The sequence below is a fragment of the Virgibacillus carmonensis genome (assembly GCF_057836705.1).
This window is the reverse complement of record NZ_JBYQFJ010000007.1, coordinates 1-184,131: the sequence shown is the minus strand read 5'-3', so window position 1 is coordinate 184,131 and position 184,131 is coordinate 1. Positions and strand designations below refer to the sequence as shown.

Sequence of the window (184,131 nt, the reverse complement as noted above, 5' to 3'; positions counted from 1 at the left end):
ACACTCGAGACATAAGCAGTTCGCTTACGCGTGGGCAAAGCACCCACACTGCACCACTCTGCTTATGCTTGTCGTGTCTTTCAAGGCGCATGCGCTTTTCTTATTTTATTATCCTGTGAAAACGTTCTCAGCTGGATAGCGAATTTTTTCTTTTTCAGCTTGGGATACGGATAACATGATGGTTAATGGTCCTATGAGTCCGAGATACATCATAAACATAATAACCAATTTCCCAATGGTGCTAAGATCTGCAGTTATACCCATGGATAAACCAACAGTACCAAATGCTGAAACAACTTCAAAAAGTAAAGGAAGGAACTGGATATTTTCTGTAATCAGCAAAGTAAAAACGGCCATAAAGATAAAAGATAAGCTTGTCATTACGATGGCTAATGCCCGGTATACGATTTTAACGTCTATTCTTCTCTTAAAAGCAATAGGATTCTGTTTCTTTTGTTTTAGAAATGTTCCAACAGCCAATAAGATGATGATAAAAGTAGTTAATTTTATACCGCCGCCAGTGGAGATACTACCAGCTCCTATAAACATAAGCATCATCATGAGGACGTTTGTCGATTCTTCTAATTCACCAATCGGTATGGTGTTGAATCCAGCAGTTCTGGGGGATATCCCCTGAAAGTATGAGGCCCACCACTTATCCGCTAGCGATAATGATCCTAACGTGTTAGGGTTGTCAAATTCCAGCAAAAATATAGTCAGGATTGAAACGGTATTAATAATAATTGTTCCAGCAATCATAATTTTAGAATGAAGGCTTAGTAAACGAATTTTTTTACAGTACCATAAATCGTGTAGCACGGTAAATCCAATACCGCCTGTAATAATCATTAGTGTGATAATTATATTTACGGCTGGATCACCTACATAGTTTGACAGGCTATCAGGCCAAAGTGCGAACCCTGCATTGTTAAAGGAAGCAACAATATGAAAAAGGCTGTAATATACCCCTTTCCAAAATCCCATTTCTGGTACCCAGCGTAAAGATAACAATATAACACCAATTGCTTCAATAGCAAGAGAAAAAATTACAACTCTCTTCACCAACTTTATTATTCCACCAATAGGTGTTTGTAATTGTTCCTGAATAATTAACCTTTGCCGCAGCCCAATTCGCTTGCCTAAAAATATAATAATCATTATTGCAAACGTCATAAAACCAAGTCCACCAACATGAATTAAAACAAGAATAATAAATTGTCCGAACAAGGTATAAGCTGTATGTGTATCAACAACCCACAAACCTGTTACGGTAGTAGCGGATGCTGATGTAAAAAAAGCATCAATCCAACTAACCGGTATCTTGGTAGCAAAAGGAAGTTTTAATAAAAATCCACCTAAAACAATTAGAATAATAAATCCTGTTCCTAAGATTTGTGGAGGATTGAGTTTGGTTGAGTTCATTCGGCTTCTAAAACGTTTTTCTAAATGCATGTCATATTACTCCTTTCCCCCACGCACTAGTTTTTGTCTGATATACATATTATAATTCCTTCTTCTCAAACTTTTTCAGTTCACTGTTTCTTCCGATTACTACCAATATATCACCATTGTAAATTCTTTCATCAGCAGGAGGTGATATGATAATGTTTCCCTTATTTTTAATACCTACTATGGTACACCCGAATTTCGCTCGAACGTCTAGTTCTTGTATTGTTTTGTTATTTATTTTCGTTGTAGCTATCATTTCAAGAATACTGTGCTCGTTTGATAGTTCAATGTAATCTAAAATCTTATCCGATACAACATGATAAGCAAGTTTTTTCGCTATATCCTGCTCGGGATAAATGACACGATCAGCCCCAACTTTTCTCAAGATTGTTCCATGATATTTCGATTGTGCTTTTGCCCATACTTTTGTAACGCCGATCTCTTTCAAGACTAACGTTGTTAAAATGCTGGATTGCATATCGTCACCAAGAGAAACTACCGCAAGATCAAAATTACGTATTCCAAACTGTTTAAGTATTTCCTCATCTCCTGAATTAGCGTGAATCACATGTGTTGCTATAGTAGAATATTCCTTTACTTTATGAGAATTTGAATCCATAGCTAATACAGAGGCACCAAGTTTGGTGAATTCCTTGCACAAACTACCACCGAACTTGCCAAGTCCTATTATGGCAATTTGCATATCTTTATTCTTCATTTCTACAAATCCCTTCACCAAATAAAATAGAAACACTATTTTTTTGCATAAAAAAAATCCACAAGAGAATAAGATCCCTTTGCAGATTTTGGCATCGTTTAAGATACCATGCATCGCATGTGTGTGATCTCTCTCTAAACGCTTACGGAGTTAGCTGTCGGATTCGGATGTTAAGAGTCACCCTACCTTATATAAAGGATTCACCCCAAGTGGTTTTTTCCACAAAATATTGGTTTCTCCGTTTCAATTGGAATTCAGCGATTACATTCATTTAAAATTACTTTCAATAAGATGAGATTTATAATACGCTTGTCATTTTTAAGTGTAAAGAAGCAAATAAGTTTAAATATAATCAAATATAGACATTTGGATAATGTTTAGCTAATTTATCTTCTGATTTCTATTAGTTACGCTTGTTTAATAAAATTATTGAATTTAAAAGCAGGAAAGGACTCCAGTTTTGGCTGTAGCCCTTTCCTGTCAAAATTAATATTTTTTAGAAGTCGTATCCAATATTACTGCAATTAACAAAACAACTACTCCAAGCATAAACGCCATTAGTCCATATACACCGATACCAATTCCTGTCCATCTGCCGGTTAACAGGCTTGCTGGAACCAAAAAGATACCTGAGATAATAAGGATAATTGAAGGAAGGTATTTCATTACCTTTTTCGTTGGAAAGGTTATGTTTGCTAGGAACACCAATACAATTGCGATTACAGTTAAACTACCACCAATAAAAATAAGCATTTCCATCAAACCACTCCACCTATTACATTACTATTACATTTAGATTTCATAAACATCTATTCCTGTCTATAACCTTTATTCACCAGTTAAAAACATAGATATGAAACAAGCTTTACAAAATGATGGTTAACTGTAAATGAGTTGCAACACCTAAAAAATAGAGAAAGATACCGTAAAACCTTTGTGCGAATGGCAAAATATTTCTAATAAGATGGACTATCATTTATTATTAGCCAATTCTGCACGATCATCAGCCACAGGGGGCTGTTCCAACCACCCGTTTTTTATCAGGAGATTAATTCCATCTTCAGCATATAGTCCAATCTCTGCTATAAGACGCGTGTACTGTGCTGCCAAATCTCGTCTTTGTACAACAGCCATTGCAGCTCCGTAAAAACCGGCTGCTGTGGAAACCAATGCGACAACATGGAACAGCATCAGCTTGTCTGAAAAAGGTGAAACCGTGGAATTTGTAACTTCTGACTCCCATTTCTTTGGTGAAGGTAGGTTATTTTCAGTCAAGACAGAATCAAGGGTTTTCACATGTTTTTTACAAGTTTCTAACCCTCGTTGAAAATACTTACGCATGTCTTTTGATTGGGTTACCTGGCTAAATCCTATTTCCAGGACAACTTTTACCATAAGCTTTTGCGCGTTAAAAAAGAGGCCATCAATTTCTATTGCATTTAAAGGTCTTTGTTTCCCAAACCACCCATTTAAATAACTTTGATTCGTCACAAAGTCAATCTGTTCTGGTGCATTGATAGAAGGAGGTTTACTGAAAATACCTTTTTGTAACATGAGTTCTACGATTTTATCGTATAATTGCATGGATTCTGTATTGCATTGAATAAAATAGCTTCTTTGGTCGGCACGAATTGAAGTACCAGTTGCTGCGGCGTAACCCGTTAAACCGTGAAGTGTCATAATATACATATAGTATAAAGTTAAAGGGTCTGAAAACAATGGGGGCGCCTTAAGGTTTACATCTTCTTTTGTGAATCCTCTTGGAATTGGGTAATTCGCTTCATCTAAAAATTTTTTAATCTTTTCAGTATGGGACTTTGATAATCTAATTGCAAAGTCAAGGACTACACGAACGTCATGATCCTCCACTTTTTCTAGAAAATGGTCTATAACACAGATAGCCATACTGTCATTCTGAAATTGCGTCCAAAGATTTGCCAATTCTGAAGAAGTTAGACGAACATTATGACTTTTGTTTTCCAATGAATAAAACCTCCAATATTGAAATTACTTAATTCTTCCTTTTTCAGTTCTTTTAATCACTTGTTGATCGTCTATATTTCATTAAACCCCAAATTAGCAGCGCTACAGGCAAAAAGGCACCCATAACTATATTAAGGGGAACGTAAGATTCAAAAAGGAATGCATTCAATTCAGCATAATTTTTGGCGAATAGAATGGACCCTATTCCTATCAGCCAAGCTAATGGAATGACTAAAGGTTGGTACGTATTTAACCGCAATGCTTGGGCTAACCCTAAGCTTAGTCCGTAAAAGAATAATGCTATTCGAATCATTAACCCAACTGTCCAAAAAAGTATTGCAATGACATCAAATCTGTTGATGACTTCTCCTGCCTCGATATAACGAACTTCTGAAAAAGTTGGTAGGACCATGTTTGCAGCCTGTTCGGCACCGAATAGGGCAATAGGGCCTGTAACCGGACCAAGAAAGAAAATCAAGGTGATAACTGCTACTCCTACACCAGTTTTAACCAATTTCTTTGGACGTTGAACATAGGGGAGAATCATACCTAAAATGACAAATTCACCAAACCACGCCATTACTGATATCGACCCTATTGTTACAGGGATTACGCCATCGCCCATGATTGGCAACAAATTGGTATAATCTTTTTTCTCCCCCATAGTCAGGAAAACCACTGCCATTGCAACGATTACTAAAACAGGTAACATGATTTGGTTAAGACGCCCCAATGTTTCAAGTCCCAAATACACAATGAAAGTTGTCAGGAGCAAAATAACCGTAACAAACGCCCACATCGGTGTCTCAACCATAATTGTTTTATAGGCCTCGGCAAACAGTCTTGTCCCCAACGTAACCATAATAAAAAAATAAATCAGATAAAGCACACCAATTATTTTTCCCAGCCATGAAAAGTGTTGAAATAAGATTTCAATTAACGTCAGACCAGGGAAATGCTGAGACAGCTTGATTAATGAAATAATCCCAATCAGCCCTAAAATGGCGCCTCCAATGGCTGCAATCCAACCGTCCCGGCCGCTTTGTTGGAAAACTACCGTTAATAAAATCAAATGTCCAATGATTGTTAAGGATGTGATAGCTAACATCGCTGCCTGAATATTACTTATTCTGCCTTTTTCAATCATGGCTGGTACCTCCGTTTCCTTTTTCCAGTGGGCTCAACGTATTTAATAGTTTGGATATAGAAGGATCCGTCAAATCATAAATGGTCAATATTCCTAAAATAACAGTGAGACTTACAATCCCGAGTTGAGCAACTAATAGTTTATATTTTTTCCTTTTCCAAACGAAATAGATATGGGTTCCTGTCGTCAGTGCAATTAACGCGATTAGAAGTAAACACAATAAAATATTCATCTATTACTTCCCCTCATTTGCTTTGGGCGGATCTTTAAGAAGTCCATACCGTGAAATAGTTGCTGTGACTTTTAGATCAATTTCCATGTTTTTAAGTAAGCCATTTCTCCAGTTAGGGGCCATTTGCTTCCACTCTTTCGGATGATTTCGGTAAAATGCTGTGCCGAATCCAAAAATGTCTGTTTGCCATTGATCTTTTGCCTTGTTTAAGACACTATATACTTCTTGTCTGACCATTTTTTCAAGCTGCTGATTTAAACGATCGATTTGACGCGTGTTCATATTAAAATTAGTACAAGTCACTTGACCAATTTCAGCCTCAACTTCAATATCAACAACCATTTGAGGTTTTCCTCCAGATAGTTGAGGAATCAGTTGTGATGCTGAGTCAGTGACATTTAAGCTAACTGTTCCATCATTGTTTTCTCCGCATTTCATACTAATAATCTCGCTTTGGAGTTGGCCTTTTATCCATAAAAGGCCACTTGTTTCCTTTTCATCGAGAAAACCTTTTAGCCGCCCACCTTTAAATACTGCGGTGCCGTTCAAACCAAGTGCCTTCGGTATATGGTGATTATTTTCAGAAGTTTCGCCTTCATTCCCTTTAGGAGCAGCTTGATTTTTAGTATCTCTTTTATTCTCGTGGATATTGACTCCTTGTTTTTCCACGGCACCTATGACACCTGTATAAGGATCCGTTGTTTCACTGGAAAGTGCCTCCATAAATTGGCTAATGTCTTTGACCATACCGGTAGCTGAAAATCGATCGGAAAGCACTAAATTCTTTAATTCCAACCCTAGAGTAATATTTAGTTGAGGCATTGTTTTAACTAATTTCGATGCGGTTCCTCTAGTTACCAATAATTGAATGTTGGGGCGGAAATCACTTTTTCTCTTAAGAAAGTCCAATGCAGCTACCATTCTTTCACGTGCTGCCTTTTCTCCAAATACAATTGCATCTACATGACCAAAATAAAGTGTTTCTGAAACGGATGCTGATAAATTACCTATCGCTTCAAAGAGGCTTTCACCTGTTGTTGTTTCAATCAAAAATTTGCTTTGTTCGTTGCCAGAAACGGCGGTTTTTGCAAAGAGTGTGTATGGTTTGGCAATGACAGCTGTTAACTCAACTTGCCCGGCATCGTTTTCATCAATTCCAATAACGTTGATTGTAGCAAGGTCATTGATTTCATCAGCACTCCAACACCCTGTTAATGACAGAATAATAACAAACGATGCAATGGCGCAGAGTCGACGTATCCATCTGGATGGCTTAATTTTCCTCATTTCGATCCTCCTTTACATCTTTAGGAGGTTTAGCGGAATTATCTTTACCAGTACGGTATATGTTGTCCACTCCTAGCCCCGGCTCACGGGTTTCCATTGCCCACCATGGCGCTCGAATAAATACGTCCTTCCACCCTTCTTTTCTTGCAGGGGAAACAGGTGAAAAGTAGGGGACACCAAATGAACGTATGCTGACAAGGTGGGTTAAACCAAACATCAGACCGACAATTATCCCCATAAACCCAAAGAATCCTGCTAATAAAAGTAAAGGGATACCACAAAAGCGTATAATCTGATGGAATGCATAATTCGGTAAGATAAAAGATGTCAAAGCTGTAACCGAAACAACAATTGCCATTACGGGCCCGATGATTCCGGCCTGCACCGCAGCCTGGCCGATTAATACGAGCCCCAAAATGGTAACTACTGCCCCGCCGAATACTTTTGGCATTCGTAACCCTGCTTCCCGCATCAGTTCATATGCCAGGAGCATAAAAAGCCCCTCAATTAACACAGGATATGGCAGGGCCTCACGATTGGCCGCAATTCGTAGTAGGAAAGGAGTTTGTAGTAGGTCCTGATGAAACGTCGTCATGGCTACATAAAATGCTGGGAGAATTAAAGTGACAAAAAGACCCAAAAAGCGTACCCAGCGGAGTATGGTTGCAATCAGTGACCCTTCATAATAGTCTTCTCTTGAATGAAGAAACTCAACAAACATGGCAGGTGCTGTCAAAGCGAAAGGACTGCCATCCGTTAGAATAGCCACTTTTCCATCTAATAGTCCGCCACAGACACGATCTGGGCGCTCTGTACTGAACACAGTTGGAAAAGGCGATTTTGGTGAATCCTTTATCATGGATTCTAAATAATGGCTGTCTAAAATCCCGTCAATGTCGATTTCGGTTAATCGCTGTTGTACTTCTTTTACAATTTTCTCATCAGCAATCCCTTTGACATAAACCACACTTACTTTTGTACGCGTTTGTTTCCCTATTGTTAAATGTTTGACTTTTAAAGACGAGGTTTGTAGTCTTCGACGAATTAACCGCAAATTTGTATGGATATCCTCCACGAAACCTTCTTTCGGTCCCATAACCGTGCGTTCGGTGTTGGTCTCTGTCACCTTTCGATCTGTTTGGTTATGCGGGGGGAAAAAAAAGGCATGATCTATATTATCAACTAGAAGAATGGTATGACCTGACAAGACTTTTTGAGAGACGGATTGCAGATCATTTGATTCCTCTATCCTGCTAAAAGGAAAACGCTGATGCATAAATGTTCTAAAAGAATTCTCTGAGTCATTTTTTGGTTGATTCTTGGAATAAGAAGATAGACCTTGTTCTATTTCAGTAAGTTCCCTACTATTGACCATTTCGGATAAATAGACCAGACATCCAGATTGGTTATCGAATTGTGCGTGGTAAAAGATGATATCGTCGCACGAATTAAATGTTTCTTTTAGGATGGAGACATTCACCTCAAGAGATGATGATAAGGGAATGGACAAATTATTCGTGTTTAATTGTTCACTGTCATTGTTTTTTGTGGAAAATCTATTCAAATACCACACCTCCGTAAAGATTAGTTTTTCGTAAAAAGTTAAATTTATTCTTTTTATTTTAGGCCGTTTTTTAAAAAGACGCTTGAGTAATTAATCGTACTGCATAGCTATTAAGTAAAAAAATAGGCTTCGCAAAATGATATATTCATTCTACAAAGCAATTGCGACTCTATCACAATATATTAAGATCACGGTTCAGATGTGTTCGTGCTAACCTTAAGTAACACCCATTTTATGATCCAACCAATAGCAATGCCAATTGGTAAAAAAAGTATGGGCAACCAAATAGGCCCTATTAATTTTCCCATAAAAGTAAAAGTGGGTGAAAGGATTAGGCCAATAGTTACAAAGTAGGCAGAAAAAACGAATGGTAAAAAAGAATAAGGCTTATTTTCACCATCTGCATCTCTATACGCATCCCAAATTGCAAAAAAGTAGAGACAGGGATAAAACATGAGCCACAAAAAATTCGTTTGATCGATAGCCTCTTGAATTTTGCCATGGAAACTTAAAATAATGGCTTGATTAAAATTGGACATTACATTTACAACAAATTCTAATATGATTAATACAATACCTTTTACATATTTTTTATTTAATAATTGACCAAACCCGGGCAACGCAACGCTCCATAGCAATTTTTCTAATTTGTCTTTATGAATACCCTTTAAAGTTTTCATCCTCTGGCCCTACTTGGCCAAGTCCTTCCTATCAGCAGCAATAGGTGGTAATTCCATCCAACCATTATTAATCAGAATTTTCGCACCATCATTAGAAAACTTAGCTATCTCTGCTGTTAAACGGGTATATGTTACACCTAAATCGTGCCTTGGACTTGAAGCCGTTGATAATCCATATTGTCCAATACTGGATGCGATGAGGGTCGTAATAAGAAACATCATTAATTTATCGGAAAAGGGAGCTTCTTTTGAATTGGTTACTTCTGATGTAGCAAGTAAAGTCCCACTCGCGAGGTAGTTTTGATTTAAAACGTTCGTAAATACAGTCACATGTTTCCCAGATATGTCTCGCCCCCGCTCAAAGTAATGTCTAACTTCCTTTGATTGTGCTACCTGGCTAAATCCAGTTATTATAGCCTGTCCTAATGCATTTCGTTTTGCATTAAATACGAGGTTTGAAATTTCTATCCCAATTAATGGTCTTTTATCACCAAACCAACCTGCCAAAAAGCTTTTATTATGCACAAAGTTAATTTGACTCGGTTTTGGTATAAGTGGAGACCGTGTATAAGTACCTTTTTCTTTTGCTAGTTCTTTTGCTTTTTTGTGTAGGATTTGTGTATGACTTAAGGCCTTTAAGTAATAATCAATAATATCGGTTCGTTCCGCAAGTGCTAAAGATAGACTATATCCAGCTAGTTTATAACTAGACATATTCAATATGAATTCTAGGTAAAGTTTATCTGTGAAAAGGCGGGGGGTATCTAAGTTTACATCATCCTCAGTAAATCCTTGTGGAACAGGATATTCTTCTTCATTAAAAATTTGCGTAATTTCACTTTTATGCTCTTCTATTAACGATAATGCGTATTCTAAGATAGATTTAATTTGCTCGTCCTTTATATTAACTAAGAAGTATTTTATCCCACAAATCATCATCGTGTCGGCTTGGTAAAATCCCCATAGACTAGAGACTTCAGAAGATGTTAGTTCAATATGATTATGTTCATTGTTTTCCATGTGTACGTTCCTTTCGTTAGTTAGACTTTGCTAATTCATTGCGATCAACCATGCGAGGTGGCTCTTCTAACCATTCATTATCAATCATTAAATTGGCGCCGTCTTCCGAGTACAAAGCAATTTCTGAGCTTAGGCGAGCGTAATGTGCAGCGATATCTCTTCTAGTGTTTGTAGCTATACTTAGTCCGTAGAAACCAATCCCTAGAGTGATCATTCCTGTAACATGCGCAAGCATTAGTTTGTCGGAAAATGGAGATGTCTTAGTACTAATAGTAACCATTGTGTCTGAGCCCATTGGAGAAGGAACATCGCTATCGTTCAAAACCTTACTAAACATGTTTACATGCTTTTTGGCTATCTCAACACCTCTTACAATGTATGCTTTTACCTCTTTAGACTTTGCTACCTGACTAAATCCTGTTAATGTAGCAATTCCTAAACCATTTCGTTGCATATTGGAGAACAAATTTGCAATTTCTATTGCCATCAAAGGTCTACGCTCACCAAACCAGCCTGATAAAAAGCTTTGTTTCTTTACAAAATCAACTTTGTTAGGTGTTGGAATATATGGTGGTCTAGTATACAAGCCTTTTGTTAATGATACCAACATTGCTTTTTGATGAAGTTCATTATATTCTCTAAGCCCCTCTGAAAAGAACAAATAAATATCGTCACGGGTTATTAGTGTGACAGATCGGCTAAAAGCAGATATCCCCAAATTTCCAAGCTGAAAAACATATTGCAAAAAGTAATTATCTGAATAAAGCCTTGGGGCATGTACATTTACATCCTGATCTGTGTAACCGATTGGGACAGGCTTATTTTCTTTTTCAAAGATGATTGTAAGCTCTTTTAAATGGGATTCTGTTAACTCAAGGGCATCTTGAATAACAGGTCGTATCTCGTTATCTTCTACTTTTTCCACAAAGTACGTTAGAACGGTTGAAGTTATACTGGCATTCATATATGCTCCCCATATTTGCGACAGTTCTGAAGAAGTTAACTCTATGTTTTGATCTAGTTGCACAGCATTTCCTCCTAATTTAAATATTTACTTTCCGTTAGTTTGTCAAAAGCACATGTTTTTATTCGAGAGACCTAAGATTGAATAAGAACACAGTTTACAGGGCAAAAGAAGGAGAACAATTAACCGTGTATTTGAGGTGGATTTATGAAGCGGACAAAAAAGCAAAAAGCAAAAAAGACAGAAGAAGATTTCTCCATAGAGTTAGTAAAAGAGCTAGATAAAAACTTGGATAACCTCAAAAAGATGTTAGAAGAGCCAAACGATCTCATAATTCGGGAGTTTACGGTTCGTGGAAGTAAACATAGTTGTGCGATTGTTTATATCGATGGCTTGGTAAATAAACAATTAATAGATAACACGATAATGAAGAGTGTACAAGTGGTAAATGAAAGGAAGGAATTGCCTGAAGAAAAGACAGAACTTTTTAATGAACTTTACCAGGAGATTATTTCGGTCAGTGATATTAAAAAAGGGAATACATTGGATGATGTATCAAATGGGATTTTGTACGGCAGCACAGTACTTTATATAGATGGTCTAGATGTCGTTATTATGATGGATACCAAGGGGTGGGAAAGCCGAGCGATTGAAGAACCGATGTCAGAAGCGGTAATCCGTGGTCCGCGGGAAGGGTTTGTTGAAAGTATACGAACCAATATGGTGCTTATTCGTCGTAATATCCAAGACCCTAATTTACGTTTTAAAACCCATCATGTCGGTAGACGTTCAAAAAAGGTGCTAGTGGTGGCCTATTTAGAAGGGGTTATTAATCCCGATATCCTAAAAGAAATTAACCGTAGACTTAAGTCGATAGATATGGATGATGCACTTGAATCGGGCTATATTGAACAATGGATTGAGGACAGTTATTTGTCTCCGTTTCCACAGTTATTCAATACAGAAAGACCTGACAAAGCATCAGCTGCCATCATGCAGGGGAAAGTTGCCATTATTTTAGATGGGACACCATTTGTGTTGATTGCTCCTTCAATGCTTGGGAACGCTTTTCAGTCTCCAGAAGATTACTATGAACGCTGGACGATTGGGTCATTGGTCCGTTTTTTACGTTATTTTGCTGCATTTATCGCTATGTTCTTACCTGCTTTATATATCGCACTAGTTTCCTATCATCAGGGGATGATCCCATCAAAGCTAGCTTTTTCACTTGCGGCAACAAGAGACGGTGTTCCTTTTCCAGCATTTGTTGAAGCGATGATGATGGGGGTAACAATGGAATTATTACGAGAGGCGGGAGCGCGGTTGCCGAAAACGATTGGACAGACAATTGGTATAGTTGGTGGTTTAGTGATTGGGGATGCTGCTGTTCAAGCTGGAGTGGTAAGTCCTGTCATGGTTATTGTTGTTGCACTTACTGCAATTGCTTCATTCTCTCTTCCTGCATATAGTGTAGCGATTTCCTTTCGACTGGTTCGCTTTTTCTTTATGTTTTCTGCCGCTTTATTGGGATTATACGGTATCATTCTCGTTTATATTATGATTAACATTCATATTGTAAACCTCAAAAGTATTGGGATACCATACTCGACCCCATTTGCGCCAACCTTCCTGAAAGATTGGTTGGATCTTGTGTTTAGAGCACCTATTCCAATGTTAACCAAGCGTCCGGGCTATTTAAAAACAGGGGATAAAACATCAGGAAATAAAGGAGATAAACAGTAATGAAGAGCTTTGAATATGGTGACGAAAAATTAAGTGATAATGAGATTATGTTTGCTTTACCCTCCATGGTGATTGGTGTAGGAATTCTTTCATTGCCAAGGGACCTGGCAGCTGCGACTACCGCTTCGGATGGGTGGATAGCTATACTTGGCGGTGGATTATTTGCGGTTCTTGCCACGTGGTTGTTAGCTAAGCTGGCGGTCGGATTCCCAAATCAATCTTTCTTTACATTCACTTCTACCATTCTTTCAAAACCAGTAGCGATTGTTATCTCATTCTTTTTTGCTGTAGTTTGGTTAGGTATTACGGCATTTGAGGTCCGTAGAATTGCCGATGTCTCCAAACAGTATTTATTCGATCATACCCCCTTAGAGGTAGTTGGACTGGCATTTTTACTAGTTGTTGTTTATGCTGTCTCGGGCTCTAGGGCAGGTTTATTTCGATTAAATATGATGTTTTTACCACTTATTCTTTTTATTGCAGTAGTTGTTTTTATATTTAATTTAGGTTGGTTTGATCCTAACAAATTGCTACCAATGTTTAAAACAGATCTGCAAGGCTATATAAAGGGAGGACATGCGGGAGTACTCTCTTATTTAGGATTTGGCATTGTTTTATTTTATATAGGATTAGTGGAAAATCCTAAGAAAGCTCCTAAAATGGCTGCAATTGGGATGTGCATACCCGTTATCTTGTATATGATGCTTTTTCTTCTATGTATTGGCGTATTTGGTCATGCGGTAACGTCGAACCTCGTATACCCTACTATTGAATTAGCCAAGGGAGTAGAAATACCAGGAGGATTTTTTGAAAGATTTGAGTCCATCTTTTTTGTAATCTGGATTATGGCTATTTTTAATACAACTGCGATGGCATTGGATGTCGCTGTACTTTCACTCAATTCTATCTTTAAAAATACAAAAAAAGTTACTGTGGTTTTTATCGTATCACCGATTGTCTATATGGTAAGCATGCTTCCACAAGACTTCGTCGAAGTATCATCATTTGGATTAATTGTCAGTAATACGATATTTATATATACCCTGTTTATTGCGTTAGTGCTGTTTGTCATGGCTAAATTAAGGGGTGTGAATCGAGTTGGAAAATAGAAAAACCTGCCTGCTTATTATTAGCTCATTTATTTTCCTGTTATCAGGTTGTTGGGATCAGGTAAATATTGAAGATCGTGGTTTTGTTATTGGAATTTCCATTGATACGCTTGGAAAACAGGGTGATGATAATTATAACCTGAACATGATGGAGCAAATCGTTGTTCCTGCCGGATTAGGGAGTTCGGGCCAAGGGGGTGGCGGTAGTCAGAAAGCATTCACCAATATCTCGGCAAGTGGTGAAAGTATATTTGAAATATCCAGGGAATTCGCTGCAAAAACAAGTAAAACACCCTATTATGAGCACTTAAAAGTTATCATTGTTTCTGAAGAGATCGCAAAGAATCCCCAATTATTTGCAAGTATAATGGACGTTTTTATTCGTGACAAGGAAATGCGGAGATCGATTAAGGTAATAATTTCAGAAGGGGAAGCAAAAAATGTACTTGAAATAGAACCTGAAGCTGAAAGTCTTCCAGCCATCTACATAGATTCTGTTATGACCCTTAACTCTAAAACATTAGAAATAGTAAATCCAGTGGAAATGGGTAACATCCATCAGTTTCTTTTGACCAAGGGGAGTTATGTACTTCCTTATGTTTTCCGGGAGGATAACAGAATGAAAGATAAAGGCGCAGCGGTCATTCATGGACACCATAACCAAATGGTTGGCGTACTTACTGGAAATGAAACAAAAGGGTTGAATTTAATAACGGAACATAATAGTGGTGGGAGCGTCAAATTTAAAATGGAAGATCGTTTAATGATATATGAATTTCAAAATACAAAAAGTTCTATAAAAATAGATGTAAAAGACAAAGAAAATATAACAATAAACATAAAAATAGACGCTGAGGGTAATGTTGCAGAAACGTTTGGCAGTAAATCTTTATTAAAACCAGATCGTTTTAATGAAATTGAAAAAAACGTAAGTAAAAAAATCGAACAACTTGCAAAGAACACACTTGAAAAGGCGCAGCAAGAGTTTAATGCTGATATTTTTGGCTTTGGCGAGAAGCTAAAACAAAGACATTATGATAAATGGCAAACGATGAAAGATGATTGGAATCATGGTGAAAATATTTTTGCAAAGTGTACGATAAACGTATCAGTCAATGCGAAAGTTCGAGCAACTGGTGCTGCTGATAAAACGAAAAGTAGAGGAAATGAGTGATCATCATGTGGGAGGACTTAATTGGGAGATTACCCGGAAATCTGGTTATTTTTTGTACGGCATTAGCTTTCTTTATACCATATTTCGTTTATAAGGTTAATAAACGATTACACAAATATGGCGATCCTCCTTGGAAAAAGGATGAACAGGATACACAAAAACAAAAGATAAAAGGCAAGAAACAGTAAAAACCAGAAGCTTTTCATGGATTTGCCATGAAAGGTTTTTGTCGTTTAATTGTTGGAAATTTTGTAGATACTAACTGGTATATGTTTTTAAGTAAAATTTCCTATTATTCTGCTTTTACTTACTGAGTCTTTTTTAGTATAGTTAGTATAAGGAATAATGTAGAAACTGGAAGGGGTCTATATAATCATGATGCAAGATACTACCGTCTACAATAAAAATATAAGAAATGTATTATCAAATATTAATAAGGTGATGATTGGAAAGGAAGATGCTGCAAGGCTCAGTTTAGTGGCATTGCTTGCTCAGGGTCACGTATTGTTGGAGGATGTTCCAGGTGTCGGAAAAACGATGCTTGTGCGAACCCTTGCGAAATCACTAGATTGTGATTTTAGAAGAATTCAATTTACCCCTGATTTATTACCATCCGATGTAACAGGTATATCCATCTATAACCCAAAAGAACTAGAATTTGAGTTTCGTGGGGGACCTATCCTGGGGAATATTGTACTAGCCGATGAAATTAACCGCACTTCACCGAAAACACAATCGGCATTATTAGAAGGGATGGAAGAAAAAAGTGTAACAGTAGATGGAACAACCATAGCATTAAAGCAGCCCTTTTTTGTTATGGCGACACAAAATCCTATTGAGTATGAAGGTACATATCCATTGCCTGAGGCTCAGCTTGATCGCTTTCTATTAAAGCTTCGAATGGGATATCCATCCTATGACAATGAACTTGAAATGCTTGACCGTATTTCCTTGCAGCATCCTATAGAAACGATTAAAGCGGTAATGAATAGAGAAGAACTAGTAGAAGTACAAGAAGCAGTGAAGGAAGTATACATCGATAAAAATGTACAAAAATATATTATTAATCTAGTGACTGCAACACGTAACAATTCCTCTATTTATCTGGGTGTAAGTCCACGTGGGTCGATAGCTTTAATGCGTGCAGCCAAGGCACTTGCCTATGTATATGCACGAGATTATGTACTACCGGATGATGTGAAATATTTAGCTCCATTTGTGCTTTCTCATCGCATTATCTTAACCTCGGAGGCAAAATATGAAGGTATGACCAGTGAAGATGTCATTTCATCAGTCATACAAAACACCCATATTCCTATTCGAAAGGAATTTAGTTAATGAAGGGTACGGTTCTTTTCCTAGGTAAGCTCCTTTTTATCGTATTCTTTTTTTTATTATTACTTTCCTATGCCATGTTTCAAGGGGGATTCGTTAGCTGGTTTTTATTTTATGGCTTTCTGCCGATATCCATCTATTTATTTGGGGTACTTCTATACCCAATTAAAAAGATCCGTGTTTCAAGGCAACTTTCGAATCATGTTGTCAAGGCAGGAAACGCTATTTATGTCGATATTACAATGAAACGATCCTTGCCATTTCCACTATATTACTGTATTTGTGAGGAAGTGTTTCCTGATTCGTTAAATAAGGTTGATAATCGCGCAGATAACTATCAACACATGGGAGACCCTTCTCAACTTTATGCAATAAGGAAAATTAAAAAAGTAGTATTTGCCGGTTTTAAACGTGAATTTAAATTATCGTATCAAATCGCAGAGATTCCACGTGGAGAACACCAGTTATTTGCCATTCGGTTTCGAACGGGGGATTTATTTGGATTCATTAAAAAAGAACATGTATTTAATGTTTTTGATAATCTCGTAGCTTATCCAAACGAACACGAAATTCATATAACAGAACGAATAAATAGCTTTGAGCAAGGATCAATTACAGCTCAAAATGCAACGCTTAAAAATACAAACGTAGCCTCTGGAATAAGAGAATACATGCCTGGCGATAAGTTTTCTTGGATTGATTGGAAACAAACTGCTAGAAAAAATACGGTGATGACAAAAGAATTTGAGCAAGAAAAAAGTACAGATACGATGTTGATCCTAGACGGGTGTCATCGGGAACAAATGAATGTCCTAGCGTTTGAAGCCGCAATTGAAATGAGCCTCTCATTGATGGAAACCATTCGTAAACAATCATCTCAGGTGGGCTTTCTTTCTATTGGAGAAAAGAATATGTTTTTTCCTTTACATCATGATCCAATGAAGAAAGAATTTATCCGACAGCATTTAACGAAAATACAACCAGGTGGGAAACAAGCATTTTCAATTAAGTTAAAAGAAGAAGCAAAACGTTTGTCTCCAGGTGTTATTGTCATGATTATTACAAGTAATTTAGATGAAGCATTTAAACAAACAGTTCAGCAAATGAAGCAACGAACAAAGCGTATTATTGTCTGTTTTACTGAATCTAGTAATTTGATCACAGAAAAACAATACCAGCTTATCCAACAATTACAATTTCAAGGAATTATAATAAATGTAATAACCGAAAAGCAGTTGATTCAAAATAGAATCGAGGTGCGGGTAGTATGAAACTAGCAGAAGAAACGAAAACACCTTTTATTTATTCAACTATTTTGTATGTGGCTGGATTAATTTTATTTTTAGAATGGCTATATCCGGTAAAAGATATTACGGATACTAGTAATTTGATTGTATTCGTTCTTTATACTGCATTTTGTTTTTTTATAACGTTAACACAGATCAAATGGTGGATTTCTTTTATTGTGAAGGGTGCAGGCTTACTATTTATTTTGAATGGATTGTATTTCCAGGAGGTTTTTTTTAGTAAAGCATGGATTAATCACGTAATTGCAGAATTTTACATGAATATATCGGCTCTGCTAACGCAGGATTGGTATAATTTAACGCCAATGTTTCGAAGTCTTTTGTTTCTATTACTAATATGGTTAATGAGCTATTTAATCTATTATTGGTTTGTTGCGATGAATCGTATATTTTTATTCGTAGTCTTAACATTTGTATACATTGCTATATTAGATACATTTACAGTGTTTGACGCGGATGCAGCCATAGTGCGCATTTTTATTATATCGTTTATTGCATTAGGTTTAGCAAGTTTCATGCGAGAAATGGAACGGGAATCCATACGGTTTTTGTGGATGAAAAAGGTTGCAGTTTGGATCGTTCCATTAATAGGCGTCGTCCTCCTATCCACATTAGTTGGATATGCGGCACCGAAGCTAGAACCACAGTGGCCTGACCCAGTTCCCTTTATTAAAAGTGCAGCTGATGGAGCTGGTTCCATGGATGGAGGATCTGGTATTCAAAAAGTAGGATATGGTGAAGATGATACACGATTAGGTGGTTCATTTATTCAGGATCAGACGCCAGTCTTTACTGCAATAACTGAAGAAGAACAATATTGGCGGATCGAGACAAAGGATGTATATACAGGAAAAGGCTGGATTAACTCGAGTGAACCTGAATATATTAAACAGGATCCGCAAAATCTATCACTTGAAACGTTCGATGAAAGTGTAGAAACGGAAGAAATGAGTGCGCAACTTAGGTTTACGGGAAATGTTCAAATTCCAAAAATAATCTATCCTTATGGAATAGAAAAATTGGGAGTTTCAACGCCTACGGATTTGCTTTTAGACAGACATTCCGAAGAACTTGTGACACAATACAATAATAATGAATTTGTTCTTGATGTCTACAACATGACCTTTCAAAGTCCATCATTTGAGATCAATTCTCTCAGAAATACGAGTACTCCCGATCCAGAAAACATAAATGAGCAATATACACAATTGCCAGAAACGCTTCCAGAACGTGTTGGAGAATTGGCTAGGGAAGTAACGGCAGCTGAAGGTAACCGTTATGATAAGGCCCGGGCAATCGAATCCTATTTTGCCCAAAATGGATTTGTATATAACACCAGTAATGTTCCTGTTCCAGCGGAAAGTCAAGATTATGTAGATCAATTCTTATTTGAATCTAAGATTGGCTATTGTGATAATTACTCTACATCAATGGTTGTTATGCTACGTACATTGGATATTCCTGCAAGATGGGTTAAAGGTTTTGCAAGTGGGGAAAAAATCAGTGATGGCATTGGTGAAACTGGCTCAAATCAATACGAGGTCACAAATGCAAATGCTCATTCATGGGTTGAAGTATACTTTCCTGGTAAAGGGTGGGTACCTTTTGAACCAACACAAGGGTTTTCTAACCTTACAGATTTTCAATTCGATGCGGATGTAGACGCCGAGGAAGAAACCGAAGCTCCACCACTAGAACAGAACGATACGGAGAAGCCAGAGCCCCAAAAAGAGCAAGAGGAAGCAGCTGTTGAGACTGCAAGCAAAAATGAGAATTTCGAACTTAATTGGTGGCATGTCGCAATTGGAATTGCCGTTATTGTTTTACTGGCATTAACCATTTTTATAATGCGTTACCGCATTCAATTCTCTCTACTTGGAATGCGGCTTAAGACAAATAAAAGTGAAAAAACATACCAGGATGCTTATCACTTTTTGTTGAAGCAACTGGAACATACTGGATTACCAAAAGAATCCGGACAAACTTTGAGAGAGTATGCCAACAGAATTGATAGTCGTTATGATTCAAGTATAATGCGCAAGTTGACAAATTCCTATGAAAGAATTCTATATACAAATACGAGTAATTCGGTGGATATTGATAACTTGGCGCAATTATGGAAAGATTTAATAAAACAGATAAGGTCTTGACCACGCAATCGTGTGTTAGTAGAATAGATGAAGTAAAACTGCGATAAATAAATTAAATAAAAAAGCCGTTCGTATATCCTCGAAAATATGGTTCGAAAGTATCTACCGGTGCACCGTAAATGTACTGACTATGAAGGCGAAATCTATATTGGTTACGTATATACATGCCTAGATTTCTGCCTTTGTTGCAATACTATAAAGTAAACTCCTTGATAGTTATTGTATATTTAAAGGGGAAATCTAGGTTTTTTACATGTAAGGAAAAGTATAAACGTTTTAAGGAAACGCCAGTATAAGAAAAGAAACCAACATGGCGGCCAAGAACATGCCGCCACTATCTATAATGAAAACTACTGATTTAGTTCAAAAAGGTATAATCTTGATACATGTTGGTTACACTAAATAATTTGTGCCGTTCAAAATAATAGTTGTTTTCATACAAAAGTATAAAAATATTAAGGAAATACCTTGTGTAAAAAAGCATCGGCAGTGGCTTATAACAGAAAAAGGGGTCAGAGAAACTACTCGCTTTCCGCGGACGAACGCCCGAGCCTCCTCGCGAAAACCCACGCTGCGGGGGTCTCGGTTCGATCGTTTTCCCGCAGGAGTCTCGCAGTTTATCTTCCCCTTAACGTAATTTAAATTAATCGACCTGTCGTTCATGGTCTACTGTTGATATCAAATAAGAACTGGATGGCTCAGGTTTGAAACAAGATGAAAAAACTATCCAGCAGAGGAAACGATGCGAGACTCCTGCGGGAATAGCAATCCAGGTGAGACCCCGCAGTGAGCGGTTTGTGCGATCGAGGAGGCTCGCGGATTGCCCGCGGAAAGCGAGTATCGTTTCCTCTGCGGCAGATACTTATTAATCTTGAAAAGGACTTGGTAACAACCAAGTTTATCTTACACTGATAAGAAAGCATAAATTTTTAGTGGATATCAGTATAAGTACAACTAAGGCTTTCGCCATTAAAGCTTGGCGATAAGCCAAGTTTTCTAAGAAGGAGCGATGTTATGGAAACGAATGAAATGATTTTGGTATTGGATTTTGGTAGTCAATACAACCAATTGATTACAAGACGAATACGTGAACTTGGAGTTTATAGTGAACTGCATTCACATAAACTTACTGCAGAAGAAATTAAGCGAATGAACCCAAAAGGAATTATTCTTTCTGGTGGCCCGCATAGTGTTTATGATGAAAATAGTTTTCGCTGTGATAAAGGAATTTTCGATTTAGACATTCCGATTCTAGGGATTTGTTATGGCATGCAGTTGATGACATTACATTTTGGTGGAAATGTTGCGAAAGCAAAAAACCGTGAATACGGCAAAGCATTAATTGAGCTTAATAGTGACCCATTGGTTTTTAAAAATACCCCGAAAAACCAAACAGTATGGATGAGTCATGGTGATAAAGTATTAGAAGTCCCAGATGGTTTTCAGATTGATGCGACAAGTCCATCAACGCCAATTGCTGCGATGAGTAAGCCAGACAAGAAACTGTATGGTGTACAATTCCATCCAGAAGTTCGTCATTCAGAGTATGGAAATCATGTGTTAAAACAATTTGTTTTTGATGTATGTGACTGTGACGGGAAATGGACGATTGAAAATTTCATCGATTTGGAAGTTGATAAGATTAGAGAAAAAGTGGGAAAGCGTAATGTACTATGTGCATTAAGCGGTGGCGTTGATTCATCGGTTGTAGCTGCATTAATCCACAAAGCCATTGGCGATCAATTGACATGTATTTTTGTTGATCATGGATTACTGCGTAAAAATGAAGCAGATGAAGTGATGGAAACTTTTAGAGACGACTTCCATATGAATATCATCAAAATAGATGCACAGGAACGTTTCTTATCCAAGTTAAAGAATATCAGCGATCCAGAAAAGAAACGTAAAATTATTGGGAATGAATTTATTTATGTTTTTGATGACGAAGCAGGCAAACTTAAAGATGTAGATTTTCTTGCACAAGGTACTTTGTATACGGATATTATTGAAAGTGGTACAGATACTGCACAAACAATAAAATCACATCATAATGTTGGTGGCCTTCCAAAAAATATGCAGTTTGAACTAATTGAACCGCTCAATACATTATTTAAGGATGAGGTTCGCGAGTTAGGATTGCAGTTAGGACTTTCTGAATCGATTGTCTGGCGCCAGCCATTCCCTGGACCTGGACTTGCAATTCGTGTACTTGGAGAAGTTACCGAGGAAAAACTAACTATTGTTAGAGAATCAGATGCTATCTTGCGTAGAGTTATTGCAGAAGAAGGATTAGAACGTGAAATCTGGCAATACTTTACAGTTTTACCCGATATCCGTAGTGTAGGCGTTATGGGTGATGCGCGCACATACGATTATACAATTGGGATTCGTGCAGTGACATCGATTGATGGTATGACATCGGACTGGGCGCGTATCCCATGGGATGTTATGGAAAAAATTTCAAATCGAATCGTAAATGAAGTCGAGCATATTAACCGGGTTGTTTACGATGTAACGAGTAAACCGCCAGCAACCATTGAGTGGGAATAGTTATCTTAAAAACGAACATTGGTGATAAATTATTCACTAATGTTCGTTTTTTAATTGACATAAGTGAGGGAGAATAGTACAATTTAACCAATCAAATAGCATGCGTATAATTTAGGGGATATGGCCCAAGAGTTTCTACCAAACTACCGTAAACAGTTTGACTACGCAGGTAAAAGCAAATCAGTAAAATAGTGCATTGTTTTTTTGCATACCTTTTTCTCATTTCTTTTTTCTGAATAGTTATGGTAGCACTCCCTGAAATAATCAAGTGTGCTATTTTTGGGTATTACTAGAAAGAGCGAGGAGGAGAAGGAATGAAAAAGTATTTTCACTTTGAAGAGTTAGGTACAAACTATCGCACAGAGTTTGTAGCTGGTTTAACGACTTTTTTGGCAATGGCATATATATTATTTGTAAATCCAAACACGCTTGCATTGGTAGGCGTTGAAGAACTACCTGAAGGTGTTACCAGAATTGATCAGGGTGCTGTATTTACAGCCACTGCAATTGCCGGTGCTATCGGTTCTTTATTTATGGGAATCATCGCTAAATATCCGATTGCTCTTGCTCCTGGTATTGGTTTAAGTGCATTTTTTGCATATACAGTCGTACTTGGATATGGTATCCCTTGGCAAACGGCTTTATCTGGTGTCTTAGTATCTGGACTTATTTTTGTTGTATTAACGTTAACAGGATTGCGTGAAAAAATTATAAATGCAATCCCTGCCAATTTAAAGCTAGCCGTGGGTGTTGGAATTGGCTTTTTTATAGCCTTTATTGGATTTCAAAATGCTGGTATTATTGTTGGAAGTGATGCAACACTCGTCGCTTTAGGAGATTTAACCGCTCCAATGGTCATGCTTTCGATATTTGGTATTGTCATTTCTGTCGTGCTATTGAGCTTGAATATTAAGGCTGGCATCTTTTATGGGATGTTATTAACAGCTATTGTAGGTATGGTTTCAGGATTAATCACTCCTCCAACAGGGATTAGTGGAGTTATTGGTGAGGTTCCAAGCGTAGCTCCTACATTTGGACAAGCATTTGGTCACTTTGGTGATATCTTTTCAATGGATATGCTAGTTGTTATACTAACCTTTTTATTTGTTGATTTTTTTGATACTGCCGGAACTTTAGTCGCTGTAGCTACACAGGCTGGCTTGATGAAAGATAACAAGTTGCCTCGTGCTGGGAAAGCGCTGTTCGCTGATTCTACTGCAACAGTTGCGGGTGCGATTGTTGGGACATCGACAACAACATCCTATATTGAATCTTCTGCAGGTGTTGGTGCAGGTGGGCGATCAGGATTCACAGCAGTGGTTACAGGTGGATTCTTTATCCTTGCGTTATTTTTCTCACCTTTACTAAGTGTTATAACAGCTGAGGTTACAGCTCCTGCTTTAATAATAGTTGGCGTATTAATGGCATCATCGTTAAAGAACATTGATTGGGATGAGTTCGAAATTGCCGTCCCAGCGTTTCTGACCATCGTTGCTATGCCACTAACCTATAGTATTGCAACCGGTATTGCACTCGGATTTATTTTCTATCCGATAACCATGATTTTAAAAGGACGGTACAAGGAAATAAATCCGATCATGTACGTGTTGTTTGTTATTTTCGTTTTATATTTTATCTTCCTCAGCTAGGTGAATGTAGATATAAAAAAGCTGGTGCCTCCATTGAGGCGCCAGCTTTTCCTTATCGTTGAGCTCTTTTCATCTCTTTGCCATATGGCAGTATGTGATAGGCAGTTAGTAAAATTGTTCCAACCATTGAGAAACACCCCATTACAAAGTACAATGTACCGCCACCAAAGGAATCGATCAATGCTCCTCCAACAAGCGATCCCACAATTCCCGAAACACCAAAAAATACAGCGAAAAAAACTAAATGTCCAGTAGATTGTAGTAGTTTTGGAATCAACCGTGAGATATACTGAAATGCAGCTAAGTAAAAGACACCAAATGTTATCCCGTGTAAAAATTGAAGGGCAATGATATAAAGTGGATCATCAATTGCAGCATAGATAAACCACCTTATACTATATAATATACCTGCAAAAATAATAAAAACCAGTGTGTGGTATTTTCTAAACCATTTCCCAGCAAACGCAAAAACGAGTGCCTCACTAGCAACGCCGACAAACCAGGCTAATCCAATCAGGCCTTCACTACCGCCAAGCTGGGCTATGTATAATCCAATGTAACTGTCATTTGCGCGGTGAGAAATCGTGATAAACATGATAATTGCGAGAAAGATGACAAATGGCTTATTTGTGAAAATTTGACTGACATCCTTCAGTTGAATTGGATCAGATTCCACTTTGACATCTGTTAATCGAAAAACAACTAATAAGGCGACTACTCCGAAAAATAAGTACGGCCAAATCATATATTGGATTCCAATGGACGAAAGAACCTCGCCGACAATTAATGATGATGTAGCAAAACCAATGGAGCCCCACATACGAATACCGCCAAAAGAAACGTTAAGATCATCCGCTCGTCGTTGTGCAAGGCTGTCACCTAATGCACCAATTGGTGAAGTGAAGAAGTAAAATACTGCGCCCATCAGAATAATTGCGATTAACTGATCCATTTGAAAGAATAGGACACTACTAAAAAGGAGACCAATGATACAAATTAAGAGCACGCGTTTGACCGTTTTGTATTTATCACTCATATAACCCCAAAAAGGTTGAGCGAAAATGGAAGCTAACGGTCCGACAGCTAAAACCCAGCCTATTTCTGTTCCGTCTAGCCCTTTATGTTTTAGATATAATGGCAAAAAACTAATGATAATGGTATTTGTAGCATGAAAACTAAATAAAAGCATTTTGAGTGGTAGCAACGAATTATTATTGGCCAAAGTTAGCCTCCTAACCTATGAAAAGCTGTTACCAAACTAGTATAAGAGGATGTTCAAAAAGTCACCAAATGATAAATGGCGAATCTCTTCGTTACTCGGCTTTTCAAAACTCTCGTGCCTCGAACTTCTTATTTCTAATTCGGCGACTTTTTGAACAGTACGATAAGTCTAATCTAAGCAAAATACGAAAGTCTTCCCTCTATTTTAGAGAAAAGACTAATCATTTTTCCAAACTTCTTCAATGAACTCATCACGCCCGGATTTTGCTCGATCTTCTTCATATTCTTTTTCATTAGTTTTGTAGAAATCTTGATGGTATTCCTCAGCAGGATAAAAGGTTGTTGCTGGTAAGATTTTTGTTACGATTGGTTTTTTAAATTTACCGCTTTGTTCCAATTCTTTTTTGTATGCTTCTGCAGAAACCTTCTGATCATCATTACTATAGAAAATGGCTGCGCGATATGAATCCCCACGATCCTGAAATTGTCCGCCATCATCGGTTGGATCAATTTGTTGCCAAAATATCGTCATAATTTTTTCGTAATCTATTATTTTTGGATCAAATGTTATTTCCACGGCTTCATAATGACCAGTATCACCAGCCTTTACGGCTTCATATGTGGGGTTTATAACGTGACCACCAATGTAACCAGATACAACAGCATGAACCCCGTCCCACTTATCAAACGGCTTTACCATGCACCAGAAACATCCGCCTGCAAACGTTGCTTTTTGTAAATGCCTTTTCATAAAAATCATTCCCCATTTGTATATTTAATAGAAGAGAATTATAATTTGTTTAACGCTTAAAGAAATCTAAGTTTATCAACTATATCATAAAAAAGGAGTTGGTGGCACGGTGAATGCTCCGCAAATACATAAAATTTTAACTGGAAAAGTCAAACAGTTGGGTGATCCAGAAGCAAGTGATCGTTTAAATAAACGATGGGAAAGTGGTATGTTTAAAAAGGAAGTCGAAGGGAAATGTTGGTTAAGTTTAACAGGTCTTGAGAATGATGAGGTGGCGGATACGAAGAACCACGGTGGGCCAGAAAAAGCACTATTTGCTTATCCAACCAATCATTATTCTTTCTGGCAAAAAAGGTTGAATACTGATGAGATGGGCATAGGTGCGATGGGAGAAAACCTTGCAATAAAAAATGCTGATGAATTCTCTATTTATATTGGTGACACGTTTGAAGTGGATGATGCGATTATTCAAGTTGCCCAACCCAGGCAACCATGCTGGAAACCCGCTCGCCGGTTTCGTGTGATGGATCTTGCCTTGCAGATTCAAAACAGTGGACGGACCGGTTGGTATTTCCGTGTATTAAAGGAAGGGTTTATTTCGAGTGGAAGTTCGTTAAAGCTAGCTGAGCGTTCCTATCCCCAATGGACGATTGCGGCATGTAATGAAGTCATGCATGTTTATAAGGATGATCTTCGTCAGGCTGATGAACTTGCTTCTTGTAATCTATTAGCTCCTAATTGGAGACGAACCTTACATAAACGGTTACGTGGGCAAGAATCATCTGTAAGAAAACGTGTATTTGGACCAAACAAAGAAGGTTAAGGACTTTGCATCAAAAATGGTTGTTTTCATAAAATGATATAAATTTTGTTCACATTACTGGAGGGTTTATCTTGCTTGAAAATGCGTATATTATGGTTGTTATTATTCTGATGATAAACGTTATTTATGTTTCCCTATATACACTTCGTATGATTTTAACATTAAAAGGACGCCAATATATTGCAGCTTTTATTAGTATGTTTGAAATTGTTGTGTATGTAATTGGGTTAGGATTGGTGCTAGATAATTTAGATGAAATTCAGAATATCATTGCCTATGCATTAGGGTTTGGAATTGGCGTTGTTGTCGGATCCAAGATTGAGGAAAAATTAGCACTGGGATACATTACGGTAAATGTTATTTCATCTGATCCAAATATTGAGTTTACACGAAAACTGAGAGATAAAGGATACGGTGTCACAAGCTGGTTCGCCTATGGAATGGATGGCGACCGTTTGGCCATGCAAATTTTGACCCCTAGGAAATATGAATTAAAGTTATATGAGTCAATTAAAACAATTGATCCGAAGGCCTTTATTATTTCCTATGAGCCGAAACAGATAGTTGGTGGATTCTGGGTTAAGCAGGTTCGTAAAGGAAGACTGGGCAAGAAAAATAATACAGTTGAGTATAAACCGAAAGAATAATTACTTTGTAAGGCAAGTGAAGGGTATATCGTCGTATCGACTGACATATTTTCAGAAAGGCCAGAAAACGGGATATCATCTGGTATATTATTCGTTATTATCGATTTAGTGGCTTACCAAAACATTACTAAATAATTGCAACATTCCAATGCGATACAATTCACACTACAATTTTATTGGATATTTAACCGAAAATACTACTATACCAACAAAAAATGACTATCAGATTAGCATACAAATTGATGGTCATTTTTACAGTGCATTTTTAATGTTTGCGATAGATAGCAGAAGGTCGCAAGCATTCTCAGCTTGTTCCTCACTTGAGGGGTCTTGCGTAGCTTATGCCCGTCCAACTACAGCGCCTAGCGATTAGCACGACTTATATATTTAACTAGAGATATATCTATTCGTTACAGCCCCCTCATAAAATCTTCTCAAAAAAATACCAAAAACCGAACAATTATATATATTTTTTATCAATTGTTCGATATTTTGTTGACATTACCACACCTAATTTGATATTCTTAAGCTACAAATGAATACGGTTCCTCATATATTTGCTGAGAATATGGCTCAGAAGTTTCTACCTAGCACCGTAAATGCTGGACTATGAGGGAGGATGAATCGTTGCACATGAGCAATGGTCCGTTTTAATGTGCTAAAGATAGGTCTATTCATCTTCTCTCATAACTGAGGGAGATGAATAGACTTTTTTAATTGATTATATACTATGCGTTTATTAATGAAATGAGAAAGAGGGATTTTATGGCTATGGTTGGTGTAATCATGGGAAGTATTTCAGATTGGGAAACAATGAAGCATACGTGTGACATACTTGACGAACTTAAAATTCCGTATGAAAAAGATGTAATTTCGGCTCATCGAACTCCTGATAAAATGTTCGACTATGCAAAAAATGCGCGCGACCAGGGACTAAAGGTGATCATAGCTGGTGCGGGTGGTGCAGCCCACTTACCTGGGATGGTAGCAGCTCAAACCACGTTACCTGTGATCGGTGTTCCAGTTCAAAGCAAGGCGTTGAATGGACTGGATTCCCTATTATCTATTGTACAAATGCCTGGTGGCGTACCAACTGCGACGGTTGCTATTGGAAAATCAGGTGCGAAAAATGCTGGTATTCTTGCTACCCAGATGATCGGGGCGTTTGATCAGGATGCAGCAGATAGATTGGAAATATATCGGGAAAACATGCAAGCAAGCGTTGAGGAAATGAGGGCTGATCTTGCAAAAAAATAAAGTTATTTTACCGCCAAAAACAATCGGGATTATCGGTGGAGGCCAGCTTGGTCGGATGATGGCCATTGCTGCGAGGTATATGGGTTATCAGGTTGCTGTTCTTGATCCAACACCAAAATGTCCAACTGCACAGGTTGCAGATAAACAGATTACGGCTGCTTATGATGACAAGGAGGCAATCAAGCAATTAACCGAATTGAGTGATGTCATTACCTATGAATTTGAAAATGTCGATTTAGAAGCGGCTGCTTATATAGAAGAAAAAGGGAAATTGCCACAAGGTGCATTTGCCCTTGAAGTTACGCAAAACCGGGAAAAGGAAAAGCAAGTTATGCGTGATGCGGGGCTTCCGGTTCCAGAATTTTTCATCGTGAAAAATGGGGATGAATGCGAGAAAGCCTTAGAAAATATAACGTATCCAGTTGTAATAAAGACTTGTCGTGGCGGATATGACGGTAAAGGTCAGATCAAACTCACAAGTGTGGCAGACGTTAACGAAGCAATGGAATTTGCGGATAAACACCAACACTGCATTATCGAGCAATGGGTTCCATTTGATAAAGAAATTTCCATCGTATTTACTCGTGCGCAAAGCGGGGAAATTGAATTTTTCCCATTTGGCGAGAACGATCATAAGAACCATATTTTGCATCAAACTACTGCGCCAGCAACTATTAGTAACACGATTAAACATAAAGCGACTGATGCAACCATAAAGCTAGCTGAAAAAATGAATATCGTCGGAACGTTTGCGATTGAAATGTTTGTTAATGGAGATGACATTTACTTAAATGAAATGGCTCCACGGCCTCATAATTCGGGTCACTATACAATTGAGGCGTGTAATACCTCACAATTCGCACAGCACATTCGCGCAATATGTGGATTACCTTTAACCAAAGTGGAACAATTACAGCCATCAATTATGGTAAATATCTTAGGTGAAGGTATAGAACACGCACTTCAGTACATGACACATTCAACTGAAGGTTATATTCATCTTTATGGCAAGGATGTAGCGAAAGAAAAACGGAAGATGGGACACATCACATTTATTGCAGAAACGATGGACGAGGTAAATCAACTAGTTAAAACCTATGAGGGGGAAAAGGCATGATAGAACGGTATACGCGAGAAGAAATGGGAAGTATCTGGACGGAAAAAAATAAATTTAAAGCATGGCTTGAGGTTGAAATTTTAGCATGTGAAGCGTGGAGTGAGCTAGGAATTATTCCTGTTGAAGATGTTAATAAAATGCGTGATAAGGCATCCTTTGATATGGAGCGGATCTATGCGATTGAAGAAGAAACACGTCATGACGTCGTTGCTTTTACGCGTGCTGTTTCGGAGACACTTGGTGAAGAGCGCAAATGGGTACATTACGGCTTAACGTCAACAGATGTTGTTGATACAGCACTTTCCTACCAACTAAAACAAGCAAATGAAATTATTCGCAAGGACTTAACTAATTTCGTACAAACCTTAAAAGATAAAGCAAAGGAACATAAACACACCGTAATGATGGGGCGTACACATGGTGTCCATGCAGAACCAACTACTTTTGGTTTGAAGCTAGCATTATGGTACGAAGAAATGAAACGTAATTTGGACCGTTTTGAACAGGCAGCGGCAGGAATTGAGTTTGGCAAGTTGTCTGGGGCGGTTGGAACATATGCGAATATTGATCCATTTGTTGAAAAATATGTATGTGAAAAGTTAGGACTAACACCTGCACCTGTTTCAACTCAAACCCTTCAACGTGATCGTCATGCTGATTATGTATCGACATTAGCGTTAATTGGTACATCCATCGAAAAATTTGCAACGGAAATTCGTGGATTGCAAAAAACGGAAACACGCGAAGCAGAAGAGTTTTTTGCAAAAGGTCAAAAAGGGTCATCCGCAATGCCACACAAACGTAACCCGATTGGATCGGAAAATATGACTGGTATGGCTCGTGTATTACGTGGTTATATGTTGACATCATATGAAAATGTCTCGTTATGGCACGAACGCGATATTTCGCATTCATCAGCGGAGCGCGTTATTTTACCTGACGCCACAATCGCACTCAATTACATGTTAAATCGTTTTTCAAACATCGTAAAAAATCTTACCGTATTCCCGGAAAATATGAGACGCAACATTGATCGTACACATGGGGTTATTTTTTCACAACGCGTCTTACTTTCACTAATCACCAAAGGTATGGCACGTGAAGAGGCTTATGATATCGTGCAGCCGAAAGCAATGGAAGCGTGGGAAACAGAAACACACTTTAAACAATTAATCGAAAGCGATGCACGATTTACAAGCATGCTTACGCAGGCTGAAATTGATGATTGCTTTGACTATACGTACCACTTGAAAAATGTGGATCAAATTTTTGAACGAATCGGATTAGCGTGAGGTGATGATGATGAAGGCTGAATTGATGTATGAAGGAAAAGCCAAAAAGGTTTTTCGTGTGAAGGATAACCAGGATCAACTTGTTTTATCTTACAAAAACGACGCAACTGCATTTAATGGTGTAAAGAAGGATAGCTTTGATGGTAAAGGCAGATTAAATAATGAAATTTCCTCCTATATTTTTCAATATCTTGCAAAAGAAAATATGGAGTCGCATTTTATTGAAAAGCTAAATGAAACCGAACAACTCGTAAACGAAACAACCATTATTCCAATTGAGGTTGTTGTACGTAATATCGCTACAGGAAGCATTACGAAGCGACTAGGAATCAAGGAAAAAACACTTTTCACACCACCACTTGTTGAACTTTTTTATAAAGATGATGCCTTAGGGGATCCGCTTATTAATGATGAACATGCATTGTTTCTCTCAGATGCAACGCGGTTAGAGTTGGATGAAATTAAAGAGATGGCCTTAACGATTAATACCGTTTTACAAAAACTGTTCAACGAAATTAATTTAACACTCGTTGATTTCAAGCTGGAGTTTGGTCGTCTAGAGGATGGCAGAATTGTATTATCTGATGAAATATCACCAGATACATGCAGACTATGGGACCAGGATACACAAGAAAAAATGGATAAGGATGTTTTTCGTCAGGATTTAGGCGATTTACTTCATGTTTATAAAGAAATCTTACATCGACTGGAGGCAAGATCATGAAAAAAGTAACGGTATATATCACATTAAAGCAAGGGGTTCTTGACCCACAGGGAAAGGCAATTCAAAATTCCCTGCATTCATTAGGATACGAAGAGGTACAAGAAGCTCGAGTTGGTAAATTTATCGAATTACAAATTGATGATAAAGAGGATTTAGATGCACGGATTAACGCGATGTGTGACCAACTACTTGCAAATCCAGTAATTGAAGATTTTCGTTTTGATGTGGAGGAGGCTGTTCAATCGTGAAATTTGCCGTAATCGTTTTTCCAGGATCGAATTGTGACCGCGACATGTATCATGCTGCGAAAGAAATCATCAAGGAAGATACCGATTTAGTATGGTATGAAAATAGTAATCTAGAAGACTATGATGCCATTTTGTTACCTGGGGGATTTTCGTATGGCGATTACCTGCGCTCTGGCTCTGTCGCAGCGACATCCAAAATTATGCAACAAATTAAAGAACATGCAGCAAAAGGAAAGCCATTACTTGGTGTCTGCAATGGATTTCAAATTTTACTAGAAGCAGGGTTGCTTCCAGGTGCGATGCTTCGTAATAAAAATTTAGCATTTATGTGTCACCAGGAGCCATTGCAGGTTGTAAACAATAACACGATTTTTACGAGTCAGTACGAAAAAGACGCAGTAGTAAGCTATCCAATCGCACATGGAGAAGGGAACTACTTTTGTGATGATGACACGTTAAGAGAATTACAGAAAAACAATCAAATTGTATTGACATATAAAAATAACCCGAATGGATCCATTGCTGATATTGCAGGAATCATCAATAAAGAAGGAAATGTACTTGGCATGATGCCACATCCAGAGCGGGCTGTTGAAGAACTTCTTGGCAGTGATGACGGTGTAAAGCTTTTTCAATCGATCGTGAACAATTGGAGGGAATCACATGTTGTTAACGCATGAAATTAACCCAGAGAAAATTGAATCAGAAAAATTGTACCATGGCATGGGATTAAGTGATGAAGAATTTAACATGGTCAAAACAATTTTAAAACGTCGTCCAAATTTTACGGAAACAGGCATTTTTTCGGTCATGTGGTCAGAGCATTGTAGCTATAAGACATCGAAGCCACTTTTAAGAAAGTTTCCAACCAAAGCTCCACATGTCTTGCAGGGACCTGGAGAAGGTGCCGGAATTATTGATATCGGCGACGAACAGGCGGTCGTTTTTAAAGTGGAAAGCCATAATCATCCATCAGCGGTTGAGCCATATGAGGGCGCAGCAACAGGTGTTGGCGGAATAATCCGGGATGTGTTTTCGATGGGTGCCCGCCCAATTGCCATGATGAATTCCCTTCGTTTTGGAAATTTGACGACAGAGCGTGTGAAGTACCTTTTTAAGGAAGTTGTTCATGGTATTGCTGGCTATGGTAATTGTGTTGGTGTTCCAACAGTTGGCGGTGAAGTTCAATTTGATGATAGCTATGAAGATAACCCACTAGTCAATGCGATGTGCGTCGGCTTAATCGATCATAAAGATATTCAAAAAGGAATTGCTGCCGGAATTGGTAACACCGTCATTTATGCAGGAGCAGCAACAGGTCGTGACGGGATTCACGGCGCAACTTTTGCATCAGATGATTTAGCGGAAGATGCGAATAAAGATCGCCCAGCTGTACAGGTTGGCGACCCATTTATGGAAAAACTTTTAATTGAGGCATGTTTAGAAGTGATCCATTGTGACTCGCTTGTTGGCATGCAGGATATGGGTGCTGCCGGCCTTACGTCATCCGCTAGTGAGATGGCAAGTAAAGCTGGAACTGGCATGGAAATGAATTTAGATCTTGTACCACAACGCGAGCAAAACATGAATGCTTATGAACTTATGCTTTCTGAGTCCCAAGAACGGATGCTGTTAGTAGCGAAAAAAGGGCAGGAACAAGAAATCATTGATATCTTTGAAAAATATGGATTACAAGCTGTTGCAGTTGGTGAAGTAATTGAAGAAAAAACATTCCGCCTAAAGCAGCATGGAGAAGTTGTTGCAGCTATTCCTGTAGATGCATTGGCAGAGGAAGCACCTGTATACAATATGCCATCAAAAGAAGCCGCATATTTTAAAGGATTCCAAGAGCAGGCGGAAGTTGTGCCAGCTGTGGAAGATCATGCGGATATGTTAAAACAATTGCTCAAGCAGCCGACGATCGCAAGTAAAGAATATGTATATGATCAATACGATTCCATGGTACAAACAAATACAGTAGTAGCACCCGGTTCGGATGCTGCTGTCGTTCGAATCAAAGGAACCAATAAAGCACTTGCTATTACAACAGATTGTAACTCACGCTACATTTATTTAGACCCGGAAACTGGTGGGAAGATAGCTGTCGCTGAAGCAGCACGAAACATTGTTTGTTCCGGGGCGCGTCCACTTGGTTTAACTGATGGATTGAACTTTGGAAATCCAACAAATCCAGAAGTATTTTGGCAAATGGAGAAGAGTGTAGAAGGTATGAGCGAAGCATGTAACTTGTTAGAAACACCCGTTATTAGTGGGAATGTTTCGTTATACAACCAATCAAAAGGAAGAGCGATTTTCCCAACACCAGTCGTTGGTATGGTTGGATTGATCGAATCACTTGATCACCTAACGCCAAGCTACTTCCAAAATGAGGGCGATCTTATTTATGTTATTGGGGAGTCGAAGCCTGAATTTGGCGGAAGTGAATTACAGAATATAATCGATGGTAAATATTCCGGTAAGGCACCAAGTATTGATTTATCAGTGGAAAAAGAACGACAAAATCAATTATTAGATGCGATTCACCAAGATCTTGTTTCTTCCGCCCATGATCTGGCAGAAGGAGGACTTGGCGTTGCACTTGCAGAAAGTATCTTTTCGGAAAAAGGTCTCGGTGTTGAGGTTTCAATTGAAGATGATGCAACAGTTGAGTTATTTAGTGAAACACAATCACGGTTTTTAGTTTCGATAGATTCGGAGAGTAAAGCGAGGTTCGAGTCAGTAATGAAAGACGCTAAACAAATTGGTATCGTGACAGGAACTGGTAACTATTTTGTGCAATCAAACGGAGAGAACGTTATCAATGAAGATGCTAAATCACTTCATTCATTATGGAGAGGAGCTATTCCATGCTTGCTGAAATCAAAGGCTTAAACGAAGAATGTGGCGTTTTTGGAATATGGGGTCATGAGAAAGCAGCAGAAATTACGTACTACGGTTTACACGCCTTACAACATCGGGGTCAAGATGGAGCTGGTGTCGTAGCGACTGATGGGGAAAAGCTTAAATTGCATAAAGGATTAGGTCTTGTGAATGATGTGTTCAAACACGCGAAATTTGATGAACTTCAAGGTCATGCGGCAATTGGTCATGTGCGTTATGCCACACAAGGTGATGGTGGGTATGATAATGTTCAGCCTCTAGTATTTCGTTCACAAAACGGTGGTCTTGCGCTTGCCCATAATGGGAACATAATGAACGGGCATAAACTTCGTGGAAAGCTTGAACAAGAGGGTAGTATCCTGCAAACAACATCAGATACAGAAGTGTTGGCTCATTTGATTAAACGCAGTATATCGGATGACTTTGAAGAAGCAATGATGGAAGCACTTCGCCAGTTAGTAGGCGCGTATGCTTTTATCATACTTGAAGAAGACACGATGTATATCGCAACAGACCCAAGAGGCTTACGACCGTTATCGATTGGAAGACTAGGAGATAGTTATGTTGCCGCTTCTGAATCGTGCGCCTTTGATTTGGTTGGTGCAACACTTGAACGTGAAGTGGAGCCAGGTGAGTTAGTTATTATTAATAAAGATGGCATGCGCACGCGTACATTCCAAGAACCAGAAGCCCGGACGATGTGTGCGATGGAATATGTTTACCTTTCCAGACCAGATAGTGACATAAATCGAGTGAATGTACATGCGTCGCGTAAAAGAATGGGTGTCGAGTTAGCGAAAGAGGCTGCTATTGATGCGGATGTTGTCACTGGTGTACCTGATTCAAGTATTTCGGCTGCGATCGGATATGCGGAGGAAACTGGTCTTCCTTATGAAATGGGAATCATAAAAAATAGATATGTAGGACGTACGTTTATCCAACCATCACAAGAGTTACGTGAGCAAGGGGTGAAAATGAAGCTATCCCCGGTTCGTGGAATTGTGGAAGGAAAGCGCGTTGTCATGATTGATGATTCAATTGTGCGAGGAACAACGAGCAGACGAATTGTCCGCATGTTAAAAGAAGCAGGGGCAAAAGAAGTACATGTACGAATTGCTTCCCCATCGCTTCAGCATCCCTGTTACTACGGAATCGATATGTCGACCCGGGATGAATTAATTGCAGCAAATAATACAGTAGATGAAATAGCCGAAATCATTGGTGCAGACAGCCTTTCTTATTTATCAGAAGAAGGTCTGGAGCGTGCAATCGTGCGTGAGGATTTGCCAAACCAGGGGATTTGCACAGCTTGTTTCACTGGGAATTATCCTGTAAAAGAAAAAGGGCAGAAGGAAATTCAGTATACAAGACTATAAAATTTTTTCTAATAAAGGTGGGGTCCCAAATGTCTGATGCGTATAGAGAAGCAGGAGTCGACGTGGAAAAAGGCTATCAAGCTGTTGATTTAATGAAAAAGCATATTGCCAAAACGAATCGCAAAGAAGTTCTTGGTGGTGTTGGTGGATTTGCAGGACTGTTCGACTTAAGCGGATTTAGCTACAAAGAGCCTGTGTTAGTTTCTGGGACAGATGGCGTCGGAACAAAGCTGAAGTTAGCGTTCCAACTTGATAAGCATGATTCTATTGGAAAAGATTTAGTTGCGATGTGTGTCAATGATATCGTCGCACAAGGAGCACAACCCTTATTTTTCCTTGATTACATTGCTTGCGGAAAAAATAATCCAGAAATGATTGAACAAATTGTTGCAGGTGTTGCGAATGGCTGTGTTGCTGCAGGCGCAGCATTAATAGGCGGAGAAACAGCTGAAATGCCTGGTATGTATCAGGACAACGAATATGATGTCGCTGGGTTTGCAGTTGGTATCGCAGAAAAGTCAAAACTAATCACTGGTGACCATATTAAAGCAGGTGATATTGTTATTGGTCTACCATCTAGTGGCATTCATTCCAATGGGTATTCGCTGGTACGGAAAATTGTTGCTGAACTAGATTTGGCTGACTCGTACCAAGGACTATCAAAGTCACTTGGTAAAACACTTTTAGAACCTACAAAAATTTATGCAAAGCCTATTCACAAGCTTACACAAACAGTTGAGGTAAAGGGGATTTCACATATCACTGGCGGTGGGTTCTATGAAAATATTCCCCGGATGTTACCAGCTGGATTAGGAGTAGAGATAGATCGTGCTAGCTGGAATGTGCCAGAAGTTTTTACTTTCCTGCAAAAACAAGGCGATGTTTCAGATTATGATATGTTCGGTGTCTTTAATATGGGTATCGGAATGGCAGTAGTTGTCGATCAGGGTAAAGCGGATTATGCAATAGATCTCCTGCAGGAAGCTGGGGAAGCAGCTGTTGTTATCGGTACTGTTTCAGAACATGAAGGGGTTCGTTTCACAAATGACTAATAAAAAAGCAGCTATATTTGCTTCTGGAGCAGGCAGTAATTTTCAAGCAATTATGGATGCGAATCAAGGAAATGAACTTGGTTGTGACGTTGTATTGCTAGTATGTGATAAGCAAGGTGCCACAGCTATTGAAAAGGCGGCTGAATTTGGAGTTCCAACATGTGTAATTGATCCGAAAGCTTTTCCTACAAAGGAAGCGTATGAGAAGAAAATCGTGTCCGCGCTACATGTGGCGAAAGTAGATTGGATCTTTTTAGCAGGTTATATGCGAATAGTTGGTCCAACCCTTCTTCAGGCATATGAGGGATCTATCATAAACATTCACCCATCATTATTACCTGCATTTCCTGGACTTGACGCAATCGGACAAGCATTTCGTGCACGTGTTCATACAACGGGAGTGACGATTCATTTTATTGATGAAGGTGTCGATACTGGACCGATTATTGATCAGGAAGCGTTAGAAGTATTACCTAGTGATACCGAAGAAACGCTAAAACACCGGATTCAAGAAATTGAACATCGATTATATCCAAAAGTCATCAGGCATGTACTAAATAGATAATAGCGAGGAGTTTTTTTCCATGACGAAGCGTGCACTTATAAGTGTTTCTAATAAAGAGAATATCGAAACTTTTGCAAAAGGTTTAGTGGAACTGGACTACGAAATCATTTCAACTGGTGGAACACTAAAGGCTTTACAACAAGCAGGTGTTGCTGCTAGCGCTGTTGAGGATATCACTGATTTTCCTGAAATTTTAGATGGCCGTGTAAAAACATTGCATCCTTCTATCCATGGCGGATTATTAGCAGACCTGAAAAACGAAAAGCATCAAGCACAGCTGAATGAGCATAACATTACACCAATCGATTTGGTTATCGTGAACCTCTATCCATTCCAGGAAACGTTAGCAAATGAAAACACGACAGATGCAGATAAAATAGAAAACATTGATATCGGCGGCCCGACAATGCTTCGTGCAGCAGCAAAAAACTTCGCGCATGTAGCGGTAATTGTTGATCCTGCTGACTACACAGGTATTTTGACAGCGTTGAAGCAGGGTGAGTTAGATGGGGGAAAACGCTTGGAGCTTGCAGCGAAAGTATTCCGTCATACAGCACATTACGATGCGTTAATTGCAGGTTATTTTAATGAGCAAACAGATGCCCAGTATCCAGATACGTATTCTGTTACCTATGAAAAAGTACAATCGTTACGCTACGGGGAAAACCCACATCAACAAGCAGCTTTTTATAAAGATGCAAAGGCTTCTTCGTATAGCCTAGCTAATGCTAACCAGCTGCACGGTAAAGAATTGTCATACAATAACATTCAAGATGCAAACGCAGCACTCGAAATATTAGCGGAATACCCAAGACCGACAGCAGTTGCAGTGAAGCATATGAATCCATGTGGAATCGGCGTGAGTGACTCAATTGTGAACGCTTTTGAAAAGGCTTATGAGGCTGATTCGATTTCAATTTTTGGTGGTATTGTTGCATGTAACCGACCAGTGGATCTAGCTACAGCTAAATTACTACGTGAGATTTTCCTTGAGATCGTCATTGCACCTAGTTTTACAAAAGAAGCGTTGGAAATTTTAACCGAAAAGAAAAATATCCGGTTGCTTGAGGTTTTGATGGATCAGGGAAGTAATCATTCGCAAAAAATTACAAGTGTCACTGGTGGACTTTTAGTGCAGGAGCAAGACAAAGGCATCACTAGTCAAGATGAGTGGACATATCCAACAGAGCGCAAACCATCTGAAAATGAAGTAGCTGACTTGTTGTTCGCTTGGCGAGCAGTTAAACATGTGAAGTCCAATGCGATTGTTTTGGCAAAAGGCAATCAAACAATTGGTATTGGTGCTGGCCAAATGAACCGAATTGGCGCCGCTACTATTGCTATCGAACAAGCTGGCGATAAAGCTACGGAATCTGTTCTTGCGTCAGATGCATTTTTCCCAATGCCAGACACAGTTGAAGCAGCCGTGAAAGCAGGAGTTACCGCAATCATTCAGCCAGGTGGTTCCAAGCGCGATCAAGATTCAATCGATGTGTGTGATCAACATGGAATCACGATGGTTTATACAGGAATGCGACATTTTAAACATTAAAACCGTAAAAACGAAGCGTGAATCGTGCAACAAGTCTGGAAATCGCGCAACAATCCATTATAATCGCGCGATTTCAATGTGTTTCCGGATATAGCCTGTTTTTGGGAGGAGTAATCATATGAACGTACTAGTAATCGGAAAAGGCGGACGCGAACATAGTATTATTATGAAGTTGGCAGAGAGTGAGCGTATTACTAATCTCTACGCTGCACCGGGAAATGGTGGGATTGCACAACATGCAACCTGTATCGCTATTAATGAGACAGAAATAGATAAATTGATAGATTTTGCCAAGACGAACCAAGTGGAATTAACTGTCGTTGGACCTGAAAATCCATTACTAGATGGAATTGCTGATCGTTTCCAAGCAGAGGGATTGAAAGTGTTTGCCCCAACAAAGAATGCAGCTTTTTTAGAGGGTTCTAAAAGTTTTGCCAAGGAAATGATGCAAAAATATAATATACCTACTGCAGGTTATGCAACATTTACTGATCCCGAAGCGGCAAAAAATCATATCAAGGAAAAAAGTGCACCAATCGTAATTAAAGCGGATGGCCTGGCTGCTGGAAAAGGTGTTGTCGTGGCTGAAACAGTGGAAAATGCACTAAGGGCAGTTGATTCTATGCTAGTCGACAAAGCTTTTGCAGAAGCAGGAGAAACTATTGTGATTGAAGAATGTTTAGTAGGAAAAGAATTTTCATTAATGGCATTTGTTCACGAAGGAAATGTTTACCCAATGATACCAGCACGCGATCATAAACGTGCATTTGATAATGACAAAGGTCCAAATACAGGTGGGATGGGTGCATATGCTCCGGTTGAAGATATTACTTCAGATATAGTAGCCTATACAACACGTGAGGTTTTGCAAAAAACGGCAGATGGAATGGTTGCAGAGGGGCGTCCATTTACAGGTATCTTATATGCTGGGTTAATGCAAACAGCAGACGGTACTAAGGTAATAGAATTTAATACACGTTTTGGTGACCCGGAAACTCAAGTTGTCTTGCCTCTTTTACAAAATGATTTGCTGCAAGTATTCCTTGATGTATTGGATGGAAAAGATCCACAGCTTCAATGGGAGGACCGAGTTGCGTTAGGTGTAGTTGTTGCATCAGAAGGTTATCCGGGATCATACGATAAAGGTATACAACTCCCAGAATTTCAGCAAGAACAAAAGTCCTACATTGTTCACGCTGGTACTAAGCTGGTCTCAGGTGCTCTGGTCTCAGATGGCGGCCGCGTTTTATTAGCTGGTGCGAAGGAGTCTAGCATTGGTGAAGCTAGGGAACAGGTCTATCAGACACTTAGCACGCTAGATGGCACAGAAGGATTTTTCTACCGAAAAGATATAGGTAAACATAGCTAAAGCATCCTCAAACGGGGATGTTTTTTCTTATTTCTTTAGTTATCACAAAATAGTCACTTTCGCACACGAAAACTTTAGTGTGTGAAAGTGAAATATATGATACGATATAGAAAATATGAAATTGGAGAGTTGTTTTATGGTGGAGAATGGATATCATTGGCGGAATCGTGAATTACGTGAACATGTTGCAGTCATTGATGGCAAGGTTGCGCCAACAAAGGTCTTAACAAATGGAATTTACTTAAATGTATATACAAAACAATGGTTAAAAGCAAATATATGGATTTTAAAGGATCGAATCGTTTATGTTGGTGATAGATTGCCAGATCAAACGAATGAGGTGGAACTAGTAGACTGTGAGGGTCGTTACTTAGTACCAGGTTATATTGAACCTCATGCACACCCATACCAGTTATACAATCCTGAGGAATTGGCAAAGCATGCAGCGAAATTCGGCACGACTACATTAGTAAATGATAATTTAATGTGGCTTTTTTTATTAAATAAAAAGAAAGCGTTTACTTTGATAGAGGAGTTTAATAAACTACCAATTTCTATGTTTTGGTGGGCTCGTTTTGATTCACAAACGGCATTACAGGATGAAGAAGAGATATTTAACAGTGAAACCGTGTTATCATGGTTAGAAAATCAATCTGTTGTACAAGGTGGCGAGTTGACTGCATGGCCGCGGTTACTTAGGGGCGACGACCGACTTCTCTACTGGATGCAGGAAGCAAATCGATTAGGAAAACCTGTCGAAGGTCACCTTCCTGGAGCATCTGAAGGGACACTTAACAAAATGAAGTTACTGGGTGTCACAGCAGATCATGAATCGATGACAGCAGAAGAAGTCATGACACGCCTCCGATTAGGCTTCCAAGTAGGTTTACGCTATTCATCTATTCGTCCAGATCTGCCAGAAATTTTGGAAGGACTTGTATCTGAAGGGATGAACACCTATGAGAACCTGACGATGAACACAGACGGCTCAACACCAGCCTTTTATGAAGAGGGTTTAATGAATGTTTGCGTCGCCATTGCAATTGAAAAAGGCGTTCCTCTTGAAGATGCCTATCTGATGGCAAGCCACAACGTTGCGAAGCACTTTGGCTTTGCCGATGAGCTTGGGGGTATTGCACCTGGAAAAATTGCACACATTAATATACTAGAGGATAAAGTTAATCCACATCCTATCAGTGTATTAGCCAGTGGAAAGTGGATAAAAAAAGATCACGTCGCACATAGCCTCAATAACCAATTGGATTGGCAAAAGCATAGCGTTGGTCCTCTGAAGTTCGACTGGACGTTAACCGAAAATGACTTGCAATTTTCGATTCCAATTGGTCTTGATATGATAAATGATGTTATCATAAAACCATATGCAATTAAGACCGATGTTACCCTCGAGCAATTGCCTGATACGAACAATGACGCTTTTCTTTTACTAATTGACCGCCATGGGAAGTGGCGAGTAAATACAACTTTACGCGGCTTTACGGAAAAATTAGGGGCAATCGCAAGCACCTATTCCACAACAGGCGATATCGTATTTATAGGAAAAAATAAACAGGATATACTTCTTGCATCAACTAGGCTGCAAGAGCTTGGAGGCGGAATTGTTGTTGTCCATGAAGGTGAAATTATCTTTGAACTGCCCCTTTCATTGGGTGGAATCATGTTCGATGGAAAAATGGATGATTTAATTGCCAAAGAAAAAGAACTGAAACGTACGTTAAAAGAATATGGATACGCATATAGTGACCCAGTCTATTCCATATTATTTTTATCAGCGACCCATCTGCCATTTATTCGGATTACACAGCGCGGAATTATTGATGTGAAGAAAAAAGAAGTACTCTTCCCAGCAATCATGCGTTAACGTATACTAATTAAAAAGGGTGTGAGTGAACCAATGAGAAAATCATTTTTTTATTTGATTGCTGCACTGGTTATCCTGCTTGTGGGATGTTCAAAAGACGAAGGGAACGCAACCAACAATCAAGATAAAGAAAATGCAGTCGAGGAGAAAGCAAACACCCCAGAAGTGCATGAATCAGCTGAATTTGTTTACCCATTAACTGGAATGGAAGCAGATAAAGAAGTAGGGAATCGCGCAATTGGAATTATGGTAAATAACCATGGAAAAGCACGGCCGCAAACAGGATTATCGAAAGCAGACATTGTTTTTGAGATACTAGCAGAAGGTCCAATCACCAGGTTTCTAGCATTATTTCAAAGTGAGTTGCCTGATGTAGTCGGTCCTGTCCGAAGTGCACGTGAATATTACTTTGAATTAGCAAACGGATATAACGCCTTGTATGTTTACCATGGTGCTGCAAACTTCGTAAACGACATGATACAAGAACGTGGTATTGAGCATTTAAACGGTTCCTTGCATGATAATGATGGACATTTATTTAAGAGGGAAAGTTTTCGCGAAGCACCACATAATTCATATGTGCAGGTTGGAGCCATTTACGATGTAGCAGAATCAAAGGATTATTCAGTAAAGGCTGATCATAAAGCCCTGCCGTTTTTGGGGGAAAGTGAAATAGAAGATCTCGCAGGTGATCCTGCATCCCATATTAAGATTGTCTATTCCGATCAACCAGAAGAAATAGTGGAATATGATTATGATGAAAAGTTAGGGGAATACACCCGGCACAGCGATCAGGATCAAACAGTGGAATTAAATTCAAATGAACCTATTCTCGTCGATAATATTTTTATTGTGAAAACAGACCATGAAGTAATCGATGACGTGGGCCGACGAGCAGTTGATCTTACTTCAGGTGGGGAAGGCTACTTGATTCAAAAAGGAAAAGTTAAAAAAGTAAATTGGAAAAATCAAAATGGCAGAATTATTCCTGTTAAGGACGGGAAGCCAGTAGGATTTGTTCCAGGGAAAACATGGATCAACGTTGTTCCGTTAAATACACCGGTACATGTTACGAAATAAACGGGAGGGATCAATTTGCAAATTGATAAGTTACGGGGAAAGCAACTAGATCAATTATTTGATGGAATTCTTTCATTAAATAACCGGGAAGAATGCTACCAATTCTTTGATGACATTGCTACCATGAGTGAAGTACATTCCATAGCACAGCGACTGCAGGTAGCGAAAATGCTATCAGAAGGTTTAACATATAATTTAATTGAAAAAGAAACAAAAGCGTCAACTGCAACCATTTCAAGAGTAAGACGATGCATTAACTTTGGTAGTGACGGCTACCAAATGGTGTTGGATCGACTAGCTGAAGAAGAAAAGTAACTATAGTTGTCACAGCTGGATTCTACTTCGGCTGTGGCAGCTATAGCTATTTTTTGCGTAATCGAATTAGAGGCTATCGCGCTCGTTCCACTAAATCAATGTTCGTTCCAGGATATCAACACTCATTCCGATAAATCAACGCTCGTTCCAGGATATCAACACTCATTCCGATAAATCAATGTTCGTTCCAGGATATCAACACTCATTCCGATAAATCAACGTTCGTTCCAGGATATCAACACTCATTCCGATAAATCAACGTTCGTTCCAGGATATCAACACCCGTTCCGATAAATCAACGCTCGTCCGGATAAATCAACGTTCGTTCCAGGATATCAACACTCGTTCCACTAAATCAATGTTCGTTCCAGGATATCAACACTCATTCCGATAAATCAACTACCCCACGACTTTCCTTTCTCTCGGTTGTCCACAACATCTTCAAACCTTATATTTTTAAATCCTTTAAACTAATTAAAGCTACAGCTTTTACAAAGTATAAAAAAGATTATCCTTTTCCTAAATTCATTCACCGATTTTTGCTATAATAGGACAAGGAATATAATGATGGAGGATTTACTACCTTGCAAAATTCAATGAAAGACTTTAACCATATATTTAAGCTCGATCCTGCAAAAGAAATTTCAGAGGAAGACCTGGATAAAGTTTGTGAATCTGGGACAGACGCAATCATTGTCGGTGGAACAGACGATGTGACGCTTGATGGTGTGTTAGACTTGTTATCACGCATTCGCCGGCATTCTGTTCCGTGTATTTTAGAGATCTCGAACTTGGATGCTATCACACCGGGATTTGATCATTATTTTATTCCGATGGTGATGAATAGCCGTGATAAAAAGTGGATGATGGATATCCAGCATCAAGCGATTAAACAATATAAAGACGTCATGGATTGGGACGAAATTTTTGTTGAGGGCTATTGCATTTTGAATGAGAATGCGAAGGCTTTCACACATACAAATAGCCAGTTACCAGATGACGCGGATGTAGCTGCATATGCTTATATGTCTGAGCACGTTTTCCATTTACCGATTTTTTACATGGAGTATAGTGGTACATATGGCGATCCAGCACTCGTTAAAAAAGTAAAAGAGCAACTAGATAACACATTGCTCTTTTATGGTGGCGGAATTGAAAATAACTTTCAAGCAACAGAAATGAAAGAACATGCAGATGTAATTATCGTTGGAAATAGCATCTATACAGATTTGAAAAAAGCACTGAAAACCGTTAAAGCGGTTAAAGATTTGGAAAAAGATAAATAAGGTGGTGTCGTTGTGAGTCAGACTATGGACGACTTATTAAACGGATTAAATAATGAACAACAACAAGCAGTAAAGCAAACAGATGGGCCTTTATTAATTATGGCTGGAGCGGGAAGTGGTAAGACGCGCGTTTTAACACATCGCATCGCCTATTTATTGAGTGAAAAAGAAGTATCACCAAGAAGTATTTTGGCAATTACCTTCACCAATAAAGCGGCTCGCGAAATGAAATCACGTGTCAGCAAACTTGTAGGGCCTGAAAGTGAACAAATTTGGGTATCCACTTTTCACTCGATGTGTGTCCGGATTTTACGTCGGGATATTGACCGAATTGGCTACAACCGAAATTTCACTATTTTAGATAGTGGTGATCAGTTGTCAGTCATTAAACAAATTCTTAAGAACCTCAATATTGATCCGAAAAAGTTTGAACCAAGAGCAATGCTAGGGGCAATCAGTAATGCAAAAAATGAATTAATAACACCAGAGGTATATAGCAACGATGTAGGCAATTTCTACGATCGTCAAATAGCGCAAATTTATACGTCATATCAAAAAACACTACAGAAAAATCAATCCCTCGATTTTGATGACTTAATTATGCAAACGATTCACTTGTTTAAGCGGGTTCCAGAGGTATTGGAAAGCTATCAACGGAGATTTCAATACATTCATGTTGATGAGTATCAGGATACAAATCATGCCCAATATTTCTTGGTAAAGCAGCTTGCATCACGCTTTCAAAATATTTGTGTTGTTGGAGACTCCGACCAGTCCATTTACGGATGGCGCGGTGCTGATATTACAAATATTTTAACCTTTGAAAAAGACTATCCTGCTGCAAAATCAGTTTTTCTAGAACAAAACTATCGATCAACGAAAGCGATTTTATCAGCTGCAAATAAAGTGATTGGTAACAACACGGGACGTAAGCCAAAAAATCTTTGGACGGAGAATGATGATGGTAAAAATATTCATTACTTCCAAGGCGGAACAGAACATGAGGAAGCATTTTTTGTTACGGATAAAATTCAGGAACTGACACGTCAATATGGTTATTCACCAAATGATATTGCAATACTTTACCGGACGAATGCGCAATCCCGTGCAATTGAGGATACATTAATGAAATCAACCATCCCTTATCAAATGGTTGGAGGAACAAAATTCTATGAGCGAAAAGAAATCAAGGACATGGTTGCCTATTTGCGTTTAATAACGAATCCTGACGATGACTTAAGCTTTGAACGAGTAGTGAATGTGCCAAAGCGTGGTATTGGGAAAACGTCTGTTGAACGCATTCGCGCACATGCTGCAGAGCATGGTATTTCCTTTTATGAAACTGTGAAGGAAATTGACTTTGTAGGTGTTTCAAAAAAAGCAGCACAGGCTCTCGCAGAATTCGGTGCATTAATTGGTTCACTTTCGCAGCAACTGGAATTTTTAACAGCCACTGATATGGTTGAAGCGGTTTTAAAGCGGACAGGCTATGAAGAGTCGCTAAAAAGAGAGAATACAATTGAATCACAAAGTAGGTTAGAAAACCTGGAAGAGTTTATGACAGTTACACAGGACTTTGAGGAAACAAGTGAAGAAGATAAAACGCTTGTAACATTTCTGACTGATTTAGCTTTGATAGCTGATATTGATAAAGTAGAAGACGAAGAAGATGTATCAGATGAGAAAATTACGCTTATGACCTTACATGCGGCCAAGGGACTCGAATTTCCTGTTGTTTTCTTAATTGGATTGGAAGAGAACGTATTTCCACACAGTCGGTCCATGTTTGATGAAGATGAAATGGAAGAAGAGCGCAGACTTGCTTATGTGGGGATTACCCGAGCTGAAAAAGAACTATATGTAACGCATGCAAAAATGCGTACATTATATGGTAGAACAAACATGAATCCAATTAGTCGATTCATTAATGAAATACCTGAAGAACTTATCGATGGAATAGAAGAGGCAAAAGCAGCCATGTTTGGCGCGCGCAAGCCTATGCAAGATAAGGCTGCTCCCATAAAACGAAAAGCACAAAAATTACAAACAACAACGGGTGCTGAAAACGAGACATGGGCAACTGGCGATAAAGCATCTCACAAAAAATGGGGTGTTGGAACTGTCGTGAAAGTTCAAGGTGCTGGTGAAGCGATGGAGCTTGATATTGCGTTCCCAGCGCCAACCGGTATTAAGCGGGTATTAGCAAAATTTGCTCCAATTACGAAACAATAGGAGGTGCCCCGGAAGTGGATAAACAGCAAGTACAAGAAAAAGTCACCGCATTAAGTGAATTACTAAATCAATATAACTATGACTATCATGTCTTAGACAAACCGAGTGTTCCAGATGCTGAGTATGATCAAAAAATGCAAGAGCTACGTGATCTGGAAGAGAAGTACCCAGAACTTATTACACCTGAGTCCCCAACGCAGCGTGTCGGTGGGGAGCCACTTGATGCATTTCAAAAAGTGCAGCATAATATCCCGATGCTTAGCCTAGGCAATGCCTTTAATGAAGGTGATTTACGTGACTTTGAACGGCGCGCCATCGGAGGAACAGATACGAAGTTAGCATTTGTTTGTGAATTGAAAATTGATGGGTTAGCAGTATCCCTAACGTATGAAAATGGGAAATTCGTTCGTGGTGCCACGCGTGGGGATGGTACTACTGGTGAGGATATTACGAGCAACCTAAGAACGATTAAAAGTATTCCATTAACCATTAGAGAAAAAGAAACAATTGAAATTCGTGGTGAAGCTTTTATGCCACATAAATCCTTTTTGGCATTAAATAAACGCCGTGAGGAAAAGGAAGAAGAACCGTTCGCGAATCCAAGAAATGCTGCTGCCGGTTCTTTACGTCAATTAGACCCAAAAATTGCTGCGAAACGCAATTTAGATATCTTTTTATATGGCGTCGGGGATTGGGAGGCAGAGCCAATTTCCTCACACAGTGAACGATTAGTATATTTAAAAGAACTCGGATTCAAGACAAATCCGGAATGGAAAAAGTGTGAAACGATAGAAGAAGTAATCGATTATGTAACGTTTTGGGAAGCAGAGCGTCCAAATCTAAGCTACGAAATTGATGGCATTGTCATTAAAGTGGATAATCTTGATCAACAAGAAGAGCTTGGTTTTACAGCAAAGAGTCCACGGTGGGCTATCGCATACAAATTCCCGGCAGAAGAAGTTATTACAACCTTGCATGATATTGAATTAAGTGTTGGTCGTACGGGTGTCATTACCCCAACTGCAATTTTAGCGCCTGTTAAGGTGGCCGGTACAACGGTAAAACGCGCTTCCTTGCATAATGAAGATTTGATCCGTGCAAAGGATATCAAATTAGGTGATACAGTAGTTATTAAGAAGGCGGGAGATATTATTCCAGAGGTTGTACGTGTGATGGAAGAGAAGCGGACTGGTAAGGAAAAAGTTTTCCATATGCCTGAAGCTTGCCCAGCTTGTGATAGTGAACTTGTCCGATTAGAAGAGGAAGTTGCACTAAGGTGCATTAATCCGAGCTGCCCTGCCCAATTAAAAGAAGGATTAATTCACTTTGTTTCGCGTAATGCCATGAATATTGATGGTTTAGGGGAAAAAGTAATCATTCAACTATTCCAGGAAAAACTGATACACACCATGGCCGATTTATATCGTTTGGAACGTGAAGATTTATTGAAGCTAGAACGTATGGGTGAAAAATCAGTCGATAACCTTCTTCAGGCAATTGAAACATCGAAACAAAACTCATTAGAGAAGTTGCTCTTTGGTCTTGGAGTTCGATTCGTTGGCTCAAAAGCAGCCAAGACTTTGGCAATCCATTTTGAAACAATGGCAAAATTACAGCATGCAGCATATGAGGATCTTATCAGCATTGATGAAATAGGCGAGAAAATGGCTGATTCCATTTCCCAGTACTTTTCAGAAGAAGAAGTAGTAGACCTTTTACTAGAGTTAACCGATCTTCATGTAAACATGACGTATAAAGGACCGAAGAAACAAGACATCAGCCAGGACACCATTTTTTCCGGGAAGACCGTTGTGTTAACGGGGAAAATGGAGACCTACTCGCGCACGCAAGCAAAATCTGCTATCGAACAATTAGGTGGATCTGTTACAGGCAGTGTCAGTAAAAAAACGGATTATCTCATTGCTGGCGTAGATGCTGGATCAAAGTTAGATAAGGCCAGGGAACTTGGTATTACGATTTGGAACGAACAGCAGCTTAGTGAAGTCTTAAGTAAGTAAGGGGTGGAGAATGTTGAAAAAAATAGCTATTTGGTTGACAGGCGCACTACTTTTCATGACGAGCTGTTCACCGAATATAAACGATGATGAAGTAGTGAAAAAAGAAGATGAGACAGCTAATCAGGAGCCGTCTATCGTTCCTAGCTACCAGCTTTCAAGTGAAACATATAAAATGATACTTCCATATAAGCCTAGTGCAGCAAGAGGACTTATCGTCAGTCAAATGGGGAATCGGTTAGACATAGACGAGATGGAAGAAGGTCTTAGGCGTCATTCCAAGGAATATTATGACCCAGGCACCTATTATTTCCAAGCTGGTCAGAAGTTATCAGATGATTTGCTACTTAAATGGCTTGAAGAAGATTTAACGGATAAGCAGGTTGAAGAATTGGTACAGGACATAATTGACACTCGTGAAAAAGACGGAAAAACAGTGAACGAAGAAGACATAAGAGAAAATGTTATAGAGGAAGAAACCAAAGGATTAAATCCTGCACTAAAAAATAATGCAAAAGAAAGCGATTATCGAAATAATCCAAGGTACTTATCTCATATTTTAGAGCAGAATTTCTTGAAAAAAAATAAAGATAATACGGTAGAATTAGTTGGGATGTCAATAGGGTTAGCCCTGAAATCAGAATATCGGTTTCAAACGGAGACTGGTGGACCGTACTACTATGAGCAGATTTCTAAAGAAGAAATGCTGAAACAAGGAAAACAAATGGCACAAACCATTCTTAAGCGAATACGCAAGATGGAGGGACTTGAAGATATTCCAATTATGTTTGCTTTGTATCGTGAAGAGGCACAAGGATCATCAGTACCTGGAAATTTTGTAGCAAAAACAGGTGTGGATGGTAGCGATGCGTCCATCGGTGAATGGGATGCAGTCAAGGAAGAGTATATTTTGTTTCCATCCGATGAAGCAAAGGAAAAATATTATGATGATACACAAATAATTTCGAATTTCGCTAATGAAGTAGCACAGTTTTTCCCAAATTATACCGGTGTAATCGGGGAAGGTTTTTATATCAATGAAGAACTTAAGAAATTAACACTGGAAGTTCCAATTGAGTTCTATGGAAAAGGAGAGGTTATTGGCTTTACACAATATGCTTATGGCCTTGCAAAGGAAATGTTCCCAGACTACTTTGACCTCGAAATCAAGGTGACTTCAAGTGATAAAATGGAAAGTTTAATCTATAGAAGTGCAGGTGTTGAAAAACCAACTGTGCATATTTTTCATTAGAAAAACACGGTATTTGCTTAGTCTTTATTAGCGAATACCGTGTTCTTTTTATACTCGATTTCTAAAAAAAATTTTCCTTTGAATATAAATAAATAATAAAAGAGCTAGATTCATTGAACTGTTAAATTAAATCGGTTAAACTGATGGATGGAGATGCTCCATCCAGTAGTAAATGTAAACGTAATCAATGGAGTAATCGAATAATTTTTAAGGAGGTTTTTTTTCATGGTAGTACCGTACAAACACGAACCTTTTACAGATTTTACAGTAGAAGAAAATCAGAAATTAATGCTAGAAGCGATCAAAAAGGTTGAGGCTGATCTTGGTGGAGAATATCCCCTTATTATAGGTGGGAAACGAATTACAACGGATGATAAAATCGTTTCTGTTAACCCTTCTAAAAAAGATGAAGTTATTGGGTATGTTTCAAAAGCCAACAAGGAATTAGCTGAGCAAGCAATGAAAGTTGCTGATACTAAATTTGAGTCCTGGAGAAAATCAGAACCTACAATGCGTGCTGATATCTTATTCCGTGCAGCGGCAATTATACGCCGTCGTAAATTTGAATTCACCGCACATCTTGTAAAAGAAGGCGGAAAACCATGGAAAGAAGCAGATGCTGATACTGCAGAAGCAATTGACTTCCTTGAATATTACGGACGTCAGATGCTTGAATTCAAAGATGGAGTAAAAATAAACAGCCGCCCAATCGAATATAACCAATATAACTATATTCCATTAGGTGTGGGTGTTGTTATCTCACCATGGAATTTCTTATTCGCTATAATGGCTGGAACAACAAGTGCAGCAATGGTTTCTGGTAACACTGTATTGCTCAAACCAGCAAGCACAACACCTGTAATTGCTTATAAATTTATGGAAGTACTTGAAGAAGCTGGTCTTCCTGATGGCGTAATCAACTACATTCCAGGACCTGGTAGTGAAGTTGGGGATTATCTAGTTGATCACCCACGTACTCGCTTTGTTAGCTTCACAGGTTCAAGAGATATCGGTACACGAATTTTTGAACGAGCAGCAAAAGTACAAAAAGGTCAAAATTGGTTGAAACGTACCATTATTGAAATGGGCGGTAAAGATACCATAGTTGTTGACAACGAAGCGGACCTAGAACTTGCAGCACAATCTATTGTTCAATCTGCATTCGGATTTTCAGGTCAAAAATGTTCTGCATGTTCACGTGCGGTCATCCATGAAGATGTGTATGATCAAGTAGCGGATCGTGTAGCTGAACTAACGAAGGAATTAAGTGCTGGAGATCCATCTGATAACGCTCACTTTATGGGACCAGTTATTGATCAAGGCGCATACGATAAAATTATGAATTATATTGAAATTGGTAAAGATGAAGGAGAACTTCTTGTTGGTGGTAACGGGGATGACAGCAAAGGTTGGTTTATAAATCCAACTGTAATCAAAGACCTAGATCCAGAAGCACGTATCATGCAGGAAGAAATCTTCGGACCAGTTGTTGGATTAGCAAAAGGAAAAGATTTTGATGAACTAATCAAAATTGCTAACAACACAGATTATGGTTTAACAGGTGCTGTTATTACAAATAACCGTGCACACCAAGAACAAGCTCGCGTTGACTTCCATGTAGGTAATCTTTACTTTAACCGTGGATGTACAGCGGCAATTGTTGGCTATCAACCATTCGGTGGATTCAAAATGTCAGGTACAGATTCAAAAGCAGGTGGACCAGATTATCTAATCCATCATATGCAAGGTAAAACTACTTCAGAAATGTTCTAAAAAAGGAAAAGTAGTAGCTAGATAGTTACGTCTGATTCAATAGACCTAGTACAAAAAAGAGCCTCTTCTTGCAAAATTAATTGCAAAAAGAGGTTTTTTGTCGTAGATTTAGGAAAGTAGGAAAGTTTTCGCGGGGTTAAAGTACCCTTGGACCCCTCAACTTTCCCAATATGAATTATCTGAAATTGTGTTAGTATATAAATATACCAATTTTACGAGGTAATTCATCCGAGTATATCAAGAAGGTGGGTATATAGATGGAGACTGGACCCTTTATTAAATTACAACGCATAAAACAAGGAATGACACAAGAGGACTTAGCAGAGGGTATTGTTTCCATGTCATACTTGTCCAAGATTGAAAACCAGAAAACAGAAGCAAGTCAAGAAGTTATAAGCCTTTTATGTACTAGACTTGGGGTACAACGGGACGATGACAAAGAGGTTACGATTAAGGAAAAATGTCAGGAATGGTATGACCTGTTGTTTGAAACGAATGACAAAGAGGTTATTACTGAAAAATACGAGGAACTAGAATCGTTACTAAGTAACATTCATTCAGATAACCTAATTTTATTTGAGATTCATAGAATACGATACTACTTAGTATTAGCTGATTTCGAAAAGGCTTTGGAACAAGTGAATAAGTTAAATGAAATTTCCAACAACTTCGATACATTACATCAATTCTATTGGTACAAGTTTAAAGGGAATTATATTTCATTTCAAGGCGAGTTTAGTCAAGCAATGCGAATGTATAAACTTGCAGAGGAAAAGCTAAATCAGATTAGTTTGGATGAAGCATACGTAGCTGATCTTCAATATACCATGGCCATCACACATAGTAAGCTTAGAAATACATTAGAGGCCATAGAATACGCGAATAAAGCACTTGATATTTTTCAAATTAAATATAACTTTTTTAGATGTGCCCAATGTCACATTTTGTTAGGAATATCACATCGTAGAATAAGTGTTTACGATAAGGCAATAAAGAACTTTAACTTAGCGTTACACCTTGCAAAATTAAGTAAAAATAATCAACTGATTCAATTAACAAATCAAAACTTGGGTTCCTTGTATTCCTCCAAGGGTGAGTCAAAAGAAGCAATTAAATATTTTACGGCAATTGTTGATGATGAAGAAGTACATCTAATTGAAAGACTTGCTGCGATTACTTCGTTATTAGCAGAACAATATAATATCTATAATTATGATGATGCAAAAAAAATGGTTGATTATGGATTTGAACTACTAGAAGAATTTAAGAGAATTGAAGAATATAAGTTATTTTATTATATAATTAATACCTATCAATACGCGCTTGAGAATGATTATGAAAAGTTTGAATATATCTTAATACAAGAATTTATTCCATATTTAAAGAAACATAAAGATTATGTAAATCTTGTCATATATACCAAAATGCTTGGCAATCATTATGAGAAGTTACGCAAATATAAGGAAGCGACCAAGTATTTTAAACTTGCTAATTATGCGTATGATCAACTTACTATTCTGTAAAGGAGGGGATAACATGAAAAAGCTTATTGCTAGTGCTGCTTTAGGGACTCTATTAGTAGCTGGATTCTTCTTCACTTTTGATACTACAACTGACCAGACTATGGATAGAGAGCCAAGCATACTTTCAATTGGTAACACAAGCTTCTAAACCGGCTTGAGTTACTCAGTAATTTTTTTACCCTATTACTATATGATGAACTTGCCTGAATTAGTGTGGAAGCTGTTCAGGCCTTTTTTTGTTGTCTAAATAAAATCATCGATTATTTGCCTATAGTCAATGAACTCTGCTATTATCTATAGTATTGTAAGAGTTTTAATGGAGGTGCTTTAATTGGCAGATATTACAAATGAGGATGTTAAACATGTTGCGCATTTGGCAAGACTTGCGATTACAGATGAGGAAGCAGAAAAATTCACAAAACAGTTAAGCAAGATTATTCATTACGCAGACCTGCTAAATGAATTGGATACAGACCACATTGAACCTACTACCCATGTTTTGGATTCTAAAAATGTCTTACGTAAAGATGAACCGAAACAGTGGATTACACAGGATGAAGCATTAAAAAACGCGCCTGATAAAAAGGATGGGCATTTTCGTGTGCCGTCTGTCATGGAGTAAGGAGGGAACCAACACATGTCATTATTTAATCACACAATAAAGGAACTTGAGCAAAAACTACATAACAGAGAAATTACTGTCACTGATCTTGTGATGGAATCATTCGAGCAAATTGAAAAAGTGGACGGTGAGGTACAAGCTTTCTTAACGTTAGATAAAGAGAGAGCCCTTGAAAAGGCTAAGCAACTTGATTCAGAAAGTCAAGATGCGACTGAACTTTTATTTGGTATGCCTGTTGGTGTAAAGGATAATATTGTTACTAAAAATCTTCGTACAACGTGTGCAAGTCAATTTTTGGATAACTTTAATGATCCTTTATACGATGCAACTGTTGTGCAGAAATTAAACGCTGCAAAGGCAGTCAACATTGGTAAATTAAATATGGACGAATTTGCGATGGGATCATCAAATGAAAATTCAAGCTATGCTGCTACACGAAATCCGTGGAATACGGACTATGTTCCAGGTGGCTCAAGTGGTGGATCAGCAGCTGCAGTTGCAGCAGGTGAGGTACTATTTTCGCTTGGATCTGATACTGGTGGATCGATACGCCAACCAGCTGCATTTTGTGGAGTAGTTGGGTTAAAGCCTACCTATGGTCGCGTGTCTAGGTTCGGATTGGTTGCATTTGCATCATCACTTGACCAAATTGGACCAGTAACACGAACTGTAGAGGATAGTGCTCGTATATTGGAAGTGATTTCTGGACGAGATCCAATGGATTCAACTAGTGCAGATGTCGATGTTCCAAAGTTTACAGATGCGCTTTCAGGTGACGTAAAAGGGCTTAAAATCGCTGTTCCAAAAGAGTACTTAGCTGAAGGTGTTTCAAAAGAGGTTAAAGATACCGTTTTAGAAGCATTAAAGGTATACGAATCACTTGGGGCAGAATGGGAAGAAGTTTCTCTGCCACATACGAAATATGCGGTCGCAGCCTATTATTTACTTGCATCATCTGAAGCATCCGCTAACCTTGCCCGCTTTGATGGAGTCCGCTATGGTGTCCGTTCTGAAAACGCAACAAATATGTTGGATATGTTCAAAATGTCCCGTAGTGAAGGTTTTGGTGATGAAGTAAAACGTCGGATTATGCTTGGAACCTATGCATTATCGTCTGGTTATTATGATGCTTATTATAAAAAGGCACAAAAAGTTCGTAAGCTGATAAACAATGATTTTGCTAGTGTATTTGAGAATTACGATGTAGTGATTGGACCAACTACACCCACACCTGCATTTAAGGTTGGCGAAAATACAGATGATCCATTAACGATGTATACGAATGATATTTTAACAATTCCAGTTAACCTGGCAGGTATCCCGGGTATTTCGGTTCCGTGTGGTTTTTCTGAAAATGGATTACCAATTGGCTTGCAAGTTATCGGAAAGCATTTTGATGAAGAAACAATTTTCCGCGCGGCACATGCATTTGAACAAGCAACAGATTATCATACAAAACGACCTCAACTTGGAGGTGCCAACTAATGAATTTTGAAACGATCATTGGACTTGAAGTACATGTTGAATTAAAAACAAAATCGAAAATATTTAGCCCAAGCCCTAATCAGTTTGGCGCAGAACCAAATACAAATGTGAATCCAATCGATTTGGGTTATCCGGGCACATTACCTGTATTAAATGAAGAAGCAGTTAATTTCGCTATGAAAGCGGCTATGGCACTAAATTGCGAAATTGCGACAGATACAAAGTTCGACCGGAAGAACTATTTCTACCCAGACAATCCAAAAGCATATCAAATATCGCAATTTGATAAACCAATTGGCGAAAATGGCTGGCTGGAAATCGAAGTAAATGGTGAAAAGAAACGAATTGGTATCACCCGTTTACACATGGAAGAGGATGCTGGAAAATTGACCCATGGAGATAATGGCTATTCTTTAGTTGATTTCAACCGTCAAGGAACTCCATTAATTGAAATTGTTTCTGAACCTGATATGCGTTCTCCAGAAGAAGCTTATGCTTATTTGGAAAAACTGAAGAACATCATCCAATACACCGGTGTTTCTGATGTGAAAATGGAAGAAGGATCGCTTCGGTGTGATGCTAATATTTCATTACGACCAATTGGCCAGGAAGAATTCGGAGCAAAAGCCGAGCTGAAAAACCTGAATTCCTTTACCTTTGTGCAAAAAGGTCTTGAATTTGAAGAAAAACGACAAGAAAAAGAACTACTATCAGGTGGAGAAATTTTACAAGAAACGCGTCGCTATGATGAAAAAACCAAAGAAACAATTCTTATGCGTATTAAAGAGGGATCAGACGATTACCGTTATTTCCCAGAACCAGACCTGTTTCACATGCATATCAGTGACGAATGGATAGAGCGTATTCGTACGCAAATTCCAGAGCTCCCTGATGCGAGAAAGGAACGATTTATTAAGGAACTTGAGTTACCAGAATACGATGCTGCAGTCATCACGAATTCTAAAGAAATGGCAGACTTCCTAGAAAAAACGGTTGCACATGGTGCTGATACTAAACAAGCTTCAAACTGGTTAATGGGTGCTGTGTTTGAATACATGAACAAGCATCAAAAGGAATTACATGATTTAGCACTTACACCAGAAGGTCTCGGCAAAATGATACGATTAATCGAGGATGGAACGATATCGTCTAAGATTGCGAAAAAGGTATTTGCAGATCTCGTTGAAAAGGGTGGAGACCCTGAACAAATTGTTAAGGATAAAGGTCTTGTTCAAATCTCTGACGAAGGACAGCTTCGCGAGATCATTATAAAAGTACTGGATGGCAATGAACAATCAATTGTTGACTTTAAAAATGGTAAAGACCGGGCAATAAAGTTCCTGGTCGGACAAGTTATGAAACAAACCAAAGGACAAGCAAACCCACCAATGGTTAATAAAATCCTGTTAGAAGAGATGGATAAAAGGTAAAATCTAATAGGTGAGGCTGCACTGCTACTATCGGTGCAGCCTTGTTTTATGTTTGTTGATCGAAAAACACGGAAGTTAATCGACAGACAAGCATAGTCGATCCGGCTCCGCGCGAAGTTAATCGACAAACAAGCAAAGTCGATCCAGCCCCATGCGAAGTTGATCGACACCCACGTAAAGTTGATCCAAACCCAACTAATACCACCTCATAATCCAAAAAAATTCAACATTAGTCTTTTCAAATTGATTTAAAAGGACTATGATAGTGTTTGTATGTTTAATGTAAATTTATATTAATAAACTTGTATGTGTATTTGTAAAGGAGGGGACGTCATGAAACGGGCCCGAATTATATATAACCCAACATCCGGCAGGGAAGCAATTAAAAGAGAATTACCAACCGTATTAGAGCGGTTTGAAATAGCAGGATATGAAACGTCTACACACGCAACTACATGTGAGGGAGACGCTACAGATGCTGCCAAAATAGCAGTTGAACGTCGCTATGACCTTGTTGTTGCAGCAGGCGGGGATGGAACAATCAACGAGGTAATTAACGGTTTGGCAGAGCAAGAATACCGGCCAAAGCTTGGTATTATACCAGTTGGTACAACCAATGATTTCGCTCGCGCATTGTGTATTCCTCGCGATATAAAAAAAGCAGTGGACGTTATTTTGGCGGATCAATCGATGTTTCTCGATATTGGACGAGTCAACGATCGTTACTTCATGAATATTGCTGGTGGAGGAAAATTAACTGAACTTACGTATGAAGTACCAAGTAGATTAAAGACCATGCTTGGCCAGCTAGCGTATTATATGAAGGGAATCGAAATGCTACCATCTCTTAAACCGACTCGGGTAAAAATTGAGTATGATGATCAAGTTCTTGATGAGGATATCATGCTGTTTTTAGTTTCTAATACAAACTCTGTTGGCGGTTTTGAAAAACTTGCACCAGACGCAAAGTTTGACGATGGTTATTTTGATTTAATTATCCTGAAAAAAATTAATTTAGCTGAATTTATTCGAATCGCAAGTCTTGCATTAAGAGGGGCACACCTGGATGATAAGAACGTAATTTATACCCAAGCGAAAAAGATTAAAGTAACACCAGAAGATAAAATGCAACTAAATATCGACGGAGAATTTGGTGGTTTATTACCAGGAGAATTTACCAACCTAACAAGGCATATTGAATTCTTTGTAACCGATAAATTTATTGAAAAACAAGATTGCTGATACTAGCAGTCTTTTTTCATGGGAAAACTTAACTGTGGTATCCTTTATTAAACACAGTTCAAGTGGATTTCTTGAATGAAGAAGCCTAAAAACAGCTTGGATATATCCAAGCTTTTTAAAATTATATTTATTTGTTTTACCTTCCAGATTGCATTTTATAGTTCCTTGAAAGCATGCCATTTGATTTTAACATTCCAAACTTTTCATAATAAGGAACTAAGTTGTCATCACAACATAAATCGATCATATATATGCCATCAAGTTCTTTTAGCAACCGGCTTACTAATTCCTTACCAATACCTTTATTTTTGTATTCAGGTAAAACCTCAAGAAATGGAATATAGGCGGATAGGACTCCATCACTTACTGCTGTAATAAATCCAACTATTTGATTAGTTTTATCATCAATCGCAATTACCAATTTACTGCTTTTCTTCAACAGTTTTAAGTGAGTTTGCGGATTTGGTGGGCTTAGCCAGTCTACAAAAAAGCCCTTTAACATATCAGAAGAAATACCATCAAGCGTGACTTTGTATATCATAATATATCAACCCCTAATTTATTTTAAATTATTTAAAGGTGATATATCAAAAGTAAAGTAACAAAAAAATGACCTCCAAACCGTCTTCATAATATTAATATATATTCAATTTAAAATCCAAAACTCCTTTTATTTAGTTAAAAAACATTTAAACAAAAATTATGAAACTGAGACTCTCTAACTTAAGAGAGGGAATTTTTTCATGGAAAAATACAACTGTGGTAAAATAGAAGACAACTATCTAAGGACGTAAAGGAAGGTATCCATGGCTAAACAAACAGCACCAGTAACTAAAAACGAAACAATAACCTTAACATTTGAGGATTTAACACATGAAGGAAGTGGCGTGGGTAAAATTAACGGTTATCCATTGTTTGTACCAAATGCATTGCCAGGAGAAGAAGCAACTGTAAAAGTTATAAAAGCAAATAAGAATTTTGGATTCGGTAAATTGCTTGAATTAATTAAAGTGAGTCCAGAACGAGTCGAGCCTGTGTGTCATGTACATTGTAATGGGTGCGGGCTTCAACATATGAGTTATCGTCTACAGCTTGAGATGAAAATGAGCCAAGTGAAAAATGCCATGAAAAAAATTGCTCACCTTGAACATGTACCAATACATCCGATAATCGGCATGGATGATCCATTGCACTACCGAAACAAAGTGCAGATTCCAGTTGGTGAGAAGGATGGTGAACTTATAACCGGATTTTATCAAAAACGAAGCCACCATATTGTTGAAAATACCGAAACATGTGCAACCCATAATGAAGTCATAAATAATGTTGTCAAAACAGTTAGGGATGTTGCAAATCGGCTTGGTATCCAGGCATATAATGAGCAAACCCACAGTGGTGTTTTGCGTCATATTATGGTTCGAACAGGTGAAGAAACGAAGGACATCATGGTCGTTATCGTCACACGAACGGATAAACTACCGCACAAGGATGAACTGGTTAAGGAATTGACGGAAACGTATCCGCATATAAAATCTATTATGCACAACGTCAACAATAAGCGGACCAACGTAATTTTGGGTGAAAAAACAAAGCTGCTCTTTGGTGATGAATATATTCACGATAAAATCGGTGATATTACCTTTGCCATCTCAGCAAAGTCATTTTATCAAATAAACCCATCGCAAACTAAGGTACTATACGAAAAGGCACTAGAGTACGCTGATATAAGCAGTGACGATGTTGTTATTGATGCATATTGTGGAATCGGAACCATCTCATTATTCCTTGCTCAAAAAGCCAAGAAGGTTTACGGTGTGGAAATCGTACCAGAAGCTATTAGTGATGCAAAGAAAAACGCTAAATTGAACGGAATTACCAATGCAGAATTTGTTGTAGGAGAAGCGGAAAAGGTAATGCCCTGGTGGACTGCACAAGGGTTGAAGCCAGATGTGATTGTGGTAGATCCACCGCGTAAAGGCTGCGACGAAGAACTGTTGCACGCTATGATTGAAATGAAGCCGAAGCGAATTGTATATGTGTCATGTAATCCATCTACATTAGCGCGCGATCTGAGAATTTTGGAAGATGGCGGGTACGGGACAAAGGAATTGCAGCCAGTTGATATGTTTCCGCAGACGGGGCACGTGGAGTGTGTATCAATAGTTGAGAGGAAATAATAGGTGACTGGAGACTTGTCCGATGTGTTCCTGACCCTTCGTAGCATTTCAGAAACTAGTGATTGTGATAAATAATAAAACATCATAATAATTGAATTTATAATGGCTGACCTACTTACTTATTACAGAGTAGTCAGCCATTTCTCTATCAGCAATAAATATATATTAAGATCGACAAGAATATTTATATTACTTTTCAATTCCTTGACATTGACCCTATTTCAATGAATGATAATTATAATAATTGTGAGGATGAGAAGGATGAATGATTCAGTAAATATTTTAATAATTGAAGATGATGAAGATATTAATCGATTGCTTTGTAATATTGTTAGCAAAAACGGTTATACTCCTAAACCTGCTTATTCTGGGACTGAAGCTGTCATTTATTTAGAAAGTCATAAATGGGATATGATCCTGCTTGATTTGATGCTTCCTGGTCTGTCCGGCGAAGATGTTCTAAGGAAAGTAACTGATAGAAGTGATGTTCCTATCATTATTATTTCGGCAAAGCTGGAAACACAAACAAAAATCGATGCTTTAAGGGCCGGTGCGGATGACTATATTACGAAACCCTTTGATATTGAAGAGGTTAACGCCAGAATCGATTCTTGTTTAAGGAGGTATCGACGTATGGCGGAGGTGCCATTAGCCAATCTGATTCGCTACAAAGATATTGTGATTGACACTGATGCGAAAAAAGCGTCTGTGAATGGGAATGATCTGAAATTAACAGCGCTTGAATATGAGATATTGTTTCTATTGATGTCTTCGCCGAGGAAGGTGTTCACAAAAGCCAATTTGTTTGAGAGTGTTTGGAATGAGGAATTCCATGGTGATGATAATACGATTAATGTGCATATGAGTAATTTAAGAAGTAAGCTTCAGGTAGCGAATCCAAATGAAGGGTATATTGATACGATTTGGGGAATGGGGTACCGACTTAAAACTTAAGGTTTTCTTAAGATTTATCTTAAGACCTTCTTATGTTTTCCTTCTTATAATAAAAGAGTGTTCAAAGCGAAAAAAGAAGTTCAAGGATGGATAGCCTCGAATTCTTTAGATAAACTGGATTGTCGGTAACTGCAATTCTTTTTGGACACGTTGAAAATGAAGGAGGAAAAACTAGATGAAAGAGTATGTTCTTAAATCTTATCATTTATCTAAGAAATATCAGGATAAACTGGCTCTCAATAAAGTTGATTTATCAATTATAAAAGGATCCATCTATGGTTTTATTGGGCAAAATGGGGCTGGTAAATCAACGTTAATTCGCATTATAACTGGTCTCGCCTATCCGACAACGGGGACGTTTGCATTATTTGGAAAAAGCAGTGGACAAGAGTTGATTGAGGCAAGAAAACGAATTGGAACAATAATTGAGGGGCCTGCTTTATATCCGAATATGACAGCTTCTGAAAATTTAGAGGCACATAGGCTATTAAAAGGGATACCTGGGAAAGATTGTATTGAAAAAACACTTGCGCTTGTAAGCTTACAGAATACAGGGAAAAAGAAAGCCAAGAACTTTTCTTTAGGGATGAAGCAGCGGCTTGGACTTGCAATCGCACTACTAGGAGATCCTGAATTTTTGATTCTTGATGAACCTATAAATGGACTAGACCCAATGGGAGTAGTCGAAATACGAGAATTATTAAAGAAACTGAATAAAGAATATGGAATTACTATTTTAATATCAAGCCATATTTTAAGTGAACTTCATTTATTAGCAACCCACTACGGAATCATTCATGAAGGGGAACTGTTAGAGCAATTATCGGCTAAAGAACTAAATGAAAAATGTCAGCAATACCTGCATATTAAAGTAGATAATCCAAACAAAGCGGCAACTGTTATAGAAAGAAATTTTTCAACGCAAGATTTTGAAGTCATGCCAGACGGATCGATTAAGTTGTTTGCATATATGGATATCCCAGGGGAAGTTTCAAAAGCCCTAACAAATGAAGGATTGGTTATCGAGGAATTCATGCCAATGGGTGAAGAATTAGAAGTCTACTTTACCAATCGCATTGGGGGTGTAAACCATGGGTAATCTTATGAAAACAGAGTTGTATAAATTAAAAAAGGATCGAACTTTTTGGGTACTAACAGGGCTGTTAATTACCTTCGCTTTTCTGTATCCTCTTGATAAAATAGGGATTTCCGACGTACAAAGTGAAAATGCCTTTTATCGCGGTTTTATTCTTTCAATCAATAGTGATATAATAAGCCTTTTGCCAGCCATATTAGCAGGGTTCTTTATTGCTAATGAATTTACGTCGGGTACGGTGAAGAGTATCGCTTCTTCCGGCCATAGTAGAATACAAACTTATTTCGCTAAGCTGACCGTGTTTTCGATTGGATCCATCATCATTTTATTAATATTACCGATTTTTATGATGGGTGCTAGTGCAATTTATATAGGTTTCAATGTCTGGCCTGAATGGACGTATTATTTCCAAACGATTGGATTGATTACGCTTTACGCAGTAGCATTCGCCTCCATTATGGCATTCTTTTCGGTCATTTTTGCTGACAGTGGAAAAGCTATAGCATTTCTACTCCTGTTCCTTGCGTCTATCGATAGCTTGTTAGATATTTTAAGTGCTAAAGCTCCGTTTTTGGAACCAATCATTACTCATTCAATATTTATGTCACATGGACAAATATTAACCATTGATCAAATCGGACATTGGGATGGTGAGGATGTTTTAACTTTCATTGTTGTACCCATCTTGACTTTCGTAGTACTAGGGATTTTAGGAAGTTTCATTTTTAGAAACAAGGAAATTAAGTAAGAAAGAAAGCGGGTGAGTAGTGTGATTTATGCAACGATAACGATAATAGCAATTATTGTTTTATTATATGCCCTCACCCGTTTATATTTTTTAAAAAGGGAAATCAAAAGAGCAACAAGACAACTTAGTGATCTAAACAAAAATGTAACAGCTAAGAAGATTGATATAAGCTATTTTGATCAAGATTTTGAGAATCTAGCAAAAGAAATCAATAACCAAATTGATTTAACAAAAAAGGCAGGGGCAGAAAAACGCTTGACTGAAAATGAACTGAAACAGGCGGTATCAAACATTTCACATGATATACGCACCCCTATGACCTCAATTTTGGGATATCTTCAATTTTTAGAATCAGATGAAATAACTCCAGAGACGAGAAAAGAATTTATCAATATTATTAAAAATGGTGCAAGTAGATTAAAGGTTTTACTTGAGGATTTTTTCGAACTATCGGTAATCGAACAGGCAGATTATCCAGTGAAAATTGAAATGATTAGATTAAATCATTTGATTTTAGAGGTACTATTAGGATTTTACGAAGAATTTAATAAAAGAAGTCTTGAGCCAACTTTAAATATTCCAGATAACGATATCATAATTTTGGCCGATCCATCTGCCGTTAAACGAGTCATCGAAAATTTAGTAGGAAATGCAATTAGGCATACAAGCGGAGATGTATCCATCCGGCTTGAAAAATTAGATTCATGCATTCAGATGACCATTAGTAATTCGGTCAACCATTTAAGTGAACAGGATTTAAATCGTATGTTTGACCGTTTTTATAAAGCAGACCAAACACGGACTGGAAAAGGTACTGGACTCGGTTTACCGATTGCAAAAAGTTTAATGGAAAAAATGAACGGGTGCCTTACTGCTGAGTTAATAGAGGACCAATTATTTATGAAGTGTGAATGGGGACTATAAATAAACTCCATATTCAGGAAAGAGGGGCGGTTCTCCCCATTCAACTGGGACAACAAGAACCGTCCCTCTGCGTCCCAAACACAATGACAACTTAGGAGTGGAACAAAATTGGACAAAAAAGACATAGCAAATATACGTAAACAATTCAAGGTGAATAATGATTTATTAACAATAAATGAAATTTTTAATGTGTACATCATGAAGGAATCGAGTGAGATTTATCATCACCAGAGTATGCCATTTGAAATGCTGGAAGAGGAACAGAAAGAGTTATTTATGGATAACTTTAAGAAAGTACTATCCGGTCAGCTGGATGAAAAGTTATTTGAATTAAAATTCCAGCGTGATGTGGAAAATAACAGTCAGCTCATTCTTCACCAAGGCTTATTAAGTAACGATACAGAAGAATGGAAAGGGCAAATGCTTTACCTTGTGGAAAAAATGCTGAAAGATAAACAATATGAGATGGATATTGTTGTAACATTTATACGGGGAGAATATAAGAAACCGATGAAACGTCAAAGTGAAGAGTCGGAAGAAAGTGAACGTAATACAGTTTACTCCCATCCCTTTATTTTATGCAGTATGAATAAAACACTAGACCCGAAAAAAGAATTACTGTTTGATTACGTTCAAAAAGAGTTTAAGTATAATATTGTCGTAGATCCTATTATCAATCTGAAGGCCCCAATATCAGGTTTTTTATTTCCTTCTATTACGGATAATTCCGCGGATGTCAACCATGTACTTTATTCGGCAGGGAAGAAGAATGAACTGAATTATCATTTTATGGAGGAAGTATTAAATGCGGAAGAAATAATGACTGCAGCAGAGGATAAAATTGTTTTTGAGGAAATTGTAAAAAACGTAGCTGGCGATCAAAAAATCAATACGTCCACACTTTCCAATGTATACGAAGAGATTCATCGTGTAGTGGAAGAGAATGAAGAGAAAGACGTACCGCGGCTAGACTATAAAGATGTAGAAAAAGTTTTAAGAAGCAGTGGTATAGAAGATGTTAACACGGAAAGGGTAGAATCCGCTTTTAAAACTGTGATTGACGATGAAAGTTATGAATTTAAAGCTAATAACATTGTACCGAAATATACGTCAAAATCTATTAAAATAGAGACAAAAATAGCCAATATATCCATTAGTCCACAAGACTTAAGATTTGTACGTCAAGTCCATTTCGATGGGAAGAGTTATTTAATGATGGAAGTAGAAGAAAATACAGTGATCGAAGGTTTTGAAATGATTCCCGAAGCTTTATTTAAGAAAGCGGAAGAAAATAATGATTGACTATTTAGGCAATGATAGCAACGGAGATGTTACGCAAACAGGCAATCTAACAGGAGGTTTGTAGATGGATAATAACGATATATTAATCAGATTAAGGTATGCTCTGGATATTAAAAATACGGACATGGTAAAAATATTTAAACTTGGAGGTATTAAAGTAACAAAAGAAGAAGTGCTAAAGATACTAACTAAAACAAATGACGGCTATGATAATGAAGCTGACAACTATGATGAGATACCTGAAAATGAAGAGCATATAAAATGCACAAATGTTATGTTGGAGTCATTTTTAAATGGATTTATTACTTTTAGAAGAGGACATCAAGAACCAAAACCAGGGCAATCTACTGAATCTGTAAAGATTAATGCGAGTGTTAATAATATTAATAATATCATGCTAAAGAAATTGAAAATAGCGCTAGCATTAAAAAGTGAAGATGTTCTGGATATATTAGAGGAAGCTGGAGTCACTATTACTAAAAGCGAATTAAGCGCCTTATTAAGAAAAGAAGGACATAAGAATTACCAGGAGTGCGGTGATAAGTACGCTAGAAATTTCCTGAAGGGATTAGCTATCACATATAGAGGATAAGGGAATATCGTCATGAAAAAAACTGCACTTTAATAACTATTAAATTTTAGTTATAACACACTTTTTATAATATAATCACGAGATCATTTAGGACTATTTACCAAAAGGCCATAACTCTTTTACACTAAGAGCTATGGTTTTTCAAGAGCAAAGAAAGTATAAAATTTTGACGATTATCTCTCTAGCTCCAGCGCCTAGACACTCGAGACATAAGCAGTTCGCTTACGCGCGAGGAAACCCATCCACACTGCACCGCTCTGCTTATGCTTGTCGTGTCTTTCAAGACGCTTGCGCTTTTCTTGGTTCTCTAAAATAGTTTCGGTATCTTTTTATCCGTTCGTTCACTTCATAATACCTATTGTCATTATTACGAATGATATTCTTTTAAAAATATAATATCTTCGTGTGACAAGGGGTAATTGTTAACCCTTGATTTTTCATCTTTTGTTCCACGCAGTATCACTTTCCCGTCTGCCAATTCCCTTTCTGACAGAATATATGGAATTTCATACTCAATAAGCTTTCCTACATTATCATAAAATAAATACCCCTCTTTTTCGTCATATATAAAAGAGTTAATTTTCATATTTGCCGTTATTAACAAGGTTATCTTTTCTTTGTCATTCCACATTATTTTCACAAGGATTTTTTTCTTCATTTTCTTTTCTACCAAAGCTTTCAAAGCGCTTAACGATATAGCTTCATCCATTGTTTTCCCTCCTAGCATCATCCACTTTTTCCAGTATATAGAACTGTTGACTATTATTTTAATTGTTGAGACAAGAATCTGTTCTCGTTCATTTTCCCTATAAGTAACATATATTATCTTAATCCATTTTAATATCTTCTGCATTCATCATGCACTTAACCCAAAAGAAATCTGCGAGAGATAACGTTATGAAGAACGTTTCGACTGCGTCTAGATTTGTCCTTCATCGGCTTTTTAAAAGTAGACTTCAATCTCGAAATTTACAATCTTTTTCAAAGTTGTGGCATACTAGTACTTAACCATTGTCGAACTAGTAATAGACTGCATAAAACTTACTGTTTTCGGGTATTGAAATAAGAGAAGAAAGCTTTCAGATTGGAGGATAAATGTAATGCAGAAGATGAATAGAGGAATATTGACGGCACTATCGGCGATTGGACTTGCACAAGGTTTGAAGGTACTGACACATAAGAGAGCGACAGGAGAATGGGATTTAAAACAAGTAGCCACAACTGGTGGTATGCCTAGCTCACATTCGGCAGGTGTTTCAGCGTTATCAACTTACATAGCTGCACATAAAGGGTCGCGCCATACAGAAACCGCATTAGCAACAATATTTGGTGTAATTGTCATGTATGATGCGCAAGGAATACGACGCCATACCGGAGAAATTGCTAAGCTCGTCAACGATCTGGAAAATAACTTTGTAATGCTATCCAAAGATTTTCCGAGCATGAAATTTGTGGAAAGAGAAAAGGATTTGAAGGAGCTTTTGGGACACCAGCCGTTAGAAGTTCTCGGTGGGGCAATTTTTGGTTCTATATTAGGATTTATTTCAGCAAAAAATGAAAATAAATAGAACAGGTTGAGTAGGAGGAACTAAAATGACTGCTAAAGAAGGTTTCGTTGAAGTAACCGGAGGAAAAGTATGGTACGAGATTCATGGCACCCACATAAATAAGACACCTGTCATTATTTTACATGGTGGTCCCGGTTCGTCTCACTGGTCGCTGCAAGGGTTAAAAGTCCTGGCAGAAGATCGTCCCGTTATATTTTATGATCAATTAGGATGCGGGAAGTCTGAATGGCCAACAGACACATCTTTATGGAAAATTGATCGGTTTGTGGAGGAATTATATCAATTAAAGGAAGATCTTCAACTCAAGGAGTTCCATCTGCTCGGTCATTCGTGGGGCACAACTTTAGCGGCAGCTTATTACCTTTCCAATCCTAGAGGAGTAAAAAGTATTATATTTTCAAGTCCATGTTTAAGTGCTCCCAGGTGGGCAGCGGATCAGGAACGCAACCGTGAAAAATTGCCAATTGATGTTCAACAAACATTGAAAAGATGTGAGGAAAAAGGAACAACAGATTCCGACGCATACAAAGAAGCAACTAAAGTATTTAATAAGCATTTCGTATGCAGAAGTGGTGGAATGACGGATTTTCGAAAAAAGGGAGCTCCGTTTAAAAATCGTGAAATCTACAATATAATGTGGGGGCCATCTGAATTTCATGTTACAGGAAACCTTAAAAACTTTGATTCCACAGAACAGCTTAAAACCATCAACATATCAACGCTATTTGCTTGTGGCAGGTATGACGAAGCTACACCTGAATCTACTAAGTATTTTAGTGAACTTACACCTGATAGTAAATTTCATGTTTTCGAAAAGAGCGCACATATGGCTTATCTGGAAGAAACTGAGGAATTTATGCAGACGATGAGAGGATTTTTAAAAAGTTTGGAGTAGATAGTGCTTATAAAAAAAGCAATTAGGATGGATAGGAAAGGGGATATATAATGAGACGTATTATATTATCGACAGAGAGTGGAGCGGATTTACCAGAAGATTTAGCTGACAAGCATAATGTTCAGGTGGTTCCGATGCACGTAATCATGGATGACCAGGATTATTTAGATGGTTCGTTACCTGTAAAGGATATTTACGACTATTATGAGCATACAAAAAAGATACCCTCTACAACGTCTACAAATTCCCATGAGTATCACGGCTTTTTTACGAGAATAAAGGCAGACTTTCCTGACTGTATCATTATTCATATTGGTTATACATCAAAGGCATCTTCCCCCTTTCACAATGCGACAATTGCAGCGGAAGACTTTGAAGATCTTTTTCTAATTGATGCTTTGAATGTTACAGGTGGATTAACCGCTATTGTGATGTATGCTGTTACCTTATTAGAGAAAGAACCAACGATTGAACCTACTAGTCTAATAGAGAAAATAGAATCAATAATTCCTAAATCAAGATTGGCTTTCGTTCCCGGCAGCTTAGAGTTTTTAAAAGCCGGTGGACGTGTAAGTAATATTGCATATCTAGGAGGGATTCTGTTAAAAATAAAGCCACGCATTGAATTAATTGAAGGAAAACTTGTTTCAACTAAGAAATATCGTGGAAAAATGAGTGGAGTTACAGAAAAACTTATGCAAGATTATTTAAATCAATACGACATTGATAGAGAACAACTTTATTTTCAATACTCAATCGGACTTGATGAAAGCATCATGCGGCGGATGGATGAAATTGCCAAAGAAAATGGTTTTAAAAATGTAAAATGGATGCAAGCTGGTGCTATGATTTCTACTCATGCTGGACCTGGTGGTTTTGGGATTGCTGGGTTAGAAGTTTAGGGAGTTGGCTTGAGTGTCTTTACACTTCAAAAAAACAAAGATATGGTAGACCTGATTTACTTCGAGGAAGACCACAAACTAACTTACTCAGTCAACGGCCTCAAACTAAAATAATCCAACGCTTCATTAACGTCATGGATATTATAAACTTTTTTTGCTAAACAGAACTGAACAACCAAATCAGAGGTGTCACTGTCGGAAAATGAGAAACCAGCTGAGCTTAAGAGCTTATCGGTTTCTTTTTTAGTTAGCTCAAGTGCTAAGGCGAGTGCAATAATGGCATTTTTTCCTGGTCGGTAGCCTGGATTGGATCGTATCTTTGAAAAATGTTTCCGGTCAATTCCCGCTTTATTATATATTTCTGGATCACTGGCACCGGTTTTATCAATAAAGCTAAACAATACTTGTTGAAATGATGGTTTACGATTCTTTTTTATAAAATTCCCGAGTTCACTTTCGCTGACTTCCTTTAGGATCTCACTTTCAGTATAGATCGGCTTACTATAAGTGATTAGTTGATTCAGCTGATGCTCTACATACTGCTCCAACTTCAAAAAAAATTCATTACTGAGCATTCCGTGCACCTCCCAAAAATGTCGCTTTTCAGGCGACCATATAATAGATAAACTCAGCTACTATTATACCATGATGTAAGACTTAGGAGGATGAATTGAATGAATAAGAACTCGACAGAAATAATTTTTTTACTCGATCGGAGTGGATCGATGTCTGGTCTAGAAAGTGATACCATTGGCGGATTTAATTCTTTAGTTAAAAAGCAATGCCAGCTGGAAGGGGAAACAATCCTTACTGCAGTACTTTTTGATAATCAGTATGAAGTATTATGGAATGGTGTTGATGCAAACCAAGCTAAGTTGACGGGTGAAGAATATTATGTAAGGGGAAGCACGGCATTGCTGGACGCAGTAGGGAAAACTATTTTGGGTGCTGGGCATAGGTTTTCAAAGACCAGTGAGGACAGAAGGCCAGGTAAGGTATTATTTGTCATTACTACAGATGGAATGGAAAACGCCAGCCGCGAATTTTCTTATAAGAAAGTAAAAGAAATGATCAATCACCAGGAAGAAAAATATGGTTGGGAATTTATTTTTATCGGTGCAAACATTGATGCCACAAAGGAAGCGGATAATGTGGGAATTAGCAGGGAGAATGCTTATAGCTTTGAAGCGTCATGTGATGGCGTAGAAGGTATGTATTCCATGGTTAATGAAGAATTATCGGTAAGAAGAAAAAACAGGATTAATTAGTTCAAGTAAGCATCTACATAAATTCTGTGGATGCTTTTTTTACTTGCAACGCATGTGCTCTATGATTGGATTTATCTGAAAAAATCGAGTATTACTTAATTTTTATACGAAAATTTTTTAGAATAGTGGTACAGTTATGTAGTAGAGGGGGAATATCGAGTGAATGAAAAAAACTTACTAGAAGCGTTTAAACAAACTGATTATCAAGTAGCAGGTCATGGCAATAGAAACATTCAGGTACTCAAAGATGCACTGGGAAATATCGATGGTCTGCAAGAGAGTGATGTATATGGGAACGGTGAGATCATTGAAGACTTTCAAGCGAAGATGGCACGTTATTTAGGGAAAGAATCGGCGGTGTTTTTCCCAAGTGGAACGATGGCACAGCAAATTGCATTAAGAATATGGTGTGACCATAAAGGCTTGAATAAAGTGGCTTATCATCCATTATGTCATATAGAGATTCATGAACAAGAGGGTTTAAAAGAACTGCATGGCATTGATTCTGTTTTATTAGCTGATAAAAATAAAGTCATTCAGTTGGAAGATGTTGTACGAATGGAAGATAATATCGCCTGTCTACTGCTTGAACTACCTCAGCGTGAGATTGGTGGTCAATTACCGGATTACCAAACACTTGAAGGTATTTCTTCTTACTGTCGTGAGAATGGAATTAAGTTACATTTAGATGGTGCTAGACTTTTGGAAATTCTTCCTTATTATCAGAAGACTGCTGCTGAAGTTTGCGAGCTTTTTGATAGTGTCTATCTTTCAGTTTATAAAGGAATTGGTGGAATTGCAGGGGCAGTTCTAGCAGGTGCTAAAGACTTCACAGAGGAATCAAAAGTATGGAAAAGGCGGCACGGTGGAGATTTAATCAGTCTTTATCCTTACATAGTCAGTGCAGATTACTATTTCAATCAACGGGAAGATAAAATGAATCAGTATTACGAAGAAGCGATAGAACTTGCTGGATTTTATAATCAATGCCATGCAGTGTCGACAAAGCCAAAAGTGCCTGTCTCTAATATGTTCCATGTTCATTTTGACTTTTCAAGAGAAGATCTTGAACCGATATTGATATCAATTTATAAAAAAACAGGGGTTGGTTTAACCGGAAGTATTAGAGGGACAAGTGATAAGGGGTGCTACTTTGAGGTAAGTATGGGGGATAGGTATTCAAATATATCCAAAGAAAAGGTGAGAGAAGTATTTCAAATGCTTGATGTCAAATTGAAGGAAATTAATTAAAAATCCTGAAATTAAAGCTGGATGACCTTTACTAAAAGGTCATCCAGCTTTTTAATAAGCAAGGAAAGTATAAGTTTTGGCGTTTATCTGTCTAGCTCCAGCGCCTAGACACGCGAGACATAAGCAGTTCGCTTCCGTGCGAGGAAACTCATCCACACTGCACCGCTCTGCTTATGCTTGTCGTGTCTTTCAAGGCGCCCTGAGCTTTTCTTAATTTAGTGTTTCGTTTCCTCTTTTTCTTTCCTCAACGCTTTATAAAAAGAGAAAATCATCAGCAGCATGATGAATGAGAATGGGAACGCTGCAGAAATTAATGCATTTTGCAGAGCTTGTAATCCACCAGTATATAAAAGTACAGCAGCTATGGCTGACTGGGCAAATCCCCATACGAATTTAACTGTTGTTGGGGGAGATAAGGAACCGTTTGTCGTTTGCATTCCCAGGACAAAGGTAGCTGAATCGGCTGATGTAATAAAGAATGTTCCAATCAGCATGATGGCCAGTATGGATAAAACAACGCTAAATGGATACTGATCAAACATTGCGAAAAGAGCTTGTTCATCAGGAAGGCCAGCAATATCTGTACCATTATTTTGTGCATCAATACCCGACATTCCAAAAGTTGCAAACCAGAGGAAACTGACGACAGAGGGGACGATAAGAACACCGGATAGAAATTCACGAATCGTACGTCCTTTTGATATACGGGCAATAAAGATCCCGACGAAAGGAGCCCAAGCAATCCACCAAGCCCAGAAGAAAACGGTCCAGTCCATAACCCATTGCCGTTCTGCTTCATCATTCGGAGATATACGTAAACTCTCAGTAGGGAGGCTTTGGATATAAGCTCCCAGCGTGTCTATAAACGAATTTAAAATGTATAAAGTTGGTCCCAGAATTAACGTAGCAACGAATAGAATTCCGGCCAGAGTCATATTCGCATTACTTAAATATTTAATGCCTTTACTAAGCCCAGTATACGCAGAAAGCATAAATAACACAGTTACAACTAGGATAATAATAAGTTGAACCCAGAACGAACTTTCAATACCAAACAGGTATGTAAAACCTCCGTTTATCTGAGTTGCACCAAATCCAAGAGTAGTGGCTACACCTACTATGGTCGCAAATACTGCAATGATGTCTATCAGCTTCCCCCAGGGTCCTTTCATTTTATCTCCAAAAAGGGGTTCGAGTGTAGCACTGATTAACCCAGGTTTTCCATGGCGAAATGTAAAATAAGCGAGCACTAGAGCGATTATGGCATATATCGCCCATGCGTGAATACCATATTGGAAAAATGTTATGCGCAACGAATCCTCAAGCGCCTCCCTTGTACCTGGATCAGCCGTGGGAGGGGTTTCAATATAGTGAGAGACGGGTGATGCTACACCGTAAAATACAAGCCCAATTCCCATTCCTGCACTGAAAAGCATGGCAAACCATGTAGGATAACTGAATTCAGGCCTGTCCCCTTGCTTACCAAGCCGGATCTTTCCATATGGACTGATGATCAAATATAAACAAAAAATCACAAATAAGGAGACGATTAATAAATAATACCAGCCGAAGTGAACAGATATATAACTCATAATAGTACTTGAAATATTTTCAAATCCCTTTGGGTTAAGAATTCCCCAAAAAGATAAGATCAATGTAATGGCCAATGTAATCCAAAAAACTGAAGTAACCTTTTTCATTGTGTGCCCCTTCCTAAATTAATTCACTTAAAAGAGAGTTTTTTCCTGGGTTCAACCGATAATATAAGTAGATAGATATTAAGCATTTCACTTAGTATTTCTGAAACTAATGGTTTTATTCTAAGTAGGAATCGGTTGTCATATAAGCAGTCTGCGTATGGTGAAAGCATTGAATGTATGAAAGGAAAAGGGTTTTGGTCTATAAAAATGGTGGTTTCTATGGTTTAGACGGCTCAACAACCAGGACTGCCAGGGTACCTGAGAGTTATCGAAGAACACCAAAACCAAGTTTATAAAAAGCTTAAAAACGATACTCTTTTCTGCTGAATTCCGCTGGTTATACAAATTCAAACCAGCGGATATAATTATTTTTGTTGTGTCAGTTGATCTTGAGCCATTTTGACCATTTCTTTGACCATATTACCACCAATAGGTCCACCAATTTTCCCCGCTTGCTCCGAAGTTAATTGACCATTGTTCCCTTTTTTTAGTGTAACCCCTTGTTCATTTGCAACTTCATACTTTACAGCATTAGGATCAGTCATGTTTACATCGTATCCTTTTGCTTTCATAACTCGCGCCTTGAGTAGATCTAAATCTTTCCGTGCTTCTGGAACCAAAATTTTATTACTTCTCGCCACTTTATATCACCTCCTTATCCAGTATGGTTTCCTAAAATTGCAGGTTAATCTATGGTGATTTAAGGGAGGGGATAAACCTAATAAATCTTTCCAGATTTCTATCCAATTATGTACTTTTTTCAAACATAAAGTGATTGAATCGAAAATGTTTATCAAAAATGGTATCATCAAAGTAATGTGTCTTAAGCTTATTTGTTAGTCTGAGAGGAAGAATATGAAATGAATCAAGAGGATAGTCCATCTTCACAGAAGATAGGAAACCCCGTATCAAATAAAAAAAGTGTTTCTGCATTAATTGCTGATCTAAAAGCACTATTTAAATTAGTCGTTTTAATAGCTAATGCACTACCTGTCTTTACTGGATTTTGGTTAGCTCTATATTTCACCAATGCATCTTTTGCAGATTATTGGGGGATATTTTTGTTAACCATTATTGGAAGTACGATGGTTATGGCTGGAGCACTCATCCTAAATAACTGGTACGATGCAGATATTGATGCAGTAATGGCGCGGACAAAAAATCGTCCAACTGTAACGGGAACCATTCCGCTTAATCTAGTTCTAAAGTTGGGAATCGTTTTGAGTATACTTGGTTTCGTTCTTTTACTTTTTACAACTATTGAAGCTACCCTTTATGCACTCGTGGGATGGTTCACATATGTTGTCCTGTATACCATGTGGTCAAAACGACGATACACACTTAATACAGTAATAGGAAGTCTTTCTGGCGCTGTTACACCATTAATAGGATGGGCGGCAATAGAACCGGCTTATCATATAGTTCCAATAGTATTATTCCTTATCTTGTTTATTTGGCAAATGCCGCATACCTTTGCAATTGCGATGAAAAAATATAAAGAATATAAAGCTGCGGAGGTTGCGATGCTGCCAGTTATACACGGATTTGAAATCACGAAGCGGCAAATTGTTGTATATATCGCTTGTCTACTTCCGCTACCACTTTTCTTAGCACAACTAGGTACACCATTTATGGTAATTGCTACAGTACTTAACGTTGGTTGGTTAGCTGCGGGTATCAGCGGTTTTTTTACAAAAGATGATTTGAAGTGGGCACGAGTGATGTTTCTTTGTTCAGTTAATTATGTAACGATACTTTTCCTAATGATGATTATTGTTACATTACCTGTCTAGTTGATAAATAAGGGAGGTTTTACGGTGAAAAATATTAAAAAGGGCGAAAATAAATTTTTTGTTGGCGAAAACGAAGATGAGCCTTTAGCAGAAATCGCCTTTGTTTCAACAGATGATGCGAAGTTAATTATCGAACATACAATTGTATCGGATGAGCTTAGAGGACAAGGAATTGCCGGGGAACTTGTAGAAAAAGTAGTTAACTACGCAAGAGAAGAAAGAAAGAAAATTATCACCGAATGTTCCTACGCTAAAAATAAAATTGCAAAAACACCTGAGTTTCAGGATGTGCTTGCTCAATAGTGGGATGATATGCTAAAAAAGGCATCTACATATTTGCTGTAGATGCCTTTTAGTCGTTCACGCGATCTTTCTAATATAATGGAGTTAGATACACTCAGGAGAGGGTAGTTATGCAACAACTATTAAAAACAGTATACGAGGGTATTATGATTTTACTTGTGATGCTAACGCTTATCACACTCTGGAGTGAAAACACGTACAACTCAACAATTAACTGGATTGTGTGGGGTGTGTTTTTCATTGATTTTTTCGTTCGTTTGATAGCCACTAAGGAAAAGTGGGGGTTCATTAAGCAAAATCCATTTCTTTTAATTGCAATCATACCATTTGATCAGTTCTTTCAGGCAGCCAGAATCGTACGGATTATCTACCTGTTTCGAATCAAAACAATCACAAAATACTATATCTCACCATATGTAAGAAAATTAACGGTTCAATCCATGAGTTTACTAGTATCGATAATTCTTATTTTATTATTTGCTGAATCCTTGGTTATTTGGAATCTAGAAGGGTCCATACAAACTTATTATGAGGCTTTGTTCGTTTTATTTGGATATTTATTCTTTTTTGGTCATGATACTTTTATAATTGGAAATCCGATTTCAGTATGGACATTAACTGGAATATCCATTATTGGAATTGCGATTCAAGGATTAGCCTTACAATGGGTGTTTAACAAGGTAGAAGTGTTGTTTACCAGGTCTAAAAAGAAGAAGTCTGTGTCTGAACAGGATAGAGATATTGTGTGATTAAGTATTATTTTTTATAATATCTATCAGAGGATAAGAACTTATTGACTAAGTATATGGTCAAGAATCAGGTTAGAGATTATTCAAAAAACAAGGTTAAGGAGTTAAAATAGAAAGTGTTAATAACATGCAATTGTAAAGTAATAAAGGAATACCTAAAATTAATTCGCGGACACCAGATATCCTATTTATTGAAAACAAACAATATTAAGGTGTTAACGGACATCAGGGTCATTATTTGGGAGGAATACCACTATTTTACTTCGATATATGTTAAATAAGGGATTGTATGTCCGCCAGTTCCAGTTAACGAGGTGTTTGGAATAAGTAACTAAAATAATACGGAAACAGCCCAGCTCACAATGAGCTGGGCTGTTTTCGTTTAATATTATACTTACTTCAAAAATCCAAAAATCTCTTTTGCTATATCCGTATTCTCAATCAGCCCCGAGAACACTTCACTCTTTGGTCCGTAGGCATAAACCGGTACATCGACACCTGTATGTCCACTCGTTGTGAATCCCACGCCTGCACGGTTATTAAACACTTCAGAAAGAACGCTATATAATGTATCAAAGTCATCTTTACTAGCGGCTTCTTTGACAGATGCGAGCTCTTCCTCAGTGAAATCAAATGTTACATATTCATTCAATACATCTTCAACTGTTCCGCCATCCATAATTTTCTGCGCCATAAACTCTGGTGTACGTTCAGCTGCTTTGATTGCCTCTGGATAAAAGTTGTAATCTCCGTCACGACCGATGGAAAATCCACCAGTAGAATGGTCGGCTGTTAATACAACCTGCGTGTGGCCGTTTTCTTTAGCAAATTCAATTACTGCCTCAAATGCTCTTGCAAAGTCTTCCATTTCACTCATAGCACTAACGGAATCGTTAGCATGTCCTGCCCAATCAATTTGGCTACCTTCTACCATTAAGAAAAAACCATCTTTATCTTGCTTCAATTGATCAAGTGCTGCTGTAGTCATTTCCTCAAGTGAAGGGGTAGACTCTTTACGATCTTTTGCTTTTGGTAATCCTACTGGTGCAAATAAACCTAGTAATTGATCATTCTCGTTTTCTAGCATTTCCTCTGTTGTGGTCACATAGTTATAATCATCTTGTTTGAATTCATTTATAAGATTTCTGTCTTCCCGATCAAAATAGTCTGTACCACCACCGAGTATGACATCTACCTTATGTTCGCCATTTATCCTATCATCAAAATAATCATCGGCAATATCATTATAATTGTTACGTGAAACGTCATGTGAACCAAATGCTGCTGGAGTTGCGTGGTTAACTTGTGATGTTGCTACAAGTCCTGTAGCCATTCCTTTTTCTTTAGCAGCTTCAAGCACTGTTCCTACCGGTTCTTTGTCGTTATCGACAGCAATTGCACCATTATATGTTTTAATAGCTGCTGACATAGAGGTTGCTGCTGCAGCTGAATCTGTAACATTTTCTTCGCTATCTTCAGGATAGGTTTTTGCCATTCCTACAAGTTGTTTGTCAAAAATTGTTTTCTCCATTTGCGTCGTGGATGGATTATCCTTCATGTAACGATACGCTGTAGTATAAGCAGGACCCATTCCATCACCGATCATCACAATAACATTTTTTGCCTTACCATTGTTTCCTTTGTGCTTGTTCTTTCCACTGTCAGCACTTGTGTTTGTGCTACTTATTCCAATAACACTTGCTGCTACCAACATAAATACGGCAACGATAATCCACGCTTTTTTTCTCATTTATATCCCCCTAGAGTTTGTATTGCATCTTCTCTTAATATGGTAGATTAAAAAGGCAATTAAAAAAATAGTAGATTCGTTGCGAATTTTGTAAAAGTTGTAAAAGGAATGTAAACGTAAGTCGAATAGGAGTACTAACTAGTAGAAACGTATGATGAAACTTAATGGAGGGTTAATAATGGAGTGAAATCGTTTGAAAAGATAGTAGTTTTTACCAGTGTCTAATAGACTAGCATATAGAAACAGGATTTTCATAGCTCATGTCGAATTTTATATATACAGGTTATTAAAAAGGATAGGTGAGATAAATGAATTACATTTCTGAATTAGAAACGTTTATACCTAAAAATAGAGTGTCAACGAATACAACTATTTTAGAGCAGCATAGTAAGGACGAATCTTATCATACACCAAGTCTTCCTAACGTGGTGATATATCCAGAAAACGCTGAAGAAGTAAGCCAAGTAATGAAAATAGCAAGTAAACATAAGGTTCCGGTCGTCCCTTTTGGAATAGGATCTAGCCTGGAGGGGCATGTTATTCCATTAAATGGTGGGATTTCACTTGATTTCTCATTGATGGATAGCATTATTGAGGTGTTACCAAATGACTTTTTGGTCAAGGTACAACCAGGGGTAACGCGGTCAAAATTAAATCAAGAATTAAAAAAACATGGCCTGTTTTTTTCTGTTGATCCAGGCGCTGATGCTACATTAGGCGGTATGGCAGCAACAAACGCAAGTGGAACAACGTCTGTAAAATATGGAATAATGCGTGATCAAGTAAGAGATCTTGAGGTTGTGCTGGCGGATGGAACTATTATGCATACAGGGAACTTAGCTGCTAAATCCTCATCAGGCTATAACTTAAATGGATTATTTGCAGGATCAGAAGGGACACTAGGGTGTTTTACCGAGTTAACATTGCGTGTTTATGGAATTCCTGAAATGATTGTAGCCGGCAGAGCAACTTTTCATTCGATAGATTCTGCGGTTAACGCGGTAGTCAATATTTTGTCCGCTGGTATTCAGGTAGCTAGAATAGAATTGATTGATGAGCTTTCTATAGAACAAGTAAATAAATTCAGTGATACCAACTATGATGAGATGCCTACATTATTTATCGAGTTTCAGGGAAACGAAGCAGGTTTATTACAGGATATTGAGTTCACAAAAGAGATACTTGTGGATCTAAATAACCATGCGTTTGAGTTTGAAAAAGATACACAGACTCGCAATAAATTATGGGAAGCTCGTCATGCTGTAGCATACGCATTTAAGCATGGATTTCCCGGTAAGCAATTGATGACAACCGATGTTTGTTTGCCGCTGTCAGAGCTTGCCGGAGCAATTAAATCCGCAAAGAAAGTGTTGAAGGAATATAACCTGGATGGTGGAATCGTCGGACATGTAGGTGATGGAAATTATCATACAACCCTCATGATTGATACCAAAAATGAGGAAGAAGTGGAATATGCGGATAGGTATAATAAACATATTGTGGAGTACGCACTCAAAAGAGGTGGGTCATGCACTGGCGAACATGGTGTCGGAATTGGTAAAATGAAGTACCAAACGCTAGAACATGGTACGGCATTACCAGTTATGCAAGCAATTAAGAAAACACTGGATCCAGACAATATTTTAAATCCAGGAAAGATATTTTTCACCAGCTAATTGTTTAAAGTAATCTTTTCATTTATTATTAGAATATACTTTTATGTAAAAAAGGAGTGTAGCACATGTCCGTCATGGAATCTATTCTAGACTACAACAAAGAATTCGTAAAAAATAAAGAATATGAGCAATATCAAACTACAAAATTTCCAAATAAAAAGATAGTTATTCTAACCTGCATGGATACACGTCTCTTGGAAATGCTCCCTCGTGCAATGAATTTGCGTAACGGTGATGCAAAAATCGTAAAAAATGCTGGTGCTATTATTTCCGATCCTTTTGAGAGCACGATGAGAAGTATTATAGTCGCTCTTTATGAATTACAAGCTGAAGAAGTGGTGGTGGTTGGACATTACGGATGCGGCATGACCGGCTTGAAATCCGAATCTATTATTGAAAAAGCTTTGAAACAAGGAATGGATCCTGCCAGCCTAGATGCTTTAAAATATGCAGGTATCGATATAGAAAATTGGCTTAAGGGCTTTGATGATGTGGAAGAAAACGTACGGAATAGTGTTGATATTATTCGACGTCACCCGTTTCTACCCGCCAATACTCCGGTTCACGGACTTGCCATTTCCCCTGAAACAGGAGAGCTCACTGTCGTCGACACAAGAAGTTAAACAAAAAGCGAACAGTGCTTGGCACTGTTCGCTTTTGTAATATCTATACCATCTTCTCCGTCAACTCCAAATACTCGTTTATTGCTTTAATAGTAGGTTGAAGGGAAGCTTCCCAAAATTCCTTCTCTCCTATATCTTCATTCAGGGAATAACTTGCTAATTGTTCAACCGTCATTCTTCCCGAGTTTTGCAATAAGGCATCGTATTGTTCAGGGAACTGATCGCCTTGTTCTTTAGCTAATGCATAAATTCCATTACTAAATAGATAACCGATTGTATATGGAATGTTGTAGAATGCTAAATTTGTATGATAAAAATGAGGGATGGTCATCCAGAAATACGTATTATTTTCTTCAACAACATCCCCGTAAACTTCTTTCATCATTCCTTCCATCAAATTTGATATCTCAACTGCGCTAAGTGTCCCTTGTTTTCTTTCATTGTATAACTTTTGTTCAAATTCAAACATAGCTGGTACAGTCACTTGATATTTCAATCCGTTTAAGATTTTCATCTCTAGTAAAGATAGTTTCTCTTCATCAGTAGAAGCCTGTTCGATTGCAGCATCCAGCACTAAATTTTCAGTAAAGGTAGAAGCTGTTTCTGCAACACTCGTACTGGTTTCTTGTGAAAACACTGGTTCATCCTGCAAAATATAATTATGATAAGCGTGACCAAGCTCATGGGCAATGGTCACGACATCTTGATAGCTTCCTGTGAATGTTAGGAAAATACGGCTTTCCTTTTTTAATGGCATAAATGCACAAAAACCGCCATGCATTTTTCCCTTCCGATCTTCAGCTTCAATCCACCCTTCATGAAATGCTTTTTCTGCAAACTCACCTAACTTATTGCTAAATTTATGAAATTGCGCAATCACTATATCAGCTGCTTCACTATAGGAAACCTTTTTATTGGAAGTAAAGCTCGGGGTGTCCGTGTCATACCAACCCAATTTTTCTAATTTCATTACCTGAGCTTTTCGTTGTAGAAAGCACTGTACGATTTCTCTATTTTTCTTGATGGCTGAAACCATCGTCTGTACAGTTTGTTCCTTGATTCTATTCTGCTCCATTGCTTCCTTCAAAACATTGTCCCAGCCGCGTTGTTTGTAGACATCTAACCTGAATCCATTAATTCGATTGAGGACTGTTGCAAATGACTCCGCTTGTTCTTTACAGATCTCAACAATCGTTCGAGCCGTCTTCTGACGAACTGTTCGATCACTTGAAAACATAGCATAACTTTGAGCCTGACCAATCGACATTTCTTCTTTTTGTCCATCTTTTTCAACCGGGATTCGTAAATCACCCATCATTTGTTCATAATAATCTTCCCATCCTATAAATCCATTAATGGAAAGCTGATTTATCATTTTTTCCATTTCAATTGGCAATTTATCTTCCATCTGTTGTTTACGTTCTTCTAAGTAATATTGATATTTTTTTACTCCCTCATGTTGCAACAAATCTTCCCATTCTGAGTCTGAAAGTTTTGCTACTAATTCATCCATATCAATTTTTAAAGATTCAATATCAGCTTTTATTTTTTCACTTTCATCAATCAATTTGGCAACATCCGGATCATCCACATTCACGGAATATAGACAAACCAGGAATTCATCTAGCTCAAAAGCTGTGCTGATGTATTCCTGCACCTCTTGAAAAAGGTCAACCAAGTCTTGCGTATCAGGTTGATCAAACGTTTGAACATTTTCTTGTAAGCCTTTCATATCATGCTTTAACGTTAAAATTAACTCATTTAATTTTTTTGATTCCTTGCCGCCATGGTATAGAGAATCAAGGTCCCAATTTTCACTGATTACTTTCTCCATTACGAATTCCTCCCCAAAAGTTTTCCTTACACAGAAGTATAAAGTATTTATAATTTTCATGCATCCACCTTGAGGCTGACTCAGAATCATCATTACGAATGAAAATAATATTGACATTACATCTGAAAAGACGTACTATATTTCTAACTTTAATAGCAATTAGCGTTGACGGAAATAAGTAGTGTAGATTCGTTGTTTCAGAAAGTCGATGGGTGCTGCGAATCGATACAAGAATCTAGATGAATACCTTTCTGAGCTTCTTTTGCGAAAGCCAAATGGCGATTAGTTTAAGACGGTAAAACCGATATCTTGTTTTAAGCGGAAGGCTTCGGTCTTCAACTTGGGTGGTAACGCGTGATAAGACACGTCCCTTGATTGGGATGTGTCTTTTTGTATTTTAAATTTTTACGAGGAGGATTAGAAATGAACTACATGGAACAATTAACGGAACAACAACAACAGGAACTTGAACGCCAATACAAAATATTAGCTTACGGTGTAAATGGTATTATTCCTGATAAAGAATTTAAGCAAAAAATTGCTAAATCTATTCTTAAGAACCAACCACTAAAAGTAAAACTTGGGCTGGATCCAACTGCACCAGACATCCACATCGGCCACACGGTTGTATTAAACAAACTAAAACAATTTCAAGACTTAGGCCATACGATTCAACTCATTATCGGTGACTTCACAGGTAAAATCGGTGATCCAACTGGTAAAACAACTGCTAGAGTTACGTTGACTGAAAAAGAAGTACGGCATAATGCCCAAACCTATTTTGAGCAGTTTGGAAAAATTATTGATATGCAAGTGGTTGAGCTTCACTATAATGCGAAATGGTTGTCTAAACTTGAGTTTGCTGAGGTTTTACAACTAGCAAGTAACGTAACGGTTGCAAGAATGCTCGAACGAAATGATTTTCATAATCGATACAATGCAAATAAACCTATTTATCTGCAGGAGTTTTTCTACCCTGTTATGCAAGGTTATGATTCATTGATGCTCGAATCTGATATCGAATTAGGCGGAACAGATCAGGAGTTTAACGTATTATTTGGTCGTGAAATTCAGGAGCAATTTGGGAAAGAAAAGCAAGTTGTCATGTTGCTACCATTGTTAGAGGGTCTAGATGGGGTAGAAAAGATGTCGAAATCAAAGCGAAATTATATCGGAATTGATGAGAAACCAAATGATATCTTTGGCAAGACCATGTCAATTCGCGATGAACTGATTGGAAAATATTTTGAATTAGCATCCAATCTATCTATTGAAGAAGTGGCTGAAATTAAGGATCAACTAAAAAAGGAAACCCTTCATCCTCGTGATGCAAAAGTCCGATTAGCTTTCTCGTTTGTCGAAATGCTTTATGACACTATTACTGCAGAAGCAAGTAAGGAATATTTCCTGACAGTTTTTCAAAAAAATCAAATGCCAGATGAAATTCCAGAGGTTACATGGGAAAAGGAAGCTACGATAGGTATCCTAGATCTGATCACTGATCTAGACTTACTTCCATCTAAAAGTGAAGCTCGCCGTATGATCAAAAATGGTGGCATTCGATTGAATCAGGAAAAGGTGGAGGATGTTAATCTTATTGTAACGATCCAAAATGATTTTGTTTTGCAGGTCGGAAAGCGTAAGTTTGTTAGGCTGAAACTTTAAAAATAAACATTCAGAAGATTGCTTCACAATTAGGATTATATGGTATAAAATGTTATTTAACATTACTAATTATGGAGGATTAACGCGATGTAAAAATAAAACGATTGACCAACTTATAAACTGAATAGAAGCATACTGTATTTGAGGTGTAAACATGTTACGAGAAAGAAATTTTCTCATGTTGTGGTTGGGTCAACTCGTTTCTATTTTTGGTGGAAGGTTTAGTGAACTTGTTATTCCTTGGATCGTTCTCGAGGTAACTAATTCACCAATAAAGGCCGCAATAGTAGCAATAAGCACACATATCGCTCCATTGCTTTTTTCTCTTCCGGTGGGTGTTTGGATTGAAGATAAACCAAAGAAAAAAATCGCAATGTCAGCTGAATTAATTAGAGCGATTATGATGTCCTTGCTGGTTTTTGCAATTTATATGGACCAGTTCAATGTCGCAGTTATTTCGTCAATTTTATTCATAACAGGGATAGCGGGATTGTTTTTTACTGTTTCCATGAATTCGTTATTGCCACGGATTTCTGGTCGTAATCGTCTTGTGGAAGCACATAATTATTTGGAAGCGGCTGATGCTGTTAGTACATTAATCGGGCCTTTGTTGGCTGGTTTCGCTTTGACAGCAATCGGTGCTGCTGCGACGCTCGGAATTGATGCATTTTCATTTTTACTATCCTTTATTGCGATTGCTTGTTTAACGATTAAAGAAGAAAAACCTGTACAAAAGAGTCGAATATCGGAAAAAGGCTCATGGAATCGGGGATTAAGTGGACTGAAGCTGTTGTTCTCAACCAAGATACAACGGTTTATTACGCTTAATCACATGGTCTTGAATTTTAGTACACACGCCATCAGCCTGCTCGCGATTATTTATGCAAAACAGGTGTTAGGATTAACAGCGAGTGAGACAGGAATACTTTTATCAGGTGCTGGTGCAGGGAATATTGTCGGAATTTTTCTTATGCATCGTTTGAAAGATATGCATTGGAATAAGTTATGCGGAACAATATTAGCAGTATCTGGACTTGGTGTTATGCTCATTGCCATTTCACCAACTATGTGGAGTGCTTTTGCAGGAATGTTCTTATTTGACGGAGCACTATCAATGGCTTTTGTCATTAACGGAGCGGCTAGGCAAACTGTCACATCAGATAGCTTCTTAGCACGGGTTAGCAGCGGTGGAATTCTACTAGCTGGAATTGTTATCATAATGGCCAATGGATTCGCAGGTGCTGTTGCGGAATTAATTAATCCAGTATTGGCATTGTTACTTTGTGCTGTCCTATTACTGGTAAATAGTTTCGTTTCCTATGTACAAAAGCATTTGAAAAAATCGCTCTCTTCGTTTGGAATAGAGTAGAAACTGAATAAGTGAGGTATCAGAGTATGTAAATCTACCTTTTTTTCATCTAGTTGAAAAATGATAAAAAAGGGGTAGTAAAAATGAAAAGTAATTCCTTTCGCTTCTTATGGATAGGTCAGTCTTTAGCTAATTTTGGCGATGTATTTTACATCGTAGGACTTATATCGATCTTGTATTCGGTATCTGAGTCGGTATTTTATTTAGCGCTGCTGCCATTTATTGTTACTCTTGGACGTTTCTTAAGTGGATTCGTTTCGCCAGTATTATTCAATAAATATAAGTTGAAAACACTTTTGGTGGGGTCTCAGATTGGTAAAACATTTGTTTTGTTTGGCTTAGCGTCATGGGTGAGTTTGCAAACCATCTCATCTATTTGGGCCCTGATTGTTTGTATATTGATGATTGCCTTCTTAGATGGATGGGCGATGCCAGCGACTAGGGCCATGTTGCCAAGAGTAGTCGAAAAGCAAGATATTGTGAAGGCAAATAGTTTTATTTCTGTTGTAGATCAAACCATTCAACTTGGTGGTTGGGCGCTTGGAGGTATTATAGTAGCACTGATTGGTGGACAGCAAGTTATTTGGATCACGTTTAGTTTGTTTGTCCTATCTTCTATTATGATGAACCGGGTTGTGGATCAGACTCCTTTTCAAAGAAAAGATACGAATGACAAAGTTGGCGAGGTCCTGAAGGAAGGTTGGAAAGTTATTTGGAAGTCGTCACTCTTTCGTACCCTTCATGTAGTGATTTTTATCGAAGCCATTGCAAATGTTGTGTGGATCGCAGCTATCATCTACGTTTTTGTTTCAGAGGTATTGCAAAAATCTGAAGCATGGTGGGGATATATAAACACTACATTCTTTATTGGTTTACTAATAGGAGGTGTATTTTGTTCCAGATATTCCAGTATTGTTGAATACCATTTGAAAAAAATAATGATCATTGGTTCGTTTGGGGTAAGTATCATTACCTTTTTGTTCGGTTTTAATTCAATTGCATGGATTGCACTGGCTCTTTCCGTTCTTTATGGATTGGTGGAGCAAGTGAAGTCAATAACTTACGAGACCTATATTCAAAGAGAGGCAACCCCAGAAGAATTGCCAACGTTGTATGGTGCCCAGAGCGCCTTGATCTCATTAACGTTTGGCCTGTCTTCCCTAGTAATGGGCACAATAGCTGAACTTTTTGGAGTGAGATCTGCCTTTATTTTAGCAGGTATATTGTTGGGTGGAGCGGCTATCTACCTTTTCGCTAAAAAACATTGTTTTCCTGGCAACTATCAAAATTAAAGTGATGATTAATAAAGGTTGCATCGGAAATCTGGTGCAGCCTTTACTACAATGAAACTTCGGGTGGTGTCCCAGTTTTAACATTCTGAAAGAAGATTGAAAATCGCTGTTAAACACAACTTATCTCCAATTATAAGTTATAAAGGAGGACTTGTAATGACTTGTTTTACCAATCCATATGAAAGCTTTAAGAGTGCTTACAGCTGGTGTACACTGGAAGATGGTAAGAAGCTACATCGAGACTGGTGTTCCATTGGATAAATTGCACAAAGTTAAACAATGAATGGTGTACACGAAGAGGTGGTGAACAACATGAAACAAATTATTGCGTTAGGTGGTGGCGGGTTCTCAATGGAGCCCGATAATCCTTTGCTAGATTTATATATCTTAGAGCAATCTGGGAAAGCGATCCCAACTATTTGTTTTTTAGGTACTGCCAGTGGAGATGCACAAGGTTATATTGATCGTTTTTATGACTTTTTTAGGAAACAAAATTGTAAGCCTTCTCATCTGTCACTTTTTAATCCGTCAACTAGAAATATAGAGGATTTCATTTTGGAACAGGATATTATATACGTTGGTGGAGGAAGTACTAAAAATTTGTTGGCTTTATGGAAAGAGTGGGGTCTAGATACAATCCTTAGAAAGGCTTGGGACAAGGGGATAATACTTGCTGGGATTAGTGCAGGCTCCATATGTTGGTTTGAAGAAGGGATCACAGATTCGTATGGCGATGGATATGAACCTATAAGGTCGCTTGGTCTAATTAAGGGGAGTAATTGCGTGCACTACGACGATGGAGAAGAGAAAAGAATTACCTTTCATGAATTAATTAAAAACCGGGTCATTCAAGATGGTATTGCAGCAGATAATGGGGTAGCTATTCATTATGTTGGGGAAGAAATCAAAAAGGTAATCAGTTCCAGACCAAATGCCAATGCTTACAGTGTAAAACTTACATACCAAGGCATCATACAAGATAAAATGGATACAGCGTATTTAGGGGAAAAAATAAATGGATAAAGGAGAACTTGAAAATGAATAGATTGAATCTTATAACACTTGGCGTAACGAATATTGGTGATTCGTTAAAGTTTTATCGAGACGGCTTAGGTTTTAAAACAAGAGAGGAAAGTGAAAACCCAGTTGTTGTTTTCTTCAATAATGCTGGGACAAAATTAGCTTTATATCCCTTAGATGAACTGGTCAAGGATATAAACGGAAACGAACCAGCTACTAGAAATGGATTCTCAGGAATAACTCTAGCATACAATGCAAAGTCAGCGAAAGAGGTTGACGAAGTTATGGAAAAAGCTAACAAGGCAGGAGCTACCATTGTAAAACCTCCGGAACGTGTATTCTGGGGAGGCTATAGCGGCTATTTCTCAGACCCGGATGGCTATTATTGGGAAGTGGCATTTGGTGATAACTGGGAGTTCGATGAAAACGATATGCTGATTATTGAGTAACTACTTTGTATCCCAACCAGCAAACAGGTGGTGAAGACCATAGCGGTGTATTTCAAACCCTGATCGTATAAAACTAAAATTGGTTGTACCTTAGAAAAAAGGGGGTATCGTGTTTTGCAGATTAAAGGAATTAATCACCTTTTATTTTCTGTTTCGGATCTGGAAAAGTCAATTGAATTTTATCAAAATGTGTTTCATGCAAAGCTACTCGTCAAAGGAAAGACAACAGCTTATTTTGATTTAAATGGAATATGGCTTGCGCTAAATTTAGAAAAAGATATTCCGCGTCAAGAGATTAAAGCGTCCTATACACATACGGCATTAAGTATTGATGAAAGTGAATTTGATGAGGCTTGTAAGCATCTTGAAAAGCTAGGTGTAAACATTCTTGAAGGCAGAAAAAGAAATGAGCAGGATAAGCGATCTATTTATTTCACCGATCCTGATGGACACAAATTTGAATTTCATACAGGGACTCTGCAAGATCGAATGGATTTCTATAAAAAGGATAAAAAGCATATGACTTTCTATTAAAAAAGGTGGAGGTACTACATTACATGAGTATTCCAAAACATATCGTATCTGCAGCAGCAATCGTTCTAAACGAAAAAGATCAATTATTGCTAATCAAAGGTCCGCGTAGAGGTTGGGAAATGCCTGGCGGTCAAGTAGAAAAAGGCGAGTCTTTAACTGACGCAGCGATTAGAGAAACAAGAGAAGAGTCGGGAATTGATATTGATATAATAAAGTATTGCGGGATTTACCAAAACGTTTCCAGAAGCATTTGTAATACATTGTTTTTGGGTAAACCAGTTGGTGGGAAATTGACTACTAGCAGTGAGAGTTTAGAAGTTGGTTATTTTCCACTTAATGAGGCTCTGGAAATGGTAACATGGAACAATTTCCGCGAAAGAATCCTAAGCTGTTTGGATGAAGAAAAACACCCATTTTTAGTAGAGTTTAAGAGTGAAATTTAATAAAGTGGTGGTCATATGCAACTTAAAAAAATACATATTATCGGTTCAGTTGGAAGCGGTAAAACCACGTTTGCAAGAAGGTTATCGAAAAAGATGGACATAGCCTGCTATGAATTAGACAATGTGGTTTGGAAAAGACGAGAAAATGAAGGTGTACACGATGTGAAAAGATCTCCTCAGGAAAGAGATGAATATTTTTCTAAAATAATAAACGCCGATGCGTGGATAGTAGAAGGTGTCCATAGCATTGACTGGGTAATGAAAAGTTTTGAGCGAGCGGATGTTATTATTTTTTTAGATTTAAGTTATTCTTTACGGACATACAGAATAATTCGGAGGTTTATACTACAAAAAGCTGGTCATGAAAAGGCTAATTATGTTCCCTCTTTCAAAATATTTTGGAAAATGTTCAAGTGGAATAAAATGTTTGAAAAAGATAAACCGCATATATTGAAAAAGATAGATACATATAACGGTAATTTGATAGTCTTATCTGACAACAAAGCGGTAGAAACCTATCTAGAGGAGGGACATGTTCATGGGATACATAATGGACTTAAGAAAGCAAATAGGATCTAGACCGCTTATTATAGCAGGGTCCAGTGTTTTATTACTAGATGAAAGTAAAAGGTTATTACTACAACTACGAAAAGACAATAATTGTTGGGGATTAGCAGGAGGTTCGATGGAGCCTGGCGAAACACTAGAAGATGTTGCGATAAGAGAGTTGCGAGAAGAAACAGGTCTGGAAGCAAGGGATTTAATCTTTTTCAAGATATTTTCTGGAGAGGATTTTTATTATAAATATCCTCATGGTGATGAGGCCTATAATGTAATTTCGGCCTACATCTGCAGAAATTATCAAGGGGAACTGGCAGTAGATAGCGATGAAGTTCAGGCTTTACAGTTTTTCCAATTAGATGAGCTCCCTGCAACTATTAGTCCGCCAGATTATAAAGTGATAAAAACGTTTATGGAGGAATTGGCATGAAGTTTACATTAAAGAATGACAAGGAAGCGATTATTCGTATTTATAACGAAGAAGATTTTGCTGAAATTCAAAACTTGAATACTCTTGAAGGTTGGCAAACATTAGTTGATAGAGATGAAGAAACAAAAGAAGCTTGGAGAAACTCTAACGTTACTTACGTAGTTACGGTAGATAATAAAGTTACAGGTTATTTAAGGGGTATGACAGACAAACAAATCACCCTATATATTTGTGAAATTATTATAGGAAAAGAACTTCGTGGATCCGGAGTTGGGAAAAGGCTTTTACAGCATGTTCATAATCTCTACCCTAAAACACGAATGGAATTACTTGGCTTAAGCAGTTCAAAAACGTTTTATGAAAAACAGGGGTTTCGGAGCTTTTCTGGATTTCGCAAAACCATACAGGAATAAGGTGAGGGTAATATGAACAGTCAATTAGAACGTGCACTAAAGTTGAGAGATGATGGTGAAGAAGAACAATCTAGACAATTGTTTATTGAACTAGTTAGACAGGATCATATGAATGCTGAACTGAATTTTCATTGCGCTCAAACACATGACGGAATGAATTTAGAAGAGGAAGCGGTTGAGTATTATGAAAGAGCAATTCGAATAGGATTACCAGATGAGCTTTTAAGAGATGCTTATGTTTGTTTAGGCAGCACCTACAAAGTTATAGGCGAGTTTCAAAAGTCGCTTGAAATTTTGCTGAAAGGAGAAAAGGAATATCCAGAATATGAGCCAATTCAAGTATTTAAAGCGTTAACTCTTTACAGTTTGGATGATCATTCTAAAGCATTGAAAACAGTTTTACATACACTTCTAAAAACAACAAGTGATAAAGGAATTCAAAATTATAGCAGAGCTTTACATTATTATGCGGAATTTCTGGATGAATCTTGAAAGGAAATATGAAATGAATATAAAATTTAGAGCGATCAATATCGATTATTTTACGAGCATTATCAGCAAAAGGAAGAAGACATGAGAGTTGTGCTTAATCTTGCTATTAATCCTTCTACCAACACCGAGAAAATAATAGAGATTTTACATCATTTTGGAAAGTGAATGGTAAGTGAAGCAGACAAATGGATTGAAATATACAACACGACTAGAAAAAAACAGCTTGAATTATAGTTTAATTTTACGATGCTAAAGGTATTAAATTAGCTGGTAAGGAAATTGAAATGAAACCTAGTTATAGGAGAAGGATGATAATGGACGAAGATAAACGATTATTACCAATAGAGGCAGCAGAACAATTCACCGACCAATTTTTCCCTAGATCTCTTGGAGCCGTATTAGGTGGAAGTGTAGTAAGAGGGGAAGAAACAAGTACTTCTGATCTCGATATTGTGGTAATAGATAATACGATTAAATCTGCATATAGGGAATCTCTGGTAGAATTCGGATGGCCTATTGAGGTTTTTGTGCACACTCTTACTTCTTATAAAGAATTCTTTGAAAGTGATTATATAAGAGCGAGACCATCTTTGCAAAGGATGATTTCAGAAGGCGTTATTTTAAAAGACACTGGTGTAATGGAATTAATCAAAAAAGAAGCCAATGAAATACTAGACAAGGGGCCAGAAAAGTGGACGGAAGAAACAATTAAACAAAAACGATATTTTATCACTGACTCACTGGACGACTTTATCGGGTCTACTAGTAGAAGTGAGCAGATTTTTATTGTCAATTCTTTAGCTGAAGCAGTTCATGAATTTATTCTTAGAACAAATGGGCATTGGATTGGTTCCTCAAAGTGGATTGTCAGGGCATTGAGACAATATGATGAAAATGTTGCGGAGGAATTTGTAGAAGCCTTTGATGCTTTTTATAAAACCAATGAAAAAGAAAAGATTATTAAACTAGTTCATACTATACTTAAACCTTTTGGTGGACGATTATTTAGAGGTTTTTCAATAGGAAAGGATTAACTATCAAATCTAAATCAAAGGATTCAATACATGGTATCAAACTGTATTCCCAAAGAGAAATGGTGGTTGTAAGATATGGCACATGATAAAAAGTTTCACCGTACAATGGGTGTATACGGAATCTACCAGGAAAATAATAGGCTACTAGTAATTGACAAAAACGGTGGACCATATATAAACCGATATGATCTTCCGGGTGGTAGATTGGAAGATGGAGAAAGTTTAACAAATGCGATGAAAAGAGAATTTTTAGAAGAGACAGGGTTGGAAATTGAAATAACCAAGAATATAGGCACGATTGATTTTATGCTGCCATGGGACTGGAAAAAGTATACACATGTGCATCACATTGCAATTTTCTATTCTGTGAAAAAGATTGGCGGAGAATTATCCAAGCCAGAGCAGTTTGAAGGGCAAGATTCGGATGGAGCACTTTGGGTATCAAAAGATGAAGTATCAGTAGGAAATGCATCACCATTAGTTCTGAAAGCATTTGAATGGATTAAGACTAAAGAGCTGGGATTAAATCGAGTTAACTATAAGGACTGGCAGATTAAGAGGTGAGAAAATAACTATGGGTAGTTGGAAAAAAGAGTTAATAACTACGAAACGCGGTACATTTGAGGTTTTCTCAAAAGGTAGTGGTGCTCCTCTTTGTGTAACACATCTATATTCAGAGTTTAATAAGACCGGCGATTATTTTGCTGATTCTTTTACACATAGTCACAAGGTTTATTTGGTGAATTTAAGGGAAGCGGGAAACTCGGAGAAAGCGCATGAACCTTATCAATTTAGCATGCTTGAAACGATTTTTGATCTAGAAGCAATTCGTGAATCACTCGAAATAGGCAAATGGGTCTTTGCAGGGCATTCTACTGGTGGTATGTTGGGAATCATGTATGGAATTTACTTTTCGAATAGCTTAGATTCCTTAGTAATTGTTGGTGCTGCTGCCAGGGAATTTGCTACTTTTTCTCCAAATTGTATTTATAATTCGAAGCATTCCAAGTACAACAGAATGCAGGAGCTGATAGAAACGCTTAAAAGGTCCAATTTATCTGCACATGATAGGACGAATATTTCAATTGAGCGGACAAAGTTGTCGCTTTATCTGCCTGATAGATATGATGAATGGTTTGATCAGGATATACATAAGAAAATGTCAGCAGCTCGAATGAATTTCTTTAACCGTGAGCTTCCATTATTCGATGTGACACGAAAGCTGAAGTTAGTAACTGCACGCACCCTAATTGTTTGTGGGGAATATGATGTTCAATGTCCATTGGAATATTCAATGGAAATGAATGAGTTAATTTCAAGTTCCAAATTGGTCGTTTTTCACGAAAGTAACCATTATCCATTCTTGGAAGAAAAACAACTATTCAAATCGGAAATCGATAATTTTAAGGAGAGACAAGACGCATGAATGCAACTGAATTGAAAAAAACGCTGACGACCTATAAACGTAACGATTTTCAAATGGATGAATCCATAAATATTTCTGAACTCACTGCTGCAATGCTCAGAGAAATAGGAAATGTTGATCCAGAATTAAGGGATGAATTGATCTACAGTTCCTTTTCTCAGCTAATACTTGAAGATTCTTATTCAGACGAAGAACTTAAGCGTATACTGACAAACTGCTTGGACAGCGACCATTTATTTTATAAAATCGGAGAGTTCGGGGGAGATTCAGTTTTTACGAGATCGTTTTCTTCCTTAATTATTGCTATGATTTTACTCGTTAATTTACAAAAAAACTTTTTAGCTTCGAATGATATTGAAGAGATTTCTGTATCGTTATTAAAATACCTTGATCAAGAACAGGATGTTAGAGGACTTGTTCAAGAAAAAGGTTGGGCGCATAGTATTGCACACGTAGCGGATGCTCTAGACGAGTTAGTTAAACAACCGAATCTATCAATTGGAAACGCAGAAAACATTTTCACAGCTATTTTTAATAAAATGGCTTTCAATAAGGATTACTTTCATTATGAAGAAGATGAACGAATGGCTAACCCAGTCATAGCTATGTTGCAAAGAGGGTTTAGTAAATCAGTGGTTTGTGAGAAAGTTGTCGAAATTGAACGTGAGTTAAAGCAAAACTTTTCAACAGGTGATCAAACATATTTTATATATAGAGCAAATATAAAGCAGTTTTTAAGAAGTTTATATTTTCATCTAGAAACGATAGGAGAAAACCTAGAAATCAGAAATTCTATAAAGCAAGCTCTTAAAGAGATAAATCAACCGTATTATCAAATGTGAGTTCTTATATATACAATCGAAAGCATTCCTGGAAAAGGGGTGTTTTTTTAAAAGTTAAAGGAGATAAAATTTTACCCCCTCCTGCGGTTTGTAACTGTGGTATTTTCGTGTGCCCCGAAGTAATAAGGAAATAACCTATAGGTAGAGGCAGGGGAAACATCGATATATATATTATATGTATGTGATTACTGTTACTTCGGTTTTAAATCTATACATTCATACAATATTATTTTTTGCATAGGTTCGTATTTTAAAAACTGATAAAATTTAAGAACCTGTTCCGATAGAATATCGGGAACAGGCTACTTAGGTGTATTAATTTGCTTATTTACTCGTTCTCATTCTCACTATTCAACTCTATTTTCTAATAGCAAATTAATATTTTCCGTGCTTCCTATCTATTTCTTCAATCTCTGTTGCTGTGAATACTCTGGTTTCTGAAGTGAAAGTTAAAGTTGGCAAAAACGATGAAAGCAACCCAGTATCGTCACCAATAGTAATACTAGGATCATCTGCAAGGGCAAGATTCAGTGTCAGGTAGTAACGATTATCTCCACAACAAGGGTTTTGATCTACATAGTGAAAACCAGTAGTTATTGTGCTGAATGGTAACGTAGCTGGGCCTGCAACAAGACCACCAATATCAAGTGAATTGACAATAGACGTATCTGTTGTTTCAAAAATCGGTACTGGTGAATGGCCCTCCTTACAGCTTCTGAATATCCTAAACGTACCTTCTATACCTAGAGGTACACCAACTCCTGCTGCTACTAGCACAAGAACCACAGCCGCAATTAGGCTGACATCATTTGGTGTCCATTCTACTGTTGCCTGCAATAAGACTTCATTATCCTCATCAGACACATCGACTTTCACTTGAGCAAGTGAATTTACTGGAAAACCATTAAAACCATTACCATTAAAACCATTACCGTTAGTACCAGGAAAAGTTACTGATGTACTCTCATCTACATCAAATTCAATAAATCTGTTTTCCTCTTCCTTGCACTTACATTTTTTGTCGCATTTATCGCATTTGTCATATTCCTTATGACAATCACAATCATTGTGATACTTATAACCCATTTCTGTTTCCTCCTTTTGTTCAGGTAATTCGCAAACTTCTTCGTATTTCTTTTTTGAATAATTCTTTTTTCTTGATTTGTAATATACCATTTTCTCACCTCCTACTTTATATAAATGAAAATAAAAGCCATTACGAAACGGTCAATAGTCTATTATATTAAAAAACAAGCTCTTGTCTCATGTTGGAGTGATTCGTCTAAACTCATGGGGTCAAAAGGGTTTTCTGAAAAAAAAGAAAGCCAGCGATCAGTTGGCTTTCTACGAAGAGTGATACTCATGGGGTAAATCTTACAAGTCTTGTATCGATTTATATTATGTTTATGTGTTTGATAACAAAATGAATTGGCACATCCCCTAAGGTATCTATACATTTTATTACTATCCATAGGACAACTTGCTCATTTTTAGTAGAAATAGACTTCTAAACAAACTTATAAAAAAAGAATACATACATTAATAGTAATATATCATTCAAGGGAAGTTTTAATTTTAGATTTTGAAACAAGGTATTCATAACCTTTATTTAAAAATTTTATGTTGCATTTTCCCGAGTAATCGTATATGTTTTTTAGAACTCAAAAAAAGGATATGACGCTTATGAACCCAATTTTACTGAATTTTCCGCATGAATTTGAAACCGAACGATTACTTTTAAGAATGCCTATGCCAGGCGATGGAAAGGCTATATATGATGCAATTAATACTTCTATTAATGAACTGAAACCATGGATGGGTTTTGCGCAAAATGGCCAAACTGAAGAGGAGACGGAAATTAATACACGCGAATCACACATAAGTTTCTTGAAAAGAGAGAAACTGAGAATGCTAGTTTTTCTTAAAGAGACCAACCAATTTGTGGGATCATCAGGCTTACATAACATCGATTGGGACGTACGGAAATTTGAAATTGGCTATTGGGCTGATACGCGGTTGAGTGGAAAAGGGTATATGACTGAAGCTGTTGCTGGTTTAACAAAATTCACGTTTAACGAACTTCGTGCAAATCGTGTGCAAATACAATGTGATACGCGTAATCGTAAAAGTTGTGCAATTCCTGAACGATTGGGATTTGATTTAGAAGGTATTATTAGAAATGAGGATTTATCAGTTGATGGTAAAGAGCTGAGAGATACGTGTATGTATGCTAAAATAAGAACGGAGTAAAAAGGTGGGTTACTGTTATGTACTTAACGATAAAAGAAACGGCTGATCATTTATCCATACCTGAACCTCAATTAAAAACACTCATCCAACAAAAGCGAATACGCACGATTCATGATGGTGAACAGCTTTTAATTAATCAGAGTCAATTTTCCACTCACTTTGAGCAAGTTGAAAAATATAAAAAAATGATACAGGATTATTTGGATGAACCTATACCAGAGGATATGGATGTTAAGGACGAGGATTAGGAGAGTTAGTTGATGAAACAAAATAAGAGGTTGAACCATGAAACCTACATCACAAAAGAGCCAATGGAATTATTGCCATTTTTATTAAAAGCAATGGAAAACCGTAGCCGAAATTCGGTTAAATCTATTCTTACACGAGGACAGGTTTCGGTTGATGATGTTCCGACAACGAAACACAATTATCAGCTAAAAACTGGACAAACTGTGATGATTCTTAAAAATAAAGTTGCAGCCAAGGTTAATAAAATGACTGGATTTTCTATTATCCATGAAGATAAAGCTATTATTGTGATTAACAAGGATGCAGGGTTACTTTCGATAGCATCTGCAAAAGAGAAAGACTTAACTGCACATAGCCAGTTAATGGACTACGTTCGTATTGAGAATTCAAAGAACCGTATTTTTGTCGTTCACCGACTAGACCGTGATACATCAGGTGTGATGGTATTTGCAAAAAGCGAAAAGGTTAAGCGAACACTTCAAGATAATTGGAAGAGCATCGTAAAAGAGCGGACTTACATGGCACTTGTAGATGGGGCAGTTAAGAAAGTTGAAGGAACGATCACTTCGTGGTTAAAAGAAAGCAGTACATTGGTTATGTATTCAAGTCCAAAAGATGGGGATGGACTACGTGCTGTAACCCATTATCAAAAGCAACAGTCGAATAAGCATTTGTCACTATTGAAAGTTAATTTGGAAACGGGAAGAAAAAATCAAATACGCGTTCATATGAATGATATTGGACATCCGATTGTCGGGGATAAAAAATATGGATCGAACACAAATGCAATTGGACGATTAGGTCTTCATGCTAGTGTCTTAGCCTTTGAACATCCTGAAACAGGTAAGCTTTTGCACTTTGAAGCGGACGTTCCGGAAGCCTTTATACGTAAGTTTAAGTAAAAGTGTACGTTTTACGGCGTACATTTTTTACATAGAAAACGAAAAACATTCCGGCACATACTATTTTTCTTCAAAATTTGGGTGGTGCCAGGTACTTTTTCTTTAAAGAGGAGTTTACAATGATTAGAAATAATTCACTTCCATTTACAGTGGAAAAGACAGAGAACTTTTTTGACCGTTTAGGGGAATATGTTGGCGATGTTTTTTATGACATTTTGCCTGAAAAAGGTTATGAACTGCGTGATGAACAAATATATATGGCCTTCCAATTGGAACAGGCTTTTAAAAATAAACGCACGATTTTTGCAGAGGCGGGGGTTGGAACAGGTAAGACCTTTGTTTATTTGCTGTACGCTATTTGCTATGCACGCTATCGTGGGAAACCGGCAATCATAACTTGCGCTGACGAGACATTAATTGAGCAGCTCGTTAAAAAAGGCGGAGATATTGAGAAGCTTGAGGAAGCATTAAGCCTGAACATTGACGTTAGATTAGCGAAAGCACGGGAACAGTACGTATGTATTAAAAAACTCGATCCACTTGCGAATCAAACAAACGACAAGAGCATTTTACAAGTTCATGATCAAATTCCTGATTTTGTATTTGATACGAGTGCATCAATGAAATCCTTCGAGCGTTACGGAGACCGGAAAGAATATCCATGGGTATCAAACGCGACATGGGAAAAAATTGCCTGGGATCCACTACAGCAATGTTCAACTTGTGAATGGCGCCACCGCAGTGGGCAAACATTGAATAGGGACTATTATCGTCATGCGACAGATCTCATTATTTGCTCCCATGATTTTTATATGGAACATGTTTGGACGAAGGAGTCACGAAAACGTGAGGGTCAACTGCCGTTGTTGCCAGATTCGAGTAGTGTTATCTTTGATGAAGGCCATTTGCTGGAATTTGCTGCACAGAAAGGCCTAACGTATCGTTTTAACTTCGAGGCGTTGAATAAGGTATTAACAGGGTATATGGGGCAGGATGTAAGAGAGGAATCACTTTTACTTATTGAAGATATTCTACTATTACACGAAGAGTGGTTCAATATGTTAAGTGATAACGCTTCGGTAGTGGAAGGGTCTAATCGTATTGAAATTTCTCTAACGGAAAACATAATTGATATAGCGCAACGTCTGCACGATAACGTTCAGCAATTGCTTGAAGAATTAGTGTTCGATGCAGAGCTGTTTACGATAGAGGATTATCATGTGAAAATAATCGAGGAATACTTGGAGTTTTTCTCTTATGGACTATCTATTTTACTGAAGGATGACGAAGGAATATTTTGGCTTGAGGAAAACGACACGACTAGTACATTGGTTATTATGCCACGACTAGTGGAGGATGTTTTGAAAAAGGAAGTATTTTCTCAAAAAATTCCGTTTGTCTTTTCGTCAGCAACATTGTCCCGGGGCAAGGACTTTTCCCACCTGGCTAGCAGCTTGGGAATTGACAAGTATGATTCTTGTTCGGTTGCTTCCCCATTTGATTACGAGAAGAAAATGAAAATAAACGGACATATTGAATCGAATGTCCAAGATAAGTGGTTGAATATTGGTAAACAATTACTCGATAATAACGGTAAGTCCCTGGTATTATTTTCGTCGAATGAAGAAATGGATCTTTTCCGTGAGTGGGCAGTAGATCAAACATTGCCATTCACAATGTTGTATGAAGGTGATCAGGAAATCAGTAAAACAGTAAGGGATTTCCAGACTGATCAACCAGCAGTGCTTTGCTCCTACAATTTGTGGGAAGGATTGGATGTACCTGGAGAAGCTTTAACAAAAGTGGTTATTTCATCGCTTCCCTTTCCGCCAAAAGATCCGGTCTTTCAAGCTAAACGAAAGCACGCAGAATATCCGGAACAAGAAGTTGATGCGCCATATATGGTCCTCCGCATACGACAAGGAATCGGGCGACTGATTCGTACGAACGATGATTACGGAACCATTCATATTTGGGTGACTGCGGAAGAAAATAAGATGTATCAACAAACGATTGAGGAAGTATTGCCGGTTACGGTGGAGTGGAAATAAACTGTGCATTGGCATTGATGCTTCTTATTTAGATTATATCAAATTACTTATAAAAGACACACTCCGGTTAATACTGTGGAGTGTGTCTTTACTTTATAAAGGAGCCTTTTTAACAACTCTACCTGAGCGTCCAGTAGTAGTTTCAGCATATTTCAATGAATTAAATACAGCTTCTTCAGTTGTTTCAATTACTGCTTGGAATAGTTGATTCATGATAGGGTGGTCATCCCGAATAAATTTTATGGATTCTGTATGGTGTTTTGACGTATGTTCATAGGGATTGGCGGTAGAAAAGGCTATCGCAATGTCACCACTGCCGTTATCGACATGACTGCCAGTGCGTCCAAGCCCTGCTGCACAGCGTTTGGCTAGCCGTTTTAACTGGCGGTCATAAAGGGGTGCATCCGTTGCGACAATTATCATAATGGAACCATCGGGTGTATCGGTTTCTGTTTGTGCTAGGTCAGCAAATAATGCATCTTCTGGCTTTCCAAAATTACTTAGAACAAGACATCCAACTATGTAGGAATGTTGATCGGTGACAACCCGTGAAGCTGTTCCAATTCCGCCTTTCTGACCGAAACACATCATACCTTTTCCTGCTCCAACTGCCCCTTGTTCAACAGGATCGGAACTTACATTTTTAATAGCTTTTATAGCGTGCTCAGGTTTAATAGCTTGGACACGCATCGAATTTAGAAAACTGTCATTACATTCACCTACAACGAGATTAATAGAGCTAGTCAAATCCCCAATTTTGTCGTTTTGATCGAGCATATATTGGAGTGTCCCTTGCATGACAGCACCGACACTAAATGTATTGGTAAGCATGATCGGCGATTCCAATAATCCAAGCTCATCTATTTGAATCAGACCGGTTGTCTTTCCAAAACCATTGATTACATGGCTTGCAGCACGGGTCTTTTTCATGAAAAGATCCCCGTTATGCGGAAGGATTGCAGTTACGCCAGTACAGATAGTGTCTGTATCATTTATCTTTTCATATAATGTGACATGACCAACTTTGACACCTGTAACATCGGTAATACCATTTGATTTACCCTTTAGTAAGGACATGAATACAGCTCCTTTATAATCATTTAGGTATTATTTTACACGAAAAGGTGGAATTCCAAAAACTAGGGAGTTCTAGCCTGATTTTGACTCGACTGTCAACAGAAGTTCGGAAAGTAGTTTAATAATTTTTTCCCTGCGCTAACAAACAAAAACCCTGATAACATAGATATCACGGTTTTTTGCTACACATTCACGATACTGTATGAAATAACAAAAAAGCCAGGGATCAGCTGGCTTTTTAAAAGGTTACTATTCATGGGTAAATCAAAACAAGACTTGTATCGATTTATACTATATTTATGTATTTTCTAACAAATTGAATCGGCGCGTCCCCTAAGGCATCAACACATTTCACTAGTATTACATAGACAACTTGCTCATTTTTACTAGAAATAGACTCCTAAACAGGCTCTTCTTAGAGAATTACATACATTAATAGGGATATGAAATAACCTAAGGATAAGGAGAGATTCTGTGAGTAATTCTAAGTATCGAGAAACTAATGTTAAATCCGTTAAATCAAAGCGAGATTCGGATGATTGTGTATGTGATGTGGTAAAACGTATTGTTGAAGTCCAGGATGAAGTTGGGGGAAATGGTTGCTCCTCTGGCTGCGATAGGTCCATCCACCAATTATTATCAAGAGGAAATCAAATGGGTCCTGCAAATACAACCGTCCCATTTATTCTTTATTGTGGCGGTACTTGTGAGCCATTTATAGGAAGCGGAGTATTCCAGGCACCTAGAGGTGATAACGGGAGTTTCTTTGGCTGTGTAGAAACCCCAGTTTTCCGGGCTAAAAACTTTGTTAAAGGCAGTGACTGTTGTGTGAGATTGGAGTTATTGGTTCCTGTTACAGAGGAATGTGATCCCCCAGAATGTAAGATGGATACAGTAAGTAAAGTTTGTCCGTTTTTTCCGGCAGATTATCCGATAACTGACTTTCAAGCTACTGGTATTTGTATAACCGTAGATTTAAAGCACTTTCTTGCTGTAACTTGTTTAGATCCTATTACCCCAATACCTGCTAATGAATTTCAACCTGTTGCAGAGCATAGTCATAAGAAATATTAATTTTTCAGGGGCTGTATTTACAGCCCCCCTTCCTATTATTTTTACAAGCAGTTAATAGGGTTACTTTTAACTAATCCACCATGAAGGAGGCTGTTTTAATGAATTTAAAAGTTCGTTTTAAAAATCCTATCTTTATTGCTCAACTTATATTGTCTATTATTTTACCAATGCTGGCTTATGCAGGAATTGCAGCAGATGAATTAACTACGTGGGGTAAATTGTATAATTTATTGTGGGACTCTTTTTCTAACCCGTACGTAATTGCAATGGTGGCCCTAAGTGTTTGGAATGCACTTAACGACCCTACCACAAAAGGATTATCTGATAGTTTGCAAGTTAGAAGTTATAAAAAACCAAAATAGAAGGAAAGAGTAAACCTATTAGGAATCAGGAAAAGATTATTTATTTCTGTGTACTTGCTATTAATAAAAAAGTTTAATTTAAAAATAAAAATACTTAAGCCTAAATAGTTGCGATTTAACCTGGTTTGCTATATAAATAACCTATAACATCATAGTATTATTCCTTCGGGGTCGGGTGAAATTCCCAATCGGCGGTGATGAAGTATCTTACTTCTAAGTCCGTGACCCGTGCGGTTATTCCTATAACCAAGCGGTGGATCTGGTGAAACTCCAGAGCCGACAGTTAAAGTCTGGATGGGAGAAGGGATTTCTAGGTAGCAGTACATTCGTTATGCACATGGTTTTTTGTGTATAAATAAATGGCTTACGTATGTTTGATGTACGTCTGACATTTCCAATGAAAAGGATGCTTATTTACCTATAAATTCTACCATTTACGCCCTTGAAGCCTATTTCAAGGGCTTTTTATTTGCACTTAAAGAAGTATAAAGTTTCTAAGGAATAAAGTATAAGAAAAACTTCCCCATTCGCCATCAAGACGGGGCGAATACCGAGTCTTTCTAATGCTTAAAGGAAGGATAAGGCTTATGAACGATGAGGGATATATGGATGTTGCATTAGATCTTGCTAAATCCGTACATGGTCAAACGAGTCCAAATCCGCCAGTAGGTGCTGTGATTGTAAAGGATGGCTCAATTGTAGGAATTGGGGCGCATCTAAAAGCAGGTACGGCACATGCGGAGGTTCATGCATTAGAGATGGCGGGCGATAAAGCATATAATGCGAGCATTTATGTAACACTTGAGCCTTGCAGTCACTACGGAAAAACACCACCATGTGCGGATGCCATTATTAAAAGTGGAATCAAGCGAGTCGTTATCGCGACAGTGGATAGAAATCCACAAGTAGCAGGTAAAGGAATTGAAAAGCTGCAAAAAGCCAATATAACAGTAGACACTGGTGTTAGATATGAAAAAGCTAATGAGTTATACAGTTCATTTTTTCACTATGCAGCTACTCAAACACCATATGTAACATTGAAATCTGCAACAAGTCTTGATGGTAAGACCGCTACAGTAACTGGTGAAAGTAAGTGGATCACAGGTGAGAAAGCAAGACTTGATGTTCACCGTTATCGACATGAAAATGATGCGATTTTAGTCGGCATAAATACGGTAATTGCTGATGATCCACAACTTACGACAAGGGTACCGAATGGAGGACGGAATCCATTACGCATTATCTTGGATACACATCTGAGAACCCCTCCAGAAGCGAAAATGGTAACAGACGGTGAAGCGGAAACGTGGATTTTTGTTGCACGTGGTGTTTCACATGACAAGATAAATTTTTTCACAACTAATACGGATGCAAAAATTATTCAACTTGAAACGAAAACAATTGAGATTGATCTGGTCCTTCGTTATCTAGGGGAAAAAGGGATTATGACTCTATATGTGGAAGGCGGATCAGGAGTCAATGGAAGTTTTCTAAAAGCGAAGGCGGTTCATCAACTCATCACATATATGGCACCTAAGTTAATTGGCGGTGAAGACGCACCTACTTCAATTGCAGGGTCTGGTATCGAATCGCTGAATGAGGCCCTACAGCTAAGTATTAAATCAGTAGAAATGCTCGGCGATGATATAAAAATCATTTCCGTGCCTAAAGAGGTGATATAACATGTTTACTGGAATTATCGAAGAACTCGGTCAGGTCAAAAAGATACAACGACAGTCAGCGAATTCAGTTCAACTGACAATCCAAGCAAAAACAATAAATTCAGACATGAAAATTGGTGACAGCATTTCGGTAAACGGTATTTGTTTAACCGTTACTACATTCAACGCAAATGAATTTAATTTAGACGTAATGCCTGAAACAATTAAAGCAACGTCATTAAACAAACTAAAAGCTGGCTCAGCTGTTAATTTAGAACGAGCCATGCATGCGAATGGACGGTTTGGAGGCCATTTTGTTTCAGGGCATATCGATGGAACGGGCAAGATTATCAGGAAAGAAAAGCAGGAGAATGCGATTTACTATGATATTGAAGTGCCAGTAGAGCTTCGATCGTATTTACTAAAAAAAGGATCAATAGCTGTTGATGGGGTAAGTTTGACAGTTTTCGAAGTGAATCAACAAGTATTTACCATATCACTGATTCCGCATACAGTTTCACAAACGGTTTTAGGCGAAAAAACAGTAGGGTCTATCGTAAACATTGAATGTGATATGTTAGCGAAATATGTTGAACAAATGCTGCAACAAACCGATGTGAAAAATGAAGGTATTAATCAAGCATTTTTAACAAATAACGGATATCTATAAGGAGATGTCACTATGTTTCATACAATTGAAGAAGCAATAGATGATTTAAAGCTAGGAAAATCTGTCATCGTAGTTGATGATGAGGATAGAGAAAATGAAGGGGATCTTGTTGCTTTATCTGATATGGCAACACCAGAAACAATTAATTTTATGATTACACATGGAAAAGGCCTTGTCTGTACATCAATTTCAGAAGAAATCGCTAAAAAACTGAATTTGTCAATGATGACTAATAATAGCTCTGATCCCTTGGGTACAGCCTTTACTGTGAGTGTGGATCACCAAGAGTCTACCACTGGAATTAGTGCTGCTGAGCGATCAAAAACCATTCAGGCATTGGCAAATCCTGATAGCCTTGCAGAGGAGTTCAAACGCCCTGGGCATGTTTTTCCACTAATAGCTAAGTATGGTGGTGTGTTAACCAGACAAGGTCATACAGAGGCATCGATTGATTTAGCAAAACTAAGCGGTGCGAATCCATCAGGTGTGATTTGTGAAATTATCAAAGAAGATGGAAGCATGGCGCGTGTTCCAGATTTGGTGGAAATGGCCGAACGATTTGATCTAAAAATAGTATCAATCGAGGAATTGGTCACTTATCGTAAAAAACATGAAAAGCATGTGAAACGTGAGGTAGAAACAAAATTGCCAACAGAATTTGGTGATTTTAAAGTCTTTGGTTACTCAAATGATATCGATGGCAAAGAACACATAGCTCTTGTGAAAGGTGAAATTGATCCAGAAAAACCTGCATTATTGAGAGTTCACTCGGAATGTCTGACTGGTGACGTATTTGCTTCGAAGCGTTGTGACTGTGGTCCGCAATTAAACCGCGCTTTAGCCGAAATTGAATCAGCAGGCAGCGGAGTATTGATATACATGCGTCAGGAAGGCCGTGGAATTGGGCTTTTAAATAAACTGAAAGCATATAAGCTGCAGGAAGAGGGCTATGATACGGTCGAGGCAAACGAGCAATTAGGGTTTGCCGCAGATCAACGGGATTATTTGCTTAGTGCACAAATCTTACAAGACTTAGGAATCAAACAAGTAAATGTGTTAACAAATAACCCTGAAAAGATAACCGCATTGGAGTCATATGGAGTTGAGATTAAGGGACGGATTCCCCTAACAACCACTTACAACGAAATTAATATGCCATATATGCAAACGAAATATAGTAAAATGGGACACTTACTAGAACTACACAATTAATGATAGGGAGATGGGAACTATGGGTCAGACATTTGAAGGGAAATTGGTAGCTACAGACTTAACGATTGGTATTGTTGTAGGAAGGTTTAATGATTTTATTACGAGTAAATTATTAGAGGGTGCAATTGATACGTTAAAAAGACATGGTATGAGTGAACAAAATATCGATGTCGCATGGGTGCCAGGTGCATTTGAAATCCCGTTGGCTGCAAACAAAATGGCGACGAAGGAAAAGTATGACGCAGTTATCACACTTGGAACCGTTATTCGAGGTGCAACACCTCATTTTGATTATGTGTGCGGAGAAGCGGCAAAAGGGGTATCACAAGCATCTTCTCAATCAGGTAAGCCTGTCATATTTGGCGTGCTTACAACAGAAACGATTGAGCAGGCAATTGAACGTTCCGGAACAAAGGCTGGAAATAAGGGGTCAGAATCAGCAGTTGCCGCCATTGAAATGGCAAACCTAATCAAATCTTTCTAGTTTTGTCGATAGAAATTCCAATCTAAATACGATACAATACTAATTGAGACGTTCCATTAGTGGAGGGAAAGATCGATGAAATTAGTGTTATATCAGATAATAGGATTAGGATTTATATGGATAGGAATGGCATTCTTTTTTAATGATATGCAACCAACAAGTAAGATTCTTTTTTATTGTGTAACTTCTTGGCTGTTGTTTTTAATCGTAATTTATATTAAGCAGCGTATTAACGGAACAAAAGATGAAAAACTTTAAAGGCACGCGGGCGATTATGCTCGCGTGTTTGTTGTTTACTTTCCACATGATAAATATTCCCTTATACTAATGGATAGAGTGAAGTTCGAAATGAGGAATGTTGAAATGCTTACAGTTGAAAATGTTGTAAAATCATATGGGGAAAAGGTTTTATTTAATGAGGTTTCCTGTACCATAAAAGAAAATGACCGGATTGGACTTATTGGAGTCAATGGGACTGGAAAATCAACCTTTTTAAAAGTAATTGCTGGAATTGAAACACCTGAACATGGTCTTGTGAAACATGCGAAAGATTACCATATTGAGTATCTGTCTCAAGATCCTGTTCTAGATCCAGAACTAACAGTGATCGAACAAATTTACTTTGGTGAATCGGTAATCATGAAAACGATGCGAGATTACGAACGTGCGCTTCTTGAGCTCACGGAAAATGCAAATAGTCAAACGGCACAAAAACGTGTACTAACCATGCAACAAAAAATGGATGAAAACAAAGCATGGGAAGCAAACACAACCGCAAAGACAGTTTTGACGAAACTTGGAATCACAGATTTTAATAAGCAGATAACTGATTTGTCTGGAGGGCAAAAGAAGCGAGTTGCAATTGCTAAAGCATTAATCCAACCTGCAGATTTATTGATATTAGATGAACCAACAAACCATTTAGATCACGCTACAATAGAATGGTTGGAAAAATTTCTAGCATCTTATCGTGGTGCAATGCTACTCGTTACGCACGATCGTTATTTTTTAAATCGTGTAACGAATCATATGTATGAATTGAATAAAGGAAATCTTTATAAGTACACAGGGAATTATGAATTGTTTCTTGAGAAAAAAGCGGAACGTGAAGAATTAGAAGAAAGTAGTCAGCAAAAGCATGAAAATACCTTAAGGCGTGAGATTGCGTGGTTAAGGCGTGGAGCAAAAGCGCGATCCACGAAGCAAAAAGCCCGCATTGATCGGGTAGAAGATATGAAGGAACAAAGTTTTGATACAAATAAAAGTCAAGTGGCGTTTCAGGCAGGGTCAAAGCGTTTGGGCAAGAAAGTCCTTGAATTGACAGGTATTGAAAAAAACTTTGGTGATAAGCAATTAATTGCTAATTTTGATTACTTAGTTGTACCTGGAGAGCGGTTGGGAATCGTTGGTCCAAATGGTTCTGGAAAAACAACGTTGTTAAACATGATGGCTAATCGTCTAAAGCCTGACTCTGGGGCAATTGATGTTGGCGAAACAGTCAAAATTGGCTATTATACGCAGGAAAGTGAAGAAATTAATGAAGACTTGCGAGTTATTGATTATATCAAAGAAGTTGCTGAGGTCATTCACACAAAAAATGGGGAAGTGATAACAGCTGAACAAATGCTGGAACGTTTTTTGTTTCCACGATCAGAGCAATGGAACTACATTCGTAAGCTATCAGGTGGAGAAAAGCGTCGACTATATTTATTAAAGATCTTGATGTTGGAACCTAATGTTTTATTTTTAGATGAACCAACAAATGACCTGGACACAGAAACACTAAGCATTCTAGAAGATTACCTGGCAAATTTTCCAGGGGTGGTCATTACTGTTTCACATGATCGCTACTTCTTAGATAGAGTGGTTGATCAGCTATTGGTGCTATCTGAAACAACACCAGAAGTTACACGTTTTTATGGGAATTACAGTGCATATCTGGAGAAGCAAGAAACTGAAAAAGTATCCACTCCAATAAAGGAGAAACCTTCTCCGTCTGTCAAAAAAACGAAGAAAAAGCTTTCGTATAATGATCAGAAGGAATGGAATCAAATTGAAGACCAAATTACCGAACTGGAAACCCGAATTGAAAGCATGAAAGAAGCTATTGCCGGAGCAGGAAGTGATCTTGAAAAAGTTCAAGATTTGTATAGAGAACAAGAAGAAATAGAAAATCAATTAGAACAAAGAATGGATCGCTGGGAAGAGCTATCTGTTCTCGTTGAAGAAATGGAAGCGGGTAAATAATGACAGTTGACCAATCAAAAGGCTGATGCAATCACGCATCAGCCTTTTTGTCTTATTCAGTCAACCCATCAATTGATATAGTCTCCACAATTCCAGTACCATTATCACGAATATTTGCCTCTAACTGCACGTTATCTCCTGCCTTCAAGAATAGTGCAAGGGGAGCTTTCCCAGCAGTTATCGTATAAATAGTTTTATCTCCTTTTAATAAAAACTGAACAATCTGCCCACTGTTTTGAGTCGTAACTAACACACGATTTACTTCGCCAGAACGCTTTTGTAAAGGAGCTTCGCCTGAAGAGGATACATTACTTGGATCCTGTAGTAACTGCAGGCGATATGCTTCAAGTGTTTCACGTGCTGTGTCACCAAAAACGACGAAATCAGAATCGGATGCTTTGATATAAGCATACTTTTTAAAGAGTCCGTTTGGATCGAGGACATTCACAATCCAAGTAGGGTTACCATCAATGTTATATAAAACCGGCATGGATCCTTTCCAGTTCTTCTCAGGAAATTCCTTATCTACAATTTCCTTTGCTCCTGTGCTATCCATTATGCCGCTATTCTTCTTACTATTGTAATAGGTTAGCTCACCAGTGCGAGCATTTATTAATGTGTAACCTAGAGCAGAGTCAATATTTTCTTTTGGTGATGTCATATCAGTAAAATAAAACATGTCACCATTTTCATTGAAAATCGGTGTAACACTGCTTTCCGTTCCAGATTCATTTGGTATCTTGACATCTTTCTTTCCAAAAATGGAGTTTAGCCAACCATGGACATACTTACCAAAGTATTCATTTACATCAGTAGCCATTTCCGAGCTTACAGATCCGTCTACAAAATCTGGTGCTTCACTAGTAGCGTAAAGCTGTACATCACCTTCTACTGGATCTACAATCGCAACCTTCAAATCTTGAAGGTCTGGTTTACTTGTTATTCCAATTGGTTTATACAACGTCTGGACATACCAAGGCTTACCATCTTTATCCACTTCTATTTGAGCTTCACCACTTCGAATGTAACTTGGGTATGCACCATAAATAACTCGTTCGATATTTTTATTAAAATAGCTTGAATTTGTATATTCCATTTTACTTTCAACAAATTCGGGTTGTGCATTAACGTTTGTTGCGGAAATAGTGAAATAGCCTTGTGTTTCTTTACCACGGAACCATTTCCAAAAGCTGGTAAACTCAACTGGTCCGACAAATACAACATCATCTTCTAACTTTTGTACTTGTAATTTACCTAAATCGTAAAATTGAGTGTTCGGAATAACACTCATTGATTTTTGCGTCTTATTTCGTGCAAACTCAGGGGATACGGTAATTGGAGTATCATCCTTACTTAACGGTTTTGCCTCTTCGACCTCATTTTGGCTAATAGACTCATAAGAGTTATCTAACGTGAAAATTCCTAGTACGAAAATGGTTGGAATTGCTAGAACTGCTAGAACTATTACTAAACCTAATGCCGCCTCATAAGGACCGCTACGCTTATTCTTTCCTGGTGTTTGCGTCATTCCATATAACAAAAAGATTCCAATAATTGCTATCACAAGATTTGCAATGATCATATTGGGAATGGTTATTGGTAATAAAATAACATAGTTTACGATACTTGCAATAATGAACAATCCGACAAAGATGAATGCCGCCAGTTGTGCTGTTAATTTTCTTTTTTTCTTAATCTTATTTTTAACAATAAGAATGATCGATAAGGTCGCATACAAAATCAATGATAAAATTGCAGTCAGTAAAATTCCTGTCATGATAATTATTTCACTCCTAATATAATAGTTTCCAGGTGTATGTACGTATGACAGTCATAAATAGTTTCAATGAAGTCATCTAAACCATTTCATTATTTTTTCATTTCCATTAAACTGGTAATAGCAAAAAAAAGTAAGTGGGGTCATACGAATGAAAAAAATATATAGCGATATGTTGCAATTTAGAGGAAGTCATTATGATTTTGGCTTTAAACAAGGCGAGGAACTGAAGGATTCGCTCATCATCAAAAATAGACGGAAACAATGGAAGACGCGTAAAGCTCGTTTTATTATAAATGAAAAATCCGTGAAAGAGGCTTTTACCCCATATGCTCCAGCTATATGGGATGAACTTGTTGGGCTTCGAGATGCATTAGAATGGCCCATAGACGAGGTTTTGAAAGAATTTGGCGGTTATCGATTAGAATATGTACGTTCTGGCTGTTCTATTTTCACGGGCAGGGATTACATGATCAGAAATTACGATTATCATCCAAGGACATATGAAGGTCGATATATGATTTACCAACCAACAGATGATGGATATGCCGTGATAGGGCCATCTCAACGTATCACAGGTCGTATGGATGGAATGAACGAAAGAGGGCTGGTCCTTGGGTATAATTTCATGCATCGGAAAAGACCTGGCGATGGTTTTATTTGTAATATGATTGGACGTATCATTTTAGAACGTTGTGCAACTGTGAAAGAGGCGATAAGCATGTTAAAAGAAATCCCTCACCGCCATTCTTTCAGTTATACGGTATTAGATGAAAATGAAGAAACATTTGTTGTAGAGGCTACACCACGCGGGGTAGAGGCTTACCAATCAAACGTTTGTACAAATCATTTTGAAGTTTTAGAACATGAAAATCGACATCACTTAGATGATTCGTATAGAAGAATGCATGCAATTAACGCACAAAAGGGTACTATTTCAGATGGGTATGAGGCGTTTCGTATGATGAATGACTTGGATAAAGGTGTATTTTCCAATGATTATCAAAATTGGTCTGGAACAATCCATACATCTGGTTATTTTCCAAAAGAAAGAAAGGTATGGTTTGCACTCGGTGGCGATCAGGAACCAGTTGTTTTTGACTTTGCAAAGTGGCTCGCAGGTGAAAGGATTTCCACTAAACGTATAATGGGTGAAGTTGACACTGATTTGCCGTTTGCTCATATGGATTGATTGAAAGTATTAGACTACAAAATGGCTGGTAATCACGATGACTTTTGTTACTAACGTCAGACAAAATATGGAATACTAGAAAAAGTAAAAGGGAACAAATGAAGTTTGAAGAAAAATTAATTGGCATGCTTGATCAAATCACCGAATAAACTAGATGACCATGGTCAAGCTCTTGGTGGACAGATCTTAAACTGGACGAGCACAGTCAAGTTTTAACAGCTTTAAGATCTCGCCAGGATATTAGTAAATCAGATATACAACAAATTAAAACACAATGGGTATGTAAAGAGTACCCCTCAAACAGATGCATATCCATTTTTTGCTGAAACTTGACCCCAGTACTACAAATAGAATCATCTCCCTCTGTTAATCTTTCTGCTAAATTAAATAATATCTGCATTACAATCAATCTGACTACAGTATAATTAAAAGGGTTCAAGTAGAAAGGTGGCAATAATTTGTTAGGAATTGAACTTACACAAGAATCTTTACTAGCATTATTAAAGATCATTGCAATTGATATTGTACTCTCTGGTGACAATGCTATTGTTATTGCCATGGCGACTAGAGGATTACCTAAAAAACAGCAAAATAAAGCGATTGCTATTGGTACTGCTGGAGCGGTTATATTACGGATCTTTTTTGCCATTTTAATTGTTTATTTATTACAAATTCCATTCGTTCATTTGATAGGCGGATTACTATTGTTATGGATTGCATACCATGTATTAGTAGATGATGCGCCAGATGCAGACATTAAATCATCAGGAACCATGGCTAAAGCTGTAGGGACGATTATTATGGCAGATGCTGTTATGAGCCTTGATAATGTAGTAGCTGTTGCAGGAGCTGCACATGGTCATATCGGAATGATCGCAATTGGTGTGGCAATTAGTATCCCAATCATGATTTTTGGATCAAAACTAATTGTTCGGGTAATGGACAAATACACGTGGATTGCCTATGTTGGTGCAGGTATTCTAGCATGGACAGCAGGTGAAATGATAACGGGTGATGAGGTGGTTATTGATTGGTTAAACATTAATCACGGACTATCCATGTATGCGATTGTAGCAGGTCTTACAGTTGCTGTATTATTAATTGGTTATGTAAGAAATAAGAAAACAGCATAGAAAATTACGAAAGAGAGAAGCTGAAATTGGTAGCTTCTCTCCTTTGATAATTTTATACAAAGAAGATTTTCTAATATATGTTTAACTAGTAGGGTATAATGGGAAAATGACAGAAGATATATTTTAAATTAAAATTAGTATGATTTAACTTTAGGAGGCTATTAAATGAATCTCTTTCAAGTAAGAAAAGGACAATTTGTTTACTACAACAACGAATTGCATAAGGTTTATTCCGTCAAAGCCATGTTTAAAAAGTCTGTTCACTTATATCGGTTAAAGGACATGCAACAAGTATTATCTAAAGCTAGTGATATCCAATTATATAAACCCAGACATTTGGACTCGTTTATCTTTTATGGAAAAAGGTATACCATCGATCAAAATAAACTTCCAGAAGCAGGAGATTACATTTTAATTGTAAAACCTGCACCAGATTTTCTTGATCATTACTCGTTGAATGAAATTGAAAAAGTGGATAATGTAGAAGATGGTAATGTTGTAACCACAAGAGATAATGGGGTTAAGCATAGCGAATATGTTCTGTTAGTTCCAGGTAAATTGGAGAATTTTCATGAGATTGCTTACTTAGATACAAACTTAGTATCAACTATGCAACAGGCAGATGATGAAGCATTAGGAGATATGTCAGCCTCTAATCCCGAAGTAAAGCCCGTTGTTGGTGATATATACTTGGATATTCAAAACAAAACAAAAGCTATGATCGTTGCTATGACAGAAGAGGAAGCAACGTTTGGTCATGGTGTGCAAGTTCATGTAAGTGAATTAATTGATGAGGACAAATTTACAATCATCTATCGATCTGAAGAAGATTTATAAAAAAGGTGCCCCTGAAAAGAAAAAATTTCAGGAGCGCTTTTTTAAGAGCAAGGAAAAATTATATGTTTCGCCGTTTGTCTGTCTAGCTTCAGCGCCTAGCCTCCTCGAGGTTTTAGATATATCAGAATGAGTGTTGATATCCCTGACCGAGGCGCTTGCGCTCTTCTTAATTTATAATGCTTTATAACCGATTATATTAATTGGGTCTTTAGGTGATGAGTATGGAGGGGAATAAGCAAGCTCCAACTCTGCCAATTCTGTTACACTGATTCCACCTTTAATAGCGGTAGCTAAAACTGCTAACCGTTTATCAACGCCATCTTCGCCGATAACTTGAGCTCCGAGTATTTTTTGGTTAGTTTTATCAAACAATACTTTGATACAAACTTTTTCAGCTCCAGGATAATATCCTGCATGTGATAACGCTTCATGTGTAATTTCCTGGTATGCGATTTCAAGTTGATCAAGCGAGGAGGCGTTGTGACCTGTAACAGCTACACTCAAGTCAAATACTTTAAATATTGCTGAGCCAAGTGTTCCTAGGTATGGCGTTTTCTCCCCCTTAAGATAGTTCGCGATAATAAAAGCTTGGCGATGCGCAGGCCAGGCGAGTGCTATATGTCGTGGAGTTTGCGTTGAATAATCAGGTGTTTCAACAGCATCTCCCAGGGCAAAAATGTTTGAGTCATTCGTCTGCATAAATTCATTTACGGCAATTGCTCCTGTTTCACCAATTTGGAGTTTTGCCTCGCTTGCCAATTTAGTGTTTGGCGCAATTCCAACAGCTAAAATTGTCATGTCAGCCTGCAAACTTTTTCCGCTAGAAAGATGTAATGTCTTCCCCGAATTCGTAAACGATTCCATCCCTTCATTGAGGATAAGGTTTACACCCTTTGCTTTGAGATGATCTTGAATCATTGTAGCCATGTCAGGATCAACAAGCTTCATTACCTGCTTAGAACGATCTATCAGTGTACAATCCAGTCCAAGCTTGCGTAGATTTTCAACCATCTCCAGACCAATAAACCCGGCTCCAACGATAGCGCAGGTTTTCGGTTTGTTTTTAGCGATATAAGCATGAATAGCATCCATATCTGGTATGGTGTGCAGTGTGAATGTGACGTCGTTATTCAATCCATCCAAATCCGGAACCGATGCATGTGCACCTGGTGCGAGGATTAATGTATCATAAGTTTTTTGGTGTTCGTTATCTTTAGCTCGGTATGTAATTTCTTTTTTCTCTCGGTTAATTTGAACAACCTCAGAATTAAGGTTTAATTTAACTTTATATTTTTCAGCGAAGTCATTTGAATCCCGAAGTAATTGATCCCGTTTATCAACAATGCCGCCAATGTAATAAGGCATTCCGCAATTTGAGAAAGCAATGTGCTCGCCTTTATCAAAAAGAATAATTTCAGATTCTGGGTCCATACGCCTAATTTGAGCAGCAACTGTTGCTCCTCCGCCAACTCCGCCAACAATAACTATTTTATTTCCCATATGACACGCTCCTTTTAATCTCTTTATTAGTGTACCCGTTTGTACCTGAAAATAAGCAAATTAAAAAGCACTGTAAACCAGTACTTTTTAAGTAAGAATTTATAATATGCCCAGTGACCCTAGGAAAACAATTATGATGGTTATCGGTACAACCCACTTCATAAGCTGAAACCATAGTTGATACCAGCTGGTTGATAGGTTGCTACTAAGAGAAAATTCTTGTTTCATTAGTTCTTTATTCATTTGGAATCCAATAAAGAGTGAAATTAATAAACAACCACCGGGTAACAATATGTTACTAACTAGAAAATCACTAGCGTCAAAAACAGTTAAACCAAATAGCTTGAAGTTTGCTAAAGTACTCGATGATAATGCTGCAGGAATACCCGCAAGGAAGATAACAAACCCTGCAACGGCTGCGACCTTTTTACGTGAACGGTCTTTTTTAGCTGTAAATGCTGATGTAATAATCTCAAGCATACTAAACGATGAAGTTAAAATCGCAAATAGAAACAGTAACAAAAACAAACTTAAAAAGATTTCACCGAAAGGCATTTGAGCAAATGCTTCTGGCAACACCATGAATAGTAGACCTGGTCCCTCAGTTGGTTCCAATCCAAACGAAAATACTACAGGAAATATAGCTAGTCCAGCTAATAGTGATACAAGAATATTCATAATGGAAACAGATCCAGCTGACATTGGTAAGCTAACATCTTTTCCTAAGTAAGAGCTGTATGTAACCATGACAGAGAATCCAACAGCTAGTGAGAAAAAGGACTGCCCCAAGGCATATAGCACGTTTTCTCCGGTTATCTTAGAAAAGTCTGGCTGAAGGAAGAAACGTAATCCTTCCATGGATCCTTCAAAAGTTACGGCTCGAATAACTAATATTATAAAAAAGACAAATAGTAATGGCATTAAAATTTTACTTGTTTTTTCAATTCCATCTTTGATTCCAAATGAAACAACAATGACATTAATTAAAATAAATACGGCAAGACCAATTATTGTAATAAGCGGATTTCCTGTTATTGATCCAAAAAGTGCCTCATAGTTGGCACCCTGTTTAATAATCATTCCAGGAATCGACATAAGACAATAGATGAGAACCCATCCACCTACAACACTATAAAAAGACATGAGTAAGAAGGATCCAAACACACCCCACTTGCCTATAATGGACCAGCCACTTTTTGGAGCAAGTATTTTATAAGCACTAATCGCTTCCTTTTGAGCACCACGCCCGATAATGAATTCAGCAATCAATAAAGGTAAACCAATCACGATCGTGAAGCCAATGAAAAGTAAAAAGAAGGCGCCACCACCATTCATTCCTGTCATATATGGAAATTTCCATATTGCTCCGAGACCGATTGCTGCTCCAGCTGATGCTAAAATAAATCCAAATTTTGATGACCACTGATCTTGTTTCTTGCTCATACTTGACCTCCTTTTGTTTAATATTTTCATTAAAAATACCACGTTCTTACGGTCAAACACAAGACTAAGCAAGAACATGGTGAATTATAACTATATTTTTGTGCGGATATCCCAAAGTTCTGGGAAGAAATAGTGATCCAAAACTTTTTTTAAATAACCAACACCAGAAGATCCCCCCGTGCCAATTTTGTGACCAATAATTCGCTCCACTGTTTTCATATGACGGAAGCGCCATTGTTGAAACGAGTCTTCCACATCAACAAGCTTTTCAGCAAGCTGGTAAAGTTCCCAATTGTCATCAACATTTTTATAAACTTCAAGCCAAGCATTCTCGACTGATTCATCTTTTGTATAAGTTTCCGAAAAATCACGGTCTAAGACTTCTTTGTCTATGTCGAAGCCGTTTCGTGCAAGTGCTTGAATCGCCACATCATAAAGTCCTGGTTTATTGTATGCATCTTCTAGTATTGCATGTAATTCAGGGTCCTTTTTATAGATGTTTAATATAAAGTGTGTTTTATAACCAAGAACAAATTCAACTAGACGGTATTGATACGATTGAAAACCTGACGCATTTCCTAGCTTATCGCGAAATTCCATGTATTCTGCTGGTGTAAGGGTTGAAAGAACATCCCATGCCTGGATAATTTGTGTTTGAGTTTTAGATACACGGGCTAGCATTTTAAAGGAAGACTGAAGATCATCCCGCTTGATTGCTTCTACAGCAGCCTTTGTTTCATGAATGATTAGCTTCAGCCATAATTCACTGACTTGGTGAATGATAATAAACAACATTTCATCATGGTGATTTGATAGGCGTTTTTGACTTGATAATAGTGTATCTAATTGTAAGTAATCACCATAAGTCATTTTCTCGATGAAATCAGTATGAATACCTTTTTCTTCTTTAAATGAGTCATTCTCATGTTTGTCTGACAAAATGATTATCTCCTTTTTTATAGTGGTCTTAATACTGCACGGACAGGACTACCATCTGACCCTTTTATCGCAAGTGGTAAAGCTATTAATTCATAGTTTCCTTGTTCGATTTTATCCAGTATTAGATTCTCTAGAATATTAACTCCATTCTTATAAAGGGCATGGTGAGTTGGTAAATCCTTGCTATCAAGAGAGTCAACAGATGGCATATTTACACCAAGTAGTTTTACTCCTTTGTCTGCTAATAAATCAGCTATTCTTGGATCAAGCGTAGGAATCTTTTCTGGAAAACGTGTTGGATCGTTTGGGTGGGAAGTTTTCAATAATAGACGTTTTATCCCATCAAACGAAAAGTTGGCAAGTGTTTCCACAGTGACTTCATCTACATAACTTACATCTATTACCATTGCCTCACCGACATATAAATTCACATCCAACTGATCAATCGTTTGACCATTATCATCAAAATGAAAGGGTGCGTCAACATGTGTACCAGTATGCACACTGGTAGTTACTTGGCCAATGTTTACCGAACCAGACTCCTTTTTCGCAACTGTAAGCGAATAGGAAAAGGCTGTATCCTCAGGCCAGTGTGCTATATCATTTGTCAAAGGTTGTGAAATATCTATCCATTCGTGTGACATTAAGCTATTACACCTCGTTTGTTTTCATATTTTTTATACCGTTCATCCTTCATGATTGTCTTTAAAATCATGACTGTTTCCCAAACCTCTTCAAATGTGTTGTATAAAGCTACTGGTGCAAGACGTATTCCGTTTGGTGTTCGGAAGTCTGGGATTACTTTATCGGCCTTTAATGCTTTACAGATCCGAGCAGCCTCTTCATGTTCAAGGAAAATGTGGCCACCACGTGTTGCATCATCTTTCGGATTTGCGATCGTGAAGTGGTAGTCACTTAATTCCGATTCGATAAGCTCCATCATATATTTTGTTAAATGCAATGACTTTTTTCGGACACGGTCAATGCCAGCTTCTTGGAAAACTTTCAACGAGCCAAGAAGGGGTGCTGCGCTTAGTACATGAGGAGTTCCAATTTGATATGCACCAGCACTTTCAGCTGGAGTGAGCGTATGGGACATATCAAATTGTTTTTCTTTTGATGAACTGAACCAACCTGCTAGGCCTGGTTCATTTCCAAAATGTTTCCTATTAACATATAATCCTGCAACACTTCCTGGTCCTCCATTAAGGTGCTTATAATTACACCAAAATGCAAAGTCAACTCCCCATTCGGATAATTGGTGGGGAATGGACCCAATGGAATGGCATAAATCAAATCCAATCACTATTCCGCGCTTGTGTGCCTCTTTAGTCAGTGTTTGCATGTCCAAGATTTGTCCACTTCGATAAAGGACACCAGGAAGCATGATTAAAGCCACATCGTCAGTCATTGCTTCGATGATATCATCAGTCTTGAGTTTGTTTCCATCTTTACTTTGCACTTGGACAAGATGTTCACTCGGGTCATACCCTTTTATTTTCAGTTGGCTTTTTAATGCATAGATATCAGATGGGAAATTTAGTGCATCCGCCAAAATTTTTGTTTTCTTACCATTCGGCTTAAAAAAGGTTGACACAAGCTGATGGAGATTGGTCGTCGTTGATCCTGTTACGATAACCTCTTCCATAGTAGCACCAACTAAAGGTGCGGTCATTTCACCAAGTTTTTCAGAGAGATAGAACCACGGCTGCACACCTTCAGTCCAGCCATCAATTGCGTGCTTTTTCCAAGAATTTAATAATGTTTCTAGTGATTCTTCTGCTTGTTTTGATAGCAGGCCTAACGAGTTTCCATCAAAATAAATAGTTTCATTTGGAATGTAGAATTCATCCCTAAATGAATTTAAATCATCTTGTTCATCTAAAAACTGTGCATATGTTTTTTCTGTATTCAAATCAAAGCACCTCATTTCGATAGTTACTTAAACTATATATTTTCAAAGATGAAGTGTCAAAAGACGGTCGTAATAGAAAGTTTTTCACAGTATAAAAGAGGAATTTTTTAAATAGATATAGAATACCAAGAATAATTTAATTTTAGGGAGGGCTGGAGTGAAGTTGAAGATTGCGGTTCACATTTAAAAAAATAGAACCTGAGGAGGACTACCATGGAGAATACGATTTGGTCGTTAGTACCACCGTTGTTAGCAATAATCATGGTGTTATTGACAAGGCGGGTATTGTTATCACTTGGTGTTGGGATTATTGCTGCGGCGCTCTTCATTGAAAGTTTTGATGTAATCGGATCACTTGGCTTAATTTGGGAAGCATTTAAAGGAGTTTTTGTTGCAGAAGGTGCATTAAATCAATGGAATGTATTCATCCTATTGTTTGTTTTAATGCTAGGTATTCTGACAGCTTTCGTAAGTATGATGGGAGGCACAAGAGCCTTCGGTGAATGGATGATTACCCGCGTGAAATCACGTGCTGGTGCTCAAGTTATGACAGCACTATTAGGGGTTATTGTGTTTGTCGACGATTACTTTAACAGCTTAACGGTTGGACAAGTGGCTAGACCAGTCACAGATAAACATCGCGTATCCCGAGCGAAATTATCGTATATTGTAGACTCTACTTCAGCACCTGTTTGTGTTATTGCACCTGTTTCTAGTTGGGGCGCTTATATCATTGGAATAATTGGTACTGTGTTTGCAACAAATAATATCACGGAATACAGTGCATTTGGTGCGTTTATTCAAATCATTCCGATGAACTTTTACGTATGGGCCGCTTTAGGAGTAGTGTTTGTAATAGCCATTAAACAATCAGACTTTGGACCAATGAAAAAGCACGAAGACCTAGCAATTGAAACCGGGCAGGTTATGAGTTCAGAAAGTAAGGAGAAAATCGATACGTCATCAAATTTACCAACGAGTAAAGTAGGTCGAATTAGTGATTTAGTTGCTCCAATTATAGTACTATTTGTCGCAACACTCGGGTTTATCTATTGGACGGGGCTTAAGGCAGTTGAAGAAGAAGCTACATTAATTAATATATTTGGAAGTGCGGATGTACCAAAGTCTCTTGTTTACGGTGGTTTAACAGGTTTATTGGTGACTTTTACTTTGTTTTTCCGTCATCTGAGAAGTAGAAATTTAACTGGTAAGCATTTCGGATTAGGTTTATGGGAAGGTACTAAGTCAATGATACCTGGTTTTTCCATTCTAATTTTCGCGTGGGCAATTGTTACATTAATTGGCGAACTTGGAACCGGAACATATTTGGCTGGCGTTGTAGAATCTTCAAATCTAAGTATTATGTTATTGCCATTCATCGTATTTATAATGGCTGGATTTATAGCATTTTCTACAGGAACCTCTTGGGGGTCGTTTGGGATACTACTTCCAATAGCAGGTGAAATCGCGGCATCTACAGATATAACACTACTTCTTCCAATGCTTGCAGCAGTTTTAGCTGGTGCTGTATTTGGTGATCATTGTTCACCAATTTCTGATACGACAATTTTATCGTCAACGGGTTCAAATTGTGATCATATGGACCATGTGACAACACAGATACCATATGCGCTTTTGGCGGCAGGTCTTGCAGGACTTGGATATTTAGTACTAGGAATTGTCGGTAACGTATGGATCGGACTTGCGGTAGTGTTACTGGGTTTAGTTGTTTTATTTTTCACATTAAAGAAACCAGAAAAAGTTTCTGAGGTTGAAGAAAGCATTGCCAAATAAGCAGATCTATAAGATGAATTAAAATTTTTATATTATAAACAATTGCAAATTTTAAATCATTGATTTATACTGATAGTATAAACATGGAATGCTGTTTCATTTAATGAAATAGGGGGAAGAATGATGACGTTCGTTTCTGAAAAAATAAATACCCTACCACCTTATTTGTTTTCAGAATTTCAACAAAAGAAGAAGGCACTCATGAAAAAGGGTGTGGATGTCATCGATCTTGGTATTGGAGCACCTGATTTACCTACACCAGATTTTGTAATTGATAGACTGGTGGAAGAGGTAAGAAATCCGTTAAACCACCGTTATTCAACTTATAGCGGTACACAGGAATATAGGCAATCGGTCGCTGATTTTTATAAAAGTCGTTATGCAGTTGATCTTGATCCCGACACAGAAGTCTTGGCACTAATAGGATCCAAAGAAGGGATTGCCAATATGGTGCAAGCGGTGATTAATCCAGGGGACACGGTGTTAATTCCAAATCCAGGATATCCAGTGTATCGCACAGCTGTACATTTGGCTGGTGGAAATAGTGTAGAGTTGCGACTGGATGAATCGAATGGATACCAGCCATTGTTTGATCAAGTTTCAAAAAAGGATTACGAATCAGCTAAGCTTATGCTATTAAATTATCCAAGTAATCCAACAGCATCTAGTGTAAGCCTTGATGTTTTTTTGAAAGCGGTATCATATGCGAAAAGTAATAACATAATTGTAGCGAATGATGCTGCATATGACCTGGTAACTTTTAATGGCTACAAAGCACCTAGTATCCTGCAAGCACTGGGAGCAAAAGATTATGCAGTAGAATTTGGGTCGTTATCAAAGAGTTTTAATATGACTGGATGGCGTATTGGCTATCTTGTAGGGAACAAAGCAGTAATTAAAGCACTTTCAACCTTAAAAAGTAATATCGATACAAGTCAATTTCTCCCTATTCAGTTGGCAGCAGCAACAGCGTTGAAAAGTGATTTAAAAGCAGTTGAGAAGAATAATAAGATATACCAAGAACGAATGGAAAAACTACACGAAGCATTAAACAAAGTAGGGTTGGAAGCTGAAAAACCTAAAGGGACTATATTTCTATGGGCAAAAGTTCCAAAAGGATATACATCCGCTTCATTTGCTAACCAGATGCTTGACAGAGCAGGCGTTATTGTCACGCCTGGCTCTGCATTTGGAACAGCGGGGGAAGGCTATATCCGTATTTCGTTATCTGTCACAACTGATCGATTAGGTGAGGTAATTAAGCGAATCAAAAGCATGTCTTGGCAGTAAAGAAAGTATATCCATATTTCTTTCTGCATAAGTGCAACTAAGGCATTCGCCCAAAGGCTTGGCGAATGCCAGTTTTCTAAGGATGAGGTGAATTAAATTGGTTGTAAACACATCTTTGCAAAAGAAAGTCAAAATGACGGCAGCACAAGCAATTGTTACATGTATGAAGTTAGAAGATATAAAACATGTATTTTGTGTACCCGGTGAAAGCTATTTGCCACTACTCGATGCTTTGCATGATGCGGAACCGATTGAAGTTATTTCGACAAGGCATGAAGGTGGTGCCTCTTTTATGGCAGAGGGGTATGCAAAAGCAACGCTCAATCCTGGAGTGGTTATGGCAACTCGAGGTGTTGGTGCAGCAAATTTATCAATTGGTGTGCACACAGCCTATCAGGATTCCACCCCTATGGTTGTATTCTTGGGTCAGGTACATAGTAAGTTTAGGGGGAGAGAAGGCTTTCAAGAAGTTGATTTAGATCAATATTTCGGTCACATTGCAAAATGGGCTGTCGAAGTGAATGATCCAGAGCGTATGCCGGAACTTGTCCAACGTGCTTTTCGTATCGCTCAAACTGGAAGGCCGGGACCTGTAATCGTTTCATTACCAGAAAATGTACTTCCGGCTCAAGCGGAAATGTCTTTTGGACCACCGACTGTTAAGCCGAAACCTGCCCCTTCAACAGAAGAGGTAATGCGGGTAGAGAGCATGTTAAGCAAAGCAACAAATCCGTTAATTGTTGCAGGAGGTGGAGTTAAATCTTCTAAGGCGGAAGAACGACTAGTAGCCTTTGCCGAAAAGTTTTCTATACCGGTAATAGCTGCTTTTAGAAGGCATGATGTTTTTCCAAATAACCACGCCTTATATTGTGGGCATTTAGGGTTAGGAACAAGTAATGAAGTCTTACAAACCGTAAAGGAAGCAGATATCATACTAGCTTTTGGAACTAGATTATCTGAGGTAACAACACAGGATTATAAGATTATAACGCCAGACAAAAAGTTGATTCATATTGATATAAACTATGAAACACTTGGAAAGGTTTATGCCCCTGACATCGGTATCTTGGCTGATAGCGGAGAGGCACTCTCAAAACTATCTGAATTATCGTTTGCAGGTTCATGGGCAGCTTGGGCAACTGAAAGAAGAGCAGCCTATCAGCAGGTTAGTAAGCTAACTGTAACAAGTAATGATGTGATCAATAAACAAATCATGGCTTTGTTAGAAAAAAGGTTACCAAAAGATGCGGTTTTTACAAATGACGCGGGTAACTTTGCAGGATGGCTTCATTCCTTTTATCCATTTACAAAACCAAACACCTATGTTGGACCTACATCGGGAGCGATGGGTTATGGGATGCCGGCAGCACTGGGTGTTCAACTTGCAGATCGCAGTAAAACCGTTGTTTCTCTATCAGGTGATGGTGGATTTATGATGACAGTACAGGAACTTGAGACCGCTGTTAGATATCAGATACCAGTAATAAGTCTTGTATTTAATAATAATATGTATGGAACCATCCGAATGCATCAAGAGATTCATTATCCAGAAAAAGTAATTGCTACTAACTTAGGTGACGTTTCTTTTAGTAAGCTAGCAAACAGTGTTGGCGCAGATGGTTATACCGTTTGGACACTTAGTGAATTTGAAAAGGCGCTCGACAAAGCGCTTCATAATCAAGGCCCAACTGTAATAGAAATAATAACAGATGGAGAAAACATCTCGGTCTCTTCAACGATACAACAATTGAGAGATCGCACGGAAAAGTAATCTATTAACCTATATAGATAATAATTTTTAGGAGGTATTCATCATGGTAGAAACACTATTATCAGTAAAAAAGCTAGCAAACTATATCGGTGGAGAATGGATTGAGGCGAAAGGGGAAACCATCCCTGTTATTAATCCAGCAACAGGAGAAACTGTTGTAGAAGTTCCGCTTTCGGACGCATCTAGTGTTGATGATGCAGTGAAGGCAGCCAAAAAGGCACAAAAGGAATGGGCACTAGTTCCGGCACCAATGCGGGCTGAAGTTTTATACCGTGTAGGAAGCATTATGAAAGAGCGGAAAGAACGCCTTTCCCAATTATTAACAATGGAAAACGGAAAAGTAATCGAGGAAGCCCGTGGAGAAGTCCAAGAGGGAATTGATATGGCATTTTATATGGCGGGTGAAGGTCGCCGAATGTTTGGGCAAACGACACCAGCAGAGTTAAAGGATAAGTTTGCAATGAGTGTTCGTGCACCAATCGGAGTAGTTGGGTTAATAACCCCGTGGAATTTTCCAATTGCAATCGCAACGTGGAAGTCATTCCCAGCAATTGTGGCAGGGAACGGTGTAGTTTGGAAGCCTGCAACAGAAACACCGATTATGGCTTTTGAGCTCGCAAAGATTTTTGAAGAAGCGGGATTACCTAAAGGTGTAGTAAACGTCGTATTTGGTTCAGGTTCGACTGTAGGAAATGCAATGGTCAACCACGATGGAATACGAGTTATTTCGTTTACAGGATCCAATGATACAGGGCGTAAAATTGCTGCGCAATGTGGTCAGCAACTGAAAAAGGTTTCCCTTGAAATGGGTGGTAAGAATGCAGTTATTGTCATGGATGATGCAGATTTAACGTTAGCTGTAGAAGGTATTCTTTGGAGTGCTTTTGGAACAAGCGGTCAGCGATGTACAGCGTGCAGCCGAGTAATTGTCCATGAGAAGGTCAAGGATGAATTAGAAATCAGGCTACTCGAGGAAATGAAAAAACTATCAATTGGCAATGGTTTAGATGAATCTATTAAAGTAGGTCCTATTATTAATAAGGCTGGGATAGATAAAATTAAAAAGTATATGGAAATTGGTCGAGAAGAAGGCGCTGAATTACTAGCAGGTGGCTATGTAATGGACGAAGGAGAGCATCAAAAGGGAAATTATTTTGCCCCAACGTTATTTTCAAACGTTAAACCTGATATGCGAATTGCATATGAAGAAATATTCGGTCCTGTAGTTTCATTGATCCCAGTTAAAAGCTTTGATGAAGCAGTTGAAGTTAACAATAGTGTGGAATATGGACTTTCTAGTTCTATTTTTACTAATGATGTAAATCAAGTGTTTAAAGCGCAGCGTGACCTAGACACAGGTATTGTCTATGTAAATGCAGGAACAACTGGAGCAGAGATTCATTTACCATTCGGTGGTACAAAAGGAACTGGGAACGGGCACCGTGACTCTGGCGTTCAAGCATTAGATGTATTTACTGAATGGAAAGCGGTTTACGTTGATTACAGTGGGAAATTGCAGCGCGCTCAAATCGACGTGGAATAGATAGAAAAATAATTTTCAAATCTTACACAGGGAGTGATTTGGATGAAGATAGGTGTACTTGGTTCCGGTTTAATGGGGAAAGAAGCTGCTCGCGATTTAACGATGAATGAGGGGGTAACTGCTGTTGGTTTAGCAGATATTGATATCAAGCGTGCTCAGGCAGTTTGTGATCAACTAGATTCCACGAAATTAACGGCTTACCAGGTAAATGCGAGTGACATCGCAGACCTTGCAGATTACATGAGCCAATTTGATGTGATTATAAATGCATTGTTTTATTCGTTCAATGAAATTGTTGCAAAGACTGCTATCCAAGTTGGCGTTAGTTCCGTTGACTTGGGTGGTCACATTGGTCATATGACTGATAAAGTTCTCGCGCTACAAGAAGAAGCAAAAGCAGCGGGTGTCACATTAATTCCTGATTTAGGTGTTGCGCCGGGAATGATCAACATCTTATCAGGCCATGGGGCCGGACAGCTTGATAAATTAACATCTATCCAGTTATTTGTTGGAGGAATTCCTGTTCGACCTGAACCACCTTTTGAGTACAATCACGTATTTTCGATGGAAGGTGTGTTTGATCATTATACAGATCCATCGCTGATTGTTCGAAATGGTATCAAGCAAGAGGTTGAATCATTGACTGAAGTAGAAACGGTTCACTTTGAAAAATTTGGTCCACTAGAGGCATTTCATACATCAGGAGGTACATCCACCTTATCACTCTCATATCCAGATATTGACACACTAGAATACAAAACCATTCGTTACCCAGGTCATGCTGAGAAGTTTAAACTATTAGTGGATTTAAACCTTACTCGAATGGATTATGAAGTAGAATTGAATGGGCAAAAAATAAGCCCTCGAGAAGTATTATTAAAAGTACTTGATCCAATCGTGGATTTAAAAGATAAAGATGACGCTGTTCTCTTACGGGTAAAAGTTTCTGGTGAAAAAGACGGCATTCCAACCACTTTTGATTATGAAATGACAACATTTAAAGATCGCGATAATAATGTAACTGCTATGGCCCGGGCCACAGCCAACACCATATCTGTAGTAGCACAAATGATTGGAAATGGTACAATTGCCAAACCAGGTGTTTATCCGCCAGAACAAATTGTTCCAGGCGATAAATACATCAAGGAAATGGCTAAGCGTGGTGTCAAAATCCATGAATCAAACAATACCAAAACACATGTGAATATATAACAAAGCGTATACGTGTCGTGTGAAATGGATGAGCGTTGATATCCCGGAATGAGCGTTGATATCCTGGAATGAGCGTTGATATCCTGGAATGAGCGTTGATATCCCGGAATGAGCGTAGATATCCCGGAACGAGCGCTGATATCCTGGAATGAGCGTAGATATCCTGGAATGAACGTAGATATCCTGGAATGAACGTTGATATCCCGGAGTGAGCGTAGATATCCCGGAGTGAGCGTAGATATCCCGGAATGAGCGTTGATATCCTGGAATGAGCGTTGATATCCTCGAATGAGTGTTGATATCATGAAACGAACGTTGATATATCGAAATAACGATTAATCTCAAAGTGTATTAAGCAACCCTCTACTTGTTATGGGAAGGGGGTTGTTTTCAAACTTAATAAGCAACTAAGGAGTAATTACAATGAATCAAAGCGTAATCAAGGCACTGAAACTGCTTGATTTATTTACCGAGGACATACAGGAATTATCTTTAAGGGAAATTGCACTCCGAGCTAATCTGCCTAAACCAACCGCGTATAGACATTTGGCTTCACTAGTGGAATGTGGATTTTTACAAAAAGCAAAGGAGAACGATCAAGACAGTCGGTATAGGCTGGGCCTGAAATTGTTAGAACTCGGACATTTGGTTACAAATCAACTAGAAATAAGGGAAATAGCGTTACCATTAATGGAAGAATTAGCGCAAGATATCAATGAAGTAATCCATATTGTAATTGCAAATCAAAAAGAAGCAACGTATATAGAGAAGGTTGATAGTACACGAGCTATCCGTTTATATACAAGAATCGGTAAGAGCTCGCCACTTTATATTGGGTCTGGCCCCAAGTTATTACTAGCATTTATGGAAAAAGCGAAGCAAATAGAGATTCTGGGTGATGCTGTACTTTATGCAATCGATGAGCATCGGACAATTGATAAAAGGAAGCTTCAAGAAGAATTAGACATCATCCGTGAAGAGGGTTATGCTTACAGTATTGGCGAACAGGACTTGGAGACAACAGGAATTTCCTATCCCTTATATAATTATAGAGGACAAGTCATTGCTGCCTTAACAGTTAGTGGATTATCCAGCCATTTTGAAGGAGAAAATTTACAAGAAATTAAAATGAAAACGCGAAAAAGTGCAGAGAAAATATCTAAAAAGCTTGGCTTTCAAACTACATAGTCAAGGGGAGGAGAGAAAGTGATGCATACAGTATTTGTTGCTGGACATGCAAAATTACCTTCAGGTATGGCAGCAAAAAGTATATATGATACATTAACCATAACAGCTGAAGTTGATAAAAAGTATGGTGTGATTGTAACCGCAAGCTGCACTTTGGCTACGCTTCACGGTCGAGAGTTTGTGCAGCAATTATTGCGTGGCCATAGCTTACAGGATGGCATTGAGGATCCAGTGGAAGAAATTCGCTTACATTACTTAGGAAAGGCTGGAAACGCACTGATATCAGCATTGAAGGATTTGTACAAGCAATACGAGCAATATACACATATAAAAAAAGATACAGTTACATAAAAATGTCCTACCAATTTAATTGGCAGAACATTCTTTTCTGGTTAACCAAATTAAATTAGGTCCACGTGCTCCCCATCTCTCTAATCTATTGAAATCGAAATAAATTTCATTTCTAAGAACTCTTGCATCCCATGGTGGCCGCCTTCTTTACCCATACCAGATTGTTTGATTCCGCCAAATGGAGTTTCTGGAAGTGATGGGAATACATCATTTACACCAACAATTCCGTAGTCTAATCGTTCTGATACTCGTAAGGCAACACTCGTTTTTTCTGTGAAAATATACGCGGCTAATCCATAATCGGTATTGTTCGCTTTACGAATGACGGAATCCTCATCTGTAAATGTTTGAATAGGGATAACAGGACCAAATGTTTCTTCATTCATGATTATCATGTCATCAGTGATATCAGATAGGACAGTAGGCTGATAGAAATAACCATCAAACTCGCCTTTCCATCTACATCCACCAGTAATAATGTTTGCACCTTTTTCAACTGCATCATCTAAATGTGCTTGAACCTTTTTTGCAGCATTTTCATTGATTAATGGTCCAAGATCCGTGTCTCCTGTTAGACCATTACCAATTTGTAATTCTTTAACTTTATCTGCAAGCCTATTTGTAAATTTTTCTTTAATAGATTCATGCACATATAAGCGGTTGGCGCAAATGCAGGTTTGGCCGTTATTACGGAACTTGCTTCCCAACGTGAGAGTCGCAGCTTTTTCAATATCTGCATCATCAAACACAATTATCGGGGCGTGGCCACCAAGCTCTAAGGATAGTTTTTTTACATGATCGGCACTTTCACGCATTAAATATTTTCCGACTTTAGTTGATCCAGTGAAGGTAATTAAACGCACCTCTTTATCGGATAGCATTGTCTGACCAATTGTTTGCGCATCACCTGTAACAAGATTCACGACGCCTTTTGGCAAGCCGGCTTGTTCCAGTATCTTCACTATTTCGATAGCTGATATTGGTGTTTCTGGTGAAGGTTTAAGTACAACTGTACACCCCGCTGCAAGTGCAGGACCAATTTTTCTTGTGATCATAGATGCTGGAAAATTCCAAGGTGTAATCGCCCCAATAACACCAATAGGCTGAGGTATAACCATTAGCCGTTTGGATTTAACGGATGAAGGGATTAACTCACCATATCCACGGCTTGCTTCCTCTGCATACCATAATAGGAAGTTGGCTGCACCTTTGACCTCGCCAATTGCTTCTTTTAATGGTTTTCCTTGCTCAGTTGTCAAAATTTCACCAAGTCGATCTGCTTCTTCTAACATGATTTGTGACGCTTTGTATAAAATTCGTGATCGTTCACGTCCTGTTGTTTGTCCCCAAGTTTTAAAAGCTTCTGAAGCTCCCTGAATAGCCTTTTTTGTTTCTGCTTTCCCCCCATATGATATTTCACTTATTGGTTCAAGTGTAGCGGGATTGTAAATTGTTTCTGTTTCCTTTGTATCAGCACCTTGCCAGGTTCCATTTATAAAAATACTATCGATATATTTTTTAATCATTCGTTATCCCCCTCGATATTCTTGTCTAGCTGTGACACCTAGAAGCTGCCGTTATAAGCAATGAACACTCCGAGCACTAAAACCATGTGCTTTAAGATTCCTTGCTTACGCGATCGCTTCTCATCAGTCGCCTTCGCTTTTCCTACTCCCATGCAGGCAACATATTGTTTAATTGTTTATCTTTTCGGTAACCGAGAACATATTCTGCCTGCATAACCGTGTGAATCTCACGTGTTCCTTCATAGATAACAGGTGCTTTGGAGTTACGCAAATAACGTTCAACAGGGTATTCATCCGAATAACCATAAGCACCGTGAATCTGCACTGCATCATCAGCTGCTTTGTTAGCAAAGTCACAAGCTTGCCATTTCGCCAGAGATGTTTCACGGGTATTTCGTTTTCCTTGATTTTTTAGTTCACCAGCGCGGTATACGAGTAATCGACTCATTTGCAGTCCAGCTTCCATCTTAGCAACCATTTGTTGCACTAGCTGATGGCGGCCAATTTCTTTTCCAAACGTTTCGCGTTCATGACAGTAATCAACACTAGCTTCAATACATGCCATAATTTGCCCGCATGCTCCAGCAGCAACTGTAAAACGACCATTATCTAGTGATGCCATTGCAATTTTAAAGCCTTCTCCTTCTTTGCCAAGCAGGTTTTCTTTTGGAACCTTTACATTGTCAAAAAATATTTCGCCAGTATTTCCAGCTCGAATTCCATGTTTACCTTTTGTGGCCTTTGATGAAAATCCTTCCCAAGTACGCTCAACAATGAATGCCGATATGCCATTATGCTTTTTCGATTTATCAGTATAGGCAAAAACCAAGAAATGATCAGCAGAATCACACAATGAAATCCATGTTTTTTGGCCATTCAAATGATAATATTCGCCATCTTTTGTAGCTGTTGAATTTAAGGATGCAACATCAGATCCAGCACCAGGCTCTGTTAAGCCAAATGCACCGACTTTTTCACCTTTTGCCTGTGGGACGAGGTATTTTTGTTTCTGATCTTCATTACCCCATTGAAGGATAGACATACTATTTAATCCGGTATGTACCGAAACAGCTGTACGAAAAGCTGTGTCACCACGCTCTAATTCCTCGCAAACGATGGCAAGTGAATTATAGTCCATTCCGCTACCACCATACTCTTCGGGAATACAAACCCCCATTAATCCAAGATCTGAAAGCTTATTCATCACAGAAGGGTCAGCCTTTCCTGTTCGGTCCCACTCAGCTATGTGTGGCATGATTTCTTTATCTACAAAGTTACGAACTGTATTTCGAAGCATTTTTTGTTCTTCCGTGTATTCAAAATTCATTTGATCATCTCCATATTATTATTTTTTATTTAAAAAAAGTACTATTTGTTAGTAAAATCAGGTAAGAGTTTATCTAGTAAAACGTGCAAGAATTTCATCTGTGTGCTCACCAACATTAGGCGGGTGCTGTTTATATTGTACTGGCGTCCGTGAAAGCTTAAGCGGGCTCCCTACCATTTTTACCTTTCCTGCAGTGGGATGCTCAAAGTCGATAAACATTTCTCTTACTTGAAGCTGTGGGTCTTTTGTCACTTCCTCGATATTTTGAATGGGCCCACAAGGGATACCTTTTTCCTGACACTTTGTTTGCCAGATAGCTGTTGACTGTCTATGAAAAGCTTGTTGCAGTAGTGGAGTTAATACCTCACGATTTCCCACCCGATCAGAATTTGTTTCAAATCGATCGTCATCAGCAAGTTCAGGTCTTTCTAAAATGGTACATAACGCTTTATACTGCTTGTCGTTCCCGACTGCGACCACCATTTGCCCGTCGTTTGTTTCGAATGTTTGATAAGGCACAATATTGGCATGATTATTTCCAAGTGCTGTAGGAATTTTGCCGGACATCAGATAATTACTACCGATGTTAACAAGAGAGCTGACAGCTGAATCGTAAAGCGAAATGTCCAGCTTTTGACCTTTTCCAGATATCGTTCGTTCAAGTAGTGCACCTTGAATACCAATACAAGCATATAACCCGGTTAAAATATCGGTTATTGCAACACCGAACTTTTGTGGACCTGATTGATCGTCACCAGTGATACTCATTAATCCACTCATCGCCTGGATGATAAAATCATAGCCAGGCATTGTTTGGTATGGACCAGTTTCACCAAACCCTGTTATCGAACAATAAACAATTTCAGGGTTTATTTCAGTGAGAGCTTGATAGTCTAATCCAAAACGATCCATCGTACCTGATTTGAAATTGTGAAGAATGACATCGCTTTCAGATGCAAGCTTTTTAATCGTCTCAATGCCTTCTTGGGATTTCAGGTCGACTGTAATACTTTTTTTGTTTCGGTTTGCACACAAGTAATAGGCGCTTACATCATTCTGGAATGGTGGCCCCCATTTGCGGGTGTCATCACTGCCTTCTGGGGCTTCTACTTTAATTATTTCAGCACCAAGGTCACCTAAAATCATCGTACAGTATGGGCCTGCAAGCACACGCGACAAATCGAGAACTTTGATATGTTCCAATGCACCAGCCAAAAAATCACTCCTCTCCATTCAATTAAAAAAAGCCAATTCAAACTGACCACAGTCGTGCTGTAAGTCAACTTGAACTGGCTCATTATCTGCTGGAACTTACCTGGAATGGGTATGTAAACAGATTAGACAGTCATCTAGCTGTAGCTCATCGGGGTTTGCGACATGAACACTACACGTGCAAAGAGCAATCACTCAACGGTTCCTTGTGCGTGTACCCCAGATTAATCGCCTTCGCTTTTTCGTTCGAATTAATTGACGCAGATCATGTGATATAAACGTTTTTGCGTTTTAACATGAATCTTACTAATTACTATTCTAATATATTCAGAATTATATGTAAATGTTTATTTTAAAAAAGCTGAATCCTTTGATGGAATTCAGCTTCGAAAATACTATTCATTGCTATGCGTTTTGGAAAAAGGAGAAGTGTTCAGCCTGGATATCCGCTGATTACTGAATATATCGGCTGTTACAAATATATATCGGCCGTTATGACGATATAACCGCTGATATTTTCATATAACTGCCATTTTCTCGATATATCGGCCGATTGGCAATCTAAACGCAGCTTTTCTTGATCCGTGGGCACAGATCATACGCCAATAAACGGGCGCCTCAGCTTTTCTTCCTGTCTAGCTACGGCTCCTAGCGACTAGCAAATAGTTAGTCCTGATGAATGTACGGACAGTTCACCGTACTTTCACAGTCCTATCTATTTGTACGTCGCTAACCAGTCGCCTTCGCTTTTCTTTCTGTCTAGCTACGTGGGCTAGCGACTCGAGACGTAGTCAATAGACACTCCGAGCACGAAAGACCGTGTGCTCTACGGTCTTTTGACTACGCTTGTCGTCGCTGAGCAAGCCCACTACGCTTTTCTTTCTACTTAGCGGCTTTTTGTAGTTTGGTAATCATCTTAAGTGCACGGCCTGTTCCGATTGCCACTGATTCAAGAGGGTTCGGGGCAATGTGTACCGGTACGATGATTTCTTTTGCTAGCCAATCTCTCATTCCGTTTAATAATGCACCACCACCAGTCAAAACGATACCACGATCAACAATGTCACCACTTAGCTCTGGAGGACAATTTTCTAGTGTCGCACGGATGGTTTCTAAAATTTGTTCAAGCGATTCCTTTAATGCAGAATGGATTTCTGTAGAAGAAACAGTGATTGTTTTTGGTAAACCAGTTACCATATCTCTGCCGCGAACTTCCATAGTATCCTCTTTATGATCTGCATTTGCATATCCAATTTCAATTTTAATATTTTCTGCAGTTCTTTCACCGATTAAAATATTATAGTTTTTACGGATATACTGAATGATTTCTTCATCCATTTTATCTCCGCCAGTGCGTACAGAATTACAAGAAACAACACCACCAAAAGAAATGATGCCGACTTCAGATGTACCCCCGCCAATATCAACGATAACGTTCGCAATCGGTTCATCTACTGGTAGGTCTGCACCAATCGCAGCTGCAACAGGTTCTTCTATTAAATGTACATGTTTAGCACCATAACTTGTTACTGCGTTGTGAATGGCTCTTCTTTCAACTGAAGTACTTCCAGAAGGTGTACACACAACTACTGTTGGTTTACGCATGGAAAGTCCCATTTTTTTACTTACCTTTTTCAAAAATTCCTTTAACATTTGTGCGGTAACATCGTAATCAGCTATTACTCCATCCCTTAGCGGGCGAATGGGGACGATGTTCTGTGGTGTTTTACCAACCATTTCTTTTGCTTCTGTTCCAACCGCAACGACATTTTTCGTGTTAATATCAATGGCCACTACAGATGGCTCGTTTAAAACAATTCCTTTTGTCTTTGAATAAATAAGTATATTAGCAGTACCTAGGTCAATACCAATTTCTGCATTAGATAACATTTTAGCTCCTCCAATGATGACAGTTTTCAATTATAGCATTTCTATACTATAACATGATTTGTGGGGGTAGGTAAGTGCTTTACAGATTTTGGATTTTGATACATTACATAGAGGAAGTAAACCATAATTTCCTTATATAGTAAGGGTTTCAATGAATCACGAACAAGATTATATAGCCTTTTTTCGTTTAACATCTAATTTATCATTTTTGTTACAAATGAAGAGAGGTTGTAATATTTTTCAGAAAATAAAATGATGTCAAGTATGTTTTTTTAGTAGATTATGCCACTAAATTGAACTTTTTCCAAAAAAGGCTTATTTAGGTCTCATAGAAAACCTTTACTACAAAGGATTTATACAAATCTATCAGTTAACCAAACTCTTATGGAAGGGCTTTCCAAAATTATTACAAGAATCCCATGCTATGATTATTTTGCAGCAAAAAACACAGCTTAAGGAGATGTTCAAAATATGTTCAAGAAAATTAGTATCGTAACTGCAATGTCTACAGCATTACTAATTGGTGGTGCCTTTACAAATACTGTTGATGCATCAGCAAATGCAGATCATAGTCAGAAACAGCAAAACCAATACAAAGTCTACTATTCTATTAACGCGAAGACTTTTTCAAATTTAGATGGTAATTTAAATGACTTTTTGCAAAACACCCTTGCAAACTACCAAGTGAATTTGAAAAATGTTAAGCCTGCAGAACCAGTAAAGAATACTGAAGAAAAAGAACAAGCTACAGAACAACCAGCTCAGAAGCAGGAAGCTCCTAAACAAGAAGAACAAAAGCAGGAAGCTCCTAAACAAGAAGAACAAAAACAAGATGCTCCTAAAACAGAAGAGCCAAAAGAAGAAGCACCGGCAAAGGCTGAACCAAAGCAAGAAGCACCAGCAAAAGCTGAGGCACCTGCTCAACAACAGCCAGCTAAAGAACAAGAGCAACAAACACAAGCTCAATCAAGTCAGTTAAGTGCTTTCGAACAACAAGTAGTAGAATTAACGAATAATGAACGTGTAGAACGCGGCTTGAATCCGTTAAAAGTTGACGTTGAGTTAAGCAAAGTAGCACGCGAAAAATCACGTGACATGTCAGCAAATAATTATTTTTCTCATAATAGCCCAACTTACGGGTCACCATTTGACATGATGAAAAGCTATGGTATCGATTACCGTAGTGCCGGAGAAAACATTGCAAGAGGACAAACCACACCAGAACAAGTGGTAAATGGTTGGATGAATAGTGATGGACACCGTGCAAACATTTTAAGCGAAAAATTCACGCATATTGGTGTAGGTTATGTTGCAGATGGTAACTACTGGACACAACAATTCATCGGAAAATAGGAAATAATAGGTTTAAATGTAGAGATTAGCACTTGCTAGTCTCTTTTTTTGTGTAAAAATTGCATCAACCATCGTATAATGGAATAGGAGGTGTTTTTTATGATTCGAAGTTTATGGATCTATTTTTGTGCAATTATCACTGTTCTAAGGAGTGGTCTGAAATTACATAAAGGTCGAAAGCTTTTCAACCAAGATAGTAAACAAGCACAACAAGAATTATTTGAAGCGCCAAAATGGGTTTCCCAAAAAGTAATTAAAAGCACTGGGACAGATGTTCATGTATCTGGTCAAGAAAAGCTTCCAGATGAAGCGGTGTTATTTGTCGCTAACCATCAAGGACTGTTTGATATTCTTGCTTTAATCGGGTATGTCGGAAAACCACTTGGATTTATTGCAAAAAAAGAAGTGGAAAAAATCCCTATTGTAAGTTCTTGGATGGGTCTCATGCATGGTGTGTTTATTGACCGTTCTGATCGTAGGCAGTCCGTTCGAGCAATAAATCAAGGGATTGAAAACTTAAAGAAAGGCCATTCCCTCGTTGTTTTTCCTGAAGGTACAAGAAGCCGGGGAAGCAACCTGAATACATTTAAATCTGGGAGCCTACGACTAGCAACAAAGGCAAATGTCCCTATTGTGCCAATTGCGATAAATGGGACCTATCAAATGCTTGAAGAGGGTAACGGAAGAGTGAAAGGTTCAACCATATATATGACTATTCTTGATCCAATTTATCCAAATGACTATCAAGAAAAAAAACATAGTGATCTAGCTATTGCTGCACAGTCAAGTATTGAAAAGTCACTACAACAAATGGGGCATAGTTAAGTAGTATAAAAACTTTTATAAAGCACCCTCGATTATTCAGGCGAATTAATCGGGGGATTTGTTTGTTTAAAATGCAATTGGAATCGTTTTAGTTTCCTTTTCTGCATGACACTTCTAATATAAGAAGTACCGTTCATTTATCTAACTTGGGTGCTATACAACCGTTTAAATGTGTATGGATTAGACCATCATAATCTAATATAGAAGAGGTGATACGTATGGTACAAGGTGCTGCTAACTGGAATACAGAATTAAGTCAAGAGTGGTTACAAAATTATGTGGATGACTGGGTTTCCTTTTATCGAAAACACACAAGTGATGGGAAGGTTGCCTCGTATATCCCGATTTTGGCTGAAGCAAATCAAGACCATTTAGGTATAACCATTTTAGGGAAAAATGGGATGGCAATTCGATCAGGAGATGTTGGAATACCATTTACCTTACAAAGTATTTCAAAAATCATCAGTTTTATTGTTGGGTGTATTGAGCGCGGTATTGCATATATGCTTGACCGGGTTGACGTTGAACCTGCTGGAGAAGCTTTCAATTCAATCATGCACCTGGAGATGAAGCAACTCAAAAAACCGTTTAACCCATTAATTAATGCAGGAGCGATAACGGTTACCTCGATTCTTGAAGGGGAGACCTCTGAAGAGAAAATTGCCCCTATACTAGACCTATTAGAAAAAATGATCGGGTATCGCCCGAAAATTAATAAAGATGTATATCTATCAGAGAAGCTATCATCTACACGGAATAAAGCAATTGGGTACTACCTGCTTGAAACAAACTTTCTTGAATCAGATTTAGATGTAACGCTGGACACCTATTTTAAGCAATGTTCGATTGAAATTACTGTGGATGACCTTGCTAGAATTGGTATGATCCTTGCCAATGACGGGGTCAATCCTGATACACAAGAAGAAGTAATCCCAAGGCAGGAAGCACGGATTTCCAAAGCGCTAATGTTAACTTGTGGAATGTACGATGCATCTGGAAAATTTGCAACATATGTAGGGATACCGGCAAAAAGTGGTGTATCTGGTGGAATCATTGCAGCTGCTCCTCCACGTGTACGCGAAGAGGAACTACCGTTTTTAGAAGGTTGTGGAATAGGTGTTTATGGACCAGCGCTTGATGATAAAGGTAATAGTATCGCGGGTATCCGCTTATTACGTCATATTGCGAAACAATGGGATTTAAGCATTTTTTAAACAGAGGTGATTAGATGTGTGGTAGGTATACACTGCTTAGGGAAGAAGTTGAGATTTTAAAGGAATTTGGTATAAACTACTCGATTGAATCATATACTTCAAGCTATAATATTGCGCCAGGTCAAAACGTACTTGCAGTCATTAATGATGGAAAAGGGAAGCGGGCGGGATATTTGAAATGGGGGCTTGTTCCTTCATGGTCAAACGACGAAAAGATTGGCTATAAAATGATTAATGCCAGAAGTGAAACTGTTCATCAAAAACCAAGCTTCAAAACGTTATTAAGGCGTAAAAGGTGTTTAATAATTGCAGATAGTTTTTATGAATGGAAAAAAACTGACCAGACAAAACAACCGAAGCGAATTCAATTAGGGGATCGTAAACTATTCGCGTTTGCAGGGTTATGGGATAAATGGCAAGATGATGAACGAAATCTTTTTACATGTACAATTTTAACAAAAGAGGCAAATGATTTTATGCAAGGTGTACACCACCGGATGCCAATTATTCTTCCTAAAGATAAAGAAGATGAATGGATTGCACCAAATGAGATGGATCCTAGTTCAGCACACAAATTTTTACAGTCGATACAAGTTGATGATCTTAAAGCACATAATGTTTCAAGTTATGTAAATTCAGCGAAAAACAATGATTCTGCATGTATTGAGCCATTAATAAAATAAAAGGAGCGAGCACCAGAGAAAAATGGTACCTCGCTCCTTTTCATTTGCGTCCGCTTCTGACCAGTCGCCTGCGCTTTTTTTGATCCAGCTGCGGCTCCTAGCGACTAGCAAATAGTTAGTCCTGATGAATGTACGTAAAGATCGACGTACTTTCACATTCCTATCTATTTGTACGTCGCTGACCAGTCGCCTCCGCTTTACTATACTTCTATGCTGCTTTTGCTCGTTTTCGTTCTTTTTCTTCTTCTTTTGCTACTTTTATAAATTTCTTTGTTTCGTAAACTACGACACCTGAGAGTCCAAGTAATCCGATTAAGTTTGGAATCGCCATAAGTGCATTCATAATGTCGGCAATGCCCCAAACAATACCCAACTGCTCAATAGCGCCGTAAAATACGACTAATACAAATACAACACGATAAATTGGTACCGCCTTGTCATTAAACAGATAACTGAAGCACTTTTCTCCGTAATAGGACCAACCAACAAGCGTCGAGAAAGCAAATAGTACAATGCCAATAGTAACAATATAGCTACCAGTATCACCTAAGAAAAACGCAAATGATGCCGCTGTGAGATCTCCACCATTTAATGTAGAACCAGTGTACATATCTGCCATGACAATCGTTATTCCAGTAATGGAACAAACGATAATTGTATCAATAAATACCTGTGTCATGGATACAAGAGCCTGGCGACCAGGATAGTCTGTTTTTGCTGCCGCCGCCGCAATAGGTGCTGATCCGAGTCCGGCCTCGTTAGAGAAAACCCCTCTGGCTACACCGTATCGAATTACAGTACCTAAGATACCACCACCGATGGCACTACCTGTAAATGCATCATTAAAGATCAAGGCAATGGCACTTGGTACAATATCTAAATTCATAACAATAATAACTAAACCACCTATAACATAAAATAAAGCCATTACAGGAACAAAAATTGCTGTTACACGACCTATACTTTTTATTCCACCTAAAATAACTAACCCAGTTAAAAGAGTAAGTATAATTCCAGTTACCCACGTAGGTACACTAAATGAGCGCTGAAGTGCATCAGAAACAGAATTTGACTGAACCATATTCCCAATACCAAAAGCTGCTATAGAACCAAAAACAGCAAAGGTAACACCAAGCCATTTTGCCTTTAAACCGCGTTCTAAGTAATACATCGGGCCACCAGACATTTCACCGCGACTATTGACCACACGGTATTTAACTGCAAGAAGTGCCTCCGCATACTTGGTTGCCATTCCAAAGAATGCACTGATCCACATCCAAAAAACGGCACCAGGACCACCGAGTACAACAGCTGTGGCCACACCAACAATATTACCTGTTCCAATTGTGGCAGCCATGGCGGTAGTAAGAGCCTCATAGTGACTAATGTCCCCTTTAGAAGCTTTGTCCTGTCGTTTAGGACTAAACGCTAATCGTAAAGCGTAAGGAAGGGTACGAAATTGTAGAAAAGCTAACCTTATTGTTAGGTATAATCCTGTTCCAACAATTAAAATAAGTGTTGGTGGTCCCCATACAAAACTACTTATATTACTAATGATTTCTTCCATGTTTCTCCTCCTTTAACCATTTTTTGAGTGTATGCCTATAGTAAATATTCCGAAAATTCAACGGAAAAGTCAAGAGAAATTTTTATGTTTTTTAGTTACATTCGTAAAAATGTTAGTTTATTTATTGCTTATGAGGGAAAAAGTAAGATAGAAATAAAATGGTTCATGTGTACAGGTTATGATAAAGTATTAAGTGGTACTTAGAACTTTATCAAATGAGACTATTGGAAAACACCCAGCATATAACAGTAGAGGAGAGACAAACATGCAGAATAACAAATTAGTATATGGAATAATAATTGGTGCACTAGTAGGAGGATTAACAACCCTTTTTGATCGGGAGACACGCTCTAAAACAAAAATGCAATATTTCAACACAAAAAGGAAAACCAATTATTATCTGAAGCACCCTTCAGAAGCTGTGCGGAAGGCTCGTGTTACCTGTAATCAATTCAATGATACATTCAATACGAGTGCTGATACTGCAATTAATACATTGGAGCAGGTGGAGCAAACTATTGATAAAATACAAAATAAAAAAGATGAAAGTTTAAAAAGAATTGAATCAAACGAAGAATAAGTAGTAGAGGTTGTTCAAAAAGTCCGGTAAAAATGACGCATCGAATTTCTTCGTTTGCTCACGTATTAATAGCATACGTTCAAGCTACGCTGACTCGAACTTTCGACGCACAGGACGTGCTAGTATCGGTGTTGCAACAGGATAAGGAAAGCTACCTGAAAAAGCATCGCACGAAGAAAATCGTTTTTTATTTTCGAGGAAGTTGCGTTCTTATCTGATGACGGTCATTTTTATCCTCCTTTCTGAACATACACTAGTAGGGATTTAAACGAGGGGGATGGATAATGAAAAAAGCTGTTACGTTTTCAAAACAACTTTTTCAAAAGATAACTGAAGTAGATGTATTTGGTATGGCAGCACAACTTGCCTATTTCTTGTTGCTATCCTTATTCCCCTTTTTGCTGTTTTTAGTAACACTAATTGGATATTTACCAATAGATACCGAAAGAGTAATTTCTTTTATTAGTGTTTATGCACCAGGTGAAATAATGGACTTAATTTCGACTAATATTAATCAGTTGTCCAGTGATCAAAATGGTGGTTTACTGTCCGTAGGTATTATAGGCACCATTTGGTCAGCTTCTGCAGGTATTAACGCAATTATGAAGGGTTTTAATGGGGCATATGAAGTGGATGAGGATCGATCATTTATAACATCCAGACTGATCGCTATCGTATTAACCATTGCAATGGTGGTAGTGATTGGTATAGCGTTTTTATTACCCATTTTTGGAAAGATGATTGGAGATTACCTGTTCTCATTTCTTGGATGGTCATCAAACTTCATACAAGTCTGGGAAACATTACGGTGGGTTATATCATCCATTGTGTTTTTAATCGTACTTTTAGCACTTTACAAATTGGCTCCAAATCAAAAGATTTTATATAAAGATGCTATCTGGGGTGCTGTATTTGCAACAATTGGCTGGCAATTAGTGTCATTGGCCTTTTCTTATTATATAAGTACCATTGGAAGTGGAAGCTATTCTGCAACGTATGGAAGTCTGGGAACTGTCATTACATTAATGATCTGGTTTTATTTGTCAGGAATTATCATCATTACTGGTGGTGTCATTAACGCCATTATTAAACACAGGCGTGTTGGCAGGCTTGAAACATAGAAACATGGTCCATGGTATTTGATCGAACACCATGGACCATTTCTTATTTAAGTAGACGCAGTCCATTTAAAATCACTAAGATTGTACTTCCTTCGTGGCCGATTACTCCAAGTGGTAAATCAAGTACTTGAAAAAGATTGGATGCAATCAACAAACCAATAATACTTAAGGAAAATACAATGTTTTGTTTGACAACCCTGTTCATTTGCTTGGATAATTCGAAGGCATTTGCTATTTTAGGCAAATCATTTTTCATCAATACTACATCCGCTGTTTCTAATGCAACATCTGTACCTTCTCCCATTGCGATCCCAACATTTGCAGTTGCTAATGCAGGAGCATCGTTGATTCCATCCCCGACCATAGCTACATGCTCGTACTTCCTTCTCAGGTCTTTAACATGATTTACTTTTTCTTCTGGTAAACAACTAGCTATATAATCATCAATTCCTGCTTCAGTTGCAATTGCCTTAGCAGTTATGTCATTATCTCCAGTAAGCATAACGGTAAATATATTTCGTTTTTTTAACTGTTTAATTGCCTGTTTGGCTTCTTTTCTAATTGTATCCCTTAGTGCCAACAAAGCAACGAGTTCATTATTTTTTTTTACAAAAACAATTGATTTACCTTCTGAAGCCAGTTTGTTTGCTACACCATTTTGAAATTCGTTTGATTCGTTTTCACCAACAAATCCTGTTTTCCCAATCATCCACGTATCATTATCAACAGTGGCAACGACACCGTTTCCGCTTATTGTTTTATGTTGCGTGACAGCAATAGTAAAACTGTTAATATCAAGCTGTTGTTTACTATAATTTGAAATTGCCTCTGCCAAGGGATGTAAGGATTCATTTTCAATTGCTCCAATAACTTCTAAAATAGAGTTTTCATCTTTTTGGGTTTTAAAGTATGTTTCTGTGACAACTGGTTTACCATTCGTCAGTGTACCAGTTTTGTCAAATGCAATAGCTTTGATATGGCTTAAATTCTCTATGTTTACGCCACCTTTAAAAAGGACACCGTTTTTTGCGCCTTTAGAAATCGCAGATAAAGTGGCTGGCATAATCGACGCAACAAGCGCACAAGGCGAAGCAACTACAAGTAATATCATGGCACGATATATACTTTCTGTTAACGTCCATCCAAACAAAAGAGAAGGAAGAAACATCATGATTAAAACAGCAATTAGAACGGCTTTTACATATGTTCCTTCAAACTTTTCTATAAAAAGCTGGGAAGGAGATTTTTCCTCTTGTGCGGATTGGACAAGATCGATCACTTTTTGAAATAAGGTTTGATCAGTTGATTTTGAAAGTTGGATATGGATTGAACCGTCAACTGCTACTGTACCAGCAAAAACTTCATTACTTTTTTGTTTACTTACTGGAATAGACTCACCAGTTATTGCACTTTCGTTAATCGAAGTTATCCCTTTAATAATTATGCCGTCTGCTGGGATACGTTCGCCTGCTTTAACTAAAATTGTATCGCCAATTGCCAAATGTGAAACAGCTACCACTTTTTCTAACCCGTTTGTTAGAAGAAGGGCAGTTTCGGGCTGCAAATCCATCAAAGAAGAAATTTCTTTCTTACTTTTGTTCATGGTATAGGTTTCAAGTGCGCCAGATAATGCGAAAATGAAAATCAGAATTGCACCTTCAGTCCAATACCCTATGGCGGCAGAGCCAACCGCTGCAAATACCATTAACATCTCAACGTTTAATTCCTTATTTGCAATGGTTTCTTCAATGCCTTCTTTTGCCTTTGCATAGCCGCCAATTGAAAAGGCAAGAAGATGAAGGATAATCCATAGAGGGTGTTCTATATAATCAGCAATAAGCCAAGTAGTTAAAATGATTACCCCACTTATCATTGCTGCAATTAATTCTTTGTGTTCATAAACTTTTTGAAACGATACAGCCTTAAATAGATGAAATAATTTTTTTTCGCCAGTACGAGTTAATGTTTCCAAGTTAGTAGACATTTTGTAACCCTCCCAGTAAGTGATAATGATTTTTGTTATTAATAATTATTATAATTAAATATTAATTATTATATTATCATTAGAGAAAATAAAGTCAATGAATATTTTTTAGTAAAATAATACAGATAATATTTTCTAATTAAACAGCTTGTATTTTCTTTGTATAAAGCTAATTAAACTGTTACAATCATTATGAATTTATTACTATAACAATAGAAGGGTGCGAATATATATGAAGCATTTTACATTTTTAATGGTAGCTTTATTATTCATTTTAGCTGCGTGTGGTGATTCCCCAGAGAGTGAATCGAAAAAGAATAATGATAAAGCAGATGGCGGTAAGTGGAAAGAAATACAAGAAGCAGGAGAACTGGTTGTTGGGACATCTGGTACACTTTTCGCTGCATCGTATTATCCGGAAGGTTCAGATGAGTTAACAGGCTACGATGCTGAAGTAATCCGTGAGATAGCAAAACGATTAGATTTAAAAGTAACATTTGAAACAATAGGGATTGATGGTTTACTTGCAGCAGTAAATAGTAACCGAATTGATGTGGCAATCAATGATATTGAAATTACTGATAAACGCATGGAACAATTTGCTTTCACCGACCCTTATAAGTATTCATTTACTTCTTTAATTGTTCGTTCAGAAGATTTGTCTGGAATTGAAACGTTAGAGGATTTAAAAGGGAAAAAGGCAGGTGGTGGTGCAACTACAGTTTTCAGTGATATTGCACGCCATTTTGGAGCGGAAGTTGTTACTTATAGTAACGTTTCCAATGATGTATATCTTCAAGATGTTCATAATGGGCGAACGGATACTGTAATTAATGATTACTATCTACAGAAATTAGCACTTAAAGCTATTACGCAGTTTAATATCAAAATTCATCCAGATATAAAGTTTCATCCGACAAAACAAGGGATTGTAGTTCATAAAGATGCTACAAAACTAGTGGAAAAGATGAATCAAGCATTAAAAGAAATGCGTGATGATGGAACATTGACTGAACTAGCTAAGAAATTTTATGGTGGCGAAGATGTTTCGAAGCAACCTGAAGGAGAAATTCGGGAAATTGAAGGATTAGATTTGTAGGTGTATAACCATGTTTCATATTGAATTTAATGACGTTCAACTAGAAAAGGTCTTTGACACGGAACTGGCATGGGAAAACTTACCTTTCCTATTAGAAGGCATCCCATTGACGTTAATGATATCTATAATCGGGATGGCTTTAGGCCTTGTAATTGGATTGTTTTTAGCATTGGCCAGGGGATCGGAAGCGAAACTATGGCGCTATCCAGCTCGAACGTATATTTCGTTTATGCGAGGTACGCCTATTTTGGTATTTTTATTTATACTGTATTTCGGATTACCATATATTGGGATTGAGCTATCAGCAGTACTTGCCGCAACACTTGGGTTTGGCTTAAATAGTGCGGCATACATTGCAGAAATTAATCGATCAGCATTAAACAGTATTGATCGCGGACAATGGGAATCTGCTAAGGCACTGAATATTGGCTATTGGAAAACAATGCGCAAAATCATTTTGCCACAAGCAACTCGTATTGCAGTTCCACCTTTAACCAATGTGTTTATGGATATTGTGAAAGCTACTTCGCTTGCTGCTGTAATTACTGTACCTGAAATTTTTCAGAAAGCACAAATCGTTGCAGGTCGATCCTTTGATTCGATGACAATGTATATCACAATCGCGCTAATATACTGGCCTATTTGTATGGTGATATCATTTGCTCAGGATCGTTTGGAAAAAAAGTATAGTAAATTCATTTAAAAAGACACTCTCGAGTGTCTTTTTAACTTGTTACAAGGTTTTTATTATAAATTGTAGCTACTAATACGGATAATAACATAGCTACAATTACATAAAAAAAGGAAACACCAGGAATAAGCTGGATGAACAAACCACCTAAATAAGGCCCAGTTATACTTCCGATACTAAAGGCTACACCGGTCATAATATTTCCAGTCGGTAGCAATGAGCGGGGAAGAATGTCTGCCAAATAAGAAATACTAAGTGAAAATAGTGAACCAACAAAAATTCCAGCGAGTGTAAAAAGAACAAACAAGGCGAGAGCAGATGTTTCAAAAAATGTTGCTAAAAAGAAGCAAACGCTACCAGCAGATAGTACTGTGATTAAAATGCTTCTGCGTCCAAATCGATCACTTAGAATTCCAAGGGGTAGCTGTGAAATAACGCTACCGGCAGCAAAACAAGGTATGATAAGGGACAGCGTTTCTATATCATGACCAATCCGCAACCCGTAGATAGGAAAAATCCCATGCAAGGTTGCCTCCAAGAATCCATAGCCGAACGCAGGTAACAGGGCAACCCAAGCAATTTTGGCTGTCTGAATATATCGTTTAAAAGAGCTAGTTCCGTGACTCGTATTAACATCTTCTTCAGGCCATTTGTTACGAACAACTATTAGCATAGACCAAACGATCATACTTAAAAGCGCAGAAAGTAGAAAAGGTAGTGCTTCATTTATCGATAACAGACGGGTCATTAATGGTCCAAGGGTAAAACCTACACCGAAAAATAAACCATAAAAGGCTATATCTCGACCCCTGGATTCCTTACTGCTAGTAGTTGTAATCCATGTCTGTGTTCCAAAGTGAAGCATGTTATCACCAATACCGATGAGTACACGGAGAATAAACCAAAACCAAAGAGCATCCCATAATGGGAAAAGTGCAAGTGATACGAAGACGAGAAGTCCGCCTAAAACAATAATAGGTTTAAATCCAAATTTTCGCATGGGTTTTTCCATGAATGGCGAGGCAATTAATACCCCTATGTATAAAGCCGTAGCATGAAGGCCATTTACTGATGACGAGACACCATTTTGTTCTAAAATAATTGCAAGTAGTGGCAAAATCATCCCTTGAGAAAATCCGGAAACGGCCACAAGTGAAACTAAAATCCAAAATCTAGATTGTACTGAAGCCTTCAAAATGAAATCCTCCTTATAAACATCCCCCATAGCTAATCTAATTGTATTTTATCAAATGGTCAATCAAGATGATCGCTAGAAATTCACCTAAAAGGTTATAATAAATTAAAGTAAGTTAATCATTAATTTTTAAAGGGAGTGAAAAAAATGAAGTTTTACTTAAAAGATAGTGGTATGCGTATTGATCTTGATTATGGTGAGCTCTCGATTTCAGGCAATGAGGACTATGGGTACCGACCATTTCAACTAATGGTCGCATCTATTGTTGGCTGTAGCGGATCTGTATTTCGTAAAATTTTAGAAAAACAACGAACCGAGATAGAGGATCTGACAATAACTGCAGAAGTTGAACGTAACCCTAGAGAAGCAAATCGAATAGAAAGTATTTCCCTTCACTACAGTGTAAAAGGATATCACCTGAATAAAGATAAATTGTACAAAAACTTAGAGCTATCAAGAAAAAATTGCTCGATGATACGGTCAGTCGAGTCTAGTATTACTATTGAAGAAAGTCTGGAAACAATTGAACTAAGACGTTAAAAAAATTAAGGTATAATATTCGTGTGTCAGAAAAAACTATTAAGAGGAAGTTCAAAAAGTCACCAAATGATAAATGGCGAATCTCTTCGTTACTCGGTTTTTCCGGTCTATACGTATTAATACGATAAGAGGAACTTCTTCTAAAATCGCCCACTTCCTGTGGGCAACGTAGAAGTCAGCAACATCGCGCGCAAATCCGGTCCTCAAAACTCTCGTGTCTCGACCTTCTTATTTCTAATTTGGGGACTTTTTGAACACGCATTATAAGGAAATGAAAGGGATGTGACACATGAATAGGAACCTACTAATTTGGACTGCGACTGCACTAATCGGCTTGATGATTGCTTTCCCTACATCTAGCTACAGTAAGGAAAAAGAATCTCTGCCAAATGACTTTACTGTACCAAATCACGTTCTGACAATATCTAAAGAAAACACCTATAGTAATTCTTCAGAAGATCAGGAAATTGTCGAGCCAAGCGAGGCTACAAAAGAATTCATTGAAAAACTGGATATCCCCGTAGAAAACCCTGATTTGATTAAAATGCTAAATGAATCCAGCGTAAAACCATCCCCATTCTCCATTGGTTATCGTGGTATGATTTACTTAGGGAGATGGGCAATTAACTACAGTTCGTCGGACACTACAGTTAACTGGGAGTATCAAAAAATTAATACGAATGAACAAAGTAATCTTGGTGGTGAAGGCCCCCAACAAATGCATTTTAACCAAAAAGAACAAAAAGAGATAACAGGTGCACTGGTTAATAAAATAGCAAGTCCAGATGACGTGAAGAAAATGATTTTATTAGATGCAATCAAAAAAACCGAGTTACCGCTTTCCTATCAAACTGTCATAGGGAAAAACACACAAAAAGATAATGCATATACTGTCCCTGTTAATAAATCAGGTTCATTAACGGCGTATGTGCCAGCTGTTATTGATAAAGGACAAGTTACCTTCGGGGATGTTTATATCCAACTTAAAGGTAATAAAAAATCAGTCACAATAAAGAATGTTACAAAGCAGGGAATTGGTGCTTGGATTCCGATTCAGGATCATCTAGCATTTTCTTTTACACTAAAATAGGTAGCTTGAAAAGCCCCGTTCCATTAAGGGCTTTTTGTTATACATAAAAAAATGGTTGATTTTCTTGCTTTAATGCTTTATCATGATGAAGTACTAAAGATGTAGAGGGGGCTTCACCATGGAATGGGTAGTACTAGTATCCGTTTTAGTAATGACAGTATTAAGTTTACTTCGTGTGAACGTGATTATAGCAATTATTGCAGCTTCAATCACTGCCGGTTTGATGGCGGGATTATCGTTAGTTGATTCGGTTAATATGCTTGTAGATGGTATGGGGGGACAGGCAGAGACAGCACTTAGTTATATATTACTAGGGGCGTTTGCAGTTGCAATTAGTTATACAGGTATTACTACGCTATTAGTTAATTACTTGATAAAAAAACTGACAGGAAAGAAAACGATGATGCTTTTAGCAATTGCTGGTGTAGCATCATTATCACAGAACTTGGTTCCTGTTCATATTGCATTTATTCCTATATTAATACCTCCATTATTAAAGCTTTTTGATGATATGAAATTAGATCGTCGTGGAGTAGCTTCTGCGTTGACGTTTGGATTAAAGGCACCGTATATTGTGATTCCAGCAGGTTTCGGTCTGCTTTTCCATGAGGTTATTGAAGGGAGTATGGAAGCGAGTGGCGTAAGCATTACGATGGGTCAGGTAACACTTTCGATGTTAATTCCTGGTCTCGGTATGGTTGTCGGATTGCTGATTGCAGTTTTTATCACGTATCGAAAGGATCGTCTTTCTAAGCCCGGTTCTGGTGGAGGTGACGTAGAAGAAATACCTACTGCCACTCCGAAAGATGTAGCATTCAATAAAAAACATTTCTACACACTAATTGCAATAGTAGCTGCGGTTGTTGTACAGCTTAGTACAGAAAACCTAATTATTGGCGCACTGACAGGTTTAGTTCTTATGTTTTTATTCATTGTAGTACCATTTCATAAAGGTGATAAAGTTATGACGGGTGGTATTTCTATGATGGGTACAATCGCCTTTGTTATGTTAGTTGCTTCAGGTTACGGAAATGTTTTACAAGAGACAGGTGCAGTGGATGCACTTGTAGAAGTATCTTCTGGAATTTTTGGAGAAAATAACCAGGCATTGATAGCGTTTATTTTATTACTAGTAGGATTAGTCGTCACGATGGGAATTGGTTCATCATTTGGAACAATCCCGATTATTGCAGCGCTTTTTGTTCCAATCTGTGTTTCGGTCGGATTTTCGCCAATTGCTACAGCAACATTAATTGGGACAGCTGGAGCGTTAGGAGATGCAGGGTCACCGGCGTCTGATAGTACACTTGGTCCTACCTCTGGTTTAAATGCTGATGGACGTCACCACCACATCTGGGATACATGTGTACCAACATTTATGCATTACAATATACCGTTATTTATATTTGGTTGGATTGGAGCGATGGTATTTTAATTCGTGCATAAATCATGCCTTTAAAGGAAAAGGTAAGAAAAAAATAGGTGGGTAATCATGAAAAAAATGAATGCTATGATTGGACTATTCACGTTAGCGTTTCTTATCTTTTTCTCGGTATATCCGGAAAGCGTTGCTGCAAGTGGATATGGATGGGGATTTAAAAAAGGCTCAAATCATGAAGTTCCTGGAATAGGAAAGTATAAGCAACTATTAGAAAAGTACGATGCATATTATGTTGATGATTCAGGGGATAAAGTAGTCTATTTAACATTTGATAACGGTTATGAGCAAGGCTACACTGCACAGGTCTTAGATACACTTAAAAAAGAGGATGTTCCAGCTACATTTTTTGTTACTGGTCATTATGTTGACAGTAAGCCAGATCTCGTTAAGCGAATGGCAGACGAAGGTCATATCATTGGAAACCATTCCTATCATCATCCTGATTTTTCCGTTGTATCGAAAAAGACCATGAAGAAAGAATTAGAAACACTGGAGGATGCTGTTGCGGAAATTACGGACCAAGAGCAAATGAAATATCTGAGGCCACCTCGTGGAATGTTTAATGAACAAACACTGAAATGGGCGAAAGAGCTTGGCTATATTCATATCTTTTGGTCTTTAGCTTTTACGGATTGGAATACGGATAAGCAAAAGGGTGAGAACTATGCATATGAACAAGTAATGAAGCAAATTCATCCAGGTGCTATTGTTCTATTACACACCGTTTCATCTGATAACGCAGAGGCATTGCCTAAAATAATAAACGAGTTGAGAAAGCAAGGATACACCTTTAAAAGTTTGGATGATTTAGTTATTAAAGATATGCTGCCAAAATTTATATATGGTCAATAATGGAAAACCACCAGAAAAAAATTCTGGTGGTTTTTGCTTTAAAGTTATCAATTTTAAATTTTCATAACCTTTGCTATACTATATATATAATCTAGCATTGGAGATGAAAAGTAATGAATAGAGAAGATTTATTAGCACCTAAAGACTATAACATCGTAATGGAAATGGAACGTTATGCAACTGATCCAACTAGAAAAGCATTAATGTGGCAAGATGAAGAAGGAAACAAAAAAGACATTACGTATAATAAATTAATGAAAAAGGTAAACAAAATTGGAAACGCATTCTTGGAAAATGGTCTGAAACAGGGCGATAAATTATTGGTAATGATTCCACGATTAATCGAGGCTTATGAAGTTTATCTTGCAGCATTAAAAACTGGAATTATCATCATTCCAAGTTCTGAAATGTTGAAAGCAAAGGATCTGCAATATCGAATAACGCATGGAGAGGTAAGTGGAGTTGTAAGTTATTATCCATTCGTAGATCAATATAAACAAATTAACGAGTATGAAGAATTAAACCGCTTTGTAGTAGGTGAACCAGCTGAAGGATGGCTTCATTTAGATTCCCTAATAGTAGGCACCTCTGATGAACTGGATATGGCACAAACGACGAGCGACGACATAGCATTTTTACCATATACCTCTGGTACTACTGGGAATCCTAAAGGTGTGGTCCATACACATGGATGGGGCTTTGCACATCTAAAAACTGCATCTGAAAATTGGTTATGTATCAATGATGGGGATAAAGTATGGGCAACCGCTGGACCAGGTTGGCAAAAATGGATTTGGAGTCCATTCTTATCTGTCCTAGGATCTGGAGCAACTGGATTTGTGTATAACGGTAAATTTGATCCGAAAACTTACTTACAACTACTAAGTGACAATGATATCAATGTATTATGTTGTACGCCAACGGAATATCGCTTAATGGCAAAGGTTGACAACCTGGATGACTATCAATTACCAGCTTTACATAGTGCTGTTTCTGCAGGGGAGCCACTAAACAGAGAAGTAATTGAGACATTTGATAAATACTTTAATGTTACGGTGCGCGATGGTTACGGTCAGACGGAAAATACATTGCTACTTGGTGTCATGAAAGACATGGAAGTGAAACCTGGTTCAATGGGGAAGCCTACGCCAGGAAATGAAGTAGATATTATTGATGAAAATGGAGATCCTGTTTCTGTTAGCGAAATTGGCGATATTGCAGTGAAGTTAGACTGTCCAGCTCTATTTAGGGAATATTATAAGGATAGTGAACGCACAAAAATATCTCAACGCGGAAATTACTATGTAACAGGCGATCAAGCATCTAAGGACGCGGATGGGTATTTCTGGTTCGAAGGTCGAAGTGATGATATTATCATTAGCTCTGGGTATACAATTGGACCATTTGAAGTAGAGGATGCATTAGTCAAGCATCCATATGTGCAAGAATGTGCAGTAGTAGCGAGTCCGGATGAGATTCGTGGAAATATTGTCAAAGCATTTATTGTATTGCAGAAAAATGTAGATAGTAACAATCCTGATTTAATAAAAGAACTACAGGATCATGTTAAGACATTAACAGCACCATATAAGTATCCACGTAAAATTGAATTTATCGATGAACTGCCAAAGACAACCTCAGGGAAAATTCGTCGCATAGAACTACGTCAGAAAGAGAAACAAACAATATAAATGTAATTAATAAAGGGTAAAGCCGTTGTATATATGGCTCTACCCTTTATTTTTTCGAAAACTGTCTCTACTTTTCTTTACCCGGATGCGCCTCCTATCTATTTGTCTGGACAGTCGCCTCCGCTTTTCTTTGTCTAGCTGCGCGGGCTAGCGGCTCGTGACGTAAGCAATTGACACTCCTAGCACGAAGCCCATTGCTCTACGGTCCCTTGCTTACGCATTTCGCCGCTGAGCAAGCCCGCTCCGCTTTTCTTGATCCAGCTTCGGCTTCTAGCGATTAGCAAATAGTTAGTCCTGTTGAAATGTACGTAAAGTTCGACGTACTTTTCACAGTCCTATCTATTTGTACACCGCTGAACAGTCGCCTCTGCTTTTCTTTGTCTAGCTGCGCGGGCTAGCGGCTCGTGACGTAAGCAATTGACACTCCGAGCACGAAACCCAGTGCTCTACGGTCGCTTGCTTACGCATTTCGCCGCTGAACAAGCCCGTACAAAAATTTGATCAAAACACTTGAAAGTCAAAATTGGTCAGAGTATAATGAAGTCAAAGGTCAAATATAGTCAAAGTCAAACGACCTTATGTTTCGATACATTTTAAGGAGGAATTGCAAATGCAATGTCAACAATGCGGAGTTCGTCCAGCCGATATAAATCTAATGATGAAATTAAATAATGAAAAAGTAACTATGCATCTATGTAATCAATGTTTCCAAGAAGTTCAAGGGAAATTAATGAATTCAAATAGTAACTTTGCACAACCGGGATTTAATCAAAATCAACAAGATCCATTTCAAGAAAAGTTTGCACAAGGTAATGGAGCTTCAAATGTTGGAATGAAAACTGGGCAAAAACAAGGAAACAGTTTATTAGATAGTTTAGGGAAGAATTTATCACATGCAGCAAGTGCAGGGTTAATCGATCCGGTTATTGGACGAGATAATGAAGTAAAACGAGTCGTTGAAACATTAAATCGCCGTAACAAAAATAATCCAGTTCTAATTGGTGAACCTGGTGTAGGTAAAACTGCAATTGCTGAGGGCTTAGCTTTAAAAATAGTTGAAGGAAATGTTCCGACTAAGCTAATGAACAAAGAAATATATCTATTGGATGTAGCATCACTAGTAGCAAATACTAGCATGCGCGGACAATTTGAAGAACGTATGAAACAATTAGTTCAAGAATTACAAACGAGAAAAAATGTCATCCTATTTATAGATGAGATCCATTTATTAGTTGGAGCAGGGACAGCAGAAAGCTCAAAAATGGATGCAGGGAATATCTTAAAACCGGCATTAGCACGTGGAGAACTACAATTAATTGGTGCTACAACGTTAAAAGAATACCGCAACATCGAGAAGGATGCTGCATTAGAACGCCGGTTCCAACCAATTGTGGTGAAGGAACCATCTGCAGAAGAAGCAATCCAAATATTAAACGGTATTAAGGATCGCTATGAAACCTATCATGAAGTGAGTTATTCAGATGAGGCAATCCGTTCATTTGTAACATTATCTAAAAGGTATATCCAAGATCGGTTTTTACCAGATAAAGCAATTGATTTAATGGATGAAGTAGGTTCACGTTTAAATCTTGCGAACACGGAAAAAGATACGGATGTACTCCAACAACGTTTAGATGAAGTTGTTGAAGAAAAAGAAAAAGCTGCTGATGATGAAAATTACGAACAAGCAGCGAATTTACGTTATCAGGAAATTCAATTACAAAAGCAACTAGAAAAAGCAAAAAATGAATCACAGGTAACCGAGGTAGAATTAGAAGATATCTTATTAATTGTAGAAGAGAAAACAGGAATCCCTGTTACAAAGCTCCAAAAAGATGAGCAAGAGAAAATGAAAAATATAGCAGGTAACTTAAATGAAAATGTTATTGGCCAAGAACAGGCAGTTGAAAAGGTTGCCAAAGCTATTCGCAGAAGCCGTGCAGGAGTAAAATCTAAACATCGCCCAATTGGTTCATTTTTATTTGTTGGACCAACAGGTGTAGGTAAAACAGAATTAACTAAGGCAGTAGCAAATGAATTATTTGGCTCACGTGATTCACTAATTCGATTAGATATGAGTGAATATATGGAGAAACATGCAGTGTCCAAGGTTATTGGTTCGCCTCCGGGTTATATAGGCCATGAAGAAGCTGGTCAATTAACGGAAAAAGTTCGGATGAACCCTTATTCAATCCTTCTTTTGGATGAAATCGAAAAAGCGCATCCAGATGTGCAAAATATGTTCTTACAAATCATGGAGGATGGTCATTTAACTGATTCACATGGTCGTACAGTTAGTTTTAAAGAAACAGTAATTATCATGACAAGTAATGCTGGTACAGGGGATAAGCAGATTCATGTTGGTTTTAATAAGGCAGAACATGAAGCTGTGGCTTCGCTAGAAAACTTAGGTGCGTACTTTAAACCAGAATTCTTAAATCGATTTGATTCCATCATTACTTTTAATGAGTTGTCTGAAGATGATTTATTAAAAATAGTTGATTTAATGATTGTTGACCTTGAACAAAACTTAGAAGAAAATCAACTGTCGATTGAAATTACTGAATCTGCAAAACGTGAATTAGTTAGATTAGGCTATGATAAACGGTTTGGTGCACGTCCACTTCGTCGTGTGATTCAAGATAAAATTGAAGATCAGTTAACCGATTTGTTACTTGAAGAAGAATCAATAGAAAAAATTCATGTTGATATGGTAGAAAATCAACTCGTCGTTAAAAAAGCATAGAAGTATTGAAGAAAAGTTGTTGGCCTTGGGTGGCTAGCAGCTTTTTTTGCTCTAAAGTTGAAAATAAAAAAATAAATTGTAATTGCCACTCATAATTGATAAACATCGGTGAAAAATAATAAGAAAATATTTGATAACGAGGATGTTGTTCATGAAAAAGTTCAAATGGTATTTAATTGTACTACTTATTTTTATCCATGTTATTCAACCAGGTAATGCCATTCATGCGGAACAACAGCCAAATATGGAAGTTCACTTCATAGATGTCGGGCAAGGGGACTGCATTTTATTACAAACTCCGGAAGACAAAACAATATTAATTGATGGTGGGACACCTGAATCTGGCGATGATATAGTGGAATACCTAGAGAATCAGCAAGTCACAAAAATAGATCTGCTTATTGTTACTCATCCAGATATTGATCATATTGGAGGGCTTACAAAGGTGATGAAATCCACTAAGGTAAAAAAAATCCTTGATTCCGGCAAATTTTATACGACAAAAACATACCGTAAATATATTAGTGAAATTGCAAAACAAAAAATTCCAGTTGAAATTGCTGAAAAAGATCAGCTTATAAAACTTGACCCCTCCATAAAAATTAAGGTCTTAAATACGTATGAGCCTTTCCGAAGCAACAATGAATCATCAATTGCATTGAAAGTAACGTATAAAAAAATGGATTTCCTTTTTATGGGTGATATAAAAAAAGAACAAGAAAAAGAGTTAATTCAAACAGAGAACTTGCAGGCGGAAATTTTAAAAGTCGCACATCATGGTAGTCGTACCAGTACTTCCATCGATTTTTTAGAAAAGGTTCGGCCGGAGGTTGCTATTTTAACCTACAGTAAGCAAAATGATTATGGCCACCCAGTTGGACGCGTCATTCAAAACCTTTATAAGGTGAATGCCTTTATTTTTTCTACAGCAGTATTTGGAAACATCTCGATCACAACAAACGGAACAGAATACTACATTTGGACTGAAAAGGGCCCTAGAAGTGGAATAGGTAATGATGGTTAAAACTCATGTTAACATGCATGGGTTTTTTTATTATTTCCAACTTTATAAAGATATAATTGACAAAAATTACATATAGTTATATAGTTAGTTACATAACTAACTAACCAATTAACCAAGGGGTTGAACATGAAACATACACTCGATGAAAATAAACCCATATTTATTCAGATAAAGGAACAGCTGGAAGACTCGATTATCAACGGCCATGTTAAGGCTACAGAACGAGTACCATCAACAAATGAGTTTGCCAATTTTTATCAAATTAATCCAGCTACTGCTGCTAAAGGAATCAATGAACTGGTGAATGAAAATATCTTATTCAAACGAAGAGGTGTAGGGATGTTTGTAACTGAAAACGCAAAGGAGATATTAATCGAAAAACGTCAAAAAACATTTTATGAGAATTATATGCTCCCATTAAAAAATGAAGCGAAAAAGTTGCGTATTAATGAAAAAGATTTAATGGAAATGGTAAAAAGGGAGGGTCACGCTGATGAAAATTGAAGTGAAAAATTTATCAAAAAAGTACAAAGGGAACTATGCATTAAACAATGTTTCCTTCACTTTGGTACAGCCAAAAATATATGGATTACTCGGCAGAAATGGTGCTGGTAAAACGACATTCATGGATATCTTATCGGGCAATATTCTAGCAAATGAAGGGGAAATTTTAGTTAATGGTGAACATCCGTTTGACAATCAAAAGCTTACAGAATCAATTTGTTTAATTAAAGAAGGAAATAATTTTAAAAAAGATTTGAGCGTTAAAAGTGTACTCAAAATCTATTCTTTTTTCTACCCCACATGGGACCAGGAGCTTGCAGATGTGCTTATTCAAGAATTTAACCTAAGTCTAAAGGCAAAAGTAAAAACACTATCCAAAGGAATGGAATCTTCACTAGGAATTATCGTAGGTTTAGCGAGTAAAGCACCAATTACTATTTTTGATGAACCTTATATTGGACTTGATGCTGCTGCTCGCAAAAAGTTCTATCAAATTCTACTCGAAGAATATGAAGCGGAAAAACGTACAATCATTTTTTCTACACACTTAATAGATGAAGCGAGTTTATTGTTTGAAGAAGTGTTGATTTTGCAAGAAGGAACAGTTGTTTTACAAGAAGAAGCGGAACTCTTACGTAATAATACATGTGTCGTATCAGGTACTATCGAGGAAGTAGAGGAATTCATAAAAGATAAAGAGGTTTTTGAGAAGAAGCATCTGGCTGGAATGATGACAGCATATATTTATGGAAGCTTGCATGAGGCCAAAATGTATGGTTTAAAAGCTGAAGGTGTGCCAATTCAGGAATTAATGATTTATTTAACGGAAGGAAAGAAGGGAGCATAATAATGGGTAGACAAATTAAAGGATTACTTTATTTTTTCACTACTGATATTCGATATTCTTTAATGATTTTTTGGACAATTTTACTAAGCATTTTAGTTGTGTCATTAACCTTTTCGTATTTCTTGCTTAGTGTAGAAGGGGGCCAATTCTATTTCGGTTTTCCTTTTGGGGTCTATATTTATTGTGCTATCTTTGGTTTTTTGACCATAAAAGAGAGTATTCCTTTTTCGATAAAAATGGGGGCTACTAGAAAAAATTTGTTTGTAAGTATTGGACTGTTTTTTTTAGGATTAGCATTTGCTAAAGCGGTTTTTGCAAATACAATTCAGTCCATTACGCTGCTGTTCACGGAAAGTACAGGGATCTATACATTTAAATTTTTACATCCAGTAGTACTTTTACAAGATACCTGGGTAAATAGGGTAATTGTTGATACGTCTATCATGTTCTTCCTGCTAGCCTTTATGTCCATTCTCGGGCTGTTATTTTATAAGTATGGTTTGGCAGGTGGAGGAACTGCTGCGGGAGTATTTATTGTTGTATTACTTGTCGGAGTAGCGCAAGGTTGGATTTTTGACTTTTTTGTAAATCTTTTACCTGATATTGGACTTGGATTTTTTTATCAATTGTTAGGTGTTGGATTAGCGATTTATTGTCTATCGTTTTTGTTCTTAAGAAAGATATCTATTGTTAAAGTGAAATAGGAAAGGAACTGGGGCTTAATTGCCCAGTCTTCCCTTTTGTCGACATCCCTATAAATACCCACAGGTTTATCCACATTATAAACAGGTTATTAATAGTGGTTTTCTAATTTAATCCACAATATCCACAGGTAATATTATAGTTATACACAATTTATTGTGGATAAACAAGGTTGGTTTACCAGTGTTTTCAACAAATACCCACAACGCTTTTTAAACTGTGGATAACCTTATTCAGAGTATGCCATTGGTTGATCCGAAACTTCCCGAAAAAAAAGCAACCTAATCTGTTATGATCGGCTGCTTTTTTGGCTGTTCTGCTGATATACACTGTTTGCTCTTTTAAACTCTTTTTGGTACAAAACTTCTTGGGTTTTGTTCAATTTATCATGTACACGAACTATATTTTTCGATTTATCTTTCATTGTAGGAATCCCTCTTTTCTATAATTAGGATGGCAACTACACAATGAAATTATACATAGTTAAGAAACTTCCTCGCCATCCTCTGAAAGAGTTGGCGTAAGGAACTGATGATAGGACATGTAGTGGTCCTTTGAAATTACAAATAACTCATACCCTTCATTTTCTTGATTAATTGCTTGATATACATCAGGATAAAGTGCATTTCCAAGGGCTGCAAATGGTATTTTTAAAATGGCTTTTAATGAGCGTACGTTTGCTTTTCTTATTTTCATGAATATACCTTCGATGTTTTGTTGGAAAAATAATTCTTTAAAAAACAATTCTTTTGCTTCTTTGTTATAGCCTTTGCCAAAGTAGGGGTGGCCGACCCAAGTTGCTAAGAATCCGTAACCTTGTTGGATGTCAAATAAGTTAATTGTCCCAACTGGCTGTTGAAATTCATCTAAAATGGTGCGGGATATTAATTCACCATTTTCTTCTGCTTCCATTGTTTGCTTTGTAATGAAATAAAATTCATCACTTGTTTCTGCTCTATGTCTCACATAGGGAAAAACTTCTGGATGTATTAACAAATCAAATAGTGCTGGTACCTCGTGTAAATCACGCTTTTTAAGCATTAAAATACCCTCCTTATGGTAAAGGTGGGTATCTTGAAGAAGTCTGGTGTGCCCCACCCCCTGAATTTTTAGTTAGCGATCAACAAAAATTCGGGATGGGAATCGAACCCATTAGAACCAGTGAATACTGGTGGCGCACCATTTGCCTTCCCTGTATCATTTAATTTCATTACTATCATTTTACACAGATTTTAATTAAATGTGAATCATTTTTTTATCCATTTTGTGACTTTTTTTCTGGCTTTTTATGAAGGTTAATTTCATGTAATGCCTCTTCCAAATTTGGATAAGAAAATTGATAATTTTGTGCTTCTAATTTTTTAGGTAAGACATATTGTCCTTTTGTCATAAGCTCGCCCATTTCTCCAATCGCAGTACGAATGATCGGGGAGGGAGTAGTAAACCAATAAGGTCTTTTCAGTACTTTTGCTAATGTTTTTGTGAATTCTTTATTACGTTTTGGATTTGGTGCAGTAAAGTTAACTGGGCCATCCATATGATCATTTCGGATACAAAAGATAATAGAATTGACTACATCTTCAACATGAATCCATGACATCCATTGCTCTCCAGTACCAATTTTACCACCTGCAAACATTTTGATTGGTAAAGTCATATATGGCAATGCACCTTTCTCACCTAGAATGACCCCGAAGCGTGCACTGACCGTCCTGATGTGTAGTTCGTCTGCTACCTGCATGGCAGTCGTTTCCCAAGCAACTGCCACGCTTGCAAGAAAGTCGTCTCCATGTTCTGTTGTATTTTCTGTGAAAATGAGATCCTCACTTGTACCATAGAAACCGATGGCTGAAGCACTTATAAATACTTCCGGTTTTTTCTCCATTTGTTGCATCATTCCAACAACGTGTTGGGTGGTTTCTGTTCGGCTCTTCATAATATTCGTCTTCTTATCTGTTGTCCAGTAACCAAAAAGTGTATCACCAGCAAGGTTTATTACTGCTTGGATTACTGGTAAGTCACGTACATAATAATCATAAGAAATATAGGTGATCAGATCTGTATTTTCATAGTTCCCAGGAGAGCGCGTTAGTATGTACACATGATGATTTTCACTTGTTAATGTTTTCGTTAACTTTGATCCTACAAATCCAGTACCACCAGATATTAGTATATTCAATACGAACACTCCAATCAAAATTTTCTTGTCTAGCTTCGGCTCCTAGAATCTGCCGTCATAAGCAATGAACACTCCGAACGCCAAGCCCATGCGTTCTGCGGTTCCTTGCTTATGAGTCCGCTTCTGAACAGTCGCCTCCGCTTTTCTTTAGTATATGCAAGTTTATGATTCTTACAGTGGTGATTGGTAAAAAATTCGTGTTATTATTAAAAAAAGGGGAGAGTAACAGTGAAAAAAATTACCCGTATCACCACACAGAAAAAACGCAAGAATCGTTATAATATCTTTTTGGACGACGGCAAGGGTGAAGAATATGGGTTTAGTGTTGATGAAGCCCTTCTAATCGAGTATAAGCTTCATAAAGATCTCGAGATGGACGATTCGATGATCGAAACACTGGTCCAAAAAGATGATGTACATAAATCCTATACCCTTACTATTAACTTTTTAAGCTACCGTGTGCGAACAAAAAAAGAAATTCATGATTACTTGGTGAAAAAAGAAGTCGACGAAGAGCATATCAAGCAAATTAAGGAGCGCTTGGAGTCTGAAGGATTGCTCGATGATACAGTGTTTGCAGATTCGTTTGTTCGAACAAGAATACAAACCTCCATCAAAGGGCCAATGTTAGTGAAAAAAGAATTGATTGAAAAAGGCGTTTCAGTGGCAATTGCAAGTGAGGCTATAGAACAATATACGTTCGATATACAAACGGAAAAAGTAGAGAAATGGATTCATAAAAAAATGAATAAACAGGGAAAGGATTCTTTCAAAAAGCAGCTGCAACAGCTTCAAGTTACACTTATGCAAAAAGGATTTGCACAGGATGTCATAAAAGAAGCGGTTGCTGATCTTGGAGAGGATAAAGATGACGATGCTGAATGGACAGCTATTACCAAACATGGAGACAAGCTGTTACGAAAACACAAAACGAAACTTACTGGCTATGAATTACGAAATAAAGTAAAAGAGGGCCTGTATCGTAAAGGATTTGGCATAGATTTAATCAATAAGTTTCTAGATGAAACTGACGAATAGTAAGTGAATATCAAAAGGGATGATATGTGCATCAAAAGCATGTATCACCCCACCACTTCATTATTTATCAATAACAATCTCTTTCCGTCCATCATCTTCTTTATAGATTTGTTCAGCAACGATTTCAGGTCCTTTTAACGAGGAAGCATTCTTCACATGGGATGAGTCATTCCAGAAAGGTGTGTTCATACCGCCCATATAAACTCCTGTTATAGAGATAGACTCAGTTTCCCATTCCTTTTGCAAGCTTTCTGTAAAGCCTTTTACTGCAAATTTACTTGCACAATAGATCGACTCATTTACTTTTCCGCGAATTCCTGCAGTTGAAATGATTGTTAAAATTCGTCCACTACTTTTTCTGATTAATGGTAATGCAGATTGAACAGTTAAGATTGTTCCTTTAATATTAGTGTTTAAGATTGACTCTAAATCCTCGACTGTATATTCTTCAACCGGTCCAAAAATGCCGATTCCAGCATTATTTATAAAAACATCTAGCTTACTAATTTGTTGAAACGCAATACTTACGGATGCCGGTTCACTCACATCACATAGAACGATGGACGCGTGGCCGCCATCACTTAAAATCTCACGTTGCACGATATGTAGTTTTGTATCAGATCTTCCGAGCAAAAAGATGGTGTACCCATTTTTTGCATATTCCAAAGCTAGTGACCGTCCAAGGCCACTTCCAGCACCAGTTATTGCTATATTTGGCATATCAATAATCCCCCTAATATTTCACTTTTAAGCATTCCTTATTTTCATTGTCTTAAACTCTTGGTAAAATGTAAAATGAAAGTAGAGGAGGCGAATGATTTGGATATTCGGTATAGTGATTATTCAGTTGAACAATTACGAGAAGAAGTTGGTCGATTGAAAGAAAAAGCACTTAAAGCGGAACGAGTAGGTAACATTAGTGAAGTAGCGATAAATGAACGTAAGATGCAAGTGGCAATGGCATATATGTTAAACCCGGAAGATTTTAAAGCTGAGGATGTTCACCAAATGAAAGGTGATCCTGGACATCGGTTTAAGATTAACTATATTAACGGAGTATTTGCATGGGGAAATCGGATTAATTTACTTGATGAGACCTACGAAAAAGAAGAAGCAGTTCCAATTTCAATAATAGGTGATAAGGTAAAAAAATAACAGCGGAGCGACTAGGATGGTCGCCTTCGCTGTTTTAAATTGGATTATCATCAAATAATAATTTACTTTGGAGTTTTTGTTCAGAAAAAATCCAACCTGTATAGGAACTCATAATCCGCATGTTATCATCAATCTGTACAACCGCAACAAAAGGATAATGTCCTTTTGAACGGTATCTCAAATCGATAAATCTTACTTCCGTAAAATCATCGTAATCATTTATCTCCCATCGATAAACAGGAGAAAACGATAGGAATGCCGAAATATTTTTATCTTCTCTTGCTAGTCGCATGATTTCTGTATCTGGTATAGGAACTTTCCTAAATTCATCAACGATTTGAATGTGGCCATTCTCTGCTTTTCCAACATAAAAATTATCTGTAGTCGTAATCGCTACTCTCCAAAAGTTCTGCTTTAGTGTTGGGGATGTAGCAATTTGTTTTACATCGGGAAAATAATCGTGAATTTTTTTTATGATTTCTCTTTTATCGATATAACGTTTGATATAATATAAAGTAATCACTGCATAAATTATTAGCCATGTATATCCTGGATTTGCTCCTATCATCCATGCAAAAATACCTGCAATATGCAAAATGAAAATATAGGGATCGAAGGTATTTATAAATCCATGGGCGACCCATTTATTTGTAAATGGTCTATATGCCTGGGTGCCATATGCATTGAATATATCAACAAATACATGAATAACAACAGCTAAGAATGTCCATAACCAAAGATGTAAAAAGTTAATTTGAGGAACAAATAGGTGAATAATTCCTGCAAGCAATATACCCCATAAAATTACTGCTGGAATGGAATGTGTTATACCACGGTGATGCCTTATATATACTGCATTATTGCGTAATTTTAATATTGTATCAAAATCAGGCGCTTGCGAACCGATAATCGTTCCTACTAGAACTGCATTATATAGTGTAGGATCAGCCTGCACAGTTGGATCTAGAGTTGCCAGTCCGCCTAACGCAACCCCCATAACCACATGTGTGCCAGTATCCATAATTTGAGCTCCTCCTTAGGTGTGTATCTAGCTGATCATCTCTGTTTGCCTGAAATTATTGTAACATAAAGGGTGTGAATTTATGAAAGATAGTACTATACTACCTATTGATATATCGCGATTCCAAGATGATCTAATTAGCTGGTATCAAGCAAATAAACGGGATCTCCCATGGCGCGTGGATCAAAATCCATATAAAATTTGGGTATCCGAAATTATGCTGCAACAAACAAAGGTAGATACAGTAATTCCATATTTTAAAAAGTTTGTTGAAAATTTTCCCACTCTCTATGATTTAGCAAATGCTGAAGAACAGGATGTCCTGAAATCATGGGAGGGTTTAGGATACTATTCCCGTGCTCGCAACTTACAAAACGCTATTAAAGAGGTTGTAGCCTCTTATGGAGGAGAAATACCTGCTAATCCAAGTGATTTAGGATCTTTAAAAGGTGTAGGTCCTTATACGAAAGGAGCAATTCTTTCCATTGCTTACGATCAACCAGAGCCTGCTGTAGATGGCAATGTTATGCGTGTCCTATCCCGGATTTTAAAAGTAGAAGAGGATATCGCTAAGCCTCGTACAAAAAAAGTTTTTGAAAACCATGTTCGAGGCCTAATCTCGCACGTTGACCCATCCTCTTTCAATCAGGGAATGATGGAATTAGGTGCGATAGTTTGTACACCCAAAAATCCAATGTGTATGCTTTGTCCTGTTCAACAGCATTGCCAAGCATTTGCTGAAGGAATCGAGAAACAATTACCGATAAAATCAAAAACTAAGAAACAGAAAAGGCTTCCTTATGTTGCATTATTAATCAAAAACAACGAAGGAAACTATTTAATTGAAAAAAGACCTGATACTGGTTTGCTGGCAAATTTATGGCAATTCCCTATGATTTCTTTAAACGAAATGGGTTTTAACCAAATTCCTAAATGGTTTGAAAAAGAATACGGTATTGATGTTTCTCTAAATCGAGAAGCAGGTAAGTTAAAGCATGTTTTTTCCCATCTTATATGGGAGTTAGAGATACATAAAGCAACCTCTATCAGTAGTCAAACCTGTTTACCAAACGCCAAGTTTGTAAGTAAGACCGAAATGGAGGCATTTCCATTTCCAGTTTCCCATCAAAAGATGAAACAGTTCTTGTCAGAAGAGTAGAGGATACCTTTTATATTTAGTATAGTATTTTTTTTGTATATTTATGTAACGGCTTTTAACTATCCACTTTTTCCCATATCATGTTAAAATTAACTATGATTTTTTTAGGATAACATCTCCCAAAATGGTTAAATTAATTATTGCGGAGGTGATATTGATGGCTAACAAATCACAACAACCTAACAAAACTGCTGCTGGAACAAATGTTCAAGAAGTAAAAAAACAAAACCAAAAAGCAGCTCAAGGACAAGGTCAATTTGGAACTGAATTTGCATCTGAAACAAATGCACAAGAAGTGAAAAAACAAAACCAAAAGTCTCAACAAAATAAGAAATAGTTTATCTACCCCGTTTTTTTTCTGACTCAGAAAAGAGCTTTCTTCTCCCAAGAAAGCTCTTTTTTTTGTTTTATAAGTTTTGTTTGAAAATTTGCTTAATTAGAAATAAAGTCGACAAAGAACTCAAGCGCCATCGAAAATAAAAGAAAATTTTCGATGGCGATGTATTTTCAGGGTAGCTTTCCTTATCCTGTTGCAAAGTCCAGGCACGCCAGTTTTGAGGACCGGACTTGCGTGCGATGTGTTGACTTCTGCATTGTCCACAGGACGTGGACGGTTTTAGTAGAAGTTCCTCTATGTCTTTCATACGTGAGGACCGGAAAAACCGAGTAACGAAGAGATTCGCCACTTATCATTTGGTGACTATTTAACATCCTCTTTAAATGATGCCAAAGTGAGCTTGTTCCTTTATCTTTAACACGGTTGCCATTATAATGTAAAAAAAGGACGAGGGAAGTAAACAGAAAGGAAGATAAGATGGCTGGCCCCGAAACAGGTTCGAAAATTCAAATTAAGAGCTACAAGCATAATGGACAACTACACCGAGTTTGGGAAAATTGCCTTGTCTTGAAGCGGACGGAAGATGAAGTAATTGGTGCGAATGACAAGACCAATGTAGTTGAAAGTGATGGGAGAACATGGGTCACAAGGGAACCTGCAATTTGTTATTTTCATGCGAAGTATTGGTTTAATATTATAGGAATGTTACGTAATGATGGAATTCACTATTATTGTAATATTAGTTCTCCATTTGTCTACGATGATGAAGCTTTAAAATATATTGATTATGATTTAGATGTAAAAGTATTTCCAGACATGACTTATAATTTATTAGATGAAGATGAGTATGCTGAACATAAGGAACAAATGGATTATCCAGTTGTATTAGACCAAATTTTGTACAAGCATATGGATTATTTACTTAGGTGGGTACATCAAAGAAAAGGGCCATTCTCACCCGAGTTTGTTGATGAATGGTATGAACGGTTTCTGACTTATAGATAATAAAGGCGTGCAACTGAGATAGTATATGAATGGGAAACCTTGTTACAAACGTAGCAAGGGTTTTTCTTGCACGTAAGGAAAGTAAATAAGTTTGGCTGTTTTCGTAAAGAATGTTGCTTTTGAGAGAGTGGCTTTAAAATGCGACATAACTAAAAATCATGTTTGGTGCCCTACGACCGCTGCGGAAAAACACTACGCTTTCCGCGGGCTCGCGATGAGCCTCCTCGATCGCAAAGACCGCTCACTGCGGGGTCTCATCGTCTTCGCTGTTCCCGCAGGAGTCTCCGTGTTTTTCCTCCGATGCAGTTGGTGTCCAATAATGAAACGATCGTAACCAATTTATTGATTAGAGCATGATTTCCACTATTATGGAAGTTGTTTGGAGCGGAGGACCGTTGACTCCTGCGGGAACAGCACGTGTCTGAAGACCCCGCAGAGTGGGTTTCTCGAGGAGGCTGAAGCCGTGCCCGCGGAAAGCAACGATCCGCAGCGGAAAACAACCAGCAGTTACATCGTAATGTATTTCCGGAGCGGCATATTATGTCATAGTTTATATCAACTATGAAGATGAAAAAGCAACAATGCGTACGAGAACAGCCATAAGTTTTAAGGGAAACGCCGGTATAAGAAAAACGTGCAGTAAAGAAATAATAGTAAATAGATGAGGTAGATATAAAAATGAGTAGTGTAAAGCAATACATGCAATTTGTTAAACCTTACCGCTGGAAAATAGTTTGGACAATTTTAATAGGTATAATTAAGTTTGCAATTCCACTTTTAATGCCATTAATTTTAAAATATATAATTGATGATATTATTAATGCAGAAAATATGAGTGATGGTGCGAAAACAAGTGAACTGCTTTGGATTATGGGTGGAGCATTCGTTATTTTCTTGATTTTACGTCCACCAGTTGAATACATTCGACAATATTTAGCGCAATGGGTAGGCAACAAAATCCTCTTTGACATAAGGGATAGACTGTTCGATCACATTCAAAAATTAAGTTTGCGATTTTACTCGCAGACAAAAACCGGCGAAATTATTTCCCGGGTAATACATGATGTCGAACAAACAAAAAATTTCGTGCTTACAGGATTAATGAATATATGGTTAGACATAATAACCATTTTAATTGCAATAACTATCATGATGACAATGAATGTAGGATTAACCCTTGTTTCCATTATTTTATTTCCTTTCTTTGGATTCTCAATTAAATACTTTTATGGTAGATTACGCCGTTTGACCCGTGATCGTTCGCAAGCTTTAGCAGAGGTTCAGGGCCATCTCCATGAACGGGTTCAAGGTGTCCCAGTAACAAGAAGCTTTGCACTCGAGGAGTATGAGCAAGGCCAATTTAATAAACGAAATGAAACCTTTTTAGATAGAGCGCTTAAACATACAAATTGGAATGCAAAAACATTTGCAGTTACAAATACAATTACTGATTTGGCACCACTGTTGGTTATTGCTTATGCAGGCTATCAAGTCATTAATGGTGGATTATCGGTTGGTACTATGGTGGCATTCGTTGCTTATATGGAACGTGTCTATAGTCCTTTACGTCGATTAATTAATTCATCAACCGTTTTGACGCAATCCATCGCATCTATTGACCGTGTATTTGAATTTTTAAATGAAAAGTATGATATTGTCGATAAAAAAGGTGCGAAAGCTATAACTGGTGTAGAAGGTAATGTAGATATTGATAATATTTCCTTCCGTTACGATGAGGATGAACCTGATGTGCTCAAAAATGTGTCACTCCAAGTGAAAAAGGGTGAGACCATAGCCCTAGTAGGTATGAGTGGTGGTGGTAAGTCCACATTAATTAGTTTAATACCGCGTTTTTACGATGTTACAAAAGGATCGATAAAAATTGATGGAACGGATATACGTGATGTGAAAGCTCGTTCACTCAGGGACAATATCGGAATGGTACTCCAAGATAATACGTTATTCAGTGAATCCATTTCGATGAACATTCGAATGGGTAATCCTGATGCTACAGATGAAGAAGTGATAACTGCTGCTAAAGCAGCGAATGCACATGACTTTATCACAGATTTAGTACATGGATATGACACATTAGTTGGAGAACGTGGAGTGAAATTATCTGGAGGACAGAAACAACGTATTGCAATTGCTCGTGTATTTCTAAAAAATCCACCAATATTAATTTTTGATGAAGCAACTTCAGCGCTTGATTTGGAAAGTGAGCATACAATTCAAGAAGCACTGGAAAAATTGGCTTCAGATCGAACAACTTTTATCGTCGCACATAGATTAGCGACAATTACGCATGCAGATAGAATAGTTGTTGTTGTTGGTGGCGAAATCAGGGAAAGTGGATCTCATGAAGAACTAATGAAAAAACAAGGGAGCTACTATAATTTATATCAAGTACAAAATTTAGACCAGCCCGATTTAGCAAAAGGGTAATGTTCAGGTCAAAATGCTGATGCTTGCATTATAAGTTGTTACAGATTCTCCGTCCAAAGTACGTAAAAAAGGTTTCCTGCTGACAAAGCAGGAAACCCTTTTTTCATTTAAGCCATTTTACGAAACGCGTAATCAACTGCTTCAATTGTTGTATCAATATCTTCTTGGGTATGTTCGGTTGTTAAGAACCATGCTTCATACTTGGATGGTGCTAAATTTACACCTTGCTCTAACATTAACTTGAAGAACCGTGCAAAAGCTTCGCCATCACTTGCTTCTGCTTGGTCATAATTTGTGATAGTACCTTCACCAAAATAAAGAGTAAGTGCGCCACATAACCGGTTCAAGGAAATGGCTACTCCATGATTACTAGCTTTTTCTAAAATTCCCTTTTCAAGTTTAGCACCGAGTTTATCTAACATTTCATATACGCCTTCCTGTTGTAGCACTTCCAAGCATGCAATACCCGATGCCATTGAAGCTGGGTTACCAGCCATTGTTCCTGCTTGATAGGCAGGTCCGAGTGGAGCAACCTGTTCCATAATATCAAGTTTCCCACCATATGCACCAATAGGCAGACCACCACCGATAATCTTACCCATTGCTGTCATATCCGGTTCAACACCATAGACTTGTTGAGCACTACCATAAGTGAAGCGAAAAGCGGTGATCACTTCATCATAGATAACTAATGCACCGGCATTATGTGTAATATCGTTCACAGCTTGCAGAAATCCGGCGTGCGGTTCAACGATTCCAAAGTTACCAACAATCGGTTCAACCAAAACAGCTGCAATTTCATCACTCCAATGATCTATTGCTTTTTCAAATGCCTCAAGGTCGTTGAAAGGAACTGTTATGACATCTTCAGCCACTGCTTTTGGAATACCGGCGGAATCTGGTGTTCCAAGTGTCGCTGGACCAGATCCGGCCTGTACTAAAACTGCATCAAAGTGACCATGATAACAGCCGGCAAATTTAATAACCTTCGTACGGTTTGTATAAGCACGTGCTACTCGAATTGTCGTCATTACTGCTTCTGTCCCTGAATTGGTAAATCGGACTTTTTCCAATGACGGAATTGCAGATTTAAGCATTTTTGCGAATGTATTTTCAAGTTTTGTCGGTGTGCCATATAAGACACCATTTGTTGCTGCATATGAAATTGCTTTTGCGATATGTGGGTGGGCATGCCCAGTAATAATTGGTCCGTAAGCAGCTAAATAGTCAATATATTTATTGCCATCAACATCCCAGAAGTAGGCACCTTGCGCGCGTTCCATATATACAGGTGCACCACCGCCGACCGCTTTATATGCACGAGATGGCGAATTAACACCTCCAACTATATGCTGTAAGGCTTCTTCATGTAAGTCGTGTGATTTAGAGTAAGATTTCAATTGTTTAGCCTCCTAAATTGTGGAAAAAATTACATGACTTTTTTTAGCTTGGATGTATATATATTTCGAATAAAAATAAAGTTAACTACGTGCACAATGAAGAAAATCGTAATAATAACAGCACTTGGTAAAAGTATTGATGAAATTAACATATTTTGCAGTGCCTTAAACGCAAACCCAGCGTGAACAACAGCTACTAAAAAAGGTATAAAAAATAAATAAGCCAATTGTTTAGTTACTATTTTTTCCATTTCATTATCGGTTAATCCAATACGATATAAAGAATGAAAATGATGTAAGTCTTTATCGATGTCTTGATACATTCGAAAATATAAAATAGAACCAGCTGCCAAAAAGAATAGAACACTAATAAATATACCAAAAAAGAAGAGAAATGACATTCCCTGCTTCATAGAAATATAGAAATCTGCCTGAGAATCTGGAAATACATATTCATTATCTACATGGTTTAACAACTCTTCAATGTCTTCGGCGTGGGTAGTCCAATTGGGAATTTCCATGACATAGTTATAATAGATTTCATCACGATCAGCTTCTTGATAAAAGTTCCAATAGGCATCATCGGGGACGACGGCTGAAAAGGGTGTATAAATACTCCCATTTAGTGTTGCATTAGCGGTCTTTACTTTGAATTTTTCTTCTACGTTATTGGATTTTAGTGTGAATGCTTTCGGTACATCGTCGTCACCTCGTAAAACAAAATCTTCTATTAGCACAACAGCTTCATTTTTGTGCAAATTGAATGTAACCTTCTCATTTTGGAGTGCCATCATCTTTTTATAATCTGAAAAGGAATAAATTAATAGTGGTGTATCGTTCCAATCTTTTTTATCAGAATATGCGTTTGCTTGCGTAGAAAAGACAGTTGTTGCATCATATGGAATGCCTTGTTCTTTGAATTCTTTCTCCACATAAGCAACCTCTGCTTCAAAAGCATTTATATTATCTAAACCCTGAGTAGTTAGGGAAACGTCTTGCGGGACAAATCGCTCTGATTCCACTTCAGCACTCTGAAACAAACCATACAAAACACCAGATGACGTAAATGCTACTGCACTTAAAATTGCAACAAAAAATAATAGACGGGCATTGTCTTTAAGCTTAAATGTTAAGTCAGATACAGTTAATAAATTTAATCTTTTAAAGTAATAGCTTTTCTTTCTTTTCAATATAGTTACAAATGCAATACTACATTGGGTGAATAGAAAATAAGTACCTGGAACAATCAAAACTAGAATTGGTAGCATACGAATAAAAATCGACATGATATCTGCTGTATACGCCAGATAATAGGCACTCCCAATCGCAAGTAACGATATACAGCTTAATATCCATGAAAATTTAGGTGTTTTTTTAGGAGCCTTTGCACCGCGAAACATTTCCATGACTGATTTAGTTCGTATTGTCCAAACTACTGCTAATGAGTTAAGTTCAAACATAATAAAAAATAAAATAGCCGTAATGCCAACTGCTTTTAGGGATAGATAAAATGGAAGAATTTCATCAAGCCCTAAAGTTTGGGAAAATACCATTAAAAAGAGTTTTGTAAGAAGGGCACCAAGTAATAAGCCTGTAATGATGGATACAATTCCAATAATCGTGTTTTCAAGAATTAGCATACGGTTTAATTGTGATTTGGTAATCCCAAGTGTAGTTAACAGTCCATATTCTTTCTTCCTTGAATTGATGAAAGATCCAGTTGAGTATAAAACAAACAAAAAAGAGAAAACGTAAATAATTCCTTCTGTCATGAGAATTCCACGCTCTACAGTTTGTCGGAATTCTGTTCCATCTATATCAGGATGAAAAATAATAACGGCATACATAAAGAAAACCGTTACAGCAAACATACAACTTAAATAGTAACTTAAATATTGCCGTTTGTTTCGTCGTACATTATTAAATGCGAACTGTTTGAAAGTCATCTGTATTTCCTCCCAATAAGGATTGCACATTTAATATATCCTGGAAAAATGCTTGTCGGTTGTCACCTCGATGAATTTCATTAAATAATTTACCGTCTTTGATGAAAATAATCCGTTCACAGAAGCTAGCCGCGAATGGGTCGTGTGTAACCATAATGGTTGTAGTATCCTGTGATTGATTCAAGTCTTTTAATGATTCCATGACACCTAAGGATGACTTTGAGTCCAAATTACCTGTTGGTTCATCTGCAAAGATAACCGTTGGGTCATGGATAATCGCCCGAGCAATTGCTGCACGTTGAAGTTGCCCACCGGAAACCTCAAAGGTGCGTTTATGGATGATTGCATCAATCCCGAGCTGTTTCGTAACAATTACTAGTTTTTTCTCCATAACGTTCACTTTCGCGCCTTGAAGTGTTAACGGCAGTACTATATTCTCACCAATAGTGAGCGTATCTAACAGATTGTAGTCTTGAAAGATAAAGCCCATTTCCTTCCGGCGGAACTTTGCTAGTTTATTCTTGGATAGGCCAGTTACTTTTTCATTATTTATTTCTATTTTTCCTGATGTTGGTGTATCAATTGTTGATAATAGGTTCAATAAGGTTGTTTTTCCGCTCCCAGATGGTCCCATGATCCCAAGAAGTTCTGCTTGATCAACGGAAAGATTAAACCGATCTATTGCTTCAAATTGAGCACCACGTCTACTACCATACATTTTGGATAAATTATCAGCTACTAAAACTGCCATTGCTATACCTCCAGATATTGTCCGCTATAAACCCTGAATAGGGAAAGGACCAATCTCTTTATCTTTCATAAAGCTTATTAAATCTTAGGGTGGGTAAATCTCACGGAAATTGTTGTCCCGATGTTTTGCTCCGAATCAACTGAAATGACATGTCCCAATTCCCTACATATTTCTTTTGATAAATAAAGTCCCATTCCTGTTGATTCTTGAAACGTTCGTCCATTTTGACCAGTGAAAAAAGGATCAAAGACACGACTAATATCTTGTGTTGGTATACCATGGCCATGGTCTTCAATTTGTAATATCACTGATTGATCTTTTTCTAAAGCACGGAAAAATATTTTATCAGCGGATCCTTTTGAATATTTAATTGCGTTTGATATTATTTGATGCAGTACAAACCGAAACCACTTAGAATCTGTTGCAACCACAAATGATTCATCGATTGATTGTTCCGGAAATACGTGGTTTCGGATAAAACTGGACTTAAACTCTTGAATGGATTCGGTTACGATTGTACGCAACCAGATCTTCTCTACATGGAAATCACGTTCGAATTTTTGAAGGCGTGATTGATATAAAGCAAGATCCAAGCCTTGCTGCAGACGCTCCATTTCTTCATACATACTAGAGGTGAAAGGTTCGGGCAGGTTTAATTTTTCTTTCTGCATGGTAAGGTGCATGATAGAAACTGGTGTTTTCATTTGATGAACCCATTGCTGAATAAAATCGATTTCGAGCTGCTTTTGTTGTTCCAATAGCTCAATTTTTTCATGATAAATGCTATATTGTTTGTCATGTTGATTCCGCACATTTCTTAGTAAATGGTTGGTCGGTTCAGGAAACCATGCGTGTTCACTATCTGCTTCTTCTAGTTGGTAAAAGTCACGTTGCTGTAAGTACTGGTAAATGAGAAATGCCAAGAAAAAGCATGTTGGTAATAAAAATAAATAAAAAATAATTCCAGGGCTAAGCGGTGCATCAGCCAACGTCGCGGCAAGCTGGGCGATAATAATGATAAGAGTCATTTGGGAATAAAAAAATAGGATATATCCTATTTGATCTAGTATAAACTTTTTCATAACGTACTACTCCATGTGTTGAAAAATTTATACCCAGCACCCCGAACTGTTTGAATGCAATTCTTAATACCAATGTCCTCAAGCTTTTTGCGGATTCGGGTAATGTTGACAGATAGGGTGTTGTCATCTACAAAGTGTTCATCATCCCACAATATTTCTAATAAATGTGTGCGCGATAAAACCTGATTTTCGTGTTCGATAAATTCTTTTAACAAGATAAATTCATTTTTTGTTAATGCTACAGTCGAATCCTGGAACTCAATTTCCATCGACGTTAAATGTAAAGTGAATTGATTAATTTCAATAAAATCAACCTGTCTAGTAACTGCGTACTCCCCGTATATACGGCGTATAATGCTTTTAATTTTAGCTTGTACAACATCAAAGTTAAATGGTTTTGTAATATAGTCATCACCACCATTTTCCATTGCCATAACCTGATCCATTCCAGAATCACGCGCTGACAGAAAAACAATTGGACAATTAGAGATACTTCTTATTTTTCTACACCAATAAAAACCATCATAACGAGGTAGATTAATGTCCAGCAACACAAGGTGTGGATCATTCTCCCTGAATTCTTCCATGACTTTATCAAATACTTCAACAATCGTAACTTTATACTCATACTTTTCCAGATAGTCTTTTAACAAATTCGCTATTTTAGGATCATCCTCGATTAAATAAATCCGCTTCATATCTGTACACCACCATTAATTTTCTACTTTTATCCTACCTTAGTTTTTCAAAAAAATAAATGACATAGACCACTTGGACAAGGCGTAAGGTAATAATAAAGAGGGGATAGTATGTCAATTGTTTCATGGGTATTTGTTGCTTTAGTGAGCGTAACGATGATTGGTAGTATTGTCTACTTTATAAGACGTGGTAATAACAATGAGCGAAGTTTCTCAATGGATATATTCTTTACACTGCTTGTGGTATATAGTATTGTCATTATTGGCTTTGCACTGATCTACTTTATTCTTTCATTTAACAGGATTTTATTGGTAGAAGGCGGGGAGCTTAGACAAGTGAACGTGCTAGGAACTTTAATACACTCTGCTTACTTTAGTGGCGTTACTATGTTAACAATTGGATATGGTGATATAACACCAGTTGGGTATGGGCGCCTGATTGCCCTGATCCAAGCATTAATCGGATATATTTTACCCACGGCATTTGTTCTTCGCTTAGTACAAAATAAACAAGATGATTAAGCTGATGAGGAAACTATGCTATAGTAGAAATAGTTGAAAAACTCGTTTGGAGGGGTATAAATGACAGTGGAAACAGGCAAATTAGCACCAACATTTACACTACCAAATCAAGAAGGTGAAAGTGTAAGTTTAGCCGATTTTAAAGATAAGCATGTTGTGTTGTATTTTTATCCAAAAGATATGACTCCGGGCTGTACAACTGAAGCATGTGACTTCCGTGATCAACACGCGAGTTTCCGGGATCTTGACACCGTAATTATTGGGGTAAGTCCAGATCCAGTTGATCGTCATCAACAATTCATTGATAAACATGAGCTACCATTTTTATTGTTAGCTGACGAGGATCATCAAGTAGCTGATGACTATGGGGTATGGAAGCTGAAAAATAAATTTGGTAAGGAATATTATGGTATCGAACGCTCAACATTTATCATCGATAAAGAAGGTACGCTGCAAAAAGAGTATCGCAAAGTAAGTGTAAAAGGACATGTGGAAGACGCACTAACATTTATTCGTGAAAACTTATAGTGTGTGTTCAAAAAGTTCGATAAAAATTCGATGCATCATTTTTATCGGACTTTTTTGAACAACCTCTTACAGGTAGGGAAAGGCAGTCCAAAAGGTTGAGTGGACTGTCTTGTTATTTTGATTAAACAGGGAGGTACATATATGCAAGATCCTAGGCTAGCAAAACTAGCTCACCAATTGCTAACCCATTCCTTAACAATGAAGGAAAATGAAACCGTTTTAATCTCTGGAAGCGTTAATTCTAAACCATTAATAAAAGAGTTAATCAAAGCTTCTTATGACCTCAAAATTATTCCACATGTGGAATATACGGATGATGAGATATCCAGACTTTTATTGACAAATGCTCAAAAAGACCAGCTTGCCGCTGTAAACAAGTGGAACTTATATAAATTTAAGGATATTGATGGCTTTGTCCAAATTGTGGGCGAAGAAAATGATGCAGAATTAGTTGGAGTGCCACAAGCGCAATTTCAACTAGCAGGAGAAGAAATGAAAGCTTCAAGCGATTTCTTAGTAGATGAACGGAAATGGGTTTTGCTTAACTATCCAACCAATGGATTTGCCCAAAAAGCAAAGATGAGTTATGACGATTTTTATAATTATTACATTGACGTCTGTTCGATAGATTACAAGAGAATGGAAAAAGCGCAACTTGCCTTGAAAAGTTTAATGGAACAAACAGACAAGGTACATATTACCGCCCCAGGAACTGATTTATCATTTTCAATAGAAGAAGTTCCAGCAGTCATGTGTGCAGGAGAGTTCAATATTCCTGATGGAGAAGTGTATACGGCACCAGTAAAGAATACTGTTAACGGAACCATCGCTTACAACACACCATGTCCCTATCAAGGAAATGTTTTTCATGATGTTGAACTAACTTTTAAAGCTGGAAAAATTATTGCGGCAACTTCAGATAAAACAGACGAATTAAATGCTATTTTAGATACAGATGATGGTGCTAGGTTCATTGGTGAGTTCGCGATTGGTTTAAATCCCAAAATCACCGAACCAATGGGTGATATTTTATTCGATGAAAAAATTGCAGGTAGTTTACATTTTACTCCAGGTGCTGCGTATGATGATGCCGATAATGGAAATGATTCGTCAGTGCACTGGGATATGGTCCTTATTCAACGCCAAGAATATGGTGGAGGAAAAATATATTTTGATGACGTATTAATACGTGATAATGGTATATTTGTATTAGATGAGTTAAAAGTATTAAACCCAGAAAACTTGTTGTAAATTTGATGGCATTAGGAGGAATGGAAGTTGGATAACCTTTTTTCAGCAAAAGTTTCAGTAAAGCATCAAAATGAATTGAAAGAAAAGTTTCCAGATGAAGCGTTTATATTTTGTGACAACATGGACCACGCTAAAAGCCATTTAGTGGATGCTGAAGTACTTGTGACGTATGGTGAAGACTTAACAGATGAGTTGGTTGAGCAAGCGAAAAAACTAAAGTGGATAATGGTTCTTTCTGCAGGTATAGATCGAATGCCGTTTGCAGCAATTGGAGAGAAAGATATACTGGTAACAAATGCTCGGGGAATACATAAAGTTCCAATGGCTGAGTATGCTATTTCGAGCATTTTGCAGGTCTCAAGACAAACAAAGCAGCTGATTGAAAATGAAAATAACCATACATGGAATCGTGGCCTTCGGATGCAAGAAATTACGGGGAAGACGATTCTAATTGCAGGTACAGGAGCGATTGGTCAAGAGGTTGCTCGATTGGCGCAAGCATTTCAAATGAAAACATATGGTGTTTCTAAGAGTGGAAGAGCTGTCAAATATTTCGATAAGAATGTGACACAGGATGATATGGAAACATTATTACCAGAAGCGGATTTTGTTGTATCAGTTCTACCAGGTACACCAGAAACCAAGAACTTTTTCACGGATGAACACTTCAAATTATTGCCGGATGATTCTATTTTCCTTAATATGGGGAGGGGAAATGCTGTCAGTGGCGCGGTGTTATCAAAAGCAATTCAAACAAAGCAAATTGCCCATGCAATCTTGGACGTTTTTGAAGAAGAACCACTTCCAGCAGATCACCCGTTTTGGGAGGAAGAAAGTATTACCATTACACCACATTTATCTGGGATTTCGCCTCACTATCAAACACGTGCATTAGAAATTTTTGGACAAAACCTTCATACTTATAAACAAAATGAAGCAGCATTTATAAATAAGATTGATATTACTAGGGGGTATTAACCATGCGGATTTACACAAGATCAGGCGATAAAGGAAAAACTTCATTAATTTATGGTCAACGCGTACCTAAAAATGATTTACGTGTTCAAGCATATGGAACATGTGATGAAACAAATTCGATGATTGGTTTAGCATTAAGCTTTTTGGAGAACGAGGAATGGGACGAAAAGGAAGCATTCTTGAAAACCATGCATCGTATACAAACAATTCTTTTTCATGTTGGAGCAGAATTAGCTACACCAAGTGACAAAGAGGTAAGCTGGAAATTAAAAAAAGAATACATTGAGGAATTAGAATCCCAAATTGACGAATGGGATAAAGATCTTGCACCATTGAAAAATTTCATTTTACCATCAGGCCATAGTGCTTCGAGTGCGTTACATACAGCACGGACAGTCGCGAGAAGAGCAGAACGAACTGCAGTGGGACTCGAAGATGAATTAGCAAATCTACTAGTGGTTTCTTATTTGAATCGACTTTCTGACTTCTTATTTGTTGCTGCGCGCTACGTAAACCATCGCTTAGGTGGAGAAGAAATTCCATTACAGGCTGACGTGTAGAATTCAGAAAAGTGGACGGAATTGGTGCTAATCGTGAGCTCTTGATCATATACTTTTATTGACAGATAGGCATTATAGCAGGTACACTAATTATAGTTATTATAATGTAATAATTGTATTAGAATTGTAAATATATAAATGAAAGTGAGGTGCATGACGGTGTCTGAACGAAAACTCAACGAAGCGATTGACACATTAAAAGAATCAGGCGTACGGATTACACCACAACGTCATGCGGTTCTTGAATTTCTTCTTAATTCCATGATACACCCAACAGCAGATGATATATATAAAGCACTTGAAGGAAAATTTCCCAATATGAGTGTTGCTACCGTATACAACAATCTTCGTGTACTGCGAGAAATCGGACTTGTGAGAGAATTGACCTATGGTGACGCATCGAGTAGGTTTGACTGTAATACGTCAGATCACTATCACATCATTTGTGATTCATGCGGAAAAATAGTTGACTTTCATTATCCGCCACTGGACGAAGTGGAATCACTTGCTGAACAGGTGACTGGATTTGAAGTAAGTCATCACCGAATGGAAATTTATGGTAAATGCGAAGCCTGTCAAAAAGTAGAGACGCAAAAACACTAATATAATTATTGAAACCCAGCAAACCATTGAGGCTTGCTGGGTTTTTGTGTGTGCTAGATAAAACGGAATGAACGTTGAAATATCGAGTCGAGCGTTGATAAATCGATGTAATAAAATTAAGGATTGAAAGTCACTTCAACAGGAACCCACTCGCGGACACTATTAATGAACCAGACACATTCACAATCTTTCAATTCGTCTACACGAATAACGCGCTCTTCCACTTCACCAGAATCCACTAACTCTTTTCGGAAAGTACCACTTAACAGTCCACACATGATTGGTGGTGTGAATAATTCTCCGTCTATTTGTACCACAACATTTCCACCAGTAAATTCGGTCACTTCATTTTTTTCATTATATAATAGTACATCATAAACGTCTGGGTAACTGGACCTTGCATTTTCATAAACAGCTCGGTTTGTGGTCTTGTGATAAAGAAAAATGTCATCGCTTGAAACTGGATTGTCAGCAAGCGTCACGGTTACTTCACCAACTGGGTTTTCAGAAATTTGTTTTGCCTCACACTTGAACTGCCCATCTTTTTGAACAAGCAAGCGGACTTTCCACTTTCTTTGGATGTGTTTAGAAGCAATATCGCCTAATTTTTTTTGGATCGCATACAAGTCAATTGAAAAATCAAAGTAACGTGCAGATTTTTCGAGTCGATCCATGTGGTTTTCCAATACCAAATACTTTCCATTTACCAAACCGATAGATTCAAGTAATTGAAACACCGGTTGCTTTCGCTTCAACAAAGCAGCCTTCGTTAAAATTTCATCATACTCTCCATCACTAGTGGATTCCCATGTTACACCACCGCCAACTCCATAAGTTGCCGCACCATCTTCATGATCGATCGTCACAGTTCGGATGGGTACATTGAAAATAGCTTCGTTGTCAGGTGTCATATATCCAATGGCACCACAGTAAACGCCGCGTGGGGAAGATTCTAATTCCTGTATAATCCTCATTGTGCTAATCTTAGGAGCGCCAGTAATCGATCCACAGGGAAATAATGCTTTGAATACATCTGTTATAGAAGTCTTCTCTTCACTAGTACCGGTTACAGTAGACGTCATTTGGTAGACGGTTGGGTATTTTTCAATTGAGAATAATTCAGGAACTTGGACACTGCCTGGCTTAGCTAGGGTTCCGAGATCATTACGCAACAAATCTACTATCATTACATTTTCTGCCTGATTTTTTTCAGACTGGGTTAACCATGTCGCCTTCTCACAATCTTCTTCATAAGTCCTGCCACGTTTTACAGTACCCTTCATCGGACGTGTCATAATTTTTTTATTACTCTTTTGAAAAAATAACTCTGGGGAAGCAGACAAAATAGTATGATCTTCTGTCTGGATATAGGCGCTATAATTAGCAGATTGTGCCTTGGCCAGCTGTTGGTAATACGCTTTTGCATCACCGCTAAAGGAAGAGTCCAAACGAATCGTGTAATTAACCTGATATGTATCACCTTGCTCGATATATCTTTTAATATTTTCTATGTTTGTTTGGTAAACGTTAGCAGTTTCTGAAGCTGTCCACTCATTAATAGAAAAGTTTCCTGTTCTCTGCAACATTTCATGTATTGGCTCTTTAAAAACTCCAAACCAAAGAAGCGGCATATTTCCACCGCTGTTCACACGAAACTCTGGATCAAATGCAGGTGCAGCTTCGTACGCTACATAGCCAGCAGCATAGTACCCATCATCAACAAATTGCTGGATCTTTTCAAGACATGGAAGCACGTCAGCTATGGATGTAGCGCAAATTAGTTCAACTGGATCTTTGAACGTCATAGGTTTCCTGACTCCTTGAGTATCCTTGAAGTTAAAAAACATCTCGGTTTTTTGTGCCTGGTTCATTGATTCACTGCCTCCTTTTTTAGAAAGAAATTATTCAAGAGGGCAAGTCCATCTTTAGTCAGTATAGCTTCCGGATGAGCTTGAATCCCTTCTACAGGATAGACTTTATGACGAATAGCCATGATTTCTCCCTCGTTTGTCGAAGCAGTTACCATTAAACATTCTGGTAATGTAGTAGGTTTAACAACCAATGAATGATACCGTGTTACGGAGAGTGGATTTTGTAATCCTTGAAACAATCCTTCGCCATCGTGGTTAATGGAAGAAACCTTACCATGCATTGGACTTTTTGCTTTTATTATTTCCCCACCAAATGCCTGCGCTATTGTCTGATGTCCCAGACAAACGCCCAGAAGCGGAATTTTGGCATGCAGTTTTGTAACAACATCAAGTGAAATTCCGGCGTTAGATGGGTTTCCAGGTCCAGGCGAAATCAATATATGGGAAGGACCCATGTATTCAATTTCTTCTATTGTAACCTTATTATTTCGAACAACACATACTTCTTTATTTAATTGCTTTATATATTGAACTAAATTAAAGGTGAATGAATCATAATTATCAATAACAAGAATCACTACATGTACCTCTTTTCATAATGAATAATCTATATGTTTATTAGAAGGGAATTAAGAAAAGCGCAAGCGAACCGATGTTGACTTATCGCACGGAGGTGAAGGAAGTCCACTACAGCTTTAGAATAATCTTATACTTATCTTTAAAAAAAATCCGCCATGGTGACGGATTTAATCTTTATTGCTTTTTACTTTTTTATTAAATTCACGACGATGTTTACCTGTGTTATATTTTTCATCAAATTCTTTACCTTCTAAGTCTTTGTCTAGTGTGAGCGGCTGTTTACAGTGCATACATGCATCAACTCGTCCAAGCATTTTCGTCGGCTTATCGCAGTTTGGACAATTAATTGGAATTGCCTTCGTCGATAACATGCCAATCCAAAAATATACAACAGTACTAAAAATAACACATAGGATACCAATTATGAAAAGTGTAGCCATCAGCCACCCAATATCTCTTGTGAAAATTCCACCATACATAAACCCGAATCCTGCAAAAATTAAAAACAATGCAAAGGAACGAATTCGATTAATTTTACTTGAATAGACCAACTGTGCCATGTCAATCCTCCTTAAACTTTCCAAAACAGTATAGCATATCTTTATGCACTGTTGGAGTAAAAAAGATTCCAAGGAAATCAGTATGAGAAAACTAAGGCTTTTGCTATTAGGACTTCACGATAGACCAAATTATTCTTGAATTTTTTGTGACGGAAAAAGGAGTTTTACAGTGTCATATCGAATAGTAGAGAGTATAAAAAGATAATGGAGGAGTTTACTTAATGGAGGATTTATTACGACCTATATATCAGGAACGCGCAAGTGATCTAGATACATTAGGTATTCTATTAATAGAAAAAACAAAGCCCAACAGTCCACTAACAGATAATTTTGACGTTATCTTATTAATCATAGTAGATAATAATAATCAACCATGGCATGTAAAACACTATGAGTTTGATGATAAAACTGCTGCCATGCATGTGGTAAAGGAAGATTTATTGATGCAATGGATTGATACCAGTACTTACCGCCGTGCAGTAGAATGGGTTATATATGGGAAAGTAATATTTGACCGAAACGAGTATATTAGTAATTTAAAAGAACAACTAAGAAGCTTTCCATCAAGTAAGCGTGATTTACGTAAAGCAATTGAATTTGGCAAATTGGTTAAAAGCTACAGTGAAGCGAAGGATTTGTTTGAAACCTCACATTATAAGGATGCCTATAGTAGGATGATCCACTCGCTACACTACCTAGCACGACTAGCAGTCATTGAAAAAGGCTTTCACCCAGAGGTTACAGTTTGGAAACAAGTAAGACAGATTGATCCTGAAGTGTATAAATTGTATGAAGAGTTAATTCAAAGCAATGAAGAAATTGAAAAACGTGTTCAATTGATGATATTGGCAATTGATTTTGTAATTAGTAACCGAGCAAGGTATTCTGCAAAACATCTACTTGATATAATGATGGAAAGAGAAGTAAGTTGGTCATACAGTGAATTAAAGACTCATCCATTACTAATACCATACGGATTAGATCTTACAGCAATCGTATCTTATTTATCTGAAAAAGATATTATTAAAACTGAACGTGTAGAAACAAAAGGTGTTGGTGTTTATCAAAGAAAATACTTGGCAAATAACGTGGAATAAATGCAGCGTAGCCTACATCTGACTATTTGATAGTGGGCTACACGTATATAAAAGTAATTAATTGTAAATGATGTAAATCGTTAGTGGGTTAGGGTTTTACTGCGAATTAGGTTTATCTAGCCTTTTAGAAATAACATTTTAATTATAAATGTGTTTGACTTCTCCATTTAAGCATGGTAAAGTTAATTCTGTTGCAAAAATTCGTATGAATAAGGCAACAAAAAATAATAAAGATTAACAAACTTCCTGTTGACATGATAACAGTGATTATGGTAATCTATTAAAGTCGCTGTTTTGAGGCGATGCAAAATAATTCGATCCTTGAAAACTGAACAAAACAACCAAGTATGTAAGTAACGAAACAAAGCTAAGA

Annotated in this window: 169 protein-coding genes, 5 riboswitches and 1 other annotated feature; of the genes, 122 read left to right on the top strand and 47 right to left on the bottom strand. The window is 37.7% G+C overall.

What is annotated here, in order from left to right:
• Positions 1-108 precede the first annotated feature (108 nt).
• The 11 genes from AC3G7N_RS08150 to AC3G7N_RS08100 form a co-directional block, all read right to left on the bottom strand.
• On the bottom strand, positions 109-1,452 hold the full coding sequence (locus AC3G7N_RS08150; RefSeq protein ID WP_489421652.1) for a TrkH family potassium uptake protein: 1,344 nt from the start codon (positions 1,450-1,452) through the stop codon (positions 109-111).
• A 49-nt stretch (positions 1,453-1,501) separates the two neighbouring features.
• Entirely contained in the window at positions 1,502-2,167 is a 666-nt protein-coding gene (locus AC3G7N_RS08145) for a potassium channel family protein (RefSeq protein WP_489421651.1), read from the bottom strand.
• Positions 2,168-2,290: 123 nt separating this feature from the next.
• Positions 2,291-2,437, bottom strand: a riboswitch (cyclic di-AMP (ydaO/yuaA leader).
• A gap of 216 nt (positions 2,438-2,653) precedes the next feature.
• Complete coding sequence (locus AC3G7N_RS08140; protein WP_489421650.1) at positions 2,654-2,926, bottom strand: YesK family protein; 273 nt, start codon at positions 2,924-2,926, stop codon at positions 2,654-2,656.
• A gap of 213 nt (positions 2,927-3,139) precedes the next feature.
• Positions 3,140-4,150, bottom strand: a complete 1,011-nt coding sequence (locus AC3G7N_RS08135) for a DUF3231 family protein (protein WP_489421649.1) — start codon at positions 4,148-4,150, stop codon at positions 3,140-3,142.
• Positions 4,151-4,202: 52 nt separating this feature from the next.
• Positions 4,203-5,297 carry a GerAB/ArcD/ProY family transporter gene (locus tag AC3G7N_RS08130; protein WP_489421648.1) on the bottom strand — a complete coding sequence of 365 codons (1,095 nt, stop codon included), beginning with the start codon at positions 5,295-5,297 and terminating at the stop codon, positions 4,203-4,205.
• Complete coding sequence (locus AC3G7N_RS08125; RefSeq protein ID WP_489421647.1) at positions 5,290-5,529, bottom strand: hypothetical protein; 240 nt, start codon at positions 5,527-5,529, stop codon at positions 5,290-5,292. The genes AC3G7N_RS08130 and AC3G7N_RS08125 overlap by 8 nt, the downstream gene beginning before the upstream one ends.
• Before the next feature lie 3 nt (positions 5,530-5,532).
• Positions 5,533-6,816, bottom strand: coding sequence for a Ger(x)C family spore germination protein (locus AC3G7N_RS08120; protein WP_489421646.1), 1,284 nt, complete (start codon positions 6,814-6,816; stop codon positions 5,533-5,535).
• Positions 6,803-8,380, bottom strand: a complete 1,578-nt coding sequence (locus AC3G7N_RS08115) for a spore germination protein (protein ID WP_489421645.1) — start codon at positions 8,378-8,380, stop codon at positions 6,803-6,805. Before AC3G7N_RS08115 ends, AC3G7N_RS08120 begins: the two co-directional genes overlap by 14 nt.
• 188 nt (positions 8,381-8,568) lie before the next feature.
• Entirely contained in the window at positions 8,569-9,060 is a 492-nt protein-coding gene (locus tag AC3G7N_RS08110) for a hypothetical protein (protein WP_489421644.1), read from the bottom strand.
• A 9-nt stretch (positions 9,061-9,069) separates the two neighbouring features.
• Positions 9,070-10,080 carry a DUF3231 family protein gene (locus AC3G7N_RS08105; protein ID WP_489421643.1) on the bottom strand — a complete coding sequence of 337 codons (1,011 nt, stop codon included), beginning with the start codon at positions 10,078-10,080 and terminating at the stop codon, positions 9,070-9,072.
• 16 nt (positions 10,081-10,096) lie between these two features.
• On the bottom strand, positions 10,097-11,107 hold the full coding sequence (locus AC3G7N_RS08100) for a DUF3231 family protein (protein ID WP_489421642.1): 1,011 nt from the start codon (positions 11,105-11,107) through the stop codon (positions 10,097-10,099).
• A gap of 144 nt (positions 11,108-11,251) precedes the next feature.
• On the opposite strand from AC3G7N_RS08100, the gene AC3G7N_RS08095 reads away from it, so the two are divergent.
• From AC3G7N_RS08095 to AC3G7N_RS08055, 9 genes are all read left to right on the top strand, one after another.
• On the top strand, positions 11,252-12,787 hold the full coding sequence (locus AC3G7N_RS08095) for a spore germination protein (protein ID WP_489421641.1): 1,536 nt from the start codon (positions 11,252-11,254) through the stop codon (positions 12,785-12,787).
• A complete protein-coding gene (locus AC3G7N_RS08090) occupies positions 12,787-13,896 on the top strand; it encodes a GerAB/ArcD/ProY family transporter (RefSeq protein WP_489421640.1) in 1,110 nt (369 codons plus the stop codon). Before AC3G7N_RS08095 ends, AC3G7N_RS08090 begins: the two co-directional genes overlap by 1 nt.
• Positions 13,886-15,070: a Ger(x)C family spore germination protein gene (locus tag AC3G7N_RS08085; RefSeq protein WP_489421639.1), complete on the top strand. Its 1,185-nt coding sequence runs from the start codon at positions 13,886-13,888 to the stop codon at positions 15,068-15,070. Before AC3G7N_RS08090 ends, AC3G7N_RS08085 begins: the two co-directional genes overlap by 11 nt.
• A gap of 5 nt (positions 15,071-15,075) precedes the next feature.
• Positions 15,076-15,258: a hypothetical protein gene (locus AC3G7N_RS08080; protein ID WP_489421638.1), complete on the top strand. Its 183-nt coding sequence runs from the start codon at positions 15,076-15,078 to the stop codon at positions 15,256-15,258.
• A gap of 187 nt (positions 15,259-15,445) precedes the next feature.
• Positions 15,446-16,408: an AAA family ATPase gene (locus AC3G7N_RS08075; protein ID WP_489421637.1), complete on the top strand. Its 963-nt coding sequence runs from the start codon at positions 15,446-15,448 to the stop codon at positions 16,406-16,408.
• Complete coding sequence (locus AC3G7N_RS08070; protein ID WP_489421636.1) at positions 16,408-17,676, top strand: DUF58 domain-containing protein; 1,269 nt, start codon at positions 16,408-16,410, stop codon at positions 17,674-17,676. The genes AC3G7N_RS08075 and AC3G7N_RS08070 overlap by 1 nt, the downstream gene beginning before the upstream one ends.
• Complete coding sequence (locus AC3G7N_RS08065) at positions 17,673-19,862, top strand: transglutaminase TgpA family protein (RefSeq protein WP_489421635.1); 2,190 nt, start codon at positions 17,673-17,675, stop codon at positions 19,860-19,862. The genes AC3G7N_RS08070 and AC3G7N_RS08065 overlap by 4 nt, the downstream gene beginning before the upstream one ends.
• A gap of 49 nt (positions 19,863-19,911) precedes the next feature.
• Positions 19,912-20,013, top strand: a riboswitch (purine riboswitch).
• 863 nt (positions 20,014-20,876) lie between these two features.
• The gene (gene guaA, locus AC3G7N_RS08060) at positions 20,877-22,412 is read left to right on the top strand and encodes a glutamine-hydrolyzing GMP synthase (RefSeq protein ID WP_489421634.1); all 1,536 of its coding nucleotides are present in this window, start codon (positions 20,877-20,879) and stop codon (positions 22,410-22,412) included.
• Positions 22,413-22,494: 82 nt separating this feature from the next.
• Positions 22,495-22,596, top strand: a riboswitch (purine riboswitch).
• A 130-nt stretch (positions 22,597-22,726) separates the two neighbouring features.
• Positions 22,727-24,061 carry an NCS2 family permease gene (locus AC3G7N_RS08055; protein ID WP_489421633.1) on the top strand — a complete coding sequence of 445 codons (1,335 nt, stop codon included), beginning with the start codon at positions 22,727-22,729 and terminating at the stop codon, positions 24,059-24,061.
• Between the two features lie 52 nt (positions 24,062-24,113).
• On the opposite strand, the gene AC3G7N_RS08050 is transcribed toward AC3G7N_RS08055, so the two are convergent.
• Positions 24,114-25,283 carry an MFS transporter gene (locus AC3G7N_RS08050; protein WP_489421632.1) on the bottom strand — a complete coding sequence of 390 codons (1,170 nt, stop codon included), beginning with the start codon at positions 25,281-25,283 and terminating at the stop codon, positions 24,114-24,116.
• 216 nt (positions 25,284-25,499) lie between these two features.
• The gene (gene msrA / locus AC3G7N_RS08045; protein WP_489421631.1) at positions 25,500-26,033 is read right to left on the bottom strand and encodes a peptide-methionine (S)-S-oxide reductase MsrA; all 534 of its coding nucleotides are present in this window, start codon (positions 26,031-26,033) and stop codon (positions 25,500-25,502) included.
• 109 nt (positions 26,034-26,142) lie between these two features.
• On the opposite strand from msrA, the gene AC3G7N_RS08040 reads away from it, so the two are divergent.
• From AC3G7N_RS08040 to AC3G7N_RS07905, 28 genes are all read left to right on the top strand, one after another.
• Positions 26,143-26,856 carry an MOSC domain-containing protein gene (locus AC3G7N_RS08040; protein ID WP_489421630.1) on the top strand — a complete coding sequence of 238 codons (714 nt, stop codon included), beginning with the start codon at positions 26,143-26,145 and terminating at the stop codon, positions 26,854-26,856.
• 71 nt (positions 26,857-26,927) lie between these two features.
• Positions 26,928-27,503, top strand: a complete 576-nt coding sequence (locus AC3G7N_RS08035) for a DUF2179 domain-containing protein (RefSeq protein ID WP_489421629.1) — start codon at positions 26,928-26,930, stop codon at positions 27,501-27,503.
• Between the two features lie 529 nt (positions 27,504-28,032).
• Positions 28,033-28,133, top strand: a riboswitch (purine riboswitch).
• 135 nt (positions 28,134-28,268) lie between these two features.
• On the top strand, positions 28,269-28,760 hold the full coding sequence (gene purE / locus AC3G7N_RS08030) for a 5-(carboxyamino)imidazole ribonucleotide mutase (protein WP_489421628.1): 492 nt from the start codon (positions 28,269-28,271) through the stop codon (positions 28,758-28,760).
• Entirely contained in the window at positions 28,747-29,877 is a 1,131-nt protein-coding gene (gene purK / locus AC3G7N_RS08025) for a 5-(carboxyamino)imidazole ribonucleotide synthase (RefSeq protein ID WP_489421627.1), read from the top strand. The genes purE and purK overlap by 14 nt, the downstream gene beginning before the upstream one ends.
• Entirely contained in the window at positions 29,874-31,169 is a 1,296-nt protein-coding gene (gene purB / locus AC3G7N_RS08020; RefSeq protein WP_489421626.1) for an adenylosuccinate lyase, read from the top strand. Before purK ends, purB begins: the two co-directional genes overlap by 4 nt.
• A 10-nt stretch (positions 31,170-31,179) precedes the next feature.
• Positions 31,180-31,893 (top strand): phosphoribosylaminoimidazolesuccinocarboxamide synthase, encoded by a 714-nt coding sequence (purC, locus tag AC3G7N_RS08015; protein ID WP_489421625.1) that lies wholly within the window; start codon positions 31,180-31,182, stop codon positions 31,891-31,893.
• A complete protein-coding gene (gene purS, locus AC3G7N_RS08010) occupies positions 31,890-32,141 on the top strand; it encodes a phosphoribosylformylglycinamidine synthase subunit PurS (protein WP_489421624.1) in 252 nt (83 codons plus the stop codon). Before purC ends, purS begins: the two co-directional genes overlap by 4 nt.
• Positions 32,138-32,821, top strand: coding sequence for a phosphoribosylformylglycinamidine synthase subunit PurQ (gene purQ / locus AC3G7N_RS08005; protein WP_489421623.1), 684 nt, complete (start codon positions 32,138-32,140; stop codon positions 32,819-32,821). The genes purS and purQ overlap by 4 nt, the downstream gene beginning before the upstream one ends.
• Positions 32,805-35,033 (top strand): phosphoribosylformylglycinamidine synthase subunit PurL, encoded by a 2,229-nt coding sequence (gene purL, locus AC3G7N_RS08000; protein ID WP_489421622.1) that lies wholly within the window; start codon positions 32,805-32,807, stop codon positions 35,031-35,033. Before purQ ends, purL begins: the two co-directional genes overlap by 17 nt.
• On the top strand, positions 35,009-36,418 hold the full coding sequence (gene purF / locus AC3G7N_RS07995) for an amidophosphoribosyltransferase (RefSeq protein WP_489421621.1): 1,410 nt from the start codon (positions 35,009-35,011) through the stop codon (positions 36,416-36,418). Before purL ends, purF begins: the two co-directional genes overlap by 25 nt.
• Before the next feature lie 29 nt (positions 36,419-36,447).
• On the top strand, positions 36,448-37,470 hold the full coding sequence (purM, locus tag AC3G7N_RS07990) for a phosphoribosylformylglycinamidine cyclo-ligase (protein ID WP_489421620.1): 1,023 nt from the start codon (positions 36,448-36,450) through the stop codon (positions 37,468-37,470).
• Positions 37,463-38,035: a phosphoribosylglycinamide formyltransferase gene (gene purN / locus AC3G7N_RS07985; RefSeq protein WP_489421619.1), complete on the top strand. Its 573-nt coding sequence runs from the start codon at positions 37,463-37,465 to the stop codon at positions 38,033-38,035. Before purM ends, purN begins: the two co-directional genes overlap by 8 nt.
• A gap of 19 nt (positions 38,036-38,054) precedes the next feature.
• Positions 38,055-39,587: a bifunctional phosphoribosylaminoimidazolecarboxamide formyltransferase/IMP cyclohydrolase gene (gene purH / locus AC3G7N_RS07980; RefSeq protein ID WP_489421618.1), complete on the top strand. Its 1,533-nt coding sequence runs from the start codon at positions 38,055-38,057 to the stop codon at positions 39,585-39,587.
• A 118-nt stretch (positions 39,588-39,705) separates the two neighbouring features.
• The gene (gene purD, locus AC3G7N_RS07975) at positions 39,706-40,956 is read left to right on the top strand and encodes a phosphoribosylamine--glycine ligase (protein ID WP_489421617.1); all 1,251 of its coding nucleotides are present in this window, start codon (positions 39,706-39,708) and stop codon (positions 40,954-40,956) included.
• Positions 40,957-41,092: 136 nt separating this feature from the next.
• The gene (locus tag AC3G7N_RS07970) at positions 41,093-42,835 is read left to right on the top strand and encodes an adenine deaminase C-terminal domain-containing protein (RefSeq protein ID WP_489421616.1); all 1,743 of its coding nucleotides are present in this window, start codon (positions 41,093-41,095) and stop codon (positions 42,833-42,835) included.
• 33 nt (positions 42,836-42,868) lie between these two features.
• The gene (locus AC3G7N_RS07965) at positions 42,869-43,915 is read left to right on the top strand and encodes a DUF3048 domain-containing protein (protein ID WP_489421615.1); all 1,047 of its coding nucleotides are present in this window, start codon (positions 42,869-42,871) and stop codon (positions 43,913-43,915) included.
• Positions 43,916-43,930: 15 nt separating this feature from the next.
• Entirely contained in the window at positions 43,931-44,230 is a 300-nt protein-coding gene (locus tag AC3G7N_RS07960) for a YerC/YecD family TrpR-related protein (protein WP_489421614.1), read from the top strand.
• Positions 44,231-44,826: 596 nt separating this feature from the next.
• Positions 44,827-45,516, top strand: coding sequence for a heptaprenylglyceryl phosphate synthase (gene pcrB, locus AC3G7N_RS07955; RefSeq protein ID WP_489421657.1), 690 nt, complete (start codon positions 44,827-44,829; stop codon positions 45,514-45,516).
• 24 nt (positions 45,517-45,540) lie between these two features.
• Positions 45,541-47,748, top strand: a complete 2,208-nt coding sequence (gene pcrA / locus AC3G7N_RS07950; RefSeq protein ID WP_489421656.1) for a DNA helicase PcrA — start codon at positions 45,541-45,543, stop codon at positions 47,746-47,748.
• Positions 47,749-47,762: 14 nt separating this feature from the next.
• Positions 47,763-49,766, top strand: coding sequence for an NAD-dependent DNA ligase LigA (gene ligA / locus AC3G7N_RS07945; RefSeq protein WP_489421613.1), 2,004 nt, complete (start codon positions 47,763-47,765; stop codon positions 49,764-49,766).
• Positions 49,767-49,776: 10 nt separating this feature from the next.
• A complete protein-coding gene (locus AC3G7N_RS07940; RefSeq protein WP_489421612.1) occupies positions 49,777-51,015 on the top strand; it encodes a CamS family sex pheromone protein in 1,239 nt (412 codons plus the stop codon).
• Between the two features lie 225 nt (positions 51,016-51,240).
• Positions 51,241-52,788 (top strand): L-glutamate gamma-semialdehyde dehydrogenase, encoded by a 1,548-nt coding sequence (gene pruA, locus AC3G7N_RS07935; protein WP_489421611.1) that lies wholly within the window; start codon positions 51,241-51,243, stop codon positions 52,786-52,788.
• A 257-nt stretch (positions 52,789-53,045) separates the two neighbouring features.
• Positions 53,046-54,311, top strand: a complete 1,266-nt coding sequence (locus tag AC3G7N_RS07930; protein WP_489421610.1) for a helix-turn-helix domain-containing protein — start codon at positions 53,046-53,048, stop codon at positions 54,309-54,311.
• Positions 54,312-54,324: 13 nt separating this feature from the next.
• Positions 54,325-54,459 (top strand): hypothetical protein, encoded by a 135-nt coding sequence (locus AC3G7N_RS07925; protein ID WP_264371380.1) that lies wholly within the window; start codon positions 54,325-54,327, stop codon positions 54,457-54,459.
• A 183-nt stretch (positions 54,460-54,642) separates the two neighbouring features.
• Positions 54,643-54,933, top strand: a complete 291-nt coding sequence (gene gatC / locus AC3G7N_RS07920; protein ID WP_489421609.1) for an Asp-tRNA(Asn)/Glu-tRNA(Gln) amidotransferase subunit GatC — start codon at positions 54,643-54,645, stop codon at positions 54,931-54,933.
• Positions 54,934-54,948: 15 nt separating this feature from the next.
• Positions 54,949-56,418: an Asp-tRNA(Asn)/Glu-tRNA(Gln) amidotransferase subunit GatA gene (gene gatA / locus AC3G7N_RS07915; protein WP_489421608.1), complete on the top strand. Its 1,470-nt coding sequence runs from the start codon at positions 54,949-54,951 to the stop codon at positions 56,416-56,418.
• Positions 56,418-57,848: an Asp-tRNA(Asn)/Glu-tRNA(Gln) amidotransferase subunit GatB gene (gene gatB, locus AC3G7N_RS07910; protein ID WP_489421607.1), complete on the top strand. Its 1,431-nt coding sequence runs from the start codon at positions 56,418-56,420 to the stop codon at positions 57,846-57,848. The genes gatA and gatB overlap by 1 nt, the downstream gene beginning before the upstream one ends.
• Before the next feature lie 333 nt (positions 57,849-58,181).
• A complete protein-coding gene (locus AC3G7N_RS07905) occupies positions 58,182-59,090 on the top strand; it encodes a diacylglycerol kinase (protein WP_489421606.1) in 909 nt (302 codons plus the stop codon).
• A gap of 136 nt (positions 59,091-59,226) precedes the next feature.
• Here the strand turns inward: AC3G7N_RS07905 and AC3G7N_RS07900 are convergent, their stop codons facing one another.
• Entirely contained in the window at positions 59,227-59,631 is a 405-nt protein-coding gene (locus AC3G7N_RS07900) for a GNAT family N-acetyltransferase (RefSeq protein WP_489421605.1), read from the bottom strand.
• Positions 59,632-59,896: 265 nt separating this feature from the next.
• On the opposite strand from AC3G7N_RS07900, the gene rlmD reads away from it, so the two are divergent.
• The 7 genes from rlmD (at position 59,897) to AC3G7N_RS07865 (ending at position 66,883) form a co-directional block, all read left to right on the top strand.
• Positions 59,897-61,267 carry a 23S rRNA (uracil(1939)-C(5))-methyltransferase RlmD gene (gene rlmD, locus AC3G7N_RS07895; protein ID WP_489421604.1) on the top strand — a complete coding sequence of 457 codons (1,371 nt, stop codon included), beginning with the start codon at positions 59,897-59,899 and terminating at the stop codon, positions 61,265-61,267.
• A gap of 261 nt (positions 61,268-61,528) precedes the next feature.
• Positions 61,529-62,221 carry a response regulator transcription factor gene (locus tag AC3G7N_RS07890; protein ID WP_489421603.1) on the top strand — a complete coding sequence of 231 codons (693 nt, stop codon included), beginning with the start codon at positions 61,529-61,531 and terminating at the stop codon, positions 62,219-62,221.
• A gap of 175 nt (positions 62,222-62,396) precedes the next feature.
• A complete protein-coding gene (locus tag AC3G7N_RS07885) occupies positions 62,397-63,320 on the top strand; it encodes an ATP-binding cassette domain-containing protein (protein WP_489421602.1) in 924 nt (307 codons plus the stop codon).
• Positions 63,313-64,065 (top strand): ABC transporter permease, encoded by a 753-nt coding sequence (locus tag AC3G7N_RS07880; protein WP_489421601.1) that lies wholly within the window; start codon positions 63,313-63,315, stop codon positions 64,063-64,065. The genes AC3G7N_RS07885 and AC3G7N_RS07880 overlap by 8 nt, the downstream gene beginning before the upstream one ends.
• Positions 64,066-64,086: 21 nt before the next feature.
• Positions 64,087-64,989, top strand: coding sequence for a sensor histidine kinase (locus AC3G7N_RS07875; protein ID WP_489421600.1), 903 nt, complete (start codon positions 64,087-64,089; stop codon positions 64,987-64,989).
• Between the two features lie 108 nt (positions 64,990-65,097).
• Complete coding sequence (locus tag AC3G7N_RS07870; protein ID WP_489421599.1) at positions 65,098-66,291, top strand: DUF4317 domain-containing protein; 1,194 nt, start codon at positions 65,098-65,100, stop codon at positions 66,289-66,291.
• A gap of 64 nt (positions 66,292-66,355) precedes the next feature.
• A complete protein-coding gene (locus tag AC3G7N_RS07865; protein ID WP_489421598.1) occupies positions 66,356-66,883 on the top strand; it encodes a YehS family protein in 528 nt (175 codons plus the stop codon).
• A 367-nt stretch (positions 66,884-67,250) separates the two neighbouring features.
• Here the strand turns inward: AC3G7N_RS07865 and AC3G7N_RS07860 are convergent, their stop codons facing one another.
• Complete coding sequence (locus AC3G7N_RS07860) at positions 67,251-67,736, bottom strand: hypothetical protein (protein ID WP_489421597.1); 486 nt, start codon at positions 67,734-67,736, stop codon at positions 67,251-67,253.
• A gap of 247 nt (positions 67,737-67,983) precedes the next feature.
• Between AC3G7N_RS07860 and AC3G7N_RS07855 the strand changes: the two genes are divergently transcribed.
• From AC3G7N_RS07855 to AC3G7N_RS07845, 3 genes are read left to right on the top strand one after another with little or no spacing between them, the layout of a single operon-like run.
• On the top strand, positions 67,984-68,451 hold the full coding sequence (locus tag AC3G7N_RS07855) for a divergent PAP2 family protein (RefSeq protein ID WP_489421596.1): 468 nt from the start codon (positions 67,984-67,986) through the stop codon (positions 68,449-68,451).
• Positions 68,452-68,476: 25 nt separating this feature from the next.
• Positions 68,477-69,346 carry a proline iminopeptidase-family hydrolase gene (locus tag AC3G7N_RS07850; protein ID WP_489421595.1) on the top strand — a complete coding sequence of 290 codons (870 nt, stop codon included), beginning with the start codon at positions 68,477-68,479 and terminating at the stop codon, positions 69,344-69,346.
• Positions 69,347-69,396: 50 nt separating this feature from the next.
• On the top strand, positions 69,397-70,248 hold the full coding sequence (locus AC3G7N_RS07845; RefSeq protein WP_489421594.1) for a DegV family protein: 852 nt from the start codon (positions 69,397-69,399) through the stop codon (positions 70,246-70,248).
• An 83-nt stretch (positions 70,249-70,331) separates the two neighbouring features.
• On the opposite strand, the gene AC3G7N_RS07840 is transcribed toward AC3G7N_RS07845, so the two are convergent.
• Positions 70,332-70,823 carry a hypothetical protein gene (locus tag AC3G7N_RS07840; RefSeq protein ID WP_489421593.1) on the bottom strand — a complete coding sequence of 164 codons (492 nt, stop codon included), beginning with the start codon at positions 70,821-70,823 and terminating at the stop codon, positions 70,332-70,334.
• Positions 70,824-70,922: 99 nt separating this feature from the next.
• Here AC3G7N_RS07840 and AC3G7N_RS07835 point away from each other — a divergent pair, with 99 nt between their 5' ends.
• Together AC3G7N_RS07835 and AC3G7N_RS07830 are read left to right on the top strand one after the other, a co-directional pair.
• Entirely contained in the window at positions 70,923-71,516 is a 594-nt protein-coding gene (locus AC3G7N_RS07835; RefSeq protein WP_489421592.1) for a vWA domain-containing protein, read from the top strand.
• 159 nt (positions 71,517-71,675) lie between these two features.
• On the top strand, positions 71,676-72,767 hold the full coding sequence (locus AC3G7N_RS07830) for a threonine aldolase family protein (RefSeq protein WP_489421591.1): 1,092 nt from the start codon (positions 71,676-71,678) through the stop codon (positions 72,765-72,767).
• A gap of 215 nt (positions 72,768-72,982) precedes the next feature.
• On the opposite strand, the gene AC3G7N_RS07825 is transcribed toward AC3G7N_RS07830, so the two are convergent.
• Both AC3G7N_RS07825 and AC3G7N_RS07820 read right to left on the bottom strand, forming a co-directional pair.
• Positions 72,983-74,467 carry a glycine betaine uptake BCCT transporter gene (locus AC3G7N_RS07825; protein ID WP_489421590.1) on the bottom strand — a complete coding sequence of 495 codons (1,485 nt, stop codon included), beginning with the start codon at positions 74,465-74,467 and terminating at the stop codon, positions 72,983-72,985.
• 365 nt (positions 74,468-74,832) lie between these two features.
• On the bottom strand, positions 74,833-75,108 hold the full coding sequence (locus AC3G7N_RS07820; protein ID WP_489421589.1) for an alpha/beta-type small acid-soluble spore protein: 276 nt from the start codon (positions 75,106-75,108) through the stop codon (positions 74,833-74,835).
• 219 nt (positions 75,109-75,327) lie between these two features.
• Between AC3G7N_RS07820 and cyoE the strand changes: the two genes are divergently transcribed.
• The 3 genes from cyoE (at position 75,328) to AC3G7N_RS07805 (ending at position 77,312) form a co-directional block, all read left to right on the top strand.
• Positions 75,328-76,260, top strand: coding sequence for a heme o synthase (cyoE, locus tag AC3G7N_RS07815; protein WP_489421588.1), 933 nt, complete (start codon positions 75,328-75,330; stop codon positions 76,258-76,260).
• 24 nt (positions 76,261-76,284) lie between these two features.
• Positions 76,285-76,563, top strand: coding sequence for a GNAT family N-acetyltransferase (locus AC3G7N_RS07810; RefSeq protein ID WP_489421587.1), 279 nt, complete (start codon positions 76,285-76,287; stop codon positions 76,561-76,563).
• A gap of 110 nt (positions 76,564-76,673) precedes the next feature.
• Entirely contained in the window at positions 76,674-77,312 is a 639-nt protein-coding gene (locus AC3G7N_RS07805; RefSeq protein ID WP_489421586.1) for a transporter, read from the top strand.
• Positions 77,313-77,706: 394 nt separating this feature from the next.
• Here the strand turns inward: AC3G7N_RS07805 and AC3G7N_RS07800 are convergent, their stop codons facing one another.
• Positions 77,707-79,062: an alkaline phosphatase gene (locus AC3G7N_RS07800; protein ID WP_489421585.1), complete on the bottom strand. Its 1,356-nt coding sequence runs from the start codon at positions 79,060-79,062 to the stop codon at positions 77,707-77,709.
• 308 nt (positions 79,063-79,370) lie between these two features.
• On the opposite strand from AC3G7N_RS07800, the gene AC3G7N_RS07795 reads away from it, so the two are divergent.
• Positions 79,371-80,738 carry an FAD-binding oxidoreductase gene (locus AC3G7N_RS07795; RefSeq protein ID WP_489421584.1) on the top strand — a complete coding sequence of 456 codons (1,368 nt, stop codon included), beginning with the start codon at positions 79,371-79,373 and terminating at the stop codon, positions 80,736-80,738.
• 65 nt (positions 80,739-80,803) lie between these two features.
• Positions 80,804-81,361, top strand: coding sequence for a beta-class carbonic anhydrase (locus tag AC3G7N_RS07790; protein WP_489421583.1), 558 nt, complete (start codon positions 80,804-80,806; stop codon positions 81,359-81,361).
• A gap of 43 nt (positions 81,362-81,404) precedes the next feature.
• Here the strand turns inward: AC3G7N_RS07790 and AC3G7N_RS07785 are convergent, their stop codons facing one another.
• Positions 81,405-83,195: a M3 family oligoendopeptidase gene (locus tag AC3G7N_RS07785; RefSeq protein ID WP_489421582.1), complete on the bottom strand. Its 1,791-nt coding sequence runs from the start codon at positions 83,193-83,195 to the stop codon at positions 81,405-81,407.
• 156 nt (positions 83,196-83,351) lie between these two features.
• Positions 83,352-83,570: a binding site (T-box leader), on the top strand.
• 48 nt (positions 83,571-83,618) lie between these two features.
• Between AC3G7N_RS07785 and tyrS the strand changes: the two genes are divergently transcribed.
• From tyrS to AC3G7N_RS07710, 15 genes are all read left to right on the top strand, one after another.
• Entirely contained in the window at positions 83,619-84,860 is a 1,242-nt protein-coding gene (tyrS, locus tag AC3G7N_RS07780; RefSeq protein WP_489421581.1) for a tyrosine--tRNA ligase, read from the top strand.
• A gap of 154 nt (positions 84,861-85,014) precedes the next feature.
• Positions 85,015-86,229 (top strand): MFS transporter, encoded by a 1,215-nt coding sequence (locus AC3G7N_RS07775; RefSeq protein ID WP_489421580.1) that lies wholly within the window; start codon positions 85,015-85,017, stop codon positions 86,227-86,229.
• A gap of 83 nt (positions 86,230-86,312) precedes the next feature.
• The gene (locus tag AC3G7N_RS07770) at positions 86,313-87,521 is read left to right on the top strand and encodes an MFS transporter (protein ID WP_489421579.1); all 1,209 of its coding nucleotides are present in this window, start codon (positions 86,313-86,315) and stop codon (positions 87,519-87,521) included.
• A gap of 312 nt (positions 87,522-87,833) precedes the next feature.
• Positions 87,834-88,544, top strand: a complete 711-nt coding sequence (locus tag AC3G7N_RS07765; protein WP_489421578.1) for a Type 1 glutamine amidotransferase-like domain-containing protein — start codon at positions 87,834-87,836, stop codon at positions 88,542-88,544.
• 14 nt (positions 88,545-88,558) lie between these two features.
• Entirely contained in the window at positions 88,559-88,990 is a 432-nt protein-coding gene (locus tag AC3G7N_RS07760) for a VOC family protein (protein ID WP_489421577.1), read from the top strand.
• Between the two features lie 114 nt (positions 88,991-89,104).
• Entirely contained in the window at positions 89,105-89,524 is a 420-nt protein-coding gene (fosB, locus tag AC3G7N_RS07755; RefSeq protein WP_489421576.1) for a metallothiol transferase FosB, read from the top strand.
• A 23-nt stretch (positions 89,525-89,547) separates the two neighbouring features.
• On the top strand, positions 89,548-89,967 hold the full coding sequence (locus AC3G7N_RS07750) for an NUDIX hydrolase (protein ID WP_489421575.1): 420 nt from the start codon (positions 89,548-89,550) through the stop codon (positions 89,965-89,967).
• A gap of 15 nt (positions 89,968-89,982) precedes the next feature.
• Positions 89,983-90,546 (top strand): P-loop NTPase family protein, encoded by a 564-nt coding sequence (locus tag AC3G7N_RS07745; RefSeq protein WP_489421574.1) that lies wholly within the window; start codon positions 89,983-89,985, stop codon positions 90,544-90,546.
• The gene (locus tag AC3G7N_RS07740; protein ID WP_489421573.1) at positions 90,506-90,958 is read left to right on the top strand and encodes an NUDIX hydrolase; all 453 of its coding nucleotides are present in this window, start codon (positions 90,506-90,508) and stop codon (positions 90,956-90,958) included. Before AC3G7N_RS07745 ends, AC3G7N_RS07740 begins: the two co-directional genes overlap by 41 nt.
• Complete coding sequence (locus tag AC3G7N_RS07735; RefSeq protein WP_489421572.1) at positions 90,955-91,371, top strand: GNAT family N-acetyltransferase; 417 nt, start codon at positions 90,955-90,957, stop codon at positions 91,369-91,371. The genes AC3G7N_RS07740 and AC3G7N_RS07735 overlap by 4 nt, the downstream gene beginning before the upstream one ends.
• Positions 91,372-91,383: 12 nt before the next feature.
• A complete protein-coding gene (locus AC3G7N_RS07730; protein WP_489421571.1) occupies positions 91,384-91,863 on the top strand; it encodes a tetratricopeptide repeat protein in 480 nt (159 codons plus the stop codon).
• A gap of 314 nt (positions 91,864-92,177) precedes the next feature.
• Positions 92,178-92,897 carry a nucleotidyltransferase domain-containing protein gene (locus AC3G7N_RS07725; protein WP_489421570.1) on the top strand — a complete coding sequence of 240 codons (720 nt, stop codon included), beginning with the start codon at positions 92,178-92,180 and terminating at the stop codon, positions 92,895-92,897.
• 75 nt (positions 92,898-92,972) lie between these two features.
• On the top strand, positions 92,973-93,461 hold the full coding sequence (locus tag AC3G7N_RS07720) for an NUDIX hydrolase (RefSeq protein ID WP_489421569.1): 489 nt from the start codon (positions 92,973-92,975) through the stop codon (positions 93,459-93,461).
• Positions 93,462-93,471: 10 nt separating this feature from the next.
• Complete coding sequence (locus AC3G7N_RS07715; protein ID WP_489421568.1) at positions 93,472-94,323, top strand: alpha/beta fold hydrolase; 852 nt, start codon at positions 93,472-93,474, stop codon at positions 94,321-94,323.
• Entirely contained in the window at positions 94,320-95,165 is an 846-nt protein-coding gene (locus tag AC3G7N_RS07710) for a DUF2785 domain-containing protein (RefSeq protein WP_489421567.1), read from the top strand. Before AC3G7N_RS07715 ends, AC3G7N_RS07710 begins: the two co-directional genes overlap by 4 nt.
• Positions 95,166-95,540: 375 nt before the next feature.
• On the opposite strand, the gene AC3G7N_RS07705 is transcribed toward AC3G7N_RS07710, so the two are convergent.
• Positions 95,541-96,341, bottom strand: coding sequence for a hypothetical protein (locus tag AC3G7N_RS07705; protein ID WP_489421566.1), 801 nt, complete (start codon positions 96,339-96,341; stop codon positions 95,541-95,543).
• Positions 96,342-96,848: 507 nt separating this feature from the next.
• On the opposite strand from AC3G7N_RS07705, the gene AC3G7N_RS07700 reads away from it, so the two are divergent.
• From AC3G7N_RS07700 to AC3G7N_RS07685, 4 genes are all read left to right on the top strand, one after another.
• The gene (locus AC3G7N_RS07700) at positions 96,849-97,415 is read left to right on the top strand and encodes a GNAT family N-acetyltransferase (protein ID WP_489421565.1); all 567 of its coding nucleotides are present in this window, start codon (positions 96,849-96,851) and stop codon (positions 97,413-97,415) included.
• A 17-nt stretch (positions 97,416-97,432) separates the two neighbouring features.
• Positions 97,433-97,663: an excisionase family DNA-binding protein gene (locus tag AC3G7N_RS07695; protein ID WP_489421564.1), complete on the top strand. Its 231-nt coding sequence runs from the start codon at positions 97,433-97,435 to the stop codon at positions 97,661-97,663.
• A 12-nt stretch (positions 97,664-97,675) separates the two neighbouring features.
• Positions 97,676-98,566, top strand: a complete 891-nt coding sequence (locus tag AC3G7N_RS07690) for an RluA family pseudouridine synthase (RefSeq protein ID WP_489421563.1) — start codon at positions 97,676-97,678, stop codon at positions 98,564-98,566.
• Positions 98,567-98,685: 119 nt separating this feature from the next.
• Entirely contained in the window at positions 98,686-100,617 is a 1,932-nt protein-coding gene (locus tag AC3G7N_RS07685) for an ATP-dependent DNA helicase (protein ID WP_489421562.1), read from the top strand.
• A gap of 93 nt (positions 100,618-100,710) precedes the next feature.
• Here AC3G7N_RS07685 and AC3G7N_RS07680 read toward each other — a convergent pair whose 3' ends face one another.
• Positions 100,711-101,694 (bottom strand): DmpA family aminopeptidase, encoded by a 984-nt coding sequence (locus tag AC3G7N_RS07680; protein WP_489421561.1) that lies wholly within the window; start codon positions 101,692-101,694, stop codon positions 100,711-100,713.
• 474 nt (positions 101,695-102,168) lie between these two features.
• Here AC3G7N_RS07680 and AC3G7N_RS07675 point away from each other — a divergent pair, with 474 nt between their 5' ends.
• The 8 genes from AC3G7N_RS07675 (at position 102,169) to AC3G7N_RS07640 (ending at position 109,404) form a co-directional block, all read left to right on the top strand.
• Entirely contained in the window at positions 102,169-102,768 is a 600-nt protein-coding gene (locus AC3G7N_RS07675; RefSeq protein WP_489421560.1) for a CotY/CotZ family spore coat protein, read from the top strand.
• Positions 102,769-102,866: 98 nt separating this feature from the next.
• Entirely contained in the window at positions 102,867-103,130 is a 264-nt protein-coding gene (locus AC3G7N_RS07670) for a phage holin (protein ID WP_489421559.1), read from the top strand.
• A 157-nt stretch (positions 103,131-103,287) separates the two neighbouring features.
• Positions 103,288-103,440, top strand: a riboswitch (FMN riboswitch).
• A 277-nt stretch (positions 103,441-103,717) separates the two neighbouring features.
• Entirely contained in the window at positions 103,718-104,812 is a 1,095-nt protein-coding gene (gene ribD, locus AC3G7N_RS07665; RefSeq protein WP_489421558.1) for a bifunctional diaminohydroxyphosphoribosylaminopyrimidine deaminase/5-amino-6-(5-phosphoribosylamino)uracil reductase RibD, read from the top strand.
• Position 104,813: 1 nt separating this feature from the next.
• Positions 104,814-105,461, top strand: a complete 648-nt coding sequence (gene ribE / locus AC3G7N_RS07660; protein WP_489421557.1) for a riboflavin synthase — start codon at positions 104,814-104,816, stop codon at positions 105,459-105,461.
• A gap of 12 nt (positions 105,462-105,473) precedes the next feature.
• Positions 105,474-106,673 (top strand): bifunctional 3,4-dihydroxy-2-butanone-4-phosphate synthase/GTP cyclohydrolase II, encoded by a 1,200-nt coding sequence (locus AC3G7N_RS07655; RefSeq protein WP_489421556.1) that lies wholly within the window; start codon positions 105,474-105,476, stop codon positions 106,671-106,673.
• A 19-nt stretch (positions 106,674-106,692) separates the two neighbouring features.
• The gene (gene ribH, locus AC3G7N_RS07650; RefSeq protein ID WP_489421555.1) at positions 106,693-107,157 is read left to right on the top strand and encodes a 6,7-dimethyl-8-ribityllumazine synthase; all 465 of its coding nucleotides are present in this window, start codon (positions 106,693-106,695) and stop codon (positions 107,155-107,157) included.
• A 75-nt stretch (positions 107,158-107,232) separates the two neighbouring features.
• The gene (locus AC3G7N_RS07645) at positions 107,233-107,415 is read left to right on the top strand and encodes a hypothetical protein (protein WP_489421554.1); all 183 of its coding nucleotides are present in this window, start codon (positions 107,233-107,235) and stop codon (positions 107,413-107,415) included.
• Between the two features lie 105 nt (positions 107,416-107,520).
• Positions 107,521-109,404, top strand: coding sequence for an ABC-F family ATP-binding cassette domain-containing protein (locus tag AC3G7N_RS07640; protein ID WP_489421553.1), 1,884 nt, complete (start codon positions 107,521-107,523; stop codon positions 109,402-109,404).
• Between the two features lie 52 nt (positions 109,405-109,456).
• Here AC3G7N_RS07640 and AC3G7N_RS07635 read toward each other — a convergent pair whose 3' ends face one another.
• Positions 109,457-111,181 (bottom strand): DNA-binding protein, encoded by a 1,725-nt coding sequence (locus AC3G7N_RS07635; protein ID WP_489421552.1) that lies wholly within the window; start codon positions 111,179-111,181, stop codon positions 109,457-109,459.
• 151 nt (positions 111,182-111,332) lie between these two features.
• Between AC3G7N_RS07635 and AC3G7N_RS07630 the strand changes: the two genes are divergently transcribed.
• From AC3G7N_RS07630 to AC3G7N_RS07620, 3 genes are all read left to right on the top strand, one after another.
• On the top strand, positions 111,333-112,373 hold the full coding sequence (locus AC3G7N_RS07630; RefSeq protein WP_489421551.1) for a C45 family autoproteolytic acyltransferase/hydrolase: 1,041 nt from the start codon (positions 111,333-111,335) through the stop codon (positions 112,371-112,373).
• 467 nt (positions 112,374-112,840) lie between these two features.
• A complete protein-coding gene (locus tag AC3G7N_RS07625) occupies positions 112,841-113,506 on the top strand; it encodes a TerC family protein (RefSeq protein ID WP_489421655.1) in 666 nt (221 codons plus the stop codon).
• A 165-nt stretch (positions 113,507-113,671) separates the two neighbouring features.
• Complete coding sequence (locus AC3G7N_RS07620) at positions 113,672-114,343, top strand: hypothetical protein (RefSeq protein WP_489421550.1); 672 nt, start codon at positions 113,672-113,674, stop codon at positions 114,341-114,343.
• A gap of 171 nt (positions 114,344-114,514) precedes the next feature.
• Here AC3G7N_RS07620 and AC3G7N_RS07615 read toward each other — a convergent pair whose 3' ends face one another.
• The 5 genes from AC3G7N_RS07615 to kynU all read right to left on the bottom strand — a co-directional run bounded on the left by AC3G7N_RS07615 (position 114,515) and on the right by kynU (position 120,155).
• The gene (locus AC3G7N_RS07615) at positions 114,515-115,843 is read right to left on the bottom strand and encodes a CoA-disulfide reductase (protein WP_489421549.1); all 1,329 of its coding nucleotides are present in this window, start codon (positions 115,841-115,843) and stop codon (positions 114,515-114,517) included.
• Between the two features lie 99 nt (positions 115,844-115,942).
• Complete coding sequence (locus AC3G7N_RS07610; protein ID WP_489421548.1) at positions 115,943-117,286, bottom strand: sodium-dependent transporter; 1,344 nt, start codon at positions 117,284-117,286, stop codon at positions 115,943-115,945.
• 90 nt (positions 117,287-117,376) lie between these two features.
• Positions 117,377-118,225 carry a tryptophan 2,3-dioxygenase gene (kynA, locus tag AC3G7N_RS07605; protein ID WP_489421547.1) on the bottom strand — a complete coding sequence of 283 codons (849 nt, stop codon included), beginning with the start codon at positions 118,223-118,225 and terminating at the stop codon, positions 117,377-117,379.
• Between the two features lie 17 nt (positions 118,226-118,242).
• On the bottom strand, positions 118,243-118,869 hold the full coding sequence (gene kynB, locus AC3G7N_RS07600; protein WP_489421546.1) for an arylformamidase: 627 nt from the start codon (positions 118,867-118,869) through the stop codon (positions 118,243-118,245).
• Entirely contained in the window at positions 118,869-120,155 is a 1,287-nt protein-coding gene (kynU, locus tag AC3G7N_RS07595) for a kynureninase (protein ID WP_489421545.1), read from the bottom strand. The genes kynB and kynU overlap by 1 nt, the downstream gene beginning before the upstream one ends.
• 198 nt (positions 120,156-120,353) lie before the next feature.
• Here kynU and AC3G7N_RS07590 point away from each other — a divergent pair, with 198 nt between their 5' ends.
• The 7 genes from AC3G7N_RS07590 (at position 120,354) to AC3G7N_RS07560 (ending at position 129,289) form a co-directional block, all read left to right on the top strand.
• Complete coding sequence (locus AC3G7N_RS07590) at positions 120,354-121,934, top strand: Na+/H+ antiporter NhaC family protein (RefSeq protein WP_489421544.1); 1,581 nt, start codon at positions 120,354-120,356, stop codon at positions 121,932-121,934.
• Positions 121,935-122,057: 123 nt separating this feature from the next.
• Positions 122,058-123,224 (top strand): LL-diaminopimelate aminotransferase, encoded by a 1,167-nt coding sequence (locus AC3G7N_RS07585; RefSeq protein ID WP_489421543.1) that lies wholly within the window; start codon positions 122,058-122,060, stop codon positions 123,222-123,224.
• Between the two features lie 133 nt (positions 123,225-123,357).
• Complete coding sequence (locus tag AC3G7N_RS07580) at positions 123,358-124,995, top strand: thiamine pyrophosphate-dependent enzyme (RefSeq protein WP_489421654.1); 1,638 nt, start codon at positions 123,358-123,360, stop codon at positions 124,993-124,995.
• 43 nt (positions 124,996-125,038) lie between these two features.
• Positions 125,039-126,538: an aldehyde dehydrogenase family protein gene (locus tag AC3G7N_RS07575; RefSeq protein WP_489421542.1), complete on the top strand. Its 1,500-nt coding sequence runs from the start codon at positions 125,039-125,041 to the stop codon at positions 126,536-126,538.
• Between the two features lie 42 nt (positions 126,539-126,580).
• Positions 126,581-127,750 carry a saccharopine dehydrogenase family protein gene (locus AC3G7N_RS07570; RefSeq protein WP_489421541.1) on the top strand — a complete coding sequence of 390 codons (1,170 nt, stop codon included), beginning with the start codon at positions 126,581-126,583 and terminating at the stop codon, positions 127,748-127,750.
• A gap of 423 nt (positions 127,751-128,173) precedes the next feature.
• Complete coding sequence (locus AC3G7N_RS07565) at positions 128,174-128,938, top strand: IclR family transcriptional regulator (protein ID WP_489421540.1); 765 nt, start codon at positions 128,174-128,176, stop codon at positions 128,936-128,938.
• A 21-nt stretch (positions 128,939-128,959) separates the two neighbouring features.
• Positions 128,960-129,289, top strand: coding sequence for a DUF3870 domain-containing protein (locus AC3G7N_RS07560; protein WP_489421653.1), 330 nt, complete (start codon positions 128,960-128,962; stop codon positions 129,287-129,289).
• An 80-nt stretch (positions 129,290-129,369) separates the two neighbouring features.
• On the opposite strand, the gene AC3G7N_RS07555 is transcribed toward AC3G7N_RS07560, so the two are convergent.
• The 4 genes from AC3G7N_RS07555 to mreBH all read right to left on the bottom strand — a co-directional run bounded on the left by AC3G7N_RS07555 (position 129,370) and on the right by mreBH (position 135,244).
• Positions 129,370-130,815 (bottom strand): NAD-dependent succinate-semialdehyde dehydrogenase, encoded by a 1,446-nt coding sequence (locus AC3G7N_RS07555; protein WP_489421539.1) that lies wholly within the window; start codon positions 130,813-130,815, stop codon positions 129,370-129,372.
• Positions 130,816-130,957: 142 nt separating this feature from the next.
• On the bottom strand, positions 130,958-132,142 hold the full coding sequence (locus AC3G7N_RS07550; protein ID WP_489421538.1) for an acyl-CoA dehydrogenase family protein: 1,185 nt from the start codon (positions 132,140-132,142) through the stop codon (positions 130,958-130,960).
• 69 nt (positions 132,143-132,211) lie between these two features.
• Positions 132,212-133,357 (bottom strand): CaiB/BaiF CoA transferase family protein, encoded by a 1,146-nt coding sequence (locus AC3G7N_RS07545; RefSeq protein ID WP_489421537.1) that lies wholly within the window; start codon positions 133,355-133,357, stop codon positions 132,212-132,214.
• A gap of 879 nt (positions 133,358-134,236) precedes the next feature.
• Positions 134,237-135,244 carry a rod-share determining protein MreBH gene (gene mreBH / locus AC3G7N_RS07540; protein WP_489421536.1) on the bottom strand — a complete coding sequence of 336 codons (1,008 nt, stop codon included), beginning with the start codon at positions 135,242-135,244 and terminating at the stop codon, positions 134,237-134,239.
• 471 nt (positions 135,245-135,715) lie between these two features.
• Between mreBH and AC3G7N_RS07535 the strand changes: the two genes are divergently transcribed.
• The 4 genes from AC3G7N_RS07535 to AC3G7N_RS07520 all read left to right on the top strand — a co-directional run bounded on the left by AC3G7N_RS07535 (position 135,716) and on the right by AC3G7N_RS07520 (position 139,319).
• A complete protein-coding gene (locus tag AC3G7N_RS07535; protein WP_489421535.1) occupies positions 135,716-136,597 on the top strand; it encodes a CAP domain-containing protein in 882 nt (293 codons plus the stop codon).
• A gap of 99 nt (positions 136,598-136,696) precedes the next feature.
• Positions 136,697-137,422, top strand: coding sequence for a lysophospholipid acyltransferase family protein (locus AC3G7N_RS07530; RefSeq protein ID WP_489421534.1), 726 nt, complete (start codon positions 136,697-136,699; stop codon positions 137,420-137,422).
• A 218-nt stretch (positions 137,423-137,640) separates the two neighbouring features.
• The gene (locus AC3G7N_RS07525) at positions 137,641-138,636 is read left to right on the top strand and encodes a glutaminase (RefSeq protein WP_489421533.1); all 996 of its coding nucleotides are present in this window, start codon (positions 137,641-137,643) and stop codon (positions 138,634-138,636) included.
• 14 nt (positions 138,637-138,650) lie between these two features.
• The gene (locus tag AC3G7N_RS07520) at positions 138,651-139,319 is read left to right on the top strand and encodes an SOS response-associated peptidase (RefSeq protein ID WP_489421532.1); all 669 of its coding nucleotides are present in this window, start codon (positions 138,651-138,653) and stop codon (positions 139,317-139,319) included.
• Between the two features lie 208 nt (positions 139,320-139,527).
• On the opposite strand, the gene AC3G7N_RS07515 is transcribed toward AC3G7N_RS07520, so the two are convergent.
• Positions 139,528-140,886: an alanine/glycine:cation symporter family protein gene (locus AC3G7N_RS07515; RefSeq protein WP_489421531.1), complete on the bottom strand. Its 1,359-nt coding sequence runs from the start codon at positions 140,884-140,886 to the stop codon at positions 139,528-139,530.
• A gap of 265 nt (positions 140,887-141,151) precedes the next feature.
• Here AC3G7N_RS07515 and AC3G7N_RS07510 point away from each other — a divergent pair, with 265 nt between their 5' ends.
• Positions 141,152-141,466 carry a YtxH domain-containing protein gene (locus AC3G7N_RS07510; RefSeq protein ID WP_489421530.1) on the top strand — a complete coding sequence of 105 codons (315 nt, stop codon included), beginning with the start codon at positions 141,152-141,154 and terminating at the stop codon, positions 141,464-141,466.
• A gap of 284 nt (positions 141,467-141,750) precedes the next feature.
• Positions 141,751-142,587 (top strand): YihY/virulence factor BrkB family protein, encoded by an 837-nt coding sequence (locus tag AC3G7N_RS07505; protein WP_489421529.1) that lies wholly within the window; start codon positions 141,751-141,753, stop codon positions 142,585-142,587.
• 43 nt (positions 142,588-142,630) lie between these two features.
• On the opposite strand, the gene AC3G7N_RS07500 is transcribed toward AC3G7N_RS07505, so the two are convergent.
• Positions 142,631-144,571: a heavy metal translocating P-type ATPase gene (locus tag AC3G7N_RS07500; protein ID WP_489421528.1), complete on the bottom strand. Its 1,941-nt coding sequence runs from the start codon at positions 144,569-144,571 to the stop codon at positions 142,631-142,633.
• A gap of 232 nt (positions 144,572-144,803) precedes the next feature.
• Between AC3G7N_RS07500 and AC3G7N_RS07495 the strand changes: the two genes are divergently transcribed.
• Both AC3G7N_RS07495 and AC3G7N_RS07490 read left to right on the top strand, forming a co-directional pair.
• Positions 144,804-145,670, top strand: coding sequence for a transporter substrate-binding domain-containing protein (locus tag AC3G7N_RS07495; protein ID WP_489421527.1), 867 nt, complete (start codon positions 144,804-144,806; stop codon positions 145,668-145,670).
• 10 nt (positions 145,671-145,680) lie between these two features.
• Positions 145,681-146,373: an amino acid ABC transporter permease gene (locus AC3G7N_RS07490; RefSeq protein WP_489421526.1), complete on the top strand. Its 693-nt coding sequence runs from the start codon at positions 145,681-145,683 to the stop codon at positions 146,371-146,373.
• 22 nt (positions 146,374-146,395) lie between these two features.
• On the opposite strand, the gene AC3G7N_RS07485 is transcribed toward AC3G7N_RS07490, so the two are convergent.
• Positions 146,396-147,556 carry an MFS transporter gene (locus AC3G7N_RS07485; protein ID WP_489421525.1) on the bottom strand — a complete coding sequence of 387 codons (1,161 nt, stop codon included), beginning with the start codon at positions 147,554-147,556 and terminating at the stop codon, positions 146,396-146,398.
• A 147-nt stretch (positions 147,557-147,703) separates the two neighbouring features.
• Here AC3G7N_RS07485 and AC3G7N_RS07480 point away from each other — a divergent pair, with 147 nt between their 5' ends.
• The 10 genes from AC3G7N_RS07480 (at position 147,704) to AC3G7N_RS07435 (ending at position 158,995) form a co-directional block, all read left to right on the top strand.
• A complete protein-coding gene (locus AC3G7N_RS07480; RefSeq protein WP_489421524.1) occupies positions 147,704-148,096 on the top strand; it encodes an OsmC family protein in 393 nt (130 codons plus the stop codon).
• Positions 148,097-148,385: 289 nt separating this feature from the next.
• Positions 148,386-149,186 (top strand): YfkD family protein, encoded by an 801-nt coding sequence (locus AC3G7N_RS07475; RefSeq protein WP_489421523.1) that lies wholly within the window; start codon positions 148,386-148,388, stop codon positions 149,184-149,186.
• A gap of 118 nt (positions 149,187-149,304) precedes the next feature.
• A complete protein-coding gene (locus AC3G7N_RS07470) occupies positions 149,305-150,621 on the top strand; it encodes a Na+/H+ antiporter family protein (RefSeq protein ID WP_489421522.1) in 1,317 nt (438 codons plus the stop codon).
• Between the two features lie 57 nt (positions 150,622-150,678).
• Positions 150,679-151,479 carry a delta-lactam-biosynthetic de-N-acetylase gene (gene pdaA, locus AC3G7N_RS07465; protein ID WP_489421521.1) on the top strand — a complete coding sequence of 267 codons (801 nt, stop codon included), beginning with the start codon at positions 150,679-150,681 and terminating at the stop codon, positions 151,477-151,479.
• 113 nt (positions 151,480-151,592) lie between these two features.
• Positions 151,593-153,170, top strand: a complete 1,578-nt coding sequence (mbcS, locus tag AC3G7N_RS07460) for an acyl-CoA synthetase MbcS (protein ID WP_489421520.1) — start codon at positions 151,593-151,595, stop codon at positions 153,168-153,170.
• 610 nt (positions 153,171-153,780) lie between these two features.
• Positions 153,781-155,916: an ATP-dependent Clp protease ATP-binding subunit gene (locus AC3G7N_RS07455; RefSeq protein WP_489421519.1), complete on the top strand. Its 2,136-nt coding sequence runs from the start codon at positions 153,781-153,783 to the stop codon at positions 155,914-155,916.
• Positions 155,917-156,067: 151 nt separating this feature from the next.
• Positions 156,068-156,940: a ComEC/Rec2 family competence protein gene (locus tag AC3G7N_RS07450; protein ID WP_489421518.1), complete on the top strand. Its 873-nt coding sequence runs from the start codon at positions 156,068-156,070 to the stop codon at positions 156,938-156,940.
• 126 nt (positions 156,941-157,066) lie between these two features.
• Positions 157,067-157,444 carry a GntR family transcriptional regulator gene (locus tag AC3G7N_RS07445; protein WP_489421517.1) on the top strand — a complete coding sequence of 126 codons (378 nt, stop codon included), beginning with the start codon at positions 157,067-157,069 and terminating at the stop codon, positions 157,442-157,444.
• A complete protein-coding gene (locus tag AC3G7N_RS07440; RefSeq protein ID WP_489421516.1) occupies positions 157,434-158,291 on the top strand; it encodes an ABC transporter ATP-binding protein in 858 nt (285 codons plus the stop codon). The genes AC3G7N_RS07445 and AC3G7N_RS07440 overlap by 11 nt, the downstream gene beginning before the upstream one ends.
• Before the next feature lie 2 nt (positions 158,292-158,293).
• A complete protein-coding gene (locus tag AC3G7N_RS07435; protein ID WP_489421515.1) occupies positions 158,294-158,995 on the top strand; it encodes a hypothetical protein in 702 nt (233 codons plus the stop codon).
• Between the two features lie 481 nt (positions 158,996-159,476).
• Here the strand turns inward: AC3G7N_RS07435 and AC3G7N_RS07430 are convergent, their stop codons facing one another.
• Both AC3G7N_RS07430 and AC3G7N_RS07425 read right to left on the bottom strand, forming a co-directional pair.
• Entirely contained in the window at positions 159,477-160,034 is a 558-nt protein-coding gene (locus AC3G7N_RS07430) for a GNAT family N-acetyltransferase (RefSeq protein ID WP_489421514.1), read from the bottom strand.
• Between the two features lie 214 nt (positions 160,035-160,248).
• Positions 160,249-161,172, bottom strand: a complete 924-nt coding sequence (locus tag AC3G7N_RS07425; protein WP_489421513.1) for a TIGR01777 family oxidoreductase — start codon at positions 161,170-161,172, stop codon at positions 160,249-160,251.
• A 228-nt stretch (positions 161,173-161,400) separates the two neighbouring features.
• Between AC3G7N_RS07425 and recX the strand changes: the two genes are divergently transcribed.
• Positions 161,401-162,210 carry a recombination regulator RecX gene (gene recX / locus AC3G7N_RS07420; protein WP_489421512.1) on the top strand — a complete coding sequence of 270 codons (810 nt, stop codon included), beginning with the start codon at positions 161,401-161,403 and terminating at the stop codon, positions 162,208-162,210.
• 60 nt (positions 162,211-162,270) lie between these two features.
• Here the strand turns inward: recX and AC3G7N_RS07415 are convergent, their stop codons facing one another.
• The gene (locus tag AC3G7N_RS07415) at positions 162,271-162,930 is read right to left on the bottom strand and encodes an SDR family NAD(P)-dependent oxidoreductase (RefSeq protein WP_489421511.1); all 660 of its coding nucleotides are present in this window, start codon (positions 162,928-162,930) and stop codon (positions 162,271-162,273) included.
• A gap of 99 nt (positions 162,931-163,029) precedes the next feature.
• On the opposite strand from AC3G7N_RS07415, the gene AC3G7N_RS07410 reads away from it, so the two are divergent.
• Entirely contained in the window at positions 163,030-163,365 is a 336-nt protein-coding gene (locus AC3G7N_RS07410; RefSeq protein WP_489421510.1) for a YfhH family protein, read from the top strand.
• 34 nt (positions 163,366-163,399) lie between these two features.
• Here the strand turns inward: AC3G7N_RS07410 and AC3G7N_RS07405 are convergent, their stop codons facing one another.
• On the bottom strand, positions 163,400-164,386 hold the full coding sequence (locus AC3G7N_RS07405) for a metal-dependent hydrolase (protein WP_489421509.1): 987 nt from the start codon (positions 164,384-164,386) through the stop codon (positions 163,400-163,402).
• 82 nt (positions 164,387-164,468) lie between these two features.
• Between AC3G7N_RS07405 and mutY the strand changes: the two genes are divergently transcribed.
• From mutY to AC3G7N_RS07385, 4 genes are all read left to right on the top strand, one after another.
• Entirely contained in the window at positions 164,469-165,545 is a 1,077-nt protein-coding gene (mutY, locus tag AC3G7N_RS07400; RefSeq protein ID WP_489421508.1) for an A/G-specific adenine glycosylase, read from the top strand.
• 157 nt (positions 165,546-165,702) lie between these two features.
• Positions 165,703-165,882, top strand: a complete 180-nt coding sequence (locus AC3G7N_RS07395; protein WP_489421507.1) for a gamma-type small acid-soluble spore protein — start codon at positions 165,703-165,705, stop codon at positions 165,880-165,882.
• A 477-nt stretch (positions 165,883-166,359) separates the two neighbouring features.
• Positions 166,360-166,887, top strand: a complete 528-nt coding sequence (gene ntdP, locus AC3G7N_RS07390; RefSeq protein ID WP_489421506.1) for a nucleoside tri-diphosphate phosphatase — start codon at positions 166,360-166,362, stop codon at positions 166,885-166,887.
• Positions 166,888-167,565: 678 nt separating this feature from the next.
• The gene (locus tag AC3G7N_RS07385; protein WP_489421505.1) at positions 167,566-169,332 is read left to right on the top strand and encodes an ABC transporter ATP-binding protein; all 1,767 of its coding nucleotides are present in this window, start codon (positions 167,566-167,568) and stop codon (positions 169,330-169,332) included.
• Between the two features lie 107 nt (positions 169,333-169,439).
• Here AC3G7N_RS07385 and AC3G7N_RS07380 read toward each other — a convergent pair whose 3' ends face one another.
• From AC3G7N_RS07380 to AC3G7N_RS07360, 5 genes are all read right to left on the bottom strand, one after another.
• On the bottom strand, positions 169,440-170,732 hold the full coding sequence (locus tag AC3G7N_RS07380; protein ID WP_489421504.1) for a glutamate-1-semialdehyde 2,1-aminomutase: 1,293 nt from the start codon (positions 170,730-170,732) through the stop codon (positions 169,440-169,442).
• Between the two features lie 29 nt (positions 170,733-170,761).
• A complete protein-coding gene (locus tag AC3G7N_RS07375) occupies positions 170,762-172,678 on the bottom strand; it encodes an FtsX-like permease family protein (protein ID WP_489421503.1) in 1,917 nt (638 codons plus the stop codon).
• Complete coding sequence (locus tag AC3G7N_RS07370; protein ID WP_489421502.1) at positions 172,653-173,429, bottom strand: ABC transporter ATP-binding protein; 777 nt, start codon at positions 173,427-173,429, stop codon at positions 172,653-172,655. Before AC3G7N_RS07370 ends, AC3G7N_RS07375 begins: the two co-directional genes overlap by 26 nt.
• 77 nt (positions 173,430-173,506) lie before the next feature.
• On the bottom strand, positions 173,507-174,511 hold the full coding sequence (locus AC3G7N_RS07365; protein ID WP_489421501.1) for a sensor histidine kinase: 1,005 nt from the start codon (positions 174,509-174,511) through the stop codon (positions 173,507-173,509).
• A complete protein-coding gene (locus AC3G7N_RS07360) occupies positions 174,508-175,209 on the bottom strand; it encodes a response regulator transcription factor (RefSeq protein ID WP_489421500.1) in 702 nt (233 codons plus the stop codon). The genes AC3G7N_RS07365 and AC3G7N_RS07360 overlap by 4 nt, the downstream gene beginning before the upstream one ends.
• Positions 175,210-175,320: 111 nt before the next feature.
• On the opposite strand from AC3G7N_RS07360, the gene AC3G7N_RS07355 reads away from it, so the two are divergent.
• The 6 genes from AC3G7N_RS07355 (at position 175,321) to perR (ending at position 179,651) form a co-directional block, all read left to right on the top strand.
• Positions 175,321-175,731: an ion channel gene (locus AC3G7N_RS07355; protein ID WP_489421499.1), complete on the top strand. Its 411-nt coding sequence runs from the start codon at positions 175,321-175,323 to the stop codon at positions 175,729-175,731.
• Between the two features lie 60 nt (positions 175,732-175,791).
• Entirely contained in the window at positions 175,792-176,259 is a 468-nt protein-coding gene (gene bcp / locus AC3G7N_RS07350; protein ID WP_489421498.1) for a thioredoxin-dependent thiol peroxidase, read from the top strand.
• Between the two features lie 141 nt (positions 176,260-176,400).
• Positions 176,401-177,510, top strand: coding sequence for an aminopeptidase (locus tag AC3G7N_RS07345; RefSeq protein ID WP_489421497.1), 1,110 nt, complete (start codon positions 176,401-176,403; stop codon positions 177,508-177,510).
• A gap of 27 nt (positions 177,511-177,537) precedes the next feature.
• On the top strand, positions 177,538-178,488 hold the full coding sequence (locus AC3G7N_RS07340) for a D-2-hydroxyacid dehydrogenase (protein ID WP_489421496.1): 951 nt from the start codon (positions 177,538-177,540) through the stop codon (positions 178,486-178,488).
• A gap of 2 nt (positions 178,489-178,490) precedes the next feature.
• Positions 178,491-179,048 carry a cob(I)yrinic acid a,c-diamide adenosyltransferase gene (locus AC3G7N_RS07335; protein WP_489421495.1) on the top strand — a complete coding sequence of 186 codons (558 nt, stop codon included), beginning with the start codon at positions 178,491-178,493 and terminating at the stop codon, positions 179,046-179,048.
• A 153-nt stretch (positions 179,049-179,201) separates the two neighbouring features.
• Entirely contained in the window at positions 179,202-179,651 is a 450-nt protein-coding gene (gene perR / locus AC3G7N_RS07330) for a peroxide-responsive transcriptional repressor PerR (protein ID WP_489421494.1), read from the top strand.
• A 116-nt stretch (positions 179,652-179,767) separates the two neighbouring features.
• On the opposite strand, the gene pabB is transcribed toward perR, so the two are convergent.
• The 3 genes from pabB to AC3G7N_RS07315 all read right to left on the bottom strand — a co-directional run bounded on the left by pabB (position 179,768) and on the right by AC3G7N_RS07315 (position 182,661).
• Positions 179,768-181,456 carry an aminodeoxychorismate synthase component I gene (pabB, locus tag AC3G7N_RS07325; RefSeq protein ID WP_489421493.1) on the bottom strand — a complete coding sequence of 563 codons (1,689 nt, stop codon included), beginning with the start codon at positions 181,454-181,456 and terminating at the stop codon, positions 179,768-179,770.
• Positions 181,457-181,518: 62 nt separating this feature from the next.
• Entirely contained in the window at positions 181,519-182,100 is a 582-nt protein-coding gene (locus AC3G7N_RS07320) for an anthranilate synthase component II (protein WP_489421492.1), read from the bottom strand.
• Positions 182,101-182,268: 168 nt separating this feature from the next.
• Positions 182,269-182,661 (bottom strand): YgzB family protein, encoded by a 393-nt coding sequence (locus AC3G7N_RS07315; protein ID WP_489421491.1) that lies wholly within the window; start codon positions 182,659-182,661, stop codon positions 182,269-182,271.
• Positions 182,662-182,882: 221 nt separating this feature from the next.
• Between AC3G7N_RS07315 and AC3G7N_RS07310 the strand changes: the two genes are divergently transcribed.
• A complete protein-coding gene (locus AC3G7N_RS07310) occupies positions 182,883-183,758 on the top strand; it encodes a nucleotidyltransferase-like protein (protein ID WP_489421490.1) in 876 nt (291 codons plus the stop codon).
• Positions 183,759-184,131: the final 373 nt, after the last annotated feature.

Bases quoted from the DNA above. Each gene is read 5' to 3' on its own strand.
- purC (WP_489421625.1), top strand. From the start codon at position 31,180: ATGAAGGCTGAATTGATGTATGAAGGAAAAGCCAAAAAGGTTTTTCGT.
- AC3G7N_RS07510 (WP_489421530.1), top strand. From the start codon at position 141,152: ATGCAGAATAACAAATTAGTATATGGAATAATAATTGGTGCACTAGTA.
- AC3G7N_RS07710 (WP_489421567.1), top strand. From the start codon at position 94,320: ATGAATGCAACTGAATTGAAAAAAACGCTGACGACCTATAAACGTAAC.
- AC3G7N_RS07575 (WP_489421542.1), top strand. From the start codon at position 125,039: ATGGTAGAAACACTATTATCAGTAAAAAAGCTAGCAAACTATATCGGT.
- cyoE (WP_489421588.1), top strand. From the start codon at position 75,328: ATGAATCAAGAGGATAGTCCATCTTCACAGAAGATAGGAAACCCCGTA.
- AC3G7N_RS07740 (WP_489421573.1), top strand. From the start codon at position 90,506: ATGGGATACATAATGGACTTAAGAAAGCAAATAGGATCTAGACCGCTT.
- AC3G7N_RS08095 (WP_489421641.1), top strand. From the start codon at position 11,252: ATGAAGCGGACAAAAAAGCAAAAAGCAAAAAAGACAGAAGAAGATTTC.
- AC3G7N_RS08080 (WP_489421638.1), top strand. From the start codon at position 15,076: ATGTGGGAGGACTTAATTGGGAGATTACCCGGAAATCTGGTTATTTTT.
- AC3G7N_RS07500 (WP_489421528.1), bottom strand. From the start codon at position 144,571: ATGTCTACTAACTTGGAAACATTAACTCGTACTGGCGAAAAAAAATTA.
- ribD (WP_489421558.1), top strand. From the start codon at position 103,718: ATGAACGATGAGGGATATATGGATGTTGCATTAGATCTTGCTAAATCC.
- AC3G7N_RS07560 (WP_489421653.1), top strand. From the start codon at position 128,960: ATGCATACAGTATTTGTTGCTGGACATGCAAAATTACCTTCAGGTATG.
- AC3G7N_RS07700 (WP_489421565.1), top strand. From the start codon at position 96,849: ATGAACCCAATTTTACTGAATTTTCCGCATGAATTTGAAACCGAACGA.
- AC3G7N_RS07835 (WP_489421592.1), top strand. From the start codon at position 70,923: ATGAATAAGAACTCGACAGAAATAATTTTTTTACTCGATCGGAGTGGA.
- mreBH (WP_489421536.1), bottom strand. From the start codon at position 135,244: ATGTTATCTAATGCAGAAATTGGTATTGACCTAGGTACTGCTAATATA.
- AC3G7N_RS07610 (WP_489421548.1), bottom strand. From the start codon at position 117,286: ATGAGCAAGAAACAAGATCAGTGGTCATCAAAATTTGGATTTATTTTA.
- tyrS (WP_489421581.1), top strand. From the start codon at position 83,619: ATGAACTACATGGAACAATTAACGGAACAACAACAACAGGAACTTGAA.
- AC3G7N_RS07415 (WP_489421511.1), bottom strand. From the start codon at position 162,930: ATGCCAAATATAGCAATAACTGGTGCTGGAAGTGGCCTTGGACGGTCA.
- AC3G7N_RS08070 (WP_489421636.1), top strand. From the start codon at position 16,408: ATGAAGGGTACGGTTCTTTTCCTAGGTAAGCTCCTTTTTATCGTATTC.
- AC3G7N_RS07760 (WP_489421577.1), top strand. From the start codon at position 88,559: ATGAATAGATTGAATCTTATAACACTTGGCGTAACGAATATTGGTGAT.
- AC3G7N_RS08130 (WP_489421648.1), bottom strand. From the start codon at position 5,297: ATGATTGAAAAAGGCAGAATAAGTAATATTCAGGCAGCGATGTTAGCT.
- AC3G7N_RS07535 (WP_489421535.1), top strand. From the start codon at position 135,716: ATGTTCAAGAAAATTAGTATCGTAACTGCAATGTCTACAGCATTACTA.
- gatB (WP_489421607.1), top strand. From the start codon at position 56,418: ATGAATTTTGAAACGATCATTGGACTTGAAGTACATGTTGAATTAAAA.
- AC3G7N_RS07880 (WP_489421601.1), top strand. From the start codon at position 63,313: ATGGGTAATCTTATGAAAACAGAGTTGTATAAATTAAAAAAGGATCGA.
- AC3G7N_RS07890 (WP_489421603.1), top strand. From the start codon at position 61,529: ATGAATGATTCAGTAAATATTTTAATAATTGAAGATGATGAAGATATT.
- purS (WP_489421624.1), top strand. From the start codon at position 31,890: ATGAAAAAAGTAACGGTATATATCACATTAAAGCAAGGGGTTCTTGAC.
- AC3G7N_RS07785 (WP_489421582.1), bottom strand. From the start codon at position 83,195: ATGGAGAAAGTAATCAGTGAAAATTGGGACCTTGATTCTCTATACCAT.
- AC3G7N_RS07345 (WP_489421497.1), top strand. From the start codon at position 176,401: ATGCAAGATCCTAGGCTAGCAAAACTAGCTCACCAATTGCTAACCCAT.
- purF (WP_489421621.1), top strand. From the start codon at position 35,009: ATGCTTGCTGAAATCAAAGGCTTAAACGAAGAATGTGGCGTTTTTGGA.
- pabB (WP_489421493.1), bottom strand. From the start codon at position 181,456: ATGACGTTCAAAGATCCAGTTGAACTAATTTGCGCTACATCCATAGCT.
- AC3G7N_RS07855 (WP_489421596.1), top strand. From the start codon at position 67,984: ATGCAGAAGATGAATAGAGGAATATTGACGGCACTATCGGCGATTGGA.
- AC3G7N_RS07450 (WP_489421518.1), top strand. From the start codon at position 156,068: ATGAAAAAGTTCAAATGGTATTTAATTGTACTACTTATTTTTATCCAT.
- AC3G7N_RS07430 (WP_489421514.1), bottom strand. From the start codon at position 160,034: ATGCTTAAAAAGCGTGATTTACACGAGGTACCAGCACTATTTGATTTG.
- AC3G7N_RS07795 (WP_489421584.1), top strand. From the start codon at position 79,371: ATGAATTACATTTCTGAATTAGAAACGTTTATACCTAAAAATAGAGTG.
- bcp (WP_489421498.1), top strand. From the start codon at position 175,792: ATGACAGTGGAAACAGGCAAATTAGCACCAACATTTACACTACCAAAT.
- AC3G7N_RS07475 (WP_489421523.1), top strand. From the start codon at position 148,386: ATGAATAGGAACCTACTAATTTGGACTGCGACTGCACTAATCGGCTTG.
- AC3G7N_RS07965 (WP_489421615.1), top strand. From the start codon at position 42,869: ATGAGAAAATCATTTTTTTATTTGATTGCTGCACTGGTTATCCTGCTT.
- AC3G7N_RS07800 (WP_489421585.1), bottom strand. From the start codon at position 79,062: ATGAGAAAAAAAGCGTGGATTATCGTTGCCGTATTTATGTTGGTAGCA.
- AC3G7N_RS07905 (WP_489421606.1), top strand. From the start codon at position 58,182: ATGAAACGGGCCCGAATTATATATAACCCAACATCCGGCAGGGAAGCA.
- AC3G7N_RS07355 (WP_489421499.1), top strand. From the start codon at position 175,321: ATGTCAATTGTTTCATGGGTATTTGTTGCTTTAGTGAGCGTAACGATG.
- AC3G7N_RS07505 (WP_489421529.1), top strand. From the start codon at position 141,751: ATGAAAAAAGCTGTTACGTTTTCAAAACAACTTTTTCAAAAGATAACT.
- AC3G7N_RS07620 (WP_489421550.1), top strand. From the start codon at position 113,672: ATGAATCTCTTTCAAGTAAGAAAAGGACAATTTGTTTACTACAACAAC.
- AC3G7N_RS07580 (WP_489421654.1), top strand. From the start codon at position 123,358: ATGACGGCAGCACAAGCAATTGTTACATGTATGAAGTTAGAAGATATA.
- AC3G7N_RS07825 (WP_489421590.1), bottom strand. From the start codon at position 74,467: ATGAAAAAGGTTACTTCAGTTTTTTGGATTACATTGGCCATTACATTG.
- AC3G7N_RS07495 (WP_489421527.1), top strand. From the start codon at position 144,804: ATGAAGCATTTTACATTTTTAATGGTAGCTTTATTATTCATTTTAGCT.
- AC3G7N_RS07555 (WP_489421539.1), bottom strand. From the start codon at position 130,815: ATGATTAAAAAATATATCGATAGTATTTTTATAAATGGAACCTGGCAA.
- AC3G7N_RS07570 (WP_489421541.1), top strand. From the start codon at position 126,581: ATGAAGATAGGTGTACTTGGTTCCGGTTTAATGGGGAAAGAAGCTGCT.
- AC3G7N_RS07515 (WP_489421531.1), bottom strand. From the start codon at position 140,886: ATGGAAGAAATCATTAGTAATATAAGTAGTTTTGTATGGGGACCACCA.
- AC3G7N_RS07715 (WP_489421568.1), top strand. From the start codon at position 93,472: ATGGGTAGTTGGAAAAAAGAGTTAATAACTACGAAACGCGGTACATTT.
- AC3G7N_RS07395 (WP_489421507.1), top strand. From the start codon at position 165,703: ATGGCTAACAAATCACAACAACCTAACAAAACTGCTGCTGGAACAAAT.
- AC3G7N_RS07720 (WP_489421569.1), top strand. From the start codon at position 92,973: ATGGCACATGATAAAAAGTTTCACCGTACAATGGGTGTATACGGAATC.
- AC3G7N_RS07685 (WP_489421562.1), top strand. From the start codon at position 98,686: ATGATTAGAAATAATTCACTTCCATTTACAGTGGAAAAGACAGAGAAC.
- AC3G7N_RS07550 (WP_489421538.1), bottom strand. From the start codon at position 132,142: ATGAATTTTGAATACACGGAAGAACAAAAAATGCTTCGAAATACAGTT.
- AC3G7N_RS07805 (WP_489421586.1), top strand. From the start codon at position 76,674: ATGCAACAACTATTAAAAACAGTATACGAGGGTATTATGATTTTACTT.
- AC3G7N_RS07670 (WP_489421559.1), top strand. From the start codon at position 102,867: ATGAATTTAAAAGTTCGTTTTAAAAATCCTATCTTTATTGCTCAACTT.
- AC3G7N_RS08110 (WP_489421644.1), bottom strand. From the start codon at position 9,060: ATGAAAACTTTAAAGGGTATTCATAAAGACAAATTAGAAAAATTGCTA.
- AC3G7N_RS07385 (WP_489421505.1), top strand. From the start codon at position 167,566: ATGAGTAGTGTAAAGCAATACATGCAATTTGTTAAACCTTACCGCTGG.
- purD (WP_489421617.1), top strand. From the start codon at position 39,706: ATGAACGTACTAGTAATCGGAAAAGGCGGACGCGAACATAGTATTATT.
- AC3G7N_RS07860 (WP_489421597.1), bottom strand. From the start codon at position 67,736: ATGCAGAAGATATTAAAATGGATTAAGATAATATATGTTACTTATAGG.
- AC3G7N_RS07370 (WP_489421502.1), bottom strand. From the start codon at position 173,429: ATGGCAGTTTTAGTAGCTGATAATTTATCCAAAATGTATGGTAGTAGA.
- AC3G7N_RS07865 (WP_489421598.1), top strand. From the start codon at position 66,356: ATGGATAATAACGATATATTAATCAGATTAAGGTATGCTCTGGATATT.
- mbcS (WP_489421520.1), top strand. From the start codon at position 151,593: ATGAATAGAGAAGATTTATTAGCACCTAAAGACTATAACATCGTAATG.
- AC3G7N_RS07590 (WP_489421544.1), top strand. From the start codon at position 120,354: ATGGAGAATACGATTTGGTCGTTAGTACCACCGTTGTTAGCAATAATC.
- AC3G7N_RS08055 (WP_489421633.1), top strand. From the start codon at position 22,727: ATGAAAAAGTATTTTCACTTTGAAGAGTTAGGTACAAACTATCGCACA.
- AC3G7N_RS07520 (WP_489421532.1), top strand. From the start codon at position 138,651: ATGTGTGGTAGGTATACACTGCTTAGGGAAGAAGTTGAGATTTTAAAG.
- purH (WP_489421618.1), top strand. From the start codon at position 38,055: ATGACGAAGCGTGCACTTATAAGTGTTTCTAATAAAGAGAATATCGAA.
- AC3G7N_RS07315 (WP_489421491.1), bottom strand. From the start codon at position 182,661: ATGGCACAGTTGGTCTATTCAAGTAAAATTAATCGAATTCGTTCCTTT.
- kynU (WP_489421545.1), bottom strand. From the start codon at position 120,155: ATGAGGTGCTTTGATTTGAATACAGAAAAAACATATGCACAGTTTTTA.
- AC3G7N_RS08065 (WP_489421635.1), top strand. From the start codon at position 17,673: ATGAAACTAGCAGAAGAAACGAAAACACCTTTTATTTATTCAACTATT.
- AC3G7N_RS08120 (WP_489421646.1), bottom strand. From the start codon at position 6,816: ATGAGGAAAATTAAGCCATCCAGATGGATACGTCGACTCTGCGCCATT.
- kynB (WP_489421546.1), bottom strand. From the start codon at position 118,869: ATGTCACACGAATGGATAGATATTTCACAACCTTTGACAAATGATATA.
- msrA (WP_489421631.1), bottom strand. From the start codon at position 26,033: ATGAAAAGGCATTTACAAAAAGCAACGTTTGCAGGCGGATGTTTCTGG.
- AC3G7N_RS07335 (WP_489421495.1), top strand. From the start codon at position 178,491: ATGCGGATTTACACAAGATCAGGCGATAAAGGAAAAACTTCATTAATT.
- AC3G7N_RS07360 (WP_489421500.1), bottom strand. From the start codon at position 175,209: ATGAAGCGGATTTATTTAATCGAGGATGATCCTAAAATAGCGAATTTG.
- guaA (WP_489421634.1), top strand. From the start codon at position 20,877: ATGGAAACGAATGAAATGATTTTGGTATTGGATTTTGGTAGTCAATAC.
- AC3G7N_RS07615 (WP_489421549.1), bottom strand. From the start codon at position 115,843: ATGGGAAATAAAATAGTTATTGTTGGCGGAGTTGGCGGAGGAGCAACA.
- gatA (WP_489421608.1), top strand. From the start codon at position 54,949: ATGTCATTATTTAATCACACAATAAAGGAACTTGAGCAAAAACTACAT.
- AC3G7N_RS07455 (WP_489421519.1), top strand. From the start codon at position 153,781: ATGCAATGTCAACAATGCGGAGTTCGTCCAGCCGATATAAATCTAATG.
- AC3G7N_RS07770 (WP_489421579.1), top strand. From the start codon at position 86,313: ATGAAAAGTAATTCCTTTCGCTTCTTATGGATAGGTCAGTCTTTAGCT.
- AC3G7N_RS07470 (WP_489421522.1), top strand. From the start codon at position 149,305: ATGGAATGGGTAGTACTAGTATCCGTTTTAGTAATGACAGTATTAAGT.
- AC3G7N_RS07885 (WP_489421602.1), top strand. From the start codon at position 62,397: ATGAAAGAGTATGTTCTTAAATCTTATCATTTATCTAAGAAATATCAG.
- AC3G7N_RS07525 (WP_489421533.1), top strand. From the start codon at position 137,641: ATGGTACAAGGTGCTGCTAACTGGAATACAGAATTAAGTCAAGAGTGG.
- AC3G7N_RS08075 (WP_489421637.1), top strand. From the start codon at position 15,446: ATGATGCAAGATACTACCGTCTACAATAAAAATATAAGAAATGTATTA.
- AC3G7N_RS07925 (WP_264371380.1), top strand. From the start codon at position 54,325: ATGAAAAAGCTTATTGCTAGTGCTGCTTTAGGGACTCTATTAGTAGCT.
- AC3G7N_RS07530 (WP_489421534.1), top strand. From the start codon at position 136,697: ATGATTCGAAGTTTATGGATCTATTTTTGTGCAATTATCACTGTTCTA.
- AC3G7N_RS07445 (WP_489421517.1), top strand. From the start codon at position 157,067: ATGAAACATACACTCGATGAAAATAAACCCATATTTATTCAGATAAAG.
- AC3G7N_RS07750 (WP_489421575.1), top strand. From the start codon at position 89,548: ATGAGTATTCCAAAACATATCGTATCTGCAGCAGCAATCGTTCTAAAC.
- rlmD (WP_489421604.1), top strand. From the start codon at position 59,897: ATGGCTAAACAAACAGCACCAGTAACTAAAAACGAAACAATAACCTTA.
- AC3G7N_RS07775 (WP_489421580.1), top strand. From the start codon at position 85,015: ATGTTACGAGAAAGAAATTTTCTCATGTTGTGGTTGGGTCAACTCGTT.
- AC3G7N_RS07440 (WP_489421516.1), top strand. From the start codon at position 157,434: ATGAAAATTGAAGTGAAAAATTTATCAAAAAAGTACAAAGGGAACTAT.
- AC3G7N_RS07705 (WP_489421566.1), bottom strand. From the start codon at position 96,341: ATGGTATATTACAAATCAAGAAAAAAGAATTATTCAAAAAAGAAATAC.
- AC3G7N_RS07365 (WP_489421501.1), bottom strand. From the start codon at position 174,511: ATGAAAAAGTTTATACTAGATCAAATAGGATATATCCTATTTTTTTAT.
- AC3G7N_RS07970 (WP_489421616.1), top strand. From the start codon at position 41,093: ATGGTGGAGAATGGATATCATTGGCGGAATCGTGAATTACGTGAACAT.
- purE (WP_489421628.1), top strand. From the start codon at position 28,269: ATGGCTATGGTTGGTGTAATCATGGGAAGTATTTCAGATTGGGAAACA.
- AC3G7N_RS08125 (WP_489421647.1), bottom strand. From the start codon at position 5,529: ATGAATATTTTATTGTGTTTACTTCTAATCGCGTTAATTGCACTGACG.
- AC3G7N_RS07480 (WP_489421524.1), top strand. From the start codon at position 147,704: ATGAAGTTTTACTTAAAAGATAGTGGTATGCGTATTGATCTTGATTAT.
- AC3G7N_RS07845 (WP_489421594.1), top strand. From the start codon at position 69,397: ATGAGACGTATTATATTATCGACAGAGAGTGGAGCGGATTTACCAGAA.
- AC3G7N_RS07725 (WP_489421570.1), top strand. From the start codon at position 92,178: ATGGACGAAGATAAACGATTATTACCAATAGAGGCAGCAGAACAATTC.
- AC3G7N_RS08140 (WP_489421650.1), bottom strand. From the start codon at position 2,926: ATGGAAATGCTTATTTTTATTGGTGGTAGTTTAACTGTAATCGCAATT.
- AC3G7N_RS07655 (WP_489421556.1), top strand. From the start codon at position 105,474: ATGTTTCATACAATTGAAGAAGCAATAGATGATTTAAAGCTAGGAAAA.
- AC3G7N_RS07640 (WP_489421553.1), top strand. From the start codon at position 107,521: ATGCTTACAGTTGAAAATGTTGTAAAATCATATGGGGAAAAGGTTTTA.
- AC3G7N_RS07940 (WP_489421612.1), top strand. From the start codon at position 49,777: ATGTTGAAAAAAATAGCTATTTGGTTGACAGGCGCACTACTTTTCATG.
- pruA (WP_489421611.1), top strand. From the start codon at position 51,241: ATGGTAGTACCGTACAAACACGAACCTTTTACAGATTTTACAGTAGAA.
- AC3G7N_RS07635 (WP_489421552.1), bottom strand. From the start codon at position 111,181: ATGACAGGAATTTTACTGACTGCAATTTTATCATTGATTTTGTATGCG.
- AC3G7N_RS07375 (WP_489421503.1), bottom strand. From the start codon at position 172,678: ATGACTTTCAAACAGTTCGCATTTAATAATGTACGACGAAACAAACGG.
- AC3G7N_RS08105 (WP_489421643.1), bottom strand. From the start codon at position 10,080: ATGGAAAACAATGAACATAATCATATTGAACTAACATCTTCTGAAGTC.
- AC3G7N_RS08145 (WP_489421651.1), bottom strand. From the start codon at position 2,167: ATGAAGAATAAAGATATGCAAATTGCCATAATAGGACTTGGCAAGTTC.
- purB (WP_489421626.1), top strand. From the start codon at position 29,874: ATGATAGAACGGTATACGCGAGAAGAAATGGGAAGTATCTGGACGGAA.
- AC3G7N_RS07645 (WP_489421554.1), top strand. From the start codon at position 107,233: ATGAAATTAGTGTTATATCAGATAATAGGATTAGGATTTATATGGATA.
- AC3G7N_RS07585 (WP_489421543.1), top strand. From the start codon at position 122,058: ATGACGTTCGTTTCTGAAAAAATAAATACCCTACCACCTTATTTGTTT.
- AC3G7N_RS07765 (WP_489421578.1), top strand. From the start codon at position 87,834: ATGAAACAAATTATTGCGTTAGGTGGTGGCGGGTTCTCAATGGAGCCC.
- AC3G7N_RS07790 (WP_489421583.1), top strand. From the start codon at position 80,804: ATGTCCGTCATGGAATCTATTCTAGACTACAACAAAGAATTCGTAAAA.
- pcrB (WP_489421657.1), top strand. From the start codon at position 44,827: ATGAAAGACTTTAACCATATATTTAAGCTCGATCCTGCAAAAGAAATT.
- AC3G7N_RS07735 (WP_489421572.1), top strand. From the start codon at position 90,955: ATGAAGTTTACATTAAAGAATGACAAGGAAGCGATTATTCGTATTTAT.
- AC3G7N_RS07840 (WP_489421593.1), bottom strand. From the start codon at position 70,823: ATGCTCAGTAATGAATTTTTTTTGAAGTTGGAGCAGTATGTAGAGCAT.
- AC3G7N_RS07745 (WP_489421574.1), top strand. From the start codon at position 89,983: ATGCAACTTAAAAAAATACATATTATCGGTTCAGTTGGAAGCGGTAAA.
- AC3G7N_RS07850 (WP_489421595.1), top strand. From the start codon at position 68,477: ATGACTGCTAAAGAAGGTTTCGTTGAAGTAACCGGAGGAAAAGTATGG.
- AC3G7N_RS07690 (WP_489421563.1), top strand. From the start codon at position 97,676: ATGAAACAAAATAAGAGGTTGAACCATGAAACCTACATCACAAAAGAG.
- perR (WP_489421494.1), top strand. From the start codon at position 179,202: ATGACGGTGTCTGAACGAAAACTCAACGAAGCGATTGACACATTAAAA.
- purM (WP_489421620.1), top strand. From the start codon at position 36,448: ATGTCTGATGCGTATAGAGAAGCAGGAGTCGACGTGGAAAAAGGCTAT.
- AC3G7N_RS07435 (WP_489421515.1), top strand. From the start codon at position 158,294: ATGGGTAGACAAATTAAAGGATTACTTTATTTTTTCACTACTGATATT.
- ribH (WP_489421555.1), top strand. From the start codon at position 106,693: ATGGGTCAGACATTTGAAGGGAAATTGGTAGCTACAGACTTAACGATT.
- AC3G7N_RS07490 (WP_489421526.1), top strand. From the start codon at position 145,681: ATGTTTCATATTGAATTTAATGACGTTCAACTAGAAAAGGTCTTTGAC.
- mutY (WP_489421508.1), top strand. From the start codon at position 164,469: ATGAAAGATAGTACTATACTACCTATTGATATATCGCGATTCCAAGAT.
- AC3G7N_RS07900 (WP_489421605.1), bottom strand. From the start codon at position 59,631: ATGATATACAAAGTCACGCTTGATGGTATTTCTTCTGATATGTTAAAG.
- ribE (WP_489421557.1), top strand. From the start codon at position 104,814: ATGTTTACTGGAATTATCGAAGAACTCGGTCAGGTCAAAAAGATACAA.
- AC3G7N_RS07695 (WP_489421564.1), top strand. From the start codon at position 97,433: ATGTACTTAACGATAAAAGAAACGGCTGATCATTTATCCATACCTGAA.
- AC3G7N_RS08150 (WP_489421652.1), bottom strand. From the start codon at position 1,452: ATGCATTTAGAAAAACGTTTTAGAAGCCGAATGAACTCAACCAAACTC.
- ntdP (WP_489421506.1), top strand. From the start codon at position 166,360: ATGGCTGGCCCCGAAACAGGTTCGAAAATTCAAATTAAGAGCTACAAG.
- purL (WP_489421622.1), top strand. From the start codon at position 32,805: ATGTTGTTAACGCATGAAATTAACCCAGAGAAAATTGAATCAGAAAAA.
- AC3G7N_RS07680 (WP_489421561.1), bottom strand. From the start codon at position 101,694: ATGTCCTTACTAAAGGGTAAATCAAATGGTATTACCGATGTTACAGGT.
- AC3G7N_RS07630 (WP_489421551.1), top strand. From the start codon at position 111,333: ATGAAAAAAATATATAGCGATATGTTGCAATTTAGAGGAAGTCATTAT.
- pdaA (WP_489421521.1), top strand. From the start codon at position 150,679: ATGAAAAAAATGAATGCTATGATTGGACTATTCACGTTAGCGTTTCTT.
- AC3G7N_RS07310 (WP_489421490.1), top strand. From the start codon at position 182,883: ATGGAGGATTTATTACGACCTATATATCAGGAACGCGCAAGTGATCTA.
- pcrA (WP_489421656.1), top strand. From the start codon at position 45,541: ATGGACGACTTATTAAACGGATTAAATAATGAACAACAACAAGCAGTA.
- purN (WP_489421619.1), top strand. From the start codon at position 37,463: ATGACTAATAAAAAAGCAGCTATATTTGCTTCTGGAGCAGGCAGTAAT.
- AC3G7N_RS07730 (WP_489421571.1), top strand. From the start codon at position 91,384: ATGAACAGTCAATTAGAACGTGCACTAAAGTTGAGAGATGATGGTGAA.
- AC3G7N_RS07405 (WP_489421509.1), bottom strand. From the start codon at position 164,386: ATGGATACTGGCACACATGTGGTTATGGGGGTTGCGTTAGGCGGACTG.
- AC3G7N_RS08090 (WP_489421640.1), top strand. From the start codon at position 12,787: ATGAAGAGCTTTGAATATGGTGACGAAAAATTAAGTGATAATGAGATT.
- AC3G7N_RS07930 (WP_489421610.1), top strand. From the start codon at position 53,046: ATGGAGACTGGACCCTTTATTAAATTACAACGCATAAAACAAGGAATG.
- AC3G7N_RS07565 (WP_489421540.1), top strand. From the start codon at position 128,174: ATGAATCAAAGCGTAATCAAGGCACTGAAACTGCTTGATTTATTTACC.